This is a genomic window from Paenarthrobacter sp. TYUT067, assembly GCF_023656375.1.
GTDB lineage: Bacteria > Actinomycetota > Actinomycetes > Actinomycetales > Micrococcaceae > Arthrobacter.
Map to the genome: position 1 here is coordinate 114,788 of NZ_JAMOIT010000003.1, position 178,657 is coordinate 293,444.

General features: G+C 62.6%; 165 protein-coding genes (1 of these 165 only partly in view). 113 read left to right on the top strand and 52 right to left on the bottom strand.

What is annotated here, in order from left to right; translation table 11 throughout:
* The 5 genes from MOD31_RS03495 to MOD31_RS03515 all read left to right on the top strand — a co-directional run.
* Positions 1–946, top strand: the 3' portion of a protein-coding gene (locus MOD31_RS03495) for a CoA-acylating methylmalonate-semialdehyde dehydrogenase (protein WP_142939335.1). 566 nt of this gene lie to the left of the window's left edge; the window shows 946 of its 1,512 coding nt (coding positions 567–1,512); its start codon lies off the left edge, out of view; its stop codon occupies positions 944–946.
* A 33-nt stretch (positions 947–979) separates the two neighbouring features.
* Positions 980–1,897: a sugar phosphate isomerase/epimerase gene (locus tag MOD31_RS03500; protein ID WP_142939334.1), complete on the top strand. Its 918-nt coding sequence runs from the start codon at positions 980–982 to the stop codon at positions 1,895–1,897.
* Between the two features lie 62 nt (positions 1,898–1,959).
* Complete coding sequence (locus MOD31_RS03505; RefSeq protein WP_142939333.1) at positions 1,960–2,973, top strand: Gfo/Idh/MocA family protein; 1,014 nt, start codon at positions 1,960–1,962, stop codon at positions 2,971–2,973.
* Between the two features lie 12 nt (positions 2,974–2,985).
* Entirely contained in the window at positions 2,986–3,858 is an 873-nt protein-coding gene (locus tag MOD31_RS03510) for a sugar phosphate isomerase/epimerase family protein (protein ID WP_142939332.1), read from the top strand.
* Complete coding sequence (locus MOD31_RS03515; protein WP_374206966.1) at positions 3,803–5,308, top strand: sugar porter family MFS transporter; 1,506 nt, start codon at positions 3,803–3,805, stop codon at positions 5,306–5,308. Before MOD31_RS03510 ends, MOD31_RS03515 begins: the two co-directional genes overlap by 56 nt.
* 590 nt (positions 5,309–5,898) lie before the next feature.
* Here MOD31_RS03515 and MOD31_RS03520 read toward each other — a convergent pair.
* Positions 5,899–6,918 carry a sugar phosphate isomerase/epimerase gene (locus tag MOD31_RS03520; protein ID WP_250819862.1) on the bottom strand — a complete coding sequence of 340 codons (1,020 nt, stop codon included), beginning with the start codon at positions 6,916–6,918 and terminating at the stop codon, positions 5,899–5,901.
* Positions 6,915–8,093, bottom strand: a complete 1,179-nt coding sequence (locus MOD31_RS03525; protein WP_250819863.1) for a Gfo/Idh/MocA family protein — start codon at positions 8,091–8,093, stop codon at positions 6,915–6,917. Before MOD31_RS03525 ends, MOD31_RS03520 begins: the two co-directional genes overlap by 4 nt.
* Positions 8,094–8,243: 150 nt before the next feature.
* Here MOD31_RS03525 and MOD31_RS03530 point away from each other — a divergent pair, with 150 nt between their 5' ends.
* From MOD31_RS03530 to MOD31_RS03560, 7 genes are all read left to right on the top strand, one after another.
* Positions 8,244–9,257 (top strand): LacI family DNA-binding transcriptional regulator, encoded by a 1,014-nt coding sequence (locus MOD31_RS03530; RefSeq protein WP_250819864.1) that lies wholly within the window; start codon positions 8,244–8,246, stop codon positions 9,255–9,257.
* A 145-nt stretch (positions 9,258–9,402) separates the two neighbouring features.
* Positions 9,403–10,398 (top strand): substrate-binding domain-containing protein, encoded by a 996-nt coding sequence (locus tag MOD31_RS03535; protein WP_250819865.1) that lies wholly within the window; start codon positions 9,403–9,405, stop codon positions 10,396–10,398.
* Between the two features lie 52 nt (positions 10,399–10,450).
* The gene (locus MOD31_RS03540; protein ID WP_142939327.1) at positions 10,451–11,500 is read left to right on the top strand and encodes an ABC transporter permease; all 1,050 of its coding nucleotides are present in this window, start codon (positions 10,451–10,453) and stop codon (positions 11,498–11,500) included.
* Between the two features lie 10 nt (positions 11,501–11,510).
* Positions 11,511–12,434 carry an ATP-binding cassette domain-containing protein gene (locus MOD31_RS03545; protein WP_142939326.1) on the top strand — a complete coding sequence of 308 codons (924 nt, stop codon included), beginning with the start codon at positions 11,511–11,513 and terminating at the stop codon, positions 12,432–12,434.
* 92 nt (positions 12,435–12,526) lie between these two features.
* Complete coding sequence (locus tag MOD31_RS03550; RefSeq protein WP_142939325.1) at positions 12,527–13,525, top strand: Gfo/Idh/MocA family oxidoreductase; 999 nt, start codon at positions 12,527–12,529, stop codon at positions 13,523–13,525.
* A complete protein-coding gene (locus MOD31_RS03555; RefSeq protein WP_250819866.1) occupies positions 13,522–14,577 on the top strand; it encodes a Gfo/Idh/MocA family protein in 1,056 nt (351 codons plus the stop codon). The genes MOD31_RS03550 and MOD31_RS03555 overlap by 4 nt, the downstream gene beginning before the upstream one ends.
* On the top strand, positions 14,574–15,608 hold the full coding sequence (locus MOD31_RS03560) for a Gfo/Idh/MocA family oxidoreductase (protein WP_142939323.1): 1,035 nt from the start codon (positions 14,574–14,576) through the stop codon (positions 15,606–15,608). Before MOD31_RS03555 ends, MOD31_RS03560 begins: the two co-directional genes overlap by 4 nt.
* A gap of 67 nt (positions 15,609–15,675) precedes the next feature.
* Here MOD31_RS03560 and iolB read toward each other — a convergent pair whose 3' ends face one another.
* Positions 15,676–16,569 carry a 5-deoxy-glucuronate isomerase gene (gene iolB, locus MOD31_RS03565; protein ID WP_142939322.1) on the bottom strand — a complete coding sequence of 298 codons (894 nt, stop codon included), beginning with the start codon at positions 16,567–16,569 and terminating at the stop codon, positions 15,676–15,678.
* Positions 16,570–16,597: 28 nt separating this feature from the next.
* The gene (locus MOD31_RS03570) at positions 16,598–17,338 is read right to left on the bottom strand and encodes a GntR family transcriptional regulator (protein ID WP_250819867.1); all 741 of its coding nucleotides are present in this window, start codon (positions 17,336–17,338) and stop codon (positions 16,598–16,600) included.
* Positions 17,339–17,529: 191 nt separating this feature from the next.
* Here MOD31_RS03570 and MOD31_RS03575 point away from each other — a divergent pair, with 191 nt between their 5' ends.
* The 7 genes from MOD31_RS03575 (at position 17,530) to MOD31_RS03605 (ending at position 25,939) form a co-directional block, all read left to right on the top strand.
* Positions 17,530–17,955 (top strand): ChaB family protein, encoded by a 426-nt coding sequence (locus tag MOD31_RS03575; RefSeq protein ID WP_142939450.1) that lies wholly within the window; start codon positions 17,530–17,532, stop codon positions 17,953–17,955.
* Positions 17,956–18,103: 148 nt separating this feature from the next.
* On the top strand, positions 18,104–19,126 hold the full coding sequence (locus MOD31_RS03580; RefSeq protein WP_250819868.1) for a 3-oxoacyl-ACP synthase III: 1,023 nt from the start codon (positions 18,104–18,106) through the stop codon (positions 19,124–19,126).
* Positions 19,120–21,840 carry an alpha/beta fold hydrolase gene (locus tag MOD31_RS03585; RefSeq protein ID WP_250819869.1) on the top strand — a complete coding sequence of 907 codons (2,721 nt, stop codon included), beginning with the start codon at positions 19,120–19,122 and terminating at the stop codon, positions 21,838–21,840. The genes MOD31_RS03580 and MOD31_RS03585 overlap by 7 nt, the downstream gene beginning before the upstream one ends.
* Complete coding sequence (locus MOD31_RS03590; protein WP_142939319.1) at positions 21,837–22,841, top strand: NAD(P)-dependent oxidoreductase; 1,005 nt, start codon at positions 21,837–21,839, stop codon at positions 22,839–22,841. Before MOD31_RS03585 ends, MOD31_RS03590 begins: the two co-directional genes overlap by 4 nt.
* A gap of 115 nt (positions 22,842–22,956) precedes the next feature.
* Complete coding sequence (locus tag MOD31_RS03595; RefSeq protein ID WP_142939318.1) at positions 22,957–24,438, top strand: APC family permease; 1,482 nt, start codon at positions 22,957–22,959, stop codon at positions 24,436–24,438.
* A 93-nt stretch (positions 24,439–24,531) separates the two neighbouring features.
* Positions 24,532–24,738, top strand: a complete 207-nt coding sequence (locus MOD31_RS03600; RefSeq protein WP_043470236.1) for a DUF2945 domain-containing protein — start codon at positions 24,532–24,534, stop codon at positions 24,736–24,738.
* A 4-nt stretch (positions 24,739–24,742) separates the two neighbouring features.
* Complete coding sequence (locus MOD31_RS03605) at positions 24,743–25,939, top strand: FAD/NAD(P)-binding oxidoreductase (RefSeq protein WP_223942535.1); 1,197 nt, start codon at positions 24,743–24,745, stop codon at positions 25,937–25,939.
* 68 nt (positions 25,940–26,007) lie between these two features.
* Here MOD31_RS03605 and MOD31_RS03610 read toward each other — a convergent pair whose 3' ends face one another.
* The 3 genes from MOD31_RS03610 to ligD form a co-directional block, all read right to left on the bottom strand.
* Positions 26,008–26,211, bottom strand: a complete 204-nt coding sequence (locus tag MOD31_RS03610; RefSeq protein WP_014921815.1) for a cold-shock protein — start codon at positions 26,209–26,211, stop codon at positions 26,008–26,010.
* A 212-nt stretch (positions 26,212–26,423) separates the two neighbouring features.
* Positions 26,424–27,626, bottom strand: a complete 1,203-nt coding sequence (locus MOD31_RS03615) for a cation:proton antiporter (RefSeq protein ID WP_250819870.1) — start codon at positions 27,624–27,626, stop codon at positions 26,424–26,426.
* 81 nt (positions 27,627–27,707) lie between these two features.
* Positions 27,708–28,949 (bottom strand): non-homologous end-joining DNA ligase, encoded by a 1,242-nt coding sequence (gene ligD, locus MOD31_RS03620; RefSeq protein WP_250819871.1) that lies wholly within the window; start codon positions 28,947–28,949, stop codon positions 27,708–27,710.
* Between the two features lie 501 nt (positions 28,950–29,450).
* On the opposite strand from ligD, the gene MOD31_RS03625 reads away from it, so the two are divergent.
* Together MOD31_RS03625 and MOD31_RS03630 are read left to right on the top strand one after the other, a co-directional pair.
* Entirely contained in the window at positions 29,451–29,723 is a 273-nt protein-coding gene (locus MOD31_RS03625) for a hypothetical protein (RefSeq protein WP_223942537.1), read from the top strand.
* A gap of 87 nt (positions 29,724–29,810) precedes the next feature.
* Entirely contained in the window at positions 29,811–31,559 is a 1,749-nt protein-coding gene (locus tag MOD31_RS03630; RefSeq protein ID WP_142939313.1) for a pyruvate dehydrogenase, read from the top strand.
* Between the two features lies 1 nt (position 31,560).
* Here MOD31_RS03630 and MOD31_RS03635 read toward each other — a convergent pair whose 3' ends face one another.
* Positions 31,561–34,149, bottom strand: a complete 2,589-nt coding sequence (locus tag MOD31_RS03635; protein ID WP_250819872.1) for an excinuclease ABC subunit UvrA — start codon at positions 34,147–34,149, stop codon at positions 31,561–31,563.
* Positions 34,150–34,241: 92 nt separating this feature from the next.
* On the opposite strand from MOD31_RS03635, the gene MOD31_RS03640 reads away from it, so the two are divergent.
* Positions 34,242–34,676: a nuclear transport factor 2 family protein gene (locus MOD31_RS03640; RefSeq protein WP_223942540.1), complete on the top strand. Its 435-nt coding sequence runs from the start codon at positions 34,242–34,244 to the stop codon at positions 34,674–34,676.
* Between the two features lie 112 nt (positions 34,677–34,788).
* Here the strand turns inward: MOD31_RS03640 and arfB are convergent, their stop codons facing one another.
* On the bottom strand, positions 34,789–35,208 hold the full coding sequence (gene arfB / locus MOD31_RS03645; RefSeq protein WP_142939310.1) for an alternative ribosome rescue aminoacyl-tRNA hydrolase ArfB: 420 nt from the start codon (positions 35,206–35,208) through the stop codon (positions 34,789–34,791).
* A gap of 161 nt (positions 35,209–35,369) precedes the next feature.
* Between arfB and MOD31_RS03650 the strand changes: the two genes are divergently transcribed.
* Complete coding sequence (locus tag MOD31_RS03650) at positions 35,370–35,765, top strand: hypothetical protein (protein WP_250819873.1); 396 nt, start codon at positions 35,370–35,372, stop codon at positions 35,763–35,765.
* 96 nt (positions 35,766–35,861) lie between these two features.
* Entirely contained in the window at positions 35,862–36,482 is a 621-nt protein-coding gene (locus MOD31_RS03655; protein WP_142939308.1) for a dihydrofolate reductase family protein, read from the top strand.
* 67 nt (positions 36,483–36,549) lie between these two features.
* Here the strand turns inward: MOD31_RS03655 and MOD31_RS03660 are convergent, their stop codons facing one another.
* Entirely contained in the window at positions 36,550–36,990 is a 441-nt protein-coding gene (locus tag MOD31_RS03660; protein WP_250819874.1) for a hypothetical protein, read from the bottom strand.
* 248 nt (positions 36,991–37,238) lie between these two features.
* On the opposite strand from MOD31_RS03660, the gene MOD31_RS03665 reads away from it, so the two are divergent.
* Positions 37,239–37,721 (top strand): pyridoxamine 5'-phosphate oxidase family protein, encoded by a 483-nt coding sequence (locus MOD31_RS03665; RefSeq protein WP_142939307.1) that lies wholly within the window; start codon positions 37,239–37,241, stop codon positions 37,719–37,721.
* 6 nt (positions 37,722–37,727) lie between these two features.
* Entirely contained in the window at positions 37,728–38,084 is a 357-nt protein-coding gene (locus MOD31_RS03670; RefSeq protein ID WP_142939306.1) for a TraR/DksA C4-type zinc finger protein, read from the top strand.
* A gap of 17 nt (positions 38,085–38,101) precedes the next feature.
* On the opposite strand, the gene MOD31_RS03675 is transcribed toward MOD31_RS03670, so the two are convergent.
* The 8 genes from MOD31_RS03675 to MOD31_RS03710 all read right to left on the bottom strand — a co-directional run bounded on the left by MOD31_RS03675 (position 38,102) and on the right by MOD31_RS03710 (position 49,340).
* Complete coding sequence (locus tag MOD31_RS03675) at positions 38,102–38,362, bottom strand: hypothetical protein (protein ID WP_142939305.1); 261 nt, start codon at positions 38,360–38,362, stop codon at positions 38,102–38,104.
* Between the two features lie 99 nt (positions 38,363–38,461).
* Positions 38,462–39,769, bottom strand: coding sequence for an MFS transporter (locus MOD31_RS03680; RefSeq protein ID WP_250819875.1), 1,308 nt, complete (start codon positions 39,767–39,769; stop codon positions 38,462–38,464).
* Between the two features lie 55 nt (positions 39,770–39,824).
* A complete protein-coding gene (locus tag MOD31_RS03685) occupies positions 39,825–41,051 on the bottom strand; it encodes a VWA domain-containing protein (RefSeq protein WP_165450202.1) in 1,227 nt (408 codons plus the stop codon).
* A complete protein-coding gene (locus MOD31_RS03690) occupies positions 41,048–43,453 on the bottom strand; it encodes a DUF5682 family protein (RefSeq protein WP_142939302.1) in 2,406 nt (801 codons plus the stop codon). The genes MOD31_RS03685 and MOD31_RS03690 overlap by 4 nt, the downstream gene beginning before the upstream one ends.
* A gap of 3 nt (positions 43,454–43,456) precedes the next feature.
* On the bottom strand, positions 43,457–44,563 hold the full coding sequence (locus MOD31_RS03695) for an AAA family ATPase (RefSeq protein WP_142939301.1): 1,107 nt from the start codon (positions 44,561–44,563) through the stop codon (positions 43,457–43,459).
* Positions 44,560–46,002, bottom strand: coding sequence for a DUF5691 domain-containing protein (locus MOD31_RS03700; RefSeq protein ID WP_250819876.1), 1,443 nt, complete (start codon positions 46,000–46,002; stop codon positions 44,560–44,562). The genes MOD31_RS03695 and MOD31_RS03700 overlap by 4 nt, the downstream gene beginning before the upstream one ends.
* Positions 45,999–47,297 (bottom strand): SWIM zinc finger family protein, encoded by a 1,299-nt coding sequence (locus MOD31_RS03705; protein ID WP_250819877.1) that lies wholly within the window; start codon positions 47,295–47,297, stop codon positions 45,999–46,001. The genes MOD31_RS03700 and MOD31_RS03705 overlap by 4 nt, the downstream gene beginning before the upstream one ends.
* 108 nt (positions 47,298–47,405) lie before the next feature.
* Positions 47,406–49,340 carry an FAD-binding monooxygenase gene (locus MOD31_RS03710; protein ID WP_250819878.1) on the bottom strand — a complete coding sequence of 645 codons (1,935 nt, stop codon included), beginning with the start codon at positions 49,338–49,340 and terminating at the stop codon, positions 47,406–47,408.
* 169 nt (positions 49,341–49,509) lie between these two features.
* On the opposite strand from MOD31_RS03710, the gene MOD31_RS03715 reads away from it, so the two are divergent.
* Entirely contained in the window at positions 49,510–50,460 is a 951-nt protein-coding gene (locus MOD31_RS03715) for a 5'-3' exonuclease H3TH domain-containing protein (protein WP_374206967.1), read from the top strand.
* A 201-nt stretch (positions 50,461–50,661) separates the two neighbouring features.
* Positions 50,662–51,219: a hypothetical protein gene (locus tag MOD31_RS03720; protein ID WP_166842127.1), complete on the top strand. Its 558-nt coding sequence runs from the start codon at positions 50,662–50,664 to the stop codon at positions 51,217–51,219.
* A 599-nt stretch (positions 51,220–51,818) separates the two neighbouring features.
* Here the strand turns inward: MOD31_RS03720 and MOD31_RS03725 are convergent.
* Entirely contained in the window at positions 51,819–54,092 is a 2,274-nt protein-coding gene (locus MOD31_RS03725) for an HNH endonuclease signature motif containing protein (protein ID WP_250819880.1), read from the bottom strand.
* Positions 54,093–54,164: 72 nt separating this feature from the next.
* Positions 54,165–54,854, bottom strand: coding sequence for a TetR/AcrR family transcriptional regulator (locus MOD31_RS03730; protein ID WP_238703452.1), 690 nt, complete (start codon positions 54,852–54,854; stop codon positions 54,165–54,167).
* An 82-nt stretch (positions 54,855–54,936) separates the two neighbouring features.
* Here MOD31_RS03730 and MOD31_RS03735 point away from each other — a divergent pair, with 82 nt between their 5' ends.
* The 7 genes from MOD31_RS03735 to MOD31_RS03765 are packed head-to-tail and all read left to right on the top strand — an operon-like array spanning position 54,937 to position 62,876.
* Positions 54,937–56,547, top strand: a complete 1,611-nt coding sequence (locus MOD31_RS03735; RefSeq protein WP_250819881.1) for a carboxyl transferase domain-containing protein — start codon at positions 54,937–54,939, stop codon at positions 56,545–56,547.
* Positions 56,548–56,549: 2 nt separating this feature from the next.
* Positions 56,550–58,721 (top strand): biotin carboxylase N-terminal domain-containing protein, encoded by a 2,172-nt coding sequence (locus MOD31_RS03740; RefSeq protein ID WP_250819882.1) that lies wholly within the window; start codon positions 56,550–56,552, stop codon positions 58,719–58,721.
* Positions 58,718–59,881 carry an acyl-CoA dehydrogenase family protein gene (locus MOD31_RS03745; RefSeq protein ID WP_142939687.1) on the top strand — a complete coding sequence of 388 codons (1,164 nt, stop codon included), beginning with the start codon at positions 58,718–58,720 and terminating at the stop codon, positions 59,879–59,881. Before MOD31_RS03740 ends, MOD31_RS03745 begins: the two co-directional genes overlap by 4 nt.
* 20 nt (positions 59,882–59,901) lie before the next feature.
* On the top strand, positions 59,902–60,735 hold the full coding sequence (locus tag MOD31_RS03750) for a CoA transferase subunit A (RefSeq protein ID WP_250819883.1): 834 nt from the start codon (positions 59,902–59,904) through the stop codon (positions 60,733–60,735).
* Complete coding sequence (locus tag MOD31_RS03755) at positions 60,732–61,484, top strand: CoA transferase subunit B (RefSeq protein ID WP_250819884.1); 753 nt, start codon at positions 60,732–60,734, stop codon at positions 61,482–61,484. The genes MOD31_RS03750 and MOD31_RS03755 overlap by 4 nt, the downstream gene beginning before the upstream one ends.
* Entirely contained in the window at positions 61,481–61,966 is a 486-nt protein-coding gene (locus tag MOD31_RS03760) for a MaoC family dehydratase (RefSeq protein ID WP_223942201.1), read from the top strand. The genes MOD31_RS03755 and MOD31_RS03760 overlap by 4 nt, the downstream gene beginning before the upstream one ends.
* A gap of 40 nt (positions 61,967–62,006) precedes the next feature.
* Positions 62,007–62,876 carry a CoA ester lyase gene (locus MOD31_RS03765; RefSeq protein WP_250819885.1) on the top strand — a complete coding sequence of 290 codons (870 nt, stop codon included), beginning with the start codon at positions 62,007–62,009 and terminating at the stop codon, positions 62,874–62,876.
* A 105-nt stretch (positions 62,877–62,981) separates the two neighbouring features.
* Here MOD31_RS03765 and MOD31_RS03770 read toward each other — a convergent pair whose 3' ends face one another.
* Genes MOD31_RS03770 through MOD31_RS03795 form a run of 6 tightly spaced genes read right to left on the bottom strand, consistent with a single transcriptional unit; the run spans position 62,982 to position 69,253 of the window.
* The gene (locus tag MOD31_RS03770; RefSeq protein WP_142939682.1) at positions 62,982–64,121 is read right to left on the bottom strand and encodes a Gfo/Idh/MocA family protein; all 1,140 of its coding nucleotides are present in this window, start codon (positions 64,119–64,121) and stop codon (positions 62,982–62,984) included.
* Positions 64,106–64,807 (bottom strand): ThuA domain-containing protein, encoded by a 702-nt coding sequence (locus MOD31_RS03775; protein ID WP_250819886.1) that lies wholly within the window; start codon positions 64,805–64,807, stop codon positions 64,106–64,108. The genes MOD31_RS03770 and MOD31_RS03775 overlap by 16 nt, the downstream gene beginning before the upstream one ends.
* Positions 64,808–64,839: 32 nt before the next feature.
* Positions 64,840–66,060, bottom strand: coding sequence for a Gfo/Idh/MocA family protein (locus MOD31_RS03780; protein ID WP_250819887.1), 1,221 nt, complete (start codon positions 66,058–66,060; stop codon positions 64,840–64,842).
* Positions 66,061–66,091: 31 nt separating this feature from the next.
* On the bottom strand, positions 66,092–66,991 hold the full coding sequence (locus MOD31_RS03785; RefSeq protein WP_250819888.1) for a carbohydrate ABC transporter permease: 900 nt from the start codon (positions 66,989–66,991) through the stop codon (positions 66,092–66,094).
* Positions 66,991–67,929, bottom strand: coding sequence for a carbohydrate ABC transporter permease (locus MOD31_RS03790; protein ID WP_223942207.1), 939 nt, complete (start codon positions 67,927–67,929; stop codon positions 66,991–66,993). The genes MOD31_RS03785 and MOD31_RS03790 overlap by 1 nt, the downstream gene beginning before the upstream one ends.
* A gap of 4 nt (positions 67,930–67,933) precedes the next feature.
* On the bottom strand, positions 67,934–69,253 hold the full coding sequence (locus MOD31_RS03795) for an ABC transporter substrate-binding protein (RefSeq protein ID WP_142939677.1): 1,320 nt from the start codon (positions 69,251–69,253) through the stop codon (positions 67,934–67,936).
* A gap of 280 nt (positions 69,254–69,533) precedes the next feature.
* On the opposite strand from MOD31_RS03795, the gene MOD31_RS03800 reads away from it, so the two are divergent.
* Positions 69,534–70,619, top strand: coding sequence for a LacI family DNA-binding transcriptional regulator (locus MOD31_RS03800; protein ID WP_142939676.1), 1,086 nt, complete (start codon positions 69,534–69,536; stop codon positions 70,617–70,619).
* On the opposite strand, the gene MOD31_RS03805 is transcribed toward MOD31_RS03800, so the two are convergent.
* Positions 70,590–72,050 (bottom strand): lipase maturation factor family protein, encoded by a 1,461-nt coding sequence (locus MOD31_RS03805; protein WP_250819889.1) that lies wholly within the window; start codon positions 72,048–72,050, stop codon positions 70,590–70,592. The genes MOD31_RS03800 and MOD31_RS03805 overlap by 30 nt on opposite strands.
* A gap of 103 nt (positions 72,051–72,153) precedes the next feature.
* Between MOD31_RS03805 and dxr the strand changes: the two genes are divergently transcribed.
* The 6 genes from dxr to MOD31_RS03835 all read left to right on the top strand — a co-directional run bounded on the left by dxr (position 72,154) and on the right by MOD31_RS03835 (position 77,947).
* Positions 72,154–73,338, top strand: a complete 1,185-nt coding sequence (dxr, locus tag MOD31_RS03810) for a 1-deoxy-D-xylulose-5-phosphate reductoisomerase (protein WP_250819890.1) — start codon at positions 72,154–72,156, stop codon at positions 73,336–73,338.
* A 32-nt stretch (positions 73,339–73,370) separates the two neighbouring features.
* Positions 73,371–74,702: an RIP metalloprotease gene (locus tag MOD31_RS03815; RefSeq protein ID WP_250819891.1), complete on the top strand. Its 1,332-nt coding sequence runs from the start codon at positions 73,371–73,373 to the stop codon at positions 74,700–74,702.
* 85 nt (positions 74,703–74,787) lie between these two features.
* Positions 74,788–75,081 (top strand): YciI family protein, encoded by a 294-nt coding sequence (locus tag MOD31_RS03820; protein ID WP_142939672.1) that lies wholly within the window; start codon positions 74,788–74,790, stop codon positions 75,079–75,081.
* Positions 75,082–75,129: 48 nt separating this feature from the next.
* Complete coding sequence (gene ispG / locus MOD31_RS03825) at positions 75,130–76,296, top strand: flavodoxin-dependent (E)-4-hydroxy-3-methylbut-2-enyl-diphosphate synthase (RefSeq protein WP_011774258.1); 1,167 nt, start codon at positions 75,130–75,132, stop codon at positions 76,294–76,296.
* The gene (locus MOD31_RS03830; protein ID WP_142939696.1) at positions 76,259–77,137 is read left to right on the top strand and encodes a GNAT family N-acetyltransferase; all 879 of its coding nucleotides are present in this window, start codon (positions 76,259–76,261) and stop codon (positions 77,135–77,137) included. The genes ispG and MOD31_RS03830 overlap by 38 nt, the downstream gene beginning before the upstream one ends.
* A gap of 78 nt (positions 77,138–77,215) precedes the next feature.
* The gene (locus MOD31_RS03835) at positions 77,216–77,947 is read left to right on the top strand and encodes a hypothetical protein (RefSeq protein WP_250819892.1); all 732 of its coding nucleotides are present in this window, start codon (positions 77,216–77,218) and stop codon (positions 77,945–77,947) included.
* Between the two features lie 24 nt (positions 77,948–77,971).
* On the opposite strand, the gene MOD31_RS03840 is transcribed toward MOD31_RS03835, so the two are convergent.
* Genes MOD31_RS03840 through MOD31_RS03850 form a run of 3 tightly spaced genes read right to left on the bottom strand, consistent with a single transcriptional unit; the run spans position 77,972 to position 80,090 of the window.
* On the bottom strand, positions 77,972–78,592 hold the full coding sequence (locus tag MOD31_RS03840) for a TetR/AcrR family transcriptional regulator (RefSeq protein ID WP_166842839.1): 621 nt from the start codon (positions 78,590–78,592) through the stop codon (positions 77,972–77,974).
* Positions 78,589–79,332, bottom strand: coding sequence for an ABC transporter permease (locus tag MOD31_RS03845; protein ID WP_250819893.1), 744 nt, complete (start codon positions 79,330–79,332; stop codon positions 78,589–78,591). Before MOD31_RS03845 ends, MOD31_RS03840 begins: the two co-directional genes overlap by 4 nt.
* A gap of 8 nt (positions 79,333–79,340) precedes the next feature.
* Positions 79,341–80,090 (bottom strand): ABC transporter ATP-binding protein, encoded by a 750-nt coding sequence (locus tag MOD31_RS03850; RefSeq protein WP_142939668.1) that lies wholly within the window; start codon positions 80,088–80,090, stop codon positions 79,341–79,343.
* A gap of 507 nt (positions 80,091–80,597) precedes the next feature.
* Here MOD31_RS03850 and MOD31_RS03855 point away from each other — a divergent pair.
* A complete protein-coding gene (locus MOD31_RS03855) occupies positions 80,598–82,409 on the top strand; it encodes a proline--tRNA ligase (RefSeq protein ID WP_250819894.1) in 1,812 nt (603 codons plus the stop codon).
* Positions 82,406–83,203: a TSUP family transporter gene (locus MOD31_RS03860; protein WP_250819895.1), complete on the top strand. Its 798-nt coding sequence runs from the start codon at positions 82,406–82,408 to the stop codon at positions 83,201–83,203. Before MOD31_RS03855 ends, MOD31_RS03860 begins: the two co-directional genes overlap by 4 nt.
* A 17-nt stretch (positions 83,204–83,220) precedes the next feature.
* Here MOD31_RS03860 and MOD31_RS03865 read toward each other — a convergent pair whose 3' ends face one another.
* The 4 genes from MOD31_RS03865 to MOD31_RS03880 are packed head-to-tail and all read right to left on the bottom strand — an operon-like array spanning position 83,221 to position 86,870.
* Positions 83,221–83,997, bottom strand: coding sequence for an aspartate dehydrogenase domain-containing protein (locus MOD31_RS03865; protein ID WP_250819896.1), 777 nt, complete (start codon positions 83,995–83,997; stop codon positions 83,221–83,223).
* A 4-nt stretch (positions 83,998–84,001) separates the two neighbouring features.
* Positions 84,002–85,024, bottom strand: coding sequence for an aminoglycoside phosphotransferase family protein (locus tag MOD31_RS03870; protein WP_250819897.1), 1,023 nt, complete (start codon positions 85,022–85,024; stop codon positions 84,002–84,004).
* Between the two features lie 34 nt (positions 85,025–85,058).
* A complete protein-coding gene (locus MOD31_RS03875) occupies positions 85,059–85,787 on the bottom strand; it encodes a VIT family protein (RefSeq protein WP_250819898.1) in 729 nt (242 codons plus the stop codon).
* A 51-nt stretch (positions 85,788–85,838) separates the two neighbouring features.
* On the bottom strand, positions 85,839–86,870 hold the full coding sequence (locus tag MOD31_RS03880; RefSeq protein ID WP_250819899.1) for a DUF4439 domain-containing protein: 1,032 nt from the start codon (positions 86,868–86,870) through the stop codon (positions 85,839–85,841).
* 168 nt (positions 86,871–87,038) lie between these two features.
* Here MOD31_RS03880 and rimP point away from each other — a divergent pair, with 168 nt between their 5' ends.
* Positions 87,039–87,650, top strand: a complete 612-nt coding sequence (gene rimP, locus MOD31_RS03885; RefSeq protein WP_166842831.1) for a ribosome maturation factor RimP — start codon at positions 87,039–87,041, stop codon at positions 87,648–87,650.
* Positions 87,650–88,630: a transcription termination factor NusA gene (gene nusA, locus MOD31_RS03890; protein WP_142939661.1), complete on the top strand. Its 981-nt coding sequence runs from the start codon at positions 87,650–87,652 to the stop codon at positions 88,628–88,630. Before rimP ends, nusA begins: the two co-directional genes overlap by 1 nt.
* 100 nt (positions 88,631–88,730) lie before the next feature.
* Here the strand turns inward: nusA and MOD31_RS03895 are convergent, their stop codons facing one another.
* Complete coding sequence (locus MOD31_RS03895) at positions 88,731–88,925, bottom strand: hypothetical protein (RefSeq protein ID WP_243753398.1); 195 nt, start codon at positions 88,923–88,925, stop codon at positions 88,731–88,733.
* On the opposite strand from MOD31_RS03895, the gene MOD31_RS03900 reads away from it, so the two are divergent.
* From MOD31_RS03900 to MOD31_RS03915, 4 genes are all read left to right on the top strand, one after another.
* Positions 88,914–89,168 carry a YlxR family protein gene (locus MOD31_RS03900; protein ID WP_308196351.1) on the top strand — a complete coding sequence of 85 codons (255 nt, stop codon included), beginning with the start codon at positions 88,914–88,916 and terminating at the stop codon, positions 89,166–89,168. The two genes, MOD31_RS03895 and MOD31_RS03900, sit on opposite strands and share 12 nt — an antisense overlap.
* A gap of 152 nt (positions 89,169–89,320) precedes the next feature.
* Positions 89,321–92,206 carry a translation initiation factor IF-2 gene (gene infB / locus MOD31_RS03905; RefSeq protein ID WP_166842829.1) on the top strand — a complete coding sequence of 962 codons (2,886 nt, stop codon included), beginning with the start codon at positions 89,321–89,323 and terminating at the stop codon, positions 92,204–92,206.
* A 77-nt stretch (positions 92,207–92,283) separates the two neighbouring features.
* Complete coding sequence (rbfA, locus tag MOD31_RS03910; RefSeq protein ID WP_024820333.1) at positions 92,284–92,787, top strand: 30S ribosome-binding factor RbfA; 504 nt, start codon at positions 92,284–92,286, stop codon at positions 92,785–92,787.
* 87 nt (positions 92,788–92,874) lie between these two features.
* Positions 92,875–93,357, top strand: coding sequence for a nucleoside deaminase (locus MOD31_RS03915; protein WP_250819900.1), 483 nt, complete (start codon positions 92,875–92,877; stop codon positions 93,355–93,357).
* Positions 93,358–93,364: 7 nt separating this feature from the next.
* Here the strand turns inward: MOD31_RS03915 and MOD31_RS03920 are convergent, their stop codons facing one another.
* Positions 93,365–94,525 carry a pyridoxal phosphate-dependent aminotransferase gene (locus MOD31_RS03920; protein ID WP_250819901.1) on the bottom strand — a complete coding sequence of 387 codons (1,161 nt, stop codon included), beginning with the start codon at positions 94,523–94,525 and terminating at the stop codon, positions 93,365–93,367.
* 34 nt (positions 94,526–94,559) lie between these two features.
* Here MOD31_RS03920 and truB point away from each other — a divergent pair, with 34 nt between their 5' ends.
* The 8 genes from truB to MOD31_RS03960 all read left to right on the top strand — a co-directional run bounded on the left by truB (position 94,560) and on the right by MOD31_RS03960 (position 102,260).
* Complete coding sequence (truB, locus tag MOD31_RS03925) at positions 94,560–95,477, top strand: tRNA pseudouridine(55) synthase TruB (protein ID WP_223942221.1); 918 nt, start codon at positions 94,560–94,562, stop codon at positions 95,475–95,477.
* 2 nt (positions 95,478–95,479) lie between these two features.
* A complete protein-coding gene (locus MOD31_RS03930) occupies positions 95,480–95,833 on the top strand; it encodes a hypothetical protein (RefSeq protein ID WP_142939655.1) in 354 nt (117 codons plus the stop codon).
* Positions 95,834–95,853: 20 nt separating this feature from the next.
* Positions 95,854–96,288, top strand: coding sequence for a hypothetical protein (locus MOD31_RS03935; RefSeq protein WP_223942222.1), 435 nt, complete (start codon positions 95,854–95,856; stop codon positions 96,286–96,288).
* Positions 96,289–96,376: 88 nt separating this feature from the next.
* The gene (locus MOD31_RS03940) at positions 96,377–97,399 is read left to right on the top strand and encodes a bifunctional riboflavin kinase/FAD synthetase (protein WP_142939653.1); all 1,023 of its coding nucleotides are present in this window, start codon (positions 96,377–96,379) and stop codon (positions 97,397–97,399) included.
* 120 nt (positions 97,400–97,519) lie between these two features.
* A complete protein-coding gene (gene rpsO, locus MOD31_RS03945; protein ID WP_142939652.1) occupies positions 97,520–97,789 on the top strand; it encodes a 30S ribosomal protein S15 in 270 nt (89 codons plus the stop codon).
* 243 nt (positions 97,790–98,032) lie between these two features.
* Positions 98,033–100,285, top strand: coding sequence for a polyribonucleotide nucleotidyltransferase (locus tag MOD31_RS03950; RefSeq protein WP_011774282.1), 2,253 nt, complete (start codon positions 98,033–98,035; stop codon positions 100,283–100,285).
* Between the two features lie 81 nt (positions 100,286–100,366).
* Positions 100,367–101,710: a pitrilysin family protein gene (locus tag MOD31_RS03955; RefSeq protein WP_250819902.1), complete on the top strand. Its 1,344-nt coding sequence runs from the start codon at positions 100,367–100,369 to the stop codon at positions 101,708–101,710.
* Between the two features lie 88 nt (positions 101,711–101,798).
* On the top strand, positions 101,799–102,260 hold the full coding sequence (locus MOD31_RS03960; RefSeq protein ID WP_142939650.1) for a DUF1579 family protein: 462 nt from the start codon (positions 101,799–101,801) through the stop codon (positions 102,258–102,260).
* A gap of 30 nt (positions 102,261–102,290) precedes the next feature.
* Here MOD31_RS03960 and MOD31_RS03965 read toward each other — a convergent pair whose 3' ends face one another.
* Entirely contained in the window at positions 102,291–102,557 is a 267-nt protein-coding gene (locus tag MOD31_RS03965; protein WP_142939649.1) for a MoaD/ThiS family protein, read from the bottom strand.
* 4 nt (positions 102,558–102,561) lie between these two features.
* Entirely contained in the window at positions 102,562–103,701 is a 1,140-nt protein-coding gene (gene moaA, locus MOD31_RS03970) for a GTP 3',8-cyclase MoaA (protein ID WP_223942225.1), read from the bottom strand.
* Between the two features lie 150 nt (positions 103,702–103,851).
* Between moaA and MOD31_RS03975 the strand changes: the two genes are divergently transcribed.
* From MOD31_RS03975 to MOD31_RS04015, 9 genes are all read left to right on the top strand, one after another.
* Positions 103,852–104,652, top strand: coding sequence for a response regulator transcription factor (locus MOD31_RS03975; protein ID WP_166842824.1), 801 nt, complete (start codon positions 103,852–103,854; stop codon positions 104,650–104,652).
* A complete protein-coding gene (locus MOD31_RS03980) occupies positions 104,639–105,901 on the top strand; it encodes a sensor histidine kinase KdpD (protein ID WP_250819903.1) in 1,263 nt (420 codons plus the stop codon). Before MOD31_RS03975 ends, MOD31_RS03980 begins: the two co-directional genes overlap by 14 nt.
* Positions 105,898–107,478, top strand: coding sequence for a molybdopterin-dependent oxidoreductase (locus tag MOD31_RS03985; protein ID WP_223942228.1), 1,581 nt, complete (start codon positions 105,898–105,900; stop codon positions 107,476–107,478). Before MOD31_RS03980 ends, MOD31_RS03985 begins: the two co-directional genes overlap by 4 nt.
* Before the next feature lie 66 nt (positions 107,479–107,544).
* Positions 107,545–108,765 carry a gephyrin-like molybdotransferase Glp gene (gene glp, locus MOD31_RS03990; RefSeq protein ID WP_250819904.1) on the top strand — a complete coding sequence of 407 codons (1,221 nt, stop codon included), beginning with the start codon at positions 107,545–107,547 and terminating at the stop codon, positions 108,763–108,765.
* Positions 108,753–109,283 carry a cyclic pyranopterin monophosphate synthase MoaC gene (moaC, locus tag MOD31_RS03995; RefSeq protein WP_250819905.1) on the top strand — a complete coding sequence of 177 codons (531 nt, stop codon included), beginning with the start codon at positions 108,753–108,755 and terminating at the stop codon, positions 109,281–109,283. The genes glp and moaC overlap by 13 nt, the downstream gene beginning before the upstream one ends.
* A complete protein-coding gene (locus MOD31_RS04000) occupies positions 109,280–109,777 on the top strand; it encodes a MogA/MoaB family molybdenum cofactor biosynthesis protein (RefSeq protein WP_250819906.1) in 498 nt (165 codons plus the stop codon). Before moaC ends, MOD31_RS04000 begins: the two co-directional genes overlap by 4 nt.
* Positions 109,767–110,222, top strand: coding sequence for a molybdenum cofactor biosynthesis protein MoaE (locus MOD31_RS04005; RefSeq protein WP_223942232.1), 456 nt, complete (start codon positions 109,767–109,769; stop codon positions 110,220–110,222). Before MOD31_RS04000 ends, MOD31_RS04005 begins: the two co-directional genes overlap by 11 nt.
* A 51-nt stretch (positions 110,223–110,273) precedes the next feature.
* The gene (dapB, locus tag MOD31_RS04010) at positions 110,274–111,032 is read left to right on the top strand and encodes a 4-hydroxy-tetrahydrodipicolinate reductase (RefSeq protein WP_142939641.1); all 759 of its coding nucleotides are present in this window, start codon (positions 110,274–110,276) and stop codon (positions 111,030–111,032) included.
* 4 nt (positions 111,033–111,036) lie between these two features.
* Positions 111,037–111,525, top strand: coding sequence for a hypothetical protein (locus tag MOD31_RS04015; RefSeq protein ID WP_014921283.1), 489 nt, complete (start codon positions 111,037–111,039; stop codon positions 111,523–111,525).
* Here the strand turns inward: MOD31_RS04015 and MOD31_RS04020 are convergent.
* The gene (locus MOD31_RS04020; protein WP_250819907.1) at positions 111,501–112,736 is read right to left on the bottom strand and encodes a heparan-alpha-glucosaminide N-acetyltransferase domain-containing protein; all 1,236 of its coding nucleotides are present in this window, start codon (positions 112,734–112,736) and stop codon (positions 111,501–111,503) included. The genes MOD31_RS04015 and MOD31_RS04020 overlap by 25 nt on opposite strands.
* Positions 112,737–112,786: 50 nt before the next feature.
* On the opposite strand from MOD31_RS04020, the gene MOD31_RS04025 reads away from it, so the two are divergent.
* The 8 genes from MOD31_RS04025 to MOD31_RS04060 all read left to right on the top strand — a co-directional run bounded on the left by MOD31_RS04025 (position 112,787) and on the right by MOD31_RS04060 (position 121,704).
* Positions 112,787–113,770 carry a GDSL-type esterase/lipase family protein gene (locus MOD31_RS04025; RefSeq protein WP_223942235.1) on the top strand — a complete coding sequence of 328 codons (984 nt, stop codon included), beginning with the start codon at positions 112,787–112,789 and terminating at the stop codon, positions 113,768–113,770.
* Between the two features lie 112 nt (positions 113,771–113,882).
* Positions 113,883–114,218, top strand: coding sequence for a hypothetical protein (locus MOD31_RS04030; protein WP_166842814.1), 336 nt, complete (start codon positions 113,883–113,885; stop codon positions 114,216–114,218).
* A gap of 202 nt (positions 114,219–114,420) precedes the next feature.
* Positions 114,421–115,353: a 4-hydroxy-tetrahydrodipicolinate synthase gene (gene dapA, locus MOD31_RS04035; RefSeq protein ID WP_250819908.1), complete on the top strand. Its 933-nt coding sequence runs from the start codon at positions 114,421–114,423 to the stop codon at positions 115,351–115,353.
* Between the two features lie 6 nt (positions 115,354–115,359).
* Positions 115,360–117,051: a ribonuclease J gene (locus MOD31_RS04040; protein WP_142939636.1), complete on the top strand. Its 1,692-nt coding sequence runs from the start codon at positions 115,360–115,362 to the stop codon at positions 117,049–117,051.
* A gap of 74 nt (positions 117,052–117,125) precedes the next feature.
* On the top strand, positions 117,126–119,996 hold the full coding sequence (locus MOD31_RS04045; protein ID WP_250819909.1) for a DNA translocase FtsK: 2,871 nt from the start codon (positions 117,126–117,128) through the stop codon (positions 119,994–119,996).
* A 24-nt stretch (positions 119,997–120,020) separates the two neighbouring features.
* A complete protein-coding gene (pgsA, locus tag MOD31_RS04050; protein ID WP_166842812.1) occupies positions 120,021–120,623 on the top strand; it encodes a CDP-diacylglycerol--glycerol-3-phosphate 3-phosphatidyltransferase in 603 nt (200 codons plus the stop codon).
* Positions 120,620–121,132: a CinA family protein gene (locus tag MOD31_RS04055; protein WP_142939633.1), complete on the top strand. Its 513-nt coding sequence runs from the start codon at positions 120,620–120,622 to the stop codon at positions 121,130–121,132. The genes pgsA and MOD31_RS04055 overlap by 4 nt, the downstream gene beginning before the upstream one ends.
* A gap of 137 nt (positions 121,133–121,269) precedes the next feature.
* Positions 121,270–121,704 (top strand): helix-turn-helix domain-containing protein, encoded by a 435-nt coding sequence (locus MOD31_RS04060; protein WP_024820363.1) that lies wholly within the window; start codon positions 121,270–121,272, stop codon positions 121,702–121,704.
* 91 nt (positions 121,705–121,795) lie between these two features.
* Here MOD31_RS04060 and MOD31_RS04065 read toward each other — a convergent pair whose 3' ends face one another.
* Positions 121,796–122,335, bottom strand: a complete 540-nt coding sequence (locus MOD31_RS04065) for a MarR family winged helix-turn-helix transcriptional regulator (protein WP_374206969.1) — start codon at positions 122,333–122,335, stop codon at positions 121,796–121,798.
* A 68-nt stretch (positions 122,336–122,403) separates the two neighbouring features.
* Here MOD31_RS04065 and MOD31_RS04070 point away from each other — a divergent pair, with 68 nt between their 5' ends.
* The 6 genes from MOD31_RS04070 (at position 122,404) to dapF (ending at position 127,960) form a co-directional block, all read left to right on the top strand.
* Complete coding sequence (locus MOD31_RS04070) at positions 122,404–122,601, top strand: DUF3046 domain-containing protein (RefSeq protein WP_208097225.1); 198 nt, start codon at positions 122,404–122,406, stop codon at positions 122,599–122,601.
* A 257-nt stretch (positions 122,602–122,858) separates the two neighbouring features.
* Complete coding sequence (recA, locus tag MOD31_RS04075; RefSeq protein WP_142939631.1) at positions 122,859–123,902, top strand: recombinase RecA; 1,044 nt, start codon at positions 122,859–122,861, stop codon at positions 123,900–123,902.
* A complete protein-coding gene (locus MOD31_RS04080; protein WP_142939630.1) occupies positions 123,892–124,434 on the top strand; it encodes a regulatory protein RecX in 543 nt (180 codons plus the stop codon). The genes recA and MOD31_RS04080 overlap by 11 nt, the downstream gene beginning before the upstream one ends.
* Positions 124,434–125,999, top strand: coding sequence for a tRNA (N6-isopentenyl adenosine(37)-C2)-methylthiotransferase MiaB (gene miaB, locus MOD31_RS04085; protein WP_250819910.1), 1,566 nt, complete (start codon positions 124,434–124,436; stop codon positions 125,997–125,999). Before MOD31_RS04080 ends, miaB begins: the two co-directional genes overlap by 1 nt.
* 18 nt (positions 126,000–126,017) lie before the next feature.
* Positions 126,018–126,944 (top strand): tRNA (adenosine(37)-N6)-dimethylallyltransferase MiaA, encoded by a 927-nt coding sequence (gene miaA / locus MOD31_RS04090; protein ID WP_250819911.1) that lies wholly within the window; start codon positions 126,018–126,020, stop codon positions 126,942–126,944.
* 47 nt (positions 126,945–126,991) lie between these two features.
* Positions 126,992–127,960 (top strand): diaminopimelate epimerase, encoded by a 969-nt coding sequence (dapF, locus tag MOD31_RS04095; protein WP_250819912.1) that lies wholly within the window; start codon positions 126,992–126,994, stop codon positions 127,958–127,960.
* Here dapF and MOD31_RS04100 read toward each other — a convergent pair.
* Entirely contained in the window at positions 127,941–128,555 is a 615-nt protein-coding gene (locus MOD31_RS04100; protein WP_250819913.1) for a class I SAM-dependent methyltransferase, read from the bottom strand. The two genes, dapF and MOD31_RS04100, sit on opposite strands and share 20 nt — an antisense overlap.
* Before the next feature lie 512 nt (positions 128,556–129,067).
* Here MOD31_RS04100 and hflX point away from each other — a divergent pair.
* Both hflX and MOD31_RS04110 read left to right on the top strand, forming a co-directional pair.
* Positions 129,068–130,630 carry a GTPase HflX gene (gene hflX, locus MOD31_RS04105; RefSeq protein ID WP_142939625.1) on the top strand — a complete coding sequence of 521 codons (1,563 nt, stop codon included), beginning with the start codon at positions 129,068–129,070 and terminating at the stop codon, positions 130,628–130,630.
* Complete coding sequence (locus tag MOD31_RS04110) at positions 130,623–132,683, top strand: ATP-dependent DNA helicase (RefSeq protein WP_250819914.1); 2,061 nt, start codon at positions 130,623–130,625, stop codon at positions 132,681–132,683. The genes hflX and MOD31_RS04110 overlap by 8 nt, the downstream gene beginning before the upstream one ends.
* 64 nt (positions 132,684–132,747) lie before the next feature.
* Here the strand turns inward: MOD31_RS04110 and lexA are convergent, their stop codons facing one another.
* Positions 132,748–133,491, bottom strand: a complete 744-nt coding sequence (gene lexA, locus MOD31_RS04115; RefSeq protein ID WP_142939623.1) for a transcriptional repressor LexA — start codon at positions 133,489–133,491, stop codon at positions 132,748–132,750.
* Positions 133,492–133,838: 347 nt separating this feature from the next.
* Between lexA and MOD31_RS04120 the strand changes: the two genes are divergently transcribed.
* The 7 genes from MOD31_RS04120 (at position 133,839) to MOD31_RS04150 (ending at position 140,028) form a co-directional block, all read left to right on the top strand.
* Positions 133,839–134,198, top strand: coding sequence for a LysM peptidoglycan-binding domain-containing protein (locus MOD31_RS04120; RefSeq protein WP_024820374.1), 360 nt, complete (start codon positions 133,839–133,841; stop codon positions 134,196–134,198).
* Between the two features lie 77 nt (positions 134,199–134,275).
* Positions 134,276–135,394, top strand: a complete 1,119-nt coding sequence (locus MOD31_RS04125; protein WP_250819915.1) for a histidinol-phosphate transaminase — start codon at positions 134,276–134,278, stop codon at positions 135,392–135,394.
* A 47-nt stretch (positions 135,395–135,441) separates the two neighbouring features.
* Positions 135,442–136,068: an imidazoleglycerol-phosphate dehydratase HisB gene (gene hisB / locus MOD31_RS04130; protein WP_223942242.1), complete on the top strand. Its 627-nt coding sequence runs from the start codon at positions 135,442–135,444 to the stop codon at positions 136,066–136,068.
* Positions 136,065–136,808, top strand: a complete 744-nt coding sequence (hisH, locus tag MOD31_RS04135; protein ID WP_142939620.1) for an imidazole glycerol phosphate synthase subunit HisH — start codon at positions 136,065–136,067, stop codon at positions 136,806–136,808. Before hisB ends, hisH begins: the two co-directional genes overlap by 4 nt.
* Before the next feature lie 209 nt (positions 136,809–137,017).
* Positions 137,018–137,761 carry a bifunctional 1-(5-phosphoribosyl)-5-((5-phosphoribosylamino)methylideneamino)imidazole-4-carboxamide isomerase/phosphoribosylanthranilate isomerase PriA gene (gene priA, locus MOD31_RS04140; protein ID WP_142939619.1) on the top strand — a complete coding sequence of 248 codons (744 nt, stop codon included), beginning with the start codon at positions 137,018–137,020 and terminating at the stop codon, positions 137,759–137,761.
* A complete protein-coding gene (locus tag MOD31_RS04145; protein WP_166842806.1) occupies positions 137,761–138,672 on the top strand; it encodes an SseB family protein in 912 nt (303 codons plus the stop codon). The genes priA and MOD31_RS04145 overlap by 1 nt, the downstream gene beginning before the upstream one ends.
* Before the next feature lie 51 nt (positions 138,673–138,723).
* Positions 138,724–140,028 carry an MFS transporter gene (locus MOD31_RS04150; protein WP_166842805.1) on the top strand — a complete coding sequence of 435 codons (1,305 nt, stop codon included), beginning with the start codon at positions 138,724–138,726 and terminating at the stop codon, positions 140,026–140,028.
* A gap of 74 nt (positions 140,029–140,102) precedes the next feature.
* On the opposite strand, the gene MOD31_RS04155 is transcribed toward MOD31_RS04150, so the two are convergent.
* Positions 140,103–140,501, bottom strand: a complete 399-nt coding sequence (locus MOD31_RS04155) for a DUF1844 domain-containing protein (RefSeq protein WP_142939616.1) — start codon at positions 140,499–140,501, stop codon at positions 140,103–140,105.
* A gap of 394 nt (positions 140,502–140,895) precedes the next feature.
* On the opposite strand from MOD31_RS04155, the gene infC reads away from it, so the two are divergent.
* From infC to MOD31_RS04175, 4 genes are all read left to right on the top strand, one after another.
* Positions 140,896–141,933, top strand: coding sequence for a translation initiation factor IF-3 (gene infC, locus MOD31_RS04160; RefSeq protein ID WP_238703447.1), 1,038 nt, complete (start codon positions 140,896–140,898; stop codon positions 141,931–141,933).
* Positions 141,934–142,050: 117 nt separating this feature from the next.
* Entirely contained in the window at positions 142,051–142,245 is a 195-nt protein-coding gene (gene rpmI / locus MOD31_RS04165; RefSeq protein WP_011774324.1) for a 50S ribosomal protein L35, read from the top strand.
* Positions 142,246–142,364: 119 nt separating this feature from the next.
* A complete protein-coding gene (gene rplT / locus MOD31_RS22040; protein WP_142939614.1) occupies positions 142,365–143,048 on the top strand; it encodes a 50S ribosomal protein L20 in 684 nt (227 codons plus the stop codon).
* 26 nt (positions 143,049–143,074) lie between these two features.
* Positions 143,075–143,986, top strand: coding sequence for an RNA methyltransferase (locus MOD31_RS04175; protein WP_166842804.1), 912 nt, complete (start codon positions 143,075–143,077; stop codon positions 143,984–143,986).
* A gap of 131 nt (positions 143,987–144,117) precedes the next feature.
* Here the strand turns inward: MOD31_RS04175 and MOD31_RS04180 are convergent, their stop codons facing one another.
* On the bottom strand, positions 144,118–145,362 hold the full coding sequence (locus tag MOD31_RS04180) for an MFS transporter (protein WP_142939612.1): 1,245 nt from the start codon (positions 145,360–145,362) through the stop codon (positions 144,118–144,120).
* A 134-nt stretch (positions 145,363–145,496) separates the two neighbouring features.
* Here MOD31_RS04180 and MOD31_RS04185 point away from each other — a divergent pair, with 134 nt between their 5' ends.
* Positions 145,497–145,931: a (deoxy)nucleoside triphosphate pyrophosphohydrolase gene (locus MOD31_RS04185; protein WP_142939611.1), complete on the top strand. Its 435-nt coding sequence runs from the start codon at positions 145,497–145,499 to the stop codon at positions 145,929–145,931.
* Positions 145,932–145,941: 10 nt separating this feature from the next.
* Here the strand turns inward: MOD31_RS04185 and MOD31_RS04190 are convergent, their stop codons facing one another.
* Positions 145,942–147,033, bottom strand: a complete 1,092-nt coding sequence (locus tag MOD31_RS04190; RefSeq protein WP_250819916.1) for an Rv2578c family radical SAM protein — start codon at positions 147,031–147,033, stop codon at positions 145,942–145,944.
* 92 nt (positions 147,034–147,125) lie between these two features.
* On the opposite strand from MOD31_RS04190, the gene pcp reads away from it, so the two are divergent.
* A complete protein-coding gene (gene pcp, locus MOD31_RS04195; protein WP_250819917.1) occupies positions 147,126–147,767 on the top strand; it encodes a pyroglutamyl-peptidase I in 642 nt (213 codons plus the stop codon).
* Here pcp and MOD31_RS04200 read toward each other — a convergent pair.
* Together MOD31_RS04200 and MOD31_RS04205 are read right to left on the bottom strand one after the other, a co-directional pair.
* The gene (locus MOD31_RS04200) at positions 147,764–148,393 is read right to left on the bottom strand and encodes an SIMPL domain-containing protein (RefSeq protein ID WP_166842801.1); all 630 of its coding nucleotides are present in this window, start codon (positions 148,391–148,393) and stop codon (positions 147,764–147,766) included. The genes pcp and MOD31_RS04200 overlap by 4 nt on opposite strands.
* The gene (locus tag MOD31_RS04205; RefSeq protein WP_250819918.1) at positions 148,390–148,842 is read right to left on the bottom strand and encodes a hypothetical protein; all 453 of its coding nucleotides are present in this window, start codon (positions 148,840–148,842) and stop codon (positions 148,390–148,392) included. Before MOD31_RS04205 ends, MOD31_RS04200 begins: the two co-directional genes overlap by 4 nt.
* A gap of 41 nt (positions 148,843–148,883) precedes the next feature.
* Here MOD31_RS04205 and MOD31_RS04210 point away from each other — a divergent pair, with 41 nt between their 5' ends.
* From MOD31_RS04210 to MOD31_RS04230, 5 genes are all read left to right on the top strand, one after another.
* Positions 148,884–149,606 carry a hypothetical protein gene (locus MOD31_RS04210; protein ID WP_250819919.1) on the top strand — a complete coding sequence of 241 codons (723 nt, stop codon included), beginning with the start codon at positions 148,884–148,886 and terminating at the stop codon, positions 149,604–149,606.
* Positions 149,607–149,809: 203 nt separating this feature from the next.
* Complete coding sequence (gene pheS, locus MOD31_RS04215; RefSeq protein WP_142939605.1) at positions 149,810–150,871, top strand: phenylalanine--tRNA ligase subunit alpha; 1,062 nt, start codon at positions 149,810–149,812, stop codon at positions 150,869–150,871.
* A gap of 2 nt (positions 150,872–150,873) precedes the next feature.
* Positions 150,874–153,417: a phenylalanine--tRNA ligase subunit beta gene (gene pheT / locus MOD31_RS04220; RefSeq protein ID WP_250819920.1), complete on the top strand. Its 2,544-nt coding sequence runs from the start codon at positions 150,874–150,876 to the stop codon at positions 153,415–153,417.
* Between the two features lie 182 nt (positions 153,418–153,599).
* Entirely contained in the window at positions 153,600–154,466 is an 867-nt protein-coding gene (locus MOD31_RS04225; RefSeq protein ID WP_250819921.1) for a serine protease, read from the top strand.
* A gap of 133 nt (positions 154,467–154,599) precedes the next feature.
* On the top strand, positions 154,600–155,238 hold the full coding sequence (locus tag MOD31_RS04230) for a 4'-phosphopantetheinyl transferase superfamily protein (RefSeq protein ID WP_250819922.1): 639 nt from the start codon (positions 154,600–154,602) through the stop codon (positions 155,236–155,238).
* Positions 155,239–155,241: 3 nt separating this feature from the next.
* On the opposite strand, the gene MOD31_RS04235 is transcribed toward MOD31_RS04230, so the two are convergent.
* From MOD31_RS04235 to MOD31_RS04250, 4 genes are all read right to left on the bottom strand, one after another.
* Positions 155,242–156,576, bottom strand: coding sequence for a M1 family metallopeptidase (locus tag MOD31_RS04235; RefSeq protein ID WP_223942252.1), 1,335 nt, complete (start codon positions 156,574–156,576; stop codon positions 155,242–155,244).
* Positions 156,577–156,587: 11 nt separating this feature from the next.
* Complete coding sequence (locus MOD31_RS04240) at positions 156,588–160,544, bottom strand: Pls/PosA family non-ribosomal peptide synthetase (protein ID WP_250819923.1); 3,957 nt, start codon at positions 160,542–160,544, stop codon at positions 156,588–156,590.
* Between the two features lie 118 nt (positions 160,545–160,662).
* The gene (locus MOD31_RS04245) at positions 160,663–161,628 is read right to left on the bottom strand and encodes a quinone oxidoreductase (protein ID WP_250819924.1); all 966 of its coding nucleotides are present in this window, start codon (positions 161,626–161,628) and stop codon (positions 160,663–160,665) included.
* A gap of 85 nt (positions 161,629–161,713) precedes the next feature.
* Complete coding sequence (locus MOD31_RS04250; protein WP_142939594.1) at positions 161,714–162,802, bottom strand: acyl-CoA desaturase; 1,089 nt, start codon at positions 162,800–162,802, stop codon at positions 161,714–161,716.
* 167 nt (positions 162,803–162,969) lie between these two features.
* On the opposite strand from MOD31_RS04250, the gene argC reads away from it, so the two are divergent.
* The 9 genes from argC to MOD31_RS04295 all read left to right on the top strand — a co-directional run bounded on the left by argC (position 162,970) and on the right by MOD31_RS04295 (position 172,604).
* The gene (gene argC, locus MOD31_RS04255; protein WP_250819925.1) at positions 162,970–164,013 is read left to right on the top strand and encodes an N-acetyl-gamma-glutamyl-phosphate reductase; all 1,044 of its coding nucleotides are present in this window, start codon (positions 162,970–162,972) and stop codon (positions 164,011–164,013) included.
* Positions 164,010–165,176 (top strand): bifunctional glutamate N-acetyltransferase/amino-acid acetyltransferase ArgJ, encoded by a 1,167-nt coding sequence (gene argJ, locus MOD31_RS04260; RefSeq protein WP_142939592.1) that lies wholly within the window; start codon positions 164,010–164,012, stop codon positions 165,174–165,176. Before argC ends, argJ begins: the two co-directional genes overlap by 4 nt.
* Positions 165,177–165,186: 10 nt before the next feature.
* Positions 165,187–166,146 carry an acetylglutamate kinase gene (gene argB, locus MOD31_RS04265; protein WP_250819926.1) on the top strand — a complete coding sequence of 320 codons (960 nt, stop codon included), beginning with the start codon at positions 165,187–165,189 and terminating at the stop codon, positions 166,144–166,146.
* Positions 166,143–167,540, top strand: a complete 1,398-nt coding sequence (locus tag MOD31_RS04270) for an acetylornithine transaminase (RefSeq protein WP_238703446.1) — start codon at positions 166,143–166,145, stop codon at positions 167,538–167,540. Before argB ends, MOD31_RS04270 begins: the two co-directional genes overlap by 4 nt.
* Positions 167,537–168,562 carry an ornithine carbamoyltransferase gene (gene argF, locus MOD31_RS04275; RefSeq protein ID WP_250819927.1) on the top strand — a complete coding sequence of 342 codons (1,026 nt, stop codon included), beginning with the start codon at positions 167,537–167,539 and terminating at the stop codon, positions 168,560–168,562. Before MOD31_RS04270 ends, argF begins: the two co-directional genes overlap by 4 nt.
* A complete protein-coding gene (locus MOD31_RS04280; RefSeq protein ID WP_142939589.1) occupies positions 168,562–169,101 on the top strand; it encodes an arginine repressor in 540 nt (179 codons plus the stop codon). The genes argF and MOD31_RS04280 overlap by 1 nt, the downstream gene beginning before the upstream one ends.
* Positions 169,102–169,169: 68 nt before the next feature.
* The gene (locus tag MOD31_RS04285; RefSeq protein WP_166842791.1) at positions 169,170–170,375 is read left to right on the top strand and encodes an argininosuccinate synthase; all 1,206 of its coding nucleotides are present in this window, start codon (positions 169,170–169,172) and stop codon (positions 170,373–170,375) included.
* Positions 170,375–171,790 (top strand): argininosuccinate lyase, encoded by a 1,416-nt coding sequence (argH, locus tag MOD31_RS04290; RefSeq protein WP_142939587.1) that lies wholly within the window; start codon positions 170,375–170,377, stop codon positions 171,788–171,790. The genes MOD31_RS04285 and argH overlap by 1 nt, the downstream gene beginning before the upstream one ends.
* 76 nt (positions 171,791–171,866) lie before the next feature.
* Positions 171,867–172,604 carry a maleylpyruvate isomerase family mycothiol-dependent enzyme gene (locus MOD31_RS04295; protein WP_250819928.1) on the top strand — a complete coding sequence of 246 codons (738 nt, stop codon included), beginning with the start codon at positions 171,867–171,869 and terminating at the stop codon, positions 172,602–172,604.
* A gap of 47 nt (positions 172,605–172,651) precedes the next feature.
* On the opposite strand, the gene MOD31_RS04300 is transcribed toward MOD31_RS04295, so the two are convergent.
* The gene (locus tag MOD31_RS04300) at positions 172,652–174,142 is read right to left on the bottom strand and encodes an AlkA N-terminal domain-containing protein (RefSeq protein ID WP_250819929.1); all 1,491 of its coding nucleotides are present in this window, start codon (positions 174,140–174,142) and stop codon (positions 172,652–172,654) included.
* Positions 174,143–174,225: 83 nt separating this feature from the next.
* Between MOD31_RS04300 and MOD31_RS04305 the strand changes: the two genes are divergently transcribed.
* The 3 genes from MOD31_RS04305 to tyrS all read left to right on the top strand — a co-directional run bounded on the left by MOD31_RS04305 (position 174,226) and on the right by tyrS (position 178,602).
* Complete coding sequence (locus MOD31_RS04305) at positions 174,226–174,894, top strand: DNA-3-methyladenine glycosylase (RefSeq protein ID WP_374206970.1); 669 nt, start codon at positions 174,226–174,228, stop codon at positions 174,892–174,894.
* Between the two features lie 130 nt (positions 174,895–175,024).
* Complete coding sequence (locus tag MOD31_RS04310; RefSeq protein WP_250819930.1) at positions 175,025–177,253, top strand: ATP-binding domain-containing protein; 2,229 nt, start codon at positions 175,025–175,027, stop codon at positions 177,251–177,253.
* Positions 177,254–177,291: 38 nt separating this feature from the next.
* On the top strand, positions 177,292–178,602 hold the full coding sequence (gene tyrS, locus MOD31_RS04315) for a tyrosine--tRNA ligase (protein ID WP_250819931.1): 1,311 nt from the start codon (positions 177,292–177,294) through the stop codon (positions 178,600–178,602).
* Positions 178,603–178,657 lie beyond the last annotated feature (55 nt).

A 178,657-nucleotide genomic window follows, 5' to 3' on the forward strand; every position in this document is an offset into this window, starting at 1 on the left:
GCTGCTCGCCAAGCTCTGGAAGCAGGCCGGCCTGCCCGATGGCGTGTTCCAGGTCCTGCACGGCGGCAAAGAAACCGTCGACGGCCTGCTGACCCACCCGGACGTGGACGGCATCTCGTTTGTCGGCTCCACCCCGATCGCGCAGTACGTCCACGAGACAGCTACCAAGCACGGCAAGCGCGTGCAGGCCCTGGGCGGGGCGAAGAACCACGCCATCGTGATGCCCGACGCTGACCTGGACAACGCTGCCGATCACCTCGCCGCCGCCGCGTTCGGTTCCGCCGGTGAGCGTTGCATGGCGATCTCCGTCGCCGTTGCTGTGGGTGACGCAGCGGACCTGATCGTGAAAAAGGTCCAGGAACGCGCCTTGGCCATCAAGGTGAGCAACGGCACCGAACCCGACGCCGACATGGGCCCGGTCATCACCCCGGCCTCCAAAGAACGCATCGTCAAGATCGTCACCGAAGCCGAAACCGCCGGCGCCGCGATGGTGGTGGACGGCCGGGACTTGGTGGTCCCGGGCCACGAAGACGGCTTCTGGGTGGGCCCCACGGTGATCGATCACGTCAAGACCGAAATGACCGCGTACACCGAGGAAATCTTCGGACCCGTCCTGGTAGTGGTCCGCGTGGCCGACCTCGAAGAGGGCATCAAGCTTATTAACTCCAACCCGTACGGCAACGGCACCGCGATCTTCACCTCCTCGGGAGCGAACGCTCGTAAGTTCCAGCGCTCGGTGACCGTGGGCATGGTGGGCATCAACGTGCCGCTGCCCGTCCCGGTGGCCTACCACTCCTTCGGCGGGTGGAAGAACTCCCTCTTCGGCGACAAACACATCTACGGCCCCGAAGGCGTCTCCTTCTACACCCGAGGCAAAGTCATCACCTCCCGCTGGCCCGAACCCACCCATGCCTCCGGCGCCTCCTACAACTTCCCCTCCAACTAGATCCCCGCCGCCACAAAGGAAGACAAAGCCGTCATGACTGATGTCGAGAACAAGCTGATCATCGGCACCGCCCCCGACTCCTGGGGTGTTTGGTTTGCCGATGATCCCCAGCAAACACCGTGGGAGCGTTTCCTGGATGAGGTTGCCGAATCCGGTTACAAGTGGATTGAACTGGGTCCGTACGGCTACCTGCCAAACGACCCAACGCGCTTGGCAGAGGAGCTCAAGCAGCGCGACCTCAAGGTCACCGCAGGAACGGTCTTCACTGCTTTCCACCGTGGCGCGAAGCAATACGACGAAGCATGGGAGCCGGCCCGTAAGGTTGCTGAACTGACGGCAGCCATGGGCGGCGAACACATTGTGGTCATTCCCGCGATGTGGCGCGATGACGTTACCGGCGAAGCCGTGGAGAGCGGTGAACTTACCGACGAGCAGTGGGCTGACTTGTTCGCCGGCCACAACCGCATGGGCAAGGTGCTGCTGGAGGACTTTGGATTGAACCAGCAGTTCCACTCGCACGCTGACTCGCACGTCGGTGCGCAGAAGGACATCGAAACCCTGCTGGCAGCGACGGATCCGCAATACTTGAACCTGTGCCTGGACACCGGGCACGCTGAATACTGTGGTGCATCCAGCCTGGAACTCATCAAGAACTACCCGGACCGCATCGGCTACCTGCACCTCAAGCAGATCAACCCCGAGGTCCTTGCCGAGGTCAACGAGAAGAACATGACCTGGGCAGCTGCCAACCTGGCAGGCGTCATGACCGAACCGCCCAACGGCCTTCCGGACCTGCGCGCGGTGATCGAAGCGGTGGAAGGGCTCAACCGGCCGATTTTCGGCATCGTTGAACAGGACATGTACCCGGTAGCGTTCGATGTACCGATGCCCATCGCTAAACGAACCCGCAACTACCTGCTCTCCTGCGGCTCCCGTACGCGCATTCAGTAGTAACGCGGTCCACTAACGGCTGCCAGCAGCACCCCAGAAAAACCTCACGAAGGACAGATACAGTGACACAGAATCTCCGCGTTGCCGTCATCGGCGCGGGCCGCATGGGTGCGGACCACATCAAGCGTCTCAGCACGCGCATCCACGGCGCTGAAGTAGCCGCCGTCGTCGACGTTGACCTGGCCCGCGCGCAAGCCGCAATTGAAGGCATCGACGGTGCCGTTGCTCTTGCCAGTGCCGACGAAGCGCTCAACAACGGTGACGTGAACGCCGTCTTGATCGCCACCCCGGGCTTCCTCCACGAGGAAATCCTCTATAAGGCACTGAAGAAGGACTTCCCGATTCTTTGCGAGAAGCCGCTGACGCCGGATGCCGAGAGCGCTTGGAAAGTGGTCCAGGCTGAGCAGGCTTTGGGCCACAAGCGCATTCAGGTGGGGTTCATGCGCCGCTTCGATGCCGAGTACTCGGCCTTGGGCGCCATCATCCGCAACAGCGAATTGGGGGAGCTTTTGATGCTTCACCACCAGCACCGCAACCCGAGCACGCCCGAGGGCTTCACCAACGAGATGCTGATCAACGACTCCGTTGTCCACGAGTTCGATGCCATCCGCTACTTCACCGGTGAAGAAATCACCTCAGTCCAGGTCCGCCTGGGCAAGCCCACCCGCACTGCGCCCAGCGGCCAGCATGACCCCCAGCACGTTTTGCTGGAAACCGAATCCGGTGTGCTGGCCGACGTCGAAATCTACGTCAACGCCAAGTTCGGATACCAGGTGGCCACGCAGGCGTCCTTCGAGGATGGCATTGTGAGCATTGGCGGGGACAACGGCCCGTACGTCCAGTCAGCGGGCAAATGGGGCGGCAACGTCACCCCCGGTTTTGAAGAGCGTTTTGGAGCGGCGTACGACGTCGAGGTGCAGGCTTGGGTGGACGCCGCCCTTCGCAGTGAAATCGGCGGTCCCACTGCCTGGGACGGTTACGCCACAGCAGCCTGCTGCGAGGCAGGCGTCGAGGCCCAGAAGTCCGGCGAGAAGGTCAAGGTCCAGCTGAACACCAAGCCGGATCTCTACAAGTAGGGGATAGCCACCATGAAAATTGCACTGGATCCCACGCCATTCCATCACAGCCACACACTCCTGGAATTCCCGAGGGTGGCGGCAGATCTTGGCTACAAGTACCTGCAGATGACCCCCCATGCGGACCTCATCCCGTTCTTCAACCACCCCAAGGCCGATGACGAACTCGTCGGGAAACTTAAGGCAGCCTGTAAGGACGCCGGCGTCGAAATAGCCTCGGTCCTACCCGTCCTGCGCTGGTCGGGTCCGGACGAGGACGCCCGGGAAGCTGCAGTCCGTTACTGGAAGCGCGCCATCCAGATTGCAGTAGACCTCGGCGTCCAGACGATGAACACGGAGTTCAGCGGCCGTCCGGAGAAGGCCGAGGAGTCCGAGCGGGCGTTCTACCGCTCCATGGAGGAGCTGCTCCCGATCATCGAACGCGAGGGTCTGGACGTCCTGATTGATCCGCACCCGGACGACTTCGTGGAGGACGGCCTGGCCGCGATCCGCGTCATCAGGGGCGTCAACTCGCCGAACATCGGCATGGTCTACGTCGCTTCGCACAGCTTCCACATGGGCAACAAGCCGTTGGAGATCATGCGGGCCGCGGGGGACAAGCTCCGTCTGGTGCATGTTTCGGACACCATGAACCACCACGCCTCCCACGGCCTTCGCTACATCACCAACCCTCCCGGCAACGCCGTCCGCGTCCACCAGCACCTGAAAATCGGCGACGGCGACGTGAACTGGGACGAGTTCTTTGGCGGTTTGAAGGAGATCGGCTTCCTGGACAAGGAGAACACCGTAATGGTCTCTTCGGTATTCGCCGAGGATGAGAACGCGGAGGATGTTTCCCGCTACCAGCTCAAGACGATGGTCGACTACGTCGCCCGCACAAAGTAAGGCGGTAGGGAGAATCAGGACTTCTACCAGCCGGCTTGAAACTCTTCCAGCAGTATCCGGGAAGACCAGCAAGCCGGAGAACCCCAAGAAATTCCTCCGCAAAGTGGCCTTGTTCTCGACCTTCGGCGGGCTGCTTTTCGGCTACGACACCGGCGTGATCAACGGCGCCCTTCCCTTCATGCAGAAAGACCTTGGACTGACACCGTTGACCGAAGGACTGGTCACCTCCACCCTGCTTTTCGGCGCAGCATTCGGTGCCATCAGTGCGGGACGGTTATCTGACCGTTTCGGACGGCGCAAGACGATCATGGGCCTGGCCTTGATCTTCGCCTTTGCCACCGTGGGTTGTTCCCTGGCGCCCAGCACGGAGCTCCTGGTCCTTGCCCGCACAGTCCTGGGTCTCGCCGTTGGCGGTGCCTCGGTGATTGTTCCTGTATATCTGGCCGAGATGTCCCCGGCCGCCCAGCGGGGCAGGATCGTCACCCAGAACGAGCTGATGATCGTGACCGGCCAGTTTCTGGCCTTTACCTTCAACGCGGTACTGGGAAATCTCTTCCCGGAAGAGATGCACGTGTGGCGCTGGATGCTGGTGATCGCCACGCTTCCTGCCGTGATCCTGTGGTTCGGCATGCTCGTCCTGCCGGAAAGCCCACGCTGGCTCGCATCAGCCGGTCGGTTCGGCGAAGTCCTTGAAGTGCTCCGCTCCACGCGGAGTGCAGGGGACGTGGGGGCCGAATTCGACGAAGTGCGCCAGGCGGCCAGGGAGGACTATCAGTCCAAGCTCGGGACGTTCAAGGACCTCACGGTGCCGTGGATACGCAGGATCTTTGTAGTCGGTCTTGGCATGGCCATCATCAACCAGATCAGCGGCGTTAACGCCATCATGTATTACGGGACCACTATTTTGTCCTCCTCCGGTTTCGGGGACCAAGGGGCCCTGATTGCCAACGTCCTCAACGGCATGACGTCTGTGGCAGCCGTCATCGTCGGCATGTACTTGATGACGCGGGTGCGCCGGAAACCCATGCTCATTGTCGGTTTGATTGGGACGGCGTCATCACTGACGGCCATTGCGCTCATTTCCCTTGCCCTGCCGGAAAGTACGCTGCGTGGCTACCTGGTGTTGCTGTTCATGGTGACGTTCCTTGCTTCCATGCAGGGATGTATTGGAACGGTGACGTGGCTGACCATGTCCGAGATCTTCCCCATGCACGTCAGGGGCATTGGCATGGGTATCTGCGTTTTTGTGTTGTGGATGATCAACTTCCTGATCGGCTTTTTCTTCCCGCAGTTGGTCTCGCTCATGGGGGTCTCGGCAACATTCTTCATCTTCGTTGCGCTGCAGTTGTGCGCCATAGTGTGGGTCAAGCGCACGGTGCCGGAGACCAAAGGCAAATCACTTGAGGAACTGGAGCACCTTTTCAAAGAGAAGGCTGGAGTAACCGGCTGACTCAGCAGAACTGTTTTCCTGCCCATAACCACGCAGAAAACGCCCGACGCCGGCAGGCTTCGGGCGTTTTCTGCGCCATGGAACAGGGACTCTTGAGAGCGCAACCACAACCTTTTTCCAGCGCGCTGCGTCGGGCCGCGTCCAGGACGTCAAGGGTTTGGATCCCTTCTGTTGCCGGCACTGGTTCGGGGCCTTCGTCACGGACAGCCTTGGCGAACTCTGTGTAGAAGCCGGTGTAGTTTCCTTATTCGGACGGGACAAGCTCTCGGACGGGACAAGCTCACGCCCGCCCCTGCGGGGGAGCGTTCCCCAATTCTCCCGGGCGTCGATGCCCCACGTTCCGGGCTCCGTTGCCGGCCTGCGCCCCTGGATCAGAGCATCAGCTTGAACGTCGGAACCCGAAGCAACGTAGGTGATGGTGACGGCATCCACACCGGCGGCAAGGAGCAGGCTCAGGCTGCCGTATGTAGGCAGCCTGCGGAAAGTCGGAGTGCAAAAAGAGTCGGAGTACAAAAAGATGGGGACGGCGCCTGAGCGCTGTCCCCATCCGGGCCCGGTGTTTAGTTACAAAGGTTCCGGGCCATTTGGCCTCAGGCCGTTGGGTTCAATGATGCTGCGAGTGCCGCATCGGCATCCAGCAGGACCTGGGCTGCCACCTGCAGCCCTTCAATGCGGCCCAAGGAAACGTCCTCGTGCTCGATGTTGACCAGCATGTCCGGGTCCACCTCATGCAAAGCCCGCAGGAACTCCGTCCAGAAGGCAGTGTCGTGGCCGCGGCCGAGGGCCACAAAGTCCCACGCGGAGTTCTTGGGCCATTCGTTGGCCCACTCGTCCCCGCCAAGGTTTGTCCGATTCTCATCCGGCGAGAGCCGGCGGAAGCTGTTGTCCAGCACCCCGTAGAGAGCCGCGTTCTCTGTATTCACACGAACATCCTTGGCGGCCGCCTGAAATACCAGGGGACCGAGCTCCCGGACCACGGCAACCGGATCCATCTGCTGCCAGAACAAGTGAGAAGCATCCAGTTCCACCCCAACATGCGTGGCGCCGGTGAGCTCAATGAGCTTGTGGACATCAGCGGTATTGAACACGATGTTCTGCGGGTGCAGCTCCAACGCCACCTTGACGCCGTGATCGGCAGCGAGCCGGTCAGTTTCCCTCCAGAAATCCGCGGCAATGCCCCACTGGTAATCAAGGACGTCCAGTGCCGCTGAGTTCCAGGCGTTGACCACCCAGTTGACAGTGGTGGCCCCTGGTTCACCCCCGGGCAGCCCTGACATAGTGACTACCCGCTTCTGTCCCAGTCGATGTGCCAGCCGGATGGAGCGCCGGATGTCTTCGGCATGCTTCTGGCCGATTTCACGTTTCGGGTGCAGGGGATTGCCATTGCAGTTCAGCCCGGCGATGGAAACGCCGGTGCCTTCGAAAATCGCCAGATAGTCGTCGCGGGCGGCGTCGCTTTCCAGAATCTGGTCCATGGTGGGTACGTGGACGGCGGGGAGGAAACCACCGGTATTAATCTCGATACCGGTCAATCCAAGATCAGCAATGACCTTCAGGGCATCGGGGAGCGGGCGGTCGTGCAGGATCGCGTTGTAGACGCCGAGTTTCATAGCGTGATTCTCTTCCCGTTGTTGAGGGCTGACTCAGTGACGGCCCCGAGCAGTTCCATATTGCGTACGCCCTCGTCGAAGGTGGCGCAGCGCGGCAGTGAAGCACTTTCGCTGAGGCCTGCAACTTCCTCGAGGAACGCCCGGGCTTGATAGCCGAAGGCGTCGTTCTGGCCGAAGCCGACTTCGGGAGCGTCCATGGCAAGGCCCCCGGCAATGTACGGGTGTCCCGGGCCGAGGATGACCTGACGGTAACCGTTCTCGTTGCCTGAGCCATCGTTGAGGAACAGCTGGATTTCCGAGGGGCGGCGCTGGTCGAATTTGGCCGCACCCTTTTCGCAGAAGACCTCGAACTGGAGGCTGTTGGCATGTCCCGCCGCTACGCGTGAGACCTCGAAGCTGCCGGCACCGTTTGCGAATTCCGCGTTGAATGCAGCGTAGTCGTCGTTCTCGACGGCTTCGAAAGTGTCGCTGACAGCCACATGGTCGTGACCCATGACGGCGCTGAGCGGCAGTGGTCGCTTGCTGATCGCTGTGGTGAGCCGCCCACCGCTGATTGACCTTATGTCACCGCAGAGGAATTCGGAGACATAGGTCAGATGGCTTCCGACGTCGGCCAGGGCACCGGAGCCGGGGCCGCCTTTGTAGCGCCAGCTCATGGGAGCCTCGGGGCTGAAGCCGTAGTCGGTCCAGTAACGGCCGCTGAAGTGCAGGACATTTCCGAGAGTGCCGTTCTGGATGAGTTCACGGATGTAGGCAATGCCCGGGGTGCGGCGGAAGGTGAAGCCGATGCGTGCGATGGAGCTGGCGTTGCGTGCTGCTTCGGCCATGGCGTGGGCGTCTTCCAGCGAATCGCTCAACGGCTTCTCGCACAACACGTGCTTGCCGGCGGCCAGAAGCCCCTCCACCACTTCGCGGTGCAGTGAGTTTGCGATGACCACGCTCACAACATCAATATCATCGGCTTCTGCGATGGCCTGCCATGAGGTGTCATTCCGCTCGTAACCGAAGCGGCGGGCTGCCAGCGAGCCGAATTCGGCGTTCACGTCACCAATGGAGACCAGCCGGATCTGAGGGAGCACCGGGCTGTAGAGGGTAGATGCTGTCCGGTAGGCCGCTGCATGGGCCTTTCCGGCCATACCTGCGCCGATGACAGCGACGCCAAGGCTTTCAGCCATGATTTCTCCTTTGAAATACTGCCGCGGCGGGGACACTCGACGGCATTTTGTAGCGCTACAATTTTGTATGCTGAATTCGAGCGTAGCCATGTCTATATGTCCTGTCAATCATTCATGCCAAGGTGGCTGCTGCTCTCGGACGGTGATGCCATGAGCACGAATAAGCCGCATCGCCGGCGCCCAACAATTTACGATGTCGCCAAGCTGGCCGGCGTCTCGCCGTCGCTCGTTTCGCTGGTTCTTCAGAACCCCGGGAAGGTCAGTGACAAGCGCCGTGAGGCTGTAAAAGCCGCGATCACCGAGCTGGGATACCGCCCCAGTCGTGCGGCCACCACGCTCGCGAGCAGTCGGACCAAAAGCATCGGGCTCGTCATTGACGACTACCGAAACCTATGGTTCGTTGATCTGCTGCGGGGGCTGGAGTCGGTGCTGGCAGAACATGGCTACCAGGTCATGCTCGCCGATTCCCGCCCCGGGGAGAACCGCATCAAGGAGGCCGCGGAAGGGTTGCTAGCCATGCATGTGGACGGACTCGTGATCGCAGCCGAACCAGGGGCCACGGTGCTCAGCGGCACGGAAGTTCCCACTGTGGTGGCGGGGTGGCGGAACGGGGTGCCCGATGACGCTTATCTGATAACCAACGACGACGCCGGTGGCGGCGCGATGGCAGCAGGCCACCTCTTGGACCTCGGACACAGAAGAATCGGCCACCTCTCCGGTTCCGGCGGTGCCGCAGCCCACCGCAGGGCCGGCTTCCAGGAGCGAGCCCGGCAATCGGGCGTCGAACCATTGATTGTGGGGGAGGGCGGAGGTACCACGGAAGAAGACGGTTACGCGTCCGCCTGCTGGCTCCTTGAGCATTATCCGGACACCACTGCGATTTTCGCTGCCAACGACACTATGGCGCTTGGCGCGTTCGGTGCGGTCAAGGCGCGCGGCTTCGCGGCGCCGTCGGATATATCGGTCATTGGGTATGACAATTCAGCGCTGGCGAAATCCCGGTATCTCGAGCTGACGTCCGTGGACAACCGCAGCGACGCGGTGGGGATGGATGTCGCAAAGTGGCTGTTGGCGCGCATTCAAGGCTCCGCCGTGGGAACGCAGCGCAAGCTGATCGAGCCCGCGCTGGTGGTTCGGCGTACTACTGCGGCGCCCCGATCCTGAGCTTCGGCGAGAACTATTACGTACAAACATACTAATGTCAGGACAAACTCTTGACATTCGTGAGGCAGGTCACCATGATCGAGGTAGGCGGTGCATCCGAGGCTGCAAAGTGGCAGCCCGCACTTGGGAATCAAAGGAGATTATGGTGACTGTTTTTTCGTGGCGTAAAGCGGCGCTTGTTGCGGCGGTCGTGCCCCTGGTGGCTCTGAGCGCCTGTTCAAGCACTGGCGGCAGGGAGCCGGAGGCAGGCTCCGGAGGCGGCGGAGGCCACGTGGCCTCCACCGAACGGATGAAGATTGCGTTGATCGCCCACGCCCCCGCAGGTGACACTTTCTGGGACACCGTACGCAAGGGTGCCGAAGAAGCAGCAGCGAAGGACAACGTAGAGCTGCTGTACACCTCTGATCCGGAGGCGGGCCGGCAGGCGCAATTGATCGAGCAGGCCGTGGATCAGAAAGTGGATGGCATTGCCGTGACACTGGCTACGCCGGATGCGCTGAAAGACGCACTGAAGAAGGCGTCGGAGGCCGGCATACCGATCGTCAGCTTCAATGCCGGCGAAGCAGCGTCAGCCCAACTCGGAGCTTTCACGCACTTTGGGTCGAATGAAAAGCTAGCGGGTGAGGCCGTGGGCACAAGGCTCGCAGAAGGTGGCTACAAGCACCCGGTTTGCGTGATCCAAGCCCAAGGACACGTGGGTCTTGAGGCCCGTTGCGCCGGTGTAAAGGCAAAGGTACCCGGTACGGAAATCCTGTACGTCAACGGGGCGGACATGACGTCAGTAGAGTCCACCGCCACGGCCAAGTTGCAGGCCTCCAAGGATGCTGATGTGATCATCGGCCTGGGCGCTCCCATCACCTTGACCCTCCTGAAGTCCGTGACCACCGCCGGCAGTTCGGCCAAGGTCGCCAGCTTCGACCTCAACAAAGAACTGGCTCAGAAGGTAGCTGACGGCAGCGTCCTGTTTACCGTGGACCAGCAGCCGTGGCTCCAGGGTTACGGAGCAGTGGATGCGCTGTGGCAGAACAAGCGTGGCGGATTCAAGGTGGGCGGCGGACAGTCCGTGCTCACTGGTCCGGCAATCGTTGACCAGTCCAATGCCGCCGAAGTCCTGACGTTCGCTGAACAGGGTATCCGCTAACAGCCCGCTGGCCGGGCTGGTCGAGTCCAGCCCGGCAGCAAGGAGGAACATCATGACTATTACCCAGAATAAATTCACCAAAGCTGCAATAGATGAACGGGTGGCCCAGCGCAGTCCTTTGCAGAAGCTCCTTGGCCGGCCCGAGGTGGGCGCCCTGGTGGGCGCGATCGTCCTTTTCATCTTCTTCGCAGTGGTTTCGCCCACGTTTACCCAACCCAACGCTTTGGCCACTGTGCTGTACGGAAGCTCCACCATCGGGATCATGGCGGTGGGTGTGTCACTGCTGATGATCGGTGGAGAATTTGATCTTTCCACCGGCGTTGCCGTGATTTCATCGGCGCTGACGGCCTCAATGTTCAGCTGGTACTTCAGCACAAACGTCTGGGTGGGAGTCATCCTGGCTTTGTTGGTGTCCTTGGCCATTGGATTCATCAACGGATGGATTTTGATGAAGACCAAGCTGCCCAGTTTCATCGTCACCTTGGCCACCTTCCTGATGCTGACCGGTTTGAACCTGGGGTTGACCCGGTTGATCGGCGGGTCTGTCTCCTCACCTTCCATCTCCAACATGGACGGCTTCGACACCGCTCGCGGTGTCTTCGCATCCTCGGTGAACATTGCAGGCATCGACGTCAAGATCACCGTCTTCATCTGGATTGCCCTCGTGGCCGTCGCCACGTGGGTGCTCATGCGGACGCGTGTGGGTAACTGGATCTTCGCAGTAGGAGGCGACGCGAATGCGGCCCGGGCTGTGGGAGTCCCGGTCAAAGCCACAAAGATCGGGCTGTTCATGGGTGTGGGCTTCTGCGGTTGGATCCTGGGCATGCACAACCTTTTCGCTTTCGACACTGTGCAGTCGGGCGAGGGCGTGGGCAACGAATTCCTCTACATCATCGCTGCTGTGATCGGTGGTTGCCTTTTGACGGGTGGTTACGGTTCAGCAGTGGGCGGCGCGATCGGCGCGTTCATCTTCGGCATGGCCAACAAGGGCATTGTGTACGCGCAGTGGAACCCGGACTGGTTCAAGTTCTTCCTGGGGCTGATGCTGCTGCTCGCCACCATCGTCAACCTCATCGTCAAGCGCCGCGCGGAACTCAAGTAAGGGGCCGGAAATGAATGCCAAAGCGATCGACCAGGAAACGCTGCTCCAGAATGAGCGTGATCCCCTCACCCACACACCCGTCCATCTTCTTTCCTTGGAAGGAGTGGGCAAGCACTACGGCAACATCATCGCGCTGAGTGAGGTCACCATGGCCGTGGACAACGGCCGCGTTACCTGTGTGCTGGGCGATAACGGCGCGGGCAAGTCCACGCTGATCAAAATCATTGCCGGTCTCCACCAGCACGACGACGGCGTCTTGAACATCATGGGTGAGGAACGAAAGTTCGGTTCCCCCCGCGATGCCCTGGACGCCGGCATCGCCACCGTGTACCAGGACCTTGCAGTGGTGCCGCTCATGCCTATTTGGCGGAACTTCTTCCTCGGATCCGAGATCACCAAAGGCTTCGGCCCGTTCAAGTACATGGACGTCGAACAGATGAAGGCCATCACGCTCAAGGAACTGGCGGAGATGGGCATCGACCTTCGTGATGTTGAGCAACCCATCGGACAGCTCTCCGGAGGTGAACGCCAGTGCGTCGCGATTGCCCGCGCCGTGTACTTCGGCGCCAAGGTCCTCATTCTGGACGAACCCACGGCGGCCCTGGGCGTGAAGCAGTCGGGTGTGGTCCTGCGCTACATCCTCCAGGCCCGCGACCGCGGCCTCGGCGTCATCTTCATCACCCACAACCCGCACCATGCTTTCCCGGTGGGGGATCGGTTCCTTCTGCTCAAGCGCGGCAAGTCCATTGGGTACTACGACAAGAAGGACATCACCCTGGACGAACTCACGGCCCAGATGGCTGGTGGCGCTGAGCTTGCTGAACTCGCCCATGAGCTGGAACAGCTGGGAGGCCATGGCGACGTCGTAAAAGAGGTCAAGGCCGAAGTAGCGGACGTTGACAGCGTGAACGCCGGAAGCCCGAAGCACGCGTAAAAGTGCACTGGCGGGGTCCTCCGGAGATCTCTTCGAAGGACCCCGCCAGCTGTGCACACGGCCCATTCACATCGTCAATAGAAGGGAACACCATGCCGATCAGGGTGGGTGTTATTGGCGCCGGAATCATGGGCGCAGACCACATCAGGAATCTTTCCACCAGTATTGGGGGTGCCGAAGTCACCTTCGTGGCAGATCTCGACGCCGGCCGGGCAGCGGCTGCTGCGCCACCGTTGGCACGCATCACCACGGACCCGACGGAATTGATCAACTCCAGCGACGTTGACGCGGTAGTCGTCGCCTCGCACGACTCGACACACGCGGGCCTTATCTTGGAATGCTTCGAAGCAATGACCCCGGTACTCTGCGAGAAGCCGTTGGCGCCCACGCTTCTTGAAAGCCTCGAAGTGGTGGCGGCCGATGCCGACATCGTGGCCGCGACCGGCGCTTCGTTGCTTTCCCTCGGCTTCATGCGGCGCTTCGACCCGGGCTATGTGGCACTTCGGCGCGCCGTGCAAGGCCGGGCGCAGGGCGAGCCCCTCATGGTTCACTGCGTCAGCCGCAATGCCGCGGCGGGGCCCGGAACAACCGCAGAATCGGCCATCACCAACTCGGCCATTCACGAGCTGGACATCGTTCCCTGGCTCCTGGATTCTCCGGTCACGGAAGTCTCGTGGCAGGCCGGAAAAAGCACGCGACGTGCCGAAGCCGGACTGCAAGACCCGTCATTCATGATCCTCCGAACAGCTGACGGGACCCTAACAACGCTGGAGCTCTACCTGAATGCGCAGTACGGGTACACCACCCGCTGTGAGGTGGTTTCCGAGCTAGGCACCACGTCACTTCAGGAATCGTCCTTGCTGGGCATCGAACAAGATGGAGTCCGGCAGGCCTCCATCCCTGCGGACTGGCGACCCCGCTTCGCCGACGCGTACCGGATCCAGCTGCAAGCGTGGGTCTCAGCACTTGCAGGCGGAGAAGCGCCGCCCCTCGCCGGTGCACAGGACGGACTCAACGCTGCCCTGGTTGCCCAAGCCATGATCCAGTCGCTGCACAGCGACGGGTCGTCGACCAAAGTCAGTTACTCGTGACCCAACCCACGCTTCCGCACTCACGCGTGCCCGAATCCCGTGATGCTCCCGGCCTGCGATGGGGCATCATGGGCCCGGGATGGATTGCCGAACGGTTCACCGAATCCATCCAAGCGCATACCGGGCAGGTGATAGCCGCCGTCGGATCCCGATCCCTGAACCGGTCCAAGGCCTTCGCGGAGGCCTTTAGCGTCCCCGCCGCCTACGGAAGCTACCAGGAACTCGCCGCAGCCCCGGACGTGGACATCGTCTATGTGTGTACGCCCCATACCGGCCATCACGCGGCCGCCGTCATGGCCATCGAGGCCGGCAAGCACGTCCTGGTTGAAAAGCCGATCGGACTCGACGCCGGCCAGGCGCGTGATATCGCTGCGCGGGCCGAGGCTGCCGGCGTCTTCGCCGCCGAGGCCATGTGGACGTTCTTCCTTCCAAAATTCGATGTGATCCGGCAGATACTTGATGCCGGAACGCTGGGCACCATCACCACCGTGGTTGCCGAGTATGGCGAGCATTTTGATCGCTCGCACCGCATTTTTGATGCGGAACTGGCTGGTGGTCCTCTTCTTGATCTGGGCACGTACCCCCTGGCCCTGATCACGGAGGTGCTGGGAAGTCCGCACCGGCTCCATGCCATTGGTCAGGCACATGAGTCCGGGGTCAACGCCCAACTATCGGCCGTCATGACGTTCGACGGCGGCGGGCAGGCTGTGGTGAACACTCACCTGCACAACTTCACGCCCACCACAGCCACGATTGTTGGCTCCAAGGCCACCCTGGCGATCGAGGGCCCGTTCAACATGCCCGGCCCGTTCGAGGTCAGGTTTCCTGACGGGACCCGCCTGCGTCACGAAGAACCAGCCGGCGGACACTTCGAGGGCCTTCACTTTGAGGCCGCAGCGGTGGCCCGGGCAGTTGTGGCGGGCAGCACGCAGATCAGCCAACGGACGCTGGCGGCCTCCATCCGCACCCTGGACGTGGCCGATGAGATTCGCCGCCAACTGGGCGTGGTGTTCACGACTCCGGAAACTCCTACCTTTGAAGGAAAAATATGAAAGATGTCATTCTTGGTCTCGTTGGTGTGGGACGCATCGGCGTCATGCATGCCAACAACATGGTCGCTCTCAATGAAACGCTCCGGGACAGGGGCGTCAATGTCCGCCTGAAGCTCACGGACGTTGCCACGGACCATGCCCGCTCAGTCGCAGTCGGATTAGGCGCTGAGTTCTTCCCCTCCGTGGCCGAACTGTTGGGCTCCGGTGTGGACGGCCTGGTCATTGCCACGGGTACGGCGACCCACCCGGAGCTGATCCGTGCCGGAGTGGACGCAGGAATCCCGGTCTTCTGCGAAAAGCCTGTGGCCATGAACGTTTCGGACGCACTGCCTGTGCTGGATTACATCAGGGACAACAACGGCGTGGTGCAAATCGGCCATCAACGACGCTTCGACTCCGGCTATCTGGAAGCCAAACGCGCGTACCAGGCCGGCGAATTGGGTTGGATCCACTCGCTGCGCGCCGTCACGTGCGATATGACGCCGCCACCGGTCGATTTCCTGGCAACGTCCGGTGGGTTGTTCCGGGACTGTTCCGTCCATGACTTCGACATTCTTCGCTGGCTGACGGGCCGCGAAATCGTGGAGGTCTATGCCAAGGGATCCAACAACGGTGATCCAGCCATTGGGGAAGTAGGCGACGTGGACACGGCTTTGGCGCTCATTACGTTCGACGACGGCACGGTGGGAACGGTTTCTGCCAGCCGCTACAACGGGGCCGGCCATGATGTGCGGTTGGAGATTCAAGGCTCACGCAGGACGGTCATGGTGGGCTTGGACGAGAAGTCCGCTGTGGCTTCGGCTGAGGCCGCGGTCGCTTTCCCCGACGGGGATCCGCACCAGACGTTCGCAGAGCGCTTTGACCAGGCGTACCGTTCCGAGATGGTCGCATTTGTGGAGCTGGTGATGGGTGAGCGTGAGAACCCGTGCACCCCGGAGGACGCGGTGGCAGCCTCCCGTGTGGCAGACGCCGCCCAGGAATCACTGGCAACAGGTGTTCCCGTGAAAGTCGCCCTCAAAGTGTCCAGCTAACATCACTGACCAAAAAAGGCCCTCCCCGCATCCGGTGGACGCGGGGAGGGCCTTCCTATGACGATAGCTAGGCGCCGAAGGGTAACCGGGGGTCGATGTCCTGGCCTTCCCAGCTCTGCCGCACCCAACCATGATGGGGGTCGTCGCTGATCAGCCATTCACGGACGGGACCCGGGCCTGCCATGACGTTGAGGTAGTACATGTCATAGCCCGGTGCTGCCATCGCGGGACCATGCCAGCCGTAGGGGACCAGAACAACGTCACCGGTACGTACTTCAGCTGAAACGTCAATGGGCCGCTCGTCGGAGGCGTACACCCGCTGGTATCCGATCGCGTCGGCGTCGGTCGGTGCGCCGGAACCTGCGGCCACCTGCGTTTCGAAGTAGTAGATCTCTTCGAGGTGGGTCTCGCCGTCCTTTTCCTCATCGTGCTTGTGAGGGGGATAGGAGGACCAGTTACCAGCGGGGGTAATGACCTCGCACACAATAAAGCGGTCCGCCTCCAGTGCAGCCGGTGTGCCGAAGTTGTGCACTTGGCGCGAACAGTTGCCGGCGCCCCTCAATTCCACGGGTGTCTCAGCAGCGGTCACCAGTCGGGTGGGGTACGAGACATCGGCAGGGGCCGTTGCGATGGCGACGCGGCCGCCGTCGGACGAGCTGATGGTGACGGACTTTCCGGTGCCTGAGTACAGGACGTCGCTGGGTCCGTGGAACACGGAGGACCTGCCTCCAAGGGCGTGGTCGACGCCGTCGACAGTAACGGTGAAGGCGCCGTTGAGCGGCACCACAATGCGCTCCTCAGCAACCCCAGGGAGGTCGACGGCGGCGCCTGACGCGATGGTGGCGACCTTGAGGCCGGTATGTGCCCAGCCGTCTACAGCAATGGCGGAATCGGAAGTGCCGAGCGAGATGTCCCACACGCCGTGCGCGGCAGAACCCAAGGGGTAAACCCAATTGGTCATGGAAGCTGAATCCTTTGTATGAGGTGTACTAGCGCTGTACGAGTGTCATTTCGAAACTGTAGGAATCGGCGCGGTAAACGTGGTGGCCGGTTTCCACATGGCGGCCGGTATCGTCCACCGCGGTGCGCTCCATGGTGACCAAAGCGGAATTTACGTCGGTCTCCAGGAGAGGTGCTTGGTAATCATTGGCGATCATGGCACCGATGCGTTGAGTCGCTAGGCGGAAGTTGACGCCACCTCTGCGCAGGATCGAGTACAGGCCCTCTGCTCCCAGCACGGCTTCGTCCATGGTGGCGATGTCATCGCGCACCCAGTTCTCCATCAAGGCCAGTGGTTTGCCACCTACTTTGCGCAGTCGGGTGAAGTGGTACACCTTGGAACCGGCAGGCAGCTCAAGCGCCGCGAGGGTGGCGGCGTCGGCTTCTTCATGGGAAAAGCTCAGCACGGTGGTGGTGGGCTTCTTGCCGTTGTTGGTCAGATCGTCAAAGAGGCTGGAGAGTTCCAGGGGGCGGCGAACCTGACTGGATACCACTTGTGTTCCGACGCCGCGTTTGCGGACCAGCAGGCCGGAACGAACCAGTTCGTCCATGGCCTTGCGCATGGTGGGCCTGGAAAGGTTGAGCTGGGCCGCGAGGTCGATCTCGTTCTCAAGGCGGCTGCCAGGCTCCAAGACCCCGCTGTGGATGGCGGCCTCGATACCCTGTACTACCTGGTGATAGAGGGGCACGGGAGAGGAGCGGTCGATGTTGAGACCAAGTTTAGTCACCACTGGATACCCCGGTTTTCAGGCTCCGCCCCTTGCCCCAAAGCGGGTGGCAGAGGATTGTAGCCATTTGTTCGCTTGATAGGACATACTTTCTCTCTTGATGGTAGCAGCCAACTTTCGGTGGTCAAATGGCCGCGCTTCACATCAGACTTGAATCAACCGAAGACATCTACGAGTGCAGGGAGTTGGAGACCATGCCCAAGACCGGAAAAAACGACCACGCCCGCAAAGACGAAGTGCCATCCACCCTGCAGCGCTCGGAACAGAAAGCCCAGGACACTTTTGCCAAGACCTACGATTCGGCAATGGAAAGCTATGACAACGATTCCGGCCGGGCGGCCCGGACTGCTTTCGCGGCTCTGAAGCACAGTTACGAGAAAGTGGGCGACCACTGGGAGCCCAAAGAGGAGCGCGGACCTTCCGACAACCATGCGGAGGAAGGGGTGGACTCCACCAAGCCCACGGCCGGCGGAGTGGATGCCAACGCCTCCAAGGAGCACCTCTACAGGCGGGCGAAGGAAATGGACATCAAGGGTCGGTCAACCATGAACAAAAAGGAGTTGGTGGAAGCGCTGCAGAAGGCCAACGACGCCGCAACCAGGAAGGCCCGGGAAGGCTAGCCCCATCATCACGCCGGGTCTTGAGGTGGTCCGAGGTGGCCCAAATATGCAGGAACGGGTTGTCACCGGCATAGTTAACGTCTTGGGGTTGCACTTTATGGGTACAGTCACCGCATGAAGGCAGGACAGAAACGAACAGGGGCTTAACTTGGCAGGGAATGCGACCTTCCGGCACAGCAACACCGCGCTGCTCTCGGTGAGCAGTGTAGAGGCTCCGAGGATAGTGAGCTCTACGGATTTCGACCGGAGATTGGCTTCGACCCTGCAGAGGCTGAAGTTTCCACCGCGATTGCTTGAGCGGGTTGCGGGTATCACCCACCGCCGTTGGTGGGCCGCCGGAACGTCGTTTGATGATGCTGCAGTGGAAGCGGGCGCCAAGGCACTGGCTGAGGCCGGCGTTGAAGCTTCGGAAATCGGCTTGCTGATCAACACGTCAGTGACGAGGCGCAACCTCGAACCCTCTGTGGCGGTCAAGATCCACCACGAGCTTGGCTTGCCGTCGTCGGCCATGAATTTTGACCTGGCCAACGCCTGCCTCGGTTTCGTGAATGGCTTGATACTGGCGGCCAACATGATTGATTCGGGGCAGATCAAGTACGCCGCCATCGTCAATGGAGAAGACGCGCAGGGTACTCAGGAAGCCACCTTGGCCCGGCTCCAGCGTCCTGAAACCACTCGGGAAGACTTCAACCGCGAGTTTGCCACGTTGACGCTGGGATCGGGTGCTGCCGCTGCGGTGCTGGGCCCTGCCGATGAGCACCCGGGCGCGCACCGGCTTGTGGGAGGAGTCATGCGTGCAGGAACGGAACACCACGAACTGTGCGTTGGAGGCATCGATGGCATGTCCACGGACACCAAGGGACTGCTCGACGGCGGCCTGCAGCTTGTGGTGGATGCCTGGCATGAGGCGCAGCCCGAGTGGGATTGGGCAAGCATGGACCGCTACGTCACCCATCAAGTCAGCAACGCCTATACCCAGGCAATCATCAACGCCATAGACCTGGACGCGGACAAGGTTCCCATCACCTTCCCGCATTGGGGCAACGTGGGTCCTGCATCGCTTCCCATGACACTCGCGGCCCAGGCGCAGTCTCTGACGACCGGCGACCGGGTCCTGTGCATGGGTGTGGGTTCCGGACTGAACGCAGGAATGGTGGAAATCGTTTGGTAGCCGCCAAGTGGCCCGGCGTAGACCCGCAATGGTCCCGGACAATCCGGGTAAGGTCCACATCGGAGGTGGACGATCCGGGCGCAATTCGCCGCTGGCATGTGCTCGATAACGGCGACCAGCTCACGCGCAGTGAACTGACACCGATCGGAACCTTGCTGTGCGTACACGGCAACCCCACTTGGTCGTATCTGTGGCGGACACTGGTCAGTGCGGGAGCAAGCCCGGCCCATCCATGGCGCGTAATTGCCGTAGACCAACTTGACATGGGCTACTCAGAACGCACCGGCACCTTCCGGCGCTTGGCGGACCGGATCAACGATCTCGGTGACCTCACGGATGCACTGGGCCTGGAAGGGCCAGTGGTTACGGTGGGCCATGACTGGGGTGGAGTGATCAGCGCGGGCTGGGCGCTGGAACACCCGCAGCTCCTTGCAGGAATGGTACTGACCAACACCGCTGTCCACCATCCTTCCGATACTCCCATCCCATCGGCTCTTCGGCTGGCCCTGCACCCTGCCGTGCACCGGTGGGGCACTATGACCTCCGACGCCTTCCTGCGTGTGACGCATTCACTGGCCAATCCGCCGCTTCCCTCCGATGTGGGCAGGGCATTTATGGCGCCTTACCGCGGAGCCGGCCGGCGGGCCGGAGTGGGGAATTTCGTCGCGGACATTCCCGCAAACGCCTCCCATCCCAGCTTCCCCGCGCTCACACGCGTGGCGGAAGGCTTGCGCGGGCTGAACGTGCCGGCCCTGATGCTCTGGGGCCCGAAGGATCCGATCTTCTCCGACCGGTACCTCAAAGACCTCATCAGCCGCCTTCCGCACACGGATGTGCATCGCTTCGAAGGTGCCGGACATCTCGTGGCGGAAGACAGGGACATCGCCACGCCGGTGTTTGACTGGCTTGCTGCGCACAGTGGCTCCATAAGCGGCGATAGCTCTCACGTGGTGCCCTCTGCTACCCGCGGCCTCCCGCCCAGGGATCCGGCCGAAGGAGGGGCCACAACATTCCGACCCCTCTGGGACTCGCTCGGCGAACTGGCCGCTGGACCATCGAAGGACGACGTCGCCGTCGTTGAAATGGCACCCGATGGAAGCATGAGCCGAACACTGAGCTGGCGTCAGCTGGACCAGCGCATTCTGGACATGGTGGAGGGCCTGAGGGAAGCCGGCGTGGGTCAAGGGAGCCGCGTGAGCTTGATGGTTCCGCCCGGAACCGACCTCACAGTTGCCCTCTACTCCTGCCTGAGATTGGGGGCGGTGGTGGTCGTCGCCGACGCCGGACTCGGTACCAAGGGCATGAGTCGCGCCGTGAAGGGCGCCACCGCAGACTTCCTGATCGGCATCGATAAGGCACTGGCGGCCGCTTCGGTGCTTGGGTGGCCGGGACGCCGCATCAGCATTCGGGACCTCCCGCGGGTCCGTCGTCGAATCCTGGGTGTCGAGACGTCGCTGGATGCCCTGGCAAAGACCGGGGCACTAAGCCGCGCAACCAGCGGTGCGAAGCGTGTGGAAGGCCACCACGTGGTAGCCGTGGACCCGGATGCGCCATCTGCCGTGCTCTTCACCTCCGGTTCCACCGGACCAGCCAAAGGCGTCCTCTACACGCACCGGCAGCTTGCCGCGATGCGGGACACGGTTGCCGCTACTTTCGGGATCGGTGCCGGTGCACGGCTGGTGGCTGGTTTCGCCCCCTTTGCGTTGCTGGGGCCGGCGCTCGGAGCCGTCTCGGTGACCCCCGCCATGGACGTTACAGCCCCCCGGACTTTGACAGCCCGGGCACTGGCGGTTGCCGTTGCTGCCATTGACGCCACCGTGGTCTTCGCGTCCCCGGCGGCTTTGCGTAACGTGGTTGCCACCCGGGATAACCTCAGTGGCTCCCAGGCGTTGGCTCTTGGTAACGTGAAGATGCTTCTATCCGCCGGCGCGCCCGTCCCTGAGTCCCTCCTTGCGGAGGTACAAGTGTTGATGCCCGGAGCTTCCCTCCATACCCCTTATGGGATGACTGAGGCGTTGCCGGTCACTGACATCAGCTTTGAAGAGATTCAGGCGGCAAGCGCTGATGCTGCCGCCGGGACCGTCCCGGGCGCCGGCAACGGAGTCTGTGTGGGCGTGCCCGTCCACGGAGCCCGGTTGGCGATCGTTCCGCTGGCGGCCGATGGGACCGCGTCGGGAGAGCACCGTGGCACTGAGGCCGGGGTGACCGGAGAGATCCTGGTCAGCGCGCCGCACGTCAAAGAAGCCTATGACAGGCTCTGGATGACGCAACGGAAGAGCACCAGCCTGACCGGGTGGCATGCCACGGGCGATGTAGGTCACTTCGACGCCGCAGGCCGACTGTGGGTGGAGGGGCGCCTTGCCCATGTGGTGACGGCGCCCGGGGGTGCGGTGACTCCAGTTGGTGCCGAACAATCCATCGAACGCCTGGACGCCGTGCGAATGGCCGCCATCGCCGGAGTCGGTCCGAGAGGCACACAGGCTGTGGTGGCCGTGGTGGAGACCGTGCCTGCGGTTCCCAAAGCCGGCCCGGCTGAGCCGCAACTCGCAGGGAGCGTCCGTCGAGCAGCTGCCGAGGCCGGCGTTGATGTCAGCGCTGTGCTCGTAGTCCCTGCGCAGCCCACAGATATCAGGCATAACGCCAAGATCGACAGGACGCGTCTGGCACGTTGGGCTTCGCAGGTGCTGGCCGGCGGCCGCACGGGGAAGCCGTGAGGGTCCTCGTCACTGGTGCCAGCGGACTCCTCGGCGGCGAGGTGGCCCGGCAGTTGGTGCATCAAGGCCATGATGTGGCTTCGTTTCAGCGCCGCTCGTCAGGGGTGGATGGCGTGGAAGATTTCCGCGGATCCATCAACGACGACGCTGCCCTCCGCCGGGCAGTGGACGGTGCGGAGGGACTCATACACCTTGCTGCCAAAGTTTCCATCACCGGGCGCCCCGCTCAGTTCCAAGCAGTAAATGTTGAAGGAACCCGCAGCTTGCTCCACCATGCCAAGGCGGCCGGTGTGCGGGACGTTGTCTACGTCTCGTCGCCATCTGTGGCCCATTCCGGAGCAGCCATTATGGGAGCGGGTGCGGAGAAGGCTGACCCGCGGCATGCACGCGGAGATTATGCCCGCACCAAGGCTGAGGCTGAATTACTGGCCCTCGCAGCGGATGGATCCCACTTGCGGGTAGCAGGAGTGCGGCCCCATATTGTGTGGGGCCCCGGCGACACCCAGTTGGTTGAGCGCGTCCTGGCTCGCGCCAGCCACGGCCGCTTACCGTTGTTGGACTCCGGCGCTGCCCTGATCGACACAACATACGTGGACAATGCGGCATCGGCCATCGTCGCAGCGCTGCACCGCATGGAGCACGTTCATGGCAAGGCTGTGGTGGTGAGTAATGGCGAGCCCCGGCCCATCGGGGAGCTGTTGTCAGGCATTTGTGCAGCTGGCGGCGTGGCCCCGCCGTCGTGGTCTGTGCCTGGTGGGCTGGCACGGGCTGCCGGGGCAGTAGTGGAAAGGGTGTGGACCTGGGCCGGACGCAAAGAGGAGCCGCCCATGACCCGGTTCCTGGCCGAGCAGCTCTCCACCGCCCACTGGTTTGACCAACGCTTAACCCGTGAACTCCTCAACTGGACACCTGATGTATCCGTTGATGAAGGACTGGCCAGGCTGACTGAGTATTACGGTTCGCGTACTTCGGTGACCGGGGACTCAGGGCAACTTCGCTAGGGCTGTTCCGGCTTTTCACCGGACGGTGTTGCCAAACCCGGGCCTCGGGATCACAGTGAGATAAATCAGATCACTGACACGGTTCGAGGGACCGTGTACGGGCCGGGGGTGGACCATGAGCACCACGTCAGACGACGCCTTGGAAGCAACGCCAGCAGGTGAGGAGCCGGAGCTTAAACGCGTGCTTGGACCCAAACTGCTCCTCCTCTTTATTGTGGGCGACATTCTGGGGGCCGGGGTCTATGCGGTCACCGGCACAATGGCAGGGACAGTGGGTGGGATCGTTTGGTTGCCGTTCCTGCTGGCCTTTGTGGTGGCCACTCTTACCGCGTTTTCCTATCTTGAGCTGGTGACGCAGTACCCCCAGGCCGCCGGCGCAGCGCTCTACACGCATAAGGCCTTCGGGATCCATTTCGTGACCTTCCTCGTGGCGTTCGCCGTTGTCTGCTCCGGCATCACCAGTGCCTCGACCTCTGCCAACGTCCTTGCCCAGAACTTCTTTGGTGGCCTTCAAATCAACGGCTGGATGGAGGTTCCTGACCGCGGCGTGATCACCGCGGTGGCTTTGGGATTCATGCTGCTGCTGGCAGCGATCAACCTGCGTGGCGTGGGGGAGAGCGTGAAGTTCAACGTCATTCTCACGGCAGTGGAGGTAGTCGCCCTTTGCATCGTCATTGCGGTTGGCTTCTTCGTCATGGCACAGGGAACCGGCAACGTTCAGGAAATTTTCGTGTTCACCGACTACCAGGACAAGGGGCTGTTCCTGGCTGTCACTGCCGCCACGTCCATTGCCTTTTTCGCCATGGTCGGCTTCGAGGACTCCGTCAACATGGTTGAAGAGACCAGGAACCCGGAGCGGATTTTTCCCCGCACCATGCTGACAGGTCTTGGTATCGCGGTGATCCTCTACATGCTGGTAGCTGTGTCTGTGGTCAGTGTGCTCACCCCGGCCGAGCTCGGAGAGATCAGGGAAGCCGAAGGAGCGGCACTCCTTGAAGTGGTGCACAAAGGTTCCCCTGATTTTCCCATCGACAAGATCTTTCCCTTCCTCGCTGTCTTCGCCGTAGCGAACACAGCATTGATCAACATGTTGATGGCGAGCCGGCTGATTTACGGCATGGCGCGCCAACACGTTCTGCCGCGGTCTTTGGGGCGGGTATTGCCCGGTCGCCGGTCGCCATGGGCCGGTATCCTGTTCTCCACCGTCCTTGCCTTGGGGCTGATCTGGTACGTCAGCAGCGACCCCTCAAGCAACATCGTGGCGAATCTTTCCGGAACCACGGCCTTCCTGCTGCTGTGCGTGTTCACCCTGGTTAATGTGGCATGTGTTGTTCTCCGCCGAAAGCGCGATCCGCACCGGAAGGTCTTCTTCACCTCGCCCGGTCAGCTGCCTTTGGTGGCCGCACTCTTGTGTGCCTTCCTCGCTGGTCCGTGGGTGGGAAGGAACCTCATCCAGTACCAAGTGGCGGGCGGGCTGATGGCCATCGGCGTGGTGCTGTGGTTCATTACCTGGTTGATCACCCGGAAGACCAACACCGGGGGGAGAGGACCAGGTGGAGCAGCAGTTGACGCCGATGGCCAGGGACAACAGCAGTGAACCTTGAGACATAGATGATCATCATGCTTACTATTGTGGAGAAGTCGACGTTGACCAGGGTCACCCCCGGCCGAGACCACACTAGGAGCGGACATGGCACTGAGCAAGGGAACACGCGTGGAGTGGAACACCCCGCAGGGCAAGACGCACGGAAAGATCGTGGAGAAGAAGACCAGCGACTTTGTGCTGGACGGCAACAAGCACGTGGCCAGCGAAGACGAGCCGCAGTATGTGGTGGAGTCAGCTAAGACCGGAGCCAGGGCAGCGCACAAGGGCTCCGCTTTGACCGAGAAGAGCTAGCGGAATGGCGCGCCGGCACGAGGTCGTCATCATCGGCGGCGGCAATGGAGGCGTGTCCCTGGCCGCCCGGTTGAAGCGGTACGGCGTCCAGGACATCGCCCTCATCGAACCCAAGGAACACCATTTATACCAGCCCTTGTTCTCCCACATCGCCGGTGGCCGTGCGCAAGTCAAGGAAGCCGTCCGGAGCCAGGAATCCGTAACCCCAATGGGCGTCGCCTGGATCAAGGACAAGGCAGCGAATGTGGACGCGAAGGCCAACTCGGTGACGCTGGCTTCCGGCTCCGAAGTAACCTACGAGCACCTTGTTCTCTGCCCGGGGCTGCAGTACAACTGGGACGCCGTTCCGGGGCTGGCCGAGGCAGTGCACTCACCCTATGGCTCCTCTCACTACGAGTTCGAGCTCGCACCCAAGCTCTGGACGCTGTTGAGCTCCATGAGGTCGGGCACCGTCATCTTTACCATGCCTTCGGGTCCGGTTAAATGTGCCGGGGCCAGTCAGAAGCCGATGTATCTGGCCTGTGACTACTGGAAGGAACAGGGCGTCCTGGACAACATCCGGGTTGTCATGGTCCAGCCCTATCCCACAGTGTTCGGCATTCCCGAGGTTGACCGGGAGCTGGACCGCAAGATTGCCGAGTACGGAATAGAACTGCGGACAAACAGCGAGCTGGTGGCGGTAAACCCTGCCAGCCGCACGGCAACCATTCGGAATAGCGCTGACAACACGTCAGAGGACCTCTCCTATGACGTCCTCAACGCCGTCCCGCCCCAGTCCGCGCCGGATTGGCTCAAAGCCACTGACTTGCCGGCGGTAGGGGACGAGCACGGCTTCGTGGAGGTGGACACCCGGACGTTGCGGCACCCCAGGTACCCGAATGTCTGGTCGCTGGGCGACGCTGCAGGGACCGCCAATTCGAAAGCCGGCGGTGCGCTGCGCAAGCAGGCCAAGGTCCTGGCGAAGAACCTGCTTTCGGCCCGCAAGGGCGAACCGCTGAGCCAAAAGTACAATGGTTACTCCGTATGCCCGTTCACCGTTTCGCGGAACACGGTGGTCTTTGCCGAGTTTGACCACCACTACCAACCCATGCCGACCATTCCAAAGGTAGCCACGTGGAAGGAAAGCCGGCTCTCCTGGTGGGTGGACCGAGATATGTTCCCGCAGGTCTACTGGCACCTGATCCTCAAAGGCCGGGCGTAAAAACACCAGGAGACCGGCGAGGCCGCTAGGCCCCGCCGGTCTCCTGGTGTGACATTTATGTACTGAACTTAGGCGGGCTGAATATTCTCCGCCTGCGGACCCTTGGGACCCTGCGTGATGTCGAATTGGACCTTCTGGTTTTCCTCCAGCGAACGGTATCCGCTCGACGTAATTGCTGAGTAGTGAGCAAACACGTCAGGGCCTCCATCGTCCGGGGCGATGAATCCGAAACCCTTTTCAGCGTTAAACCACTTAACTGTTCCTGTTGCCATGCCTTAATTTCCTTCACCCGGTCGCCGGTCGGTCCCGCTGGTCGGTTTGCCGTCCCTGCCACTCACGCTACGAGCCTATGGGCCGCTTACGCTGGGGGCAACACCTTTGGCGGAGTCGCGTACACCTAAGTAAGAGGAGCGCACGACGGCGGGATACCGCCGTCGTGCGCTTGTTGCGTTTGCAGGGGCTGCTTCAGAGCAGCCGCGAAGCATCAGGCTTTTGGCGTGCGAAGCGTTGCCTCCGGCGCCGCCGTGCGGCGCAGCCGGCGAAGCGCCAGCAACGGAAACAGGAGTACCGAGAGCATCCCTGCCCCTACGAGGGCCGAGGATATTCCGCTGGTGATGTACCCGTGCTCCCGGCCAATGGTTGTCACTGCCACGATGATGGGCAAAGCCGTGGCTCCGAACAGCAGAAGGGCCTGTTTGTCCGCCCGCGAGGAGCCCGGGGGCGTGGCGAGCAAGGACGGCACGCCACGGATGAGCAGCAGAAGCGCCAGGAACAGCGGGACCATGGCCAACGTCAGGGGGCTGGAGGTCAGTGCGCCCAAATCGAAGTCGATGCCGGTATCTATGAAGAAGATGGGCACCAGGAAGCCAAAGGCGACGGCGTCGATCTTGGTCTCGATGACTTTCCGGCCTGCAACAGGAGCGCGTGCAATGGTGACCTTCCAGAGGACCCCTGCGGCGAAGGCTCCCAGCAGCATATCGAGTCCCAAGACCATGCTGAGCACCACCAGCGAGCTAAGAATCAACAGGATGGACCGCATGGCAAACTGACTGCTGGTGTGCAGGGTGGCAGTGACCTGGGCGTGGAACAGCGTGTGCCGTGCCTGCGAGGCAAGGTAGATTGCCACGCCGGTCAGCAGGACAAAGCCCAGAAGCACTCCTGATGCCACACCTAGTTGCTTGCCGCTGAAGAACAAGGAGATGGCTATGAGCGGCCCAAACTCGCCGGCCGCGCCCAGTGCGGTAGCGGCGACACCGATCGGCGACTTGGAGGCACCGGCATCCCGGAGGATCGGCAGCAAAGCGCCCAAAGCGGTGGAGCACAAAGCAACACCAATGATCACGGCGGCTTCCGGTGAGGGCCCCAGGACAAAACCTGCCCCGATGCCTGCGGCCAAGGAGATGGCCCACCCTGCAGAGGCACGGTAAAGGGGACGGCCGCGGATTGCCGCGAAGTCAATCTCGTTGCCGGCAACGAAGAACAGCATGGCCAGCCCGAAATCAGCCAGCGTGTCCGTGAAGGGAGTGGACTGGACCCATCCCAGGAGGCTTGGTCCGAACAGGATGCCAAGAACAATTTCAAAGACCACAATGGGCACTTTGACCCAACGATCCAGGAGCCGTGCAGCAAGGGGGGCCACCACAGCCAACACGGCGATGAGGACCAGTGACGCGGACAAGCCTTGCATCGGCAGTGCCTCCGGTACCTCGGCTGCTTCAAGGAAAAGTACTCCAAAGTTACCGCCACGCCACCGCCCGCGCCAGAACTCTCAGCCTCCGGATGCCGGCCACTCCTTGCCCGCCCACGGGTCGTAGTCTGCGATCAGCACCTCCTGGGCCGGTCGTCGCTCTTCCGGGATGTGTTGAAGATTCACCCGTACCCGGTACCAGAGCGAGCTCGATCCCCGCATCCCGTCCACCAGGACGTCGGCCGGGCGAAGCAGGGAAACAACGTCTGCGTGCCGTTCCTTCCACGCATCGAGTGCTTCTTCGGCTTCGGGCTTGGTCTTGGTCCGGGCTACCTCGACCAGTGGCATCATTGACACCCTCCGACCCGAGCCATCGCCTGCTCTGGGGGCCTTCTCGGCGGGGCCGAGCTCGGCAGCCAAAGCCAGAAGGGCATCGAGCGAGCCGGGAGCTTCATCGATTCCTGCGTGCGGGTCGCCCACATCCGAGAAGCGCGCGGGCACTGTGCGGACAGTGAACTGCTCCGGCCGGGCGGAACGCACCTCGTCCCACGTGAGCGGCGTCGAGACCCGGGCGTCGGGCCGGGAGCGGACCGAGTACGCGGAGGCTACGGTGCGGTCCTTGGCGTTCTGGTTAAAGTCGACGAAGACGCTCTCGCCCCGCTCCTCCTTCCACCATTTGGCCGTTGCCAGCCCCGGAGCACGGTTCTCCACTTCGCGGGCCAGGGTCTCGGCGGCAAGGCGCACATCCCGGTAGGACCACTGCGGCGTGATGCGCACCAGGATGTGCAGGCCGCGGGAGCCACTCGTCTTTGGCCACCCCACCAGTCCGACGTCGTCCAGCACTTCCTGTGCTACATACGCGGTGTCCACAATCCGGGACCAGTCAACGCCGGGCATGGGGTCCAGGTCCACCCGAAGCTCATCCGGATGGTCGAGGTCCTCCGCGCGTACGGGGTGCGGGTTGAGGTCCAGACATCCCAGATTCACCACCCACGCGAGGCCTGCCGCATCACGGATGACCGCTTCCTCGGCGGAAGTTCCGGACGAGTAGTGGAGTGTTGCCGTGTCAATGAAGTCGGGATGGTTCTCGGGCACGCGTTTCTGAAAGAACGGTTCAGCATCGATGCCCTTGGGGAAGCGCTTGAGCACCATGGGGCGCCCTCCCGCGCCGCGCAGCGCACCGTCCGCGACTGCGAGGTAATAGTTCACGAGATCGAGCTTGGTCAGCCCGGGCTCGGGGAACACCACCTTGTCCGGGTTGGAGATGCGGACCTCGTTGCCGGCGATGTCGAGGATCTCTGCCGGGGACTTCGACGGGTTCATGCGGCCACGCTAGCAATGAACGGCCCTCCCAGCCAGAGTTGCCGTGGAGAAAGGCAGAGAAACCTCGTAGGCATGAAGCCCAAAATTCCGTAACTGGCTTTAAAAAAATAAGTGGGTATGGTGTTGTCATATCCAAAATATTGAAGGAGCCTAAAATGTCCGGTAAGTCACCCAATAGTGCCAGGTCGAAAAAGTCCGGCAAGACTATTCTGGAAAAGAGAGCCGAAAAGAGGGCAAAGGCTGAGGGTAGTGAGAATCTCTTTTCAAAACCCAGGAAAAACCAGCGATAACCATCGGAAGGGCCGAATTGCTGCCGCCGTTCGGTGATGCTGTTCGGTGATGCCGGCCACCTAGTACCGCCGGCCGGCATCACCAGTTGCGAATTGGAAAGGCGGTAAGGGTAGAGAAACGGAAATTAAAGCGATGCGGTATCTCATCACGGTACTCATTATCCCGGCACGTATCCACGAGTGTATCCGTGTGGAAAGGATTGAGCCGGTCATGGAAATGCAGCAATCATTGGTGGAGGGGAATGTTGAGGCAATAACCGGCCGTGGATGGCACGTTCTGGTCAATGACCAGGCAATTCATGTTCCTTTGCCTTTGAACCCTCGGGCTGAGGTCTTGATTCGTGAAGCAGGCACTCCTGTCGAAGGCACCGTCAGCGGGACTGCGGTTTTCCTCGGTCACGGAACAAGCGGTGATGACCAGGATGTGCCGAGCCATCTGCTGACGCTGGCGGAGCGCCTGTTTGAGACTCGGCTGGCAGCTTAAGCGGGGGGCATTCGGAGGTGACGTCCGGCCGGGCCGACTATATTGGCCCTGTCAGCCCACCACCACCATTGAGGGAGCCTGCACACTATGGCCAAGGAACTTGCCACCCAACTCATCGAACAACTCCAAGCTGCCGGTGTGCAGCGGATCTACGGAATCGTTGGCGACAGCCTTAATCCGATCGTGGATGCTGTTCGGCAAACAGGAGGCTCCTCGAAGGGCGGCATCGACTGGATCCATGTCCGCCACGAGGAAGCTGCCGCTTTTGCTGCTGCTGCAGAGGCCCAATTGACAGGAAAGTTGGCTGTTTGCGCGGGTTCTTGCGGTCCCGGCAATCTCCACCTGATCAATGGACTGTACGACGCCAACCGTACCGGGGCCCCGGTGCTCGCCATCGCATCGCACATTCCCAGTAAGCAGATTGGTAGTGGCTTTTTCCAGGAGACCCATCCGGACCGACTGTTCAACGAGTGCTCGGTGTACTCGGAGATGATCAGTACCGCTGAGCAAGCGCCCCGGGTCATGCACAGCGCCATCCAAAATGCAGTGGGTCTTGGGGGAGTGGCTGTTGTGACGCTCCCGGGTGACATCGCCGGGCTTGAGGCAACGGCGCCCACCCCGCTGCCGGCAACGTTCCGTCCGGCCGCTTTGGTTCCCCATCCAGCCAGCGTCCGGGAACTTGCTGACGCCATCAACGACGCCGGGAAGGTTGCCATTTTCGCCGGCGCTGGCGTCGAAGGTGCCCATGACGAGCTCATTGCCCTGGCAGAGCTGGTCAACGCACCCATCGGCCATTCCTTGCGAGGCAAGGACTTTGTCCAGTACAACAACCCCTTCGACATCGGCATGACCGGGCTGCTCGGCTACGGCGCAGCGGCTGAGGGCATTGAGGACGCGGACCTGCTGATCCTACTGGGCACAGACTTTCCCTATGACCAATTCCTGCCGGACACCCGGACGGCCCAGGTTGACCGGGCGGCACAGCGGCTGGGGCGGCGGACCGACGTCGACATTGCAGTTCATGGCGACGTGTTGCCAACCTTGACGGCCCTGCTGCCCCTGGTGACGCCTAAGAAGAACCGGCGCTTTCTTGACCAGATGCTAAAGAAGCATGACCGCCTGATGAACAAAGCCGTGGGCGCCTACACGCGCAAGGTGGAGAAAAAACAGCCCATCCACCCCGAATACGCGGCGTCGCTCCTTGACCAGGTTGCGGCCGAGGATGCAATTTTCACGGCCGATACCGGCATGTGCAACGTCTGGACCGCGCGCTACATCAACCCGTTAGGCACGCGTCGGCTGATCGGCTCCTTCCTCCACGGGTCCATGGCCAACGCACTCCCGCACGCTATTGGCGCGCAGGTGGCTTATCCCGGACGCCAGGTAATTTCCGTGTCCGGAGATGGCGGACTGTCCATGTTGTTGGGCGAGCTGATCACCGTGGCCGCGCACCAGCTGCCGGTGAATGTGGTGGTCTTCAACAATTCCACCCTGGGCATGGTCAAGCTGGAGATGCTGGTGGACGGGCTACCCGACTTCGGCGTGGACGTTCCGGACGCCAACTATGCGGCGGTGGCCAAGGCCTTGGGGTTCCACGCAGTCCGGGTCACGGATCCCGCTGACATCGAGGCGGCGTACCGGGCGGCGTTTGCCCATCCAGGTCCGTCCTTGGTGGAACTCATCACCGACCCCAACGCCCTGTCCATTCCGCCGAAGATTTCGGGTTCGCAGGTCATTGGATTCGCTACCGCAATGTCCAAAGTGGTCCTGAACCGTGGTGCCGGGGAGGCTGTCAGCATGGCACGAAGCAACCTGCGCAACATTCCCCGGCGGTAGGCTACCGCCCGTGGGCGGCGGCGAGGTAGGGTGCTGTCCGGCTTGTTCGCGAACCCGCGACGACGGCCGGCGGGCCTGCGACCATGATCTCGCCGCCGGCGTCGCCACCACCTGGACCCAGGTCGATCACCCAGTCGGCGCCGGCCACGACGTCCATCTCATGCTCCACCACGATGACAGTGTTGCCGGCGTCAACCAGCTTGTGCAATTGGGCCATGAGCAGCTGGACGTCGGCAGGGTGCAGTCCGGTGGTTGGTTCGTCCAGCAAGTACAGGGTGTGGCCTCGTTGGACGCGTTGCAGTTCGGTGGCGAGTTTGATGCGCTGGGCTTCGCCGCCGGAAAGCTCTGTGGCGGGCTGGCCTAGCCGGAGGTAGCCCAGGCCCACTTCGCGCAGGGTTTGCAGGCTGCGGGCAACGCCGGGGAGATCAGCCAGGAAGTCGGACGCTGCGTTTACGGTCATGCCCAGGACCTCGGCAATATTGCGTCCACGATAGGTAACCTCCAAGGTTTCTGGATTGAATCGCGAACCCTGGCATTCGGGGCAGGGGCCGTAACTGCCTGGCAGGAACAGCAGCTCCACGGCAACAAACCCTTCTCCCTGGCAGGTTTCGCAGCGGCCTCCGGCCACGTTGAAGGAGAACCGTCCAGCTCCGAAGCCTCGGGAACGCGCGCCTTGAGTGGCCGCGAATTCTTTCCGGACTCCGTCGAAGAGCCCCGTGTAAGTGGCCAGGTTGGAACGGGGGGTCCGGCCGATGGGCTTCTGATCGACTTTCACCAGGCGATCGAGCTGGTGGAGTCCGGACACCAAACCCACAGCGTCCTGCATAGGCCGGGTGTCTGCGCTTGGGGCGTTTGTGTCAGGGGCTTCCGGATGTAGCGCTGCCCCCACCACCTCGGCCAGAACGTGGCTGACCAGGGTTGACTTGCCCGAGCCGGAGACGCCTGTCACCGCTGTCAGCACGCCAAGCGGGAACTCAGCCTTAACGTCGCGAAGGTTGTGCCTGTTAATGTTCTGGAGCGTGAGCCACTCTTTTGGTGGCCGGGGAGACGCGGGCCTGGTCCCGGCGGCGACCAGACCGGCGTCGTGGGTTGCTTCAACACCGGCGACGCCGTCGCCGCGCCCAGGGAAGAGGAACGGCCGCGTCACGGAGTCCTGTACATCCGCCAGTCCGGCTACTGGGCCGCTGTAGAGGATATGTCCTCCACCCTCGCCAGCGTGCGGGCCAACATCGACCAACCAGTCGGCCGCCCTGACCAGGTCCATGTTGTGTTCCACCACGAACACAGAGTTACCGGAGCGCTTAAGCTGGTCCAGCACCTCCAGAAGCGGCTCGGCATCGGCAGGATGAAGTCCGGCAGAAGGTTCATCAAGGACGTAGATGACACCGAAAAGCCCGGATCGCAGCTGCGTGGCTATCCGGAGTCGTTGCATCTCGCCGGGGGAGAGCGTTGGTGTTGGGCGACCCAGCGCCAGGTAGCCAAGCCCCAGGTCCAGGAGTACCGTGACCCGGCTCAGGAGGTCGCGGGTGATGGCGAGGGCTACTTCGTTGACTTCACCGGAAGTCTGGGTCCGTGAGGCAGTACTGGCCGCCGTCACTTGAGTGGTGGGGCGGATGATGTCGGCCAGTTCGGTCATGGGCAGGGAGTTGAGTTCGGCGATGGTTTTTCCGGCGAAGGTGACCGCTAGTGCCTCCGGGCGAAGCCCGCTGCCACTGCATTGGGGGCACCGGCCGGTTTCCATGAATCGCAGCACCCTCTCACGCATTGTGGAACTTTTTGAGTCGGCCAGAGTGTGGAGCACGTAGCTTTTGGCGCTCCAGAAGCGGCCCTTGTAGGGCTTGGCGACGCGGTCTCGTTGGGGCGTAACCTCCACCACGGGCTGCTCTTCCGTGAAGAGGATCCAGTCACGATCCTTCCTGGGCAGCTTCCGCCAGGGTGTGTCCACGTCGTAGCCCAGGTGAGTCAGGATGTCGCGGAGATTCTTTCCTTGCCAGGCGCCGGGCCATGCGGCGATCGCACCATCCCTGATACTGAGCGAGGGATCAGGAACCAAGGTCTCTTCCGTGACCGTGTGGGCAACACCCAGTCCGTGGCATTGGGGGCAAGCTCCAGCAGCAGTGTTGGGGGAGAAGGCGTCTGAGTCCAGCTGGCTGGCCCCTTCGGGATAGCTGCCGGCCCGGGAGAAAAGCATGCGGACTGAGTTGGATAACGTGGTCACCGTGCCAACGCTGGAGCGGGCGGTTGCCGTGCCGCGGCGCTGTTGGAGTGCGACGGCGGGCGGCAGCCCGGTGATCGATTCAACCTTGGGGTTGTGGCCCTGTTGGATGAGGCGCCGGGCATAGGGGGCCACGGATTCGAAGTAGCGGCGTTGGGCTTCGGCAAAAATGGTGCCGAATGCCAGGGACGACTTTCCCGAGCCGGAAACCCCGGTGAACGCGACAATTGCATCGCGGGGTACGTCCACGTCCACGTTGTGGAGGTTGTTTTCGCGCGCTCCACGGACTCTGACGAAGCCATCTTCAGAGTCGGCAGACTGTGGTTTCGGCTGCTTGGAAGCGGGGTGCCCGGGGATTGTCAGTTTACTGTCCATTGACATGACTCTATCGGCCCGCAGTCCCGGCAAGGTCACGTTGAGGACGCAAGGCATGGTGCTTTCCGGTCCCCGGGAGGACAATGCGGTTCATGGCTGAACAAATCGCCGGGAACCCGGGCGGCCTCGGGGAACAGGGCGGCGAACCACAGGACGTCAACGAGAACGTGGTCAGGCGGCTGATCGAGTGCATCAACGAACGCCATATTGAAGTCATGGATGAGCTGTTCCATGATGATGCCGTCATGCATTGGCCGCAGTCCGGGGAAGTTGTGCGCGGGGCCGGGAACCGCAGGGGTATTTACAATGCCTTTCCGCAGTTGCCCACCATCACGCCCCGACGACTGCTCAGCGGCGGCAATCTGGTAGTAGCTGAGGCGTTGCTTGACTACGACGGACCTCAGTACCAGACAGTCTTCATCTTCGAGTTCCGGGACGGCAGGATCGCCAGGGAAACTGCCTACTGGAGTGAGGCCTTTCCGGCTCCGGAATGGCGTTCACAGTGGGTGGAGATCAGTAGCAGATAGGAGTGGCGCTCCAGGGCCTCACCGGTCACTGGCCCGTCCGGACAGGTGAGTTGGACGGGTGCTATGGCTGTATGATCCCGCCAGTAGTCCTCCAGTCACAGGGGAAGAAACCTCATTCCGCGGCGGGTCGGCGTCGTTGTTGTTTGGTGGCAGATCTGATTTCTTTTGCTGCACGGTGACGCCGGGCAGAACCTCGCGTCGGCTTGGACGCGCGACGGATTGATTCCGGGACGAGTCCCACCCTGATGATCTCAGCGAGCTTGGCCATGGCGATCTCCCGATTGCGAAGCTGGGACCGCTCCTCTGATGCCGTCACGGTGATGGAACCGCCGATGAGTTTGCGTCCCAGGCGCTTAAGGAGCAACTGCCGCTGCTCATCAGTCAGGGTTGTGGATCCGGCAACATTCCACGTCAATTCCGCCCGGCTATCCGTAGTGTTGACGTGTTGGCCGCCTGGTCCGGACGAGCGGGAGAACCGCCAGCTAAGTTCCGCGGCGGGGATAGTCAGCGACGGCGGGATATCCAGGTCCATGGATCAAGCTTTGCACGTCACGGACGTCCAGTCCGGCGCGATTGCAGTGACGTTCGCCGGCACGGTTCCAGTTTCCAGGTAGGCCTGGTGCCAAGCAACATTGTCGCCCTGCAGTTGGCACCCCCCACATCGTTTTCATTCCTTGCGCTTAGGATCATGTCATGGCCGGTTCCCTCGATGTCCTTGGCCCCATCCTGGAAATGATGACGTGGGTGGGGTTCGTTCCGGGCGTGCCACTGTTGATCAGCGCATGGATCATAGCCAAGCGTCGTTGCATGTGGGCCACCGCGGACGGAGAACAGTTCGCCGCAGGTGGATTCCTGGGGCTGCGGTGGCACGATCAATCGAACGAGGAACAAAAAGTCCTGCTGGACATTCCGGCTCACGACAACAACGTTTTTTCAGGTGCAGTGGTGGTCCACTATGACCTCTGCCATCCGTCGCGATGCTCGCTCAGGCCACCGCGTCACGACAACACGGTGCTCATTCTGGGCTGGATCCTCACCGGGGTCGGGATACTCAGCACGCTCGGGGGATTCGTCCTTCTCCTCTTCTAGTGCCGACCTCTTGAATGAAGGCTTGCTCAGGACTAGCGTTTCCCGCGCACGGGCAATGAGCGCGGCTAAAGCCCGCGGTCAAACGAGGAGACTGCTATGAGTGAGACCCCCGCAACCTTGATGGTGGACCTGATCATTTCACTGGACGGCTACGCTTCAGCGGATGGTTGGCCAGGTTGGTGGGGTTTGGAAGGCCCGGAATACCTCGCGTGGCTCGAGCAAGAGGGAAAGAAGGAATTCACTACGCTCATGGGGGCCACCACGTATCGACTGATGTCCAGTATGTCGGAGCAGGCCGCAGCAGACAGTTCCGGGTTTTCGGAGGAAGAGGGCGCCAGTCTGGGCGGTTTGGCGGACATGCCCAAGATTGTCTTCTCGTCCACGTTGAAGGGGCCCTTGGCCTGGCCCAACTGTGAGCTCATCTCCGGTGACGCCGTGGAGAATGTCAGAGAGCTAAAAAGGAGCAGGTCCGGAACCTTCAGTACGCTGGGCAGCCTGAGCCTCTGCCGTTCCCTCCTGACGGCCGGGTTGGTGGACAGGTACCGGCTGGTTGTCTTTCCCGTGATCACGGGCAAGACCGGCAGGGAGCGGATCTACGACGGATACCCGGATGTTTCTCTGGAGCTGGTGGACAGCCGGACGTTCGACGGCAGGTCGCAGTTGCTGGAGTACATTCCTACTGTGATTGACGGGCCGCCAACAGCAAGACGGGGTTGAGATCATAGAGGCGCGGGCTGGGACAATGGCTCCTACGCAGTACTTACCCATACACGCGCTGATCAGGCTAGTTCGTGTACTGCTCCTGCTGACCGTTAGCGTGTTCCAGCAGAGATGCCAGGCACCCGGCGTAGTACCTCATGGCTTCGGCAAAAGTGAGCAACGTGGGTGCTCCGACAGCTGCACCTACCTGATCCGCCGAATCCACCTGGTCCATCTGGCAGAGTACCGGTTCGCGTCTAACGCCGAAGGCGGTCAACGTGGCAATTCCCCAGGGGTGGCTGGGTTCAGTCACTGAGATGCCTGCTGAGTCGAAGGTATCGCGGAGGACATAGTGGGTCACGGTACGCCAGGACTGAAGAAAAGGCGGCAGCAGCTGTTCTACGAGGTCATCATCACGGGTGCGATACGCGTCCGCGAGGGCGGCGGTTAGTCCGTCCCATTCTTCGGCGTCGCGGACCATAAGGTGCGCCGTTTCCAAGCGGTCAATGGTTTCACTCAACGTCATGGTAGTCCCCAAACTTCCCGTCGTTTTCGCTTGCCCCCGGGAGCAAGCCTGACCGCCGTCGGCATGTCACTATGAAGTGAACGGATGAAGCCCCAGCATGATTCCCTCATCAATCGCATCCTGTTTCCAAGTCCAACAGCGACATTTCTCGATCGCCTAGCAAATCAGTAGCCTTACTAATAGGGTGGCTATGGGAAGTACCCCGGGCACGGCGATGAGTCGAGTCTCAAAGGAGAAGTGAGGACCCTATGACTGACGAACAATCCATTAAGAAGGTCACCGACATCATCAACGATTCGAAGATCGGGATGCTAACCACTGTGAACGAGACAGGGGCGCTGGTCAGCAGGCCGCTTGCCGTTCAGGAAGTCAAGGACGACGGCGACATGTGGTTCTTTACGGGCCTGGGAACCTCACAGGTTGCCCACGTTCGCCAGGACCCACGGGTTAACGTTTCCTTTGGCAAAAACACGGAATGGGTCTCTGTGGCCGGGACTGCAGAGGTCGTCACCGATCGGGAAAAGATCCATGAGCTGTGGAACCAGGTAGTTGAGGCGTGGTACCCCGATGGCCCCGACACTCCGGAGGTTTGCCTGCTTCGGGTTGACTCGGACTCGGCAGAGTATTGGACCAGCCCGGGCGGAACGGCCGCTACGGTCCTACAGTGGGTCAAGTCCAAGGTCACAAACTCCCGGTTCAGCGTGGGCGAGAGCGGCACCGTGGACCTATGACCCGCCGTGGTTGACATCCAACGGTTTCGGGTTCTTTTGGAGAGTGAACGGAACCGTAAACTCGAGCTGCTGAAGGCGCTGCGAAGCGACATCACCTCGGTGAGTCTTGCCCGTCAGGATTCCAATGTGGACGACGAGCACGATCCCGAGGGCAGCACCATCGCCTTCGAGCTTTCCCAGGCATCCGCCCTCATGGGACAAAGCCGGGTGGGCTTGGAACAGATCGAGGAGGCCCTGGCGAGGATCGAGGAGGGAACGTATGGGCAGTGCGCGGTGTGCGGCGTAGACATTCCCGAAGAAAGACTCGAGGTCCGGCCATGGACACCGTTCTGCGTCCACCATGCCTCGGGCAAGCGGGCTTGACGTACCAGGAAGGTGGTTCAGCTGGACATGCCCGGTGACACCGGGACGAATTCAATGCCCTGCTGGACCTTCTTCCTGGGGCCCCGGTCAAAGCCCTTGGCATCCAGATGGTTCGCCGCACGGTAGGCGGCCAGCGCGTCGTCGTAGATCTGGTTGAGCCGCTGCGCCGTGAAGATTTCCTCGGTCCCGTCGGAAAAAACCACGGACACCGCAGCGGTGGCGGGAAAGTGCCTCTTCATCCGGATGAATCCTTGGGCGTCCTGGTGTAGGGAGATCACGTGGCAACCGCGCTTTCAGTAGTGTTACCACCAGTTTGGCGTACTTGGGCCCCAATAGCAGCAACGGGCCGCTGCCCCCAAAGCTTCTGGTCGCCGTCCTTACGGAAGCGGTTCAGGGTTTGCGGTGGTTTCCGCGGTGCTGGCGTTGTCGGCTGGTGATCCTTGCTTCCGGCTGGCCAGCAGGAACGGTAGGGCAATGAGTTCAAGGACGCCGCCCATGGCTAATGATGCCGGGTAGCCGTAGAGGTCTGCGCCCCGGCCCAGCACTGGCTGGATGACGACGCCGCCGCTGGATCCCATCAGCGAATCAAAGCTCAGGACGGTGGCCCGTTGCTTCGACGGGATCATATCGTTCACGTACGCCTGCCGGACGGGCATGGCTGCCGAGCCCACAACGGCCCAGATGGCGAGCAGGACCAGAGCCACCCAGAAGACACGCGTCAATCCCAGGACCAGAAGGATGACGCAGCCTGCCAGGCAACCGACGATCAGCACAGTGGTGCGCTTATGGAACAGCCGCCTCGCGTGTGGGGCCAGCCAGCCGCCCAGGATCTGCGATCCCGCAACGATCGCAGCGGCCAGACCGGCTATTGAATAGGCCTTGGGGTCGCCAAACAAGTCCAGAAGGTACGGCTGCAGTGCGTAGAAGACGTAGAAACTGACGCCGGCCGTAAACGGGGCTGCCAACATCACGTACCGGACGGGCGGGTTCTTCAAACCGTTCTCGATTGATGCGGACAGAACCGCTCTGGTCGCGCGGAGAGGGTGCGTCGAACGCTCCGGCGAGAAGCCGACGTCGTGCATGAGCCCAAACGCAACAGCAAACATGGCGAGCAGCACCAGCACGCGCAGGAGGAACGGAACGCCAAGGTTGGTGACTTGGGCTATCACCCCGCCCGCCACCGAGCCCACCAGCATCGCTACGCCCTGAACCATTTGCCCTCGGCCAAGTACGGATTCCAACCCGCCTTCGTAGCCGGAGAAGCGCAGTGCATCGACGAGCCATGCCTCAACAGCGCCGGAGAAGAACGTAAAGCCCAGGCCCAGGAGAACCGAAACCACGGCCCACATCCAGAACGGCGCGGAGATCTGCCACATCACGAAGTACAAATAGGTGGAGACGCCCAACGTCACCGTGCCCAGGAGGAATGAGACGCGCCGCCCCCACCCATCGGCAATCACGCCCGTGGGAACTTCGAAAAGAACCATGCCTGCAGTGAAGAAGGCGTTGGCGGCAAACGCCTCCAGGTTGCTCAGGCCCGCATCCAGCAGGAAAAGGGTGTTGATGCCCCAGATGAAGGACGCCGCAACGGTATTGCCCAGCGTCAAGGTCAGGTAGACGCGCTGGATCTTTCGGGCGGCGTCATTGAGGGTGTCGCCGCCCTCACCCGTGCCAGGAAGGACCACCAGCTAATTCTCGTCCCGTTGCCCTCACGCCGCCAGAGAAACCAGTGGTTGCGGGCTACTTTTCGTGACTCGTAGGGATGCCCTGGGAGGCTGCCCATTCGCTGACATCCCGGCGCTCAATGGCTGCCGCCATCATGTCCGGGAACAGATCCGGCGTGCACGCGAAGGCAGGAACACCGATCCCCGCAAGTGCTGCGGCGTGGCTGGAGTCGAAGGATGGGTGACCGCTGTCGCTCAAAGCCAGCAGGGCGATCATGGTGGTCCCGCCACCCACAATGGAAGCGGCACGACGCAGCATCTCTTCCGCTATTCCACCTTCGTAGAGGTCGCTGATGAGCACAAGGATGGTCTCGGCGGGTTTGGTGATCTGGTCCTGGCAATAGGCGAGGGCCCGGTTGATGTCCGTGCCACCGCCCAGTTGCACGCCGAACAGCACGTCCACTGGATCGTCCAGGTCTTCGGTCAGATCCACCACTTCGGTGTCAAAGACCACCAACCGGGTGCTTACTGACTTAAGTGAACTGAGGACCGCTCCAAAGACGCTGGAGTACACCACTGATTCGGCCATGGAGCCTGATTGGTCAATGCACAGAATGATCTCGCGCTGAATTTCGGTGCTGCGCCGTGCGTGTCCATGGAGCCGCTCGGGCACCACCGTACGGTACTCGGGTTGATAGTGCTTAAGGTTGGCGGCAATGGTCCTGTTCCAGTCGATATCCCTATGCCGTGGACGGCGGGTCCGTGCTGAACGGTTGAGCGCCCCGGAGACTGCCTGAATTGTTTTGGCGCGCAGCCGTTCTTCCAGCTCTTTGGTGACCTGCCGAATGACCGATCTGGCTGTCTCCCGGGACTCCTCCGGAATCACCCGCCCCAGGCCCACCAAGGTGCTCACCAAACCGATGTCCGGTTGGACAGTTCGCAACATTTCCGGTTCCAGAAGCAACTGCCTCAAGCCGAGTCTGTCCATGGCATCGGCCTGCATCACCTGGACCACCGAGGAGGGAAAATAGCCGCGGATGTCGCCAAGCCATCGGGCCACCCGCGGACTGGACGAGCCTAGACCTCCGCGCCGGGCCGACCCGCCACCATAGAGCTCTTCCAAGGCCTCATCACGGCGGACATCATCGTCCGACAGTTGAACCGGCACCCCTTCCTCGGTTGAGATGCCGTCAGCATCATGCCCGCCCAGCACCAAACGCCAACGGCTCAACCGGTCACGCCCGGGCCCGGCGGAATCCTCCAGCGCGCCAGAGTCACCTGTCACAGCTGCATCGTTGCTCATGCGATTGCCTTCCATCCCAGAATTCTTGCCATGGTTTGCAGCGCAGGGCCGGCGTCGAACAGGTCAATGGGAGAGGAGTCTGCTGCGTAGCCGGTAGAACCGACCCGGCTTAACTGTTCGCCGATTTCGCGCCGCTCAGGCCTGCTGAAGGCGGAAAAAGTCCGCCGGATCAAGGGCAAGACGTCCTCGAAAACGTCATCGTGCACTCCTTCCACCCACTCATCAACGATCTGCAGAAGCCGCCGATCATGGATGAGCAAGGTGGCGTCGCCGGACAGCAGGCCGTCCAACCAGGCTGCGGCTTCCGAGGCTGGGGTAGCGATCGATAAGCGCCGGCTAAGGCGTGATGCTACGTCGTCTCCTTCCACCAGGCCCGCATCCAACAGGAGCCTGGTGGCCCGGCCCGCCACCGAGCCATGGATCGAGTCAGAGTTGGCCACGGATGAGAGGGCCGTATGCCAGTCATCCAGTGGCAGTTCCGGCAGTAAGCTCAAGCCATTCTGTGCAGAGTCGATCGCGCGGCGCATCACACCCGCGGCCTCATCATCAAGGCCGGCGCAGGCGGTGGGCAGTCCAACGCACGAGCGAATCACCGTGGCTTGCAGAATTTTCCCCACATCACTGACGTCTACTCCACGGACGTTGCCGTACCGGCATGTGCGGGCCAACGGCGCGATGGTTTCCAAGAGGGGAGCAACGTCCTGCTGCAGGGCGGTGCGTTCAGCCAAAGCGGACACGACGCCGGCAATTCCGTCGGGTAGCTCGGCCAGCAGACAGCTTTCCAGCAAGCTGCTGAGAACCGGCAGGCCTTCGGCTGCCTGCGCCTGTTCAGAGACAAAAGCAGCAGCGGCTGAGGCGACAGTGGTGCCATAACGGCTCGCTTCCACCAAGGAGACAGCCAACTCTGGTTTCCACAGCAAGGTCCATGCTTCTTTGAAGGTGCCGGAAGTCCTGCCGGCGTCCGTCAGCTGACCCCAGGCCACACCCAGCAGTTCCAGGCGGTGCAGGAGGACCGAACGGGCCAACTGGTTCGGCTTGCGCAGGTCCAGGACCATGACCTCTTCCATGGCACTGGGTTTCATGCGCAGCTTTCGCTGGGTAGCGGCGAGGTCCGCTGCCAACGGTAGGGTGGGCACGGAGTCCGGGACGTTCCCTAGCTCGCGACCAACAGTCAATTCGCGATGAACCAAGGCCAGCGGCAGCGGCGAACCATCGCACAGGACTGTCTGCGCGGCATCGTCCAGCTCCGGCAAGCCAGGGGTGGGCCGCCCACGAACAGCTGCCAACGCAGTAGCCATCCTGCTGGCCTCCACCACGGACGCCGTGGATGCATCCAGATTCTCTTTACGCAGCGCATGGGCTACCCGGACCAGCCACGTGGTGGCAACATCCTGCCCGGGGTCCTTGGCCATCCAATGCGCGAACAGGTGTTGGTACCAGCCCGGGGCAGTGACCCCTGCTCCGTATCCGCTGGCCAAGCTAAGCCTGTTCGATGTCCAGGGAACCCACGTGACAGCCACTTTGGCCTTCGGCAAACCGGCGAGGACTTTGTTGTCGGCGGAAACCGAAGGGAACCCCGACGGCACTAAGGCCGGTGCGTGATAGGCGCCGCACACCACGGCGATGCGTTCATGCCCTTCGCGCATGGCTGCCCGCAGGAAGCGTCGCATGGCAGCTTCCCGGCGGTTATTCTCCAGCACGTCAGGATGGTCCGCGGGACGCTGATCCATGGCCCGGATTTCCGTGATCGCCTCGATGAGAGCTTCAAAGCGCTCAACGGGGTCCGTGTTGCGGTGCTCCACGGAGTCTTCCCACCATCGTTCCGCGTCGCTGTAGCCCGCAGCTTCGGCCAACATGCCAATCGCATCGGGTCTGTACGCCTGCTGCGGGGCGGCCGGGGGGTTCTCCATGTCATCCGAAGGCTTACCGTCGACGGCGGCATATTCGCCGCCGTCGTCGGAAGTGGCAACTAATGGTTTTTCCTTCTCCGAAGCCGCCGAGGCTGGCTCCTGTGCGGTTCGTTCCTGTGCGGTTCGTTCCTGTGCGGCTCCTTCCTCTGCTGCTCGTTCCTCTGCTGCTCGGAGCGCGAACGTGTGGGCGGCGGGCAGGTCAATGGCACGCACGGGCTTACCCGTGGACAAGGCCCAGCGGATTGCCACCCACTCGGGCGAGAACGCGGCCATGGGGTAGAAGGACGCCAGGCGAGGCTCATCCACCGCATAGATCAGGCCTGCGACCGGGGGAAGCATGTCCGGGTCCGTGATCAGCGGGATGACCTGGTCAAGCTCCGGTGGCCCTTCCACCAGCACCACATCAGGCCGAAGGGTCGCAAGGGCTTCCGCGACGGAATGGGCCGAGCCCGGACCATGGTGCCGGATCCCCAGAACGTGGACGTCTGTCATCTTTCAGTTGGACGATTCGAGGTCGCGGCAGGCCCGGTACAGGTCTTTCCAGTCAGGCCGGTTCCGCACAACGGTCTCCAGATATTCCTGCCAGATCACACGGTCCTGCACAGGGTCCTTGATCACCGCGCCCACCAGACTGGCGGCTACATCCTCTGCCCGGACCGTGCCATCACCGAAGTGTGCTGCCAGGGACAACCCATTGGTCATCACGGAAATGGCCTCTGCTGTAGACAATGTGGCAGATGGGGACTTGATGGTGGTCCGCTGGTCCTGGGTCACCCCCGACCGAAGTTCGCGCATGACGGTAACCACTCGGCGGATCTCGGAAAGTGCAGCCAAATCGGCGGGCAGCTCCAATGACTCTCCCAAGCTACGAACACGGGTGGTCACGATCTCCACCTCCTGGTCGATGCTGTCCGGGAGCGGCAGGATCACCGTGTTGAACCGGCGGCGAAGGGCGGACGAGAGATCGTTGACGCCTTTATCGCGGTTGTTCGCGGTGGCGATCACGTTGAAGCCCTTCCGTGCCTGGACTTCCTCGTTGAGCTCAGGAATGGGCAACGTTTTCTCGCTGAGAATAGTGATGAGGGAGTCCTGCACGTCGGAAGGAATACGGGTCAGTTCTTCAACCCGCACAAGGCTTCCGGTCTCCATGGCGCGCATCACCGGGCCGGCAACCATGGCGGCGCGGGACGGGCCATCGGCCAGCAACCGGGCATAGTTCCAGCCGTACCGCAGAGCCTCTTCAGGGGTACCCGCAGTGCCCTGCACTACCAGCGTGGATGAACCGGAGATGGCTGCGGCGAGGTGTTCACCAAGCCAGGTCTTCGCGGTTCCCGGCACACCCAGCAACAGCAGGGCCCGGTCTGTGGCCAGTGACGCCACGGCGATTTCCACCAGGCGTTCCGAGCCAAGATACTTTGGGCTGATCTGAACACCGTTGGCCAACGTACCCCCCAGGATATAGGTGGTGACAGCCCAGGGAGAGAGCCGCCAGCTGGGTGGGCGGGGGCGGTCGTCAACAGCGTCCAAAGCGCTGAGTTCATCGGCGTACGCGTTTTCGGCGTGCGCGCGAAGAACCTCCGTGGCGTTCTGGGTATCGGTCATCGGAAAGCCTCCGTCAGGGATTGTTTGAATGATTGGTATTGGACAGCGTCGCGCAGCACACGGCGCCGGGAAGCGTCTTTGTCAGTCTGTGCCAAAAGCTGCCGGCAACGCTCGGTGACCTCCGGTGGAAGCGCGGTAGGCAGGCCTTCGGACAGGATGACGGCCAGACGGCCCCCATCCTTGCCGGAAATCACTGTCAATACCGCCTCTGCCAACGGCACGGACCACGGCTGCGGCAGGTCTTGCAGGAGTGGAGCCAGTGTCAGTGGCTCGTCACTGCTTTCCCGGACGTGGCGCTCGAGCCAATGTGCCCGCTCATCGGGAGGGAGGCAATCGAGCAGCCTCCTGTCTGTCAGGACCCCAAGAAGCGCACGGGCCCATTCAACATCGTTGCGGGCGGCAGTTGCAGCGATCATCGCGTTCAGGACGCGGGGCTCGTCCTGCAGCAGCGCAACGGTAGCCGGGCGGTTACGGCCTGTTACCGACGTCCACACGTCCAGCGGTGCCCCTCTGACGATGGCCTCCAACCGTGCCATCCGGTCCGGTTCGCCCTTGCGTGGGTCCGCTGGAACGCCGTCCCGCAGAGCCTCCTTGTCAGGGTCCGGGGGGAGGTCTATCTCCAGCCGTTTGCTCAGGAGCCCTTTGAGCTGCAGCAAAGGCTTCAGCCTGGCGGCCATCCGAGCAGCACGCGCACTTCCGGGAAGCTGGTCCAGGAGCCGGAGTGCCACGTCCCGTACGCCTTTTGCTTTGTCGTCCAAGGCCTTCTCCAGCAGAGCTTCGTCGTTGTCATGGAGGTTTCCGGCGAACAACGCCAGATTGCCTGCCCGTTCCCGGGCGCTGAGCGACGTCCAACACTCGCTAAGTTGTATGCGTGCAGCTGCTGGATCACGGCCTCTCAGCGGTCCGTAGCCTGCCGCAGCATCAGAGCCGCGGAGGCCAGTACTTTGGGTTGCGGGCTCTTGAGAAGGCTGGCCTTTGATCTCCTGCATCCACCGGCCGCGGGTTCCAATTGCCGGTTCCATACGCCTGAAGACAATGGACTGAGTCTCAGCCAACGTCAGTAACGCCGGCAGCAGCCGGTGGGGGACCCGTCGTCGTGCTTCTTCAGCCAACGTCAGCCAATCCACTACCAGCTGGGTCCTCAGGCCAGGACCCACAGGTGCCTGGGTCAGCAAAAGTTCCAACAGCCGTGCGGCCTCTCCGCTGGCTTGTGGCACTGCGTCAGCAGACGCCGGTGAAGGAAATCCTGCACTGGAGGCGGCAGAGGCTGTCCGCGTCGCCCGGGTCACAATGTCAGCCAGCGCGGCCTGATCCAACAGGGATTCCTCCCGGCTCAGTCCATCGGGTGCTTGAAATCCCAGCTCGGCGGGCGGTTGGGGGGCGTCGTGCCGTCCGGTACCCACCAGCGCTGCTGTTCGCAGCTCCGCCAACCACATCATGGGGTCACCACCCTTCCGTCAACCACCACGGTCAGGGGACGCACTCGACCATCTTCCAGTTCACCAAAAATACTGGCAGCATGGCCACCGGTCAGTGCCAGCAACGAGTCGAGCGGGGCGTCCACCAATGGGAGTGCGTCGCCGTGCGGATCGTGCAGCCACCCGGTTCCCTCGGAATTGACCGTGACTTCGTCCAAAAGCACGGGAATCCTGGTCCGCCACGGTGAACGGGCAACAGCGGCAGACTCGTGCTCAAGGGCTTGCACAATACTGTGCCCCGTGCCGAGGCTTGAAGCCACGTCCAAGGGAGTGACAGGGCCCGTGAACATCCCGCGCTGCGGTGTTGTTCCGGGGTAACGGGCAACTGTGACATCAAGCAGAGCCCCGGCAAGTTGCGGCGCCGCCAAACCTTGGCCCTGCGCGGCGAAATCGAGGAGCACTACTACCGTTCCGTCCGGGCCTTGTATCCACGTTCGTTGTTGCTGCAGGCGTCCGTCATCGCTCCGGTGCGCTCCCAGAACCAGCCAAGGACCCGGCAGCGATTCAGTGCCCTGTACATCGGCAGACGCCGTGGCCCACCCGAGGGCAGCCTTGACGTCCGAGAATTCTTCCGGCGTGAGGTTGTCCCTGCCTGACCATGCCTTGGTTAAGGCCCACCAACGGCCCGCGTGGCGTAGAAGATGGTCAGCCCAGTCGGTCCTGCCGTGGACTTGGGAAGCCATGTCCCGTACCTGTTCGGCCAGACCAGGAAGCTGGGAGTCCACCAAACGTGCTGCAACGGCATCCCACCATGAATAGGGCTGGTTGCGGGCAGCGGCAAGTCCAGTGCGGACAAGGTCCGTCAGCCAGCGCGAAAAATCGTCGACCCCCGCGTCCATCAGGGCGAGTCTGGCGGTAAGACGCTTTGCCTGCGCTTCCGGATCGGCGGGCTGCACCGCATTCCGGCGTTCTTTGACCGTGGCGCGAACAGCCCGTTGGTCTGCCCACTCCTTAGCGAAATCAGCGGTCTCGGCTCCCGCCTCTGCCGCCTCGCCCCGTGCCCAGAGCAGGAGCAGAGCCAAGGCATGTTTGCACGGGAATTTTCGGCTGGGACACGAGCACCGGTAGGCGGGCGCCACGATGTCTACGCTCACTTGGTATGGCGTTTTTCCGCTGCCTTGGCACTTACCCCACACAAGGTCGTCGTTGCTGCCGCAGTCCGTCCACGGACCCGGATGCGCAAGCTTCCGTGCTGCTGCCAGTGAGGAGGAGTCCGGGGCCGCGTTAATGACTGTCTCTTCGCTCCAACGCCCCATGCCTCACATTCTGCCCGACGGTTCCGACACTATAGAACAGCGGTGAGGGTGTGGCGTCGGAACTGCCGGGAAGCCGGCACTCGGCTCCCCGGCACTGCCCTTCGCTCGCTAGGCCTGGTTACTGACCAAACCCGGCTCGGTTCGGACACCTTTACTCCGCTCCACGGCTAAAAGCGATGCGAAGAATTCACCGAGTTCGCTGGTCGCGGTCAGGGGCAGGACGTTGGCGACGTACTGATCAGGGCGGACCACAACCACCACTCCGTCACGGCTGAGGCCACGCAGCTCGAAGATGTCGTTGTTGGGGTCGGTGCCGAACACCTTTTCGAGGTAGGTCAGCCTGAAGGGTCCAACAGTAGGCTTAAAGGCCGCGGGTACCGCATTGATGTCCACCTTGGTGTGGTCCTGCTGGTAGACCACCTTCACGTCGAACCAGGCGTCGCGGTCAGCGTCCGACGGCGTCGCGGCCAGCGGCGAAGCAGGCGAGTTCGCGATCCACTCGGCAAAGTCAGCGACCGGGCCCGGCGCTCCTGCCTCTGCGGTGTCGGCGAAAACGTAGATGCGCCACCGGCCGTCCGCTTTGGCGTGGTGGCCCAGGTGCATGGGGTTGGTGTCGCAGACCCGAAGGACGGGCGCTGATTTGAAGCGCTTTCCTACGGGGAAGCCGGTGGCAAGGTCCTGGTACCGTGCGTCGGCAACCACCATCGAGCGCGCGTATTTGGTCATGAAACCGGCCGGGAACTCGGCAGTGCTGGTGTAGAAGGTTTCCAGTTCCGCCGGGTCTTCGAACTCCTCGGGTTTCTTGGCCATCAGCGTTGACCACTGCTTGTCGAAGTCAATGAGGTTCTTCGCCACCACTTGCCGTTCAGCCGAGTAGGTCTCCAAAAGAGATTCGGGGCTGCGGCCTTCCAGGACGTGGCCGAGTTTCCAGCCGATGTTGAAGCCGTCCTGCATGGACACATTCATGCCTTGCCCGGCTTTGGCACTGTGGGTGTGGCACGCATCTCCGGTGATGAACACCCTCGGGGTGCGGGTACCGCGGTCCTCCGGCAAAACGTCGTCGAACCTGTCCGTAAGCCGATGACCTACCTCGTAAACGCTATGCCAGGCGACGTTACGGACATCAAGAGTGTACGGGTGGAGGATGTCATTGGCTTTCTGAATGATCTGCTCAATGGTGGTCTTTCGCACCGCACCCTTGTCCTCAGGGTTGACTTCGCCCAGGTCCACATACATGCGGAACAGGTGCCCGCCCTCGCGCGGGATCAGCAGGATGCTGCCACCGGAGCCGGACTGGATGGCGCACTTGGTGCGGATGTCCGGGAAATCCGTCACTGCCAGCACATCCATGACACCCCATGCATGGTTCGCCTGATCGCCGGCCAGGTGACATCCGATCGACTCACGGACCTTGCTGCGGGCACCGTCAGCACCCACAACATACTTGGCACGGATGACCCGTTCCTGGCCTTCATTGGGTCCTGAGGTGTGACCCAAGGTCACCTCAACCGGGTAATCACCTTCGCTGGTGACGTTGAGGCCCTGAAACTCATAGCCGTAGTCGGGTTTCATTCGTGTGGGGGAGTTGGCCATGAACTCCGCGAAGTAATCCAGGACACGGGCTTGGTTCACGATCAAGTGCGGGAACTCACTGATCCCTGCCGGGTCATCCACGGCCCGGGCAGCCCGGACAATGCGGGAGTGATCGGCCGGGTCCGGTTTCCAGAACGCCATCTCCGTAATGCGGTAGGCCTCCGCGATAATCCGCTCGGCAAATCCGAACGCTTGGAACGTCTCCACGCTGCGGGCCTGGATGCCGTCCGCCTGACCGATGGCCAAACGCCCTGGACGGCGCTCAATAATGCGCGTAGTGATGTTCGGGAACTGGGAGAGCTGCGCCGCCGTGAGCATACCCGCGGGGCCAGTGCCCACAATCAAAACATCCACCTCGTCAGGAAGCTCGGCGGGACGATCGATCCCTACGCCGGCGGCCGGCTCAACTCGCGGGTCACCGGATACGTAACCGTGGTGATGAAACTGCACGGGCTTTCCTCACTTCTTTGTGGGCAATAACAGAGAACGATGTTCGATAATAGAACAACCTGTTCTATTATCGCTCACATAATCGTAATGCGGCTCACATCCCGGTTCAAGTCCCTGGCGTCTCTTCTGCCAGAACCTCGTGCTGCCTCCTGCGCATCAGGTCACGGGCATGTCAGGATCAGGTATGCCGCGACTGATGCTCTTGGACACTGCCTCTTTGTATTTCCGTGCCTTCTACGGCGTGCCAGATTCCATTCGCCGAGCCGATGGGACGCCTGTGAACGCAGTGCGGGGATTGATGGACATGATTGCCCGCCTCACTACCGACTACGAAGCCACGCACTTGGTGGCCTGTTGGGACAATGATTGGCGTCCGCAATGGCGCGTGGACCTCATCCCCAGCTACAAGCAGCACAGGGTGGCGGAGATTGTGCCCAACGGTCCGGATGTGGAGGTTGTTCCGGACCCTCTTGAGGCACAAATCCCGATGATCCGACACGTCCTGGACCTCGCCGGGATCGCCGTTGTGGGCGTCGACCAACACGAGGCCGACGACGTCATCGGAACCTACGCGAGCCACGCAACCATCTCGACGGACGTGGTCACCGGTGACCGGGACCTCTTCCAGCTTGTCGATGATGACCGAGAGGTCCGCGTCATTTACACAGCACGCGGTATGAAGAACCTGGAAGTTCTCACCGAAGTCGTCGTGGTGGGCAAGTACCGTGTCCTGCCCCAGCAGTACGCCGACTTCGCAACACTTCGCGGCGATGCCTCCGACGGCCTCCCCGGCGTCGCAGGCATCGGCGAAAAGACGGCTGCGTCGCTGCTTGCTGCCCATGGGTCGCTGGAGGGACTGCTTGAGGCTGCGGAAGCTCCCGACGGCGGTTTGTCGGCTACCGTGCAGGCCAGGCTGTCCGCGGCGGCTGACTATCTCAAGGTGGCGCCCGTCGTCGTGAATGTTGTGCGTGACTTGGACGTCCCGACACTTCAAGACGCTGGCGCTGAGCTGCGCCCCGTCACAGGAGACGCGCGGACAGAACTTGAGCAGTTGGCCACAGAATGGAACCTGGGTGGATCCGTCAAGAGACTGCTGGACGCTCTGGACCGTTTCCGATAGGGGCAATGTCCGATAGGAGCAACGTCCGATAGGGGCACCTCCGTTGGGTGCAACCCTCACAGGCTCCCGTTCACTTTCACAGCCGAATGACAGGTTCAGAACAGCCTGGACTGTGGTGGGACTCCCATCGTGTTAAGAGGACGGAACCATTGACCGTCCCTCAGACACAAGCCGTACCAACGGCTCATTGAGGAGAGGCATATGTCAAAAACCAAGAGAATCACACTGGGACTTGCGGCCGGAGCTCTGGCACTGGGGGCAGGATTGGGTGCAACCAGCATCGCTACAGCTGCCACCACACCATCGCCTAGTGCCACGTCATCTGCGGACGCCACCACGCCGTCAGATCGCGGTGGTAGGCCCGGCGGTCACGGACACGGGCGGGACGGCGGCCAGATCGCCGCGGAACTGGCCACAAAGCTCGGCGTGGACGAAGCCAAAGTCGCTGAAGCCTTGAAAGCGTTCCGTGAGGCGAACAAGCCCACCACGCCTCCTGCAGAAGGAACGGAAGGAACCAAGCCGGACCGCGCAGCACAGGACGCTGCCCTGGCGAAGTCGCTCGCCGAATCGCTGGCTGTTGACGAATCCAAGGTCACCACAGCCCTGGAAGAGATCCGGGCCGCAGGCCAGGCAGAACGTTCCGCCGCCCTGAAGACCAAGCTCGACAAAGCGGTCACTGACGGCAAGCTGACGCAAGCCGAAGCTGACGCAGTAACCAAAGCAGTCGAAGCCGGGGTTATCGGAGGAGGTGGCCGCTAACGTCACAGAGAAGGAGATCTCGGCCAAGGGGTCCCAGGATATGAACCGGACTCGGATATGAACTGGATTCGGATATGAACTGGACCCCGAAAGCAGGACTTGCCCAGTAGGCAGGGATACCAGGAAGCGAGGGCCTGGACACGGTATTGAGCCGTGCTCAGGCCCTTATTCTTTTACAAGATGCGGTCGTGGTGTCTGAGCGGACCTCAACCTGGCAGTTCCGCACTGGCGCATAAGAGGCAGCAAAGCTGTTTCGGTACTGGTGAACCTCCCTTTCCGACCCCGACGGAGACGGCATGTTGAACGAGGCCTCACACTAGTACGGCCGGCCCTTTGCTCTGGCCCCTGTAACGACGGGGCAGGGGCACGCACTGCGCGCGGAACCGGGTGGACCCGACGCCGAGTTTTGTCGGGCTGCGCCGCCAGCGCGGGTATGTACCAACGGGCGCGGAGCTGTGCAGTGACCGCCGGGGTGTGCAGCGCCGGATGTGTCGCCCAACGCCCGGTTCTGCCGACGGGCGCCGGGCTGCGACGCAGCGCGGGAATGTGTCCACGGGCGCGGGACTGTGTCGCTGGCGTGGGGCTGTTGTGGGTTGGGTTTATGTTCGTTGGGGTGTGTGGTGGTGGTTGCGTCGGGGTTTTTGGTAGGGGTCGATGTGGGGTGGGGGGATGAACCAGGGGGCGCCGGTTGTCATGACGATGCGCCATTGTTCTTTGTGGATGATGTGGTGGTGGTGGCTGCAGAGCAGGGTGCCGTTGTCTGTGCCTGTGGTGCCGCCGTGGGACCAGTAGGTGGTGTGGTGGGCTTCGCACCAGGGTGCGGGCATGGTGCAGTCGGGGAAGGTGCAGCCTTGGTCGCGGGCGGTGATGGCTTTGCGGATGTGGGGTGGGAAGATCCGGGTGGTGCGTCCGATGTCCAGGATTCGGGAGTCGCTGCCGAGTAGGGCGGGGATGATGTCGGCGTCGCAGGCGATTTTGCGGATGGTGGTGGGGTGGATCGGGCCCAGGAACGTCGCTGTGCCTGTGCTGGGCCGGTACCGCGAAGCGCCGGTGCCGGGTTGGTTGGGCGTGTTTGGCTGGTTCGGGGCCGTGGCTGAGCCGCTGGATTGGTCGGCTTGGCGGGTTGTTCTATTTTGGGCTGCGTGGCCGGGCCCGGTGAGCTGGGTGAAGAGGTCGCGGTGGTCGATGGTGACGGTGAGTTGGGGTCGGAGGCCGCCGTTGGAGGGCAGCTTGCCGGTGCTCATTGCGACACTGCAGGCACCGACGAGGCCGTCGAGGAGTTTCTGGGCCCTCGAACGCCGGTCCAGGTCCGGACCGTCAGCGGTGTCCTTACCAGCTGAGTCTGTGGAAGCCGGGCTGAAGACTGCTGATGCGTGCGTTGGTGATGCGTGCATGGGTGATGCGTGTGGTCCGTGACCGTGCGAGGTTTCGTTGGTTCGTCCGTGACCGGCACCGGTAATGGGGGAGCTGGCGGGTGCTGTGTCGGGTGGTGCGGTGGTGAGGCGTGGGTTGGTGGCGGTGTTCATGGTGGTGGTGAGGGTTTCGTATTGTTCGTCGGTGGCGAAGATTTCGATGTGGTGGAGTCCGTAGCGGCGTCGGCGGCGTAGGAACGCGCCTTGGTGTTGGCGGAGGATTTCTTCGGTGGGTTCGGGGCCGTCGTGGTCTATCAGGTCGGTCCAGCGTCGGGCCATCTTGGACACAAAGTCGGGATCGGATTCCACCGCGGTGGCGGTGAGGGCGTGTTCCATCCGGGTGAGCATTTCTTCATCGGCGAGGTGCCGGACTTTGTCCAGGGCGGTGCTGATGATCGACGCCGAGCGTGAGGACAGCTCTCCGGAGGCGAGGGCGTCGGCGAGGGCTTCGCGGCGGGCCGGGACGTCCTGCCCGGTCATCCCGGTTTGGGGGAGGGCATCGGCGGCGAGGGCGAGCCTGCGCCGGGCTTCACCGATACCGATCCGCAACCGGGCCCGAAGGAACTCTGCCGTGTTCCGGTACCCATCATCCAAGAAACTGCCAACCGGGGCGGTTCTTGTGTGGGCCGGTTCGGCGGGGCTAGCTCGTGTTGGGTCCGGTTCCGCCTGGCTAGCCCCCGCCGGGGCAGTTCCCCTTGAGACTGCGGCTGCGGGAACCGCCGAAGCCCCTGCCGGCTCGGTCCAACCCGTTCGCCATTCCGGCGCTGCCGCTGACGCCCCCGGCCGAGCTTGCAGAGCTTCCTTTCGGGTCCGTTCCACCGCCTGAGCAGCGACCACCTGCAAATACTCCACCGACCGCGAGATCTCCTCGACCCTGCCCGCGAAATCAGCCGCCTCAACGAATCCCAACAACCGCACCTCATCTGCCGCGGACAAGCGTGCGGAGTCAAGAAGCGCAGCGCCCTCGTCAAGGAGCGTAGAGAAGTCCGATCCCGAAACGGCAGTGGGTTCAGGAATCTGCCCGTGCTGGCGTTGAATCGGCCGATCAGAGTCCAGGCTGGAGTGGGCCCAGGCCTTCCGCCGTGGGTCGAGCGTCAAGGCCGTGTTGTCGACCTGTGCACGTGTGGTGGGGGCGGCGGTGGACTTCGAAATCCGGGCAAAGTTAGCCTCGCCGCTGAGATGCTGTGGGCTGTTGAGCCCGCCGGGAGCCTTGACCGGCGCAGTTCCGTGGAGTCGCCCAGCGTCCTTGTGCAGTCTGTCGCCGTACAGCCGACCAGTATCGTTGGCCATTCCAACGCCGTGGAAATGTTCGATCACCGTGATGTGCGCCGTCGAATCGGTACGCCCGGCCCTGATCAAGTGCGGCGTCCTCCCACTGCGCTGTGACCGCACCGCGGCCAGGGCAGCAACAGCAGGGGACGATTCCGCCCATGATGCCGTCGACTGCGCCAAGTTCTCCATGAATAAATCAAATCATTGGGGTCTGACATTTTTAGCGCAACGTTCAAAGACGGCCCCAACCGACAGAAAAAATCAGGCAGACGTCAGAGCAGCGAAAGCCATCTGTTCCAGGATGGGCCTGGCGGACTTCACAGCAATTTTCCTGCCGTGGTGGCGCACCGAGTGGGGTGTGGAATTGATCAATCCAAAGGCTGCGTGTGCCCGAACCCGGAGGCCGGCGACATCTGCGTCGGTGTGAATGCGGGCCAGGACGTCAACCCACGTTTCAACGTAACTGCGCTGGAGGGATCTGACTTCTGCTTGGTCGGCATCGCTGAGACTTCCGAAGTCCCGGTCCTGGACACGGATGACGTCTGGATTGCTGAGCGCGAAATCAACCTGGAACCGGATCAGGCCCTTCAGTGCGGACCGGGGATCGTCCGACTCCGATACCACCTGCAATCCGCCGTCCAGGAGGTCGCGGCTGACACTGAGGAGAAGTTCGCCAAGGACCGCTTGCTTGCCCGGAAAATGCCGGTAGACGGCGGGTCCACTGACTCCCGCTGCTGCTCCGAGGTCTTCAAGGGACACCCGGGTGAAGCCGTTCTCGGCAAACAGTCCGGCGGCTGCAGACAATAAGGCCAGCCTTCGGAGCTCCTTCGCCTGACCGCGTTGGGTGGCGGGGGTCCGAGTGCTGTTGATACTTGCTTCCTGACCTCCGGTCACGTTTTCCTCCTTGGCCAGTTCAGTCCCTGTACTTGCGGGACCTACTGTGCTGGACATCACAGTTAATAAAGACTAACCTAAATTTCAGTTACGTGGCACTAACCGAAATGGCCTGTGGCCGGGAATGGAACAGGGGTCAATGGAGACAATTTCCAGTCTGATGGGAACCGCGGGCGGCACCTTCGAAGCTAACCACGACGCGCAAGTGGCCTTGGTGGCCGAGCTGAAGGAGCGTCTGGCGACGGCGGCCCTCGGCGGCCCGGCAAAGTCCCGGGAGCGGCATATCGCCCGCGGGAAACTTCTACCGCGCGAACGGATCGACTACTTGCTTGATGACGGCAGTCCTTTCCTGGAGATCGCACCTTTGGCTGCCAACGGCATGTACAACGACGATTCCCCGGGTGCTGGGGTTATTGCGGGCATCGGCCTGGTCCATGGCCGCCATGTTCTGGTGATCTCCAATGACGCCACAGTCAAAGGCGGCACCTACTATCCCATGACCGTGAAAAAGCACCTCCGGGCCCAGGAAATTGCTCTGGAGAACAAGCTCCCGTGCATCTACCTCGTGGATTCAGGAGGGGCATTCCTGCCCAAGCAGGACGAAGTTTTCCCCGACCGGGAGCACTTTGGCCGGATCTTCTACAACCAGGCCAAAATGTCCGCGGCCAAGATCCCGCAGATCGCATCCGTCATGGGCTCGTGCACGGCAGGCGGCGCCTATGTTCCTGCAATGAGTGACGAGACGGTCATCGTGCGGAACCAGGGCACCATCTTCCTGGGTGGCCCGCCGCTGGTTAAGGCAGCCATCGGCGAGATCGTCACCGCAGAGGAACTTGGCGGCGGCGACGTCCATTCAAGGATTTCCGGGGTCACGGACCATTTGGCCGAAAACGACCAGCACGCGCTGGAAATTGTGCGGGACATCGTGGCGACGTTGCCGAAGCCGGCGCAGCCGGCCTGGGACGTATCCGACGTCGTCCTGCCGCCCGTCGTCGATCCTTCAGAGATCTACGGTGTGGTTCCCACGGACGTCAACGCCCAGTACGACGTCCGAGAAGTCATCGCCAGACTCGTGGATGGTTCCGAATTCCATGAGTTCAAGAGGAACTACGGCACCACGCTGGTGACCGGATTCGCGCACCTGCACGGCCACCCCGTGGGCATCGTTGCCAACAACGGCGTCCTCTTCAGCGAATCGTCCCTCAAAGGAGCCCACTTCATCGAGCTCTGCGATCAGCGCGGCATTCCGTTGATCTTCCTGCAGAACCTCTCCGGCTTCATGGTGGGTAAAGACGTCGAACAAGGCGGCATCGCCAAGAACGGCGCCAAAATGGTTACTGCTGTGGCTACGGCCCGCGTGCCCAAGCTGACAGTGGTCATAGGTGGTTCCTTCGGTGCGGGCAACTACTCCATGTGTGGCCGGGCTTACTCGCCACGGTTCCTCTGGATGTGGCCGGCCGCCCGTATCTCGGTCATGGGCGGAAACCAGGCCTCCAGCGTGCTGGCGACAGTCAAGAGGGATCAGTACGAAGCCGCCGGTGAGGAATGGTCCGCCGAGGACGAGGAAGCTTTCAAAGCTCCCATCAAGCAACAGTACGAGGATCAGGGAAGCCCCTACTACTCCACTGCGCGCCTATGGGACGACGGCATTATCGACCCCGCTGACACACGGCGAGTCCTGGGAATGGCCCTGGACGTCGTCTCCCGCCAACAACTGCCCGAGACCTCCTTCGGCCTCTTCAGGATGTGACCATGACTTTGCCAACTACAGCCCCAGCCCCGCCCCGCGCGCCACAACGAATCTTCAATGCTGTCCTCGTTGCCAACCGTGGTGAGATCGCCTGCCGCGTCATCCGGACCCTGAAGGAGATGGGCATCCGCTCCATCGCTGTGTACTCAGACGCGGACAAAGACGCCAAGCACGTGGCCCTCGCCGATACCGCCGTCGCCATCGGTGGCACGTCACCCGCGGAAAGCTACTTGAAGATCGACGCCATCCTCGACGCGTGCCGTAGGAGCGGGGCGGAGGCCGTGCACCCCGGGTATGGTTTCCTGTCCGAGAACGTGGAGTTCGCCAAGGCTCTGGATGCGGCGGGCATCACGTTCATCGGACCCGGTATCGGTGCCATCGAAGTGATGGGTGACAAGATCCGCTCCAAGAACCACGTGATGGCCTACGACGTTCCGTGCGTTCCCGGCATCGCCAAGCCCGGACTCACCGACCAGGATCTGCTTGAAGCAGCACCCGAAGTAGGCTTCCCGTTGCTGATCAAACCGTCCGCAGGTGGTGGCGGCAAAGGCATGCACGTGGTGGAAAGGCCGGAGGATATGGCCTCCACGCTCGTCACGGCCAGGCGCGTGGCAGCGTCCGCTTTCGGTGACGACACCCTCTTCCTGGAAAGACTCATCCGCGCACCCCGTCACATTGAGGTCCAGGTCCTGGCCGATAACCATGGCAACGTGATCCACCTCGGCGAGCGCGAGTGTTCTCTCCAACGCCGGCACCAGAAGGTCATTGAGGAAGCGCCGTCGGCCCTGTTCGGATCATTGCCGGACGGCGCGGAGGAGCGGGCCCGCATTGGCGAGGCGGCCTGCAATGCAGCGCGTTCGGTCAATTACAGCGGCGCGGGAACTGTCGAGTTCCTGGTGTCCGATGAGCACCCCGACGAGTTCTTCTTCATGGAGATGAACACCCGGCTTCAAGTGGAGCATCCCGTCACGGAGATGGTCACGGGCATCGACCTCGTTGAATGGCAGGTGCGGATCGCCGCCGGTGAGGTGCTCACCGTGGCGCAGTCCGACGTCGTGCTTAAAGGCCACGCCGTGGAGGCGCGTGTCTATGCCGAGGTGCCGGAGCGGAACTTCATGCCGTCCATGGGGCGGGTCGTGGCGCTCGCTGAGCAGGGCGCGGCGGATGCAACAGTGACCGGTCAGCAACGCGCCCACGCTAATGTGCGGATCGACTCTGCCATGCGGGACAACCTGGAAATCACTGGCGACTACGATCCCATGCTCGCCAAAGTCATCGCGTGGGGCGAGGACAGGGAAGCGGCGCTGGATACCCTCGACGCTGCCCTTGGCCGCTACACGCTGCTGGGCGTGGACACGAATGTGGAGTACCTGCGCCTGCTGATCAACGATCCGGACGTCCGGGCCGGGCGCCTCGACACCGGACTGATTGAGCGCAGGCTGCCGTCCATGGACTTCCGGCATGCTGGTCCCAGGGAATTGATCGCCGCCGCTCTTACTCTGTGGCTGGAGCGCACAGGATCGGCGCTCGCTGGTGACGCGTGGCGGACTCCCGATGCTTGGCGCGTCGGCGGCCGCGGCGCGTGGACTGCCACTTTCGGTGTTCCGGGGGGTGCAATCGCGACGGTGTCAATCACTGAGGAGGGCGGTACCGTCAGGGCTAGCGTCGACGGCGGGAGCCCGGTGGACGTCAGGGTGGCCGACCGCGGTGACAACAGGCTCGCGGTGGAGTTCGACGACGGTCCGGTCACCTTCGCGGTTGGCGTTGCGTCGGGCGGGCGCACCGGTGTGCACGAACTCTTTGTGGGCAACGACGGCTGGTCCTGCCGGCTCGAGGTCCTGAACCGGGCCGAGCGACTGCGGCGGATGCTCGCCGGGATCCAGCGCGAAGAAGGCGCGGCGGATCCGGAGGTGCGCTCACCCATGCCCGGGACGGTGGTCTCCGTGTCTGTAGCCGACGGAGACACCGTGGAGGAAGGCCAAGCCCTCCTTGCCGTGGAAGCGATGAAGATGGAGCACCAACTGGTGGCCTCCGTTGCTGGAACCGTCCACCTCACCAGCAAGACCGGGGATTTGGTCAAAGCCGACCAGGTGCTCGCCACCATTCACGTGGCCGACGCCGCTGACGCCACGGCCACCACAGACACGAACACAGACAAGGAAGTCCAGCCATGAGCACGTTTGACCTGAATGAGGAGTACCAGGACCTCAGCGATTCCGTCCGCGAGTTCGCCGACGAAGTTGTGGCACCGGTATCCGCCAAGCACGATGAGGAGCACAGCTTTCCCTACGAGGTTGTGAAGCAGATGGGGGAGATGGGCCTGTTTGGTCTGCCGTTCCCGGAAGAGTTTGGCGGGATGGGCGGAGACTACTTCGCCCTTGCCTTGGCATTGGAGCAGCTGGGACGTGTGGACCAGTCGGTGGCCATCACCCTCGAAGCCGGAGTCTCCCTGGGCGCCATGCCGGTGTTCCGTTTCGGCACGGAGGAACAGAAGCAAGAGTGGCTGCCACAGTTGGCGTCCGGACGTTCTCTGGCTGGTTTCGGCCTGACCGAGCGCGAAGCCGGTTCGGACGCCGGCGGTACCAAGACCAACGCCCACCTGGACAACGGCGAATGGGTCATCAACGGCAACAAGGAGTTCATCACTAACTCCGGTACGGACATCACCACGCTGGTCACCGTCACGGCAGTCACAGGAAAAAAAGAGAACGCCGACGGCAGCACCAAGAAGGAAATCTCCACCATTCTTGTCCCTACGGACACACCCGGTTTCCGGGCAGAGAAACCGTACAACAAGGTGGGTTGGAACGCATCGGATACTCACCCGCTCACCCTGGACAATGTCCGCGTCCCGGAAGTGAACCTTCTGGGCGAGCGCGGCCGGGGCTACGCGAACTTCCTTTCCATCCTGGACGAGGGCCGCATCGCGATCGCTGCGCTGGCCACCGGCGCTGCTCAAGGTTGCGTGGACTTGTCCGTGAAGTACGCCAAGGAACGCAGCGCGTTTGGGCATAACATCGGCAAGTACCAGGCCATCCAGTTCAAGATCGCCCGGATGCAGGCAAGGGCCCACACTGCACGTCTTGCGTACTACGACGCCGCTTCCAGGATGCTGGCCGGCAAGCCGTTCAAGACCGAAGCGGCCATCGCTAAGATGGTCGCAGGCGAGGCAGCCATGGACAACGCGCGGGACGCCACCCAGGTGTTCGGCGGCTATGGCTTCATCAACGAATTCACGGTGGCGCGCCATTACCGCGATTCCAAGATCCTTGAAATCGGGGAGGGCACCACCGAAGTCCAGTTGATGCTCATCGCCCGCGAGCTGGGTCTGTAACCGTAGGGGAAGGATCAAGGATGATTGACAAGGTTGTTGCCAGCGCCGCGGAAGCGGTGAAGGACATCCCGGACGGAGCCTCGCTGGCGGTGGGAGGTTTCGGTTTATGCGGCATCCCCGTTTCCCTGATCGACGCCCTGTACAGCCAAGGCACCACTGACCTTGAGACGGTCAGCAACAACTGCGGCGTGGACGACTGGGGCCTGGGCATCCTCCTAAAGGATGGTCGTATCCGGCGCACCATCAGCTCCTACGTCGGCGAGAACAAGGAATTTGCCCGGCAGTACTTGGCGGGCGAGCTGGAAGTAGTCCTCACCCCGCAGGGCACCCTGGCTGAGAAGCTCCGCGCCGGTGGTGCCGGCATTCCTGCGTTCTACACCAAAGCAGGTGTGGGAACCCAAGTGTCCGAGGGCGGCCTCCCGCAGAAGTACGACGCCGAGGGGAACGTTGCGCTCGCCTCCTCGCCCAAGGAGGTACGCACCTTCAATGACGCGGACTACGTGCTGGAAGAGTCCCTGACACCGGACTTCGGCCTGGTCCATGCCTGGAAGGGCGACCGGCACGGGAACCTGGTTTTCCACGCGACGGCCATGAACTTCAACCCACTCTGCGCCATGGCGGCAAGGACCACCATTGCCGAAGTGGAGGAGTTGGTGGAACCCGGCGAGCTGGACCCGGAGCATATCCATACGCCGGGGATTTTCGTCCAACGGGTGGTGGTGGCCACCACGAGCGAGAAGCGCATAGAAAAGCGGACGGTGGCCCTGGCCCCAAATACCGGGCCCAGCCAGTCAGCACCAGGCCAGTCAGCACCAGACCAGTCCGGAACAGCCCAGTCAGGAGCGGAACGATGACCGACAACACGTACCAGGACATCCCACCCCGTCCCGAAGCCGTCCGGCACGAGTACCGCCGCGCCAACGTCGAACATCACGAAGCCAAAGGCTGGACCCGCAACGAACTGGCCGCCCGGGTGGCCAAGGAACTCACCAACGGGCAGTACGTGAACTTGGGCATCGGGATGCCCACGCTGATCCCCAACTACATTCCGGAGGGCGTGGAGGTCATCCTTCACTCGGAGAACGGGATCCTGGGCGTGGGTCCATACCCGGCTGAGGAAAACATTGATCCGGACCTCATCAACGCGGGCAAGGAAACGGTCACCACCAATGCCGGGGCTGCATTCTTTGATTCGGCGGCGTCCTTCGGCATGATCCGTGGCGGGCACGTGGACGTAGCAGTTTTGGGTGCCATGGAGGTTGCCGCGAACGGTGACCTGGCCAATTGGATGATTCCCGGCAAGATGGTCAAGGGCATGGGAGGGGCAATGGACCTGGTGTTCGGTGCCAAGAAAGTCATTGTCATGATGGAACACGTGGACCGCAACGGCAGGCCGAAGATCGTCCAGGACTGCACGCTCCCGCTCACAGGAAAAGGTTGCGTGGACCGGATCATCACGGATTTGGCGGTGATCGATGTGGTCAAGGACGAAGGTGATCCGCGTTTGGTTCTCCGCGAACTGGCCCCCAACGTCACCCTTGAGGACGTCTTGGCCGCTACCGGCGCCGAGCTGTTCGAAGAAGACCAGGAGCTCACTGTATGACGCGGGTGGTGGAGCAGCGCGGGCTCTATTTCGACGAGCTCGAAGAGGACGTGATTTACGCGCACAAGCCTGGCCGCACTGTCACCGAAACGGACAATGTCCTCTTCACCACCCTGACCATGAACACGCAGGCACTGCATCTGGACTCCGCTTGGAGTTCCGGCCAGCCGTTCGGGCAGAGGCTCATGAACTCAATGTTTACTCTGTCCACCATGGTGGGGCAGTCGGTGACACAACTGACGCAGGGCACTATCGTCGCGCAGCTGGGGCTGACGGATGTCACGTTTCCGCATCCGCTGTTTCATGGCGATACCTTGTACACGGAAACAGTGATTACGGGGAAACGGTTGTCGTCTTCGCGGCCCGGTCAAGGCGTGGTGACCATGCAACACACCGGCCGAAACCAGGATGGGGCAGTGGTGGCTTTGGCAACCCGGACCTGCCTGATGTGGACCAAGGAAGCTCACGCCGCGCAGTCATAGTTCTCCGTTCGTGTCAGCACATCAGCAGCAAGGAATCCGCATGCCCTCCACCGACTCGTCAAACACGGCGGTTCTCCCGTTCACCATGGGACCGGCCCTCCTGTTCTGCCCTGCCGACAGGCCTGAGCGCTTCGGGAAGGCTGCTGATCGGTCCGACGCCGTCATCCTTGACCTCGAGGACGCTGTGGCTCCTGCGGACAAGCCGGGCGCCCGCGACGCGATCCTTGAACTGGCGGGTTCAGGGCAGTCCGGCACCGGCGGTCTTGAGCCAAGCCGCACTATTGTTCGGGTGAATCCTGTGGGGACTCCGGAGTTCGAGCTCGACCTGCAGGCCCTGGCCCAGACGCCCTACCGCACGGTCATGTTGGCCAAGGCGGAGAGCGCGGAGCAGCTGAGGGCCTTGGCTGGCTATCAGGTGATCGCGCTGTGTGAAACCGCGTCAGGCATCGTCAACGCGGCTTCGATCGCCGCCGAGCCGAACGTCGTGGCTCTGATGTGGGGAGCCGAGGACCTGCTGGCCTCCCTCGGTGGCCTTTCCAGCAGGAACGACGACGGCGGGTACCGGGCTGTCGCTCTTCACTCGCGGTCCGCTGTCCTGCTTGCCGTCAAGGCTGCGGGTAAGGAAGCCATCGATTCCGTGTACGTAAATATCCCGGACCTTGACGGTTTGTCCGCTGAGTCCCGGGATGCCGTGGCCAGTGGCTTCGGAGCGAAAGCCTGCATCCACCCGAACCAGGTAGCCGTGGTCCGGGAGGCCTACGCTCCCACCGACGAAGCCGTAGCCCAAGCCAAAGAACTCCTGGAAGCGGCAGCCGCGGCAGGCACTGGTGTGTTCCAGTTCAAGGGGAAGATGATCGATGGCCCCATCCTCAAGCACGCCGAAGCGACCCTCCGCCGCGCAAAGCACTAACGACGAATCCGGCCTCTGATCGTCCCACGCACCGTAGAACGGCGAAGTGAGCGAACAGTGACCGGATTCGTTGGGGTGACCGGATTCGTTGGGGCGGCCGGAGCGCTAGGCGCGTACCGGCGTCGAGAGTTCCTTCTGTTTGACCAGTTCCGTCAGTTCCACCACAGCGGGCCGCGAGGCCGTGCTCTTGATGGCGACCGCTTGCCCACTCTTGGCTGATTCCAGCACTGATTCCATAACGTCCAAGGCATGGAAGGCCAACTGACCGCCGGCACGTGGTTCCTGGCCGGACGGTGTGTTGGCGAGGTCGGCGATGCCGAAGCCACGTCCCGAGTCCACATAACCAGCTGAGACGGGCAGTGTTTCCCAATCCTCGGCACCAAGCGCGAACAGCTGCACATCGCCGTCGAAATGATTGGGGTCAGGGACGATCAGCGAGCCCGTCTCGCCGTGGATCTCAATGTTGGGGCTCTTCGTCCGTACTGCGTCGAAGCTCATGAACAGGGTGGACAAGGCACCGGACTCATGGACCAGAACCCCGGTGACATGTGAGTCGATATCCACCGGGACCACCTGTCCCTCACGAGGGCCCGAACCAATGGTGCGTTCGCTTCGCGTGTGGCTGGCAGCACCCACCACTGACACCACAGGACCGAGCAGTGTGACCAGCGCCGAGACGTAGTAGGGGCCCATGTCCAGCAGTGGTCCGCCGCCGGGCTGATAGTAGAAATCGGGGTTCGGGTGCCAGCGTTCGTGGCCTGGCGTGGCCATGGTGGCTGTTGCCGAAATCGGCGCTCCGATTAGTCCATCGTCGATCGCCTTGCGGGCTGTCTGGATTCCGGTTCCCAGCACGGTGTCCGGTGCGCAGCCAACCACAACCCCCGCCGCCGCGGCCGCAGCCAGTACTTCCTGCGCCTCAGCGGTGGTGGCAGCCAGTGGCTTTTCGCCGTACACGGATTTTCCGGCTGCGATGGCTCGTAGCGCGATGTCGGCATGAGCGGCAGGGATGGTGAGGTTGAGGACGAGGTCCACATCATCGGCTGCCAGGAGCCCGTCCACTGTTAGTGCCCGGACACCATCGTAGGAGTCGGCCACGGCCTGCGCCCGCGCCGGGTCAAGGTCCGCGACGGCTACCAGGCTGAGGGAATCGAGCCGACGGAAGTTGCTCAAGTACTGGGCAATGATGGCGCCACAGCCGATGACTCCGACGTTTAGCGGCTTGGCAGGGGTTATCGAGACGCCCACAGCATGCCCCTTTCAATGATGGTACGGACGTTGCTGTCCTGGAGGATTTCCACGCGGTGGCCGGGGGTGCAGACGAAGATTTTGCCTTTGCCCCATTGGCGGGTCCAGATGGCCGGCGAGGTCACTTCGCGGTTCCACGGGTCCCATGCGCGGACTTTTTGGGTAGTGGTGGCCAGGACGTCGATGTAGTCATCGGACAAGACCCAGTACTGTTCGGTGACGAGGTCGAAGTCAGCGATTCCCTGGGTGATGGGGTGTTCGGAAGCCGCGGGAAGCATGTTGACGGTGTAGGGGACGTAGTTGTCCGATTGTTCACCGATCAGCTCGTCGGCATGCTTGCCCGGGTGGCAGGCGAACTGGCCGCCGATCAGGTGCAGGTAGTCCGAGTTGTTGCGGTAGGAATCAGCGATGCCGCCGTGCCAGCCAGCCAAGCCGGTACCGTTTTCAACAGCAGAGCGCAGGCCCTCGAATTCATCTTTTTCGATGGTGGTCATGGTCATGCATTGCACGATCAGGTCCACGCCGGACATGTAATCGGGGTCTGCGTAGATCTTGGGGGATTCCTCCACCCGGACGTCGTAGCCGTTGTCCTTCAAGAATGGGATGAACAGCTCTGTGGCTTCCACCGGCTGGTGTCCGTCCCATCCGCCGCGGACCACCAGCGCTGTCTTGTTGTTGCTTGTCATGGTTTCCTTCGTATCGGGCGTATTCATATGGCTCACACGTTCTGCCAGCGGCTTGCGTTCTCTGCGCTCGCCTCGACGGCGGCCAGCACTTTTTGCACCTGCAAAGCGTCATCGAACGACGGCGTAGGCTGCTCGTCTGCGTCGATGGCAGTGACGAGGTCAACCACCTGGTGCGTAAAGCCGTGCTCGTAGCCGAGGCCGTGGCCGGTGGGCCACCAGTTGGCGGTGTAGGGGTGGGACGGTTCGGTGACCATGATCTTGCGGAAGCCTGCATCCGGTTCCAGTGCGGAATCGTAGAACTGGAGGGAGTTCATGTCTTCGAAGTCAAAGGCGAGTGAGCCCTTGGTGCCGTTCAGTTCCAGGCGCATGGCGTTCTTGCGTCCCAGGGCGAAACGGGTTGCTTCGAAGATGCCGATGGGCCCGGCGGCGGTGCGGCCACTCGAGTTGGCGTCAGCGCCGCCGTCGTGCTTGGCCTGAAAACGGGCGGTGAACAGCGCAGCGTCATCAACCGTGACCGGACCCCGCGGCCCATCTGTGCCGCCATGACCACCCAGGCCCACAAAGTCGCCGCCTGCCGGGCGTTCCTTCACGAACGTCTCCAACAGGGCGGAGACCCCGGTGATGTTCAGTCCGGTGATCCATTGCGCGGCATCGATGCTGTGCGCGCCGATGTCCCCAAGTGAACCGGACCCGGACTTGGACTTGTCCAGTCGCCAGGTCAGTGGAGCGTCAGCGTCACTGAGCCAGTCCTGAAGGTACTGTGCGCGGACGTGCCGGATCTCGCCCAGGCGGCCGTCGTCCACCATTCGCCTGGCCAGTGCCAAGGCAGGGGTGCGCCGATAACTGAAGCCACACATGGATAACACGCCGCGTTCGGCCGCGGCACGGGCCACCTGTGTCATTTTTTCGGCTTCTTCCACCGAGTTGGCCAAGGGCTTCTCGCAGAGGACATGCTTGCCGGCCTCGAGCGCTGCGATCGCTATCTCCGCGTGGGTGTTGCCGGGGGTGCAGATGTCGATGAGGTCGATGTCGTCGCGCTCAATGAGGCGGCGCCAATCAGTCTCGATGGATGCCCAGCCGTATTTACTGGCTGCTGCCCGCACGCCTTCCTCGTTCCTGCCCGCCACGGCGGTCAGTTCAGGAATAAGGGGTAGGTCAAAAAATCGTGGCGCGGTACGCCAGGCGTGGGAGTGGGCGGCGCCCATGAAGGCATACCCCACCATGCCCACGCGCAGGGGTCGAGTCTCTGTCAACGGAAGTCCTTTCTGGTTGGTTCGTAGCCGGTTACTTGCTGAAACCTGCGGTGAGGCCACTGAGCAACTGCCGGCGCGCCACCACGTAGATCACCAGCAACGGAAGCGTTGCCAGTACCACGGAGGCGAGCACCGCCGGGATGTTGACGCTGAATTCACCCTGGAAGGTCCACAGCGACAACGGCAGAACCCTGGTGTCCGGACTTTGCGTGAGGATCAGCGGGAACAGGAATCCGTTCCACACATGGAGTGCGTTGTAGATACCAACCGTGATGACAGCGGGCTTGGTCATGGGCAACGCCAGTCGCCACATCATGGCCCAGTCAGAACAGCCGTCCAGTCGCATCGACTCAAAAAGCTCGTTGGGAACATCCCGCATGAAGTTGGAGAGAATGAGCACCGATACGGGGATCGCGAACGCTATGGAGGGCAGGATCAGTGCCAACAAGGTGTCGTACATGTGGGCCTTGGTGATCATCCAGTAGATGGGGATGATGGTTGCGTGCAGCGGAATGGCCAGGCCCAGGAGGAAGAGATTGTTGGTCCAGCTCAGGAACCGGCCCTTGCCGCGCACAATGGCGTAAGCAGCCATAAAGGCAACGAACAGCGCCGGAACAACACTGCCCACGGTGACGATGAGGCTGTTGGTGAAGTACTTTGCGAAGTCGTTCTCCAGGACAAGCTTGTAGTTGTCCAAGGTTGGCTCTACCGGTGGCAGCATCGGGTTGGACGTGAAGAATCCCGCCTGGTTCTTCAAACTGGTGATCACCACGTAGTACACGGGCACAATGATGACGGCCAGCCAGAGCCAGCCGCCCAGGCCGCCCAGGAAGTTTGGCCGCGAACGGCCAATTTTTGGGTGCCGACGGCGGGTGGTCACCTTTTCGGGGACCGCTGCCGGGGCTGTGGGGAGTTGGGTGGTGGAAGCCATTACGCACCTTCCAGTTGGCTGGCGTTGCGGTTCTTGCCGCCGAGTCGTTGCAGGAGCAGTGCCAGGGCCAGGCCGATAACAACGAGGATGACTCCCAAGGCGCTCGCCGCTCCCATGTCGTTCGCTTTGAAGCCGGTGAGGTACATGTGCAGCGGCAGGAGCCTGGTGGAGTAACCGGGCCCACCGGCTGTCAGCACGAAGACCAAGTCGAAGTAGGCCAGGGAACCCACCACCATGAGCGTGGAGGACGTGATCATGGTGTACTTCAGCTGCGGCAACGTGATGTTGAAGAACTGCTGGACACGGCCGGCGCCGTCAATTTGCGCAGCTTCGTACAGTGAAGCGGGAATCTGTCGCACGCCGCCTTGGTAGATCAGGGTGTGGAAGGGCACGAACTGCCAGGCGATCACGAAAACCACTACGAACAGCACCAGATCAGAGTTGCCCAGCCAGTCCTGGGCAAGGAAGGGCAGGCCCAGACCGGGGCCGAGGCCGAAGTTGGGGTCCAGCAGCGCTTTGAAAGCGATGGCTACGGCTGCCGAAGAGAGCAGCAGCGGCACGAAGTACAGGACGGCCAGTGCGGCGCGATACTTCTGGCTTGCTGCTGTGAAGACGCCGAGCAGCAAACTGATGGGTGCCTGGACTATGAAGGAGAAAAACATGATCTTGGCCGTCACCAGCAACGCGTTGCCCGTCACAGGATCGGCCAGGACGGTGTTCCAGCTGGACAGTCCGTCCAGTTTGATGTCGCCCAGGCCGTCCCAGCGGGTGAAGCTTAGGAACAGTACTCCCAGAAGCGGGAGGATGGCGAAGAGCATGAAGAAGGCGAGCGCGGGGACGGCGAGCCACCCCGACGGACCCTTTTCAAGCGTCCGTCGGGTACCCGGGGTGCCTCCTGCGACTAACTCCCGTGGTGGAGTGGTGGTAGTTGCGGACACCGTATTACTTCCCGATCGTCGCGTTCATGGTGGATGCGAACTGCTCAGGGGTGATCTTCTTCAGGAAAATCTGGTCCAGGTTGGCCAGCATGGCGTCTCCTTGTGCGGGGCTGAGTGCCTGATCCCAGGAGAGCGTGAAGTCCGGGGCATCCTTGGCCATGCCGTACACGTAAGTCAGGAAGTCCTTGTCAGGGGACGCCGCGAGCTTGTCTTCAATGCCGGTGACCACAGGTACTGCTCCTGAGTTGATCAGGCCCTGGACGTTTTCTTCGTTGAACATTCCGTCCTTGACGTACTCCAGCGCGGTCTTCTTTTGCTCTTCCGTGGCCTTGGAAGAGACGGACCAGAAGTTGGACGGGTTTCCCACAACGTTCGCCGGGTCACCCTTGCCGCCCTCAACAGTGGGGAAGGGGGTGTATCCGAGCTTTCCGCTCGAAACGAAGTCGGCCGCGTCCTTCTTCATGCCTTGGTAGATCCAGCTGCCCTGCAGGATCATGGCGGCCTTGCCCGTGTACAGCAGGGCTTGGTCTGCGTTGCTGTCAGCGGCAATGGAGGAGAAGCCGTTGATGAAGCCGCCGGCATCCACCAGTTCCTGGATCTTGGTCAGCGCCTCGATCACTGCCGGGTCTGACCAGGCGTCCGGCTTGTTGGCTGCAATGTTTGCAAAGACTTCAGGACCGCCGATCCGGTCCACCAGGTATTCAAGCCACATCAGATCCGGCCATTTGGACTGACCACCCAGGGAAAAGGGTGCCACGCCGGCATCCTTGAACTTGGGGACCAACGCCATCAGCTCGTCCCAGGTCTTGGGCGGTTCTGCCCCGATCTTCTCGAAGACTTCCTTGTTGTAGTAGAGCACTACGGGCTGGACCTTGTTGTTGGGGAGCGCGTAGGTCTTGCCGTCGATCACGCCGCTCTCGAGGATGGAGGGAAGGTAGCGGCTTTGGACGTCAGGGTTCTCTTTGAGGAATCCGGTCAGGTCGTCCACTTGGCCGGCATCGACGTAGGACTTGAGGACACCGCCGCCCCACCCGTAAACGAGCGTGGGGCCCTGGCCGGCGCCCACAGCGGTGCGGACCTTGGTCTTGTATGCATCGTTGGCGAAGAAGTCGAGCTTGATGGCGGAGTCGGGGTGCGACTTGTTCCACGAGTCCACGGATGCCTGGAACACAGGCTGGTCACCACCGGTCAGTCCCCACATGGTTGCCGAGTCCGCGGAGGCTCCTGTCCCGGCCGGACCTGAGGATCCGCAGGCGACCAGGGAGATTGACAATGCGGCTGCAGAAACGGCCATTCCGGCGGTGCGCAACTTGAGATTATTCATGTGCAGTTTCCATTCGTCCTTCGGGCTCGACGCTGATCGCCCGGTTGTGCGTGTAAAAGCCGCACTTCGCGGGTCTGAGGATCAACTTCGATCACCAGCGCCAGCAACTTTTCGAAATGTTTCGGAAGTCCTTTCGGAAGTGCCCACCAAACTTAGCGGTGACGCACATCACCGTCAAGGCCTGCTGGACAATCAATTCGGTGTGCTGGACTGCGGTTTGACGAGTGCACCCGTCCCAATGCAGACTGTGAGCAACCGAAACTTTTCGAAAGCGGTAACCGTGAGCCCAGAAGTCCGACCCTCCAAGCTGACCCTTTCTGCAGTAGCGCAGGAGGTCGGAGTGTCAGTACCCACCGTGTCCAAAGTGGTCAACGGGCGCGGAGACGTGGCCCAAGGCACCCGGGCCCGTGTCCTGGCAGCCCTGCAACGTACCGGATACAAATCACCCCTTCAGCGCAAGGGCAACCCCGTCCAGCGGACCGTCGAGGCGGTGTTCGATTCTCTGAACTCGGCCTACAACATGGAAGTCCTCAAGGGGATCATGGAGCAGGCCAACGTTTCGGACATGGAAGTAATCCTCTCCGTCACCGGACTGCAGGCAGCACCGCCGCTGGGCCCTGAGGAACGCGCGCAGCGCATGGTCGATGAAGGCCGCAGCGGCATGATCGTGGTGACCTCGGCGTTCGGAGCCGCTCAGCTGGAAGCCTTCCAGAGGCGTCAGATTCCCATCGTGGTGATCGACCCCCTGAATCCGCCACCTGCTGACCTGTTCAGCGTGGGCTCCAGCAACTGGGCAGGAGGGAAAGCTGCCGCCACGCACCTCTTGGAGCTCGGGCATCGACGCATTGCCTACATCGGGGGTCCCGCCACCGCCGAATGCAGCCAGGCCAGGCTCCACGGCTACATGGCCGCACTGATGGCCGAAGGCATCACCGTTGAACATGAATATGTTTCCGCGGGCCCGTTCCGGCCCGAGACCGGAGCGGCGGCTTTCAAGTCCCTGGTGGCCCTGGAAGATCCGCCCACGGCAGTCTTTGCCGCAAGCGACAGTATTGCCATGGGCGTTCTGGCCGAGGCGCGGAGGCAGGACATCCGAATCCCCGAGGAAATGAGCCTCGTTGGGTTCGACGGAACCTATCAGGCGGAAGAATCCACGCCCCCACTGACCTCGGTGAGCCAGCCACTGCAGGAAATAGGGCGTTCCGCGCTGAACTTCATCCTTCGCCAAATGCACGGTGAAGAGATTGACTCCAGGCGCGTGGAACTCGCAACCCACCTGGTGGTTCGTGAATCCACGGCGTCGCCCCGGGAACCAGCCTCACCCCGGGAACCAGCCTCATCCGGAAAGCCGGCGTCGCGGTCCTAACTGCACCGGCGGAACGGCGTCATACAGCAGCACCCGGACCCAACGTTCGCCCGTCCCGCGGAACTCTGCACGGCTGGCGAAGCGGTACAGGTAGCTGCGCGCCCGCACCCAACGGGGGCGTTCGCCGTCGAACGGGTCTTGTCGAAGCAGCCTAAGCGTAGCCTTGTCAGCCTCCAGCAGCCGGTCCAGGAAGGCATAAAACCATTCCTCATGGACGGTCCTCAGCGGCAGGAACCACATGAGCCAATCCAGGCGCAGATGGTACGGCGCCCATTGCCGGGGGAGTCGACGAACATCGCCGGGCTTGCCCTTGAATCCATACTCCAACCATCGCTCATCCGGCGCGTGGGGATCCTCGTCCAAGGTGCCCTCAACCACGATCTCAATGCGCTGCTTGGTCACCGTCCCGAAAGCACCATAGGCGTTGACCAGGCGCCAACGGTTAAAGCTGGCATTCATCAGTTGCTGGCTGGAGAAGAGGTTGAGGAGCGGGCGGTAGCTGAACGCCACCAGCAGAACGGTGACAAGTACGACGACGACGAGCCACCACGCCGGGGTATCGGCACTTGCGTGCCACTCAAGCGGGATGAACGGAAAAACCGCATGGGCTACCGGGTCGCTGACGGCGGCGAACGCCAGGACGATCGCCGCCCAGTTCAGCCAGGCGAAATTACCGGTGCCCACCAGCCACAGCTGCGTCACGATGATGATGCCCGCTGCGATGCTGGCCAGCGGTTGAGGGGCGAAAAGGAAGAACGGCACCACCAGCTGCGCACCATGATTGCCCACCACTTCCACCTTGTGCAGCGGACGCGGCAGGAGATGTGCCTGCCTGCTGAGCGGGCCGGGCATCGGCTGTGTCTGGTGGTGGTAGAACATCGCCGTCATGTCCCGCCACTCACGGCCGCCGCGGATCTTGATCATGCCGGCTCCGAACTCAAGCCGAAACACCAGCCACAAAATGAGAATGAGGATGGTTGCCGGTGGGGGAGTCTGGTCCGAACCAAGGAAGGCCACCGTGAAACCGGCCTCAAGAAGAAGGATCTCCCAACCAAAACCATAGAACGTCTGGCCAACGTTCACGATTGACATGTAGAGGAACCACAACGTGAGAAAGGCCAGCATGGGCAGCCAGGGCGGCCCCGTTTGTGGCAGGCCAATGACCAGCAGAATGGACACGCCAATACCCGTCCAGCACACCGCCCGGAGAAGCGGGTCGGAGTAGCGCCACCGGAACAGGGTAGGCCGGCCAAGGCGACGGGCCATAGCCAGGAAGGCCGGTACCGGCAACAGTCCGCGCTCGCCGAGGAGCGCCGGGAACTGGTTCACCGTGGAGAAGAAGGCAATGGCATAAAGCGCCGCTGTGCCACGCTGCAACACCTGCCGGGCAAATTCATAGTCCCGCGCATCAAGCCAGGAGAACCACTCCACGATTCCACGGTACGCAGCGGACGGCGCTGGTCAAGCGGCATTGATTTTCCACATACGCCGCCATCCGTTCGCGGGCCCCGGCAGTGGCAGGGATACTTAAGTCATGCAGCCGCGCAAGATCGTCATCCTCGGGTCCACCGGTTCCATCGGCACACAAGCGATTGACGTCGTCGATGCCGCACCACACCGTTTCGAAGTGGTGGCACTAAGCGCGGGCGGCGGGAACCTCGAACTCATTGCACAACAGGCGGTCCACACCAGGGCCCAAGCTGTGGGAATCGCCAAGGGAGATCCGGAAGTCCTTCGGCGGTTGATTGACGCCGCGGCCGCGGATGAGGGCGTGCGGAATTTCGCTCCGGAGGTCTTTGCCGGACCGGACGCATCCACCCGGATCGCCGCCATTGAGTGCGACGTCGTCCTCAACGGCATTACCGGTTCCATCGGGTTGGCGCCCACTTTGGCCGCGCTGGCTACAGGAGCCACACTGGCTCTGGCCAATAAGGAGTCGCTGATCGTCGGCGGCGCCCTGGTCAAAGCTGCCGCTGGCCCCGGCCAGATCGTTCCCGTTGATTCTGAACACTCAGCCATCGCCCAGTGCCTGCGCTCGGGCACGGATCAGGAAGTCGAAAAGCTGATCCTGACGGCGTCCGGCGGGCCCTTCCGCGGCCGCACCCGGGAGCAACTTCACAACGTGACACCGCAGGAGGCCCTTGCCCACCCCACCTGGGACATGGGCCTCATGGTCACCACAAACTCGGCCAGCCTGGTCAACAAGGGCCTGGAAGTCATTGAGGCACACCTGTTATTCGATGTCCCGCTGGACAGGATCGACGTTGTGGTCCACCCCCAGTCGGTGGTGCATTCAATGGTCCAGTTCGTGGATGGCTCCATCATCGCCCAGGCATCACCTCCGGACATGCGGCTGCCGATCGCGCTGGGACTGGGTTGGCCGGACCGTGTCCCGCAGGCTGCACGCGCTTGCGACTGGACCCAGGCCACCAGTTGGACCTTCGAGCCCTTGGATACCGTGGCATTCCCGGCCGTGGACCTCGCCAAGGACGCAGCTAAGCAGGGCAGCACGTTCCCGGCCGTGTTCAATGCCGCCAATGAGGAAGCAGTGGAGGCCTTCCACGCCGGACGAATCCGCTTCACCGACATTGTGGATACCGTCGAATCCGTCCTCAGCGAACATTCAGGCTCTTCCGAGCTAACGGTGGAGTCGGTGCTGGATGCTGAGAGGTGGGCACGCGCCCGAACCCTTGATCGTTTAGCCAGCAGCGCCCTCTAGCTCACAACCCTTACGGAAGCAGTCCCACCGGCATGAGTCCTGTCCTTCTCTTCATCCTCGGAGTCGTCTTCGTCGCCATCGGCGTGGCCGTTTCCATCGCGCTGCACGAGGTAGGCCACCTGGTGCCCGCAAAGCTCTTCAAAGTGCGCGTCACCAAGTACATGATCGGTTTTGGACCAACGCTGTGGTCCAGGAAAAAAGGCGAAACAGAGTACGGCTTCAAGGCGCTTCCGCTGGGTGGCTATGTGTCCATGATCGGCATGTACCCGCCGAACAAGGAAGACGGCGCCGTTCGCCCCTCCAGTACTGGCATGTTCCAGACCCTCGCCACCGAGGTGCGTTCAATGGCGCACGAGGAAGTGGGTCCCGGGGACGAGAAGCGCGTCTTCTACAAGCTCCCCGTCTGGAAAAAGATCATCGTCATGCTCGGCGGACCGGCCATGAACATGCTGATCGGCTTGATACTTCTGGCAGTCCTGCTCATGGGCTTCGGAACAGCCCAGGCAACCACCACCATCGCTGACGTTTCCAAATGCCAGGTTGCCGCGGGGGAGACCGTGGACCCCGATTCGGCGGATTGCAAACTGACCCCGGCCGCAGCCGCGGGCCTGCAGCCAAATGACACCATCACTTCCTTCGACGGAAAATCCGTCACCAGCTGGGACGAGCTCACCAGCTGGATCCGGGCCTCCGCCGGCAAGGAAGTTCCTGTCATTGTGACGCGCAATGGGGCGTCAGTGGAGACCACGGTGACCCCTGTTCTCTCGTCCAGGCCCGTGGTGGGCCCCGATGGGCGGCAGGCACAGGACGCCAACGGAGTTTTGCAGTACCAGGAAGTCGGCTTCCTGGGCATAGGGGCCCAAAGCGCTTTGGTTCCCCAACCGGCGTCGGCCGTTCTGCCCATGGCAGGGGAGAACATCAAACAGATTTCCGGTGTGATCTTCAACCTGCCGGCCAGGGTGGTGGGGGTGGCGAAAGCAGCCTTCAGCGAAGAACCCCGTGACCCCAACGGGCCTATCAGCGTGGTGGGCGTCGGCAGGGTTGCCGGCGAGGTAGCGGCCATGGAACAAGTACCCATGCAGGCACGGATCGGCACCCTGATCGGGTTGCTCGCAGGACTCAACTTCGCGTTGGCCATCTTCAACCTCATCCCGCTCCTGCCGCTCGACGGCGGCCATGTCGCTGGCGCCTTGTACGAAGGCGCGCGCCGCCAACTGGCCAAACTGCGTGGCAAACCGGATCCGGGAGCCTTCGACATCGCGAAACTCCTGCCGGTGACCTACGTGGTGGCGGCGTTGCTCATGGCCATGGGGGCGCTCTTGATCTATGCCGACATCGTTAAGCCCGTGAACATTTTCGGCTGAGCTGCGAACAATGCGGAGAGAGCCGTGAACAATGCAGGCAAAGCTGTGAACATATTCTGCGCAACCGGCGGGATAGGCTAGCTCCATGACTGTTTTCGCTGTTGAGTACGTATACGTCGCCGATTCAGGCGCCCTCCGCGACGAAGCCCGCCCAGCACACCGTGCTTGGCTCGGGGAACTGGCCGAGCAAGGCAAACTTCTTGCCAGTGGCCCCTATGGTGACGGCGCCGGCGCCCTGCTGATCTTCAAGTCGGCCGACGAAGCCGAACTCAATGACCTCCTCAAGCAGGATCCGTTCGCTGAAGCCGGCGTCATCGCCGGCATCCGCACCACGGAATGGGCGCCAATCATCGGTGTCCTGGCTGCCCACGCGTCCTAGCCCGGACGTCCTCCACCACAACGATTCACCCCAACCCAAGGAGTCCACGTGACCTCGGTCAGCCTGGGAATGCCAGCAGCCCCACCCCCCGTCCTTGCCCCCCGCCGGAAGACTCGGCAGATCAAGGTAGGGTCCGTTGGCGTCGGATCTGACTCGCCCATCAGCGTTCAGTCCATGACAACTACCCCCACCACGGATATCAACGCCACCCTCCAGCAGATCGCTGAACTGACGGCTTCCGGATGCGACATCGTACGCGTTGCCTGCCCTTCTGCCGACGACGCGGAGGCGTTGCCCATCATCGCCCGTAAGTCCCAGATTCCCGTGATCGCGGACATCCACTTCCAGCCGAAGTATGTCTTTGCCGCAATCGAGGCCGGCTGCGCTGCAGTCCGGGTCAACCCGGGCAACATCCGCAAGTTCGATGACCAGGTCAAAGAGATCGCTGCTGCGGCCCGTGACCATGGAACATCCATCCGGATCGGCGTCAACGCAGGCTCCCTCGAACCCGGCATCATGAAGAAGTACGGCAAGGCCACCCCGGAGGCTTTGGTTGAGTCCGCTGTGTGGGAAGCTTCCCTCTTCGAGGAGCACGGTTTCCACGACTTCAAGATTTCCGTCAAGCACAACGACCCCGTGATCATGGTGGCCGCGTATGAGATGCTCGCGGAGAAGGGCGACTGGCCCCTGCACCTCGGTGTGACCGAGGCCGGTCCGGCATTCCAGGGCACCATCAAGTCGGCCACGGCCTTCGGTGCGCTCCTGTCGCGCGGCATTGGCGACACCATCCGTGTTTCCCTCTCGGCTCCGCCGGTGGAGGAAATCAAGGTGGGCAACCAGATCCTGCAATCCCTGAACCTGCGCCCGCGCAAGCTCGAGATCGTCTCCTGCCCGTCCTGTGGCCGCGCCCAGGTGGATGTGTACACGCTGGCCGAACAGGTGACCGCAGGGTTGGAAGGCATGGAGATTCCGCTGCGCGTTGCCGTGATGGGTTGCGTCGTCAATGGACCCGGCGAAGCCCGTGAAGCGGACCTCGGTGTGGCCTCCGGAAACGGCAAGGGCCAGATTTTCGTGAAGGGCGAAGTCATTAAGACTGTGCCTGAGAGCGAAATTGTTGAGACACTGATCGAAGAGGCCATGCGCATCGCCGAAGAGATGGGGGAGGCCGATGGCGAAGATGCTGTCAAGGGTAGCCCCGTGGTTAGCGTCTCGTAACGAGAACGGCTTGGGAGTCAGGGTGCTCGGCAGTGCCGACACCCTGGCCCTTCGCGCGCTTGCAAGCGAGGATGCGGTGGCCAACGTATTTATCCTCGCGCACTTGGAAAGTACCGGTTCAGCGGCGCCCACCAGCGGCGGTGCCAGCATTTTCGGAGTTTTTGAAGGCCAAACGCTCCTCGGTGCGTGTTGGGCCGGCGCCAATCTTGTCCCTGTGCAGCTTGATCCCGGCCTTGCAGGGTATGTGGCCACGGCTGCCCACGAAACGGGGCGCCGTTACGCGTCCATTTTCGGTCCGGCCGAAACCGTGATGGCCCTCTATGCACGGTTCGAGCAACTGGGGCATAGTGCCCACGAGGTACGCGCCCAGCAACCATTGCTCACCATCTCAGGTCCTCCCGTTATCGTCGCCAACCCGGCCCTGGCCTTCGGCACCATGGCGGACTTTGATCGCATCCTGCCGGCGTGCGCGGCCATGTTCGAAGAAGAAGTGGGTTACTCCCCCTTCCTCGGAGGGCAGGAGTTCTACAGCAGGCGCGTTGCTGGACTCATTCGGGAGGGCCACTCGCTGGTCCACATTGATGCCAACGGCACTGTGGTCTTCAAAGCCGAGCTGGGGGCGGTCACGCGGGAGGTCACTCAGGTCCAAGGCGTATGGATGAATCCCGAGCTGCGGGGCCGCGGCCACAGCGGGGGCTACATGGCCGCCGTCGTAAATCTCTCCAGAACCTTCGCGCCCGTGACGAGCCTCTACGTCAATGACTACAACACCAAAGCCCGGGCCACCTACGAGCGGGTGGGCTTCGAACAAGTGGGGACCTTCGCCACCGTGCTTTTCTAAAATCGATGGGGAATCCAGTATTCTTGTCCATGTTGGCGACCGCCAGCACCGGAACACTTGACTCCATTGGGGAAACGAATGAACAAGAATACGCTGCGCGGTTTCGCCGTGTCGGGGCTGCTGGTCATGGGTCTTGCCGCTTGCGGTGGCTCCGGCTCCTCCACGGATGCCGGTCCCGCACCGGCAAATGAAACCTCGACTCCTACGCCCACTGCGGCAAAGCAGTACACCTCGGCTGAACTTACAGACCTGGTCAAGCAGATCAAGCCAGCTGATGGCTCGGAACTGACTGTTACCGCCATTGACGACCTCGCTGCCCAAGCGAATCCGCTCAAGGAACTCATGGGTTCCATGAACATCGAACCGGCCGAGTGCAAGGATCTGGCCATGTCCGGCGCCTCGCAGTCCATTGAAGGCTCCACCGGCGCCACCGGGGCGAAGGTTGATACCGCAACCGGAAGCGTCTCCAGCGTAGCGTTGGTGTCCGGCGTTCCGGCGGAAACCCTGCAGAAGAGCCTCGAGGGGAGTGAGTCCCAGATCACCACGTGCTCCTCCATGAAGATGACCATGGGCGGCACAGCCTTGAGCATGAAAACCGAGAAGCTTGATGGGGTTGGTTCGGTCCCCGGCACTGTGGGACTTAAAACCACCATGACCCTCCCCGGTGGCCAGGCGCAGTCCACCGTGATGGCTTTCGCCGTCAAGGGCGGCGTGCTGATTTCCGCTACGGCATCGGGCCAGAACGGCGGCACAGACGGGGCAGCTGAGGCCGGCACCCTGATGGACCAGGCCGCGGCACTGGTCAAGTAGCCCTCACAGGCGCCAAGGACATCGTCAGGTGGTGGCTCCCGGGCCGTCCAGCTCTCCCGTAAGGTAGCGCTGGATGGTGGGGGCCACCATCTTTATGACGTCCTCCTGCGCTGCGCCGGCCAGCGGCTCAAGTTTGATGACGTAGCGGACCAGTACCAGGCCGATGACCTGGCTGGCCACCAGGTTGCTTCGGAGGCGCCGTTCTTCCGGCGTGCCCGGCAAGCCTGCAACCACCCGGGACAAGATGACCCGGTTGACCATCTCGCGCATGAGCGCCGTCTTGGACTTGGAGCCCAGGGTTCCCCGGACGTAGGCCACCAATCCGTGCTGAGCGGGGCTTTCCCACAACCGCAGTACAGCCCGGACAATCGCCTCCGCCCTCACTGCAGGGTCCAGGGTTTCGACGCCGGCAAGAACCTCCGCGGGGTCGGCGGGCAATTCCACGCTGGCGGCAAAGAGCTCATCCTTGCCCCCGAAGAAGTGGTGCACCATGGCCGGATCCACGGATGACTCGCGGGCTACTTGCCGCAGGCTTGTCCCTTCGAAGCCTTGCTCGGCAAACAGTCTCCGTGCGGCGGTGAGGATGGCTTCGCGTGAATGGTCTCCTGAGCTGCGGCGGCCCCTGCGCGCCTGGGGGACGCTCATCGGGTTTGTCGTCGGAGGGTCAGTGATGCCAGGACCAGAACTCCCAGAACAATCCCGCCCATGATCAGGGCGTCTTGCCACATGGTGGCTGTTGCGTCCGCATGCCCCGCAACCTCCTTCAACGCATCCACGGAGAAGGTGAGCGGCAGAACACCGGATATTGCTTCGAGGACCTCGTTCATGTCCTCCCGCGCCACGAACAGGCCGCACAACAGGATCTGCGGGACCACCACCACCGGCATGAACTGCACGGCTTGGAACTCGGTGCGGGCAAAGGCAGAACACAGGAGTCCGAGGGCGACGCCCAGGACGGCGTTGATGACGGCAATCATCACCACCAGGCCGGGGCTTCCCTTGATATCGAGGTCAAAAACCCAGTAGGCCACAGCTGTCGCCACCAGGGACTGCAGGGCCGCCATGATGGAGAAGGCCAGACCATAACCGAAGAGTAGGTCGGCCTTGTGGATGGGGGTGGTCAGGAGGCGCTCCAGAGTCCCGGAGGTGCGTTCCCTAAGCATGGTGATCGATGTGACCAGGAACATGACCACAAAGGGGAAGATGGCCAACATCATCAGGCCGACGCGGTCAAAGGTTCGGGGGAACCCCGGGGGGAGCGTTTCGTTTTCGAAGAGGAAATAGACGGCGGTCAGCAGTAGTGCAGGGACCACGAGGATCAGTGCAACGCTCCGGTGATCGTGCCGCAACTGCCCCAGGACCCGGACGGTGGTGGCAAGGGTCATGCGGACATTCATGACGACACCTGACGTTCTTGCCGGTCGCGGTCAGCGGCTCTGATGATGGTGAGGAACGCCCGCTCCAGATCTTCGCTCTGTCCACGTTCGGCCAGTTCGGCGGGAGTTAGCTGGGCCAGGAGGAGGCCATCACGCAGGAGCAGAAGCGAGGAGCAGTGGGAGGCTTCCTCCATCACGTGACTGGAGACCAGCAGGGTTGTTCCGGCAGCCGCCATGGCCGCAAAGCGCTCCCATAGCTCGGCCCTCAGTACAGGGTCGAGCCCGACAGTGGGCTCATCCAGAACCAACAGTTTCGGGTGGGCCACCAAGGCGCATGCCAGGGAGACCCGGCTGAATTGCCCGCCGGACAGGTCAGCTGCCTTGTGGCGGGCAAGTGGTTCGAGCCCGACGGCGGCAATTGCCTCCGCGGTGTCCGCGGCGGTAGCGCCGTGCATGGCGCCAAAGTAGCGCACGTTCGCGTGCACGCTGAGGTCCGGGTAGACGCTGGCACCCTGGGTGACGTATCCGACGTCGTGCCTGAGCGATGCGCTGCCTGCGGGCCTGCCGAGGACGGTGACGGTTCCCCGGGTGATTCGCTGGACTCCGACGATCGTCCGCATGAGTGTTGTCTTGCCGCTGCCGGAAGGGCCCAGGAGTCCTGTGATCCGGCCGGCGTCAACGGTAAAGTCCAGGCCCTTGATGATCTTGCTGCGAGCGCGGTTTATATGAAGCCCCGTTGCCTTTATGGCTGCTGTAAGGGGTGTCATGCGAGCCTCCGATTGGGCACACTTAATTCATCGGATGATGAATTAAACGTAGAACCGGTGGGCAGGGCGGTCAAGGGCACTGCGTGGCGCTGTGGCCCGCCTTGAAAATGTGTCTACGATCACATAGGTTTTTCCCAAGCGGTGTCGTTGGGGTGCGGGTGGTACAGGGGGAATCATGATCAAGACCTTGACGGGCGCCATCGGCGGCCAAGCCATCCGTGAGCTCGGCAGTGACCAATGCTTCCCAGCCGCAGCTGATCCCGTTCCGCTGGAGGGGACGGCGATCTAGTCTCAGGACAGAGTCTGCGGCCGGCCGGCCGCTGAGCCACGCCATCGCAGGATGACCAGCCGGTTGCGGCCAGGGGCTTCCACACGCGACGGCGTGGCTCTTCTGTGTGCCAGCGGACCGGACGCCAATCCGGGCCTGTTCAAGTGGCCGCGCAGTCAGCCGGTAGATTAGTAGACAGTTGTTTTTGCCACATCTGCCATAGAAACGGATACGTACCCGTGGTCCTTCGCCTTTCCCAGCTGTTCCTGCGCACCCTGCGTGAAGATCCCGTCGACGCCGAGGTCGCCAGCCACAAGCTCCTGGTCCGCGCCGGCTACATCCGCCGCGCCGCGCCCGGTATCTACACGTGGTTGCCGCTGGGGCTGAGCGTCCTGCGCAAGGTGGAGGACATCATCCGCCAGGAAATGTCCGCGATCGGAGCACAGGAAGTCCACTTCCCGGCTCTGCTACCCCGCGAACCCTACGAGGCCACCAACCGCTGGACCGAATATGGCGACGGCCTGTTCCGCCTCCAGGACCGTAAGGGGGCGGACTACCTTCTGGCCCCCACGCATGAGGAAATGTTCACGCTCCTGGTCAAGGACCTGTACTCCTCATACAAGGACCTGCCGTTGAGCCTGTACCAGATCCAGAACAAGTACCGTGATGAAGCACGTCCCAGGGCGGGCCTCCTCCGTGGGCGCGAGTTCATCATGAAGGACTCCTACTCCTTCGACATCGATGACGCCGGCCTGGATGCCAGCTACGCCGCACACCGCGCGGCCTACCTGAAGATCTTTGAGCGCCTCGGCTTGGAAGTCATTCCCGTAGCAGCCACGGCGGGCGCCATGGGTGGTTCCAAGAGTGAGGAATTCCTGTTCCCCACCGAGATCGGCGAGGACACGTTCGTGCGCTCGGCCGGCGGCTACTACGCCAACGTCGAAGCCGTAACCACGGTTGTCCCGGACGAGGTCGACTTCAGCAACGCTCCGGCCGCACAGGTCCTGGACACGCCGAACACTCCCACCATCGAGACTCTGGTGGAGGCCGCCAACCAGCTGGCTCCGCGCAGCAAGTCCGACGGCGGCGCATGGACTGCCGCTGACACGCTCAAGAATGTTGTCCTCGCCGTCACGCTGCCCACTGGGGAGCGCCAGATCGTGGTGATCGGCGTTCCAGGAGACCGCGGAGTGGACCTCAAGCGCGTGGAAGCCAACATTGGCTCCCACCTGCCCATCGCCGGTGAAATCGGCCTCGAGGCCGCCAACGAAGAGGACCTCAAGAAGCTGCCGTGGCTGGTCAAGGGTTACATCGGACCCGGCCTGTCCCTCGACGAGCCCGTTCTGGGCCTGGAAGGATCCTCCAAGGTTCTCTTCCTTGTGGATCCCCGCGTCGTCTCCGGCACCAGCTGGGTTACCGGTGCCAACGCTGATGGCAAGCACGTCTTTGGGCTGGTAGCGGGTCGTGATTTCGCGTGGGACGGCGTTATCGAAAGCACCGATGTCCGTGCGGGCGACCCCGCCCCGGACGGTTCAGGACCGCTGGAAACTGCGCGGGGCATCGAAATGGGCCACATCTTCCAGCTCGGCCGCAAGTACGCTGAGGCCTTGGACCTGAAGGTCCTGGACCAGAACGGCAAGCAGCAGGTTGTCACCATGGGCTCCTACGGCGTTGGCGTAACGCGTGCCGTCGCAGCGTTGGCTGAAGCCAACCATGACGACCGTGGTCTCGTGTGGCCGCGCTCGGTGGCTCCGGCCGATGTTCACGTCGTGGCTGTCGGTCGCGGCGATGAGATCTTCGAAGCAGCAGAAAAGCTTTCCCTTGAACTCGAATCTGCAGGCCTGGACGTCATTTTCGATGACCGTCCCAAGGTTTCGCCCGGTGTGAAGTTCGGCGACGCCGAACTGGTGGGCGTCCCCACCATCCTGGCCGTTGGCCGAGGGCTCGTGGACGGTGTGGTTGAGATCAAGGACCGCCGCAGTGGCGAAGCCGAGAATATCGCGGTGGACAAGGCCGTGGACTACGTGGTCAACGCTGTACGAACCCGGTGATTTCCGGCTTCGAATCGATCCAGCTCACCACCCTCATCCTGATTGTGGTGGCTGGATTCGCAGCAGGTTGGGTGGACGCCGTAGTCGGGGGCGGGGGACTGATCCAGCTCCCCGCCCTGCTGCTGGTTCCAGGTATCACGCCCGTCCAGGCTTTGGCGACGAACAAAATGGGGTCCATTTTCGGGACCACCACCAGCGCGGTCACGTATTACCGCCGCGTTGGGCCGGATCTGAAGACCGCAATTCCCATGGCGGTGATCGCGCTGGCAGGGAGTTTCGGCGGGGCCATTCTCGCTGCATCGCTGCCTGCCAGCGTTTTCAAGCCCATCATCGTGCTGGCGCTGATCGCAGTCGCCATCTTCACAGCCCTGCGTCCCAGCGCCGGTGAACTGACCGCCCTGCGCCACGACGGCCATAAGCATTACGTCGTGGCGTGCCTGATCGGTGCCGTGATCGGCTTTTACGACGGCCTGATCGGTCCGGGTACGGGCTCGTTCCTGGTCATAGCGCTCGTTTCGGCCATGGGTTATGCGTTCCTGGAAGCCAGCGCCAAAGCGAAGATCGTCAACATGGCCACCAATGCCGGCGCGCTGATTTTCTTCCTCCCCCACGGCTCCCTGCTGTGGGGCGTAGGCCTCATCCTTGGCCTGGCCAATATGGCAGGCGGCTACCTCGGTGCCAGGACCGCTGTGGCCAAGGGAAGTAAGTTTGTGCGCCTTGTCTTCCTGATCGTGGTGGCTGCGCTGATCATCAAACTTGGCATGGACGTCTGGAACGAGAACTTCGCAGGGTAGGGCCGGCGCGGCCTAAGTCAGATAAAACTGCCGTTGGCGTTGGCAAGCGTCCTCAAACCGCGGACGACGGCGTGCGGCACCAAAGCGCTCGACGCCGGGTTGCCGAGGGAAGCCTGGTTGGTGACACGTGAGTCGAAGAGCCCCAGGCTCGTCTCGGCCAGGACATGGTGGGTTGTCTGCTTGGCTGCGGGGTCAGCAATCAACACAGCTTCCACCACATCCCAGTCACCGGCTGCCAGCGCCAACGCGGACACCACGTTGGTTGACTTGGGGAAGGCCTTGATCAGCTCGGCCGGTCCGCCCCTCAGGAGTTCAACCGGCCCGGTGGCTTCCAGGAGTGATTCTTTCGTTTCCCCGTCCATCCATGGCTGGATCAAAGCAGCAGGAAGTTTTCGCGATTCCACGGTGATGCGATAAATGGTTCCGCCCGCGGAGGCCGCTGTGATCGCGTCCAGGCCGCCTAGCGCACCGGTTGTCAGGAACGTTCGGCCTGGACCGTCGTCGAGCAGTGTTTTCCTCAGCGAGGCCTCACATAAGGCTCCGATCGACGTGACCAGAAAGTCCTTCCCGGCCGAAATACTCCGGGGACCGAACTCGGCGACTGCTGCGACACCGGCGCACTCCACCACCACGTCAGCTACGTCCATGGCTTCTTCGAAGCTGAAACCTGTCCTGGGTTTCCCGTGGGGAACAACACCGGCGAGGTCGATGCCTGGGGCGGTCCCGGCGTCGAGCAGTTCCGCCACCCGCGATCCAATGGCGCCCGAACCAATGAGAGCAACTTTCAGGACCACGGTGTCAGGCTGCTTCGCCGGGGTCGGGGAGATCGTGTGCCCGGGGAAGGGCGTCGAGCCTGTTGCCGGCCAGGGTGCTTGCGACCCACAGGGAACGGGCAAGATCACCGGAGTGCCGCGGTTTTGCTGCATACCATAAAGCGTTCTGCACCTCACGGGCTATGCTCCATTGCCGTGCAACGTCAGGATCCAATCCAGCGGCACGGCTGAAGTCCTGGCACCGCTCCAGCAGCCCGGCCTCCGGATCCGTCCGGGGAAGATCGCGGATGCGGTTCCACAGGATCGGGGCGACGGCGAACTCGGCCTCCCCAATCTGTGGTTGCGGATCAATAGCCAGATAGTCGCCGCGCAGGGACAGCTTTTCGGCGCTGGTAGTGGCAAGAATATTCATGAAATGCAGGTCAGTGTGCACCAGGACATCCTTGCCTGAGCGGCGCCCTACGGCCCCGCGCGTCTGGCAGACCTCCAGTGCCGCTTCCAGCAACCATCGAGGGAAGGGACGGTCCAGGCGGTCCCATTCGGCAGGCAATTCATCGCTCCATCGCTCAGCGGTGGCGGCGACGTGGTCCAAAAAGCGCCACTCCACCCTTTCGTCCGGTTGGATCGAGAGCTCGCGCATAATGGCCCCCCATGCGTCCCTGGCTTCGTCCAGAGGGGCGTCCTGGAGCCAGCGGGAGGCGTCCAGGCGTTCGAGCAGCATGGTGCAACTTGCATCGTCCGAGGCCAGGAGGCGGACAGCGCCCCGGCCGTTCCACAGGGCCAGTGCATAGCGCTCCACCAGTGCTTCTTCGTGGGGATAAGCGATCTTCAGCGCTGCGGGGGTGGAGCCCTGAAGGACTGGCACCACCAAGGCTCCGTGGCCATTCCAAGGCTCATCGCCTGATACCAAATCCACTGAGAGCCCCCAACGGTCCAATGCCTCGGAGATGAGCCCCGGGAGGCTTGCGAGCCAATCCCTGCCCGCGGAGTCGCGGTTGTACCGGGCGTGGAGGTCGCCCGGTATGGGAATCATCGCGTGAAGGTTCACGGCAACAGCCTAACTCCGCACTGCCACGCGTCCCTTAGAAAACGCCGCTGGCCCCCAACAGGGTACCGATGGAGAACGTGGCAGCCAGCGCGAGGGCCCCGCCCAGCACCACCCGGACCGCTGCACGGACGCGGGAAGCACCGCCGAGCCACGCACCAACCGCGCCAGTGATCGCCAAGGCAAGCAGGACTGCGACGAACGTTAGGGGAACCCGCATCCCGGGTGGCGGCAGCAAGATGGCCAGCATGGGAAGAATCGCTCCCAAAGTGAACGCTACGGCCGAAGCAAAGGCTGCGTTCCAAGGGCTGACGATGTCATCTTCATGGATATTGAGCTCGGCCGAGAGGTGTGCGGCCAAGGCGTCGTGCTCGGTCAGCTCCTGTGCAACGGTCCGGGCGGTCTCTGCACTGAGCCCTTTGGACTCGTAGATCGCGGCCAACTCGTTGAGCTCATCTTCCGGCTGCTCCGCCAGCTCACGTTTTTCTTTTTCAATGAGGGCTTTCTGGGTGTCACTTTGGCTGCTGACAGACACGTACTCGCCCAAAGCCATGGAGATGGCGCCACCCACCAGGCCAGCGGCACCCGCGGAGAGAATCAGGCCGGTGTTGGTGGTGGCACCGGCAACGCCCACCACGATTGCCGCGACGGACACGATGCCGTCGTTGGCGCCCAGGACGCCCGCCCGCAGCCAGTTCAGCCGATGTGCCAGATCGTCCCGGTGTGGTTCATTCTCGTGCGTGGTGGCAGTTTCTGTGGAAGCCATGCATCAAGCCAAGCACCGGCAGGCTTTCCTGACCAGCATGGCTAGGCTCGCCTATCCGCCCTGGGAAGCTGGCGTGCTAGTGGGCGTAGGCAACGAAGGCAGTTCGCCGGCGTCGAGCATGAGTCCCGGCAGCGCAGGCAGCTGCGCGCCCCAAGCGAGGCTCATGCGGGCGGCTGCCACCAGGCTGTCCAGGGCCCATGTGCGGGTCTCGCCCGTGGACAGGGCAGCAAGGTCACCGAATCGAGGCAGCGAGGCAAGCTCTACCGAGCCAAGGAATGTAGCGGGATCCTGAGTGAAAGTATCCGGCAGCCGGTAGCCCGCCTCGCCCGTGGGTGCATCCGCGCAGTTGGCGCTGGTGACTGCTTCAGCCTCCCGGAGGAGCGCTTGGTGAACTTGCAAGTGCTTGGCAGCGGCCGCCGACTTCGTCTCGTCCAGCCTCTTCAAGGCCACTTGGTATACGTAGATCGCCTCCTGCTGTGAGCGAACAACCGCAGCCAGGGCTGTGTCGGTGGTCGCGGACATCGGCTCCGGGGTGGGGTTTGCTGAGGGGCATGAGGCAGCCAAAGGTGTCGCCGTGGGGGCCTTGGTCTCCGACGCCCGTGTCTGCTCCGGCAGGGGCAACTGCCATTCGGCAGCCAACTTTTCGGCCTGCAGCACCTGCGCGGTTCCGACGGCGGCGAGCAGCCGGGCGATCCCGCCGTCGGCCTTGCGCGCGTCGTCCAAGCGCTTCCAGCCGCCGCCGGCCAGCCCGGCCAGGAAGGACGCACGGCTGCTTTGTTCCGCTGCAGCCGAGGACTGAAGGGGCGAGGGGGCTGCCCCTGACAGGGTGGCACTCGATGTCGTTCCGCGAGGGTCAAATAAGGCCTGAGCGTGGGTTGTCAGCAAAGTCACAGCGCTGCCGGACATGGGCTTTCCGGCCTCGGGAGCCGCGGACTCCGCCAGCGTCGTGGCCGATTCCCGCAGCAGCAGCGTGTCCTCCAACGCCGTCAAACGTGCTGTTTCGGTGAACGAGACAGCCGGGGGAGTGCCGGAATCACGCGGAAGAAGGACCATTCCGGTGCCTGCAACAAGCAGTGCCACCACGGCAACCAGTAAAACCCGGCCCCAAGGTGGTGTTCGTCGTTTTTCGCTTGTTTCCCCGTTCACAACAGACCATGGTGTCACGTGGATGAGGAAGTCCGTGCACCATGTTCCCGGGAAAATCGTTAGGCTAGTAGTCACAACAACATCTATCGGGAGGCGGCGGGCAACGTGAGTGACTCGGAAGCCACGACTTCAACAGACCGTTCTGAATCGAACTCAACGGCCACCATCCACAACCCGGAAGAGAGCAGGCTTAGGGCGCTGCTTGAACCGGCTGTCCTTGCCAACAGGCTCTACCTCGAGGATGTTTCCATCCACGTTGCCGGTTCACACCGCACGGTCCACGTCGTGGTGGACCTTCCTCAGGAAGAGACCGGAGGCGTCAGCCTTGACGCCATCGCAGAGGTCTCACGCGGACTGTCCGATATTCTGGACAACGATCCCCATGACGACGGCCGTCCCTACGACCTTGAGGTTTCATCCCCTGGAGTAAGCCGTCCTTTGACCGAACCGCGTCACTGGCACCGCGCCCGCGGCCGTATGGTCAGGGTCAACGTCATTCAGGGAGAGAACCTTCTGGGCCGCATTACCTCCGTGGGGGAAGATGCTGTGACGCTCATCCCCGAGCATGAGGTCAAGAAGGGCATGAAGCCCAAGCAGGGCGAACCCATCACTATTCCTTTCGACAGGATCCGCCAAGGAAAAGTCGAGATTGAATTCAGCCACCTCCACGAGGCTGCGCTGGAAGACGAGCACAACGGACCTTCCGAGGAGGCCTAATGGATATTGACATGAGCGCACTGAGACTCCTGGAGCGTGAGCGTGAAATCCCGCTGGATCTCCTGATTCCCACCATCGAACAAGCGCTGCTGGTGGCGTACCACAAGACGCCCGGCGCCTTCGAAAAGGCCCGTGCCGAGTTGGACCGCAAGAGCGGTCACGTGACCATTTGGGCTACGGAAATCGACGACGACGGTGAGCCCATCGGCGAGTTCGAAGACACCCCTGCCGGTTTTGGCCGCATCGCCGCCAGCACGGCCCGCCAGATCATTCTGCAGCGTCTTCGCGACGTGGAAGACGACAACGTGCTGGGCGAGTTCAAAGGCCGTGAAGGCGAACTTGTGGCCGGCATGATCCAGCAGGGCAACAACCCGCACATGATTCAGGTCAACCTCGGATCCGTGGAAGCATTGCTGCCCCCGCCCGAGCAAGTCCCCGGTGAGAAGTACCTCCACGGAAGCCGCTTGCGTGCTTTTGTGGTGGACGTCCACCGCGGCGCCAAGGGTCCGTCCATCACTTTGTCCCGTTCGCACCCCGGGCTGGTCCGCAAGTTGTTCGAAATGGAAGTTCCGGAAATTGCGGATCACTCTGTGGAGATCGTCGCACTGGCCCGTGAAGCCGGCCACCGTACCAAGATCGCGGTCAAGGCCAACACTGCCGGCATCAACGCCAAGGGTGCATGCATCGGCGAAATGGGTTCCCGCGTCCGGGCAGTCATGACCGAACTCAACGACGAAAAGATCGACATCGTTGACTTCAGCGACGACCCCGCAACCTTCATTGCCAACTCCTTGTCGCCGTCGCGGGTGAATTCCGTCACTATCACGGACGAAGCAACCCGCTCGGCCCGCGTAGTAGTGCCCGACTACCAGCTTTCCCTGGCGATCGGCAAAGAGGGCCAGAACGCGCGGCTCGCAGCCAAGCTGACTGGCTGGCGCATCGATATCATCTCCGATGCCGCTCCCGCTAAGGCTGACTAGCTCTTGAACCGGCGGTTGTGCCGCCGGTTTAGCGCCGCGCTGGCGGCATCCTTGGTTTCGGGAGACCGGGGCAGGGGGGCTAGACTAGATGGAACCGGGCTTACGTCCGGTATCCACGCGCTTTGGCGTGCCTCAGCTGCATGCGCAGGACCGGGGCCCGTCGGGTGCCAGTAGCGTAAGGCAGGTTGGACACGTCGTGGCTGAACTGCTTGAACATGGCCATGGGCCTGTTCGCACGTGCATCGGATGCCGGAAGCAAGGCTCCCGGTCCGAGCTTGTCCGGCTGGTCGCCCAAGGCAGCGGTTCTTCCGCAGTCCTGGTCGACGTTCGACGCCGGATGGCTGGCAGGGGTGCATGGCTTCACCCCAGCGAAAAGTGCTTGACATTGGCAATCAAGCGGCGAGCTTTCGGAAGGGCCCTTGCGGGTGCTTCCGATGCAAGCGCCGTGGAACGATACCTGATGTCCGGTGCGCCCCTTGTGGAGGCCCAGGCCGCCGCAGGAAAACCGTCCAAACCTGAAAGCGGGTCAGAAAACTGATGGAAACCCGATGAGTTCCCAGCGATGAGTGCGTAACGATGACAACTTTGTTGCGCTCTGCAATGGGCCTTTCAATCGCGCAAGCGGCGAAGGCCCGCAGTAAGAAGTAGACGGTTCGTGCCTGGCTCGGTGCGGACCGAGACAGGAGAAATGTGGCCAAGGTCCGCGTACATGAGCTCGCCAAAGAGCTCGGTATTACTTCCAAAGATGCAGTAACCAAACTGCAGGAATTGGGCGAATTCGTTCGCTCCGCCTCGTCAACAATTGAGGCCCCCGTCGTGAAGAAGCTTCGCGACGCATACCCAGGTGCCGGCGCTGCCAAGGCCGCCGCTCCCGCAGCAGCTCCGGCGGCAAACCGCCCAGCAGCATCCCGTCCGGCCGCTCCGGCACCGGGTCCTGCAGCTCCGAAGGCTCCGGCCCCGGCACCTGCAGCCCCCGCTCCGGCAGCCCCTGCGGCTGCTGCACCGGCAGCTCCTGCAACACCGTCAGCACCTGCCCCGGCAGCACCTGCAGCTCCTGCTGCGTCCACTCCGGTTTCGGCCAAGCCTGGCGCCCGTCCTGCCCCCAAGGCAGAGACTCCGGCTCCGGCACGTCAAGGTGGCCAGGCTCCGCGTCCCGGCGGTCCCCGTCCGGGCAACAACCCGTTCGCTACGTCCCAGGGCATGCCCCGCGGCCGTGGTGGCGACGGAGACCGTCCGCCGCGTCCGGGCAACAACCCGTTCGCACCGTCCCAGGGCATGCCCCGAGGCGAACGCCGTAACGACGGCGAACGCCCCGGCGGTCCCCGTCCCGCAGCTGGTACGGGTGGACCCCGTCCCGCAGCAGGTACCGGTGGTCCCCGTCCGGGCGCTCCGCGTCCCGGTGCACCCCGTCCGGGCGCTCCGCGTCCCGCTGGCGGTCCCGGTGCAGGAAACCGTCCTACTCCGGGCATGATGCCCAACCGCACTGAGCGTCCGGCTCCCGGTGGCGCAGGCCGTCCGGGTGGCGCAGGCCGTCCCGGTGGCGGACCCGGCCGTCCCGGTGGCGCACCTGGTGCAGGTACCGGTGGCGGAGCTCCCGCCGGCGGTGGCTTCGGCAAGGGTGGCCGCGGTCGCGGTGGCACCCAGGGCGCGTTCGGCAAGGGCGGCGCCGGTCGTGGCAAGCAGCGCAAGTCCAAGCGTGCAAAGCGCCAGGAACTGGAGCAGATGAGTGCTCCGTCGCTTGGCGGCGTATCGGTACCCCGCGGTGATGGCGAGACCATCATCCGCCTGCGTCGTGGCTCGTCCATCACGGACTTTGCCGAGAAGATCGATGCAAACCCCGCGTCGCTGGTGACCGTGCTGTTCCACCTCGGTGAAATGGCAACGGCGACGCAGTCCCTCGACGAAGACACCTTTGGCCTGCTTGGCGCCGAACTTGGCTACAAGCTCCAGGTTGTTTCCCCTGAGGATGAAGAGCGCGAGCTGCTGGATCAGTTCGACATCAACATCCAGGACGAACTCGACGCCGAAGGTGACGACGTTCTCGAGGCCCGCGCACCGGTTGTTACCGTCATGGGCCACGTTGACCACGGTAAGACCCGCCTGTTGGACGCCATCCGCAACTCGAACGTTGTGGCCGGCGAGCACGGTGGAATCACTCAGCACATCGGTGCTTACCAGATCAGCCACGTCCACGAGGGCACGGCCCGCGACATCACCTTCATTGACACCCCCGGTCACGAGGCCTTCACGGCCATGCGTGCACGTGGTGCCAAGGTCACTGACATCGCCATCCTGGTTGTTGCAGCCGACGACGGCGTTATGCCGCAGACGGTGGAAGCACTCAACCACGCCCAGGCAGCCAACGTGCCGATCGTCGTCGCAGTGAACAAGATCGACAAGGAAGGCGCCAACCCTGACAAGGTCAAGGGCCAGCTGACCGAGTACGGCCTGGTTCCGGAAGAATATGGTGGCGACACCATGTTCGTTGAGGTCTCTGCCCGCCAGAACCTGAACATCGACGAACTGATCGACGCCGTCCTGCTGACGGCCGACGCTGCCCTGGACCTGCGCGCCAACCCGGACAAGGACGCTCGAGGCATTGCCATCGAAGCGAACCTGGACAAGGGCCGCGGTGCTGTTGCCACCGTCCTGGTTCAGTCCGGTACCTTGGCAGTGGGCGACACGATCGTTGCCGGTACGGCTCACGGCCGCGTCCGCGCCATGTTCGACGAGAACGGCGAGGCACTCGATGTCGCACTGCCGTCCCGCCCGGTTCAGGTCCTCGGTCTGTCCAACGTGCCGCGTGCAGGTGACACCTTCCTGGTGACACCTGACGAGCGTACGGCCCGCCAGATCGCTGAGAAGCGTGAAGCTGCCGACCGCAACGCCGCACTGGCCAAGCGCCGCAAGCGCATCAGCCTGGAAGACTTTGACCAGGCCGTTGCCGAAGGCAAGATCGACACCCTTAACCTCATTCTCAAGGGTGACGTGTCCGGTGCCGTTGAAGCCCTCGAAGACGCCTTGCTCAAGATCGACGTTGGAGACGACGACGTTCAGCTTCGTGTCATCCACCGCGGTGTGGGTGCCATCACGCAGAACGACGTCAACCTGGCCACGGTTGACAACGCCATCATCATTGGCTTCAACGTCAAGCCGGCCGAGCGTGTTGCTGAACTGGCCGATCGTGAAGGCGTGGACATGCGCTTCTACTCGGTCATCTACGCAGCAATCGATGACATCGAGATGGCTCTCAAGGGCATGCTCAAGCCGGAATACGAAGAGGTCCAGCTCGGTACCGCCGAGGTTCGCGAAGTCTTCCGTTCTTCCAAGTTCGGAAACATCGCCGGTTCGATCGTCCGCACTGGCATCATCCGCCGTAACTCCAAGGCACGTGTCAGCCGCGACGGCAAGGTCATCGGTGACAACCTCACCGTTGAGACGCTCAAGCGCTTCAAGGATGACGCCACCGAAGTCCGTACCGACTTCGAGTGTGGTATCGGTCTTGGCTCCTTCAATGACATCACTGAAGGCGACATCATCGAGACCTTCGAAATGCGCGAAAAGCCGCGTAACTAGGTTCCGTATGGGACGGGTCCGTCGGGTAACCCCGGCGGACCCGTTCCGTTCCCTTTTCTACTTTCCAGGAGGAAGTCATGGCTGATCCCGCACGCGCTGCCAAGCTGGCACAGCGGATAAAGGTGGTTGTTGCTGAGGCCCTCGGACGCCGGGTCAAGGATCCGCGCGTCGAGTCCATCACGGTCACCGACGCCCGCGTCACCAACGACCTTCAGCACGCCACCATCTACTACACCGTTTTCGGTGACGATGTAGCCCAGGCAGATGCCGCCAGGGCATTGGAGAAGGCCAAGGGTGTGCTGCGGCAGGAAGTCGGCCGCAACATCACTGTTCGCCTGACTCCCACCCTTGAGTTCGTGGCTGACCAGATTCCGGTCAATGCCTCCAATCTTGAGGAGCTGCTCCGTGAAGCCAAGCGTCGCGACGCTGAGGTGGCCGCGTTGGCTGCCAGCGCCAAGCACGCGGGCGAAGCAGACCCCTACAAGGGCGATGCTCCGGAGGACATCGACGAGGACGACTTCGACGAAGAGGACACTGACCTCTCCGGCGACAACGAGCTCGACGAAGACTCCAACCGCTAGACCACTCTTCGAGTTTTTGTACAGCTAATGCCCTTAAGAAGCCTTCTTAGGGGCATTTGCTGTACAAAAACTCGTTAGGATCAGAGCATGTCGGCGCACAGTCCCCAGCAACGTGATGAATACCTGAACCTGGCCATCCAGCTGGCCGTGCGTAACGTTTCCGACGGCGGCGGCCCTTTCGGTGCCGTTGTGGTCACCCCGGACGGAACTGTCCATGAGGGAGTGAACCGGGTAACGCTGGACCACGATCCCACGGCACATGCCGAAGTGGTGGCCATACGGCGCGCCGCAGCAGCAACCAAGAGCTTCGACCTGAAGGGTTCCGTTCTCTACACAAGCTGCGAGCCATGCCCGCTCTGCTTGTCCGCCACGCTCTGGGCCAGGATCGGGCGTGTGTATTTCGCGGCCGATCGGCACGGTGCGGCCAGGGCCGGCTTCGACGACGCCGTGTTCTATGAGTACTTTGCCGGCACCCGGCCGGAGCTGCTGCCGGTGGAGCATGCCGAATTGAACACCTCCGATGAGCCGTTTGATGCTTGGCGGAACCACGCGCGCCGCACCGCCTACTGACGACCCGCTACAACTGGACCTTGGCCGGGAGGCGGGTGACGCCGTCGAGCAGGTCCTGCTGCCCGCCGCACAGGGCAATCCTGATCCATCCCTCGCCAATCGACCCAAACGCAGTGCCCGGCGCGAACGACACGCCCGATTCCGCAAGGAATTTACGCACCCAGGTCCGGACGTCCCCGCCACTCACATGCGAGACGTCGGCCCATAAATAGAACGCTCCTTGAGCTCCCAGGAACCGGATCCCTTTTTCGGTCAGCACCGCCGACGCCGCATCCCGGTTGCTCCGGTAATGGTCGCGAGCCTGCGAAACGTAGTCCTGCGGCCCCGTCAGCGCGGCCAAAGCGGCGTACTGCGAAGGAGACGCGACGCAGGACACGATTGATTCCATCACGTTGTTCATTTTTTGCTCCAAACCCGGAGGACAGATCAGCGCCCCGATCCGGAGGCCAGTCAGTCCGTAGGTCTTGGATAAGGTCAGGGACGTGAAGACCCGGGCTTCGCCGGGGACGTCGCTGTCGAAGCGGGCGGGACTCACATGGGGCACATCGAAAGTGAAGGCTTCATAGCACTCGTCCGAGATGATCCAGAGGTCGTGCCGGACTGCCAGTTCCACCAGCTCGCGCGTGGCTTTCTCACTGATCACGGCGCCCAGGGGATTGGACGGGGAGTTCAGCACCATCACGCGGGTCCGTGGCGTGATCAGGGCCTCGATGTCCTCAATGTGCGGCTGGAAGTCGTTCTGTGGATACAACGGATACTGCACAGGCACGGCGTGCAGCAGCCGGCTGGTCATGGCGAAGGTGGGGTAGCCGGGGTTGGGAATCAGGATCTCGTCACCGGGGGAGAGGAGAAGGCTCATGGCAAAGTGCAGTCCCTGCTGGGCGCCGTCCACCACATAGACCCGCTCCGCACCAATAGTGACCTCTTGTTGCTCCCGGAAGCGAGCGGCGAAGGCCTCGCGGAGGGCAGGGATCCCGGCGTTGGGTGTGTAGTTGGTCTCATCCCGGTCCAGGCAGGCAATGCCGGCGTTCAGGACGTGGCGGGGGAGGGCAAAGCCCGGCTCGCCGATGCTGAGGACGATAGCTCCGGGAGTGGACCAGGCAGCTTCGGTGATCTCACGGATCTGGTTCACGGGGACGTCGCGGACGTGTGCGGCAAGCTCAGGCATGGGAGCCATCCTAGCCACCCATATACTGGTAAGCGTGCTTTCTGGACTGGTAATCGTTGACAAACCGCAGGGATGGACCAGCCATGATGTGGTTGGCCGGATGCGGCGGCTGGCCGGCACCCGAAAAGTGGGGCATGCGGGCACGCTGGATCCCATGGCAACCGGTGTGCTGGTGCTGGGCATTAACAAGGCGACGCGTCTTCTGACCTACATCGTGGGCACCTCCAAGACGTATACGGCCACCATCCGGCTGGGCGAAACCACCATCACTGACGACGCCGAGGGCGAGGTCACGGAGGCCCGCAGCGCAGCGGCCATTACCGACGACGCCATAGCTGCCGGCGTCGCTGCCCTCACCGGGCCGATTCAACAGGTTCCGAGCAGCGTGAGTGCCATCAAAGTCAACGGCGAACGCTCCTATGCCCGCGTCCGCTCGGGTGAAGAGGTCAAGCTCGCGGCCCGCCCGGTCACCATCCACCGCTTTGATGTCCACTCCATCACCAGGATCGACGGCGGCAGGGTAGTCGACGTCGAGGTCACCGTGGAGTGCTCCTCCGGCACGTACATCAGGGCGTTGGCCCGGGACCTCGGCGGTGCCTTGGGCGTCGGGGGACACCTCACAGCCTTGCGGAGGACCCAGGTTGGCCCATACTCCCTGGACCAGGCCCGCACGCTGGAGCAGCTGGCAGAAGAGCTTGAGGTTCTGGAGATGTCCTTGGCGGCGCGTGCACTCATGCCCAACCGGGAGCTCAGCGAGGACGAAACCACCGAAATCTCCTTCGGCCGCCGCATCGCTGCCGGTCCGGGAGCAGGAACGCCCGACGCCGCCACGGCCGAAAAGCCTGCCGCAGCCTTCGCGCCGTCGGGAGAGCTGGTGGCGTTGCTTGCAGATACAGGCAACTTCGCGAAACCCGTGCTGGTCTTTGCGCCGGGAACCGGGCAGGCAAAGTAGCCATGGACGGATACTTTTACGCCATCCTGATCGTCGGATTGGTGTCCACGGTCATGTGCATCGTGGCTGGTTTGATGAAGAAGGCCCCGAACGACCCCACCATCTTTTCCGTACTCGCCGTTGAGCTGGTTCTGGTGGTGTATCTGGTGGGCTCGATCGTCCGGGTGGCCATGGGCGAACAGATGGCCGGTGAAGCCTGGGAGTTCTGGGGCTACCTCATCGTTGCCATGATGATTCCCCTGGGAGCTGTCTATTGGGCCATCCTTGAACGGACCCGCTGGAGCAACTTTGTCCTGGCTGCAGTGGGCGTTACTGCCCTGGTGATGGCCGCCCGCATGAATCAGATCTGGTACTGACCTTGAAGAAAGAACACAACGTGACTGGAACCGAGACCAACCCGGCCAACCGGCAGCCGCAGCGGAAGGACACACGCAACACCGGCCCCGGACGCCTGCTGATCGCGGTCTACGCAATATTTGCGTTGTCGGCCACAGCTCGTGCCGGTTACCAGATCGCCACCAAGTTCGCCGAAGCTCCCTTGGCGCACATCTTGTCGGCGTTCGCCGCCGTCGTCTACATAGTGGCGACTGTCTCGCTTGCCAAGCCGGGCCGCACTTGGTTCAAGGTTTCCCTGGCTGCCGTGCTCACTGAGCTTGTGGGTGTGCTGGTGGTAGGAGCGATCAGCCTCTTTGATCCAATTGCTTTCCCGCATGACACCGTGTGGTCCCTGTTCGGACGTGGATACGGCTTTGTTCCGCTGGTCCTGCCGATCCTGGGCCTTTTGTGGCTCAACAAACGCCGACCGTCCTGAGTCAAACACCCTAGCGGGTAACCTTAGATTGTTCCGGCGCCGGGAGGTTGCCGGGCGGAACGAACATCTGCAGTAAAAGGCGAGGTTGATGGTCCACATCTGGAACGATCCCACTGAAGTCCCCAAGGACTTCGGACCTACTGTCGTTACCATCGGGAACTTTGACGGCGTCCATCGGGGTCATCAGCATGTTCTGTCGCAAGTGACCGACACAGCCAAGCGGCACAACATCCCCTCGGTTGCCGTGACCTTCGATCCCCATCCCGCTCAGGTCCACAGGCCGGATTCTGCTCCTGAGCTGATCATGGGGCTCCGGGACAAACTGGACGCCCTGGGCGACACCGGGGTGGACGCTGTGTTGGTGATGAAGTACACCCTCGACCTCGCCGCCATGACGCCGCTGGAGTTTGTCCGTGAAATCCTGGTTGAGGGACTTCACGCCGCGCACGTCGTTGTTGGTCACGACCTCCGCTTCGGCGCCGGCAATTCCGGCGACGTTCTCACTATGCAGGAACTGGGCGACCAGCTCGGTTTCGGGGTGCAGGTTGTCCATGAATACGGCGCAGGAGGCTTCCCGGTCCATGACGACGGCGATGCCGACCGCCGCTGTTCCTCCACCTGGGTGAGGGAGGCCTTGAGCGAAGGCGATGTAGTTACAGCTGCCGCGGTGTTGGGCCGCCCCCACCGCATGCGCGGTGAAGTGGTGCACGGAGCGGCCCGGGGACGGGATCTCGGCTTTCCGACGGCAAACCTTTCCCATGATTCCACCGGATACGTACCAGCTGACGGCATTTACGCGGGGTGGCTGATCGACCAAGCCGGCACGCGCTGGCCCGCCGCAATCTCCGTTGGTTCGAACCCCACCTTCGACGGCGTCAGCCGGCAGGTGGAAGCGCACGTGATCGACCGCCCCGAAGAGAACGTGGAAGACTTCGACCTCTACGGGCAGAATGTTGCCGTCGAATTTACGCAGCGCCTGCGCGGCATGGTGGCCTACCGTGGGCCGGAGGCTTTGGTCGAACAAATGTGCCTCGACGTAGCCCAGGCGCACGAACTGTTGACCCGGCGCCAGGGGCATTTCGACAACACTGCTGACGTGCCGGTAAACTGATCAGTGGATCCGGCTGCAGTCCGTGGCGGCTGGACCTGTTTTTGTGTGCGGCAACGTACCAGGGACAACCCGTCAGCGAGGCGCTGTTGCGGGAGGCACGGCACAACTCTAGGAGTTCACGTGGCACTTGACGCCGCTGTAAAGCAGTCCATCATCAAGGAATACGCAACCACTGAAGGCGACACCGGTTCACCCGAGGTCCAGGTTGCAGTCCTGACTCAGCGGATCAAAGATCTGACTGAGCACATGAAGGAGCACAAGCACGACTTCCACACCCAGCGCGGTCTGCTGGCCATGGTTGGTCGTCGCAAGCGCATGCTTACCTACCTGAAGAACACTGACATCGCCCGCTACCGTGCGCTCATCGAGCGTCTCGGCCTGCGCCGCTAGTCTGACTTAGGGGCGGCCCGGTCCCCAGCGGAACGGGCCGCCTTTTTCACCAACAACTAAAAACAGGAATCAACCGCATCGCGCATTCGCGGTCCTCGGTAGTGATTCCCGGGAACATCATCTGTGACGATGCCAACGCCCGTGGATCTCGATCGATGACCGGGTGTAGTACAGGCCAGGAAAAAAGAAGAGGCCTGGGTTGATGCGGCGGACTTCCGCTAACAGAAACGGAGGTGACTCTCTATGGAGGGTCCCGAAATCCAGTTCTCCGAAGCCATTATCGACAACGGCCGTTTTGGCAAGCGCGTCATTCGCTTCGAAACCGGCCGCCTTGCCAAGCAGGCAGCTGGCGCCTCGATGGTCTACATCGACGAAGACACCGCACTGCTCTCGGCAACCACGGCAGGCAAGCAGCCGCGCGAAGGTTTCGACTTCTTCCCGCTGACGGTTGACGTCGAGGAGCGCATGTACGCTGCCGGCCGTATCCCGGGCTCGTTCTTCCGCCGCGAAGGACGCCCGTCCACCGAAGCCATCCTGGCTTGCCGCCTCATGGACCGCCCGCTGCGCCCCGCCTTCGTGAAGGGCCTGCGCAACGAGGTCCAGATCGTGGTGACCGTTCTGGCCATCAACCCCGATGAGCTCTACGACGTCGTCGCCATCAACGCGTCCTCGATGTCCACGCAGCTTTCCGGCCTCCCGTTCTCCGGCCCGATCGGTGGCGTCCGCGTCGCCCTCATCGCCGACGAACAGGGTTCGCAGTGGGTCGCTTTCCCCAAGCACTCCCAGCTCGAGAACGCCGTGTTCAACATGGTTGTTGCCGGCCGCATTGCAGGTGACGACGTCGCCATCATGATGGTTGAAGCCGAAGCCACGGACAACTCCTGGAACCTCATCAAGGAACAGGGCGCAACCGCTCCTACCGAAGAGGTTGTTTCCGAGGGCCTCGAGGCTGCCAAGCCGTTCATCAAGGCACTCTGTGAAGCACAGGCTGACCTGGCAGCACGCGCTGCCAAGCCCACGGTTGAGTTCCCGGTCTTCCTGGATTACCAGGACGACGTCTACGCCGCTGTTGAAGCCGCTGCTGCCGACAAGCTGGCCGCTGTCTTCCAGATCGCTGACAAGCAGGACCGCGACAACGCCTCGGACGAGCTCAAGGACGAAGTCCTGGGTGCACTTGCCGGCCAGTTCGAGGGCCGCGAGAAAGAACTGTCCGCAGCTTTCCGCTCGGTCACCAAGCACGTTGTGCGCCAGCGAATCCTCAAGGACCAGGTCCGCATCGACGGCCGTGGCCTGACGGACATCCGCCAGCTGACTGCCGAGGTAGAGGTTCTGCCCCGCGTTCACGGTTCTGCAATCTTCGAGCGCGGCGAAACCCAGATCATGGGCGTCACCACGTTGAACATGCTCAAGATGGAGCAGCAGATCGACTCGTTGTCGCCGGTAACGCGCAAGCGCTACATGCACAACTACAACTTCCCGCCGTACTCCACCGGTGAAACCGGCCGCGTCGGTTCCCCGAAGCGCCGCGAAATCGGCCACGGTGCCCTGGCAGAGCGCGCTCTGGTGCCGGTTCTGCCCACCCGTGAAGAGTTCCCCTACGCGATCCGCCAGGTATCCGAGGCCCTCGGTTCCAACGGTTCGACCTCCATGGGTTCCGTCTGTGCTTCCACACTCTCCATGCTTAACGCAGGTGTGCCGCTGAAGGCAGCTGTTGCCGGTATCGCCATGGGCCTGGTTTCCGACCAGGTTGACGGCCAGACCCGCTACGCAGCCCTGACGGACATCCTCGGCGCCGAAGACGCTTTCGGTGACATGGACTTCAAGGTGGCAGGTACTTCCGAGTTCGTCACAGCTATCCAGCTGGACACCAAGCTCGACGGCATCCCCGCTTCCGTGCTGGCAGCAGCACTGAAGCAGGCCCGCGAAGCCCGCCTCCACATCCTCGAGGTCATCAACGCAGCGATCGACACCCCGGACGAGCTCTCCGAGTTCGCGCCGCGCGTTATCGCCGTCAAGATCCCCGTGGACAAGATCGGCGAGGTCATCGGCCCCAAGGGCAAGATGATCAACCAGATCCAGGAAGACACGGGCGCGGACATCTCAATCGAGGATGATGGCACTGTCTACATCGGCGCCACCAACGGACCGTCTGCCGACGCAGCACGCTCCGCCATCAACGCCATCGCCAACCCGCAGGTACCGGAAATCGGTGAGCGCTACCTGGGTACGGTCGTCAAGACCACCACCTTCGGCGCTTTCGTTTCCCTCACCCCGGGCAAGGACGGCCTGCTGCACATCTCCGAGCTCCGCAAGCTGGCCAATGGCAAGCGCGTGGACAACGTGGATGACGTCGTCTCCGTGGGCCAGAAGGTCCAGGTCGAGATCACCAAGATCGATGACCGCGGAAAGCTTTCCCTCTCCCCGGTTGTTGCCGAGGAAGAAGGAGCAGCCTCAGAGGACGCTCCGGCCGAGGCCGCTGAAGAGTCCGCAGAGTAGTCTGTAAGCAGTACACCCGGCAGGGCCGGTGGGCTTGAAAAAGCTCCACCGGCCCTTCCGGCCTTAACCTGAAAGGCCTTAATGACTGTCGTACCCTTGCCACTGGAACAGACCCTTCCCGGCGGCGAATTGATCCATGGTGCCGAGGGCGGTTCCGTCGTGCGGCGCTCGGTCCTGCCCGGCGGCGTGCGCGTCCTCACCGAGGCAATGCCCGGTCAGCGTTCGGCCACCATAGGGTTCTGGGTGGCAGTGGGTTCGCGTGATGAAGCGGACGGCCAGCATGGTTCCACACACTTTCTTGAGCACCTGTTGTTCAAGGGCACCAAACGGCGCACAGCCTTGGAAATCGCGTCCGCCTTCGACGAGGTGGGCGGTGAATCCAACGCGGCCACAGCCAAGGAAAGCACCTGCTACTTCGCCAGGGTCCTGGATACAGACCTCCCCATGGCCATCGACGTCATCGCGGACATGATCACCGGTGCGGTCTTGGATCCTGCCGAATTGGAGCAGGAACGCGACGTCATCCTTGAGGAGATCGCCATGGACAGCGACGACCCCACGGACGTCGCCCATGAGAAGTTCGTGGCCGCTGTCCTGGGCAACCACGCGCTGGCACGGCCTATCGGGGGAACGCCGGATGCTATTAGAGCCGTGGCAAGGGATTCGGTGTGGGCGCACTACCAGCGCTACTACCGACCGGAGGAACTGGTCATCACCGCAGCCGGCGGACTGGATCACGACGTCGTCTGCCAGCTGGTTGTGGATGCCCTGACAGCTGCTGGATGGCAGCTGGACGCCGACGCCGCGCCGGTAGACCGCCGGGGCACGAACCGTGCCGTCATCACGGGCACGGCCGGACTGCACGTAGTAAAGCGTCCTGTGGAGCAAGCCAACATCATCATGGGTTGCCCAACGATCGTTGCCACCGATGACCGCCGGTTTGTCATGAGCGTGCTCAATGCCGTACTGGGCGGAGGCATGTCCTCACGCCTGTTCCAGGAAATTCGTGAAAAGCGCGGCCTGGTGTACTCCACCTACTCTTTCACTGCCGCGTATGCGGACGCTGGCTACTTCGGAATGTATGCCGGCTGCACGCCTTCCAAGGTCCGCCAGGTTTTGGAACTCCTGGGCCTTGAGCTGGACAAGCTCGCCAAGGAAGGTATCACCGAGGAAGAGCTCCGGAAGGCTGTGGGGCAGCTTAGCGGCGGGATTGTCCTCGCGCTCGAAGACACGGGCTCCCGGATGTCGCGTCTTGGCCGGGCGGAATTGGTGTCCGGGGAGTTCCAGGACATCGACGAGACCCTGGCACGCATCAAGGCCGTCACCGTAGAGGATGTCCAGGACCTCGCCCGTGAACTCGCAGCGGCGCCCCGGACCATCACTGTTGTTGGTCCTTTTGAGGAAACCGAAACTTTCGGGCTCTAGGTTCCCGTCCGGAACCTCTGGACTCCCGCACTGTAAACAGGGCAGCATGATCACACGATGATGCTGCCCTGACTACTTTGGAGCCCTGATGGATGCGCCCTCAAGCGGCCAAGCCGCGGAGATGCTGCGGGATTTCCTTGGTCATTGGCGCGGCATTACGGAGATCGCAGCGTCTCCTTGGGGAACTGCTCGGACTGCAGAAGCCGAGGCGGTGTTTACCAAGGCTGCGGGCGGATATGCCGTGGTTCAGAGCTATAGGCACCGCGAAGCCGACGGCACGCATTTCGAAGGTCATGGCATGTTCACTGTTGACCGGGACCACGGCGACACGCTGTGGTACTACGTGGACAGCATGGGACGGCCACCGGCGAGCCCGGTCCGTGGGACATGGAATGCAGGCACGTTGACCCTGGACCGGCGGACAGCCGACGGCGTAGCCCGGCACACATTCCGCGTGGACGATGGCGTCCTGGTGCACACCGCAGACTTGAGGCTTGAAGGATCCGCTGAGTTCAGCCCGTTGTTGAAGAGCGTGTTCCGGAAAGCGTGAACCCGCGCAGCGCTGGCGCCCTGTGCGGTCCTAGCCTCCGGCGAACGGCGGCAATACGTCGATGACGTCGTCGCTTCCCAAGGGAGCTGTACGGTCGCGGACGGCCACCTCGTTGCGAAGGAAACTGCTGCGTGCCACGATCCTGGCGAGCGGCGGCGTGCCTTCGGGGGGAAGCGGACGTTCGACGGCGAGGGCAGCTTCCAGCAGCGCCTCCAGGCTGGTTCCTTCCGGGAGGGAGTGAAGTTCTTCTTCCACCCCGGCGGCCGCGCGTGCGGCAGCGAAGTAACGGACAAGCAAAGGTTCAGCCTCCGATTGCGCTCATGCTGCGGTCCGGCTGGACGAAGTCCGCTGCGCCGAGACCTGTGTGGTCCATGCCGTGGGCTTTGGGTTTGACCCACATGGCGTCCTGCCACCGCGACGCCAATTGGTCATCCGTGGCACCTTCACGAAGGAGGCCCAACAGGTCGAATTCTTCGCGGGAGAAAAGACAGCTCATGATCTTGCCCTCCGCGGTGATGCGGGTACGGCGGCAGTCGGAGCAGAACGGCTCAGTGACTGATGCGATGATGCCGACTGTACCGAGGACCGGCCCTGTGGCGACGCCCGTTGCCGCGTCCCGGCGTCGTACTTCAAACCGTTCGGCCGGTGCGCCGTCCCGCTCGCGGGGGTCGTTGTCCAGCACGAAGTCTCGGGAGAGCAGTCCACGAATCTCGGCGGCCGTGATCATGTTGCGTCGGGTCCAGCCGTGGTCCGCGTCCAAGGGCATTTGTTCGATGAAGCGGAGTTCGTAGCCGCGGCCCAGGGCCCATTCCAGAAGATCCGGCGACTCGGCGTCGTTGATGCCGCGCATCAGCACAGCGTTCAGTTTTACCGGGCCCAACCCGGCCGCCCAAGCGGCATCCACGCCGGCCAGGACGCGATCCAGGAAGGGGCGACGGGTAAGTTTGGTGAAGGTCTCCTCATGGAGGGAATCGAGCGAGACATTGATCCGGGTAAGGCCCGCGGCTTTCAGTGCTGCGGCCTTCTTATCCAGTCCCACGCCATTGGTGGTCATGGAGATGGGGAGGTCCGGGTGGTCCGCGCGGATGCCGGCAATGATGTCCACCAAGTCGGCGCGGACCAGGGGCTCGCCACCAGTCAGGCGGAGTTCCCGCACGCCCAGGGCGTTGACGCCGACACGGACGATTCGGACTATCTCGTCCCTGGTCATCACTGCCTGTTTCGAGAGCCATTCGAGTCCCTCGGCAGGCATGCAGTAGGTGCAGCGCAGGTTGCACTTGTCCGTCAAGGAAAGGCGCATATCCGTTGCGCGGCGGCCATAACGATCCCACAGCCCGGTGGGCGTGCCGGCTGGACGTGGTGGCGGAACTGCAACGCCGCTTTCCGGGCTGCCTGCCGCGCCGCCCGGAGGGGGCACCGGCATGCCTAGCTGAACACTCATAAATTCAGGCTACGCCACCGTGGCTGGATCAGTGACACCCCTTACAGTCGCAGAGTCCTTAACCCACACAGTTCTTACGGATTCCAAACGCTTGTGCACTTTGGGCCAGGAACGCGTGCCGGCCACCGTCAGCAAACCTATGCTGAAAGCGTGACCACAAATGCGGCATCAGCAGCGGAGCCGGGGAATCGTCGGATCCTCCTGGTGGAGGATGAACAGACCATTGCCGACGTCGTACGTGACTACCTGCTCAAAGCCGGTTTCCAGGTGGACATGGCGGGGGATGGTTTCACCGCACTCGACCTTGCGGCCACGCGGCAACCCGATCTTGTCATCCTGGATCGTATGCTGCCAGGACTGGACGGCGTGGAGGTGTGCCGCCGGCTTCGTCTAAGCATGAGCGTTCCCGTCATCATGGTCACAGCCTTGGGAACCGAAGATGACCGGATTTTGGGCCTGGAGATGGGCGCGGATGACTACGTCACCAAACCCTTTTCCCCGCGTGAACTGGTCCTCCGGGTGAAGTCGGTACTGCGCCGGAGTATCAAGGAGTTCACTCCGGAACCGCCGGTGGAAGCCGCAGGACTGGAACTGGATCCTGCCTCCCGGACCGTGACGCACCACGGAGTTCCGCTGGCTCTGACGGTCCGTGAATTCGACCTCCTGGCTTTCCTGATGCGAAGGCCCAACCAGGTCTTCAGCCGGGAAGAACTCATCAAGGCCGTATGGGGCTGGGACTTCGGTGATCTGTCTACCGTCACCGTTCACGTCCGGCGCCTACGGGAGAAGATAGAAGCCAACCCCACCAAACCCGAACTGCTTAAGACAGTTTGGGGCGTTGGCTACCGCTTCGATGGCAAGCGGTCTGAGACCGAAACTGTGCGGCCCGACGTGTCAGGGCCCGACGTGTCGGGGCCCAACGTTTCAGGGGGTGACCATGGAAGGCAGTGAGCTGTGGATCATCCTGGCATGGGTCCTGTTCTGGGCTGTGGTCATTGGGGCCGCCACGTGGGCGCTTCTCAGGCTGCTCCGCCGGGCCTCGGTACTCGCCCAGATCTGCCTGGTGGTGGTTGCCACTGTAGCTGTGCTGGTGGCAGGAATGGTCAGTGCCTTCAACGCGATGTTCATTTCCGCGCGGGACCTTGAGGTCATGTGGTACATCCTGGCCACTGCCTCAGCCGTCGCCGTGGCTCTGTCACTGATGCTCGGTGCCGGCGTCTCACGCAATGCGGCCCACCTTGTTGACGCTGCCCGACGCCTTGGTCGTGGCGAAACACTGGAACATACCGTGGCCGAGGGTCGGGGGAGCGCTCCCGCCATGACATCCGAACTCGCCGAATTGGCCCAGGAACTTGAGGCCAGCAGCCGCAGCCTGGCCGAATCGCGGGAACGCGAAGCTGCTATTGAGGCCGCCCGCCGGGAGCTGGTGTCATGGATATCCCATGACCTCCGTACACCATTGGCCAGCATGCGCGCCATGACCGAGGCCCTTGAAGACGGTATGGCATCAGATGTGCAGGGCTATTACCGGAAGATCATCGGGCAGACAGAGCAGATGACGGCCATGGTCAACGACCTCCTGGAGCTGTCCAAGATTCAGGCCGGCACCCTCCGCCTGCGTGCCGAACCGCTGGACTTGTACGACCTCGTCAGCGACGCGATCTCTGACCTGGCGCCGCTAGCCACCAGGAAAGGCATCAGGCTCGACGGCGGCGGTGACCGTGAGTGCATGGCCGTCGCCGACGGACCAAGCCTCGCCCGGGCAGTGCGGAACATACTTCTCAACGCCATCATCTACAGCGAACCCGGCAGCGACGTCCACATCAGCGTCGGCGGCGAACGCGTTGGAGGTTCCGGCGGGAACGCCGTGATCGCTGTGGAGGACCAGTGCGGCGGCATCCCGGACGAGGACCTTCCGCACCTGTTCGAAACGGGATGGCAGAAAGACCCCGCCCGTCGCACTACGGAAGAGATGCAAGGTAGCTACAGCGGGGCAGGCATCGGCCTGAGCATGGTGGCTGGCATCGTCAAGGCGCATGGGGGAGCGGTCACCGTGGATAACGTCGACGGCGGTTGCCGCTTTGCGCTGTCACTTCCGGCCAAGGCGCCCTCATCGGAATCGCGGATGCCGTCCATGACATCAGTGACTCCCACCCATCAACCCATCGCCAGAGAACACCGCCATGGAGGCATCTCATGAGTACGCTCGCACCCGGTACCACCCAGCAGCGAGGCACCATGGGCAGGCCCGCGCTGTGGGCGGCAGCCGCCGGCGTAGCAGCCGGCGCCGCGGGGATCGCGGCGGGCGAACTGGCTGCCGGTCTCCTGAGCCCCCTGGTATCGCCTGTTACAGCCCTCGGTGGTGCGGTGATCGATGCCGTACCGCCCGGGGTCAAGGATCTGGCGGTGCAGTTGTTCGGTACTGCAGACAAGATCGTGCTGGTGGCCTGCATTGTGAGCGTCGCAGGAATTCTGGCGGCGCTTGCTGGCATCCTGGAACGTCGCCGCACCGGCTGGGGCCTGGCACTGGCTGGACTGGCGGGCGCAGCCGGACTGACCGCCGTCGTGACCCGAGCCCAAGCGAGCCCCCAAGCGGCCCTTGCACCGATCGTTGCCGCCATTGTCACCATGCTGCTGCTGCGAACGCTCATACGTCGGCTCGCAACCTGGGCTCCCTCCGAAGAAACCCCCGGCCGTGAGGAGGCACCACTGGCTCGGCGGAGCTTTCTGAACGCCTTGGCTGGAACCTCACTCGCCGCCGTCGTGGCCGGAACAGTGACCACTGTCCTCACCAGGGCTACAGCAGTGGCGTCAGGTTTCCGCGGTTCCATGACGCTCCCGGAACCCGCCACGCCGGCGCAAGCCATTCCTGCAGGTGCGTCCCTTCCCGTGGATGGCATCAGCCCCCTGGTCACCCCGAACGCGGATTTCTACAGGATCGACACCGCCTTGACGGTGCCGGCCATCGATCCTCCTGCCTGGAAACTGAAGGTCACCGGAATGGTGGAACGCGAAGTTGAAATGGACTTCGCCACCCTCCTGGCCAAGCCCATGACAGAACGCCACATCACCATCGCCTGCGTGTCCAACAATGTAGGTGGCGACCTCATCGGCAATGCCCTCTGGCTGGGCTGGCCCGTACGGGAACTCCTGGCCATGGCAGGACCCAAGGCCGGCGCGGACATGGTCCTCTCCACCAGTAACGACGGCTGGACGGCCAGCACTCCCTTGGAGGCCCTCACAGATGACCGTGACGCGCTCCTGGCCGTAGGCATGAACGGAGAGCCGCTCCCGCTGGAACACGGATTCCCCGTGCGGATGATCGTGCCGGGACTTTATGGCTTCGTCTCGGCCACCAAATGGCTCACTGAACTCAAGGTCACACGCTTCGCCGACGACACCGCGTACTGGACGCCCCGTGGTTGGAGCGATCGAGGTCCCATCAAGACGCAATCGCGCATCGATGTACCCCGCAGCGGCCGGAGCGTCCAAGCAGGCAAGGTGCAGTTCGGCGGCGTAGCCTGGGCCCAGCACAGGGGAGTCAACCGCGTAGAGCTCCGCGTCAACCGCGGACCATGGCAGCAGGCAGCGCTGGCCAGCCCGATCTCCTCAGACACCTGGTATCAGTGGCAGTTGGGCCTCGATCTCACGCCAGGGGACTACGAAGTGCAGGTCCGGGCAACCGATTCCACCGGTGTTCCTCAGACTGAAGACAAAGCGCCGGTAGCCCCGGATGGTGCCACCGGCTATCACACCATCAACGTCAAAGTGGGCTGAGGCCCTAGTCTGGGTACGTCCGGAGGTTTCGCCGGAAGCCAGCGTGTCCACACAGGAGGATGTTCCGTGCCCAGATCTGTTGCAGCCCACCGCCAGGCAGTGGTGGAACTGCTGACCGGTGTCCTAGCCGACAAAGGGCACCTCCGCATGCCATTACTGGAGGCACTGGGTAGGGCGCTCGCCGTCGACGTCCACGCGCCACTGTCACTGCCCCCGTTCGCCAACTCCCAAATGGACGGATTCGCCGTCCGCTCAGCAGATATCCCCGACGGCGGTGCGGAGCTCCGGGTAGCGGAGCCGGTTCCGGCAGGTGCCGCGCCGGCAGCTCTCAAGCCCGGCTTTGCCGCCCCCATCATGACCGGAGCCGTGATCCCCGAGGGGGCCGACGCCGTCGTGCCCATTGAAAAGGCCACGCCGAACACTTTCCCGGACCCTGCAGCGGGCGAGGCTACCGTGGTCCTGCCTTCAGTCGCCTCCGGCACCTACGTCCGGGACAGCGGCAGCGACATCGGCAAGGGTGCGCTGGCGTTGGCCGCCAGTACGCGGATGGGGCCTGCACAATTGGGCTTGCTGGCCGCCTTGGGCCTGACAACCGTTCAGGTCCGCCAACCCTGCCGTGTCCTCCTGGTCACCACCGGAGATGAGGTAGTGGAGCCGGGGTCCGAACTCACAGCAGGCAAGATCTTCGATTCCAACGGGACACTGCTCGAAGCGTCCATGCGACAGGCCGGCCTGGACGTGGTCCGCACCGGGATTTCCGAAGACGATCCCTCCAAACTGCTGGCGGTCCTTCGTCGTCATACCGGGCCGGCGGAGGACCGGGTAGATCTCATCGTCACCACCGGGGGAGTGAGCAAGGGCGCCTACGAGGTAGTCCGGCAAGCCATGGCGAACCAGCCGGTGGAATTCCAGCCGGTCGCCATGCAGCCAGGCGGACCGCAAGGATTGGGCACCTTTGAGGGCGTGCCCTTCCTGGGCTTTCCGGGGAACCCGGTCAGTTGCCTGGTCTCCTTCGAAATGTTTCTCCGGCCCGCCCTTTCGCAGGTACAGGGAACCCCTGCCCCGAGGCCGGTGGTCAGGGCACGCCTGAGCGAATCGCTGACCTCCCCGGAAGGAAAACACCAGGTTCGCCGCGGAACCATGGGCACCGATGGCACGGTCCGGATGGAAGGTGGCGCAGGTTCCCACCTGGTCCATGCCCTGGCCCGGGCAAACGCCCTGGTGCAGATCCCCGGCGACGTCACGGAACTCGCCAAAGGGGACGAAGTGGAAGTATGGATGCTGTGAACCACACTCCCGAAAATTCCGGTGGCCTGACCCACCTCAGGCAGGACGGCACCGCGCAGATGGTGGACGTCTCCCAAAAAGCCGTCACTACTCGTGTTGCGACTGCCACGGCCACTGTCCGCAGCACGCCCGCGGTGCTGGCCCTGCTGGGTGCCGGCGAGCTGCCCAAGGGCGATGCCCTAGCCGTGGCGCGCGTCGCAGGGATCATGGCGGCAAAGAAGACCCCCGATCTGATTCCGTTGTGCCATCCATTGCCGATCTCCAAGGTCACCGTGGACTTCGAACTGGGCGCCGACTCGGTTGAAATCCTGGCAACCGTCAAGACCAAGGGCGTGACCGGCGTCGAAATGGAAGCATTGACGGCGGCTTCGGTGGCGGCGCTGAGTGTCTACGACATGATCAAGGCCGTGGACAAGCATGCGGTGCTGACCAATATTCGTGTCCTCGCCAAGAGCGGCGGAAAGAGCGGAGACTGGGATATCTCCGGAGCGGCTACCTCCAGGGAGGCCGGCGCGTGAGTGCATGCGAGCCGAACGTTCCCCGGAAGGCCGGCGTCGTGATCGCTTCAACCCGAGCAGCTGCAGGCGTGTACGCCGATGAGACCGGTCCGATCATCCTCGATTGGCTCAACGAACACGGTTTCGATGCTTTTCCCACCATGGTGGTGCCGGACGGTGAGCCCGTAGGCGCTGCCCTAAGGGCCCTCCTGACGCAGGATCCAGCCGTAGTGATCACCAGCGGCGGCACGGGCCTTAGCCCGGATGACCGCACACCGGAAATGACGCTGCCGCTCCTTGAGCGCGAGATTCCGGGCATCATGGAAGGCATTCGCCGCGCCGGCGATGCCAAAACCCCCATGGCCATGCTCAGCCGTGGCCACGCCGGAACAGTAGGGAAGACGTTTATCATCAACCTGCCTGGATCCCCGAAAGGCGTCATGGACGGCTTGGCTGTCCTGGACCCTGTGATCGGGCATCTCTGTGAGCAACTGGAAGGAAAGCATGGGCACTGAAACAAACTTTGAAGTGGTCAGCGCCGTTCTCAGCGCCGAGCCGATTTCCGTGGACCAAGCCATCAAGGCGGTCGAATCGGATACCGCGGGAGCCGTTGTCAGCTTCAGTGGCGTCGTCCGAAACCACGACGGCGGCAAAGCTGTGGACCGGCTGAGCTACAGCGCGCATCCCACAGCCCACCAGGTGATGTCAGAGGTCGTGGCGCAGCTGGTGGCAGAGCACTCCGGAGAAGCTGCACAGCCGGTTCGGATCTGGGCAGCCCACAGGATCGGCATGTTGGAGATCGGGGACCCCGCGCTGGTATGTGCGGTGGCTGCTGCCCACCGCGGCCAGGCGTTCGCTGTGTGTGCCGAGCTTGTGGACCGGGTCAAAGAGCAGGTCCCCATTTGGAAGGAACAGTTCTTCACTGATGGCACTGTGGAATGGGTCGGGGCAGGGGAGTAGGCCCGAGTCACGGTTCCTCCCGGGCTCCGACCCGGCGGTAGGGTTAACGGCATGACCGAACAACTTGCTGTTGCAGTGCTGGGTGCCCACGGGCGTATGGGAATGGAAGCCGTCAAGGCTGTTGAGGCAGCCGGAGACATGAAGCTGGTGGCCGCTTTGGGCCGCGGCGATTCCTTGGAGAAACTGCTCGACGCCGGTGCACAGTATGTTGTTGACCTCACCGTTCCGGACACCACGGAGGCCAACGTCCGGTTCGCCGTAGAGCACGGCATCCACGCAGTTGTGGGTACCACCGGCTGGGACGCCCACCGGCTCGATTCCTTGCGGAGCCTCTTGGAGCAAAAGCCGGACACCGGTGTTCTGATCGCCCCGAACTTCGCCCTGGGATCTGTGCTCGCCACCGCTTTCGCGGCCAAGGCCTCGCAATACTTCGAGTCCGTGGAAATTATCGAACTGCACCACCCCAACAAGGTGGACGCCCCATCCGGAACGGCAGTGCGCACGGCGCAGCTGATAGCTGAAGCGCGCCAGGAAGCCGGCGTCGCGGCGAGCCCTGACGCCACGGAAACATCACTGGACGGTGCAAGAGGCTGCGACGTGGACGGGGTTCGAGTCCACAGCGTGCGCCTGCGCGGTTTGGTTGCTCACCAGGAAGTGCTTTTCGGTGGTCCCGGTGAGCAGCTGACGTTGCGCCACGACTCCTTCGACCGAGCCTCCTTCATGCCCGGAGTCCTTCTGGGGCTTCGTAAAGTTGCAGCCAACCCCGGCCTTACCGTGGGCTTGGATGGCTACCTGGACTTGGGTCTCTAAAGCCATGGGTAATTTCTGGACGTCCCTGAAGAAGAACCGCACCAAAATCTGGGTAGGTGCCATCACCTTACTGTTGGTCCTATACCTGGTGGTTTCGGTGCAACGCTCCTTCCTGTTGCTCGGTGACCCCAATCTGGTTGCCAAGGGAATCGGGGCCGCTTACTTGGTCCTGCCGGTTGTTGGCGCGTGGGCACTCATCCGCGAGCTGCTTTTCGGTGCGCGCACCGAGCAGATGGCCAAGGTCCTGGAAGCCGAGGGCGGTTTGCCCGTTGATGACCTTCCGCGCACCCCGGGCGGGCGCATTGTCCGAGCGGCCGCTGACGCAGAGTTTGAGAAGTACCGCGCCGAAGCAGAAGCCGCACCCGAGGACTGGCGGTCCTGGTTCCGATTGAGCTGCGCGTACGATGCCTCCGGGGACCGCAAACGTGCCCGCGCGTCCATGCGCGATGCCGTGAAACTCTTCCGCTCTCAGCCCACTGCCGCAGGCCGGTGACTGCCAAGGCGTGATGCGGTGTGGGCTACCCATTCCAATGGTCCGCGGTGCTGCAGCACCGCGAAACAAACGCCAATCGCAACGGCAGTGAGGGCTTGGGCCCAGTACATCCCTTCGTCCGTCCACCCCGAAGGCAAAGGCTGGTTGGTGAAGGCGGACACCACCCAGACGTGGGCAGAGTAGAGGCTCAGGGTCATGGCACCCGGCCCGCTCAGCAGGACCAGGAAATTGATCCTGATCCGCTCCGCCAACGTGCCAAGCAGCAGGAACAACCCCACTACGGCCGCAGCAACGCCGCCGCTGTGCAGCAGGTCCAAGGTGGTCCCGGCATGCGGGGCTGCCGTTGCCAGCCACCACCAGGAGCCGGTCTGTTCCAAGCCGGTAACGTTCACCTGAAGCATGCTTTCCAAGGGATAGCCCCTGGTGACAGGGAGGGCTGACAAGGCAGTGCGGCCACCCCATGCCTCCATGGCCAGGATCCCGACGACTTTCGCCACGCCGGCCACCGCGATCCCGCACATCACCAGCAGCAATTGGATCCTCGCGGTGGTCAGCGCCAAACGGCCTATCACCAGTCCGATCAACAAGTAGGAGATCCACTGGAACACAGGGTAATAGCCGGTGAAAAAGAGGTCGGCGAGGAGGCGTGCAGGAGTCCCGAAATCCTCCCAATTGGGGTTATGGCCCAACGTCAGGGGAGGTGCGGCGTCCAGCAGCAGCGGCCGGACCAGAAACGCAAGCAGCGGAGAGAAAAAGACCCAGCCGAGGGCACAGAAGCAAAGTGCCTTGAGTCGGAGGCCCAGAAACGGCAGGATGCACAGGAAAAGGACGGCGTAGTGAACCAGGATCACTGCGACGTTGACGTCAAGGCCTCCCAACATCAGGCCGACGACGGCAATCACCAAGGCGCGCATGGCAACTCCTCGCCGGGCAGCCCACAATTCCGTGCCGCTGCGGGGCTCCTGTTTGCCCGTACTGAGCGCCAGCCCGATGCCGGCGAGGACTGCGAACAGCGCCGCCGACCTGCCTGAGAACACCAATCCCACAAAGGTCGGTTCCCACTGCGGGGACGGTCCGAACGTGGGCATCAAGTGCGTGGCCATCATTCCCAGCAAAGCCGCGCCTCTTGCGGCATCGATTCCCGAGAGCCGAGAGGAGACCGTGCGTTTGCCGGGGGCATTTCGCGGAGGCGCCGTCTCTTGCGAAGTCATTCAGCGATCGTCTCATAATCAACCGCGCGCTGGCGGTAGAGTTCCATGCCATGGAATCTGTGAACGCCCAGTGGGCCGGAGCTTTCGAGGTCGTTCACGACTCCGATGGATGGCAGCAGTTCAGACGCCTTGATTCGGCGCTGTTCATGCCCCCAGCCACGAATGGGCTGGAGGAGCGTGCCAGGATGTGCGCCGGAATCCACGCGACGTGGACGGCAACGTCGGGGCATGTGGTGATTGAAGCCGAAGGTCCGGAGGACGGATCTCCCTTCGACGTCCTGGTAAATGGAGTTCTCCGGCATCGGGTCCCTGGGGCTGGACGTGTCAGTCATGACCTTGACCTTGATAATATGCCGCCTCACTCCAGAGTTCAGGTGTGGCTGCCGCACTATGGTTTCCTGAGGGTGCTGGAGGTTTCCCTGAAAGGTCAGGACGTGAAGGTTGCCGCGGAAACGGGTAGGAGGTGGATCGCCTACGGAAGTTCCATCACCCAATGCCGGACGGCAAATGGTCCCTCCGAGGCGTGGCCGGCGTTGGTGGCCAGGGAACTCGGCTGGCGATTGCAGTCCTTGGGCTTCGGGGGCGAATGTCAGCTGGACCCCGCGGTCGAGAGCACGATCTCGCAACTTCCGGCAGATATCATTTCCCTGTGCCTGGGCATCAACAGTTACAACGTCGCCGCCTTCTCGGGAAGGACGTTCGCAAGCCAGGTCCTGGGGTTTGTCAGCAATGTTCGTCGGGCACACCCTGGCGTGCCCATTGCGGTCATTTCTCCTGTGTTGTCGGTTCCCCGGGAAAATGTGCCCAACTCTGCAGGCTGGACGCTGGCTGACTACAGGAAAGCAGTAGCCGACGTCGTCCGGACGGTCCGAGAACGCGGGGATGCAAACGTTCACCTGCTCGACGGTGCCAGCGTCTTCGCGATGGAGGAAGCCGTTGCTTTGATGCCCGATACGTTGCATCCCAACAACGAGGGCTACCGGCTGATGGCTGAGCGGCTGGGGCCGCGCCTGGCCGCAGTAGCCACCGGCTGAGCCGCTTTGCTGGAGTGAGTGCTCATCAAACGCACGTCACCGTTGGGGTCTGTGGCCACAACTGTAAAACGAAGCTCTTGTGTTCGAATATATGTTCGAATAATATGGCTGCATGAACGATGCTCCCAAGCCGCCAGAAGGTATTCAAGGACCCATGAAAGCGATGAGCCCCGGGGTCGTCGATTTCCTGTTCAGGCAGCTCGTGGCCGGCGAGCCTCCGGAAGACACCCAGTGGCGGCGTGAAGGTACTGTCCTGGCTGAGCAGCAACCGGGGGCCGAGCTCGCCCGACGCCTGTCCGAGACGGATTTGGCTTCACTGACGCCCCTGGAACTCTTCGAGTACGTTCGCGCCTCGCAGCGCCTGGTGGCTTGGGCGGAGCAACTTAAGGAGCGGGCCGTTGCTCGGTATTGCGCAGAAGAGCCAACGCGGGCGCCTAAGCCAGCATGACTGGAAGGTGCCACTCCCGGCGGCGCGGGAGTCGCACCTGCACGGAAGCTATCTTGCCGCGTTTGGAGCCCCCGCGCCTCGATCACTACAGGTAGCCGCGCACTACAGGTAGCCGCGGTTATTGAGGACCATCGCGGTTAATGGGGACCATTAGGCGGGATCCATTCTTCCAACAAGCCCGTCACAGGGTAACGTTTTTTATATGTCTGACTTGCGCGCTAACGTTCCCGCCCTTGGTACCCTGCTGACCGCCATGGTCACCCCGTTCACTGAGGACGGCAAGGTGGATTATGACCAAGCCGCGGCACTGGCGGAAAAGCTTGTTCAGGATGGTTGCGATGGACTCGTGGTCACCGGCACCACTGGAGAAACCTCAACCCTGACAGACGACGAGAATCTCGGCATGTTCCGGGCGGTCAAGGAGGCCGTTGGCGGCAAGGCTGCCATCATTGCCGGCACCGGCACTAACGACACCGCCCACTCGGTGCACCTCTCGCAGCGTGCGGCTGAACTGGGCGTTGATGGTCTCCTGATCGTCACCCCGTACTACAACAAGCCCAGCCAGGCGGGCGTTCGCGCACACTTTGAGACGATTGCCTCTGCCACTGACCTGCCCGTTATGCTCTACGACATTCCGGGCCGTTCCTCCATTGCGATCGCTCCGGAGACCATGATCGCGCTGGCGAAGCACCAGAACATTGTGGCCGTCAAGGACGCCAAGGCCGACTTCGCCGCCGCGACACGCGTCATGGCTGAGACGAACCTGCTCTTCTACTCCGGCGATGACGGATTGACGCTGCAGTGGATGGCCCTCGGAGCCGTCGGCCTGGTGGGCGTTACCACGCATGTAGCCACGCGCCGCTTCCGTGAGCTGATCGACGCCGTCAACGCCAACGACCTCGCCAAGGCCAGGGCCGTTAATTTTGAACTGGAACCCGTCATACGTGCAACCATGACGCGGGTCCAAGGCGCAGTAGCCGCCAAACAGATTCTCAAGTGGCAGGGAGTCCTGCCCAACTCGGTTGTCCGTTTGCCCCTCGTGGAGCCGGACGTGGCCGAGATCGACATCATCCGCGGGGATTTGGCGGAAGCCGGAATGGACTTCGACGTCCAGGACGGTTCCGCCGGAAAGTAGCAAAACATGACCCAAACCGCCCTTCCCGGACTGGTTACTCCGCCCAAACTGCCCAAAGGCACGCTACGGATTGTCCCGCTCGGTGGACTGGGAGAGATTGGCCGCAACATGGCGGTCTTCGAAATCGATGGCAAACTGCTGATCGTTGATTGCGGTGTGCTCTTCCCCGAGGAGACCCAGCCGGGCGTCGACTTGATCCTGCCTGACTTCTCGTACATCGAAGACCGGCTGCAGGACGTGGTGGGCGTTGTGCTGACTCACGGCCACGAGGACCATATTGGCGCCGTTCCCTACCTCCTGCGCCTCAAAGCCGATATCCCGCTGATCGGATCCCAGCTGACTCTTGCGTTGGTGGAAGCCAAGCTTCAGGAACACCGGATCAAGCCGTACACGCTGACCGTCACTGAAGGGCAGGTGGAACAGTTCGGCCCGTTCGAGTGCGAGTTCGTTGCAGTCAACCACTCCATTCCGGACGCTTTGGCAGTCTTCATCCGCACCGAGGGCGGCACTGTGCTTCACACGGGCGATTTCAAGATGGATCAATTGCCGCTGGATGGCCGTATCACCGATCTTCGGCACTTCGCGCGCCTTGGTGAAGAGGGTGTGGACCTCTTTATGGCAGACTCCACCAACGCCGACGTGCCGGGCTTCACCACTGCCGAGAAGGAAATCGGCCCCACGCTGGACCGGCTGTTCGGCCAGGCCAAGAAGCGCATCATCGTGGCTTCGTTCTCGTCCCACGTTCACCGTGTCCAGCAAGTTCTGGATGCGGCCGCCAAACATGGCCGCAAGGTGGCCTTCGTTGGCCGTTCAATGGTCCGCAACATGGCTATCGCCGCCAAACTCGGGTACCTCGACGTCCCGCAAGGCATCCTGGTGGACATCAAGAACATCGACACCATGCCGGATGACCGCGTGGTCCTCATGTCCACAGGCTCGCAGGGTGAGCCGATGGCAGCGCTTTCCCGCATGGCCAACGGTGACCACCGTGTGATTGTTGGCAAGGGCGATACCGTCATCCTTGCCTCCAGCCTCATCCCGGGCAATGAGAACGCCGTATTCCGTATCATCAACGGCCTCCTGAAACTCGGCGCCGATGTGATCCACAAGGGCACAGCCAAGGTTCACGTATCCGGGCACGCTGCCGCTGGGGAACTGCTCTACTGCTACAACATCCTTGAGCCCCTCAATGCGATGCCCGTCCACGGTGAAACACGCCATTTGATTGCCAACGGCAATATTGCTGCCGAGTCCGGAGTTCCTTCGGACAGCATCATCCTGAGCGACAACGGCACGGTGATTGACCTCAAGGACCACATGGCGAACATCGTCGGCCAAGTAGAGGTCGGGTTCGTCTACGTGGACGGCTCCAGCGTGGGCGAAATCACCGACGCCGATCTCAAGGACCGACGAGTCCTGGGGGACGAGGGCTTCATTTCCATCATCACGGTCATCAGCCGCACTACTGGCAAGATCGTGTCCGGCCCTGAGATTCACGCCCGTGGGGTTGCCGAGGATGACTCAGTGTTCGACGAGATCATTCCCAAGATCAACGCCGCGCTCGAAGAAGCTGTGCTTAACCACGCAGATCACACCAACCATCAGTTGCAGCAGGTGGTCCGCAGGATCATCGGTACGTGGGTCAACCGGAAGCTTCGCCGCCGCCCCATGATTATCCCGGTAATCCTGGAAGCGTAGCCAGCCAGCAACATGAATGCCAAGGGGGCCTGAAATCCGCGGATTTCAGGCCCCCTTGGGGTAGCGTGGCACTTATGGCGACCCGTACTACCTCCACGCCACGAGGCAGCTCCAGCAGCAAACCCGGCGGCACAGGCCGGAGCACTGCCGCATCCAAAACCAGCGCAGCCGGCGCCAAAAGCGGGCGTGGCAGCACTGCCCGCACCAAGCAAGCGGCCGCCGTCGAGCCCCAAGCGCCGCTGCCCCTGCGCATGCTGTCAGGTTTCTGGCAGGGGATCGGCCACGTTGTCGGCGCCGGGGTTCGGCGAATCGGCTATGACGTCAGCGATCTCGACCCCGCAGACCGCAGGGACGGCGCGGCACTTTTCAATTTGGTGTTGGGCATCACCATCGCCACCTTTGCGTGGTGGGGTCTGACCGGCTGGCTTCCGGACATGGTCTACAGCGTCGTCAACGGCACCTTTGGATGGATGTCCCTCCTTCTGCCCTTGATGTTGTTCGTCTGTGCTTTCCGCCTCTTCCGCAAGCCCCAGGACGGACGCGGCAATAACCGTGTGGGCATCGGCTTCATGATCATGACGCTGGCAGGCTCCGGTTTGGCCCATGTCATTGGCGGCTTGCCCACTGTTGCAGACGGTTTTGACGGCTTGCGCAAAGCCGGCGGAATGCTGGGTTTCCTCGCAGCGGCTCCTTTGGCTGCAATCCATGTGGCTGTCCCGATTGTTCTCTTCGGATTGCTGGCGTTTGTCTCCCTGTTGATCGTCACAGCCACGCCGTTTGGTGCCATCCCATCCCGCATCCGGGGCGCCTACGAGCACCTCATGGGCGTCGACCTCATGGACGGCTCCGGTAAGGACGCCCACGACCGCAGCTACCTCTATGAAAACGAGGCTGCCGCCAAGCCCAGGAAGAAGAAGCGCATGCGCTTCTTCGGCAAGGACGAGGAAACAGATACCAGCTTGGAAGGTTACGTCGGGGACGAGGCCTTCGAGCACGCCATAGTCGACGACGACGAAACTCCGGGGGCGTCCGAACCGCGGGTTCCGCCGGGCGTGCGTCGTCCAACACAGGCCGAGATCGCCGTCGGAAAGATCAAGGCAGCCCAAGGCCTGGGCGGTGCCACGCCAGGTATCGACAACCCCACCGAGGCCATCCCGATACTTACGCCGGAGATGACCGCGCCTGTGGCTCCGGTTGCGCAGGTTCCCGCAAAGCCCGCAGGTGCGCCCCTCCCTCAGACGCCCATCCCACAACGCACCGAGCAACTGTCCTTGGCCGGCGACGTCACTTACACCTTGCCGGCCTCGGACTACCTGACACCGGGCTCCATCCCGAAGGAACGCACGGAAGCCAACGACGCCGTCGTCGCCGCCCTGACGGATACCCTCACGCAGTTCAACGTGGAGGCTGCGGTGACCGGCTTCAGCCGTGGTCCCACGGTGACCCGCTATGAGATCGAGCTGTCACCTGGTACCAAGGTGGAGCGCGTCACCGCTTTGTCAAAGAACATTTCCTATGCCGTGGCGTCCAGCGACGTACGAATTTTGAGCCCTATCCCCGGCAAGTCAGCCATCGGCATCGAGATCCCCAACACGGACCGCGAAACGGTGTCCCTGGGCGACGTCCTGCGCAGCCAGAACGCCCGCCGCACGGACCACCCCATGGTGATGGGTGTGGGCAAGGACGTTGAGGGCGGCTATGTTGTAGCCAACCTCGCCAAGATGCCTCACCTGCTGGTGGCCGGTGCAACCGGCGCTGGTAAGTCCAGCTTCGTGAACTCCATGATCACCTCCATTCTCATGCGCGCCACGCCGGATGAGGTCCGCATGGTCATGGTGGACCCCAAGCGCGTGGAACTCACGGCTTACGAGGGCGTCCCGCACCTGATCACGCCCATCATCACCAATCCCAAAAAAGCTGCCGAGGCACTGCAGTGGGTTGTTCGCGAGATGGACGCCCGCTACGACGACCTCGCCAACTACGGTTACAAGCACATTGACGACTTCAACAAGGCGGTCAGGGCAGGCAAAGTAGTCCCTCCTGTGGACTCCAAGCGCATCATTAAGCCTTACCCCTACCTGCTGGTGATCGTGGACGAGCTCGCCGACCTCATGATGGTGGCCCCACGCGACGTCGAAGACTCGATTGTCCGCATCACCCAACTGGCCCGTGCGGCCGGCATCCACTTGGTGCTCGCAACCCAGCGACCCTCCGTCGATGTCGTGACCGGCTTGATCAAAGCCAACGTGCCGTCCCGAATGGCCTTCGCGACGTCGTCCGTCACAGACTCCCGCGTGGTCCTGGACCAGCCGGGGGCCGAGAAACTCATTGGCCAAGGTGACGCGCTGTTCCTGCCGATGGGTGCATCCAAGGCAATGCGTGTCCAGGGTGCCTGGGTGACGGAATCAGAGATTCATAAAGTGGTGGAACACGTCAAGGGGCAGCTGCAGGCTGTCTACCGCGACGACGTCGCCGCCGAGGCACCGAAGAAGCAGATCGACGACGACATCGGAGATGATCTCGAGGTCCTGCTTCAGGCAACGGAACTTGTGGTGACCACGCAGTTCGGTTCAACGTCCATGCTCCAGCGGAAGCTTCGTGTGGGCTTTGCCAAGGCCGGCCGCCTCATGGACCTCCTGGAATCCCGCGGGGTGGTGGGCCCGTCCGAGGGCTCCAAGGCGCGCGACGTCCTGGTAAAGCCTGACGACCTCGCTGCCGTTCTTGCCGCGATGAAGGGTCAGGAGTCACCCGCTGCGCCGGACGCCCACACAGCGGCACTGAGCGATAACGCGAACTCGAACATCGCCGTCGGCGGTTATGCCGAAGACCTTGTTCAGGCGGACCTGGACAACCGGACGCAGGCCATCGAATATTACGACGGCGCGGATGTCCCGAACGATGACGAAGAGGGCGGCGAGGACGCCTGGTCGCTCACTGGAAGATAGCCCTCAAGAGGGTAGCCTTGTGGGGTGACTAAAGCCGAGGGTGATAACGCGACTTCCAGCAGCTCCGATGTCTGGAACCTGCCCAACATCCTCACCATGCTCCGCATCGCCCTGGTTCCGTTCTTCGTATGGTTTCTTCTGGCCGACGACGGCGAGTACGGAATCTGGCGGTGGGCGGCCGTTGTGACCTTCGCTGTTGCCATCTATACGGACAAGCTCGACGGCGACATCGCCCGCGCGCGTGGCCTGATCACTAATTTCGGCAAGATCGCCGACCCCATAGCCGACAAGCTGCTGATCGGTTCGGCGCTGGTACTCCTGTCCATCCTGGGGGACTTGCCGTGGTGGGTGACCATCCTCATCCTTGTGCGGGAGTGGGGAATTACAGCCCTTCGCTTCGTTGTTATCCGATACGGCGTGATGCCGGCTTCCCGGGGCGGCAAGCTGAAAACAGTCGTTCAAACCGTGGCCATCTTCCTCTACATCCTTCCGCTGAAGGCGATCGCACCGTGGCTGGGTGACGTCGCCTTCTGGGTCATGATGGTGGCTCTCGCCATCACGCTGTGGACCGGAGTGGAATATGTGGTCCAGGCACTGAAGCTGCGGGCGGCCGGACGGCGCGCATGAGGCCCCCTGAAGGCGTATCCGCAGCCGCCCAGACCTCCACGGCTGCCGTTGCCATAGCAATCGGGAACAAACTCACCGTAGCTACGGCTGAGTCTCTGACAGCCGGAATGGTTGCCGCCACGCTGGCCAATACTCCGGGCGCGTCCGGGATGCTGCAAGGCGGGGTGGTTGCCTACCAAAACTCGGTGAAGGCCGGTGTCCTGGGTGTTTCGCAGGAACTGCTTGCAGCGGTGGGCTCCGTTGACGGGCAAGTGGCCGAAGCAATGGCCGACGGCGTCCGGCGGGTCTGCGGGGCCGACCTCGGGATTTCCACCACGGGTGTGGCGGGACCTGATCCGCACGATGGTAAAGCAGTAGGCACCGTGTTCATCGGCATTGCCGGAGAATCCGGTACCGAGTCGTTTGAATATAGTTTTTCGGGGGACAGGCATTCCATCAGGGAACAGGCCTGTGAGGCCGCGTTGGCGCGTCTGCTTGCTGCGCTGAGTGACGTTGGTTACCGTTCGTAAAGTAGTCGGGAACAAAAACTGATTGCCAATAGTTGTGTCATTGTGTCGCTTCGGAAGAGCCGGGGCGCCTAGGATGTAAAAACCAACCCGGTCCGCCAGCCAGCGAACCGGATGACTGAGGGAGCAAGGCGATACAGATGGTAAAGCAGCCCGTATCCGTGAACGGCGTTGTCCGCTGGAAGGATGTGGGCTTGGCTGATCAGACACAGAGCGAACAGAAGGAGCGCAAAATGGTTGTACTACGCCACGAGATCGGTGATGTACTGCGCGATGTCCGCCAGCGTCAGGGCCGTACCCTCCGCGAGGTTTCGCACAGCGCCCGCGTTTCACTCGGTTACTTGAGTGAAGTTGAACGCGGCCAAAAGGAGGCTTCTTCCGAGCTCCTGTCTTCTATCTGCACAGCCCTGGATGTTCCGTTGTCCCACATGCTTCGCGAAGTCAGCGATCGCGTGGCCGTCGCAGAAGGTGTCGCAGTTCCGGACACTGTTCCGCAGGAATTCTCCCAGCGTTACGGACGCGATCTGGACCTCACGGACGACTTCCCGCAGGGAATGCTCTCCGGAGCCCGGTAAACGTTCCGTCAGAAACATGGAAAAGGTCCCCAGCCTCAGGCTGGGGACCTTTTTCGTTGAGATCGCGGGATGTGCTTGAACGAGCGAACTGCTACGCGGCCCCGGTTTTGTCCTCGACGTCGAGTCCTGGTTCCTTTACATTGAGGGCGCCATCGCCGTAAATGGCGTTGAGGCGGCCCATGTAGTCAGCCAATATCTGGACATCCTCCAACGGCCATTCGCCGAGTCGTTCACGGAATACCTGCCTCCGCGCATCCTGAACCTGGTGCATCTTCTCTTCGCCCTTGTCCGTCAGCCGGATGGATTGGGCCCTACCGTCCTGGGGGTCGGCCTCCTTATAGACGAGCCCGATGCTCTCAAGGAACGCGATCTGACGGCTCACGGAAGGCTTGCCAACCCCAATGCAGGTCGCAAGGTCCGTGAGCCGGATGGGACCCTCCCTGCGGATGATGGTCAGGAGGCCGTAGGCGGCAGGCTCCATGTCCGGATGGACCTGGCGTGACAACTGGTGGGAGATCGAACGTGCGCGGCGCCAGAGCAGGCTCAGCTGGTGTTCCACCTGCTGGAGGGCGTCGTCCACGGAATCGCCTGGCACGGCCGGGCCGGGCGTGCTCTGGAGAGGATTGCTCATGGCAACCATTCTAGAGTCCAGCGACATGAGAGACTCTATCCGTGAGGGCTAGTGACTTTTGGCGATTGATGGACGACGAATTCGGGGCAGGCTACTCCCGGGTCTTGGCCGGTTCCCTGGTGCTCGCCGGTGTGGGTGGGCGGACCGCCGTCGAGGCCTTGGCCTCCGGATATCACCCTCGCGAGGTGTGGTTGGCGGTCTGCGAAGTTCAGGACGTTCCTCCCGAACGACGGCTTGGCAAGGACATCAAACCGGCTTCCACCTAAGCTCCGGCACGTGCCGGCAACCGCCTGGGTTGGGACACGCCGAGGCTTTGTTCGAATATCTGTTCGGATGGGGATATGCTCCTGTGAGAGGAAAATAGATCCCGAAGGACGCGTTCCAGAACATCCGGCAGACCCGGTTTATCCACATAGCCATTGCCGGCTGGTAAGAATGTCAGGGCACCGTAATAGCGTCTGACATGACAGGAAAGCGGCCTTTCAGGCCACTCCACAGCGAGAAAGCATCAGAGGTGTGAACCATGGCGGCAGCCCCGGATCGTGAGAAGGCGCTCGAAGCAGCGCTTGCCCAGATCGACAAGCAGTTCGGTAAAGGCTCTATCATGCGTCTGGGTGATGACACCCGGGCACCGATTGAGGTCATCCCCACCGGCTCCATTGCGTTGGATGTCGCCCTTGGCATTGGTGGCCTGCCCCGAGGCCGCGTCGTGGAAATCTACGGCCCGGAATCCTCGGGTAAGACCACCGTGGCACTTCACGCCGTAGCCAATGCACAGCGCGCAGGCGGCATCGCTGCCTTCATCGACGCCGAGCACGCCCTTGATCCGGACTACGCTGCCAAGTTGGGCGTGGACACGGATGCACTCCTGGTCTCACAGCCGGATACCGGCGAGCAAGCCCTCGAAATCATGGACATGCTGGTGGGGTCCGGCTCGCTGGACATCGTGGTCATCGACTCCGTGGCCGCCTTGGTACCTCGTGCTGAAATCGAAGGCGAAATGGGCGACTCCCACGTTGGCCTCCAGGCCAGGCTCATGAGCCAGGCGCTTCGTAAGATCACCGGTCGCTTGAGCCAGACCAAGACCACCGCCATCTTCATTAACCAGTTGCGTGAAAAGATCGGCGTGTTCTTTGGTTCCCCGGAGACCACAACGGGTGGTAAGGCTCTGAAGTTCTACGCGTCAGTTCGAATCGACGTTCGCCGCATCCAAACCCTGAAGGAAGGTGCGGACTCCGTCGGTAACCGCACCAAGGCAAAGATCGTCAAGAACAAGATGGCTCCGCCCTTCAAGATCGCCGAGTTCGACATCATCTACGGTCAGGGCATCTCCCGCGAAGGCGGCATCATTGACATGGGTGTGGAGCACGGCATCATCAAGAAGTCCGGCTCCTGGTTCACTTATGACGGCGATCAGCTGGGTCAGGGCATGGAGAACTCGCGTCGCTTCCTGCGCGACAATCCGGAACTCGCTCAGGAACTGGAGCGCCTGATCAAGGAAAAGCTCGGCGTTGGTATGGCCAAGGCTGAAGAGGAATCCCCGAAGCTGAAGGCCGTTGACGGCTAGGAGAGGGCCGGATCCGGATTCGTCCGTAGCGGCCGATCCTGAGCCTGACCCCGAATCCGTGGCGCGTGCCATCGTCCTGCGACAGCTGACGATGGCGCCGCGGAGCCGGCTGCAGTTGTCCCGGAAGCTTGCGGAGCGGAATGTTCCCGATGACGTGGCTGAGGCAGTCTTGGACCGCTTCGAAGAAGTTCAGCTGATCGATGATGCTGAGTTCGCCAGGATGTGGGTCCGTAGCCGCTCGCAAAGCAAAAAGCTTGCAAAGGGCGCCATCCGTCGCGAACTGGCAGACAAAGGCATAGAGCTTGATGCGGCCGAAGAAGCCTTATCCCAGCTCAGCGATCAGGATGAGGAATCGGCTGCTCGGGAGCTGGTCCAGCGCAAGCTACGGCCCAGCATGGATCTGACCGATCGGGCGGAGCGGGACAAGTACACGCGCCGGCTCGCGTCGATGCTGGCCCGCAAAGGCTACGCCCCCTCCATGGCATTCAGGATCGTCGGTGAGGTTCTGGCGGAAGCCGGTACCCTTGAGTAGTGAGTTTGACCATTCCCTCCCCATCAGCTGCCAACCCTCCCTCTGTTGATCCCCGGACTGCTGCAGAACCCCGGCCGGCTGCAGAGCCCCGGACTTATCAGGTTCGGACTTTCGGCTGCCAAATGAACGTCCATGATTCAGAGCGCATGGCGGGACTTCTCGAAGAAGCCGGGTATGTGCCTGCTGAGGGCGACGTAGCGGACGTCGTGGTCTTCAACACATGTGCTGTCCGTGAGAATGCAGACAACAAACTCTATGGAAACCTCGGCCAGCTGCGGCAGGTCAAGGAGGCGAACCCGTCCATGCAGATTGCCGTTGGCGGCTGTCTGGCCCAGAAGGATCGCGAGACCATCGTCAAGAAGGCGCCGTGGGTTGACGCCGTGTTCGGGACACACAACGTGGGGGCGCTTCCGGCCCTGTTGAACCGCGCCCGGCACAACAATGAGGCGCAACTGGAGATCCTCGAATCCTTGGATGTGTTCCCGTCAACGCTCCCCACCAAGCGTGACTCCGTGTACGCGGGCTGGGTTTCGATCTCCGTGGGATGCAACAACACGTGCACGTTCTGCATTGTGCCTTCGCTTCGTGGCAAAGAGAAAGACCGGCGCCCCGGCGAGATTCTGGCAGAAATCCAGGCGCTGGTGGATGACGGTGCAGTTGAGGTCACTTTGCTCGGCCAGAACGTTAATTCCTACGGTGTGGAATTCGGCGACCGTCAGGCCTTCTCCAAACTCCTGCGTGCCTGCGGTGAGATTGAAGGGCTGGAACGCGTTCGTTTCACCAGCCCGCACCCCGCAGCTTTCACCGACGATGTCATTGATGCCATGGCTGAGACACCCAACGCCATGCCCCAGTTGCATATGCCGCTGCAATCCGGCTCGGACAAGGTGCTCAAGGACATGCGCCGTTCTTACCGTTCCAGCAAGTTCCTCGGAATCCTGGACAAAGTGCGCGAACGCATTCCCCACGCAGCAATCACCACGGACATCATTGTTGGTTTCCCCGGTGAAACCGAGGAAGATTTCCAAGCCACCCTGGATGTTGTGGAGAAGTCCCGGTTTGCCTCCGCCTTTACGTTCCAGTACTCAAAGCGGCCAGGGACGCCGGCTGCTGACCTCCCTGAGCAGCTTCCCAAAGCGGTGGTGCAGGAACGCTACGAACGCCTCACAGCGTTGCAGGACCGTATTGCCGCAGAGGAGAACGCCAAGCAGTTGGGACGTCAGGTGGAGGTCCTGGTCACCGCGCAATCAGGACGCAAGGCAGGCGAAACACACCGCCTGTCCGGTCGATCCAAGGACCAAAGGCTGGTGCACTTCTCTGTACCGGCCGGTGCCGAGACCCCGCGCCCGGGCGACTTTGTCACAGTCACCATCACCGAGGCCGCTGCTTTCCACCTAGTGGCTGATCCGGCAAGTCCGGAGGATTACATCGTGCGCCGCTCCCGTGCAGGCGACGCCTGGGATCGTTCTCAGGCTGATTCCTGTGGCGTTCCTGCCGCAGGAGCGGCGTCAGGCAAGGCAGGTGTGTCCTTGGGCATGCCGTCGCTGCCTGTTCGGCGCGCGTAGGGCGGACCAGAAGTTCGAATGTCGCTCTCCAGCCATGAACTTCCTCAGCCGGTCATTGCAGTTGTTGGTCCCACGGGTTCAGGGAAGTCGGACCTGGGCGTTAACTTGGCCCTGGCCTTGAACGGGGAAGTCATCAATGCCGACGCTTTGCAGTTTTACCGTGGCATGGATATCGGAACCGCCAAGATCACCATGGAGGAACGCAGGGGTGTGCCTCACCACTTGCTTGACACCATGGACGTCACAGAGGAAGCCAGCGTGGCGGACTTCCAAATCGAATGCCGCGCTGCCATCACTGACATTCACTCGCGGGGGAAGCGCGCCATCCTGGTGGGCGGTTCCGGCCTGTATGTACGCGCCGCCCTGGACGTCCTGGAATTCCCGGGCACGGATCCCGAGCTCCGCAGGCATCTGGAAGAGGAATGCGAAACGCAGGGGCTTGCGCCGTTGCGGGCCCGACTTGAGGAAGTTGATCCCGTGTCGGCTGCCCGCCTTGGCGATGCCAGGCGAGTAATCCGTGCCTTGGAGGTGCACAGTCTCACTGGGCGCCCCTTTAGTTCATTCATGCCGCAGCGCGAGTACTTCCAGCCGGCTCTCCAGATCGGGCTGGAGGTTGATCGGGAGCAACTGCGGCATCGTCTGGCACTGAGGGTGCACCGGATGGTGGAGGGAGGCCTCCGGCAGGAAGTTGAACGGCTCGAGGCAATCGGCTTGCGGCAAGGCAAGACGGCTTCGCGAGCTTTGGGTTATTCCCAATTTCTGAAGGTTCTGGACGGGGAACTGAGCACGGATGCTGCCGCCGAAGAAACCATCGTGGCTACCCGGCAGTTTGCGCGGCGCCAGCTGACGTGGTTCAGGGGAGATCCACGCATCACGTGGCTCGACTGGCAGGACCAGGAGCTTGTGGAGAAGGCAGCCGAGGCAGTCCTGGCGGCCGGAAGTTAAGGCCACGCAATTTCTGGGCGAACGCGCGTGGCGGGTAGCCTAGGTCCATGGATGAAACCGCCGCAATTCCCGCCCGGCAGCCCGCAGATGCGGATGCTCCGGTGACACTTTCCAGCCTCACCGGTTTGACGTTTTCAAAGGGCCACGGAACAGGCAACGACTTTGTCCTGATTGCCGATCCTGGCGACGCGCATGAGATCACCGCCGAGCACGTGGCGCAGTTGTGCGACCGCCATGTGGGCATCGGCGGCGATGGCCTCATCCGAGCGGTGCCTTCCCGCTTTCTGCCCGAAGGCCGCGTCGCCCTGGAAGAGGATCCGGACGCTGAGTGGTTCATGGATTACCGCAACGGTGATGGTTCGCTCTCCGAAATGTGTGGCAATGGCGTGCGCGTCTTCGTTCATTTCCTGATCGCGGAGGGCTTGGTGGACCTGGGGCCCGGGCAGACCCTCACTATCGGCACACGCGGTGGCGTAAAAAAGGTTGTACGCACGGTCAACGGCTATGCCGTGGATATGGGCCCGTGGGAGTTCATTTTCCCCGAGGAAGCCACCAGCAAGGCCATGGATGCACTGGTCAGCGCCGAGGGCCTGGAAGTGCCAAGGCCCGGACTCTCCGTCAGTATGGGCAATCCCCACACGGTAGTTGCCCTTGCGGAACTTAGCGAGCTTTCAGCCACACAACTGTCCAAGGCGCCCGTGGTTGATCCCAAGCCCGCCAATGGAACCAACGTCGAGTTTGTGGTCCCCGCTGAGCCGTTGGTAGAAGACGGTATAGGGACCATCACCATGCGCGTTCACGAGCGTGGCGTGGGGGAGACACAGTCCTGCGGCACCGGCGCGTGTGCCGCCGCGGTCGCTATCCGTCACTGGGCGGGGGATACGGCCCCGAACGACTGGCACGTCAAGGTGCCGGGCGGCGTCGTGGGTGTGAAGTTCTTCCCCGGGGCAGGCGGCCGTGAGCATGTGGAACTCAGCGGCCCGGCCGTGATTGTGGCTACTGGGACGCTTTCCTGACCCGGATGATCCTGAACGTTTTGGACGTGCTTTCACGGGAGACCGTGTAAGAACTGTCCAGTTCGGCGGCGAGCCACCGCTGGAGGGAGTCCGAGCCCAGGTTCTTCTGCACAACCAACCAGGCGTTGCCTCCCGGCGCCAGCCGGGGCAGCCACGTCAGCAGCAGCGAGTGAAGCTCGTCCTTGCCGATGCGGATGGGCGGGTTGGACCAGATGGTGTCGAATTCGACGGCGGGATCCACCTCGTGCGGGAGGCTGGCGGTGACGTTGCCGAGGCCGAGCGCCGCGGCGTTCTCATTGGTCAAAGTGACGCAACGCTCGTTGACGTCAACGGCGTGCACGTGAGCATGTGGCGCCATCAGGCCCAACGTGAGCGCAATCGGACCCCAGCCGCAGCCAATGTCCAGAAGGTGACCCGTGGGTGACGGCGGTGGAACTTCGGAGAAAAGTACTGCAGTGCCTTTGTCCACGCCGTCGGGGCTGAAGATACCCGACGAGGTCTGCAGCCGGCGCGTGGCTCCAGCAAGTTCCACGGTTAGTGGCTTGCGCGTGAATGGTCCGGCCGGTTGGGCGGTGAAATAGTGTGCAGACTCCATAATTTGCCAGATTAGTTGGCTAATGGCGGCTTGGGAAACCGCATCCGTCCGTGGTTGGCTTGACAGCGGCTGCTAAAGTGAAACGCATGTTCTTGATCTTTGAGTAATCAGCCCACAACGCCAAGTCATCAGGCGTTCATGGTACCGCCCGCGACGCAGGCCCGGTTCGGCATTTTGCCCATGCCGGCCTTTCCGCCCGGCAGGTCCTTAAGGCTTTGTCCGTTTGCTCCTCATGTGGGGCCGGACACTCTGAAGATCCCCGCTCGTTTGTGCAGTGGACCGTGGTGTAACGCGGCCCTGTGTTGCAGCCGGCGGAACATCCTCACCTCGGCCCAAGGACCCTCCTGCGGATTCCATCACGCCACTTTTACAACAGCCGCCCTCCGCAAGAGGGGTGGCCGTTCAGGACACAGGAGGCCCTTTTGGCCGATGCCCGTCAGCCCAGCGCGAATAGCGCCCCATCGAGCAGCAAACAGCACTATTCTGGAATTGCCGAACAGTCTAAGGAGACCATGACCACCCAGAAGCACTCCGGATCCGATTCCGACGCCCAGGACATGAGTCCTGAACAAATCCAGGCCGTGATCGACCGGATTCTTTCCAAGGATGTACCTGCGCAGGCATCCGACGACAACGACGCCAACGGTGTGTTCGGCAAGGCGCAGGCGATTTCCACGCTGGACCAGGAACACAGTATTTATGACGGCGACCAGGAAGACCTGGCCGAACGCCGCGCCCTTCGGCGTACCGCGGGACTGTCCACCGAACTCGAGGACGTCACAGAGGTCGAATACCGGCAGCTGCGCCTGGAGCGCGTTGTCCTGGCCGGCCTGTGGACGGAGGGGACTCTTGCTGATGCGGAGAACTCCCTCCGTGAGCTCGCCGCCCTTGCCGAAACGGCTGGATCCGAGGTGCTGGACGGTATTGTTCAGCGCCGGCAGAAGCCGGACCCCGGGACCTTCCTCGGATCCGGCAAGGCCCAGGAGCTCAAGGACATCGTCGCCGCCACCGGCGCAGACACCGTAGTAGTGGACACGGAGCTTGCCCCGTCACAGCGACGCGGCCTTGAGGACATCGTGAAGGTCAAGGTAGTCGACCGGACCACACTGATCCTGGACATCTTCGCCCAGCACGCCAAGAGCCGCGAAGGCAAGGCCCAGGTTGAGCTCGCACAGCTCGAATACCTGCTCCCGAGGCTTCGTGGTTGGGGTGACTCCATGTCCCGTCAGGCCGGTGGCCAGGTGGGTGGAGCAGGCGCCGGCATGGGCTCGCGCGGTCCTGGTGAAACCAAGATCGAACTCGATAGGCGGCGAATCCGCACCCGCATGGCCAAGCTGCGTCGCGAAATAGCCGCGATGAAGCCGGCGCGCGAGACTAAGCGCGCCAACCGCCGTCGTAATGCTGTTCCGTCCGTCGCCATCGCCGGGTACACGAACGCCGGCAAGTCGTCCCTCCTGAACCGCCTCACGGACGCCGGTGTCCTGGTGGAGAACGCCCTGTTCGCCACCTTGGATCCCACGGTCCGCAAGGCGCAAACTCCGGATGGCATCGGCTACACCCTGGCAGATACCGTTGGGTTCGTTCGTTCATTGCCCACCCAGCTGATTGAGGCTTTCCGGTCTACATTGGAGGAAGTGGCGGACGCAGACCTGATCCTCCATGTGGTGGATGCATCACACCCCGATCCTGAGGGCCAGATCGCTGCTGTAAGGACCGTTTTCACCGAAGTGGATGCCCGTAAGGTTCCTGAAATCATCGTCCTCAACAAGGTCGATGTCGCGGATCCTTTTGTGGTGGAGCGCCTCAAGCAGAAGGAACCCCGCCACGCAGTGGTGTCCACCCGTACGGGCCAGGGCATTGCCGAACTGTTGGAAGACATCAGCCGATCCATTCCCCGGCCGGGCGTGCGCCTTGAACTGCTCATTCCCTACGACCGCGGGGAAATGATCAACAAACTGCACAATTCCGACTCGGAAATCCTCAGCCTTGAGCACGAGGAGAACGGGACCCGCGTAGTGGTCATGGTGCGCGAAGGCCTGGCCGCCGAACTGGAGTCATTCGTCAGCAATGGTTGAGAAGGTGGCGGCGGACGCCGTCAAGTCGGTGGGGGAGAAAGCCACCCTCGAGTTGTTGGACCGGGCTGTTGACGGCATGGGCGGACAAAGCCGTGCGGGTCAGCATGAAATGGCCAAGCATGTGACCCGGGCTATTGAAACCGGGGAGCATTTGCTGGTTCAAGCGGGAACGGGAACGGGCAAGTCTTTGGCTTACCTTATTCCGTTGATCGCTCACTCCATGGACAGCAACAAACCGACGCTGGTGTCCACCGCCACCCTGGCACTCCAGACCCAGATTGTCGGCCGTGATCTTCCCCGGCTGCTGGAGACCATCAACCCTGCCCTTGAGCGCCCCGTCAACGTGGCGTTGGTCAAGGGCAGGGCCAATTATGTGTGCCTGCAGAAGCTTGAAGGCGGGTTCCCCAGCGAGGAGCCCTCCGAAGGGCAGCTGTTCTCCCTGGGGGAGGACACCAGCGTCCCTCACTTTGCTGCCTCCATGGGTGGACCCCAATCGCAGCTGGGCAAGGAAGTGGTCCGCCTCAGGGAATGGGCGGAGAAGACCACTACCGGAGACCGCGACGAACTCATGCCCGGCGTCACCGACAGGGCTTGGCGGCAGGTTTCCGTCACGTCCATGGAGTGCCTGGGTGCCCAGAAGTGCCCCGTGGCAGAAGAGTGCTTCAGTGAGCTGGCCCGTTCAAGGGCTGGTGAGGCCGACGTCGTAGTCACCAACCATGCCATGTTGGCCGTCAGCGCCTTTGAAGGCCTGGCTGTCTTGCCCGAGTACGACGTCGTGGTGGTTGATGAGGCGCACGAGCTTCAGGACCGGGTAACCGGAGCCGTTTCAGGACAGTTATCCGTGGCCATGGTCCACGCGGCGGCATCAAGTGCCCGCAAGCATACGGCCATCACCGTGGACGCCCTCAACGCAGCTGCGGACAGCTTGGATATGGCCATAGCTGGCGTGCCCAACGGTCTGTTGCCCAACGGCCTCAACGACGAACAGCTGGATTGCATTGACCAATTGCGGGACGCCACGCGCGCCGCGCTCTCGGACTCGAAGACGGATTCTTCAAACGCGGTCGACGGCGGACGGCAGCTTGCGCGCTCACGGCTCATGCTCATCCTGGAACTGTGCGAGCGGATGCTCGCCGCGAAGGAGAACCGCGAAGTGGTCTGGTTCTCGCGGAACAGCACGTTCGACCCCCAGCAGGGATATTCTCCGCCGGACGAGACAGCTCCTGCATTGATTAATATTGCCCCGCTCAGTGTGGCAGGGCGGCTTCGAGAGGGGCTCTTTGCCGGCCATACTGTGGTGCTGACCTCTGCGACCCTGGCCATCGGCTCGGCCTTCGAGCCCGCCGCGGGTGGTCTTGGCCTGATTGGAGACGGCGCGCCGAGCTGGACGGGCATTGATGTGGGATCGCCCTTCGACTATCCCAAACAGGGTGTTCTATACGTGGCAAAGCACCTGCCCAAACCGGGCCGCGGTACTTCGCCGGAGGCGCTGGACGAATTGGAAGACCTCATCCGGGCGTCCGGGGGCGGAGCGCTTTGCCTGTTCTCCTCGCGGCGTGCTGCCGAAGAAGCCGCCGATGCCATGCGGCTCCGGCTGGATGTGGACATTCTCTGTCAGGGAGAATCCACCATGGCGGCCCTGGTGAAGCAATTCGCGGACGAGCCAGATACGTGCCTCTTCGGAACCATGTCCCTGTGGCAGGGGGTAGACGTTCCGGGTGGCTCATGCCGACTGGTGGTTATTGACCGCATTCCCTTCCCACGTCCTGACGATCCCCTGATGACTGCCCGTTCCCGGGCGGTTGCCCAATCGGGCGGGAACGGTTTCATGGCCGTGTCAGCCACGCACGCTGCCATTCGGCTGGCGCAGGGCGCTGGCCGACTGATCCGCTCGACGGGAGACAAAGGGGTGGTCGCGGTACTCGACTCCAGGCTTTCGACCGAGCGCTACGGGGGCTTTCTACGTGCCGCCCTGCCGCCGTTCTGGGCCACCACGGACCGGTCGGTGGTTCGAGGCGTTCTGGAACGTCTGGGCTCGGCTAAAGCCCCGTAATGCACAGCTTCCCGTGAACACCTGCTGGTGTCCACGGGAAGCTGCGTTTAAAGGGCGTGAGCGCTTAAAGAGAGCGCAGTACCGAGACGACCTTGCCCATGATGGTGGCCTGATCTCCGAGGATGGGCTCGTACTGGGTGTTTTGGGGGAGCAGCCACGTGTGACCGTCCCGCTGCCGGAAAGTCTTCACGGTTGCTTCATCATCCAGCAGGGCGGCAACGATGTCGCCGTTGATGGCATCATTCTGTCGCCGGACCACCACCCAGTCGCCGTCACAGATAGCAGCATCGATCATGGAATCGCCGGCCACCTTCAGCATGAACAGTTCGCCATGCCCCACGAGTTGCCGTGGGAGTGCAAGCACGTCTTCCACCGTCTGGTCAGCCAGGATCGGTCCACCTGCCGCGATGCGCCCCACCAAGGGGACCATGGCGGTATCACTGGCGCTGGCTAGCTCGGTGACGGCCAGGCCACCGGCGCTGCGAAGGGTGGTCGGAGCGTCCACACCGGGGATGGGCCCGCCATCAAGGGTTAGGGGCATCAGCACTTCCATGGCGCGGGGACGCTTGGGGTCCCGGCGGAGGTAGCCGAGCTTCTCCAATTGGGACAACTGGTGCGTGACGCTGGACAAACTGGCCAGACCCACGGTGTCGCCGATTTCGCGCATGCTGGGAGGGTAGCCGTTGTCATTGACTGACCTCTGGATGGTCTCCAGGATCTTTTTCTGCCGGACGGTCAGGCTTTTGGGACTCTTTTGAGGCTGTTGGCTCCGCAGGGGTGCCCCTCCGCCTGTGGCTTTCGCTGCCATGTTCGCCAATGCCTTTCCATTCCGCCCTGATGAGGGCCAGGGGTGTCAGGTCTGCAAAAATGTCAGACCCTCCTGTTCCACTGAAACAGTGCTGCTTCTTCACTCAAACGTAGGGCAGGCACAGGCGTTTATCAAACATTTGTTCTAGCGAGTCTCGACACCGTTCGTTGATAAGTGCTAAAAATGTCATAGCAAGGTTCGAATATGTGTTCTATAAACCTGATGCTGAAGCTGGATGTTCGAACAAAGCGTTCGAACATCCGGGGCAGGCCCAGGGGAACACAAAGAATTGGCAGCCAGGCACCGGGCATCCCGGAGCGTGGCAATAGCTCAGAAGGGCTCAGCTCATGTCCGCAGTCACTACGTTCGCTGATTTCCGTACTACCCAGGCACCCGCTCGCCTGCGCCTGACCCGAAGGGGACGGATCGTCTTCTTCGGCATCCCGGCCATGCTGTTGGTTGCAGCGTTGCTGAGTCTTGCCGGATTTATCAACTCCCCGGCCAAGGCAGCCGACTCGCAGTCCCAACTGCGTCCGCCTGTTGCCGTCACTGTTACAGTCCAGCCAGGTCAGTCCCTCTGGGGCATCGCCGGCGCTGCCGCTCCCGAGCGTGACCCCCGCGACGTCATCGCCGAGATCATCCAGCTCAACGACCTCCGGGGCGGCCGCATCCTGCCCGGCCAGCAGCTGTTCGTCCCTGCAAACTGATCCCTCGGCACCCGCAGAAATCAAGGGTCGGGCGTCACAGTTAGTCGGCAGTCCCGGCCGCCCCTTAAACTGGGTTGGTGAGTGACCAGCTTGAGCGACTTGACCGACTTCCCCTTCGGACCAACCTGCGTGGATTGAGCCCCTATGGCGCACCGCAGCTCGATGTCCCTATCCTGCTCAACGTCAACGAAAACACTCATGGCGTCCCCGCAGATGTCCAAGCCGCCATCACTGAGGCCGTGGCCGCTGCGGCCACCGGGCTGAACCGCTATCCGGACCGGGAGTTCACCGAACTTCGTGAAGCCTTGGCCGAGTACCTTGGCCACGGGCTTTCCCCGGACAACATCTGGGCGGCCAACGGATCCAACGAGGTCCTGCAGCAGATCCTCCAAGCCTTTGGTGGACCCGGCCGCAAGGCATTGGGCTTTCCTCCCACGTACTCCATGTACCCCCTGCTCGCGAGTGGCACTGACACCGAGTATGTCCGCGGAGTCCGCGCGGAAGACTACGGGCTGGACGCCGAATCGGCCGCTGCTCAGGTCCGGGAAACGGGCGCCAACATCGTCTTCCTGTGCTCGCCCAACAACCCCACAGGTACGGGCTTGGGATTGGACGTCGTGGAGGCTGTTTACGAGGCCGGCGAAGCCAGCCAGGCCATGGTGATCGTGGATGAGGCCTACCACGAGTTCGCACACGACAACACGCCGAGCGCCCTGACCCTGTTGCCCGGACGCGAGCGTCTGATCGTCTCGCGCACCATGAGCAAAGCATTCGCTTTGGCGGGCGCCAGGCTCGGATACATGGCGTCAGCCCCGGAAGTCACGGACGCCATCAGGCTGGTCCGTCTCCCATACCACCTCTCTGCCGTGACGCAGGCAACGGCCCTCGCTGCGCTGAATCACCGCGAAGCCCTCATGGCCGACGTCGAGGACATCAAGGTCCAGCGCGACAGGATTGTGACTGAACTGCTCCGCATGGGCCTCCAGCCTGCTGCTTCGGACTCCAACTACGTCTTCTTTGGGGGACTGGAGGATCCACACACTATCTGGCAGGGCCTGCTGGACGCCGGCGTGTTGATTCGCGACGTCGGTATCCCGGGGCATTTGCGTGTCACCGCTGGAACCGAGCCGGAAACTACTGCGTTCCTGGAGGCCTTGGAAGCCCTGCTGGACGGCACCGCGCCGCACCACGCCTAAACTTGTTCCTAGACCTAACCCACCCCTCCGTGTATAAGGATGTCCCAATGAGCGAAACCGGCGCCGCGCCGACCGCTGCCCGCACCGCGCGCATGGAGCGCACCACCAGTGAGTCTTCGGTCCTGGTGGAGATTAACCTGGATGGTTCAGGCGTCTCGGATATCAGCACTTCGGTTCCGTTCTACGACCACATGCTGACGGCTCTGTGCAAGCATTCCCTGATTGACATGACCGTCAAAGCTACTGGCGACACCCACATTGACGCCCACCACACGGTGGAAGACGTCGCCATTACCTTCGGCGAGGTCCTCCGAACGGCGCTGGGCAATAAAGCCGGTATTCGTCGCTTTGGTGAAGCCACGGTTCCTTTGGACGAAGCCTTGGCGCACGCCGTCGTTGATGTTTCCGGACGACCCTACCTGGTGCACGGTGGCGAGCCGGTCGGACAGGAATACCACCTGATCGGCGGACACTTCACGGGATCGTTGACCCGTCACGTTTTTGAAGCAATTACGCTTCACGCCGGAATCTGCCTCCACATGAACGTCCTGGCCGGCCGCGACCCCCACCACATCGTTGAGGCCCAGTTCAAAGCCTTTGCCCGCGCGTTGCGTGCAGCTGTTGAGTCCGATCCCCGTGTGGAGGGCATTCCCTCCACTAAGGGCGCACTATGAGCGGCCAGATTCTGAACAATGGAGCCGTGGCCGACGCCATAGCGTCCGTAAAGCCGGAGTCGCCTGAAGGCAAGCCAACCGTCACCGTGTTGGACTATGGATCGGGCAACGTTCGCTCTGCCGTCCGCGCCCTCGAACGTGCGGGCGCGCACGTGGTGTTGAGCTCCAAGCCTGAGGACGTGCTCAACGCTGATGGTCTGGTGGTGCCCGGAGTTGGTGCCTACGAGACCGTGATGAAGGAACTCAAGTCCGTTGATGCCATCCGCATGATAGGGCGTCGGGTTGCCGGTGGCCGTCCTGTGCTGGCCATCTGCGTGGGTTTGCAGGTTCTCTTCGAAGCCGGAGTTGAGCACGGCACCGAGTCCGAAGGCATGGCTGAGTGGCCAGGCAAGGTTGAGCTCCTTCCCGCTCCAGTGGTGCCGCACATGGGTTGGAACACCGTGGACGTCCCCGAAGGCTCAAAGCTGTTCGAAGGTGTTGAACAGGAACGCTTCTATTTTGTGCACTCTTACGGAGTCCAGGAGTGGAACTTCGACGTCGTTCAGCCCCGTATGGCTCCTCCCATGGTGACGTGGTCCGAGCACGGTGCACGCTTCATTGCCGCAGTGGAAAACGGCCCGCTCTGCGCCACGCAGTTCCACCCGGAGAAGTCAGGGGATGCCGGGGCCCGGCTCCTGCGAAACTGGGTGGATAGCCTCCGTAAGCCCGCTTCGAAAGAATCCGGAAGCGGTGCCGCCTAGATGTGGTGGTCGGTATTACTTATGGGCCTCGCCGGCCTGCTGGTAGGTGGGGGGATCTCCTTCCATCAGCAGAAAAAGCCGCGTTGGGTTTCTATTTCTTTCTACGTGCTGGCAGGGATGTCCCTCCTGGCCGCCTATCTCCTGACGCTGGGAAACTGAACCAGTCGTTCAACTAGCCGCATCACCCTTTTCGAACTTCAAGGACACACATGACCTCCTCCGCCCAGTCCGTTCTGGAACTCCTGCCGGCCGTTGACATTGTTGACGGCCAAGCGGTCCGCCTCCTCCAAGGAGAAGCAGGCTCGGAAACCAGCTACGGGACCCCGCTGGAAGCAGCACTGAACTGGCAGAACGCCGGTGCCGAATGGGTGCACATGGTGGACCTCGACGCAGCTTTCGGGCGTGGAGACAACGCCGCGCTCATCAGCGAGGTGGTGTCGCAGCTCGCCGTCAAGGTGGAGCTCTCCGGCGGACTGCGGGATGACGAGTCTCTTGAGCGTGCACTGGAACTGGGTGTCGCCCGCGTGAACCTTGGAACCGCGGCGTTGGAGAACCCCGAGTGGACCCGCCGTGCGATCGACCGCTTTGGTGACAAGATCGCCGTCGGCCTTGATGTCCGCGGCACAACGCTTGCCGGACGCGGTTGGACCAAGGAGGGCGGCGACCTCTGGGAGGTTCTTGCCCGCCTCGAGGATGCCGGCTGTGCGCGTTATGTAGTCACCGACGTCACCAAGGATGGAACCCTTCAGGGGCCGAACGTGGAACTTCTGCGCCAGATGGTTGAGAAGACCGGTAAGCCTGTGGTCGCCTCCGGCGGTATCTCCAGCCTGGAAGACCTCCGTGTCCTGCGCGAACTGGTCCCGCTGGGTGTGGAAGGTGCGATTGTTGGCAAGGCTCTCTACGCCGGTGCCTTTACTCTGCCCGAAGCACTGGACGTTGCCGGCCGCCGCTGATGCCTCATAACGCAGGTCACCAGCACGGGGATCAAGGTCAGGCCAGGCGCGAGCTACCCGGCCACATCGCGGCTGCGTTGGCCGGCGCCGGGGGAGCTACGGACTCTGCAGGCCAGCCCTGGGCCGGTAGGAGCCTCAGCGGTGACGACGCCAAGATCCACAATTTCGAGGACGACGACGGCTCAGCGGACCCCGGGTACGTAGCCGCCGTCGCGGCTCTGATCAACGGAACCGGCAGCGAGGCAGACGTTGTGGCCTCCTTGGCGACGGCACGGGTTTTCGTTCCGGTAGTTGCTCAGTTGGCTGAAGAAGCAGAAGGCGTTGACGGCCTGCACGCTGACAAGCAAGCGGATATGGCTTTGGTCACACTGAAGGCTCCTGATGGCCGCACGGCCATGCCGGTCTTTACCTCCGCAGCCGCTCTCGAGGCATGGCACTCGGAGGCCCGGCCGGTTGCCGTTTACGCCGCGCGTGCGGCGCTTTCGGCGGTATCCGAGGGCGCGCAGCTGTTGGTGCTGGATCCCGGTTCCGACTTTGCCTTTGTTGTGCGGCGCCCGGCCGTGTGGGCCCTTGCCCAGCAGAAGGACTGGACGCCGTCATACCTTGATGATCAACTGGAGTCAGCTCTCGCTTCAACGGTCTCGGCCTTTCAAACGGTCCGTCGCCTTGAGACGCAACCCGGCGGCGGTGTTGCGTCGCTGACGGCCGATGGCCGCCAGGTCTCAGGAGGCGGTGCGGGGCCGGAACTACGCGTTGTTCTTTTCCTTGAGGATGGACTCGACGCCGTAGCAGTGCAAACTCTCGTTGCCCAATTGAACGAGGCGTGGGCGCAAATGGATTCCTTTGCCGAAAGCGTTGATTCCATGGAAGTAAAACTGCAGCGTGCAGCACAGGAGCCCACGCAGTATTAACGGCAGTACCGGTTCCCCGGGGCTGCCCTGGGGAACAAGAGGATTTAGCCAGTGAACTTCGCTCTCTATAAAGAGATGCTGTCCATCCGACCTGTCCGGCGTTTGCTGATAGTGGGCATGATTGCCCGCATTCCGCACTCGGCTGCTGGCGTGCTGCTCACGCTGCACATCGTGCTCACACTTGGCCAGGGTTATGCCGCCGCCGGTGCAGCAGCTGCTGTCATGACCATTGGCATTGCGCTGGGCGCTCCTTGGCGCGGCCGCCGCGTAGACATGGTGGGCCTCCGCAAGGCGCTGATCCCTTCAGTCGTGTCGGAGACTGTCATCTGGTCGATCGTCCCGCATGTTTCCTACGAGTGGTTGCTGCCGCTGGTGTTCGTCGGCGGCCTTTTCACGCTGCCGATCTTCAGTGTCGTCCGGCAGTCTCTGGGCGTCATGGTCGACGGCGAGCAGCGGCGTTCGGCGTTCGCCCTCGACTCCATCGCCACCGAGCTGGTCTTCATGATCGGGCCGGCTGTGGGGGCAATCGTCGCCACCAGCGGTTTTTCGGCTATTGGGCTCACGGCCGTGGGCGTCTCCGTGTCCGTGGCCGGGCTGTTCCTGATGTGGTTCAACCCGCCCACCCGCAGCGAAGCGGTCTGTACTCCGCAGGAGTCCGCGGACCGGGCTGCAGCTGACCTGGTTGCTGCCGAGGCAGCGATGGTGGCGTCAGCGCCTGCCCACGTCCAGGAGGCGGCGTCGGAAATGGCGTCGTCGACATCCCGAACTGCAGGCCTTAGAAATCGTGTGGCCAGGAACTTTACGTGGTTCACCGTCTCTGTTGGTGCACTCTTCACTGTTGCTGCGGGATCGGGCATGGTGTTGAGCGGTTCCGATGTCAGCATCGTGGGTCTGTTGGAACGCGGCGGGCACCAGAATGAAATCGGTATTGTGTTCTTCTTCTGGTGCGCCGCGTCGGTGGTTGGTGGCCTCATTTACGGGTCCATGAAGCGGTCCATCTCGCCCATGCTCCTGCTGTTGGGCATGGCCGCATTTACTATTCCGATGGGATTTGCCCAGGACACCTGGACTCTGGCGTTCCTCTCGCTCCTGCCTGGCCTGTTGTGCGCCCCGGTCTTGTCTGCCTCTTCCGAGAAGGTGGCTGACCTCGTTGAAGAAGAGCGCCGGGGTGAAGCCATGGGCTGGTACGGCTCCGCGCTGACCGCAGGAGTCGCGCTCGGCGCACCTCTGGCCGGAGTCTTCATCGACACCGTTGGACCGTCCGGCGGGTTCGCGGCCGTGGGAATCGCCGGCGTCGTCCTGTGTGCGGCGGGACTCGTCCTGACGTCCTTGCGTCGCCGGGCAGCACGGGTCTGAAAAGCTCACCTGACGACGACGGCGGGTCGACCACCTGGTCGACCCGCCGTCGTAGTTTCTTGCCGTAGTTGGTGCTAGTTCACCGGTCCGGTGAACTTTTCGCCCGGGCCCTTGCCCGGTGCGTCGGGAATGAGTGACGCTTCGCGGAAGGCCAGTTGCAGTGAGCGCAGGCCATCGCGCAACGGACCTGCGTGCTGTGAACCGATCTCCGGGGCGGCTGCCGACACCAGGCCGGCGAGGGCGGTGATCAGCTTGCGGGCCTCGTCCAAGTCCTTGAGGTCCTCGGCATTGGGGTCATCTGCCAGGCCAACCTTGACGGCCGCCGCACTCATGAGGTGGACGGCGCCGGTAGTAATAACTTCCACGGCCGGAACTTCAGCGATGTCACGGATCTGCTGGGACACCCCGGCATCAACGGCGGGGGCGGCGTCTTCGCTATAGGAGTTACGGGAATTGCTGTCTTCAGTGCTCATACTGGTAAGCTTGTCACAGACCGACTGGAAGTCGTTATTCACAGGCAACATGCGCAATACATGCTCCCGCCTCACGCAATGTGCGCTTGGCGGGTTGTTTCTGTAGAATTGGTTTTCAGTTTGCAAGCGGAGTTCTCTCCCACCCGCGTCAGCCGCTCCCTTCGGGGACAGGATCCCTTTTCGGGACAAGAGGTTGCCGGGTACCTGGTCGGACGCTTTTGGAGGCACTGCCTCCGGATGCGTGTGCTTCCCTGGAGGAAGTGCTACCGATCTTCGAGGCCTTCGATTGCACCAGCAATTGGGGGCCTTCTCTATTTGCCGGTGACATCACCACAACCACAGGAGCTTTAACATTAGCGAGCCAAGAATCAATGAGCGTATCCGCGTCCCCGAGGTGCGGTTGGTCGGTCCTGCCGGCGAACAGGTAGGAATTGTCCGCATCGAGGACGCCCTGCGTCTTGCTGCCGAGTCCGATCTCGATCTCGTTGAAGTTGCCCCGCAGGCTAAGCCTCCTGTTTGCAAGTTGATGGACTTCGGTAAGTACAAGTACGAAGCCGCAGTGAAGGCCCGCGAGGCCCGCAAGAACCAGACCAACACGGTTCTGAAGGAAATCCGCTTCCGCCTGAAGATCGACAAGCACGACTACGAAACCAAGCGCGGACACGCACTTCGGTTCCTCGGTGCCGGCGACAAAGTGAAGGCCATGATCCAGTTCCGCGGCCGTGAGCAGCAACGCCCCGAGATGGGTATCCGCCTGCTGCAGCGCTTCGCTGAAGATGTTGCTGAGGTTGGCATCATCGAGTCCAGCCCGCGCATTGACGGACGCAACATGGTCATGGTGATCGGCCCCCTGAAGAACAAGGCTGAAGCCAAGGCTGAAGCGCGCCGCGCTACGCAGCGTGCTGAAGCCAAGGCGCAGAATGAAGCCAAGGCGTCCGGACGTGTTGACACCAAGGGCGAGCAGGCTCCGATGACTCAGAGCCTCGCTGACCTTCTGCCCGAGGGTTTCAAGGTCACCGAAGAGGAGACCACGCAGGAAGCGGCCGAAGCCCCCGAGGCCCAGGCATCGGTTACTGAAGAAGCTCCCGCTGCTGAGGAAGCAGCGGTTGCTGAAGAGGCCCCGGTTGCTGAAGAAGCACCTGCTCCGGATGTTGAAGAAGCACCCGTAGTGGAGGCGCCTGCAGTAAAGGCAGCGCCGGCACCGGCCAAAGCAGCTCCCGCCAAGGCAGCACCGGCACCTGCGAAGGCAGCCCCCGCCGCCAAGGCTGCACCAGCTGAAGCAGCTCCGAAGCCAGTGGTTCCGGCAGCCGCCCCGAAGCCCGCAGTTCCTTCGGCTCCGAAGCCCGTCGCCAAGCCGGCAGCTCCCAAGCCGGCAGCTCGGCCCGCAGCTCCCAAGGCTGCGCCCAAGCCAGCATCACGCAAGACCAACTAGTTCAACGCCGTGGAGGCTCCGCCTCCATCGGCAAGCAACCAGCACGCCGACCCTCGTAGGCCGGCTGCACGATAGAATCGCGGACTTGTCCGTGGATACGTAAGGAGATCGGTTCCCATGCCGAAGATGAAGACCCACAGCGGTGCTAAGAAGCGCTTCAAGCTGACCGGTACCGGCAAGCTGAAGCGTCAGCAGGCCAACCGCCGTCACTACCTGGAGCACAAGTCCTCCAGGCTGACCCGTCGCCTCGCCGGCGACAAGCTCGTCTTCAAGGGCGACGCCAAGGTCATCAAGAAGATGCTCGGCGTCTAAGTTCCAAGTTCTTTGGTTACTGCCATCCGGCAGGGACCGACTACACCAAAAGCCTTCTCAGGCCGGCCGGGTTTCCGGCAGTAGCAGCTTGGGATAAAGATTTCTGAAGGAGTACGCACGTGGCACGTGTGAAGCGGGCGGTAAACGCCCACAAGAAGCGCAGGGTTGTCCTCGAACGCGCAAAGGGTTACCGCGGTCAGCGTTCGCGCCTGTACCGTAAGGCCAAAGAGCAGCTGCTGCACTCGTTTGTGTACAGCTACGGTGACCGCCGCAAGAAGAAGGGCGATTTCCGTCGCCTCTGGATCCAGCGCATCAACGCTGCATCCCGCGCCAACGGCCTCACCTACAACCGTCTGATCCAGGGCCTCAAGGCCGCTGAGGTCGAGGTTGACCGCCGCATGCTGGCCGAGCTGGCTGTCTCCGACGCCAACGCTTTCGCCGCTCTGGTGAACATCGCCAAGGCAGCACTTCCGGCTGACACGTCCGCTCCGGCCGCTGCTGCTGCTCCCAAGGCTGCTGCTCCCAAGGCTGCCAAGGTTGCTCCGGCTGCTGCCACTGCAACCGCTGTCAAGGCTGTCGTTTCCGAGAAGCCGGCCATCGACGGCGCAGTTGCTGCTGATGGCGACGAGGCTCCGGAAGGCTACGCCATCAAGGGCAACGCTGAGTCCAAGAAGTACCACGTTCCGGGTTCCACCTGGTACAACACCACCGCTGCTGAATACTGGTTCTCCACGGTTGAGGCTGCAAAGGCTGCCGGCTTTGAGCCTGCAGGCGGAGAAGCCCGCCAGCAGATCAAGAACTAGTCGCAACTGCCACTAAAGTTCTTTATATGAACGAAACCGGGCGCCCGCAAGACTTTCCGATGACCAACCCCCGAGCTGATCGGGTGAGGGACGTCGCCAAGCTTGCCGGGCGCCCGGCCCGTTTAAAGCGCGGTCGTTTCCTTGCAGAAGGACCGCAAGCGGTGCGTGAGGCGTTGACCTTGCACCGTGAGCGCACCGCGGCCGGAGGTCCCGCCGTCGTGCATGAAGTTTTTGCCAGTGAAGCGTGCTTGGAGCGCCTTCCTGAGCTTGCCGACCTCGCACAGGGAACCCTGCTCCGGCTTGCCAGTGACGAAGTCCTTGCGGCCATGGCTGACACTGTAAACCCCCAGGGCATTGTTGCCGTGTGCAGCTTCGTGGATGTCAGCCTTGAGTCGGTACTCGACGCCGGTCCCCGCCTGATCGCGGTGATGTGCCAGGTGCGCGACCCCGGCAACGCCGGAACTGTGCTGCGCGCGGCCGATGCTGCCGGCGCCGATGCTGTTGTCCTCACCGGCTCGAGCGTGGACATCTACAACCCCAAAGCTGTCCGCTCTACTGCGGGTTCCCTCTTCCACCTGCCGGTTGTACTCGGCGCCGATGTTGACCAGCTCGTAGCGCAGTGCCGGGAGCGCGGGATCGGCATTCTGGCCGCTGATGGCTATGGATCCGTCAACCTGGACCAGCTGCAGGACGAGAATGCGGCGCGGAGACTCGGGAATGATTCCGTAGCTTCGGACTATGCCCTCGAGTCTCCTACGGCATGGCTTTTCGGTAACGAGGCACAGGGGTTGTCGGACGCCGAGCTGGCACTGGCTGATCACCGGGTGGCCGTACCCGTCTACGGGGCAGCTGAAAGCTTGAACTTGGGCACGGCCGCCACCGTGTGCCTTTATGCCAGTGCGCGTTCCCAGCAGAGCGCCAGGCCGGGGAATGTGTAAACAGCTCTAGGCTTTGACCACGTAGATTTAACGCAAAAGATGGGCTCCGCTACGGCGGAGCCCATCTTTTTGTTCCTGCGCTTTGTCTCGTCGCTAGGTGTTGGGCGGCGCGTCGGATCCGTGGCCCCTGATCAGGGGCGCGTCGGTTCCGCGGCGTCTGTAGGCGGAGACGTGACCAGGGGCTTTCTGCGCTCCAGCAGGCCGCTGAGCAAGGCGACTCCAAGGCCGAGGATGGCCAGCACAGCGCCCACCAACGCCGGAGCAACGTAGCCCCAACCCCAGGCAATAACAGTTCCGCCAAGGAACGCGCCGAGAGCATTGGCGATGTTAAGGGCTGAGTGATTCAGAGAGGATGCCAACGATGCCGCGCCAGGTGCAGCGTCCAGGAGTCGGGTCTGCAGGGCAGGGGTCAGCATGGAGCCGATGCCGCCCACTACGAACGCCATGATGAAAGCGGCCCAAGCCCAGTGCGCAGCGATGGCGTAAACCACCAGCGCTACGGCGATTCCCGGCATGACCCAGTAAATGGTGCCCATCACGGACTTGTCGGCAAGGCGTCCGCCAAAGATATTGCCCACCACCATGCCTAGTCCGTAGAGGGCCACGACGGCGGGGATCAGGTTTTCGGGTATTCCAGCCACGGATGTCATGGTGTGTGCGATGTATGTGTACACGGCAAAGAAGCCGCCAAATCCAATGACGCCGATCAGCAATGCCAGCCAAACCTGAAGCCGCTTGAGTGCTCCGAGCTCGCGCCGGATGCTCGCCTCCGGGTGGGCTGCTTCGAAGGGGACGAACTTCCACACCATGGCAACGGTCAAGAGTCCGATTGCGCCGACAATGACAAAGAGCAGCCGCCAGCCGAAGGTCTGACCCACCCACGTGGCCACAGGGACGCCGATGACGTTGGAGACCGTGAGTCCTGCCATCACCATGGAGATTGCCCATCCCCTCTTGGTAGGGGCGACGAGGCCGGCAGCGATGACGGCTGCCACTCCGAAGAAGGCTCCGTGGGGAAGGCCCGAAGCAAAGCGCGAGAGCAGCATGAAGCCGTAGTCGGGTGCGATGAAGGACGTCAGGTTCGCCACGGACAGGAAAAGCATTAGCCCCAGGGCAAGGTGCTTTCGGGGGAGCTTTGCCCCGAACGCTGCGAAGACGGGAGCGCCAATGACCACACCCAGGGCGTAAGCCGAGATGAGGTTGCCGGCCTCGGGGGTGCTGATGCCCAGCCCTTCCTCGATCTCCTTCAACAGGCCCATCATGGCGAACTCGGTGGTTCCGATGGCGAATCCGCCCATGGCCAGGGCCAGGATTGCCAGGCCAAGGTGGTTCCTTGCTGCTTTGGCGGTGGCGGACGGGGACACAGTGGTAGTCATAAGCCTGCTTCTTGAGGGTGCCTTGTGGGCTGGGGAATGCGGAGAAAAATCCGATAACAAGTTTAGTCCCGGGCCAGTGACTTGGGGCCGGTTTGTGACGATGCCCATGGTCCGGACCACCATAGACTGTTGCGGTGACTGGATTGATAAATGTCGTGGGCGCCGCCGTCGTCGACTCCCTGGAGGCCCCGACCCGCCTGCTGGCCGCACGCCGCACAGCACCACCCCAGTTTGCAGGGATGTGGGAATTTCCGGGTGGCAAGGTGGAAACCGGAGAAACAGCGGAGGATGCCCTGCACCGGGAGCTCGCCGAAGAACTGGGAGTTCAAGTGAACCTGGGACCGGAGCTGGAGTCCGGCAACATCGTCGGGTGGACGCTCAACGAGCGCGCTGCCATGCGGGTGTGGTTTGCCGAACTGACAGCGGGGGAGCCGCGGCCCCTGGAAGATCACGATGAACTGCGCTGGGTGTCGTTAGCTGACAGTGACCAACTACTCGGTCTTCCGTGGATACCGGCGGACCTGCCCATAGTCCGGGCCTTGCTGGACAGGGTTGCCGCTCCAGCGTGAGAACAAACGCTTAGAAGAGCGGCTGTTGCTCCGGGAGGGGAGCACTGACTCGCGCGGGGGCCGCTGTGGGACCGGAAGCGCCGCGGGCATTCCGATGGCTGAATCCAGACGTCCCAGTGAAGCCGTACTTCGCCTTGAAAAAGGTGATCCTTCCTGTGAGCCAGGTGCGGTACTCCTTGGAGGCATAGGATCCCTGGCCATAGAGCCGCCGGTACTTACCCACAAGTTCCGGATGCTGGGCGGCCAGCCATTGCATGTACCACTCGCGTGTTCCGGGCTTGAGGTACAAAGCGCCCGCGGTGACTCCGGTGGCTCCAGCCTTGGTCAGTTCAGTGAAGAGGGAGTCGAGTGCTTCGTCCGAGTCCGTGAGCCACGGGAGAATCGGCATGGCCATAACGCCGCATCCTAGGCCAGCGTCTCGAAGACGGGCGATGAGCTTCAAGCGCGCCCTGGGAGAAGGAGTGCCGGGCTCGATCAGTGCAGCCAGATCTTCGTTGGTCATGGCCAGAGAGATGCCCAGGTCCACAGGCACTTGCGTAGCTGCGTGCTTGAGCAGTGGAATGTCCCGCGCCAGCAGTGTGCCTTTGGTCAGAATGGAGAATGGTGTTCCTGAATCGGCAAGGGCCCGGATGATTCCTGGCATGAGGGCGTAGCGGCCTTCTGCGCGCTGGTAGGGGTCTGTGTTGGTACCCAGGGCCACTTGCGGACGTTGCCAGGAGGGTCTAGCCAGTTCTTTGCGGAGAACTTCGGCGGCGTTGATTTTGACCACCACTTGCGAATCGAAATCCCGGCCGGCGTCGAATTCCAAGTACGTGTGGCTCTTGCGGGCAAAGCAGTACACGCAGGCATGGCTGCAACCGCGGTACGGATTCACGGTCCACTCAAACGGCATGTTGGATCCGGTTGGCACCTTGTTGAGCACTGACTTTGCGGTGACCTCATGAAAGGTGACTCCCGAGAACTCGGGTGTTGAGATGGAACGCACAAGCCCGGCCAGTGGCAACAAGGCATCCAGTGCCGGGGCAGGGCCCGGAGCCTGAGTGTCACTGGTTTCTGACGCCGGTCCACGCGAAGGTGACAATGCTTGTGCGTCCCATCTCATGGACTCTATTCGAAGGTATGTTCGAATGAATGTCAAGGCCTTGAGACCAATGACCGGATCACAGGGGCTGGCGCATTGCTAAGGTTGGCCCCATGATTCTGCTGACCGGCTTCGAACCTTTTGCTGAGGACACTGTGAATCCTTCGTGGCTGGCAGCGCGGCGGGCGAGGGAGTTGCTCGCCGCGGAAGGCATCACCGTTGAAGCGGTGGAGCTGCCGTGCGTCTTTGGCGAGTCGGCAAAGGTTCTCACCGATGCCATAGCCCGTCTGAACCCTGACATAGTGGTCTGCACTGGCCTTGCCGGAGGCCGTGGACGGATTTCCCTGGAACGCGTCGCCATCAACTGCGATGACGCCCGGATACCGGACAACAAAGGGCAGCGCCCCCTTGATGAAGAGGTCGTCCCGGGCGGGCCTGCGGCATACTTCTCCAGCTTGCCCATAAAAGCTGCGCTCCGAAACCTCCAGATCGCGGGAATCAAGGGAGAAGTCTCACAATCTGCCGGCACCTACGTGTGCAACCACATCTTCTATGCGCTGATGCACTCGTTGGCAGCCAAGCCCGGTATCCGCGGCGGATTCGTCCACGTCCCCTATCTGCCGGAGCAGCTTCCGGAAGGCAGCGCAACGCCGTCCATGCCGTTGGAGACGATGGCAGAAGGAATCGCCGATATTGTCAGGACTGCCCTGCACGCGCAGGCCGATGTGAAATATTCGGCCGGGGCTATCCGCTAAACAAGCTCCCATTCAACCCGGATGCTCGCCGAAACCGAGGACTCTCCAGCTTCCACGGGCATGGACTCCGCAGTGAAGGATGCCCTCACCATTCCACCCAAGGGTATGGGGCCGCCGTGCAGCGGCTCCTGGGAGATGGAGACCACCTTCCCAAGCCGGGACGAAGCCAGCGATGCGTACTGTTCGGCTCGGGCCACAGCATCCTGCCACGCCGCCTCCTGCGCCTGGGCAGTGACGGAAGAAGAATCTGCAAAGCCTTGTTCTATCCCGTTAATCCGGATCTCGTCTCCGCCGGCAGCAACAGCGGCAGCGATCGCAGCTGGAGCGTCCGCCTGGGAACGGATGCCCACCTGCAGATCGGTGGAAGCCACGTAGGCTGTCACTTTCTGACCTTGCCCCTCCACCCAGACAAGGTCTGCGCGAAGGTTCAATCCGCTCGTTCGAAGATCCACGGCGGAAACACCCGCACCCCGCAAACTGGCTGCAACAGCGTTGGCCGTCTTGCCGGCGTCGTCATAGGCTTCAGCGGCCGTGCCGCGGCGCGTTTCCACACCGAGCGTCAAGGTCACCAAATCCGGAACAGCCTTCGCGCTCGCGGTTCCCGTGACAGTGATGGTTCGGTTCATGCTTCGGCCTCGATTCGCTGGCCCCCAGGGCTGCCCTGCCGGCGGGGGTGAGTGTCAACGTAGCCGCCAGCTGCAAGGCCGGCCTGCCGTTCAAAGAAATTCCTCGACGCCGGATTCCCGCTTCGAAGCATGGACCAACCAGCGGCGATGCCGTAAAGGGCCAGGAAGGGAAGGCCGAGACAGTACGCGTACTGGGTACTGTGCCGTTCCTCATGGCCCAAGAGCACTGTGTTGCTTCCGGCCACGCCCTGCGGCGCCCGGTACAAGATGACGTTGCCCAGGGTAAAAGCGCCGGCGTGTGGGAGTTTCCAGTGATATCCGGCAGCGATCAGAAGCCCGCGGGGGCCGCTGGACACGGCACACCGGGACGCAGCTGCCACCACCAATCCCAACGGCGTGGAGAGGTTGAGGACGTTTGCGATCTGCCGTACGCGCTGCGCGGGAGTCATGAAGCCATGCTAACCCGGTGGTGTATGGCGCGGCACGGGGTATGGACGTCCCCGACGGTGCCACCGTGGTGGATTACGAGGATGAGAAGTACAAAGGCAAGCGGATCACCGCTGCCAACCTGGACCCAGCCAAGCTGGCGGAGTCGTCCAGCTCCGAGAGCCCCTTCGAACTGAAAAGGGACGGGGACTTCTACGTCATCTCCATGGGCGGAGTGACCGGCGGTGAAAGCGGCGACTCCTCATCATCCGCCATGGCGAAGTCCATGTTCGACGAAGCGTCTGTGAAATTCACTTTCCCGGGCAAAGTGGTGGAGGCTAAAGGTGCCACAGTTGATGGCAACACGGCCACGTTTGACATGCTTTCCGTCAATGAGTCAGTGGTCCAAGCCAAGGCAGAGGCCAACGCTGCAATTCCGATGTGGATCATCTGGATCCTCGTGGCAGTCCTTGTCATTGCCGCCGCGCTTGTCCTTCTGTTCGTCCTGTTGCGCAAGAGGTCTTCCCGGCAGGAACCGGCGCTCGCCGGTGCAGCTCCGTATGGACAGCCGGGTTATCAGGCACAGCAGGACCATCCGGTCCAGCCGGGCCAGGAGGGCTACCAGCCCCAGCCCCAACCGCCGGCCCAGCGCCCCCAGCAGGACTGGGCAGGGCAAGGTTACACTCCGGGTGCGCCGGCTCAGCAGCCCGCCCCACCGCCGGGCCAAACGCACGGCGACGGCCCGGTACCTCCGCCGCCGCCGGCACCGCCCGCTTCCGGCGCCTAGGCGCTGCCGGATTTCTGGGACAGCTACTGCCCCTCAGCGGTTCCCGCCGGGTCATGGGCTGTACAAATTCGCGGCGGTTAAATCCCGACTGTGAGGTTCAACTAGACTGAAGGGTAGTGCCTGCCGTCCGCGGCGAGCACTACCCTTTCGTTTTGCAGGCCTGCCTTGCCAGGCCGTTCCCTACTCGTAGCTAAGAACAGTAGATGACTGACACTTTGCCAGGCGCTGCCATCCCGAATCCGCTGGATGAAGCCGCCATCACCGCCGCCGTCGAGGACGCCATTGCTGCTATTGCGGCTGCTTCCTCCCTTGAAGAACTCAAGGCTGTCCGCCTCGCCCACACCGGTGAGAAGTCGCCGCTGAGCTTGGCCAACCGTGAAATCGGTGGCCTCGCCAAGGAACACAAGGCTGCCGCCGGCAAGCTCATGGGTTCATCCCGTGGCCGGGTCAACCAGGCGCTCGCAGCCCGGACCCAGGTTCTCGAAGCCGAGAACGACGCCCGCATTCTGGTGGAGGAAACTGTGGATGTCACGGCGGGTCCGCGTCGTCGGCGTGCCGGTGCACGGCACCCACTGTCCACGCTGCAGGATCGCGTCTCGGACATCTTTGTTGGCATGGGTTGGGAAATCGCCGAAGGCCCCGAGGTGGAGTCCGAGTGGTTCAACTTTGATGCCCTGAACTTCAAGCCGGACCACCCGGCGCGCGAAATGCAGGACACGTTCTTCGTGGAGCCACCCGAAGCCCACTTGCTGATGCGCACGCACACGTCCCCGGTGCAGGTTCGTTCCATGCTGGAACGCGAAGTGCCCATCTATGTTTTGTGCCCGGGCAAGGTGTTCCGCACCGATGAACTCGATGCCACGCACACGCCTGTCTTCCACCAGTTCGAAGGGCTGGCGATCGACAAGAACCTCAGCATGGCGGACCTCCGTGGAACGCTGGAGCACTTCGCCCGCCAGATGTTCGGCGACGACGCCTCCATCCGCCTGCGGCCCAACTACTTCCCGTTCACCGAGCCGTCCGCGGAGCTCGACATCTGGCACCCGGGTGCCAAGGGCGGTCCGCGGTGGATCGAGTGGGGCGGCTGCGGCATGGTCAACCCCAACGTCCTCCGGGCAGCCGGCATCGATCCGGACATCTATTCAGGTTTTGCCTTCGGTATGGGCATAGAGCGCACGCTCATGTTCCGCAATGAGGTCGGCGATATGCGCGACATGATCGAAGGCGACGTACGTTTCAGCGAGCACTTCGGGATGGAGATCTAACAGTGCGTATCCCACTTTCCTGGCTGCGTGAATTCGCGCAGGTTCCGGCCGATGCAACGGCCGAAGACGTCATGGCTGACCTGGTCAAGGTTGGTTTCGAAGAAGAAGAAGTCCACCGTCCCACGGATGAGCTGACGGGTCCCGTTGTGGTTGGCCAGGTTCTGAGCCTGGTCAAGGAGCCGCAGACCAATGGCAAGACCATCAACTGGTGCCAGGTCCGCGTGGTTCCCGAGGGCCAGGAGCAGACCCTTACCGGCGAGGGCATTGATCCTTCCGGCGTGCAGGGCATCATTTGCGGTGCCCACAACTTTGTTGAGGGCGACAAGGTTGTTGTCACCCTGCCGGGCGCCGTTCTGCCCGGAAACTTCCAGATCTCGGCGCGGAAGACCTACGGTCACCTGTCCGCGGGCATGATCGCTTCCGTCCGTGAGCTGGGTATCGGCGACGATCACGACGGCATCCTGGTGCTCTCGCGCATCGGACTGGACCCGGAAATCGGCTCAGACGCGATGGAACTGCTGGGTCTGTACGACCAAGCAGCCGAAATCAACGTCACCCCGGACCGCGGGTATGCCTTCTCCATCCGCGGTGTGGCCCGCGAGTACGCCCACGCTACCGGAACGTCGTTCACGGACCCCGCGTCCAAGGTCAACGCACCGGCTTCCCTGCAGGGCGGCTACGGCGTCAAGCTCAACGACGACGCGCCCATCTACGGCAAGCCCGGATGCGACCGCTTTGTGGCCCGCACAGTCCGTGGCGTGGATGCTTCCCGTCCCACACCGCCGTGGATGTCCTCCCGCCTTCGCCTGGCCGGGGTCCGCTCCATCTCGCTGCCGGTGGATATTTCCAACTACGTGATGCTTGAGTTGGGCCAGCCCAACCACTGCTACGACCTGGACAAGCTCTCGGGCGACATCGTGGTTCGTCGTGCGGTGGCCGGTGAGAAGATCACCACCCTCGATGACAAAGAGCGCACGCTCGACGTCGAGGACCTCCTGATCACTGACGACTCCGGCGCCATCGGCATTGCAGGCGTCATGGGCGGTGCCCACACTGAGGTGTCCGATTCCACCACGAACATCCTGGTGGAAGCCGCGCACTTCGATGAGGTCTCCATCGCCCGGTCCCGTCGCCGGCACAAGCTGCCGTCCGAAGCTTCCAAGCGCTTCGAGCGCGGTGTTGATTGGCACGTTGCCAACATCGCTGCGCAGCGCGTCGTTGACCTCCTGGTGGAACTTGCCGGGGGTACGGCAGACGAGGCCGGGACCGATGTCGGAACCCCTCCTGAGGCTGTCACCATTGAACTGCCCGCCGAGTTCGCCGCCGCCCGGATCGGCATCGATTTCACCGAAGAGCAGATCACCACATCCTTAGTGGACCTGGGTGCAACTGTGGAGAAGACGTCGTCGGGTTACGTTGTGACCGCTCCGAGCTGGCGCAATGACCTCGAAACCAAGGAAGACCTCTCCGAGGAAATCGCCCGGCTGGTGGGCTACGACAACATCCCTTCAACGCTTCCGGTGGCGCCTCCGGGCCGTGGTTTGAGCCGCAGCCAGCAGCAAAAGCGCCGGGTAGTCCAGGCTTTGGCTGATGCAGGACTCACAGAGGTGTTGTCCTACCCGTTTGTCTCCAAGGCCGCCAACGACACCTTTGGCGTTCCAACTGAAGGTGAAGCCCGGCCGGCCCTCAAGCTGGCGAACCCCATCAGCGAGGAACAGGGATACCTCCGGACGTCCATCCTGCCGGGCCTCATAGAGGTTGCCCGCCGCAACCACTCGCGTGGTTTCCGCGATTTGGCTGTGTACGAGGCAGGTTTGGTGTTCCTCCCGGGCGAAACCCTGGGCACGGATTCCATCCCGCCGCTGGGCGTCAAGCCTTCCGATGAGGTTCTGGATGCACTGTACGACGGCGTCCCGCACCAGCCATTGCACATCGCCGCTGTCCTGACCGGACATGATTCACCGGCCGCTGCGACGCACACGCCTCGGGCGTGGGATTGGGCAGACGCTGTTGACGTGGCACGCCTGATCTCCGATGTTCTGGGCGTGGAATTGGTTGTCAGCCAGGGAAGCCACCAGGCGTTCCACCCTGGCCGTGCAGCTCAGCTCTCGCTGCGCAACGGCGACGTAGTGGGCTACGCCGGCGAGCTCCACCCGAAGTTGCTGGCTGCGCACGACATGCCTGCCCGCTCCGTGGCGCTTGAGGTGAATGTGGAAGCGTTGTTCGAAGCTGCTGCTGACGTGATCGTGGCCAAGCACATCTCCGGATTCCCTGTTGCGACGCAGGACGTCGCCTTGGTTGTCCCGCAGGACGTGCCGGCAGACCAGGTTCTGGCAGCGCTGCGTGAAGGCGCAGGCCAGCTCCTCGAAGACGTTGCGCTGTTCGATGTCTACGCGGGTCCCGGCATTGAGGAGGGCAAGAAGTCGCTCGCCTTTGGCCTGCGTTTCCGCGCCGATGACCGTACTCTGACTGCGGATGAGGCATCCGAAGCCCGCGCTGCAGCCGTTGCTGTTGCGGCCGATCGGTTCGGCGCGACCCAGCGCTAAACGCCGCTGTCGAGCAAATCCCCGGAACCATATGGTTCCGGGGATTTTCTTTTATCGAGATTGAACTCCCGGCATCTTGACAGACTATTCATGCGTGTATGACAGTTTTGTCATGCACATGTGAAACATGTGTATCACATCCCTCGCACGGTTCCATAAGAGCCGTCCTTTGAAAGGTACCCATGAAGAAGCAGAACGTTGCTTTGCTTGTCGGGGCAGCAGTAATGGCCCTGACGTCCTCGTTTGGTGGAGCTGCAGTGGCGTCAGGGTCGACGCCCCAAGTAACCGCTGCCGAGGTTCAGCCCGTAGGGCACACGGTGGACAAGACGAAGACGTCGGGCTCAGCCGCATCCCCTCTGGCCGACAAGTACACCATTGCCGCACCCACCAAGAATGGCGGCGCTTCCACGGACTCAGTCATCGGCGCCGATGGCCGGGTAAGAATCACCAACACCACGGCAGCCCCCAATCGCTCCATCGTGCAGATTGAGTTCAACGGCGGCTACATCTGCTCCGGCGCGCTGATCTCCGATGACACCGTGCTGACGGCTGGACACTGTGTCCATGAGGGCGGCACCGGCTCCGAGGCCGACTACTCCTGGGGCGTCAAAGTTGCCCCAGGCCGTAATGGTTCAACCGACCCCTACGGCACATGCGGTGCAACGGAGATCTTCACGGACCAGCGCTGGATCGACTCGGCGAACACCAACGCCGACTGGGGCGTCATCAAGCTCGACTGCACTATCGGCAACACCACCGGCTGGCTCAACTACACCGGTACCACCGCAAGCCTGAATGGCACCAGCACCACAGTGCGCGGCTATCCGGGAGACAAGGCATTCGGCACCATGTGGTCCATGACCGGACCCATCGAGAGCACGCAGGCGGAAAAGGTGTTCTACAAGATGGACACTTATGGTGGCCAGAGTGGTGCCCCTGTCTACAACAATTCCACCACCATCGTTGCCATCCACACCAACGGTGGCAGCTCCAACTCAGGCACCCGCATCACGCCTACGCTGGCGAACTACCTGACCTCGGTGAAATAGCCCAGCTGAGTTAACCCGCCAACAAGTGTTCCCCGCAGTGTGATCCTGACTGCGGGGAACACGTACGTCCGAGGGTGGGGCGCGGGAGAAGCGGCTACAGTTTGCTGGGGAGAAAACCGGAGAGGAGGTCGGGATGGACAGCCCGGTGCTTGAGCTGCGCGAGCTCCATCTTGTGCCTACCCCTGGTGCCAGCTTTAAGGGTCTTGGTGAACCAGCCCAGAAACGCGCACTCCGTTTCGCCAACGCCAAGGACCGGGAAGAATTCGTTGCCGGCCGGCTCGCTCTCCAGCGCTTCGCCGCCGCGCTCCTCGACTTGGACCCTGCCCGGCTGGTGCCGAACTATCACTGCCCGCAGTGCGGCCCCCGCCAGGACCACGGTCGCCCTGGGTTCATGCTCGACGGCGGTCCGGCACCTTTGGTGCTGAGCGCGTCCCGGGCGTCGGGCTGGGTGCTGCTGGCCGGCGTCGTACATCCAGCGGATGGCCTCCGGCTGGGAGTGGACCTTGAAGTGGTCGGCCAAGCAGCGTTCGAAGGCTTTGACGATGTCGCATTGACCGTAAACGAGAGAAACTTTCTAGCGTCCACCCCGCCCCGGGAGCGATCCAGCCAACGCGCCCGGCTGTGGGCGCGCAAAGAAGCCTGGCTGAAAATGACCGGTGAAGGTTTGAGGCACAATCCCGCGGAGCTGGATGTGCTGGACCGTCCTGGCCTGCGGGACATTACGGGCGCTGAAATTCCTGACGGGCTCGTCGCAGCCCTGGCTATCGGCTGAGGATTACGGAAGCGCGGGCAGCGCGGACTGGTAGAGCCACGGCCGAAGAATCGAGGCAGCATCGAAACCCGGTATGAACGAATCTGCAGCTACTACAAAGGATTCTGTTGATACTGATCCGTGCCTGTTCAAGGCAGTCCAGTGCTGAAGGAAACCAAAGAACGCCTCGTCCCCGGCTGCCATCCGCACAGCGTGAACGGCCAGGGCACCCCGCTTGTAGACGCGGTCATCAAACATCAGCTCGGGACCGGGATCGCCTACCAGCAGATCCTGGGGACCGGCGCTAAGCCTCTTCCACGCGGCCGTTGCCCGCGCGGACACCGTCATGGTGCGGGATTCTTCTGACCACAACCACTCCGCGTAGCAGGCAAAGCCCTCGTGCAGCCAGATATCCTTCCAGCTGGTGACCGTGAGGGAATTACCAAACCACTGGTGGGAAAGCTCGTGGGCGATCAGACGCTGGGCATCCCAGGTATCACGCATATGGTTTCGGCCGAAGATGGAGACGGTTTGGGCTTCGAGAGGAATTTCCAGTTCGTCCTCGGTCACCACTGAGGTGTAGTCGGCGAATGGGTACGGCCCGAAGCAATCCTCAAAGGTGCGCATCATGTCCGGCTGGCGCCGCAGGCCTTGAAGAGCATCCACGGCCAACTCGGGCGTGACTGCGACGAACTGCGGCACCCTGTGATGGGTGTCGTCCACGTGCAGCGGAACCTTGGCGTAGCGCCCGATCTGCACTGTGGCCAGGTACGTCGCCATGGGCTCAGCCTGCTCGTAGACCCAGGTTTCCCTGCTCGACTTGCGCGAGTGGGAGATCAGCCTGCCGTTGCACACGGGACGGTAGTTGTCGTCAGTGGTCACGGAGATGAAGAAGCTTGATTTGTAGCGCGGATGATCATTGCAGGGGAACCAGGACGCCGCGCCGTTGGGCTGTCCGGCCACCAGGACGCCGTCGTTGAGTTCCTCCCAACCCACATCGCCCCAGAGGCCGCGGCGCGGCTGCGGATTGCCGTCGTAGCGGATCTCGAGGGAGAACTGCTGGCCCGCCTTGAGCGGTGACGCGGGGTTAAGCACCAGGTGTTCGGCCCGGTGGCTGAACTTCTGCAGCTTCTTGCCGTCCAGCTGAACCTTGCTGGCCCGCAGGCCCACCAGGTCAAGAACAATCTGCGGCGTAGCTTCCAAGGCTGTGCAACGCAGGACCGCCTTGCCGATCAGCTTGTTGCTGCCCAGCCTGACATCGAGGTCCAACTCGTACCTGTCCACGCGGTAGGCGCTGCTGCCGTGATTCAAGGCGTAGGGGTCGGCTTCGGTCGTGGGAGTGGTGATTGGTGCGGCCATATCCGTCCAATCTACTTCAGGCGCGGCGCTTGTGCCGACGGACCCACCCAGGGGCTCACCGGGTTGCCCATCCAATACGAACCGGCCGGGACGGTTTCGCCGCGCATGACCAACGACGCCGGGCCAACGGTTCCGCCGTTGCCGATACTGGCCGCGGGGAGGATGACGCCATGCGGACCCATGGTGGCTCCGTTACCGAGCGTGACGGTGTCAAGGCTCATGACACGGTCGTGGAAGAGGTGTGTTTGGACCACGCAACCACGGTTGACGGTGGAATTCTCACCGAGGGTCACGAGGTCGGCTTCGGGGAGCCAGTAACTTTCGCACCAGGTGCCGCGGCCGATTTTCGCGCCAAGTCCGCGCAACCACCACACCAAGGCAGGAGTTCCTGCAGCAGAGCGCGCAAACCACGGGGCGCTCACCATCTCGATGAAAGTATCCACCACCTCGTTGCGCCAAATGAAGGAGCTCCACAACGGGTGCTCGCCGGCCCGGATGGTCCCCACCAGAACCCATTTGGCCACGATCGAACTCAGTGCAGCTACGGCCCCTGCTGCCAGCATCACCACACCACCAAGGACGGCTGCCAGCCAGTAGCCCCATCCGCTCGCTATCCAGTCCAGCACCAGCATGACACTGAGGGCGATGGCGACCGTCAGGATGACAGGCACCAAACGGCACAGTTCCCACAAGGCCCGCGCAATCTTGAGCCTGCGGGGAGGCTGGAACGTGCGGGTTTGGTCAGCGGCCACCGCGGTGCGGCGCAGCCTGACGGGCGGGCTGCCCAGCCAGGAGGTGCCTGACTTTGCTTTGGCCGGGGTGGCGGACAGTACCGCAACAAGGGAGTTCTTGGGCACGTTTCGTCCCGCAGCGGTCATGCCCGAGTTGCCAAGGAAGGAGCGTTTCCCTATTTTGGCTGGAGCAATCTTCATCCAGCCTCCACCGAGCTCGTAGGAGGCCACCATGGTGTCGTCAGCCAGGAAGGCGCCGTCGCCGATGGTGGTCATTTTCGGAACAAGCAGCACCGTGGAGGCTTCCACGTTTTTCCCAACTTTGGCCCCGAGGAGGCGCAGCCACATCGGTGTGAAAAGGCTGGCGTAGACCGGGAAGAGAAGGTCCCGGGCCATGTCCAGAAGGCGTTCCGTGGCCCAAACCTGCCAGCCAACGCGGCTGCGGACCCGGTAGTAGCCCTCTTGTAGGCCCAAGCCCAGGAGCCGGGCAACTACCAGGATGAGAATCAGGTTGCCGAAGAACCACACCAGGGCGGCCAGCGGGACAGCCAGGGCAATCTGTGGAAGTGCTGTTTGCAGCGATTCGTTGCCTTGGATAAAGGCCAGGATCACCAGCGCGCCGGCGAATGCGGAGATATAGGGAATGAGGGCCAGCAGAGCCGAAGCGCTGGCGAAGGCGATCAACCAGAACCGGTCAACCACGGACCGCCGGCTGACGGTTTCCGGCCATCCGTGCTTGGCTTTACCGCGGCGCTCCGCGGGGGAGCCGGCCACGAGATGTCCGGCTTTCACTTTGCCCAGCACGGCCGATCCAGCATCGACGTGGGCACCGGCCCCAATGGTCGCTCCGGGCATCAGGGTGCTTCGTGCTCCCACAACGGCACCAGCTCCCACATGGATTTGTCCGATGTGGACGGAATCCCCGTCCACCCACCAGCCGGAAAGGTCCACTTCGGGCTCAATGTTGGCTCCGCTGCCCAAAGACAACAGGCCGGTGACCGGGGGCAAAGAGTGCAGGTGGACGTCCTTGCCGATCTTGGCACCAAGAGCGCGTGCGTAGTAGGGGACGAAGGGAGCACTGGCCAGGCCTATGGCACCGGAAAGGTCTTGAATTTGCTCGGCGAGCCAGAGCCGCAGGTGAGTCTTCCCGGAACGCGGATAGGTGCCGGGCTGGATCTTGCCAAGCAGCACCTTGGCTGCAACCACTGAGATTGTCATCCGTCCCAAGGGGCTGACAAAGATGAGCCAGGATACTGCGATCCACCACCAGGACACCACGGGTGCTGCAGCAAAGCCGGCAAAGTCCGCCAGCAGCTTGTTTGCAGCCATCAGGTAGGTCAGCCACCGCATGCCCACCAGGATGTGCAATGGCACGCCCATCAGCACCTGGAATATTTGCGACTTCAACGCAGTAGGGCGGACGGTGCGCTCAGCAGCGGGCCCCGGCAGGCCGCCGTCGGGGAGTGATTGCCGTGCGGCCTCGATCAGCGCGCCGACGCGCGGCGTGGCATAGATATCAGCCACGGTGATGGTGGGGTAGCGGACGCGAAGGGCGGAAACGAGTTGGGCTGCAGCCAGGGATCCGCCCCCGTAGACGAAGAAGTCAGCGTCGAGCGAGCTGACCGGGGTGCCCAGTACCGCCTCCCATTGCTCTACAACCCAGCGTGCGTCATCTGGAAGGTTCAGCGGTGCGTTGCCGGCCTCGGTGGCACCCACTCCTGCAAGTGGCCAGGGGAGTGCGTGGCGGTCAACTTTGCCGCTGGTCTTGGTGGGGAGCGAATCCACCACGGTCAGCAACGGGATCAACGCGGCAGGGAGGCTCTCGCCCAGAAGCCGGCGTGCCTCCTCCATGGACACTTCATAACCGTCAGCGGGGGCCAGGTATCCAACAAGGATCTGATTACCGGCCGCCGTAGTCTGCACGGCCGCAGCGGCACCGGCAACGCCAGGCAAGGACTGAAGCGCTGCATCTACTTCGCCCAGTTCGATCCGTCGCCCGCCTAGCTTGACCTGTTCATCGGCCCGGCCCATGAAGATCAAGCCGTCCGCTTCGAAACGCACCAGGTCACCGGAACGGTAAGCGCGGTCCCATCCCAGCGAGGTCATGGGGGCGTACTTCTCTGCGTCCTTGGCGGGATCGAGGTAGCGGGCCAGTCCCACGCCGCCTATGATCAGTTCCCCGATCTCGCCTTCAGCCACCGGAACGCCCTGCGGATCGACGACGGCGAGGTCCCAACCATCCAGGGGCAATCCGATCCGCACGGGGCCAGGTCCGCCAAGGGGAGCAGCGCAGGCAACGACAGTCGCCTCAGTTGGGCCGTAGGTGTTCCAGACCTCGCGGCCGTCCACGGCGAGGCGTTCGGCCAGCTCGGGCGGGCATGCTTCGCCGCCGAAGATGAGGAGTCGGACGTTTTCCAGCGCTTCAGCCGGCCACAGAGCCGCAAGGGTGGGCACCGTGGACACGATGGTGATCCCATGGTTGATGAGCCACGGCCCCAGATCCATGCCGGTCCGAACCAGGGCTCGTGGTGCGGGTACCAGGCAAGCTCCGTGACGCCACGCCAACCACATCTCTTCGCACGAGGCATCGAAGGCTACGGACAGGCCGGCAAGCACCCGGTCCTGGGGTCCAATGGGTTCAGCCTGGAGGAAGATCCGGGCTTCGGCATCGACGAACGCGGCCGAGGAACGGTGCTTAACGGCCACGCCCTTGGGAGTGCCGGTAGATCCGGAGGTGAAGATAATCCAGGAATCGTCGTCCAGCCCGGGCTTGGTCGCTGTGGAAACAGGCTCCTGTGCCCTTCCGGATAGCTGGATCTCCAAGCCGGCGGCGATGACTGCCCCCACCTTGGCCTCTCCGAACACCAGGCGGGCACGCTCATCGGGGTCGTCGGCATCCACGGGAACGTAGGCGGCGCCGGCCATCAGGATTCCCAAGATGGCGATGTAGAGTTCGTTGGTTCCGGAGGGGATCCGGACGCCGATCTTGTCTCCCCGTCCAAGCCCTAAAGTGTTCAACCGTGCGGCGAAAGCCTTGACTGCCTTCAGCAGCTCGGTATAGCTCAAAGACTTATGGCCGTCATCCAGCGCCGAGGCCTCGGGGAAGGACTCAGTGGTCTCTTCCAGGATGTCCACGAGGGTCCGCCCGGCGGGTGCTGCGGTGCCGCCCGGGAACTGGGGGCGATAAGTGGTCAAGGCAGGCGTCTGCCCGGCTCCCACGGGATGTTCTGTACTCACGGGCACAGCTTTTCGCAGGAAGGTGAACAACAGGTGTCAGACGTTTCCTGCACGTCACATGGTGTTGTACTGCTGTTCGCCTGTAGATAACCGGTTGTTAGGGAGCCGGGCATGGCAGTCAGGGCACCAAGAGCACTTTGCCGGTGGTGCGGCGGCCTTCAAGGTCCCTGTGTGCCTGGGCTGCCTCTGCCAGTGGGTACGTAGCGCCCACCCTGACTGCGAGGGTGCCGTTGGCAGCGGCGTCGAAAATTTCCGCTGAGCGCCACCGGCGTTCCTGGGCATTCTGGACGAAGTGCGCCATGGTGGGCCTAGTGAGCGTTAGCGAACCCGCGGCGTTCAATCGCTGGGGATCAAATGGCGGTACCGGGCCGGAGGCTGCGCCGAAGAGCACCATGGCGCCTCGGATCCGCAGGCTCTTCAGGGAGTCGTCGAACGTGTCCTTGCCGACTCCGTCGTACACCACATTGACGCCCTGGCCGTCGGTGAGTTCGCGGACCTTGTCGGCAAAGCCTTCGTACCTGAGAACTTCATCGGCGCCGGCCAGAGTGGACAGACCGGCTTTTTCGTCCGAGGACACGGTGGTGATCACGCGGGCTCCGCGGGCCTTCAGCAGTTGCGTCAACAGCAGACCAACGCCACCGGCACCTGCGTGAAGCAGTACGGTGTGGCCCGGCTCTACGCGGAACGATGAGTTCATCAGGTAGTGGGCGGTGATGCCCTGCAGCGGCAGGGCTGCTGCCGTGTGATCGTCGACGCCGTCAGGTACCGGAAGTGCCTTGCTCGCCTCCACGATGGCGTACTCCGCGTAGGTTCTGGACCCCTCCGCGGTGGCAATGCGGTCACCAATGGAGAATTCCTCCACCCCATCGCCAACGGCCTCCACCGTACCGGCGGCCTCCGCACCTGGGGTAAAGGGGTAGTCCACTTTATAGGCGCCGCTGCGTTGGTAGGTCTCAATGAAGTTGACCCCGGCAGCTGCGACCTTGATCAACAGCTGGCCGGGGCCAGGCTTCGGTATTTCCACAGATGCGTACTCAAGGACCTCAGGTCCTCCGGGCTGCTGTGCAACGATGGCGTGCGTCATGGTGGCTCCTTAATCCGGGGCGGTCCTTCCGGTGCCCGGTTTCAGATTCCATCCTAGGGAAGGTGGGGCTTCCCTTGTGGAACGCCTAGAAGCGTCCGTGCGTCGAAGCTACCGGGCAGTCGAAGCCGCGGCCTGCTGCCAGGCCTACCTCGTTGAGGTATCTGACCACGATGCCATAGGACTGCATCAGACTGGTCTCGGTGTAGGAAATGGAGTGCTTGGCGCAGAACTCGCGCACGATTTTTGTGGCCTTGTACAAATGGGGCCGAGCCATGTCCGGGAACAAATGGTGCTCCACTTGACGGTTGAGCCCACCCAGGAGGAAGTCCATGAAGAGGCCACCGCGGATATTCCGCGAGGTCAGGATCTGGCGGTTAAGGAAGTCCACGCGGCTGTCCTTGGGAAGGACGGGCATGCCTTTGTGGTTCGGGGCGAAAGAGGCACCCATGTAAAAGCCGTAAACCATGATCTGCACGCCGAGGAAGGCGAAAGCCATGCCGATGGGCAGGAACGTGAAAGCCAGTACGGGGAGGGCGGCAAGCCTGGCCACAAGGATGGGCGTCTCTACCCAGCGGTGGCGTACTTTCTGCTTACCGAAGACAAAACGGAGGGAGTCGAACTGCAGGCTCAAGCCCAGGAGCGTCAGGAGTGGGAAGAAGAACCAGCCCTGCTTCTTGGTGAGGAAAGCAAGGCGGCCCTTACGCTCAGCTGCTGCGTCTTCGTAGAACACCAAGGCGTTGTTCCTGATGTCCGGGTCTTTGGAGATGACGTTGGGGTGGTTGTGGTGGGCTCCGTGCTTCTGTTCCCACCAGGAGTAGCTGATGCCGGCAACGCCGGTTGCCAAGAGTCGGGCTGACCAATCGTTGGCGCGGCGCGAAGCGAAGATCTGCTTGTGACCTGCCTCGTGGGCAAGGAAGCTAAGCTGCGTGCAGAGGATGCCGACAGCAGCGGCGATCAGGAGCTGGTACCAGGAATCGCCAATGAGGGCGAAGCCAAGCCAGGTGCCGGCCATAAGGAGGACCAGGGCCACGAAGACCCAGATGTAGAAGCCGCTACGGCGTTCGAGGAGTCCAGCCGACTTGACGGTTTTGAGGAGCTCTGAGTAGCTCTGGACAACGGGATTGGGTTGGATTGCGCGAGCTTTGGGGCGCTCAGCGGTGGACGTGGGTGACATAAATGTGCCCCGTATCGCTAACGGGCAACGCTGCAGCCGACGTTCGGACTGCACGGTCTGGATCACCCTCCACTAAGCATACGTCCATTCTCCAAAATAATGAGACTGCTCACATCCGCATGCATAAATATCGGACAGCATGAATATTCTTGCTGTACAGTGGAGTCATGACTATTTCTGTTGCCGTCTCCGGTGCCAGCGGCTACGCCGGGGGAGAAGTGCTGCGCTTGCTGGCTGGCCATCCGAACGTCACCATCGGTGCCATCACCGCTCACAGCAACGCCGGTTCCAGACTAGGGGAGTTACAGCCGCATCTCCACGGTTTGGCCAGCCGGATTCTGGAAGACACCACGGTGGAGAACCTTTCCGGGCATGACGTTGTGTTTCTGGCCCTGCCGCACGGCGCCTCCGCCGAGATCGCTGCCCAGTTGCCTGAGGGGACGGTAGTGATCGACGCCGGTGCTGACCACCGCTTGCAGGACGCCGCAGCGTGGGAAAAGTTCTATGGCTCCGCTCACGCGGGCACCTGGCCGTACGGCCTCCCTGAGCTCCCCGGGCAGCGTGAAGCACTTAAAGATGCCACACGCATTGCCGTGCCCGGCTGCTACCCGACGTCCGCCCTGCTGGCTTTGACGCCGGGGTTCGCCAACAATCTCCTCCTGACGGACGACGTCGTGATTGTCTCCGCCTCGGGAACCTCGGGCGCCGGCAAGGCAGCCAAGGTCAACCTCATCGGCGCCGAGGTCATGGGTTCCATGAGCCCCTACGGCGTTGGCGGCGGACATCGGCACACCCCGGAGATCGAACAGGGACTGTCCAATGCGGCCGGTGAGCCGGTGACGGTATCGTTCACGCCCACGCTGGTTCCGATGAGTCGCGGTATCCTCACCACGGCAACGGCCAAGGTGCGGCCGCAGGCTGGACGCAGTGTCACTGAGGCCGAGCTACGCCAAGCCTGGGCGGACGCTTACGACGACGAACCGTTCGTGCACCTCCTCCCCGAAGGCCAGTGGCCCACCACAAAGTCCGTTCAAGGCTCCAATCACGCTGTGATGCAGTTGGCCTTCGACTCCCACACGGGCCGCGTGATTGTCACGTGCGCCATTGACAACCTCACCAAGGGGACCGCCGGCGGAGCCGTGCAGTCCATGAACATTGCCCTCGGCCTGGACGAAACCGCCGGCCTGAACCTGCAGGGAGTTGCACCGTGACCATTACCGCCCCCAAGGGATTCCGCGCCGCAGGCATCAAAGCCGGCATCAAGGCCTCGGGCAACCCGGATTTCGCTCTGGTAGTCAACGACGGGCCGCAAAAGTCCGCCGCCGCCGTTTTCACCTCCAACCGCGTGGCTGCTGCGCCGGTTCACTGGTCACGCCAGGTGGTCAGCGACGGACGTGTGGATGCAGTGGTCCTGAACTCCGGCGGAGCCAACGCCTGCACCGGTCCCCAGGGCTTCCAGAACACCCACGCCACCGCCGAGAAAGTGGCAGAGGTGCTGGGAGTCTCAGCTTCCGACGTCGTGGTGTGCTCAACGGGCCTGATCGGTGAGCAACTGCCCATGGACAAGATCCTTCCCGGTGTGGAGGCGGCTTTCCGTGAACTGTCCGAAGATGGCGGCTCCGCTGCCGCCACAGCGATTATGACCACGGACAGTGTGTCCAAGGAAGCAGTCTTCAACGGCACTGATGCCCAGGGCAAGCCGTTCACGGTCGGCGGCATTGCCAAGGGTGCCGGTATGTTGGCACCGGGCCTGGCCACCATGCTGGTGGTCCTCACCACCGACGCCGAAGTTCCGGCAAATGAGCTGGACGTCGTCCTCCGCGACGCCACACGCGTCACCTTCGACCGGGCTGACTCGGACGGCTGCATGTCCACCAACGACACCGTGGTGCTGCTGGCATCCGGGGCGTCGGAAGCTCTGCCCTCTGCGGAGCAGTTGAGTGAAGCGGTCACCCACGTCTGCGCCGAACTGGCTCGCAAGCTCATCGGTGATGCCGAGGGCGCCAGCCACGACATCGCTATCCGGACCTTCAACGCCGCCAGCGAACGCGATGCTGAAATCGTCAGCCGCAGTGTTGCCCGCTCCAACCTTTTCAAGGCAGCCATCTTCGGCAAGGATCCCAACTGGGGTCGCGTTCTCTCAGCGGTGGGAACAACGGATGCCGCGTTCGAGCCGGACCAAATCAACGTCGCCATGAACGGCGTGCAGATTTGCCGCAACGGCGCAATCGGTGATGATCGGAATCTTGTGGACTTGGAGCCCCGCGAAGTATTGGTCGAAATCGACCTGCAGGCCGGCGACGCCGAGGCAACCATTTGGACCAACGACCTCACGCACGATTACGTGCACGAGAACAGCGCCTACTCGAGCTGAGCGGATGACGATGACTGCGCACACCCGGGAAACAACATCAACGAGCCACGTCTCGGCCAAAACAGCCCAGGACAAGGCCGGCACGCTGATCGAGGCCCTGCCCTGGATCCAGCGTTTTGCCGGCACCACCATGGTGATCAAGTACGGTGGCAACGCCATGGTCAACGACGACCTCCGCCGTGCCTTCGCCGAGGACATCGTGTTCCTCCACCACGTGGGCATCCACCCTGTGGTGGTCCACGGCGGCGGCCCCCAGATCAACTCCATGCTCGGCCGCCTCGGCATCGAATCCGAATTCAAGGGCGGACTCCGCGTCACCACCCCTGAGGCCATGGACGTGGTCCGCATGGTCCTCACCGGCCAGGTGGGCCGCGAGCTTGTGGGCCTGATCAACTCCCACGGTCCCTACGCCGTCGGCATGTCGGGCGAAGACGGCGGCCTGCTGCGCGCTGTCCGCACGGGCACGGTTGTTGACGGCGAAGAGGTAGATCTTGGCCTGGTGGGCGAAGTGGTGGGTGTGGACCCCGCGGGTATCAAGGACATCCTCGACGCCGGCCGCATCCCGGTGATCTCAACGGTCGCCCCGGAGATCGTTGACGGAGGAGATGGCACTGGCCAGACCACGGGTCAGGTCCTGAACGTCAATGCGGACACTGCAGCGGCCGCCGTCGCGTCTGCACTTGGCGCCACCAAGCTCGTCATCCTGACCGACGTCGAAGGCCTGTACGCCAACTGGCCGGACAAGTCATCGCTGATCTCGTCACTGACCGCATCGGAACTCCGCGACATGCTGCCTCGCCTAGAGTCCGGAATGATTCCAAAAATGGCCGCCTGCCTCAAAGCCATCGACGAAGGAGTGGAACGCGCGCACATCGTAGACGGGCGTCTCCCGCACTCGATGCTGCTGGAAACCTTCACCACCGCGGGCATCGGCACGCAGGTAGTTCCCGACGAGGAAGTGAACGCATGAGCACCGAACTGAGCCATTCCGCCGAAAGCCGCAGCAGCGATGGGGGGCCGGGCGTGGTCGGGCACCGCGATGGGCCCACTGCCGTCGGGGTCCCCGTTCGAGCTGGCGAGGGCGGGGGGCGGCTGGGGACGGAAGGGGCCCCCATCGCTGCGGAGGCTGCCGCAACCGCGCTCGTTTCCCAGAGCTCAGGTGCTGACTGGCTGGCCCGTTACTCGTCCTCGCTGATGGGTGTCTTTGGCACGCCGCAGCGGGTTCTGGTGCGGGGTGCCGGCTGCCTTGTGTGGGACGCCGATGGCAAAGAGTACCTGGACCTTCTGGGCGGCATCGCAGTGAACGCTCTGGGTCATGCGCACCCCTTCGTCACCTCCGTAATTTCCAGCCAGCTGGCCACGCTGGGGCATGTGTCCAACTTCTTCACCAGCCCCACGCAGATCGCTTTGGCCGAGAAACTCCTGGCCATCAGCAAGGCTCCGGCCGGTTCCAAGGTGTTCTTCGCCAACTCCGGCACAGAGGCCAATGAGGCCGCGTTCAAGTTGGCGCGCCGTAACAACAGTGACGGGAAGCGCACCAAGATCATCGCGCTGGAGGGGGCCTTCCACGGCCGCACCATGGGTGCCTTGGCACTCACCGCCAAAGAGGCTTACCGGGCGCCGTTCGAACCACTGCCCGGTGGCGTGGTCCACATCCCGTTCGGTGACATCGAAGCCCTGCGTGCCGCCGTCGACGATTCCACCGCAGCCGTTTTCCTGGAACCTATCCAGGGTGAAGCGGGCGTCCGGCCGCTCAGCGCCGAATACCTGCAGGCAGCCCGCGAGGTGACCACAGCTGCCGGTGCGCTGTTGATTCTTGACGAGGTCCAGACCGGTATTGGCCGGACCGGCAAGTGGTTGGCCAGCGAGGAAGCGGGCATTGTTCCCGACGCCGTCACCCTCGCCAAGGGCCTTGGCGGCGGCTTCCCGGTTGGTGCCTTGATCACCTTCGGAAGTACGACGTCGGCCCTGCTCACCGCCGGGCAGCATGGCACCACGTTCGGCGGCAACCCGGTGGCCACGGCCGCTGCACTGGCCACACTGCACGCCATCGAAAGCCAGGGTGTCCTGCAGAACGTGCTGACCGTCGGTGCCCACCTTCGTGAAGGACTGGCCGCCATTGAGGCTGTCACTGAAGTCCGCGGCGAGGGCCTGCTGATCGGCTTCGATGTGAACGCCGACGTCGCACCCGCCATGGTGAGCGCAGCTTTGGACGCAGGCTTCATCATCAACAGCCCGGGCCCGCGGACCATCCGCCTCGCGCCGCCGCTGATCCTGACCCTTGATCAAGCGGACCGTTTCCTGGACGCTCTTCCCACCCTGATCGCTACGGCTACAGCCAACACCGCTAAGGACGCACAGTGACTTCTTCCACCGCCACCCGTCACTTCCTCAAAGACACGGACCTCAGTCCTGCCGAACAGGCTGAGGTTCTGGAACTCGCAGTCCGGATGAAGGCCGCGCCGTACAGCGTGCAGCCTTTCGCCGCTGAGGGCAATGGCCGTAAGACGGTGGCCGTGATCTTTGACAAGACCTCCACCCGCACGCGTGTTTCATTTGCCACCGGCATTGCGGACATGGGTGGCAATGCCCTCATCATCAACCCGGGTGAAGCGCAGATTGGCCACAAGGAATCCGTGGAGGACACGGCGAAAGTCCTGGAGCGCATGGTCTCCACCATCGTGTGGCGAACGGGTGCCCACTCGGGCCTGGTGGCCATGGCGGAGAACTCCAAGGTCCCGGTTATCAATGCATTGTGCGATGACTACCACCCCTGCCAGCTCTTGGCCGATCTTCTGGCTGTCAAGGAGCACAAAGGGGAACTGGCCGGCTTGAGCATGGCCTACCTGGGTGACGCCGCGAACAACATGGCCAACTCGTACCTCCTCGCTGGCGTGACTGCCGGAATGCATGTGCGCATCGCCGGTCCCGAAGGTTACCTGCCCGCGCCGGAGATCGTGGCTGCTGCGGAGGAACGTGCTGCCGAGACCGGCGGCTCAGTGCTCATCACCAGCGACGCCGCCGAAGCCCTCAAGGGCGCAGACGTGGTGGCAACGGACACGTGGGTGTCCATGGGCCAGGAGGCCGAAAAGGAAGCCCGGATGCAGCTCTTCCGCGACTATTCCGTGGATGAGGCCGCCATGGAGCAGGCCGCGCCGGACGCCGTCGTTCTTCACTGCCTTCCGGCATACCGCGGCTACGAAATTTCCGCCGGGGTCATCGACGGCCCGCAGTCGATCGTCTGGGACGAAGCGGAGAACCGCCTCCACGCGCAGAAGGCATTGATGGCATGGCTGATGCACCGCTCCGGACTCGCGATCGTTGAGGGACTTTCACCCGTTGAGGGTATCTCCGGCCTGGAAAACACTGTGGAGAGCACGTTCTAGTGTCCACCAACCCGTCCGTGCCGGGCGCCAGTCCGGCCACCAAGACTGCCCGCCAGGCGCGTATCACCGCGATCCTGACGGGTGAGTCCGTGCGTTCGCAGGCAGAGCTTGCAGCTCTGCTGGCAGACGACGGCGTCCAGGTCACCCAGGCCACGTTGTCCCGCGACCTCGTGGAACTGGGCGCAGTCCGGGTCCGGGGCAAAGAGGGAGCCCTCGTTTACGCCGTCCCGGGGGAGGGCGGCGACCGCAATGCCAAGAGCGGCGTGACCCAGGAAATCCTGGATGCACGGCTGACCCGCCTGTGCGGGGAACTCCTGGTGACCGCGGAGGCCTCGGGCAACATCGTGGTCCTCCGCACTCCGCCAGGAGCAGCGAACTTCCTGGCACTGGCCGTGGATCACTCCGTGATGCCGTCAGTATTGGGTACGATCGCAGGCGACGACACTTTGCTGCTGGTCGCACGGGATCCTGATGGCGGTGCTGAACTGGCGGCGCGTTTCCTGCGCATGGCCGAAGAAGCCGGGCCTGGCAACCAATAGATTTTCCAAGCATTGATTCACACCAGCATTGATTCGAATGAACCAAGCAACAACAAAGGAGCACTCTCGTGACTGAGCGCATTGTTCTGGCCTACTCCGGTGGCCTTGATACGTCCGTAGCCATCGGCTGGATCGGTGAAGCCACCGGCGCCGAGGTCATCGCTGTGGCCGTCGACGTCGGACAGGGTGGCGAGTCCCTGGAGACCATCCGTCAGCGCGCCCTCGGTTGCGGCGCCGTGGAGGCTTACGTGGCCGACGCCCGTGACGAGTTCGCCAACGAGTACGCCATGCCCACCCTGAAGGCCAACGCCCTCTACCAGGGCCACTACCCGTTGGTTTCGGCTATCTCGCGTCCGGTCATCGTGAAGCACCTCGTGAAGGCTGCCCGCGAATTCGGCGCTACCACCGTTGCGCACGGCTGCACCGGCAAGGGCAACGACCAGGTCCGCTTCGAAGTTGGCATCCAGACCCTCGGCCCGGACCTGAAGTGCATCGCACCGGTCCGCGACCTCGCCCTGACCCGCGATAAGGCCATCGCCTTCGCCGAGGAAAAGGGTCTGCCGATCGAGACCACCAAGAAGAACCCGTACTCGATCGACCAGAACGTCTGGGGACGCGCCGTCGAAACCGGTTACCTCGAGGACATCTGGAACGCTCCCACCAAGGACATCTACGACTACACCGCAACCCCGGAATTCCCACCGGCACCGGATGAGGTCACCATTTCCTTCCAGGCCGGCGTGCCGGTGGCCATCGACGGCGTCAAGGTCACCCCGTTGCAGGCCATCCAGGAACTGAACCGCCGTGCAGGCGCCCAGGGCGTAGGCCGTATCGACGTGGTGGAGGACCGCCTGGTGGGTATCAAGTCCCGCGAAATCTACGAAGCCCCGGGAGCTATGGCGCTGATCACCGCGCACAAGCACCTTGAAGACATCACCATCGAGCGCGAGCAGGCCCGCTTCAAGGCCACCGTTGGCCAGCGCTGGGCCGAGCTGGTGTACGACGGACAGTGGTTCTCCCCGCTGAAGCGCTCCTTGGACGCTTTCATCGAGGACACCCAGCAGTACGTCTCCGGTGACATCCGCATGGTCCTGCACGGCGGCCAGGCAATCGTCAACGGTCGTCGCTCCGAGACCTCCCTGTACGACTTCGACCTCGCCACCTACGACACCGGCGATACCTTCGATCAGTCAATGGCACGTGGCTTCATCGAACTGTGGGGCATGTCCTCCAAGGTTGCTTCCGGCCGCGACCTCCGCGTCGCAGGGCAGTAATGACGTCGGCTACAAACGAAGGTGCACTGTGGGGCGGCCGGTTCGCCGGCGGGCCCGCGGATGCGCTGGCCGCTCTGAGCAAGTCCACACACTTTGACTGGCGGCTCGCCCGCTACGACATCGCCGGTTCCAAAGCCCACGCCCGCGTGCTGGCTAAGGCCGGGCTGTTGGACGATGCCGAACTGGAAGGCATGCTGGCCGCTCTCACCCAGCTGGACGAGGACGTCGCGAGCGGCGCCTACCTTCCGGCTGAGAGCGATGAGGACGTTCACGGGTCCCTTGAACGTGGCTTGATCGAACGTGCCGGTACCCAACTGGGCGGCAAGCTCCGCGCTGGCCGTTCCCGCAACGACCAGGTGGCCACCCTCGGCCGTATGTTCCTGCGTGACCACGCCCGCATCATCGCCCGCGGTGTCCTTGCCACCATCGATGCCCTCGTGGAGCAGGCCAAGGCCCACCACGGCGTAGCGATGCCCGGACGGACGCACTTGCAGCATGCACAGCCGGTGTTGCTGAGCCACCACCTGCTGGCTCACGCCTGGGCACTGCTGCGCGATGTGCAGCGCCTCCAGGATTGGGACAAGCGTGCTGGTGTTTCGCCCTATGGTTCGGGTGCGCTGGCGGGTTCGTCCCTGGGCCTGGACCCTGAAGCTGTTGCCGCGGACCTTGGCTTCTTCTCGGCTGTCCACAACTCGATCGATGGCACCGCTTCGCGCGATGTCTTCGCCGAGTTCGCCTGGGTCTGCTCCATGATCGGCGTGGACCTGTCCAGGATCTCCGAGGAAGTCATCTTCTGGGCAACCAAGGAATTCTCCTTCGTCACGCTGCATGACTCGTACTCCACGGGGTCCTCCATCATGCCGCAGAAGAAGAACCCGGACGTTGCTGAGCTGGCCCGCGGCAAGGCGGGACGCCTCATCGGCAACCTGACCGGCCTCCTCGCGACGCTCAAGGGACTGCCACTCGCGTACAACCGCGATCTGCAAGAGGACAAAGAGCCGGTCTTCGACGCCGCCGACACCCTGGAGCTCCTGCTTCCGGCAGTGTCCGGCATGATCGCCACCCTGAAGTTCAACACGGAGCGCATGGAATCACTGGCTCCGCAGGGCTTCGCGTTGGCCACGGACATTGCCGAGTGGCTCGTCCGCCAGGGCGTTCCGTTCCGGGAGGCCCACGAGCTCTCCGGTGCTGCTGTGAAGCAGGCCGAAGGTCGCGGCGTGGAGTTGTGGGACCTGACGGACGAGGAATACGCAGCAATCTCTGAGCACCTCACTCCCGAGGTTCGCAGCGTACTCAGCACTGAAGGTTCGCTCAACAGCCGCAACTCGCAGGGCGGAACGGCACCAGCCGCCGTCGAGCGCCAACTGGCGGCCCTGGAAGCGGAACTGGACGCAGCACGCTCCTACGCAGGCTAATCGGTTCGCGACTACTGTGGGATGGCACTTCGGTGTCATCCCACGGGTGTTTTAGCGGGTGGGCTAGCATGGCGCTATGACTCAGATCACCCCTGAGGCGCTGCCCGCAGAGCTTCACAAAGCCGCTGACACCGCCATCCGCCTCCTATCAAAGATGGACGAATCGTCCGTAACTGAACCGTCGGAACTGCCGGGGTGGACCCGTGGCCACGTCCTCGCTCACCTTGCGGGAATTTCCAAGGCAATGACCCGGCAACTGGAGTACGCGCGCCGCGGCGAAACCGTGGAACTGTACGACGGCGGCATGGACGGCCGCACGAAGGCGATCAATCTGGCGGCCGGGCACAGCCTCGCGCAACACACCGAGTCTGTCACCGCTGCGATCGGGGCCGCCATCGACGCGTTTGATGCCTTGGGTCCGGACGATTGGCAGGCGCGGATCGCCTACAGGGACGGGACAGTGTTCGACGGCGGGCTGGCGCTGTGGCGCGAACTGACCATCCATGCTTCGGACCTAAGCGTGGGGTTCGGACCGGAAACGTGGAGCAGGCCTTTCTGCGAACACCTCATCGGGTTTCTCGCCGCACGTGTCCCGGAGTCCTACAAATTTGTCCTGCAGCCCACGGGTCTTCCCCCAAGGAGCATCGGCACCGGAGGCACTTCCATAGCCATCACCGGCATGCTGACCGACATCGCCGCGTGGCTTGCAGGCCGCGAACCCAGCCTCGGAAGCCTCAGGGCCACTGCAGCCGCTGATGGAGTGGACCTGCCGGAGCTCCTGCCCTGGCCAGCAGCGCAGCCCGGGGCCCGCTAAATCCCAGTCGCTCTCTCACGTCCGTCGTGTCTTGGGCGTACGCTCTCTCACGTCCGTCGTGTCTTTGCCGCTGCTGCCCGCCACAAGTGCATGGTGCCGTACGAACGCCACGGGCTGACCTCCCTGAAATCGGCGCTCAGCCCGGTGGCGGAGGGCAGGACCTTCAACCCGTTTCGTACTGCGGCATCATTGGCCAGGAAGACGTCGGGAGCTCCAAGCACCCGCATAGCGACATAGCCCACCGTCCACGGTCCCACGCCGGGCATCGGGAGAAGCTTCCGGGCGAGGCTGTCGAGGTCGTCGCCGTACCCGAAGTCGAGGGCCCCACTGGCCATTGCTTCGGCGGCAGCAACAATGGAGTCGATCCGGCGCTGTGGTCCACGGAGGAGTCCCCGGCCGTGTTCGGCGAGTTCGGCCGTCGTCGGGAACAATCGCTCCAAGCCGGGGGAGGTGCCATCAACAGCGGACCCGGCCACTGACAACTGAGTGAGGGCGGTTCTGGCGGCAGCTACGGTGATTTGTTGTCCGATCATGGCTCGGATCAACAGCTCGTGTGGATCCACAGCGCCCGGCACCCGCACCCCCGGAATTGCAGCGACGCTCGCCGAAAGCCTCGGATCCCTTGCCAGTGCGTTATCGATTGCCTGAGGATCCGCGTCTAAGTCAAACAGCCTCCGGACCCGGCTCAGAAGTGCCTGGAGATCGTGGAGATCCCGCACCGCAGCTGTGAGTTGCAGCGGCCTGCCGGGAGCTGAAGGGTTGTACGAGACAGACAACGACGCGCTGCCCCGCGGCAGGCGCAGCGTGCGGGCATAGGTCCTGGTTCCATCCGCCGAGGTACTTGCTGCCTCGATGCCTGGAACCGCCCGAACTGCCAGGAAGTCGAAGATTCCCGGATCAAACGGTTCCCTGTATGGAAGGTTCAGCGTCAGAGCGGCAGGCGCCGCCCCCGAAACCCCGGTGCCCCTGTGCGGGCCGGACTTCGCCGCGGTGGCACGCACCGCCGTCGGGGTCATCGCGAAAACCTCGCCGATGGTGTCGTTGAATTGCCGCACACTGTTAAACCCGGACGCAAACGCAACGTCGGCCAGGAGCATATCGGTGGATACCAGCAGCGTCCTGGCGGTCTGTGCCCTGCTTGCCCGCGCAAGTGAGAGAGGACCCGCGCCGAGTTCGTTGCTGAGGATGCGGTTGAGCTGCCGGGCGGAGTACCCCAGGCGGCTTGCCAGGCCGTCGACGCCCTCGCGGCTGATCACGCCGTCGTTGATGAGCCTCATGGCGCGGCCGGCGACGTCGGAACGGATGTTCCACGCGGGCGTCCCAGGGACTGCCTCAGGCAGGCATCGCTTGCAGGCGCGATATCCCGCTTCGTGAGCGGCCGCGGACGTTTCATAAAACGTGACGTTCGCTGCCTTAGGGGTGCGCGCGGGGCACGACGGCCGGCAATAGATGCCGGTGGAGCTGACGGCGGTGAAAAACTGACCGTCAAAGCGGGTGTCGCGGGCGTCGATCGCCCTGTAGCGCTGCCAGAAGTCCATGGCCTAATCCTGACACCCGCCGGAAGCTGCTGCTAGCGGAAATCGGACATTACCGTTTGCCGCATTGTTGCTAGGGTCTGGTCATGAGTTCGTCCATGGACAACGAGGTCAGCGACCCGGCCGCGGTGCGCGCGTTTCTCGAAGGTGACCCCCGTGTCATCGCTCCGCAGATACTCGGCGCGGTACTGACCCACCACTCGGAAGCCGGTCCGGTCTCCGTCAGGCTCACCGAAGTAGAGGCCTACCTTGGGCCGCGCGATTCAGAGCACCCCGACCCCGGCTCCCACACCTTCGGTGGTCCTACCGCCCGGAATGCGCCCATGTTCGGGCCACCGGGATTCCTGTACGTCTACTTCACCTACGGCATGCACTACTGCGCCAACATTGTCTGCGGCCCAGACGGCACAGCGTCGGCTCTTCTCCTGCGTGCCGGCGAGATCGTCGAGGGGGAGGGGCTCGCCGCCCTTCGCCGGCCCGCATCGAAAGCGCACAAGGACCTGGCCAGCGGACCCGCCAGGCTCGCCTCCGCACTGGGGCTCACGACGGCGGACACTGGCCGTGACGTGCTCGCGGAACCGTTCAGTTTGTGGTTGCCCAGGACGCCGGCAGCTGCCGTGGCCAGCGGACCAAGAGTGGGCGTAGCGGGCCCGGGCGGAAGCACTGAATACCCCTGGCGCTTCTGGATCGAGGACGACCCTACGGTGTCCCGCTACAAGGCAGCGCGGCCGCGGAACCGGAGCGCTACCAACTGACCTCAGCGCTGGCGGCTCGGCGAACCTTCGACTTTTTGTGACGCAGTCCGGCGTATGACGTGTACCCCCACGTTTACCAAAATCGCTGTAGAATGGTAGGTCTGTCTTTTGCGATAGGGGTTACGGTTCGATGCACGACGCTGATTTGGTCCATGAGCAGGAATATGTTGCCGGGCTGTATGCCCGGCTCGATGAGCTGCGCGCCGAAAAGCGCGCCCAGCTGGCGCAGGTGCGCAAGGCCGGCGCGGTGGGAACCATGCAGAACGTCTCAGAACGTGATGCGTTCGCGGCGCTGTACGAAGATCGCCTGGCCCAGCTGGACGCCGTCGACGACCGCTTGGTCTTTGGCCGCCTGGACCTTGATTCCGGTGAGGCGCAGTACATCGGCCGTATTGGTCTTTCCACGGCCGATCTCCAGCGGCTGATGGTCGACTGGCGTGCCCCGGAAGCCGGTCATTTCTACCAAGCCACCGCGTTCGATCGCCAAGGTGTCCGCCGTCGTCGCCACCTGATCCTTCAGGGACGCGACGTTAAGGCGATTGAAGACGACGTCCTGGACGCCGGGATGCTCGCTGACAACGACTCACTCCAGGGTGAAGGCGCGCTGCTGGCTGCGCTCAATTCCAAGCGCACGGGCCGCATGTCGGACATCGTGGGCACCATCCAGTCCGAGCAGGACCGGATCATCCGTTCCTCCATTTCCGGTGCGCTGGTAGTCCAGGGCGGCCCCGGAACGGGCAAGACCGCCGTAGCCCTGCACCGTGCCGCCTACCTGCTGTACACGCACCGCGAGCGGCTCAAGAGCGCCGGTGTTCTGCTCGTTGGACCGTCGTCGTCCTTCATGCATTACATCGAACGTGTTCTGCCGTCGCTCGGTGAGACCGGTGTGGTCATGGCCAGCCTCGGCCGCCTCATGCCCGGGATTCACGCCATTCCTGAGGAAGACGCAGACGTCGCTGCCCTCAAAGGCAAGCTGGACATGGCAGCCGTGGTGGCAAACGCCGTAGCCAACCGGCAACGGACGCCTGCAGAAGACCGCATCCTCGAAGTTGATTCGCGGAAGCTGACACTGACGGTTCGTCAGGTCCGCCGTGCCCGCGAGAAAGCCCGCGCCACAGGCAAGCCGCATAACGAAGCGCGGCTCACGTTCGTCAAGATCCTCCTGCGCGAGCTCACGGAGCAGCTGACGGACCTCGTAGAGGAAGGCAACATCGGCAACAACGCCGATCGCGCCTATCTGGCCGAAGACGTAAGGTCGGCCCGCGACGTTCGCATCGCGCTCAACCTTTGCTGGATGCCGATGACCCCCGAGAAGCTCATTTCCGAGCTCTTCAGCAAACCGGCCATCCTCGAAGCCTGTACGCCGCACCTGACACCCGCACAGCGTTCGCTGCTTGAGCGCCCGGTGGATGCCCCGTGGACCGAGGCGGACGTTCCGCTGTTGGACGAGGCTGCAGAGTTGCTCGGTGAGCTGGACCCGGCCGCCGGCAGGGGACTGGCTCAACAGGAGGCGGACCGTGCACGCGATCTCGCCAACGCCAAGCAGACCCTGGCCAACATGGAAGCGATGGGCGTGGACGTCCTGGTGACGGCGGAAGAGCTCGCTGAACAGAACCAGGAACGCGAGGGGCGGCTGACCGCTGCCGAACGTGCCACGAGCGATAGGTCGTGGGCTTTCGGCCACATCGTTGTTGACGAGGCCCAGGAACTCTCGCCCATGCAGTGGCGCCTCCTGGTGCGGCGCTGCCCGCTGAAGTCCTTCACCATTGTGGGCGACATCGCCCAAACGAGTGCAGCAGCAGGTGCCAATTCGTGGCAAAGCGCGCTGGCGCCGTCGTTCGGTGACCGCTGGACGCTGGAAGAACTTACCGTCAACTACCGCACACCGTCGCAGATTGCAGAAGCTGCCGTTCGCATGGCCAACCGCGCAGGCTTGGTTGTTTCGGCACCCAAGGCCGTCCGCGAAGGCAAATGGTCACCCATCGTGGACCACGTCGAAGCGGACGGCATCGTGAAGCGCTTGGTTGAGGTCCTGCCGGAGGAAGTGGAAGCGATCGACGGCGGCCTGCTGGCTGTTATTGCCGACGGTCCCTTGCTGCCGCAGGCCACTGCTGCGCTGCGCGAGGTCTACGGACGCCGCATCGGCAGCGGCGCAGGCAGTTACCAGCAAGACATCGTGGTGATCAGTCCCAAGGAAGCCAAGGGCCTGGAATTCGACGGCGTTGTGGTCCTGGAACCAGCTGCCATGTTGAACCACGAGCACGGCAAGGTGGGCGACCTCTACGTCGCCATGACCCGGGCCACGCAGCGTCTGCGCCTCATCGCAGCCGCACCGGTACCCGCCGGCATCGAGCGCTAGGAAAAACGGACCCCGCAACCGGTGCTAACTTAGATCTCGTGTCACACGTAAACAACCTCGAGTCCCAGCACAACGATCCCGCCTTTGCCAACGTCTGGCAGGAGCTCAAATGGCGCGGTCTGGTTCACGTTTCCACTGATGGAACTGAACTGGAAAAACTGCTCGCCGGGGACCCGATCACGTATTACTGTGGCTTCGATCCCACCGCGCCGTCGCTGCACTTGGGCAACCTGGTGCAGTTGCTGGTAATGCGCCGCCTGCAGTTGGCCGGCCACAAGCCGCTCGGCTTGGTGGGTGGGTCCACCGGCCTGATCGGCGACCCGCGTCCGACGGCGGAACGCACCTTGAACACCAAGGACACCGTGGCGGAGTGGGTTGGCTACCTTCAGGGCCAGGTGCGCCGCTTCCTCAGCTTCGAGGGCGACAACCCAGCCCGCATGGTCAACAACCTGGACTGGACGGCGCCTTTGAGTGCCATCGACTTCCTCCGCGAGATCGGCAAGCACTTCCGCGTGGGCACCATGCTCCGCAAGGATGCCGTGGCCTCGCGCCTGAGCTCAGACGAAGGCATCAGTTACACAGAGTTCAGCTACCAGATCCTGCAGGGCATGGACTACCTTCAGCTCTTCCGCGATTACGGCTGCGCACTGCAGACCGGTGGCTCGGACCAGTGGGGCAACCTCACCAGTGGAACCGAACTTATCCGCAAGGTGGAAGGCAAGAGCGTCCACGCACTTGGCACGCCGCTCATCACCAACTCCGACGGAACCAAGTTTGGTAAGAGCGAAGGCAACGCCATCTGGCTGGACCCGGACATGTGCAGCCCGTACACGTTCTACCAGTTCTGGCTGAACACGGCCGATGCTGATGTGGTTGATCGTCTCAAGGTATTCACGTTCCTTTCGCGTGCGGAGATTGAGACGCTCGGGCAGGCCGTGGAGGAGCGTCCGTTTGCCCGTGAAGGTCAGAAGAAGCTTGCCTTCGAGGTGACCTCCTTGGTGCACGGCGTCGACGCAACCGAGAAAGTCATCGCTGCTTCGGCTGCGTTGTTCGGGAACGGCGACCTCACCGTACTGGATGAGCGGACCCTTGAAGCAGCCACGGCGGAACTTCCCTCCGCGACGATTAGTGCCGACGGCCTGGGCATCATTGACCTCCTGGTTGCTTCGGGTCTGTCAGACAGCAAGTCGGCCGCCCGCCGGACCGTGGGCGAGGGCGGTGCCTACGTGAACAACACCAAAGTGTCCGATCCCGACGCCGTTATTGCCCGCGAGCAGCTGCTTCACGGACGCTACTTGCTTCTTCGTCGCGGGAAAAAGAACCTGGCAACCATCGAGGTTTCGGCTTAGGTCCTCGTTTCAATCCCGTTCCGAAAGGGCCGGCAACCGTTATGGTTGCCGGCCC

Excerpts from the sequence above, each read along its gene's own strand:
- MOD31_RS03500 (WP_142939334.1), top strand. The coding sequence starts at position 980 with ATGACTGATGTCGAGAACAAGCTGATCATCGGCACCGCCCCCGACTCC.
- MOD31_RS03510 (WP_142939332.1), top strand. The coding sequence starts at position 2,986 with ATGAAAATTGCACTGGATCCCACGCCATTCCATCACAGCCACACACTC.
- MOD31_RS03515 (WP_374206966.1), top strand. The coding sequence starts at position 3,803 with ATGTTTCCCGCTACCAGCTCAAGACGATGGTCGACTACGTCGCCCGCA.
- MOD31_RS03520 (WP_250819862.1), bottom strand. The coding sequence starts at position 6,918 with ATGAAACTCGGCGTCTACAACGCGATCCTGCACGACCGCCCGCTCCCC.
- MOD31_RS03525 (WP_250819863.1), bottom strand. The coding sequence starts at position 8,093 with ATGGCTGAAAGCCTTGGCGTCGCTGTCATCGGCGCAGGTATGGCCGGA.
- MOD31_RS03530 (WP_250819864.1), top strand. The coding sequence starts at position 8,244 with ATGAGCACGAATAAGCCGCATCGCCGGCGCCCAACAATTTACGATGTC.
- MOD31_RS03540 (WP_142939327.1), top strand. The coding sequence starts at position 10,451 with ATGACTATTACCCAGAATAAATTCACCAAAGCTGCAATAGATGAACGG.
- MOD31_RS03545 (WP_142939326.1), top strand. The coding sequence starts at position 11,511 with ATGAATGCCAAAGCGATCGACCAGGAAACGCTGCTCCAGAATGAGCGT.
- MOD31_RS03550 (WP_142939325.1), top strand. The coding sequence starts at position 12,527 with ATGCCGATCAGGGTGGGTGTTATTGGCGCCGGAATCATGGGCGCAGAC.
- MOD31_RS03560 (WP_142939323.1), top strand. The coding sequence starts at position 14,574 with ATGAAAGATGTCATTCTTGGTCTCGTTGGTGTGGGACGCATCGGCGTC.
- iolB (WP_142939322.1), bottom strand. The coding sequence starts at position 16,569 with ATGACCAATTGGGTTTACCCCTTGGGTTCTGCCGCGCACGGCGTGTGG.
- MOD31_RS03575 (WP_142939450.1), top strand. The coding sequence starts at position 17,530 with ATGCCCAAGACCGGAAAAAACGACCACGCCCGCAAAGACGAAGTGCCA.
- MOD31_RS03595 (WP_142939318.1), top strand. The coding sequence starts at position 22,957 with ATGAGCACCACGTCAGACGACGCCTTGGAAGCAACGCCAGCAGGTGAG.
- MOD31_RS03600 (WP_043470236.1), top strand. The coding sequence starts at position 24,532 with ATGGCACTGAGCAAGGGAACACGCGTGGAGTGGAACACCCCGCAGGGC.
- MOD31_RS03605 (WP_223942535.1), top strand. The coding sequence starts at position 24,743 with ATGGCGCGCCGGCACGAGGTCGTCATCATCGGCGGCGGCAATGGAGGC.
- MOD31_RS03610 (WP_014921815.1), bottom strand. The coding sequence starts at position 26,211 with ATGGCAACAGGAACAGTTAAGTGGTTTAACGCTGAAAAGGGTTTCGGA.
- MOD31_RS03615 (WP_250819870.1), bottom strand. The coding sequence starts at position 27,626 with ATGCAAGGCTTGTCCGCGTCACTGGTCCTCATCGCCGTGTTGGCTGTG.
- ligD (WP_250819871.1), bottom strand. The coding sequence starts at position 28,949 with ATGAACCCGTCGAAGTCCCCGGCAGAGATCCTCGACATCGCCGGCAAC.
- MOD31_RS03625 (WP_223942537.1), top strand. The coding sequence starts at position 29,451 with ATGGAAATGCAGCAATCATTGGTGGAGGGGAATGTTGAGGCAATAACC.
- MOD31_RS03630 (WP_142939313.1), top strand. The coding sequence starts at position 29,811 with ATGGCCAAGGAACTTGCCACCCAACTCATCGAACAACTCCAAGCTGCC.
- MOD31_RS03635 (WP_250819872.1), bottom strand. The coding sequence starts at position 34,149 with ATGGACAGTAAACTGACAATCCCCGGGCACCCCGCTTCCAAGCAGCCG.
- MOD31_RS03640 (WP_223942540.1), top strand. The coding sequence starts at position 34,242 with ATGGCTGAACAAATCGCCGGGAACCCGGGCGGCCTCGGGGAACAGGGC.
- arfB (WP_142939310.1), bottom strand. The coding sequence starts at position 35,208 with ATGGACCTGGATATCCCGCCGTCGCTGACTATCCCCGCCGCGGAACTT.
- MOD31_RS03650 (WP_250819873.1), top strand. The coding sequence starts at position 35,370 with ATGGCCGGTTCCCTCGATGTCCTTGGCCCCATCCTGGAAATGATGACG.
- MOD31_RS03655 (WP_142939308.1), top strand. The coding sequence starts at position 35,862 with ATGAGTGAGACCCCCGCAACCTTGATGGTGGACCTGATCATTTCACTG.
- MOD31_RS03660 (WP_250819874.1), bottom strand. The coding sequence starts at position 36,990 with ATGACGTTGAGTGAAACCATTGACCGCTTGGAAACGGCGCACCTTATG.
- MOD31_RS03665 (WP_142939307.1), top strand. The coding sequence starts at position 37,239 with ATGACTGACGAACAATCCATTAAGAAGGTCACCGACATCATCAACGAT.
- MOD31_RS03685 (WP_165450202.1), bottom strand. The coding sequence starts at position 41,051 with ATGAGCAACGATGCAGCTGTGACAGGTGACTCTGGCGCGCTGGAGGAT.
- MOD31_RS03690 (WP_142939302.1), bottom strand. The coding sequence starts at position 43,453 with ATGACAGACGTCCACGTTCTGGGGATCCGGCACCATGGTCCGGGCTCG.
- MOD31_RS03695 (WP_142939301.1), bottom strand. The coding sequence starts at position 44,563 with ATGACCGATACCCAGAACGCCACGGAGGTTCTTCGCGCGCACGCCGAA.
- MOD31_RS03700 (WP_250819876.1), bottom strand. The coding sequence starts at position 46,002 with ATGATGTGGTTGGCGGAGCTGCGAACAGCAGCGCTGGTGGGTACCGGA.
- MOD31_RS03705 (WP_250819877.1), bottom strand. The coding sequence starts at position 47,297 with ATGGGGCGTTGGAGCGAAGAGACAGTCATTAACGCGGCCCCGGACTCC.
- MOD31_RS03715 (WP_374206967.1), top strand. The coding sequence starts at position 49,510 with ATGTCAGGATCAGGTATGCCGCGACTGATGCTCTTGGACACTGCCTCT.
- MOD31_RS03720 (WP_166842127.1), top strand. The coding sequence starts at position 50,662 with ATGTCAAAAACCAAGAGAATCACACTGGGACTTGCGGCCGGAGCTCTG.
- MOD31_RS03725 (WP_250819880.1), bottom strand. The coding sequence starts at position 54,092 with ATGGAGAACTTGGCGCAGTCGACGGCATCATGGGCGGAATCGTCCCCT.
- MOD31_RS03730 (WP_238703452.1), bottom strand. The coding sequence starts at position 54,854 with ATGTCCAGCACAGTAGGTCCCGCAAGTACAGGGACTGAACTGGCCAAG.
- MOD31_RS03735 (WP_250819881.1), top strand. The coding sequence starts at position 54,937 with ATGGAGACAATTTCCAGTCTGATGGGAACCGCGGGCGGCACCTTCGAA.
- MOD31_RS03740 (WP_250819882.1), top strand. The coding sequence starts at position 56,550 with ATGACTTTGCCAACTACAGCCCCAGCCCCGCCCCGCGCGCCACAACGA.
- MOD31_RS03745 (WP_142939687.1), top strand. The coding sequence starts at position 58,718 with ATGAGCACGTTTGACCTGAATGAGGAGTACCAGGACCTCAGCGATTCC.
- MOD31_RS03750 (WP_250819883.1), top strand. The coding sequence starts at position 59,902 with ATGATTGACAAGGTTGTTGCCAGCGCCGCGGAAGCGGTGAAGGACATC.
- MOD31_RS03755 (WP_250819884.1), top strand. The coding sequence starts at position 60,732 with ATGACCGACAACACGTACCAGGACATCCCACCCCGTCCCGAAGCCGTC.
- MOD31_RS03760 (WP_223942201.1), top strand. The coding sequence starts at position 61,481 with ATGACGCGGGTGGTGGAGCAGCGCGGGCTCTATTTCGACGAGCTCGAA.
- MOD31_RS03765 (WP_250819885.1), top strand. The coding sequence starts at position 62,007 with ATGCCCTCCACCGACTCGTCAAACACGGCGGTTCTCCCGTTCACCATG.
- MOD31_RS03775 (WP_250819886.1), bottom strand. The coding sequence starts at position 64,807 with ATGACAAGCAACAACAAGACAGCGCTGGTGGTCCGCGGCGGATGGGAC.
- MOD31_RS03785 (WP_250819888.1), bottom strand. The coding sequence starts at position 66,991 with ATGGCTTCCACCACCCAACTCCCCACAGCCCCGGCAGCGGTCCCCGAA.
- MOD31_RS03795 (WP_142939677.1), bottom strand. The coding sequence starts at position 69,253 with ATGAATAATCTCAAGTTGCGCACCGCCGGAATGGCCGTTTCTGCAGCC.
- dxr (WP_250819890.1), top strand. The coding sequence starts at position 72,154 with ATGCAGCCGCGCAAGATCGTCATCCTCGGGTCCACCGGTTCCATCGGC.
- MOD31_RS03815 (WP_250819891.1), top strand. The coding sequence starts at position 73,371 with ATGAGTCCTGTCCTTCTCTTCATCCTCGGAGTCGTCTTCGTCGCCATC.
- MOD31_RS03820 (WP_142939672.1), top strand. The coding sequence starts at position 74,788 with ATGACTGTTTTCGCTGTTGAGTACGTATACGTCGCCGATTCAGGCGCC.
- MOD31_RS03830 (WP_142939696.1), top strand. The coding sequence starts at position 76,259 with ATGCTGTCAAGGGTAGCCCCGTGGTTAGCGTCTCGTAACGAGAACGGC.
- MOD31_RS03835 (WP_250819892.1), top strand. The coding sequence starts at position 77,216 with ATGAACAAGAATACGCTGCGCGGTTTCGCCGTGTCGGGGCTGCTGGTC.
- MOD31_RS03840 (WP_166842839.1), bottom strand. The coding sequence starts at position 78,592 with ATGAGCGTCCCCCAGGCGCGCAGGGGCCGCCGCAGCTCAGGAGACCAT.
- MOD31_RS03845 (WP_250819893.1), bottom strand. The coding sequence starts at position 79,332 with ATGACCCTTGCCACCACCGTCCGGGTCCTGGGGCAGTTGCGGCACGAT.
- MOD31_RS03850 (WP_142939668.1), bottom strand. The coding sequence starts at position 80,090 with ATGACACCCCTTACAGCAGCCATAAAGGCAACGGGGCTTCATATAAAC.
- MOD31_RS03875 (WP_250819898.1), bottom strand. The coding sequence starts at position 85,787 with ATGGCTTCCACAGAAACTGCCACCACGCACGAGAATGAACCACACCGG.
- nusA (WP_142939661.1), top strand. The coding sequence starts at position 87,650 with ATGGATATTGACATGAGCGCACTGAGACTCCTGGAGCGTGAGCGTGAA.
- rbfA (WP_024820333.1), top strand. The coding sequence starts at position 92,284 with ATGGCTGATCCCGCACGCGCTGCCAAGCTGGCACAGCGGATAAAGGTG.
- MOD31_RS03915 (WP_250819900.1), top strand. The coding sequence starts at position 92,875 with ATGTCGGCGCACAGTCCCCAGCAACGTGATGAATACCTGAACCTGGCC.
- MOD31_RS03920 (WP_250819901.1), bottom strand. The coding sequence starts at position 94,525 with ATGCCTGAGCTTGCCGCACACGTCCGCGACGTCCCCGTGAACCAGATC.
- MOD31_RS03930 (WP_142939655.1), top strand. The coding sequence starts at position 95,480 with ATGGACGGATACTTTTACGCCATCCTGATCGTCGGATTGGTGTCCACG.
- MOD31_RS03940 (WP_142939653.1), top strand. The coding sequence starts at position 96,377 with ATGGTCCACATCTGGAACGATCCCACTGAAGTCCCCAAGGACTTCGGA.
- MOD31_RS03950 (WP_011774282.1), top strand. The coding sequence starts at position 98,033 with ATGGAGGGTCCCGAAATCCAGTTCTCCGAAGCCATTATCGACAACGGC.
- MOD31_RS03955 (WP_250819902.1), top strand. The coding sequence starts at position 100,367 with ATGACTGTCGTACCCTTGCCACTGGAACAGACCCTTCCCGGCGGCGAA.
- MOD31_RS03960 (WP_142939650.1), top strand. The coding sequence starts at position 101,799 with ATGGATGCGCCCTCAAGCGGCCAAGCCGCGGAGATGCTGCGGGATTTC.
- moaA (WP_223942225.1), bottom strand. The coding sequence starts at position 103,701 with ATGAGTGTTCAGCTAGGCATGCCGGTGCCCCCTCCGGGCGGCGCGGCA.
- MOD31_RS03980 (WP_250819903.1), top strand. The coding sequence starts at position 104,639 with ATGGAAGGCAGTGAGCTGTGGATCATCCTGGCATGGGTCCTGTTCTGG.
- MOD31_RS03985 (WP_223942228.1), top strand. The coding sequence starts at position 105,898 with ATGAGTACGCTCGCACCCGGTACCACCCAGCAGCGAGGCACCATGGGC.
- moaC (WP_250819905.1), top strand. The coding sequence starts at position 108,753 with ATGGATGCTGTGAACCACACTCCCGAAAATTCCGGTGGCCTGACCCAC.
- MOD31_RS04005 (WP_223942232.1), top strand. The coding sequence starts at position 109,767 with ATGGGCACTGAAACAAACTTTGAAGTGGTCAGCGCCGTTCTCAGCGCC.
- dapB (WP_142939641.1), top strand. The coding sequence starts at position 110,274 with ATGACCGAACAACTTGCTGTTGCAGTGCTGGGTGCCCACGGGCGTATG.
- MOD31_RS04015 (WP_014921283.1), top strand. The coding sequence starts at position 111,037 with ATGGGTAATTTCTGGACGTCCCTGAAGAAGAACCGCACCAAAATCTGG.
- MOD31_RS04020 (WP_250819907.1), bottom strand. The coding sequence starts at position 112,736 with ATGACTTCGCAAGAGACGGCGCCTCCGCGAAATGCCCCCGGCAAACGC.
- MOD31_RS04025 (WP_223942235.1), top strand. The coding sequence starts at position 112,787 with ATGGAATCTGTGAACGCCCAGTGGGCCGGAGCTTTCGAGGTCGTTCAC.
- MOD31_RS04030 (WP_166842814.1), top strand. The coding sequence starts at position 113,883 with ATGAACGATGCTCCCAAGCCGCCAGAAGGTATTCAAGGACCCATGAAA.
- dapA (WP_250819908.1), top strand. The coding sequence starts at position 114,421 with ATGTCTGACTTGCGCGCTAACGTTCCCGCCCTTGGTACCCTGCTGACC.
- MOD31_RS04040 (WP_142939636.1), top strand. The coding sequence starts at position 115,360 with ATGACCCAAACCGCCCTTCCCGGACTGGTTACTCCGCCCAAACTGCCC.
- MOD31_RS04045 (WP_250819909.1), top strand. The coding sequence starts at position 117,126 with ATGGCGACCCGTACTACCTCCACGCCACGAGGCAGCTCCAGCAGCAAA.
- MOD31_RS04055 (WP_142939633.1), top strand. The coding sequence starts at position 120,620 with ATGAGGCCCCCTGAAGGCGTATCCGCAGCCGCCCAGACCTCCACGGCT.
- MOD31_RS04060 (WP_024820363.1), top strand. The coding sequence starts at position 121,270 with ATGGTAAAGCAGCCCGTATCCGTGAACGGCGTTGTCCGCTGGAAGGAT.
- MOD31_RS04065 (WP_374206969.1), bottom strand. The coding sequence starts at position 122,335 with ATGAGCAATCCTCTCCAGAGCACGCCCGGCCCGGCCGTGCCAGGCGAT.
- MOD31_RS04070 (WP_208097225.1), top strand. The coding sequence starts at position 122,404 with ATGGACGACGAATTCGGGGCAGGCTACTCCCGGGTCTTGGCCGGTTCC.
- recA (WP_142939631.1), top strand. The coding sequence starts at position 122,859 with ATGGCGGCAGCCCCGGATCGTGAGAAGGCGCTCGAAGCAGCGCTTGCC.
- miaA (WP_250819911.1), top strand. The coding sequence starts at position 126,018 with ATGTCGCTCTCCAGCCATGAACTTCCTCAGCCGGTCATTGCAGTTGTT.
- dapF (WP_250819912.1), top strand. The coding sequence starts at position 126,992 with ATGGATGAAACCGCCGCAATTCCCGCCCGGCAGCCCGCAGATGCGGAT.
- MOD31_RS04100 (WP_250819913.1), bottom strand. The coding sequence starts at position 128,555 with ATGGAGTCTGCACACTATTTCACCGCCCAACCGGCCGGACCATTCACG.
- hflX (WP_142939625.1), top strand. The coding sequence starts at position 129,068 with ATGACCACCCAGAAGCACTCCGGATCCGATTCCGACGCCCAGGACATG.
- MOD31_RS04110 (WP_250819914.1), top strand. The coding sequence starts at position 130,623 with ATGGTTGAGAAGGTGGCGGCGGACGCCGTCAAGTCGGTGGGGGAGAAA.
- lexA (WP_142939623.1), bottom strand. The coding sequence starts at position 133,491 with ATGGCAGCGAAAGCCACAGGCGGAGGGGCACCCCTGCGGAGCCAACAG.
- MOD31_RS04120 (WP_024820374.1), top strand. The coding sequence starts at position 133,839 with ATGTCCGCAGTCACTACGTTCGCTGATTTCCGTACTACCCAGGCACCC.
- hisB (WP_223942242.1), top strand. The coding sequence starts at position 135,442 with ATGAGCGAAACCGGCGCCGCGCCGACCGCTGCCCGCACCGCGCGCATG.
- hisH (WP_142939620.1), top strand. The coding sequence starts at position 136,065 with ATGAGCGGCCAGATTCTGAACAATGGAGCCGTGGCCGACGCCATAGCG.
- priA (WP_142939619.1), top strand. The coding sequence starts at position 137,018 with ATGACCTCCTCCGCCCAGTCCGTTCTGGAACTCCTGCCGGCCGTTGAC.
- MOD31_RS04145 (WP_166842806.1), top strand. The coding sequence starts at position 137,761 with ATGCCTCATAACGCAGGTCACCAGCACGGGGATCAAGGTCAGGCCAGG.
- MOD31_RS04155 (WP_142939616.1), bottom strand. The coding sequence starts at position 140,501 with ATGAGCACTGAAGACAGCAATTCCCGTAACTCCTATAGCGAAGACGCC.
- rpmI (WP_011774324.1), top strand. The coding sequence starts at position 142,051 with ATGCCGAAGATGAAGACCCACAGCGGTGCTAAGAAGCGCTTCAAGCTG.
- MOD31_RS04175 (WP_166842804.1), top strand. The coding sequence starts at position 143,075 with ATGAACGAAACCGGGCGCCCGCAAGACTTTCCGATGACCAACCCCCGA.
- MOD31_RS04180 (WP_142939612.1), bottom strand. The coding sequence starts at position 145,362 with ATGACTACCACTGTGTCCCCGTCCGCCACCGCCAAAGCAGCAAGGAAC.
- MOD31_RS04190 (WP_250819916.1), bottom strand. The coding sequence starts at position 147,033 with ATGAGATGGGACGCACAAGCATTGTCACCTTCGCGTGGACCGGCGTCA.
- pcp (WP_250819917.1), top strand. The coding sequence starts at position 147,126 with ATGATTCTGCTGACCGGCTTCGAACCTTTTGCTGAGGACACTGTGAAT.
- MOD31_RS04200 (WP_166842801.1), bottom strand. The coding sequence starts at position 148,393 with ATGAACCGAACCATCACTGTCACGGGAACCGCGAGCGCGAAGGCTGTT.
- MOD31_RS04205 (WP_250819918.1), bottom strand. The coding sequence starts at position 148,842 with ATGACTCCCGCGCAGCGCGTACGGCAGATCGCAAACGTCCTCAACCTC.
- MOD31_RS04210 (WP_250819919.1), top strand. The coding sequence starts at position 148,884 with ATGGACGTCCCCGACGGTGCCACCGTGGTGGATTACGAGGATGAGAAG.
- pheS (WP_142939605.1), top strand. The coding sequence starts at position 149,810 with ATGACTGACACTTTGCCAGGCGCTGCCATCCCGAATCCGCTGGATGAA.
- MOD31_RS04225 (WP_250819921.1), top strand. The coding sequence starts at position 153,600 with ATGAAGAAGCAGAACGTTGCTTTGCTTGTCGGGGCAGCAGTAATGGCC.
- MOD31_RS04230 (WP_250819922.1), top strand. The coding sequence starts at position 154,600 with ATGGACAGCCCGGTGCTTGAGCTGCGCGAGCTCCATCTTGTGCCTACC.
- MOD31_RS04235 (WP_223942252.1), bottom strand. The coding sequence starts at position 156,576 with ATGGCCGCACCAATCACCACTCCCACGACCGAAGCCGACCCCTACGCC.
- MOD31_RS04245 (WP_250819924.1), bottom strand. The coding sequence starts at position 161,628 with ATGACGCACGCCATCGTTGCACAGCAGCCCGGAGGACCTGAGGTCCTT.
- MOD31_RS04250 (WP_142939594.1), bottom strand. The coding sequence starts at position 162,802 with ATGTCACCCACGTCCACCGCTGAGCGCCCCAAAGCTCGCGCAATCCAA.
- argC (WP_250819925.1), top strand. The coding sequence starts at position 162,970 with ATGACTATTTCTGTTGCCGTCTCCGGTGCCAGCGGCTACGCCGGGGGA.
- argB (WP_250819926.1), top strand. The coding sequence starts at position 165,187 with ATGACTGCGCACACCCGGGAAACAACATCAACGAGCCACGTCTCGGCC.
- MOD31_RS04270 (WP_238703446.1), top strand. The coding sequence starts at position 166,143 with ATGAGCACCGAACTGAGCCATTCCGCCGAAAGCCGCAGCAGCGATGGG.
- argH (WP_142939587.1), top strand. The coding sequence starts at position 170,375 with ATGACGTCGGCTACAAACGAAGGTGCACTGTGGGGCGGCCGGTTCGCC.
- MOD31_RS04295 (WP_250819928.1), top strand. The coding sequence starts at position 171,867 with ATGACTCAGATCACCCCTGAGGCGCTGCCCGCAGAGCTTCACAAAGCC.
- MOD31_RS04300 (WP_250819929.1), bottom strand. The coding sequence starts at position 174,142 with ATGGACTTCTGGCAGCGCTACAGGGCGATCGACGCCCGCGACACCCGC.
- MOD31_RS04305 (WP_374206970.1), top strand. The coding sequence starts at position 174,226 with ATGAGTTCGTCCATGGACAACGAGGTCAGCGACCCGGCCGCGGTGCGC.
- MOD31_RS04310 (WP_250819930.1), top strand. The coding sequence starts at position 175,025 with ATGCACGACGCTGATTTGGTCCATGAGCAGGAATATGTTGCCGGGCTG.